The following is a 230,686-nucleotide window of genomic DNA, read 5'->3' on the forward strand; positions in this document are numbered from 1 at the left end:
TTACTATACGTTTTACAGTATTTACACGGTAGACAATACGATAATCATCAGCAACTTTTATTCTTCTATGTTCCTTTAATCTCTTGCGTAGCAACACACCGTTACCAATAGGATCAGTCTCAAGATACTCTTTTATTGCATCTTTAATACTTGGCTTTACATCTTCCGGCAAGGAAGGCAAATTTCTTTTAAGAACATGCTTTAGATATTTAATGGTGTATTGCTTATTTCCAGATGTCTTCACTATCCTCTACTTCTTCTGCATCATCAGAATTTAACTCCCTAATAATTTTGGAAAATGCAATATCTTCCGCTTCAAGTTCGATTGCTTCCTTGACTAGCTTTTCTGTTAATTTTTGAACAGACTGCTTGGTGGCTCTAGCTAGTTCAACAAGATGCTGCGAAGTTTCTGGGTGGAAAGTTACACTAACTTTTGAATTTACCATCAGTTTTACCAAAGTCTACTACTATAGCTATTTTACAACATTTTTTTTAATTTTTCAATAAAGGAAGGAGGGCTGTATAAAAATATATTTAATGTTTATCAAGTAGCCTTCTCATAAATGGTGTCTCTATGTCCTGCTGTAGCAACAAATACCTTATGTTTTGCAATATTTACAGTATAAATAATTCGATAATCACTAACCCTTATTCTTCTATACCCTTTTAGCCTGCCACGTAATGGTTTACCAAATTTAATTGGATCAGTTGTAAACCGCTCGTTTATCGCTTTTGTAATCCTTGATCTTATTGTTTTTGGAAGATTTAGAAAATCTCTTTCAGTAAAGTTTTTTGAGTAGACAATATCGTATTTCAGTTTATGTCCTCTCCCTTTCAGATAGTACTGTATTCCAGTCTACATCCTCACATTCCTTAATAGTTTTATATAACGCAATATCTTCTACTTCGCACTCGATTCCTTCGATGACTAACCTTTTTGCTAGTTCTTGAACGGATTCCTTGGTGATTTCAGCTAACTTAGTAAGGTTATGTGAAGTTTTTGGGTCAAAAGTTATACTAATTCCTGAATCTGTCATATGTTTTACCAAAGTCTACTAATAATTATACAACATTTTTCTGAATTTTTCAATAAAGGAAGTTGATGATATGTAAGAAAAATTTTGCCACCTGCGTTAATAAATAATTAAAGATTTAGCATATTTATCTACCCTCTATTCTATTACTTAAGTTAGACCACTTTTTTCTATTAATATTTTTTGTTTATAAAGATGAGCAGTTACTCATCACGCAGTTGATCTATGGATATAATACTACCGTTTGATAGTTTTTCAGTACATTTTTCACTTTTGTATTCTTTATCAGAGTCGATACTGATTTTGTCAAATATTAAAACATCTCCTGAAATTTTATCACGAAACTCACTAATAGCAAAAAACGGTATAGTAATTCGCTCTTGTTTTCCTTGAAAACTCAAACTGACGCTAAATTTATCCTCAGAAACTTTTAAATCATAGAATTGATGCTGTAATATAATAAGCATTTGAGTAGGGTATGACTTTTTCAAACGATCTGGCATGGTCACACCATTAAAATATGTGAAAAATAATATTTCTAAGTGAGGGATAAAACCATTACCTGATATAACATCTAAAGTCTTTTTGATAACTTGAAACTTAGCAGAATTAAGCAGTTTTTTGTAATCTGTTTGCTCCATATAACTTTCACATACGTAAATTTTGGGGAACTTCTGTTACCCGGCGTTCCCTGAACCGTGCTTATAGCAATGAAGTTATAGTGCTTAAATTAAGCAGCTATTGCGTCGACATTGTCTTCAGCAGCAAAATTATCGTTTGCATTTAAATTATGAACTCTTAGCGGTGGTGTCTAACCGAGCAAAGCTACCATCTTTACTATGCATGTCGATCCTTATTCGTCCCCACATAAATTAAAAAACATGGTGGAGACGCCGAGTACTGCCCTCGGGTCCAATACACCTATTACAAGGTAATTTTATTGCTATAGTACACAAAATGTACATAGCTATTATATAGCAACATTAAATAAATGTCAAGATATTATGACCTTAAGTTGATTTATTGCTAAAACAAAATTAATATTTCCAGTAAAAAATTCTGTGCTCTTAACCTGACACATATGGCTTTTTGAATACTCCCAATGAAAATATTTATAAATAAATATTTACTCTTCTTTTTTATTGTTTTTAGGTTTTTCTTGATCAACCATTTCTCCACCGATCTCTTTTATTTTTAGTATCAACGACTCTGGTACATACATGTCAATTACTTCTTCTGCTGTCACAAATAAAGCCTGATAAGAGTGTGAATTTATTATCCAATTAGGCAATATGTCTTCTGCTTCTATTTTATACTCTCCCTCTTTTTTGTCATATACTGTGTAGCAATATAAGTGCACAGCAAAAAATAATACATAAGAGAGCAATATTCCTTTAAGCACTCCGAGAAAGATTCCAGTAACTCTATCGATAAACCCCAACCTTATGGGTGATAATATGTACATTAGCCAGTTATTTATTATCATGAATATAAGATTAAGTATAATAAATACAGAGATTGTAGAAAGTATGTTTAGTGTAACTTTAGAATCAAAATATTTACTATAATTTGGAGCGAAAAAATCATAGTGATTAGCTGTCAGAAAGACCGATAAAAATAGAAACATTAGTGCGCATAGCTCTTTTATAAAGCCTCTAGTTACCGAGATTATTACGCATAGAACAACAATGAAGATAATTAGGCTATCGAAAAGCATGTTTTATATCTATATGGTTTTCAAGATATAATAGTTGTAAATAACAAGGTTGTAAAATTAATTGTATTTATGCTGCATCAATTGATCTAAATACCTAGCGATCATGTCAATTTCTAAATTCAAATAATCATTTACTTTGTTGTACTGAAAAGTTGTATTTTCCCATGTATAGGGAGTGATATTTACTGTAAATTCCTGATTAATAACTGAATTCACTGTGAGGGAAACCCCATCTAGTGTAACGGAGCTTTTTTTTGCAACAAATTTAATTAATTCTTGTGGGCACGATAGTTTGATTTCATGAGAATCTAAATTTTGATTAATTGTTAAAAATTTTACTATCCCATCAACATGACCCTGAACCAGGTGGCCATCGATCTTATCGCTTAATCTCATTGCTTGTTCGAGATTTATTTTTTTTCCTATTCTCCACGTATTTAAGTTAGCAACCTTCATAGTTTCTTGAGATGCTTGGACTGTAAATGTATCGCTCATTATATCAACAACAGTTAAACACACACCAGAGCAAGCTATTGAATCTCCTTTATTTATAGAGGATAAATTTTGTGTCTTGATATGGAAAATTTGATCAGAGTTGAAGTGAGTGGTAGTATCAGTTATAGTCCCGATATCCGTGATAATTCCTTTAAACATATGGTGAAAATAAATAATTTTACCATGAAAAATTTTTTACAACAACTTATTTCTATTTTGTTATAGTTAAAGTAATTCTGGTTTACCGACAATTTAAAAAACGACAAATTCGTCATCCCGCTACGTGTTAGCGGGATCTAGAGATACCGTGACGGTATGACGTAGGAAAACTGAGCCTGCACTAGCTATAGGCGCGAGAAAGGGGATCGTTTTCACTTACTTGTTCAATAGATTCTATAGAATATTCAGAATATATGAAATAAGCCAAACTCAGAACACATAATGCAGTTAATATTGGTAACCCTATGTTCAATGCTAGCCCAATACTTTCTCTTTTTTCTGGTGGCACTAATCCTTTTAACATTGACACTTTTCCTAACGGAAAATGCCATAAGCAAAGTGTTGATGCAGATGCTACTATTATAAATAGACAAAAATAAGCCTTTTTTGAGGAAAATACAGTTTTTAATGATGATTTGAGTGTAATGTTAGTAGGTGGTAGAGTTTTAGCTTCATTTGTTGCTGGTGAAAGATCTTTAATTGGTAAAGGGTTTGTAGATTTATGAGGAGTATTTTCATCTTGTGGAGAAGGTTGTTGTATATAAACACCTGAAACTAATTTAAGCAATTGCTCTTTTTTTCTATATACTTGTTTTTGTAAATATTCTTTACCTAAAAGTGAGTTACTAAGAGGTTGTGGCCTTTCGAGTATCTGTAATACTTCTGATATCTCGCCTGGCTCTAATATTGCATGTAATTGTTTATCTTGAAAGTAAACAATATTGAATACTGAGCTGAAAATATTGCAAAATGTTTCTGGATCTTGATTTTTGTATCCACTCATCACTTCAATAAATATTTTATCGAGTTTTTTCCCCCTGTGCTCAATTTGGTTATCTATCATAGCTACTCTAGCATCATTTTGTGCTTGTTTTATGGCTAATGGTTTTTCTTTCTCTGATAGTTCTTTGGTCTGCTTTTTTGACTTCTTTTTTCTGTTAGCCTTAAAATACTCTGTGTGCGAAGTAGTTTGACCTACATTCTGTTCTGCTTCTTGAAGTATTGGATTTTCTATACTACCCCCTGTCATCCGAGTAGCTTGACTACTTGGATCCATGTTTCTTTTTTCCTGGTCAAACGCTGGAATAACACCAAATGGTATATTGTTGCTCTGTATAGAAAATTTTGGCAATTGTTGGGAAAAGAATTGTGACGTATTAAAAAAATTGGGTAGACAGAAAAAAGATCTAAACCAGAAAACGTTTTCATGCATTGCAGCAACTACTATCGAAACACGTGTAACTTGTTTTCCATTATTTGTTACATCGAAGCCAAATGAGCCTGTAACTGGTACGATTTGTTTATTTTGTGCATTTTTTTGGTTAGTTTCACTCTGTTCTTTTTTGTCTTCATTTTCAGTTTTTTCTGCATGTTGTAGCTTTTCATTTAGAAATAACTCGATTTGGTACAAGTTGTCCAGGTTAATGTTTTCAACGTCTGTTTGTAGCGTTATCGTTGTGCCCTGCAGAAGGATTTGAGGCGGAGCACTATTTACGAATTCTTCTACAGTTTTATAACTGTTAGTTTTACAGTAGTTATTATATAGTTCACTGCTTTCTTTGGGCACTTTTATGTTGGCTGTAAAATTTTTTTCCCGGGAAAGGCAGATTTTGAAAAAATTAATTAAAGAGTTTATTCGAAATAATCTTATATTAAAGGTGTCTTTATCTGTTGCTGTTAGCTCAAATGAAAATTCTTGTATATTACTTTCAATACTTCTCGAGCGAATAGTACTGATCTTAATTGTTTCGCTAGAAAATGCTTTACTTATGTTTCTGGATTTTTCCTTAAAGAGCTTAGGTAAATCCTCTATTTTATACTTATTCTTAGTTTCAGTATTACTGTTGTGCATAGTTGATACAGCAAATTCATCAACGCAAAGGTAAATAAAAAAGATTAATCAGTCAATAAATTAATAATCAGAATAGGGCAATTTTTCGGATTGTTGATGATATTTAAAATTTCACTATAATGAAAGTTTAAGCCAGCGTTTTTAAGATGAATAAAGAGTTATTAGATGACATACTTTCACTTGAAGATAAAGCAGTTTCCGAAATTGAGAATGCTTCTTCTTTACAAGATTTAGAAAAAGTTAGGCTATCATATTTGGGAAAAAAGGGTGTAATTAAAGCTTATTTTGACAACTTAAAAGAGATAGAAGACGCAGGAAAAAAGCGCAATTTAGGCGAAGTTATCAACGTTTTACGTAATAAGCTAGATCAGCTTATAATGAGTAAGGAGAATATACTAAAAGCCGAAGAAGTTAACTTTAAATTGCAGAACGAGGCAGTTGATATCACGTTGTCTGCGAGGCCAGAAAAAATTGGCAAGGTCCATCCACTCAGTAAGGTTCTAAATGAAGTAAAGCTTATTTTTGCACATATGGGTTTTAAGGCAGTTGATGGCCCTGACATTGAAGATGAATTTCATGTATTTGATGCACTGAATACTCCAAGTCATCATCCTGCACGAGAGGAGCAAGATACCTTCTACTTAAAGAATAAAATAGATGATAAAAGAATGGTACTGCGCACTCACACCTCATCTGTACAGATTAGAACCATGGAAAAAACAAAAAAATTCCCAATTAAAATAGTAGCCGCAGGTAGAGTATACAGAAACGACTTTGATGCAACTCACACCCCTATGTTCCATCAAATAGAGGGGTTATATGTCGATGAGAATGTCAATATGGGCCAGTTAAAATTTACTATTCATCACTTCCTTAATAAGTTCTTTGGCGATAAAGGGCTGAAGATACGTTTTCGTAATAGTTTTTTCCCTTTTACCGAGCCTTCTGCGGAAGTGGACATAAGTTATAAAGGTAGTAAATGGATAGAAGTACTGGGATGCGGTATGACGCATCCAAATGTATTTCAAAATGTTGGAATAGACCATACTAAATACAACGGTTTTGCGTTTGGCATTGGTATAGAAAGGCTTGCAATGCTAAAATATCAAATTAGCGACTTGAGGAGCTTTTATGACAACAAAATCAGCTGGCTTGATCATTACGGTTTTCATTTTTCATCTTTAAGATAAGTGATAAGTAAAACTCATACGTTCGTTATACTTGCTTCAGGGCATGGCAGGCGGATGAATTCAGATTTGCCTAAGGTCCTACACAAAATAGGCAGTTTTTCCATGCTCCAGCATGTCATTTACAATGCAAAACAGTTAAATCCTGAAAATATTGCTGTTGTAGTTGATCAGCCTTTAATTGAAAGACTAAAGTGTTTTAAGGATATACAGTTAATTACACAAGAATTAACACTTGGCACGGGAGATGCGGTCAAAACTGCGATGAGAAACCTAAGAGAATTGCCAGATTCAAGCATAGTTGTTGTGCAGTATGGGGATACTCCGCTCATAAAAAGCAGCACAATAACTAAAATGATTAGTTATTTAGAAGGCAAGGCTCTAGTTTGCCTAGGTTTTAGGACAAGCAATAAAGAATACGGTAGGTTAATTATTGAGAATGGTTCCTTAAGAGAAATCGTAGAAGCAAAGAGTGATAAAAATAATCATGAAGAATTTCTTGCAAATGCTGGAATAATGGTTGCATGTGCAAAGAATTTACGTGAATTGGTGGAGAAAATAGAGTGCAATAGCTCAACTCATGAATATTACTTGACCGATATAGTTTCCATTGCAGTGAAGAGTAATTTAAATGTCGGTTACGTTATTACCGGTGGAGAAGAAGCAACGGGAATAAATAACAGAAATGACCTTATAAAAGCTGAGTTTTACTTTCAAGAAAATAAAAGAAAAATTTTTACCGACTCCGGAGTAACGCTTGTTGCACCAGAGACTGTTTTCTTTTCTCTTGATACGCAAATTGCCAGAGATTCAGTTATTTACCCATATGTTTTTTTCGGTACTGGAGTGAAAATAGAGTCTGGTGCGAAAATACTGCCATTTTCGCATTTAGAAAACTGCTTAATTAAAAGTAATGCTGAGGTCGGTCCATTTACCAGAATACGCGGAAACACAACAATTGGTAATAAGGCAAAAATAGGAAATTTTGTGGAAGTGAAAACAAGTGAAGTTGGTCAAAACACTAGAATAAAACACTTAAGTTATATAGGAAATGCTAAAGTAGGGCAGGAGAGTAATATAGGAGCAGGCACTATTGTTTGTAATTATGATGGGAAAAATAAACATGAAACGAATATAGGGAGCAATTGCTTTGTTGGCGCCAATAGCTCACTAATTGCGCCGCTTAATATTCATGATGAATCTGTAATTGCAGCAGGTAGTGTTATAGTTGAGGATGTACCAGAAAAAAGCCTTGCAATAGCAAGAGAAAAGCAAGTAACTAAGAGAATAAAGTAGTCTAATTTAATTATGTTGTTGTGTCATTTTTAATATTAGACTTCTTGCATAACCATATAACAAACTTTTATTGGGAATAGAAACAAAAAAACTTCCTTGACAAACTCCGCCAGCCCCCTTATCATAACAGCGAAGCTATTGTATTTGCTTTCGCCAATCTGCAGATTAAAAGGTAAGGATTACTTAATGTATCGGCGTCTTATGTTCAATTTTTTGCAGTATATAGATACTGTATGTCTTTACAAAACTTCATCTACATCTAGATTTTTATCTAAATAAGCTGAACGCGCTTATAAAGCGTTACAAGACATCAAAAAATGCCAATACTCGACAGAGATAGTAAAAGACTAGCTAACTCGGGGGTCCTTTGTCTTTTTTTCTGCTTAGTAAATTTCTTAAACATTTGCAGCGTAGGTTAGTTGCAATTAAAAGCAGCTAAATTGCAGTGTTTAAGACTTAAAAAACGCCAATACTGAAAATAGACAATGACTAGGGTTTCTTTTGCCTTTTTTTTCATTTGGTAAATTCCTTAATGTTTATGGCTAAACGACAATCGTCATCCCGCTGCTTGTTAGCGGGATCTATTGCTGAGATACCGCGAATGAATCGCGGTATGACGGTTCGCGGCGGTATGACGTAGGACTGCTGTCATCCCAGTGCGTGACACTGGAATCCCAAAAAAGGATGATGTCATCCTAGTGCTCCTTTTTTTGTCATCCGAGTAGCTGACACTTGGATGACATCGTCATAAAGGAACCAGTGTCAAGCTACTCGGATGACAGGAGAAGGGGCTACTTGCATGACGGTGTCGGTAAACTTAGAGCTATAATAACTATTTGCCTTTTTTCTGCTTAGGTTATGCAAGAAGTCTACTGTCTGAGAAAAGGTAGATAAAAGATGAAAACAGATAGAAGTATTTTAGTAGCTCAAAAAGAACGTTAAGTCATGCTTTTTATTTATATTGACAGCGTATATGACATCGTTTACGATTAAAGTTAATAACAATAATTTATATTTATCATGTTTGCAGTAATTGAGACTGGTGGAAAGCAATATTTAGTAAAAGAAGGTAGTATAATAAAGGTAGAGAAGTTAGAAGCTGAAGAAAAAAAAGAGGTGGAAATCAATAAGGTGATTTGTATTTCAAATAGTGGCTTATCTTATTCATCTAATGCTACTGTTAAAGCTGAAGTGTTGGAGCAGTGCAGGGGGGAAAAAATTATAATCTTTAAGAAGAAAAGAAGAAAAAATTACCGTAGGAAAACTGGTCATAGGCAGTATATAACTGTTCTTCGTATAAATGAAATTAGTCTTCAAAAGTAAGAGGTAAGATATGGCAACTAAAAAATCAGGTGGTAGTTCCTGTAATGGTAGAGATTCAGCGGGTCGTAGGTTAGGAATAAAGAAGGATGGGAAGGTTATTCCTGGTAACATAATTGTGCGCCAAAGAGGCACAAAATTCCATCCTGGAAAGAATGTTGGTATAGGTAAAGATCATACGATTTTTGCTAAAATAGAAGGCTGGGTCAGCTTTAGAAGATCAGCAAATAAAAAGACTTTTATTGATATCTTGCCTACAGATAATATGAAAGCTTCAGCTTGAATAAATCAGGGGTCTGTAGCTCAGGTGGTTAGAGCGCACGCCTGATAAGCGTGAGGTCGGAGGTTCAACTCTTCCCAGACCCACCATTTAGTAGTTACTAACTGTGTTTTCTATAGCGGTTTTGATATTGTATAAGCAAAAACATGAGTTTATATAAAAATTTAGTAACCAGTGAATCAGTGGCGGCTGGTCATCCAGATAAAGTAGCAGATCAAATTTCAGATGCAGTACTTGATGAGTACCTTTTTACTGATCCTTTTGCGCGAGCTGCAATAGAGACTTTAGTCGCCAAAGATAACGTTATTATAGCTGGGGAAGTGTTTGGGCCTAACATCAAAAATAGCAGGATTGAAAGTATTGTACGGAATACAATAAAAGATATTGGTTACAAGCACGATGGGTTCCACTGGAGAAAAGTGAAAGTAAATATATTGCTGCATGAGCAATCAAATGACATTGCAATAGGGTTGGATCAAGGTGCTGGAGATCAGGGCATAATGTATGGCTATGCAACAACAGAGACAGAAAACCTTATGCCGGCACCCATTTTTTATGCACACTCGATTCTGAAAAATATCATGAGCGCAGTTAAAGAAGCAAAACTTGGTCCAGATGCAAAGTCACAAATCACTTTGGCATATGAGAATAACCTCCCGGTACGTGCTGAAAGTATTATTGTCTCAATACAGCACCCTGAGGATTTGGATCAATCAAAAGTAAAAGAAATAATTTACCCTTACATAGTTTCATCTTTACCTGAAGGATGGATGTGTCCTGAGGAAAATCTCTTAGTCAATCCAACTGGTAGATTTGTTATTGGTGGACCGGTTAGTGATTGTGGATTAACCGGACGAAAAATTATGGTTGATACTTATGGAGGTTATATTCCACACGGTGGAGGAGCGTTTTCCGGAAAAGATGCAACCAAAGTTGATAGATCTGCGGCTTATATGGCAAGATATCTTGCTAAAAATATTGTCTTTGCAGGTTTGGCTGAACGTTGTCTTGTGCAGCTTTCTTATGCAATTGGTGTATCAAAACCTACTTCATTCTATATTGATACATTTGGTGCGAATAAGGTAGAGGAAAGAGTAATTAAAAAGTTTATCGAGAATAATATAGATTTATCAACAAAAGGCATAATCAAGCATTTATCGCTTAATCATCCTATATATAAACGTACAGCCTGTTATGGACATTTTGGTAAAGAGTCAGAAAGTGACGGTGGATTTTCTTGGGAAAGCATAAACTTGTCTGCTGATCTTCGTAGAGAATTCAATATAGAAGGTAATAGTAAAATTTCTTTAGATTGCTAAAATTTTTGATTTACAGCCCCATATTTATATACTAGCTTATTGTTAAAGCATAGCACGCTTTTTCATAATAATTATACCATATTAGTAATAATTTTTATATTCAATTTTTATTGTGAGGCTTATAAAGTGTATAACGAAATAGAAGGAGAACTGTACAACGTAATTGTAAGAGGTTGTCCGGAAACAAGTAAAAGGCTATAATATCTGAAATTTTAGTACGGGGTAAAGATGAGAAAAAAGTATCCAACAGATCTAAGCGAAAGGGAATGGTCAAGAATAGAAAAACACTTCAGAGTATCATACAAGAAAGGAGGAAGGCCGCCAAAGTATAGCAAAAGAGAAATATTAGAAGCAATTTTCTATGTATTGCGTACAGGGTGTCAATGGCGGTATTTACCAAATGATTTTCCGCTATGGAAGACTGTGTATGAGCAGTTCAGGCAATGGAAGAAGCAGGGAATTTTTGAGAAAATGAATTATGAAATTACAAAATATAGTAGAAGAAAAATAGGAAGGAATGAGCAGCCGAGTGCCTGTATAGTAGATAGTCAATCTGTAAAGACTACAGAAAAGGGGGGATCAAAGGCTATGATGGAAGTAAAAAAGTAAAGGGTAGAAAAAGGCATATAATTACAGACACTCAGGGTTTTATACTAGGTTGTTACGTAGGCGCTGCTAACGAAAATGATAGAGATGGTATTAAAATAGCATTAAACAATATGAGAACAAAATATACTAAAGTTAAAAAAATGTGGGCTGACATGGGATACCAAGGAAGAAATTTAAAGAATCACATAAAGGAAGAATATGACATAGATATTGAAATTGTTAAAAGGCCTCCATGTAGATTTTGGGTGCACAAAGATACGCCACCTGAGCTACTACCAACAAGAGAACAAGGGTTTAAAGTACAGCCAAGAAGATGGGTTGTAGAAAGGACTTTTGCTTGGGTTAATAGGAATAGAAGGCTATCGAAGGAGTATGATTTACTCACAACATCCACTGAGAATTTCATATACCTAGCTATGAGTAGGGTTATGTTAAAGAGGGAATATGCTTGAATTTACTAGTTTCCGGACAACCTCTAAAAGAGTTTTCTGATCTTATTGATAAAATAAAAGAACACCCTTTTAATGTTGAATTGATAAATAATACATTAGATTATGAAAAATTCAAATTCTACCTTCAGCAGGATTTTCTGTATTGTATAGATTGCGCTCGTGCTTTTTTAATTGTTGCAGCTAGAGTTGATGATATTGAAATGATGAGTAGTTTAATCAATTTGGCACAAGGAGCATTTTATGTTCGAGAACAGTGTAAAAAATATTTTGAAGATTGTGATCTATCTGATGATCACAAAAAGTCAAGAGCTTGTTCTGCCTTTACTGACTTTTTCATGAGTGCCGCATATCACAATTCTGTTAATGAAGCTTTAGTAGCATCTTATTCTTGCTTTAACATATACCAAATCGTTATACGCCATATGGTAAATGAGATAACAACTAAAGGGGTTAAAAATAACAAATACAAAGAGTGGATCAACATTTATAGTAGCGAAACAGTAAATGCTGTAATTGATGAGGTTACTGATATTACAAATAAGCTATATAAAAAAGCTAGTGACTGTGAAAAAAAGAGGATGTATGAGTTTTTTAAGAAAGGGCTGGAATTAGAAATAATGTTTTGGGATGAGGCATATTACTCTAATATATCTAGCAAAGAATATTAGCAGCGGATTATTTACGTTAACTTGATCTTTTATCGGTAACTACAGTGTTCAGTGGCATAATTAGGAGCTGTTACGGGTCAAATCTTTTAAAGGATATAATTGAGCATCCTTTTAATGTTGAGTTAGCGAATAACACCCTAAATATAGAGAACTTCAAATTCTATGCTCAACAAAAGACGTTGTTCTTAGGTGATTATATTCGTACCACCTTAATTACTGCATCCAAAATGGAAGATTATAGTAGTATTATCTCGCTTGCTGAAGTAGCCCAAAGAGTAGTGACTGTTAATAGAATGCTATATGACTACTACTTTACTATGTACGGTATAAGTCGCGAAAAGAAATCTCTTGAGTGTTTTAATTTCACTAATTTTCTTTTATCCATCTCGCATAGTAATACCTATGAGGCTATGACGGTTTTGTATTCTTGCATGTTTATATACGAGACTGTCGTTGATAGCATGAAAAATAGATTCAAGAAAAATAATAGATATAGGGATTGGTTTAATTTTTGTTACAGTGATTCAGTAAAGTCTGGATGCATTATTTTGGAAAATATTGTTGATGGATATTGCAGCAGAGCAAGAGAAAACGAAAAGAGCAGAATGCTTGAGTTGTTTAGAATAACTGCACAATTTGTGTTAGATTTTTTGAACGGTGCATATAATTTTTCAAGATTCAATCAATTTCCTAAGGAACATTGACAATTTTAAGCTAATTTGTATCCTTAATAAGTATTTTTTAAAATGCTATGAAAAGTAAAGAACATGATTTTCATTTAGTGGATCCAAGCCCTTGGCCAATTGCTGTATCAGCAGCAATTCTTATTCTTGCACTTGGATTAGTTGGCGCGCTTCATAAACAAATTGTCGGAATGTTTTGTTTAGTTTTGGGAATCTCCGCAGTATCAGGGGTGCTGTTTTATTGGTGGAGAGATGTAATAAGGGAGGCCATTTATGACAAATGTCACACTGCCATTGTAAAACATGGACTCAAATTTGCAATGTACTTGTTTATTCTCTCGGAGGTCGTATTTTTTATAGTGTTCTTTTGTTCATTCTTTAAAGCCTGGCTTGATCCAGTTTTTTTATTTGAGGCGTTTTCTCCTGCAAAAAAAGTTGAATGGCCCCCTGAGGGAATTTTGCCACCTGATCCGTGGTCACTACCATTCATGAATACATTAATATTATTGCTTTCTGGTACAACAATTACTTGGGCAAATCACTCTTTACTTAAAAATGATAAAAAGAGCATGATTAAAATGCTGTCCATAACTATATTGCTTGGAGTTTTTTTTATAATAGTGCAAGCAATAGAGTATCATGAAGCGAGTTTTTCTCTACAAGAAACAGGAGAAAAGCTTATTTATACATCCAATTTTTATATGATTACCGGTTTTCACTGCGCACACGTTATAATAGGAATAATATTTTTATCAGTGTGTTTATTTAGAGCACGGAAAGGCCAATTTACACTTCAGGACCATTTGTGCTTTGAGTTTGCCTCCTGGTATTGGCACTTTGTAGATGTAGTCTGGATATTTTTATTTTTGTTTGTCTATTGGTTAAGCGTTTATTAAGTGGTTAAAATAATAGGTCTAGATCCAGGAATAAGCAAGACTGGGTGGGCCATTATCAGCCTGAACGAAAAAAATAATATTGAATTTTTGGGCGGCGGTACCATATCAACTGATGGTAAATTGGGTACAGGTGAACGCCTACATATAATTTTTGAACAATTAAAGAAAGTAATTTCCCTATACTCTCCGAATGAAGCTGCGGTGGAGAAAATTTTTGTTAATAAAAATCCTAAATCTTCACTAACTTTAGGATATGCAAGAGGGGTTGTAATTTTAGCGTTAAAAATAACAAAGCTAACTATGAATGAATATGATGCAAACTATGTAAAAAAAAGCATTACCGGAAATGGCCATGCTGATAAGGATCAGATTATATTTATGGTGAAGCAAATAGTTAAAAATTTGAGTATAAAATGCCACCATGTTGCTGACGCTCTTGCTGTAGCAATTTGTCATGCTTATACGAAAGGTTCTTGTTTTGTTGAGTAACTTTTATATGGGATTCAGTTTGAAGATTTCCAGATCTGGAAAAACTATTTGATTGTATTTATCTTGTCTAACGTTCGTTGCAAAATAATACATGCGGAGATTTTATCATCTATTTTTTTCGATTTTGTGATTGATATTCCAGTAATTTTTAGTGTATGAGTTGCGATAGATGTTGAGAAGCTTTCGTCTTGTAAGTATATATTTACTTTATATTTTTTTATTATTTTATTTGCGAATTGGATTATAGTTTTACACCATTTAGTTTCTTGCTCGTCCATTTTTAATGGTAGTCCTATTACCATTGATCCAGATTCATTTTCTTTGAATATTCTATGCAGATAACCTAAATCTTTGCTCATATTTTTTCTGTGATATATGCTATGAGCTGTGGCTATGAGCTGTGTTTTATCGCTAAATGCTATGCCTATTTGCTTTTCTCCCATGTCAAGGCACATTATGCGTTTATCTTTTGGAATAGACTTTAGAAACTCATCTGGATTTCTATGTAGCATCTATTAGACTTCCTTTAAAGTGACCTTACCAAAAAAGTGGAGAGAAAGTTAAGAAAATTTTTTACAAAAAGAATAATGAATCAAATTGCTCAGGAATGCAATAGACTTCTTGCATAACCCAAACTAAGTAGAAAAAAGGTATCATCTAAGTAGCTGACACTGGTTTCCATCCAAAAGGGCAGTGCCCCTATGATGTCATTCCAGTGCTTGACACTGGAATCCAGACTTTAATTGTTATACTTGTAAATAAGTCTGGTGAGAATAGACGTTCATCTCAAAATGCAGTATTTTTGTTGAAATAGCTCAACTGGATTCCAGCGTCACGCGCTGGAATGACACCTTTGTGTTTGCATAGCTGTACGAACATTGTGATTTGAGAGCAATCTCCACAAGGGAGGATGTCATTCCAGTCCCCAGACACTGGAATCCAGGAAAAAGAATGGTGTCATCCAAGTAGCTGACACTGGGATCCAGAAGACTTAATTTCAACCAAATAATAAAGGCTGGATCCCAGTGCTTGGCACTGGAATGACAGCAATCCTACGTCATACCGCAATTCATTCGCGGTATCTCGGCCGCTAACAAGTAGCGGGATGACGGTTATCGTTTAGCTACAAACATTAAGAAATTTACCAAACGAAAAAAAAGGCAAAAGAAGCCCCGTGGTTGGCTAATTACTTACATTATACTTTCAAGTATGGCGTTTTTTTATTCTAAACACTTAATAACCGCGATTCAGTTGCTTTTAAACCGCAACTAATCTAAATTATAAACGTTAAGAAATTTACTAAACAGAAAAAAAGGCAAAAGAAACCCTAGGGTAGCTAGTTATTCACTATCCATTTTTTAAGTTGGCGTTTTTTTATGTTTTAAACGCTTTATAAGCGCGTTTCAGCTTATGTAGGTAGAAGTTTGATAAAGACATAAGGTGCACATAGTGCAAAAAATTAAACATGAGACGCCAGATACGTGAGTTTTTTTGTCATTTAATCTGTACAGATAAGATAAATAAATAGCTTCAATTTTATGATAAGAGGGCTGGCGAAGCTTGTCAAGTAATCTTTTGCATTTAACCCGTTTCTATGGGTAAAACAATCTGCATACCACTTAGCTAACATGAGTTTTGTTTTGACTTTTTGTGCTAATTTTGCAGAATATTAAGATTATCATTTAAATAAAATACATGACGAAAGAGGATTGGGAAGCGGTAATTGGGCTTGAGGTGCATGCTCAAGTTTCTTCTAATACGAAGCTATTTTCTAGCTCATCAACGGAATTTGGTGCTGAGCATAACACTCAAGTTTCTCTAGTTGATGCGGCAATGCCAGGTACGCTGCCAATACTAAATTATTACTGCATAGAGCAAGCAATACGCACTGGTCTTGCACTTTCTGCAGAAATTAATAAGTATTCTTACTTTGATCGGAAAAATTATTTTTATCCTGATTTACCGCAAGGTTACCAGATAACCCAGTTTTTTGAGCCAATAGTTAAAAATGGTAGAGTATTTATCAACGACAATGAAAAGGAAATAAGAATTGCGAGAATTCATTTAGAGCAAGATGCAGGAAAGAGCGTTCATGAGGAAAGCAAAACTTATGTAGATTTAAATCGTGCAGGGGTTGCTTTAATGGAAATTGTTTCAGAACCAGATCTCCGTTCATCTGCGGAAGCTGCAGAATGCATGAAAAAATTGAGGCAGATTTTGCGTTACATTGGTTCGTGTGATGGTGATATGGAAAAGGGATCACTTCGTTGTGATGCAAATGTTTCTGTCCGCCTAAAAGGCAGTAGTACATTTGGCACTCGTTGTGAAATAAAAAATCTGAACTCGATACGTTATATTGTGCAAGCTATAGACTATGAAATACAAAGACAAATTGAAATTTTAGAAAGTGGAGAAGAAATAAGTCAAGATACCTTATTGTTTGACGTTGCTTCGGGAAAAACAAAAGTGATGAGAAGCAAAGAGGATGCAAGCGATTATAGATACTTCCCTGAGCCTGATTTATTACCTGTTGAGGTAAGCCAGGATAAAATTGATTTAATTCAATCATCTTTGCCCGAGTTGCCAGATCAAAAAAAGCTGCGATACATTGAGGAATTGGGTATCAATGAATACGATGCAAACGTCATTACCTCCGATAAAGCAATTGCTGATTATTTTGAGGAATTGATAAAAAAACATGATTCAAAGCTCGCCGTTACCTGGTTAACCGTAGAGCTTTTTGGTCGTTTGAATAAAGCAGGTATTGATATTGTGAGCTCCCCAATCAAAGCAAATGCTTTGTCCGAACTCTTAGATTTTATCGTTGATGGAACAATCTCTGCTAAACTTGGCAAGCAGGTATTCGATAGTATGTTTGAAACTGGCAAACCTGCATCTTTAATTATAGAAGAGCAAGGCCTAAAACAAATAACCGATAGAGGTCAAATATCAGAAGTTATCGACAAAATCATCAATAACAACCAAGATAAAGTTCAAGAATACAAAAGCGGTAAAACAAAGTTATACGGATTCTTTGTCGGCGAAGTTATGAAACTTACCAAGGGAAAAGCCAGCCCTGATGTCGTGAATTCAATTTTGAGTGAAAGATTAAGTAATTAGTCACATTTTTTTATTTACATAACAGCACATCTCGTAGATATTCTCAGATTTACGCTACGATATCTGTATATCATGACATATAACTTTTTTACCATTTGTTGGTACTATTTTTAAAATTATGTGAGGTTGAGGATGCTTGAAGATCATCCTGTTTAGGGGGCAAAATGTTCTCGCCATGGTATTGACTATCAAGAGTTGTGGCTCATATTATTTCTCATGCGTGTGATGGATAAAAAATGTCCTTTCCGCTTAGCTACAGAATTGAAGTCAGCTGCAGGCTTTGATGATGTTGTTCTCCAATGTAAGCAAAATAAAACAACAATACATAGGTTTGTGCAAGTCAAACACAAACAAGATGGAACTGAAAAAATCAGTGTAGGTAGCTTATTAACAAAGAGTGGTGAGTTTAATTTGTTGAAATACTTTATTGCTTATTTAAAGATCAAAAGTAATGGAAAGTTTAAGGGTGAGATGAAGTATTTTGCTATTGTTACGAATATTGATTTTGATTTCACAGATTCAGCACAACATGAAGTGAGAAAGCTGAGAATGATGTCGAGTGGAAAGAATAAAGAAAAGGAAATTTCAGTTATAAGAATAGACACACAAGATGAGTTTCTGGATGTAGGTGATGGTGTAAGATATAAATTTGATAATAGTATTATCTCATACTTGCAGGAAAATAAGGATTTTATAAAGGGTAAGGTAGGTAGAGAAGTCAGTGATAAAGAAGTCGAAGACTTTTTAAATGAACTAGTGTTTGCGGTTAATTTGCCCAATGAAAGTCAGCTAAAAGAATTGTTTAAAGGTGAGATGAGTGGTAGATTGGCCAAAAAGTTTGGCTATGTTGGTGACAATGAAATCTTTTGCAATGACCTTCTGGAGAAAATATCAGACTGGGTGAAAGATATAAAAGGACGTTTTCTTTCGCCAGAAGAAGGAAAAGAATTTTTCCAAAAAGTGGAGCTATGGGCCAGCACTCTATGTGGGATAGAACGAGGGGTAAAGAAAGGGAATAAAGGAATTGATAAAATAGCAAAACAACAGCATAAGGATAGTAAAACACTGAATGAAATACATGCAGCTGTAACAGCGCAAAATAACAAGCAAAGACCCCATAAGAAACCTTATGGTCCTCGTGACAAAAAATCGAAAGCAAGAGAAGAAGGAGATATAGAAGAATCAGATGAATTTGATGAAATAGAAGCTTTAGAATTTGTTAAAAGGGCTTTGAATATAGAAAACAATTTACAGAATAAGGAAATAAAAAAGCTAGCACAGGAACTACAATATTCCCAATTGGCTTTAAAACTAGCGGTTACATATATTAGTGAAGAAAATATTGTATTTAGTCATAGGGGTAGAAAAAGGATTAGAGTTGGTGGCTATCTGAAAAAGTGTGAAAAGATAGCAGAGAAGCTACTTGACTTTAAGTCCGAATATAAAAGTGATCGTTATGCTAAGGCAACTTTCATAACTTGGAAAATTACAATTGATGCTATAGTGCAAAAAAAATTTAGGCCGGAAGCATTGAGCATTCTCGAGATAATGGCCTATTTTTCTCCTAATGAGATTTATATAGAAGAAATCTTTTCACAGCAAGTAGCTAATGATAAAGAAGCGTTGTGGAATGCTGTTGAGTTACTTAATCGATATTCAATGATTAAATTAAGGAAAGGAGTAGTAAATATTTACAGACTAGTGCAAAAGGTGACTAGATTAAAATTACAAGAGAAAGGCCGAGAAGAAGAGGTCTTAAGGAAAGCTCTAGAATTGATAAACAGTTATGATGTATTAATAGATAATTCTATTGTTGCATCTGTTTGGGGATATGTGAGTAAGTATGGTGAGTTAATTGACGAATTTTACTTTAATCCTATTTATGGTAAATGGAAATATACACCGTTGCATTCACTTGCCGAAAGTGGCAGTTATGAGGCAGTTAGGTGCGTATTAACACATATGGAAGAAAAACACCCAGATAAATTTAATTGTGTTGTTAATGCTAGGGATGGATCTGACAGCACTCCATTGTGTTCAGCTGTTGAGAGTGGAGGATTGGACATAGTGCAATATTTTATCAATAAGGGTGCAGATGTCAATGCTAAGAGCAGATATGGTATCACTCCGTTACATCAGGCTGTTTATGATGGAAGGGTTGATATAGTAGAATACCTTATAGGCAAAGGGGCGGACATTAACGCTAAAGATGAAAGTGGCTTCACTGCGTTACACTGGGCTACTATGATGTATAGGGTTGACGTGGCTAAGGTACTATTAAAACATAATGCAGATGTTAATGCTAAGGATAAAGATGGCGATACTTCGCTACATCTTGCTACTAAGATGGGTAGGGTTGCCGTAGCTAAGGTACTATTAGAACATAATGTAGATGTTAATGTTAAGAACGAACAAAATAGAATTTCGCTGCACTATGTTGCTAGAAGTGGAAGTATAGAAACGATAGAATGCCTCATTGAAAAAGGTGCCGATGTTAACGCTAAAGATGAAAATGGCAACACTCCGCTACACTTTGCTGCTATTATGGGAAATTTTGACACGGCTAGAGTGCTACTAAAACACAATGCAGATGTTGATACTAAGAATAATAGGGGAATGACAGCATTGCATTATGCCACTGATTTTGATCACCAAGAACTTGTGGAGTTACTTTCAGCTCGTGATACAAATTCTATTGACGATGGGATGTGTATGGTTGCTTTAGCTAAGACACTATTGAAACACACCACAAATGTTAGTGTTAAGAACGAATGCAATAAAACTCCACTGCACCATGCTGCTAAAATTGGAAGTGAAAAATTAACAAAATACTTCATTAAAGAAGGGGATGATGTTAACGCTAAAGATGAAAATGGCAACACTCCGCTACACTTTGCTGCTATTATGGAAAATTTTGACACGGCTAGAGTGCTACTAAAACGCAAAGCAGATGTTAATGCTAAGAATAATAGGGGAATGACAGCATTACATTATGCCACTGATTTTGATCATAGGGATCTTGTGGAATGGCTTTTAGCTCATGGTGCATCCATCCTGTGACTACTGAAATTTTGCATTTAATTTATAGCTCCGCTTCTATCAGGGCATAGGATGACAGAAGTGGGCTTTAATGGCTGTAGTACTATAGCTGTTATACTCCAAAAGTAAGTATTAGATATAACAAATAGAAGAAATTAGATAGAATGATTAAAGGGGCAAGGGTATAAAGGTTTAACTTAAAATAACCTGATAAAATTTGAATCACACTTCCAAGTGCTGGCACCCATGAAAGTAATGTAACTGCACAAATCAGTAGATTTTTTACGATTTTTGGTGTTTTATGCTCGTTCTCTAGTTTGCGGTATGATTTTCGTATAGAGATTGTTATTCTACCTAAATACCAGTTAACTATTCCACCAAGGCTTGATCCTAGTACTCCAAAAAATAACATCAGTAGTGGAGTGTGATACGACCTGAAATAAAGCATGGTATTGAACACAAAACCTTGATGTATGGGTAAGACTAATGATGATACTAGACTATCTGTGAATAACAGAAAGTAATTTTCCATATGAGTTTACCAGGTTGTTGTACCATCTTCATTGTCAGAAATTGTAATCCCCATTTGTTTCAACTGATCCCTTATTTTGTCTGCAGTATCGTAATTTTTATTTTTTTTTGCAATTTTTCTTAAGTCTATCAACCTTTCTATTTCTTGATGATTTACATCCACAGCAAACCACTTTTCATAACTTGACTCAAGAAGACCAATAAATCTGGCACTCTTAACAAAACTCTCAGTTAATTTTAGCTTTTCACTTTCATTACTCATTTTGTTAATTTTTGCAGCCATTTCATGTAATATAGCTAGAGCTTCAGGAATGTTTAAGTCGTTTTTTAAAGCGTCTATAAAATCTTTAGAAATCTCTGCGTTACTTTCATCAATATTTATTGTATCTAAACCACGTGATAGCCGATAAAATTTATTTAAGGTTTCCTGTGCGTCAGAAATAACGTTTTCTGTCCAATCAAGTGGTTTTCTGTAGTGAGTTTTGAGCAGTGCATAGCGTATTACTTCACCCTTTATTCCACTATCTAGCAAATCTCTTACTTTGACTATATTAAATAAGGACTTGCTCATTTTCTCTTCATTTACTGTAAGAAAACCGTTATGTATCCAGTATTTTGCAAACATTGATCCAGCAAATGCAGACTTACTCTGTGCAATTTCATTTTCATGGTGAGGAAATTGTAAATCTATGCCGCCACCATGAATATCAAAATCTTTGCCAAGGTAAGCATATGACATTGCTGAGCATTCTATATGCCATCCAGGTCTGCCCTCTCCCCATGGGCTATTCCAATAACTTGAAAGTTTGTAGTCAATATCATTTGCAGGCTTCCACAGCACAAAATCTCCCGGGTGCTTTTTATTTTCATTAACTTCAACTCTGCTACCTGGAACCAATTCATCAGTTTTTTTTCCTGATAAAGCACCATATTCATGGTAAGATTCTATATTAAAATACACATGTTTGTCAGATTCATAAGCGTGGCCTGATTGCAGCAAATGTTCAATTAATTTTATAATATAATCTACGTTTTTCGTTGCTTTTGGCTCGTGTGTTGGCTCTGCACAATTTATGCTTCTCATATCTTCATGAAAAGCCTTGGTGTAATATGTGCTGATACTTTCTATGTTGCTATTTTTTTCACTTGCTGCATTAATTATCTTATCATCAATGTCGGTTATGTTACGCACATAGGTAACTTTGCCATAACAAAACTTAAGTAGCTGAAATAACACATCATACACAACAACAGACCGTGCATTGCCTATATGTGCTGTGTCATATACTGTTGGTCCGCAAACATACATTTTCACATGATCTTTATCGATAGGTGTAAAAAGCTCCTTTTTTTTTGTTAAGGTGTTGTAAAGCCTAACCATATACGAAGCTTTTGAGAAAAGAAAATGCCCCAATGATAAGTTGTGGCCCTTTGACTACTACAACAAGAGTAAGCAATAGCCCACACAATGATATTAAAACTCCCAATATGGATAGAAACCCATCTTTACTCATAATGCCAAGCGAAATAAGAGTCGTACCAATTGCAGGAATGAAGTTAGTAAGAGGCAATGGAAGAGCTATCGATAATGCAGAAAGCAACATTACAAAAGCTAAAATCTTTTCACCGGGCCCATAGAAAATAAAAGACATTCTTGGTTTCATGAACTTTTCTATTTTTTTTAATGCTGGAGAAGTTTTCTCTACCACAAAAGCTAGTGTTGAACGCTGAAAAGACCTTCTTTCCAACCAATGCGGCATCCAAGGAGAATCAAATCCAAATAGAAGCTGCAGTGAGAATAAGATTAAAGGTATAGAAAGAATAGTTGTATAACCAGGTGGAACCGGTATAGGCACCGATAGCGGCAAGGAGAAGATGATTATTAAAATACCAAAACCACGCTCATGCAAAGCTGTTTTAATGTCAAACAAAGTTACTTTATCGCTATCATTGTTATTGGTATCTGCAACTTCTTTTAGAATATCAGAAGCTAATTTATCACTTTTAGTCAACTTATCATTTTTTGACACGAAAAACCTTTGATAAAAATAATTCTTAACACAATTATTGTTTTATTTCAATATGCATTATTCATTTTGCGCTAGTAATTCGTTCTTTTGTTAAAGTGTTGTAAAGCTTTTAAGAAGAGAAAGTGCTCCGGTTATAAGTTGTGGTCCTTTGACTATTACAACAAGAGTAAGCAACAACGCGCACAATGATACTAAAACTCCCAATATGGATAGAAACCCGTCTTTACTCATAATGCTAAGTGAAATAAGAGTTGTGCCAATTGCAGGAAGGAAGTGAGTAAAAGGTAATGGAAGAGCTATTATTATTGCACAAAGCAACATCATAAAAGCCAGAATCTTCTCACCAGGCCCATAGAAAATGAAAGACAGTCTTGGCTTCATGAATTTTTCTATTTTTTCTAATACAGGGGAAGTTTTCTCTACCACAAGAGCTAGTGTTGAACGCTGAAAAGATCTTCTTTCTAGCCAACTGGGCATCCAAGGAGAATCAAATCCAAATAGAAGCTGCAGTGAGAATAAGATTAAAGGTATAGAAAGAATAGTTGTATAACCAGGTGGAACCGGTATAGGCACCGATAGCGGTAAGGAGAAGATGATTATTAAAATACCAAAACCGCGCTCATGCAAAGCTGTTTTAATGTCAAACAAAGTTACTTTATTGCTATCATTGTTATTGGTATCTGCAACCTCTTTTAGAATATCAGAAGCTAGTTTTTTATCTTTAGTTAGTTTCTCACTTTTTTGCACAATTATCCTTTAATAAAATATTCCTCTTAAGCTAACATAGTTGTTGCTGTATTTCAATATTTGTTATTTATTTCATACCAACACTTCATCTCTTTCATTCTTTAACCTGACTAAGTTTTTAAACAGATGACATGCACTAAGGTGCATGTCACGAAGTATGAGGACGCTAACGATCTGGTTCATTAGACGATAATTTTTCTGAGTCCTTAAGCTCCTGTTTAAGGTTTTTGATGCCTTTTCCTAAATCACCCATAACTTGCGGTAATCTGCCTGCACCAAACAGAACTAAAATTATTATTAAGACTAGAAACAATTGCCATGGTCCTAAACTCATTTTCACCTCCATTTAAAATATTGACCTTTAAATATTAAAACTTGACTGAAGTCAAGTAACACATAGATTATATCACCTTTATTTAATTATAAATCAAGGTTTTTTAATTATTTTATAACAATCCCAAACTAGATTATTTTCTTGCAGCGAATAAGTGGAAACTTTTCGCTTAACTGTAGAGTAGAAGAGAGCTCACTAAAAAACTTTGCTAGCGTATCATCTTTAGGCTTATGGTATATATCGCTAGAAACTCCTGATTGAATAATTTTACCATTTTTCATTACGTAGATAAAATCTGCAACTTTCAATGCTTCTTGCGGGTCATGAGTTACCATTAGCACAGGGATATTTTTACTTCTAAAAAGGGACAATATATGTTGTCTTATTCGGCACTTGAGCAGTATATCTAAATTAGAAAATGGTTCATCTAACAACACAACATCAGGGTTTTGTGCCATCACTCTTGCTATTGCAACTAATTGTTGCTGTCCTCCAGATAAGGCGTTAGGGTACATATTTTCATATTTTTCTATATTGAGTAACTTCAAGATTTCCAATGCAATTAGGTGCTTTTCTCTCTTGGAAGAGCTGCGGATAGCAAAGGTTATATTTTCTACTACTGTTTTATGAGGAAATAATGCAGAATGCTGAAAAATCAATCCGATATTTCTATGCTCTATAGCGACTGATGCCTTATTACTTGCAACTAACCTATCATTTATAAAAATAGTTCCAGATTTTGGATTTTCTATCCCCGCAATTAATTTCAAAATTGTTGACTTGCCACAGCCAGAATGCCCCAATAAACATGCAACATTTCCTTTCTTTACTTTAATGTTTATATTGCTTAAAGCAAAGTCGTTTTGATTGTTATAGAAATAACCAATATTGTTAACTAGCATTAATCTTACTTAAACCATGTTATTAAATATAATAGCATTATACTCAAGAAGTACAGAAATGTTTTTTGTCGTCATAAATTGGTTATGCAAGAAATCTAGAAAAGAAAGGATTTTTTGCTATAACTTTACATGAATGGTAGGAAATACGGGACTATAGCTCAGCAGGATAGAGCGTTGGACTCCTAATCTGAAGGTCGTGCGTTCGAATCGCACTAGTCCCACCACATTGCTTCACAAATTTTATGGAGATTTTTTTTCACAAATACGCACACCTTTTTTTGCGGTTTTAAGATATAAATTCCCTAATAATAAAACGGGTTTTGTGTCATTCCAGTACTCCTCTCTTATAATTCACGTATTTAAGAATGACTTCTGCTAAACCTTTACTAATTCCAGGTACGTTTTGAATTTCAGCCAGAGAAGCTCTGCTTATATTTTTCACTGAACCAAAATAAGACATCAACGCTTTTTTTCTTTTGTTGCCAATGCCGGGTATTTTGCTTAATTGTGAAACTATAAACTGTTTATCGCGTTTTTTTCTATGTGAAGTTATCGCAAAACGGTGGGCTTCATTACGCAGCGATTGTAAGTAAAGCATGACTTTGCTGTCATTTGCCAGACTGAATTCTTCCCTGCCCAGCATATAAAATCTTTCATTTCCTGCGTTACGATCAGGACCTTTTGCCATACAAGCAAAAGGAACGTTTATATTCAATACTTCCAGTACATTCTGTACTATGGAAACATGTCCTGGTCCACCATCAATCAGTAAAAAATCAGGTATTATGCCTTTTATATTGCCGGAGAAACGTCTGGTTAGCACTTCCCTCATCATTTTATAGTCATCGCCTGAAAATTTTTCCTTTATAGTAAATTTTCTGTACTCACTCTTTAAAAAACCCTCCTGCCCTGCAACAATCATCACACCAATTTGCTGGCTTCCAGAAATATGGCTATTATCATAAACCTCGATACGCTTTGGAATGTTTGGTAACAAGAAGATTTTGCTAAGCTCCTCAAGCTTTTCTAGGTTATTTCTATAATCGATAAGCTTCTGCTCTAAGCTATGCTGAGAGTTATCATAAACAAATTTCAATAAATCACGCTCTTTTTTATTCTTTGCATGCAGAACTTTTACTGGCTTTTGAGCAACCTTATATAGTGCTTGTTCTATAATTTCCTTATCCACAATAGAATCTGGAACGTAAATTTGTATTGGAGGTATGTTAGCTGAATTATAAAAATTGACCAAAAAGGTGGATAAAATTTCATCATTTGAGTGATCACCACAGTTCTCGGCAAAGTAAGGAGTGCTGCCGTAGTTGTCTTTATTTCTAAACGATAACACACTAATACATGCTAGATCCTCTTCACGTACAATACTGAAGAAATCTGCATCTTTTTCAAAAGAAAAATCCGTGTGCTGTATTTGAATTTGCTCAAGAAACTTTACCCGATCTCTATATATAGCAGCAAGCTCATAGTTTTCTTCACTGCTGCACTTTCTCATTGTGAAAAGTAACTGTTCTTTCACTTCCTTATTTCTTCCAAGCAATGTATTTCGTGCCTGTTTTACTGATTGGCAGTAGTCGTCTTTTGTGATTTTGTTTATGCATGGTGCTGAGCAGCGCTTAATTTGATATTCAATACATGGTCTTTTTGTTGAGGAAAAGTATTGATCTGAACATACTCTTAGGAGAAAAGCTTTTTGCAATGACAATATAGTTTGCTTAACAGCAGCGGCAGATGTAAAGGGACCATAATAATGAAACTCATTTTTCTTAAATTTGCCTCTATATTTTGCTATTCTTGGATAATCGTGCTTGGAAATTGTTATATAAGGATAAAATTTTCCATCCTTGAGCACAATATTATAAAGTGGTTTCAATGATTTTATTAGCTGTGCTTCAAGAAGCAGTGCTTCGATTTCATTCTCAGTGATGAATATTTCAACCTTAATAACCTGTAAGAGCATAACTCTAATTCGTTCAGAAAGGTTTTCGAATTGAAGGTAGTCGGATAACCTTGACTTTAAGTTTTTTGCTTTTCCAACATATAAAACTTTATTCTTATCTCCAACCATCTTATACACGCCACAGGATTGTGGAGATGATTTGATTTGTTCTTTATATTGCCTGAGCATTTATCCATTGTTTAACCTGTATGAGGTTAAAATCTGCTACTAAATGAAAGATGGAAACTACATTTTCAAGCAAAGATAATCTGTTTCTTCTCAGCTTATCAGAATCACAGTTAATCTTTATACTGTCCATAAACTTATTGATAAACGGAGCAAAACTAGCAAGTTCATCAAGTGCTACATTAAAGTGGTTATTTTTTATCGCTTGTTTTATGTTTTTACAAGCAGTTATAGCACAATTTGATAGCGCAATTTCTTCACTTTCAATCAAAAACCTCTTACCGTAAGATGCACTATAAGTAGTGCCATCACTTTTCCTTGCTTTGCTCATCATGTTACTGACTCTTTTGTAAGTGCTTAGAATTTGTTCACCTTCTGGAGTACTAAGATAACGATCCAATATAACAGTTCGCTTTTCTGCTGTCAGCAGATCATTAATATCGATTTTATATAGTATTGAATCTACAACATCTTGCCTTATATCTCTATTTTTTAAAATAACCTTGAATCTTTCTAAGCAAAATCTAAATACTAGTTCTGAAATTTGTTTTCTATTCGGCTTATCAACTGACGCTGTATTTTTATTAAATAGAAGCCTTGAATATAAAGATACTGACTTGTCTATCATTAGCCTAATTGGAACATGCAAATTATTTTCAAGTATTGTCCTAATTATACCAATTGTCATTCTCCGCAAACCAAATTGATCATACGAACCAGAGATTTTCTCACCTGCTGCAATTAAACCAACTAAGCTATCCACTTTGTCTGCAATTGACACAGCAATTGCAGAAGGAGATTTAGGACACTCCTGCTCTGGCCCGATTGGCTTATAATGCTCAGTTATAGCTTCCACTACTTCTTTATCTTCTTGAAAATAAGAAGCATAATATCCACCCATTACTCCTTGTAATTCTGGAAACTCTCTGACTATCGATGTTGCCAAATCAGCTTTTGCCAAATATGCAGCACATTCAACTTTTATCAGCGAAGCATGTGGAATAAATATAGCTATATACTTTGACAGAGCCGTAATACGCTTCACCTTTTCCCCCACGCTGCCAAGTGAAGCATGAAATAATATCGAACCTAATTTTTTGACATAATAATCTAGATTTTCCTTTTTATCTTGAGATATTAAAAATTGGGCATCAGCAAGACGTGCTTCTAATATTCTTTCGTGCCCTTTAACAACTTCACCATTGTTGACGTTGACAACAGTGACAAAGTGTGAAATTCTCTTTCCATTACTTAAAGCAAGGTATTTTTGTTGTGTATTAACTATACTAAGTATTACTTCCTTCGGTAATCCAAATGACTTTTCTTGATTCACTTCACCAAACAGTACGATTGGCCACTCTATAAGCCCTGTCAATTCATTTAGTAAATAATCATTTTTCTCAAGTTGTAAATTCTGCTCTTTTGTGAATTTATTAATCTGATCTAGTATAAATTGCTTTCTTTTGTCCATTTGGAGAATTACACTGTTTTTTTCTAGCAATTCAAAATAGTCTTTAGGTGCTTTAACAGTTAACGCTGTACCACTTGAGAGAAATCGATGGCCATATGTTGTGTTAGATGCTGTGATCCCTGCAAAAGACACAGGTATTATTTCGTCATTTAAAATGCATAAAATGTTTTTGATTGGCCTAACCCACCTTTCTTTTCCTTCGCCCCATCTCATGCTCTTCAACCAAGAAAAGTTTTTGAGCATTTCCTCCAGTTGATTTTTGAGGAATTCTCTGATGTTAAATGAGCAGCTTTCTCTTTTAATGAAGTAAAAATCCTCATTATTTACTTTTCGAACGAGCAAATCTTCTTCATTTTTCTGATATTTTCTTAAAAAACCTTCGATAGCACTTTTTGGTGCGTTAATGTTTGGTCCCTTAACTTCGTTATTGGAATCCTTTAGCTCCAAAGCATTTATGTTGTCGACAAATAGGGTAATGCGACGTGCCGTTATAAAAACCTCCATTGATGTAAATTTTACATTATTTTTGTTAAAAACATTGGCAATACAGCTTTTAACTTGAGTTGCAACTACATTCTGCATTCTCGGTGGTATTTCTTCTGAAAGGCACTCAAATAATAACTGCAACGACATACGCTATTTACTCATGTACAATTCACAACATTTTTTTGTTAGCTCTCTAACTTTACCAATATAAGCTGTACGTTCATTCACACCAAGCACACCTCTTGCATCAAGCAGATTAAGTAGGTGACTAGTTTTAATACATTGGTCATAGGCTGCCATTGGTAGCTCCTTTTCAATAAGGAACTTACACAATTTTTCCGTATCTTCGAATTGCTGCTGTACCACTTTAGTATCATAATAATCTAACGCTAGATAAGAAAATTCATATTCTCTTTGTTTAAAAATATCTCCGTAAGTTACACCGTTATCGTTCCAAATTATATCATAAACATTATCTACACCTTGTATGCACATTGCTAAACGTTCCAACCCATATGCCACCTCACCAGGAATCATCTTGCAGTCAATCCCTCCAACTTGCTGTATATAAGTAAGCTGTGTTACTTCCATTCCATTGCATGTAACTTCCCATCCAAGTCCTGATGCACCAACGCTCGGATTTTCCCAATCATCTTCAACAAACTTAATATCATATTTTTCTGTAGATATGCCAAGAACTTTTAAGCTATCTAAATAGACGTCTTGTAAATTATTACCAGATGGCTTTATTATAACTTGATATTGGTGATGTTGATACAAACGATTAGGATTATCACTATAGCGTCCATCTGCTGGCCTAATTACTGGTTGTAGATATGCAATTTTTGCCGGTTTTGTATCAATTGCAGACATAATTGTTGCAGGATGTAATGTGCCAGCACCAACTTCAGATGTGTATGGGTGAAGTATAACACATCCTTCACTAGCCCAAAAATCTTGTAACTCTTTTATTATACTTTGTAAGTTCACACAAATTGTACACTTTTTATACTAAATATATAAATAAATAAGTACTATTCAATACCTATTTTTTTAACAGTATCATGTAAATAATCACCTAAAACTGCTGAACTTTCCCTCACATACTGAATTATGCTTTTATTTAGGACAATTGCATCATGCATAGTTAAATCGCAGAATATAAATGCTGTTAAATACAGTAAAATCACCGCATAAAATGTGTGAAAAATCCCCTCAAATGTAATTGACATTGCATTATTATAGCTGAGCTGTATTGAACTTATTGGCCATGGTTTTATCACTTCTACGACATTAAAAAATACGTAAGGTATCATAAGAAAAAAGAAAAAGTGCATAAAATCATTAAACCAAAATGGGCATTGAAACATCTGCTTACATATATTCCCATAGAGTTTACTTACAGCATAATAAATCGACATCATTGCCGGCATTGAAAGTGCTACAGTCAGTACTTGCCCTGACGCTATTTGTATTACTATTTTTTCACCACTGTTTGCTGAAGGGTCTTGAGCATGAAAAATAAATATTCCAATTAATTGCATTACTAACATAACTATTGCCAATTTTGTAAAAACAGCAGCTACAACTATTCCTGAGTCTGGCATTTTATATAGTAAGTATTCGCCTCCATATGTAAGAATTAATATAACATCGACAATAAATAATATTAAAAAAGAAGACCAATAGTTCTGCCAACTTGGTAAATATCCTATTCCTAAAAGAGAGCTTACTGTTTTAGCAGGAAAAACCTTGCCTAGCATCTTTCCCAAAAATTTAAAAAAAATCCCCATGTTCTAAGTAACACTTGGTTTATATTATTTATAATACTGTATTGTAACGGACTTATCAACAACTTAAAATATGTATTGGAAAACTTTAAGTAATATGCAGCAACAGTAGAAGAACGTGCGCCAAAGATTTAATAATTTTATAGGGCTTATGCACTTAAATTTTTTGCAATATCAAGTGCAGCGTAAGTGAATATTGCACTTGCACCCGCACGTTTGAAACCAATCAAAGATTCATAAATCACCTTGTCATAATCTAGCCAGCCATTATTTGCAGCAGCTTTTATCATTGCGTACTCACCGCTTACTTGGTAAGCAAAAATCGGAAAATTAAACTTATCACTTGCTGTTTTGATAATATCTAAATATGGCATACCTGGTTTAATCATAATAAAATCTGCACCTTCATTTATATCCATTTCAATTTCGCACATTGCTTCGTGCGCATTTTTATAATCCATTTGATAACCACTTTTGTCTATAGAATGTGATAGCCCACATGAACCAACGACTTGCCTGAATGGAGCATAGAAGCTAGAGCAGTATTTCACTGCATAAGATAATATTAATACGTCTTGAAAGTTGTTATCATCTAATGATTTTCTGATTCTTCCTACTCTACCATCCATCATATCAGAAGGAGCAACTATATCACATCCTGCCTTCGCTAAAGCAAGTGCTTGCTTACACAGTACTGATATAGTTTCATCGTTTTCTACATCCATCTGATTATCTTTTAAAATGCCGTCATGGCCATGAATAGTGTATGGATCCAGTGCAACGTCTGCAATAATACCAATTTCAGGTACCTTTAATTTTACAGCACAAATTGCTCTGCAGATTAAGTTGTCAGAATTATATGCTTCTTCAGCGTTTTCAGATTTTAGTTTACTATCAACTACAGGAAAAATTGCAACAGCATTAATTCCTAAATCTTTAGCTTCCTTAACTATAGACACTAATCCATCTATTGAATAACATTTTACGCCTGGTAAGCCAGAAATTGGTTCAGTTGTTTCTTCTCTGTCATGAACAAACAGAGGAAGAACCAGATCATTTACTGATAAACTATTTTCACTTGTTAAATTGCGAACCCATTTGCTCGAGCGCCTGCGTCTTAATCTTGTATTTGGAAAATTAAACATTGGATCCAGGCAAGTTCCCAGTAAAGAGCAACACCCCTGAAATGAGTATCACCCAAAGCACCGATATTGGTAGAAATACTTTCCAACCAAGGCGCATTAGCTGATCATATCGATAACGAGGTATTGTTGCTCTAATCCAAATAAATATAAACAAAAGTATAACTATTTTCAAAACGAACCAAATTAAACCTGGAATTTTGTAAAGTAAACTGAACTCCAGCGGCGGATACCATCCTCCTAGAAAGAATATCGTCATCATAGCACTTGCTAGAATCATATTTGCATATTCTCCAAGAAAAAAGAGGGCAAAAGGCATGGATGAATATTCAACGTTATATCCAGAGACAAGCTCTGCTTCAGCTTCTGGTAAATCAAATGGGTGACGATTAGTTTCTGCAAGCAAAGAAATAAAAAATATTATTCCTATAGGCATTAGTAGCAAATCAACCCAAAATGGCATATTGTGTTTCGCTACCACCATCTCTCCAAGATTTAATGTTCCAGTGGTAATAACGACTGCAGCAACTATTAAGCCTATTGAAACTTCATATGAAATCATCTGAGCAGCCGACCGTATAGCGCCAAGGAATGCATAATTGGAGTTGCTTGACCAGCCTGCAATAATCACGCCGTATACTCCCAGCGACGATATAGCTAGCACGTAAAGCACTCCAACATTAATATTTGCTATAACCTTAGGAATAATTACTTGCTGGCCATTTTCTACAATTACTTCAGCACCAAACGGTATAACTGCCCAGGCAATTAATGCCAAGATAAAGGTAAGCATTGGAGCCATAATGAACAGTATGGTGCTCGCTCTAAATGGTATTATCGGCTCTTTAATCAGTAGCTTAATAGCATCTGCAAATGGCTGCAATAGCCCAAAAGGTCCAACTACACTCGGGCCGTGCCTTAGTTGAATTGCAGCAAGGACCTTACGCTCAAAGTATGTCAAATATGCAACTGAAAGTAGTAGCGGTACTAAAATAAATAAAATATTAACTAGTGTGTTCATAAAAAGCTTTAGTACAATCTGCCATTATTTTTGAAGCGCGACTTATTGAATCCGTCATATAAAAATTACACTCCTTTAAAGTAAAAGGTGTATCACTTAAATTTATTTTACCATTGCTAATTGGCACCCATGTGTTTTTTATCACTTGATCAGCATTTCTAAACTGTGGACCGATAGTATCTAATTTTTTTCTCACGTCAAATAAACTATCATATGGTAAGGAGAGATCCAAATATTGCGAGAGATTTTTAATAATTAACCAGTCCTCCTTTGCTTCACCTGGAGGAAATACAGCTAAATTTGTTCTTTGCACTCGACCTTCAGTGTTTACATAAGTTGCATATTTTTCTGTATATGCAGCACCAGGCAAGATAACATCTGCCACATGTGCACCCTTATCACCGTGATGACCTTGATAAATTACAAATGTGTTTTCTAACTTTGATGTGTCAATTTCATCTGCACCAAGAAGATAAACAACTTCTATTTTACCACTTTCTGCATGTTCCAATATTTGATTAATATCCCTTTCGCCTTTTTTAGGAACAAACCCAATATCTAGCCCACCAACTCTTGCTGCAGCTTTATGCAGCACATTAAAGCCATTCCAGTCATCTCTGACCATGTTAAATTCTTCTGCAATTTTGCCAGCTAGAATTAGAATTGATTCAGAATCGTCTCTTACTAATGCATCTTGACCGATAATCAGCATAGGGCTCTGAGCAGCACTCAGCAGCTTACAGAACTTATGATTTCCATTTGCTATTTCACTCAAAATATCAGGATTATCGCCCAATTTCTCAACATGATACAAATATTCAATGTTAGGACCAACACTTGCAACAGGAAAGTTGCCCTGTAAATATCTCTTTCTCAATCTTACGTTAATGATCGGTGCTTCTATCCTTGGGTTTGTATTTATAAGCAGACACAAATCCGCATTCTCTATACCTTCAATAGTGGTATTGAACACATACGATCCACGATTATTTGGTATAAGTTTTGCACCATCCTGCCTGCAATCTATATTTCCCGAGCCGAGCTTCTGCATCATTTCTTTAAGTAGAAGCATAGACTCACAATCTGCTAAATCACCTGCAATTGCAGCTATTTTATTTGATTTTGTATTCTTTAATTTCTTTGCAGCAACAGTTAATGCCTCATTCCAATCAACTGGGGCTAATTTACCATCTTTTTTTATATAAGGTCGATCAAGACGCTGAACTTTTAGTCCATCATAGGCAAAGCGGGTTTTATCTGATATCCATTCTTCATTTACCTCTTCGCTCAGCCTTGGTAATATCCTCATAACCTCCGGGCCACGATAATCAACTCTAATTGCGCTACCCACAGCATCTAGCACATCTATAGTCTCACAATGTGATAGCTCCCATGGACGCGCTGTAAAGGAGTAAGGCTTTGAAGTTAAAGCTCCTACCGGGCAGAGATCTATGATATTTCCGGATAATTCAGAACTAATATGCCTTTTTATGTAAGTGCTAATCTCTACATTTTCTCCCCTCCCGATTCCTCCAAGTTCATTTGTACCTGCAACATCAGACAAAAATCTAACACACCGAGTGCAATGAATGCATCGATTCATCGCGGTCTCAATCAGTGGTCCGAAGTGTTTTTTTGGCACAGCCCTCTTATGCTCATCAAGTCTGCTGGTTCCTTTCCCATAAGCCATCGTGATATCTTGCAAATCGCATTCACCACCCTGATCGCAAATTGGGCAATCAAGCGGGTGGTTAATTAGCAAAAACTCAAGCACACCTTCACGTGCTTTTTTAACCTTAGGGGTATCAGTGTGAATAACCATCCCTTCTGCAACTGGCATTGCACAAGAGGCTACTGGTTTTGGAGGTCCACCCTCCACTTCAACCAAACACATTCTGCAATTACCAGCAATTGCTAAACGCTCATGATAACAAAAACGTGGAATTTCAACGCCCACGACTTCACAAGCTTGAATTATAGTGAGCCCATGCTCTACTTCACATTCCTTAGAATTAATAGTAACTTTAACCACAACTATTATACAGCTTCCCACTTTATAGGATTGCCGCTTACCTCATCTTCAACCAGATTGCCGTTGTCATATTGAGCAGACATATAATTCATGCGCGAATCACGATCTATATATCTAACAGGTTTTACCGGTTTATCTTTATACATTTTTTGCTCAGCTTTCTTACGCTGAGTAGGGTTATTTTTACTAGCTGTCTTTGCTTTCCCACCTGCTGCCATATAAACTCCTAAAAACTTTTCATTCTATTTTAACACTTAAGTATATAGCGTCAATATTTAATAACTTTAAAATTTCAATAGATCTCTTATTATAATCATTTTACAATCATTGTTTAAATAAAAAGTTACCCCTTGATGCCATTCCAGCGCATGACGCACAGCTGTACGAACATTGCAATTTGCAGGCAATTTGCGTGGCAGATTCAAGTAGCTGACACTGGTTTCCATCCAAGACAGCAGTAGCCCTTTCGGTGTTATTTCAGTGCTTGACACTGAAATCCAGGATTTTGATTGGATACTGAGTTGGTAAGCATAAAAGTGTAGCTAACGCGAGCTCTACGTCATACCGCGATTTATTCGCGGTATCTCAAAGCATAGATCCCGCTGCGGGATGACGATTGTCGTTTAGCTATAAACATTAAGAAATTTACCAAACGAAAAAAAAGGCAAAAGAAGCCCTGGGGTTATTATCCGCTTTAAAATATTGGCGTTTTTTATGTTTTAAACGCTTGACAAGCAAGATTAAGCTGCTTTTAATTGCAACTAACTTACGCTGCAAATGTTTAAGAAATTTACTAAGCAGAAAAAAAGACAAAGAATCCCCGAGTTAGCTAGTCTTTTACTATCTCTGTCGAGTATTGGCATTTTTTGATGTCTTGTAACGCTTTATAAGCGCGTTCAGCTTATTTAGATAAAAATCTAGATGTAGATGAAGTTTTGTAAAGACATACAGTATCTATATACTGCAAAAAATTGAACATAAGACGCCGATACATTAAGTAATCCTTACCTTTTAATCTGCAGATTGGCGAAAGCAAATACAATAGCTTCAATTTTATGATAAGGGGGCTGGCGGAGTTTGTCAAGGAAGTTTTTTCGTTTCTAACGATTGTTAACATGCTGCAAAAAACTATGCAAGAGGTCTACCACTTTATTAGGTATTTGTGCAGTTATTGGTGTTATCAAGATACTCCCTAATCTTCTTCAAGTCCTCCCAGGCTAAACGTTTTTGTGCCGGTTGGCGAAGTAGGTAAGCTGGATGAAATATAGCGGCTGTGGTGATTGAATTGGACAAATATTGGTTAGTGTACGTATGAAATCTACCACGCAAATTCGATATAGTTTTTGTGCTGTCAAGAAGGCTATAACATGCGATTCCCCCGACCAAAATTAAAATTTGTGGTGAAGCTAGTGCAACGTGTTTTTCGACAAATGGTCTGCACATATCAAGCTCTAGGTCGGTTGGCTTTCTATTGCCAGGTGGACGCCAAAATACAGTATTGCTTATGTATACCTTAGTGCGATCAAGATTGATTGCATTTAACATTTTATCGAGCAACATTCCACTTGCACCACAAAATGGTATGCCTTGAAGGTCTTCATTTGCTCCTGGAGCTTCACCAACGAGCATAACTTTTGCGTTTGGATTACCATCGGAAAAGACAGTATTAGTTGCAGTTTTTTTTATCTCACAACCTTCAAATGATTCAACTGCACTTCTTAGTTCATCCACACTATTACATTTGCTTGCAAGTTTCCTTGCTTCGATTATCCAGTCACTTGGAAACATGTCTTTTCCATCTTTAGTGTCACCCCAGCGCGTATCTGCATCTTTCTTCTTGGTCCCAGTTTGGATAACAGAGGGTTGTACACTCTCTTTGCTCTCCAATTTTTTTTCCTCTTCACCCTCTGTTAGTGTGCAATCAACGCCCACTTCATGGTAAAATTTTAATAATTCTAGGTCTTTATTGCTCATAATGCTTTTTAACCTTTTGTGCTTTTTTCATGGCCATATCATACTTTAATTTAGATAAATGTCTAATATATAATATGCCGTTTAAGTGATCTAATTCATGCTGAATACACCTTGCAAGCCAACCACTAGCTTTTAGTGTTTGTTCTTCATTATCTAAGTCTTTATATTTTACAGTTAGATACTTTGGACGCTTAATTTCATGACTTTGCTCTGGAATTGAAAGGCATCCTTCCTTGAGAATTACTTGTTCATCGGATAATTCTGTAATCTCAGGATTAATCATGTAAAATTTGCCAGTTGAGCCATATCCTGCTGGCTCATTTTCAATCGTTTCTAGCTGAATATCCATAACAAAAATTCTCTTTAACACTCCAACTTGCACTGCAGCAAGGCCAAGACCTTCTGCATCATACATAGTTTCGAACATGTCGTTTACTAATTCTTTAATTTTATCGTTTATATCTGTTACTTCACTGGCACGTGTGATTAGTCTTTCATCAGGGGCAATTACAATTGGTAATATGGACATAAAAATTATAATTCTATGTTTTGCTTTTCCTTTTGTCCAGAATTTAGTGTATATTAAAATGTTGCTATATCTATAATAGAAATATAAATTATTAAAGGAAGCTACAATTTAAATGAAATTGCGTAATAAGGTTAACTAATGTACTCTGCAGTAATAGCAAAACCAAAGAGAAATGTTTTTGCTGTTTTAGACATAGGTACAACAAAGATTATTTGTCTAATCGTTAAGATAAATGGCAACTTCAGCTATAAAGTAACAGGAACGGGTTATAAGATTGCAGAAGGTGTAAACGGTGGATCAATAACTAATGTAAAACACGCAAATTACTCCATCTCATCAACTATAGGTTTAGCTGAACAAGTATCAGAAGAAACCATAGATCAGATATATGTGAACATTGCTGGATGTGGCATCTCATCTTTCAATGTACATAATGAAATTATTGCAGCTAACCATGAGATTTCTGAGCGTGATATAAGACGTGTAGTTTTTCAAACATTTGAGAAATATATTGAAGACAATGTTATCATTCACAATATACCACTAAAATATCACTTAGATGACATGACTGACATAAAAGAAGTTGGTGGATTGTACGGAAAAAGACTATCTGCTGATGTTAATGTTGTCACTGCTTCGCGTCCAGCGCTTACCAATATTGAAAACTGTATTACCAATAATGGTGGATTAAATATGGCAGGTTGTATTGCTTCTGCATATTCTGCAGGTCTTGCCTGTCTGAGTGGAGATGAAAAAGAGCTCGGGACTGCTATTGTTGATATAGGCGGTGGGTGCACTGCAATTGGAATTTTCAAAAGAGGGAAACTTGTGTATGCAAGCAGCGTTCCAATTGGTGGTGTTCATATCACTCGAGATATTGCTTACGGGCTATGCACAAGCATAGAACGTGCAGAGTATATAAAAATACTGTATGGCAGCACTATCGTAACTTCAATAGATGAGAATGAGTACATTACAATGCAAAACAACGAAAATGATGAACCTACTCAAGTATTCAAATCTGAGCTTATTAACATCATAAGACCAAGAGTTGAAGAAATACTTGAAATGGTAAGAGAGCAATTTCAAGAGCAGAAAGATCCAATTAATAAAGTAGTGATCACAGGTGGAACTAGTCAACTCACAAGCATGAAGGAAATTGCAGGCTATATATTCAATAAGCAAGTTCGAATTGGGTGCCCTGAGTCTTGTAGCGGTCTTGATGGCGAATATGATAAAAATCCTGTATTTTCTGCTGCTATAGGCTCTATAAAGCTAATAGTTGACACTTTTTATAAAAATAATTCTGGTATTTTAGGTCAGGATGGTAAAATGAGTAAATTGTATAATTGGGTTAAATCAAAAGTTACAGTCTAGATTTCTGTTTTACCACCTTTCATACAAATGACTTGACACTAGGATCCATAGGACTTATTTTTATAATATGTAAAATTATTATGTTTATGTGCTTGCGAGTAAACGTACCAATTACAATAAGACATGGAAAATATGAACATAACTATACACTCACAAGAAGATTTTGAATTTATGCGCAAGGCTGGCAGGCTTGCTGCTGAAACTCTTGATTTCATTGCACCGTACGTAAAGGTAGGGGTGACAACTAATGAATTAAATGATCTATGCCATGACTTTATAATTAATGCAGGTGCAATTCCAGCACCACTAAATTATAGGGGGTATCCAAAATCAATCTGCACCTCAAAAAATGCCGTTGTGTGCCATGGTGTTCCTGATGATACACCGCTTAAAGATGGGGATATTTTGAATATTGACGTTACGGTGATTTTAAATGGCTGGCATGGTGATACAAGTCGCATGTTTTGGGTTGGCAAGCCATCAATAAAAGCAAAACGTTTATGTGACGCTACTTATAATGCGTTGATGGAAGCAATCAAACAAGTTAAGCCCGGCAATAAGTTAAATGAAATAGGGCTTGCTATAGAGAAATATATTAGAGATTTTGGATATTCTATCGTACGCAGCTACTGCGGACATGGTATAGGAAAAGTCTTTCATGCTCCACCAAATGTAGCGCATTTCTATGATCAAGATGAAGATCTTGTCTTAAAGGAAGGTATGTTTTTTACAATAGAGCCAATGATTAATGCTGGAAAACATGAGACTCTGCTCAGTAAACTCGATGACTGGACAGTAACAACACGCGATCTTTCACTTTCTGCTCAATTTGAGCATACACTTGGAGTAACAAAGGATGGTGCTGAAATATTCACATTATCACCTAAGAATTGGCATTTCCCACCTTATAATTAGATTTTTTTAAATTCTGCTATACTGCAACTATACTTGGTTTACTTTGGGTAATTTTGAAGAAAGCTCACCCTTAATTTGCGATATAGCAACTAGCCCAATTAATGCACAGAAAATCATGTAAAAACTAGCTGAAGTCTCTTGTCCTGTAACCTTGATAATTGTTGTGCATATAAATGGTGCAAGGCCGCCAAAAAATCCAGCAGCTATATTTCTTGATAAACCAAATCCACTGTACCGAACCTTTGTTGGAAATAATTCGCACATAAGTGCACTGACAGGACCAAGCGATGCAGCTATTGGAATTATAAAAAGAATGTGTGCCAGCAAGTAATTGCCACTACATAACATTGAAAAAACTGGATAACTCACTATTACAAAAGCTATAAATGCAAATTTCATAACTTTTTCTCTTCCTACCTTATCAGAAAGTATTGCAAACAATATTGTCAATCCTCCGAGCGCAATTTGACTCAGTATTTCCACTATATGATTAAAATGAGTATTTACTGTTAATATTTTATTCGTAAGCACATTGAAAAATACCAAATATATATAGAGAGACGCATTTTCAACCAAGTCAATACCTATTGATATTAGAACAGGCTTTTTGTAATTGTTTAATAACTCTTTTAGTGGCAATTTAGACGGATTTTTTTGTCTTTTATACTCTGGGCTTTCATCAAGTATATATCTCACATATATGCTAATTAATCCCATTGCTAAACTGAAAATGAAAGGTAATCTCCACCCCCAAGATTCAAAATCAGATACTTTTTTGCATATGAGTACCGCTATCAGGCTTAATACTGAACCAAAAATTGCGCTTAATACTTCAATGCTGCCAAAAAATCCTTTTTTGTTTTTAGGAGCATGTTCTATTAAAAATGGTGCATTTCCTGCTTCTCCTCCAAGGGATATACCCTGCAATAGCCTTAAACAAACTACCAGAATTGATGCTAGTATTCCAATGCTTTGATAACCTGGAACAAAAGCAATTAATACGGTTGATAAAGTCATTAATATAATCGAGAGCAATAAGGCAACTCTTCTGCCATGTTTATCACCAATGTGACCAAATATAGCAGCACCGACTGGTCTCATTAAGAAACCCACTGCAAACACTCCAAAAGCCTTCAATACGCTGGTTAGTTGATCATCCGATGGAAAAAATACACCACCTATTATGTTTATTAAGTGGCCAAAAAGCATGTGGTCATACCACAATAAAGTGTTACAAATCAAACTTGAAAATATTACTTTTGTTATTTGCTGCATAATTTCCCTATAGCCTGTTTGATCTTATATATAAAAAAAAATGTGAACGTTATGTGAATATTATATTAACAATATTAAACCTTGATTTTAATATTATTGCTCATATATTCCGATAAGATACCATATTTTGGCAAGAAAATCTATGTACATAAATAAAATTGATGTGAAGAGTAGAGTAGGATATCTACACCAACTGTACTTAAATTTTTTGATATGACACACACTCCAGTTTTGTTAAAAGAGATGCTGTCACTACTATCACCGCAGGATGGTGGCATATACGTGGACGCCACATTTGGAGCTGGAGGGTATAGCAAAGCAATATTGGAGTCAGCTGATTGCAAGGTATATGCAATTGATAGAGATGAAACGGTAACTAAGTTTTATGATGATTTAAGCGTTAGATATCCCGATAGAATAAAACTATTCATTGAGAAGTTTAGTAATATTAAAAGTATACTAAGCAGCGTTGAGCCATCTCCTGTCATCCCAGTACTTGATACTGGAAAAAATAACTGGTCACGCGCTGGAATGACATCAAACGGAGTGGATGGAGTGGTCTTTGACATCGGAGTTTCATCTATGCAGCTTGATAACGGAGATAGAGGGTTCTCATTTTTACATGATGGTCCACTCGATATGAGCATGGATAACTCTTCTTATATAAACGCTTCAACGTTTGTTAACGCTTTACGCGAAGAAGAAATCGCAAATACTATATATAACTACGGAGGCGAACGTCATTCTCGCAAAATTGCAAGAGCAATAATAAATGCACGGAAGAAGAAAACTATCAAAACTACATTTGAGCTTGCGGATATTGTACGTTCCGTGGTATTTCGTGGAAAAAGCAAAATTGATCCTGCAACCAGAACATTTCAGGCAATCAGAATATGGGTAAACGATGAGCTGGAAGAACTTGAAAAGGGTATTAAAGCTGCATCTGAGATTTTAAGTGAGAATGGCAAATTAATTGTCGTCACCTTTCATTCCTTAGAAGATCGTATAGTCAAAACTTTTTTTAAAGATTTATGTGCTACTGATTGCAAGACATTCTCTCTGCTAAATAAAAAAGTGATCGAAGCAAGTATAGAAGAAGTAAGTGCAAATCCGCGTTCACGCTCAGCAAAACTAAGAGCTATACAGAGGTTGTCGTGAGAACTTTCTGCATCATCTCAATAGTTATGTTTTTTCTTAGCATTGTAGGACTATTTAAGGTAAAATTACATGTTCAGTCGTTAAATAGAGAGCTAATAAAAATAAAAAGTGAAATTAATTTAGTACAAAGTGATATGAAAGTTTTACAAGCAGAATGGAGCTATTTGAATAATCCAAAAAGACTTGCAAGCCTTGTAAAGAAATACCTGAAAAATAACTCTTTAATACTGGCTAGCCAGGTTAAAAATCTTGACTCTCTAAATGGCCGCAGTGTGCTAGCACAACTTAAAATCCATGATCAACAGTGAGATTAAGTCTTATTTTTTACAGATGAGCACATCACAATAAAACTTACTTTGTATCCGTTCAGGATAGCGGCAAGGTAGTATAACCATAGAGTAAAAGTGAGTTTACAACAAATGGTGTCATCCCAGTGCTTGACACTGGGTCCAGCCTTTCCATAATCATCAAAAACATTGTATTTTAACGTAAAACAGCTATTTTTATGCTTACCAACTTAATAAAATTCCTGGATCCCAGTGTCTGGGCACTGGGATGACAAAGGAGAGCAGTGTCAGCTACTTGCATAACACCATTTGTTGTGCAACTTACTTTAGTATGAAATTGCTTGCGTAAGATTTTGGCAGCCTCTTAACATTTTTTGGCATTTCAATTATGTATTTAACGTTGCGTTTTTTTGCGTAGAATACTGCTTTTTCAAGAGAATCAAACTTTAATACAATCTGTTTTTTTGGATCTTTTGAGCCAACCCACCCCATCAAAGGTTCAATGTAGTAAGAGCCAGATTCAATTTTTAGGTGCCAGAAATTTGTATTACCTAAACCAGATTGTGTTGCAGTTCTTGTTGGTTTATAAATCCTAAAAACTACTTTATCGTCAATGCCCATAGTTCTTGTTAAATAAGCTTAAATATATATCTAAATAAATCCTTTCACAAACAATTAGTATGAAAGAATGAAGTTTGAAATAAATATTTTTATGTTATATTATTGTTAAATTATATTAAAAGGATTAGCTGAATAGGAGTAACCGATGACGCAACAGGAAATAGTAACAATTAATGCAGAGTTACGTGATATAACAAAAACAAAAGCGATGCATTCTCTAAGGAAGAAAGGAAACATCCCTGGAATCATATATGGAAAGGGCCATGATAATGTAAATTTGACATTGTCTGCAAAGGAATTCACAAAGCAATATAAGTCAGGCTCTCTTTCTGCACATTTGATAGAGCTGAATATTTCGGGCAAAAAGGAATATGCTCTTGTTCGCGATATCCAATTGCATGTAGTAAAGGATACTGTGCAACATGTTGATTTTCAGTTTGTTGATAAAGGCAGTGAAATTAAAATAGACATACCTCTATCATTTGTGAATGAAAGTAAAGCTCCAGGAATCAAATTAGGTGGAGTGCTTAATGTTTTGTGTCGTTCTATTGCTGTTAAATGCTCTCCTGATAAAATACCTCAGGTTATTGAAGTTGATTTATCCGGTAAAATGATTGGCCAATCTATACATATCAATGATGTAAAATTACCAGAAGGTGTTAAGTTTGTAGCTCATGAAGAAGAAAATTTTACCATTGTTACAATTTCTGCTGCCGATAGTGACGTTGAAGAACCTCAAGCAGAAACAGAGGAATAGTGCACCTGATAGTTGGGCTTGGTAACCCTGGTAGTCAATATGAGTTAACTCATCATAATATCGGCTTCATCGTAGTTGATACAATTTGCAAATATTGGAATTTCCATTCGTTCTCTAAAAAAGCCGATTATCTGATAACCTCTGGCATAATTAATGATAATAAAATTATGTTAATAAAGCCTTATTCATTTATGAATAATTCAGGCATCCCTGTTGCAAAAATACAAAACTTTTACAAATTATCGCTAGATAATATCGTTGTCATACACGATGACGCTGATTTGGAACTTGGAAGAATAAAAGTAAAGAAAGGTGGTAGTTCTGCTGGACATAATGGACTTAAATCCATAGATAGTTTTATTGGCAACGATTATTGGCGCTTGAGATTTGGAGTGGGTAGACCTGAAGATCAAAGAAGCTTAGCAGATTATGTGTTATCAAAATTTTCAAATTTTTATAATGTTACTCCCTTAGTGGAAAAAATAGCAAAAAACATACACTTAATGCTGCAAGGAGATAATACAGCTTTTATCAATTTGATTGTATAATATTACGAAACACAGGAAGTGTATGGTCCCAGAGTGTGATGGTGTGGATTTAGTATGAACAATTCAGGAGATTTTGTCCACTGTAAAGATATAAACTCAAAAGGTGTAAGACCCTTAAGAGTTTTGAGTCTTTTAGCATAATTGTAGGCCATAACAAAGTCATAAAGATGCTCTTTGAGTTGCTGGTGAGACTGATAGTAATACTTCTTAACAGTGGCATTCTTTAAAGTTTTGTTCATACGCTCAACTTGCCCATTTGTCCAAGGATGGCTAACTTTTGTTAGACGGTGTTCAATGTCATTTTCTTCACAAGCTCTATCAAATATATGTTGAAAAGCGTATTTATGGCGTTTTTGGTTGGTAAATTGTACACTGTTATCTGTCAAAATAGTGTGGATTTTATATGGTAAAATTTTAATCAAATTACGTAGAAACTCAGCAGCTATAGGTTTTGTAGCACTTTTATGCAACTCAACATACGTAAATTTGGATGTTCTATCTATTGCAACAAACAAATATAACTTTCCTTCTTCTGTTCTGAATTCTGCAATATCAATATGGAAATAGCCTATAGGATATTGTTTGAATTTCTTTTTTGGTTTAACTTCGCCATCAACATCTGGTAGTCTGCTAATGCTGTGCCTCTGTAAGCAACGATGTAGACTAGAGCGAGTCAAGTGTGGGATTGAGGTTTGCAAAGCGTAGAGACAATCATCTAATGGCAATAGAGTATGCTTACGAAATGCAACAATTACAGCCTCCTCTTCTAAAGTTAAAACAGTTGATCTTGCATGCTTCGGACCCATATCAGCGTCTTTGGCAAAAGACCGTTTTCTCCATTTAATGATAGTTTTTGGATTAAGGTTATAGTACCTGGAGAGTTTTGCTATGCTCTCTTTACTATTTTGTATTGCTCTACGAATTGTCTCTGTTGTTTTGGCGCACCCATGTAATATTTGTCCCATAATTCCTCCTTTGATGGTATTGTTTTCTCATATTTTATCATACCATCACACTCTGGGACCATACATCCCCCCCTCCCCCCCTAATTCCTATATCAAACCTTTCTTTACTAGATTATATAGTCAATATAAAAAGCCATATAAAATTGCTTCCACTGCTGCCATGAGGAAATTGCTTATTCTTGCTAACTCTTTAGTTAGAGATGACAGGGTTTTTACTGAGGAATATAACTCTCTGTCTGTTTCTATCTAAGAGCCAGTATAGCTGTGGATAAGCACGTTTATACAGATAAAAGTACTTATCCACAGCTACATCAATTTTTCTATTGACTTTTAACACAACTGCTAAACAGATACATTCGTCATCCCGCTACGTGTTAGCGGCCAAGATACCGCGGCGGTATGCCGTGGGAAACCTGACTTGCATTAGCTATAAAATAGTGATTTATATAAATCCCATAGCATGCCGAATGAAGCGTTTTTTGAGGAAATTTGAATTTTCAACTGCAATCAAGCCAAGATTTCTTAGTGCTTTAGCGCAGAATATTCTGTTGGAAAACATCCTATTTAATCCATCAGTTGCAAGCGCCATTGTAAAATTATCAAAGTATCTGTTACGTGAAATTTTCTTTAATAAATAACTACTGCCAACATCAATACCAGATGCTTTTGCGGCAACTACGTGCTTTATAATACTTTCTACATCTCTAATTCCAAGATTAAGCCCTTGACCTGCAACTGGATGAATTGAATGTGCTGCATCGCCGATAAGCAAAACTCTACCCTTATATAACTTTTTTGCGAAAACAAAACTTAAAGGATAAAGTTTTCTTTCACCCTCTAATTTTATCTCTCCTAAATAAGAACCAAATCTTTTTTTAAGCTCTATAATAAATTCTTCTTCAGACAGATCCATTAGCATTTTTGAAATTTCAGATTTTTCTGTCCAAACTATCGAAGAAGTATAGCCACCCTTCATCGGTAGAATTGCAAATGGACCGCCAGGGAAAAAACGCTCCACAGCTAAGTTTTGGTGATGCAGTTCATGCTTTACATTAAATACTATGCTACTTTGTTTATAGTCAAATTTCACTGTCGGTATAGAAAATAACTCTGGTAATTTAGAGTTTTTGCCTTCAGCACAGATAAGTAGCGATGATATTAATTCCTGGTTATTATCAAGAATCACTTCCACATATCCTGAATCACAAGCAATTGTTTTATAGGAATGTGGAGAGTATATATTCAGTTTATTTAGAAAATTATTGTTGATTGCATTCCATATAGTAGCATTGTTGATAACATAACCCATTGGCTCTTCGCTAACCATTTTATGATTGTAATGCACAGTAACCGTATCTAATATGCATATATCAAGTATTGGCTCAGCTTCACTTTCCACAAACTGCCAAATCCCTAACTTTTCCAATATTTTTTTCGAGCCTTGAGAAATAGCAAATGCTCGATTATCATCTACTACACGTGGTAGACTATTTTTTTCAATCACAGCTACAGACACAGAGTCACAACTGAGGCCAATGGCAGTAATAAGACCAAGTAACCCACCACCTGAAATGATTACATCATAATTCATTTTATTTACGCTAATTGTAAAATTATATTTTATCTGTTTTGAAAATAGTTTAAACAAACTTTATAGACAAAGACCTATAGCTAACCCAAGAAAGGTTTCCCTACGTCATACCGCGATTCATTCCATAGCTGTACAAACATTGCAATGTGGCACATAGTAAACGATGTCATGAAAGTAGCTGACACTGGAATTCAGAAAAAAGGATGATGTTATTCCAGTGCCTCTATGATGTCATCCCAGTGCTTGACACTGGGATCCAGCTTTTTCATAATCATCAAAATGTTGTATTTTAACATAAAACAGCTACTTTTATGCTTACCAACTTAATAAAATTCCTGGATCCCAGTGTCTGGGCACTGCCCACTGGTGGCCCAAACTACAACGTTCGTACAGTTGTGCGCGGTATAGATTCCGCTAACTAGTAGCGGAATGACGGTTTTTCAAATTGTCGGTAAACCTAAGCCACTTTAGCTATATCATCTTGAGAACACCTAAAAGTAAACTTCTGTAATAAAATGTTAATTACTTCATGCTAAGATAGATCTTATTTTATTAAAGGTATTAGTTTATGACTACAGATTGCAAAGCAAAAATGTTAAATTGCATTAGTAAGTACATAGAAGAACTTGGAGAAAACAAAGCAGCAATCAAACAAACTTTAACTAATGATAAAATCAATATAAGCGATCACTTTTACCAGGGTGATAAAATCTGCAACGAAGAAATATTTAATGTAGGAGGCGAGTGTCAAGATACAAAACATGGTAACTCAGAATATACGTATGATGACTGGAAGCAAAAAATTGAAAAATCTCATGCTAAAGATTTGCTAAAAATGCTACAAGATAAAGCAAAAGACAAAATATTAAAGAGTTTTGAAGATTATGAAAAGTATCATGAAAATGCTGTTGAAGCTATAAAAAGAGAATTAGACATGGATTCTCAATTAAAGTGCAGAGATCTTAATTGTTTTGATAGAACAATAAAGGATAATCTATCCCAAAAACAATCGGAATTAACTAATATAAAGAATAACTTTTTAGATGATACACAAAACATCTTTAAATATATTCAAGTTGAAGATAATATTTGATAGACGAATATCTATTTTATAGTAAAGAGGACAGACGAATTCTTAAAGTCTCTTTGCGTAAAGCTGTGTTTTTTTTAGAATTTTACAGCTATGCAATGTTTTACTGTTTCCAAAGCAATATCTTTATAAATTTTTGCCAAATCCTCACTTAACATTAAAGGATTCCCGCAATCAGAAGCATGGCATATTTGTGGATCTAGAGGAACTCTGCCTAGAAGTTTGATGCCCAGCTCCTCAGACATTTTTTTTGCACCGTCTTTTCCAAATATGTATATTTTTGAGCCGCTTTGAATGAAATAACTCATATTTTCTACAATGCCAATAACCGGTACGCTGAGCTTTGTAAACATATCATAAATTTTGCGAGCATCGATTAAAGAGAGCTCCTGTGGAGTTGAAACTATTATCGCCCCAGTTAAGTTAAAATTTTCCATAAGACTTAAATGCACATCGCCAGTTCCAGGTGGTGTATCAACTATCAAATACTCTATATCGGACCATTTTGTTCCCATTAGCAGATTATAAAGTGCTTTTGTAATCATAGGTCCGCGCCATATTGCTGCACGATCTTTATCGATAAAATAGCCAATTGAAATAGTATGCAGTCCATACTTTTCTATAGGCATTGCTTTACTATCCTGTATTTCTGGCTTTAATTTTTCAGCGCCAAGCATTTTAGGAATTGAAGGACCATATATATCTGCATCAACCAGCGCAACTTTGTGTTTTAACTTTGCTAATGAGAGAGCAAGATTTAGCGCAACTGTGGACTTGCCCACACCGCCTTTACCAGAGGCCACAACGATTATATTTTTCACTCCTTCGATATGTAATTTAGCTTTTTGTTGCCCAGTTTTTTTTTGACAAGTAGCAACCACGGTCACTTTTGTCACCCCCGGTATAGCTTTAACAGCTTGCTCACAATTTCTTCTTAATTCTTCATTTGCTTGCGTGTTACCGGCAACTTCAAGCACAAAACCAACATCTTGACCTTTAATAATAATTGAGGATATTATGCCAAGAGCGATCACATCTTTACCGCTTTTTTGCTCTATGACTTTTTTTAAGTTCTCTCTTACAATTTTTTCGTTGATCATTAGCCTTTTAGGTGATTTCTTCCTGAAGTCGTTTAATCTCAGCTTGAGGAAGGCCGGTTGTCTGAGAGATAATATCAATAGAGATGTCAGCCTTAAGTAGGTTTTTTGCTACTTCAATCTTTCCTTCAATCTTTCCCTCATCAAGTTTTTTAGCGAGGATGCCTTCTTCTTTCCGCAGATCCATTATTCTTTCTTCATATGCTACTAAATCTTTTTCATTCCAGCTAAACCTGTCTAATTCATCGTAGGCTAACTTTATTATTGGTGCTTTTTCTGCTATTTTCCTTAAGTCTTCTTCCGTAGTTTCATCTGCATATTGTTGTATAAGTGAAGAAGGTCGCCCCTCCTCACTCGACTTCAAAACCGTACGTGAGACTTTGCGCCTCATACGGCTTCTCTCCAATTTGGAGCTTTTCATGCACACCTCCTGTGTAATTCATCGTGACAATGTCCATGTAACAAAGATAAGTTTTTGATCATGTTGTTTCGTCTATTCCGGTCTTTGTGATGTATTTCTATTGTATCATCACTTTTAAACCATAGTCTACAATTATCACATTTACTTTGTTGTAACTTCAATAGTTTTATTACTCTTAATGGCTTATCTGGTATTTTTCTCAGACGTTTACCCCAATAAACCCAATCACCATCATATGGAGATCTGGTTTTTTGCACTTTGATATGTCGTTTAATAACATGATCGCTGTGTATAATAAAATGTATCTTGTTACTTGTCATAAAACGCCAGTTATCGTTATTATACTTTTTAAAGTATTTTCTTTTTATCCAGCATTTCCCTTTGTTTGGGTGCCTAAAGACTGACCTTACCCAGAAAAAGTGGAGAGAAAGAAAAGAGTTTTTTTGGGTAAAATAAAATTTTGGAGGATTAGAAATGGTAAGAGAATATACGGCAGAATTCAAATTGGAAGCTGTTAAACTGGCAAATGAACAAAGAAAGGCAGGTCAAACAATTACAAAAATAGCAAGAGATTTAGGAATAAAGGGTGGTTTATTAGGAAAATGGATAAAGAAACACAACGAAAAAAAGTCGGCGGCAAATGCATTTCCAGATGTAGCACCTTATGACAAAGAGAGGTTTGATTTACAAAGCAAGAGTAACAAGGGAAAGAGACATTTAAAAAAAAGCCCTGGCCAGTCAAAAAGAGTAAAATATTTTTTTATATAGTAACTGCTATAAAGTACAGGAATTATGTAGGATTTTCTGCTAGTGGCTACTATAAGTGGACCACAAGAAAAATAAGCAGTAGAGAATCAGCAAATAAAGAGCTACTCGCAGCTATTCAAAAAATATATCAAGTTTCTAAATGTAGATATGGAGCTCCTAAAATTCATGCTGAATTGAAGGCTTTGGGTAAAAGTTGCAATTTGAAAACGGTGCAAAGTATTATGCAGAAAAATGACATCAGGGCTATACTGAGAAGAAAGTTTAAAATTAAAAAACAACAAACAGATAATAGAGCTGTAGCTCCCAATATACTAGATCAAAACTTTATTGTTGATCAACCAAATAAAGTATGGGATTACTTACATCAAAACCAAGGAGGGATGGCTATATTTGGCAGCAATAATTCTCACGTATGGTAGTTAATGAGTAGTGCAATAAATAAACAATTGGTTATGAACTCTTTATTAATGGCCATTAATAGGCGTAAACCTGTTAAAAATCTACTGCTGCACAGTGACCAAGGTTCACAATATACTGCGCAAGGGTATCAATATCTCTTAGCTGTAAAGAATATAGATGAGTAATAAAGGCTGTTGTTACGACAATTCTGTTGCAGAAAGCTTCTTTAGCTCATTGAAAAGAGAAATACTTATTGATACTTCACAACACTCTGCTCAACAAACTAGAACTGCAATATTTGAATACATAGAAATTTTTTATAACAAACAACGTCACTATTAACTATTGCATTCCAGAACAATTTGATGCATCATTCTTTTTGTAAAAAACATTCCACACTTTCTCTCCACTTTTTCTGGGTAAGGTCACTGACTCAATACCCAGTCAATATCCTTTCCACCAGTTCTTTTACTGCCGGTACGTAGCCATTCTCATAAAATGGATCTTGCTTAAATTTGTACACATTGTGCCCGGAAAACATGAGTTCGTTCTCAATATCACCATCGTGTATAACGTTTTGCAGTGTTTTTTGTATGCAAAAACTACGCGGATCTGGCTTTCGTCCTGTTGAATGGTCACCATGATCTTTCCAATTGCTAAACAAACAATGGCTCAAACATCCCATACAATTGATTTGATCTTCTCTTATTTGTTTAAATTTATCTGGTGTCACAAAAATAACAGTTGAATCTGGGGTTTTCATTGCTTCTGTGTACCCTGCTTTAGTCCATGTATTTGCCAGTTCTTTGTCTTTTGCAGTAAGGTAGATCTTCCTACCTCTGCTACCCATTGCAAATTCACTATTGGATTCTTCGCTGGCATTTTCTGAAAAATTTACTTGATGTAATTTTCGTTCCTGTAACTCACGTATAAAATTATTCCTCACCGCAGATGAGTAAAACCCTGTTGGACTGAATTTATTTAAAAATACATCACCTTCTTCTAAAGTGAGTAGCTTCTTTTTCCACTCTGCAGAAATTGGGCTTTCTTTCGTCAAAAGTGGACGAGTGCCAAACTGAAAAGCTATTGGTCCAATTTGCAGATTGTCAAACCAATGTTCCCAATCTTTCAAATGCCACACTCCTCCTGCCATAACAATTGGTGTTTCTGAAAGACCGATCTCGTTCATGAAAGATCTAAGCTCTGCAACTCTTTCAAATGGAGCCTGTGGTAGCTCTGGGTCTTCACTGTTACTCAGTCCATTGTGCCCTCCAGCAAGCCATGGATCTTCATACACTACTCCACCAAGCAAATAGGAAGATATTCTTTGGTAAGCACGCTTCCATAATGCTTTAAAAGCACGCACCGATGAGATAATAGGGTAATAATAAACCTGATATTTAGCTGCAATTTCTCCAAGCCTATAAGGCATACCAGCACCGCAGGTAATACCATGAATCAAACCTTTCGCTCCTTCTAATATGCCATGAAGTACGCGTTCTGCTGCTCCCATCTCCCAAAGTACATTCATGTGTATTCTTCCATGACCTTTTGATATTTCATTTGCTATTCTTGCCTGACTAATTCCAGCTTCAATACTATACTCAATCAATTCACTATGCTTTTCATTTCTTGTTTTGCCTTTATAAATTAGTGGCACTAACTCGCCATTATCATCAATAAGCTTAGCATTTGCACCAGAAAATGTACCCACAGCATCTGCTGCAGCAAATGCTCCGCTTGATCTCCTATCACTAACTGCAATGCCTTTACCACCTTCGATGATTGGCCACACTTCCTTTCCTGAAATTACTATCTTTTTTATCTTATTTTTCAAAACTTCCTCGCAATCTTTCACTCTATTTTACTTAATTACTAAAAAAATGATAGCTGTTTATTTTTTCTTGTATCATTAAAGCTTCTGTAGCTACTCATGCTGTTGTAGTTTGAGAGCAGTTACCATCGGAAGGGTGTCATTCCAGTGCTTGACACTGGAATCCAGTTTTTGATCAAAAATGTTGCTATAGTGCACAATCAATTTTCCTGGATCCAAGTAGTCTGGGCTACTTGGATGACACCATAGGGGGCTACTTGGATGACAGGGGAGGGAGGCTGCTGGGATCCTGACAACCGTCATCCCGCTGCTTGTTAGCGGGATCTAGAGATACCGCGGCGGTATGACGTAGAGCTACGTGTTTAGGTTTAATGAATCCACTATATCTTTTACTTGAGAAAAAACATACTCTTTGCTTACACTGGTATCGATAATAAAGTCACTCATCTTCCTTTTCTCCTCAATAGATAACTGAACATCGGAGATTAGATTAAGCTTTTCTTTATCTATGTTGCGTTCGTTAAGTCTTTGAGCTTGCACAACGCTATCTGCATGAACAAAAACAATAAGGTCGCAATATAAATAAAATTTTGTTTCTAATAGAAGTGGCACATCTAAAACTAAAAGTTTTCTATCGATCTTTTTTTCCTTGGCAATAAAAAATTCTAATTCACGCAGCACAGCAGAGTGAACCAAAGATTGAAATTGTTTCCAATTTTCATCATAGGCTAAGAAATATTTAGACAGTACTGTTCTATCTATTTCACCATTTACTACCACTCCAGGAAAATTTTTCTCTGCATAACTTATTATGCTTTTATCCACTTTATAAAGTTGGTGTACAACAGAATCAGCATCAAATACAACAGCACCAAACTCTTGAAAGCAATTAGCTACAAAGCTCTTTCCTACCCCAATTCCGCCTGTTAGACTTATAATCATATAACAAAATACATTCGACTTCTTTTGAAACTATAGCTAAGGTTTCTCTATATATATTAACTAGATTTTCTAGATCTCAGTGTCAAGCACATAACTATACGAACATTGCAATTTGTAGGTGGTGTTATTCCAGTCTGGAATCTAGCTTTTATGTTGTATAGTGCACAATCAATTTTCCTGGATCCAAGTAGTCAGGGCTACTTGGATAACACCCTACTTAACCGTCATACCGCCGCGGTATCTCTTAGCCACTAACACGTAGCGGGATGACGATTGTCGATAAATCTAAGTTACTTTAGCAACAGTTATTCTCCACTAAATTACTCTGAATTTTGGTTATATTATTTGCGGATTTCACTGCTGAAATCTCAAATTTTGAGCTTGTGTTCAAAAATGATTCAACTGACCTGCCAAAAAAATCATATCTCCATCCCTTGAATAATTTATCTGTCTGTCCAGATATTGACCCGGTTAACTCATCTTTTGAAGAAACTAATTTCCTTGATATGTTACTTTCTTTACATTTACTATCTAAAATAATTGAGAGTATATCAAGTACAGATTTGTCATAATTACTCGATAAGGTGTTGTTTTGCTGCATCCAATTTCTCTCATTTTCATTAAAAATATTCACAAACTCTAGTAAATCCGCATCTTTTATATTTTTTGTATTCCTCTTGAGATCATCTAAAATCTCATCAACATGCTCTACATTTTTTTCAATAAAATCAGCTATTACAGCATTATTGATTATTTTATTACGGTTCATATTATAGCGCTGTGCTAAGGTTTCTTGCCACTCACTAACTGCTTTAACAGTTAGTATCAATCTTGGATTTACTTCATAATTAAATTTAATCCTCTTCCATGCATCTTTTGGGCTATGTAAATACTTATTTATATCAACTATTGATTCCATCTCTTCTTGAAACCAACCCATCCTATTATTTTCTTCAAGTTTATTGCACAATATTTGGTATAGGTCATATAGGTGTACCACGTCGTTTACTGCATAATCTAACTGATCTTCGGACAACGGACGCCTTAACCAATCTGAATTTTTAGCTTTAATTTTATCCAGTGCTATTCCTTGATATTGCTCCACTACTTTTGAGTAACCAATAAAGTCATGATAATAATGACAAAACATAGCAGCAACTTGGGTATCAAAAATGGGAGTGGGAATACATTTAAACACAGTGAGTAAGGATTCTATATCCTGCCGGCAGCTATGAAACACTTTGGTTATCCCCTGATTTAGCATTATTTTCTTAATGAATGATAAATCAATTTCTGGCACTAATGCGTCTACAATAAAACTCTTCTCTCCGTAAGAAATTTGAATTAACGATAATTTTGGGTAGTAGATTAAATTATTTCTAATGAACTCCGTGTCAACTGCTATAAATTTCGGCTTTTTTGCTATTAACTCTTCACATGTATTCTCCAGTTCTGATGTTGTACTAATTAGCATATATTTTTTATTCAGTGGATTTATTTTATAATTTATATTAAATTTTTGCAATTAATGACTTCTTGCAGAACTTTCTATCACTCATTGGCATCACACAAATAGCCTTTTCCATCCCAATCCCAGTGCTTCCTTCTCCTGTCATCCCAGTGCCCTGACTACTTGGATCTAGCAAGCTTTGCTTGCAAATAAGTCTAATACGCGTCGCGTTTTATGCCAAAACACAATTGGAGTTACATGCAAAATAGATCCCAGACTGGGATGACAAAAAAAGGAGCACTGGGATGACAGCAGTCCTACGTCATACCGCCGCGGTATCTCTAGATCCCGCTAACAAGTAGCGGGATGACGATTGTCGTTTAGCTATAAATATTAAGAAATTTACCAAATAAAAAAAAAAGGCAAAAGAAGCCCTGGGGTTATTATCCGCTTTAAAATATTGGCGTTTTTTATGTTTTAAACGCTTGACAAGCAAGATTAAGCTGCTTTTAATTGCAACTAACTTACGCTGCAAATGTTTAAGAAATTTACTAAGCAGAAAAAAAGACAAAGAATCCCCGAGTTAGCTAGTCTTTTACTATCTCTGTCGAGTATTGGCATTTTTTGATGTCTTGTAACGCTTTATAAGCACGTTCAGCTTATTTAGATAAAAATCTAGATGTAGATGAAGTTTTGTAAAGACATACAGTATCTATATACTGCAAAAAATTGAACATAAGACGCCGATACATTAAGTAATCCTTACCTTTTAATCTGCAGATTGGCGAAAGCAAATACAATAGCTTCACTATCATGATAAGGGCGCTGGCGAAGGGTGTCAAGTAAGTTTTTCGTTTCTATAGCTACTACCACGATTGTATAGGTAATTCTTCACTTATAATAATGATTCAAGCCTTCAGCTCCTCAAACACTTCACTTGCTCTATTTAAAACAGAATCAGGAAAACCAGCAAGTTTTGCTACATGTATTCCATATGACTCATCTGCAATGCCTTCAATTACTTCATGTAGAAAAATAACCTCTCCGTTCCACTCTCTTATTTTTACACAAAAACATTTCACGTTCTTCAAGTATTTGCTTACTTTAGTTAATTCATGATAATGAGTTGCAAAAATGGCGCGGCACTTATTTACATTGTGAATATGTTCAATCACCGCCTGTGCAATAGATAATCCATCATACACCCCTGTGCCCCTACCAATTTCATCAAGTATCACCAAGGAACGGTCCGTTGCCTGATTTACTATCGTTGCTGTTTCGATCATCTCTACCATGAAGGTAGAATAACCAGCTGTTATATTATCCGTTGCGCCAACCCTGCTGAATATCTTGTCAATCACTCCAATATGTGCACTCTCTGCTGGCACAAATGACCCCATGTGAGCTAAAATTGCAATGAGAGCGTTTTGCCTCAAGAAAGTGCTTTTTCCAGCCATATTAGGACCAGTAATTAGATGTATACCAGCTAGATTGATGCTATTTGCAATGAATTTATCGTTAACTTCAACCACTGGATGTCTTCCGCTACAGATATTGAACTCTTTGCTGTCATCAATAATGGGTTTTACGTAATTATTTTGCACTGCAAGCTCTGCAAATGCGGTTCTAATATCAAGTTTTGCCAAAGCATTTGCAGCAAGAGCAATTTTTTCAGATTCTTTAGCGACTTCACTACACAGTTCACTAAAAATTTTCATTTCTAAGCCGATTGCAGCATCACGTGCCGTAAGAATTTTATTTTCTAGTTCTTTCAATTCATTAGTAGTGTAGCGCATGCTATTTGCTAAGCTTTGCCTATGAATAAATATATCCGAAGTTATTTTGTGATTTGCCGACACTTCAACGTAATAACCAAGTATGTTGTTGTGTAATATTTTGAGTGCGGCAATGCCAGTAAGATCGCGATAAGATTCACGGAGCTTAGTTACCAACTTGTTACTGTTGTTCAATATATAAGATAACTCAGATAATTCTGAGTTGTATTTTGAGTGAATAAATCCTCCTTCTTTCACGGAACTGAGGTTATTATCGAGTATAGCACTATTTAACAGTTCAAATAGGTCTTTATGATTGCCAAGGCTTTTATGTATTGTGCTTAGTTCACTCTCGTCTGATTTTACTGTTATTCCAGCGCGTGACGCTGGCTGGATCTCAGTTTGGATGACATATTGTTGTGGGAGAGATCCATTTTCACCTGATTCAATTTTACATAAGAACTCAGACAATTCTAAAGTCTTTCCTAGGCCTATTTTCAATAGGTTCATATCCTTTGGTGAACCACGCCCTAGTATTAAGCGCGATAAAGACCTTTCAATATCCGGAATGTTAGATAATATCTCTCGTATTTTTCTGCGTGAATCATGATTATTTACAAAAAATTGAGCGGTGCTGAGCCTCAAATTGATTGCCTTGGAGCAAGCAAGGGGTGAAGCGAGCATTTGTTTGAGCAGGCGTCCACCAGAAGCTGTAACTGTATGATCAATAACTGAAATTAGTGAACCTTTCTTTTCACCAAATTGAGTTGAAAACAACTCAAGATTTCTCCTTGCTGAAGTATCAATAAGCATGAAATTTTGTTGCTTATAGGTTTTTGGGAATTCAAGCCTTGGAATAGAGCCCCTTTGTGTTACTCTGACATATTCAAGCAGTGCACCACACGCCATGATTTCTACTTTGCTGAAATTTCCTATACTCCCAAGTTCCCTGATTTTATAAAACTCGCATAATGTTCTGTGAGATTTACTATACTCAAAAAAGCTCTGTGCGTGTTGCGTAATTGATATTTTATAATTTTTTAAAATCGATCTAATTTTTTCATCCTCAGTGAATTTTTCAGAAATTAATAATTCTCTTGGTGATATACGCAATAAATCACTATCTAGAGCTTTCAAACTCGTTAAAGTGTGAAAAAATTTTCCCGTCGATAATTCAAGCCAACTAATAGCATATTCGTCATTTTGTTCAACTATGGATGCGAGATAATTATTGCTTTTATCCTCCAGTAGTGAATCTTCTATAATTGTACCTGGAGTTACAACTCGCACTACATCACGTTTTACTATGGATTTATAGCCCCTCTTTTTTGCTTCATCAGCAGTTTCTAATTGATCACAGATTGCTACTTTGAATCCTAAATCTATTAGCTTGTGCAGGTAAGATTCACTACTGTGTGCTGGCACTCCACACATTGGTATTTCTTGCCCACACGAATTACCTCTCTTAGTGAGCACTATATTCAGCAATTTCGCAGCTTTAATAGCATCATCGAAAAACAATTCATAAAAATCTCCTAGCCTATAAAATAGCAGATGATCTTTGTATTGAGCTTTCAGGTTCAAATACTGCTCCATCACAGGGGTGTTTTTTTCTTTTACGAAGCTCATAATATTTTTTAATATATTGTATTGATAAACGTTATTATAGATTATATTGCACATGTGAATAACATAAATTTTAAATAGGTGTATAGAGGGGAAAATTTAAAACAATTAAATTTCTTGGATCCAAGTAGTCAGGACACTTGGATGACATAAAGAGTAGGAGTATTTGATGACAAAAAAACAAAAACACAGTTGTCATTCCAGCGCGTGACGCTGGAATCCAGAATATCCTAATTACAAGGTTTATTATTTAGTTTGAAAAATACTATAGCTTTTTCTATGTAAGTTGTGGCCCCTTTTTACCATTTGCGACAGTTGTATCATCAACAGATATTTCAGAGCTAACAGTGCTAATAGTTTTTTCTATCGCTTTAGCCTGTTCATAGTCTTGACTCAAAAAATACATGGCCAGTCCAATAGCTATACTAGCAACAAGAGAAGATGCTATCATTACACCTAGTATCATACCACCAGAAAGACTTACTGCAACACACACACCAGCTCCAAGTACAACACCAAGAAAACCACCAATTATTACGCCAGGCACCAAACTGCCTACCATAGCGCTTTCTTTTTTCGTATTAGCTTGTTTTTTCATACTTTTAATAAGCACTTCTTTTGTTTTTCCTTGAGCTAAATCTGAAGGAACTTTATTATCCGCGTTTTGTATCAAAGGATTTGCACTATATGTAACAAGCAGGGTGGTTATTTCTTCAGTTTTATTACCTATAACTGCATGATGTAGTAATGTATTTCCCTCTTCATCTTTAAAGTTTATATGAGTACGAAATTCTTCATCTAGATTTCTTATTGGGTTGTTTTTTGCATATATCCTAGATTGTATTGCTCCATCTAAGTATTGTATTACTTGTTCTAGTGATTGCTCGCCAGGATTTTGTATAAAATGAAGCAGAATTTCGTGTACTATCGCTTCCTTTGTAGTTTGTGGGCATTGTAAAGCGTAATTAAATGTCTGTGTAGTAATAACTTCTTCTTTTCTTTTTTTAAGAACAACCCTTAAATCTTCAATCGCCTTTTCACCATCTTTTATTCCAAGAATTATTGAATCCAAATTATTTATCATGCTATCCTCCTTGGTTTGATTGCATTACTCATTAATAAATAATATAATAAATCCTGCTAAAAGTCAAGCAATTAATTAATAAGTTAATATAATCCTCCAAAAGGAGCTCCTTACTTTTTGTTCAGCATGTCCATTGGATCAGACTCTTTAAGCTTGCTGTTTGCTGAATTTATTCATTACAATAGCTACAATGTGCTATCGAAGTTCTCTGTAATCTTAGTTGGTTCTTCTAGAATATTCAAAATATCAGTTGCACAATAAACCCGATCTCTCTTTCCTTGAGAAGTTTGTGAAACGATGCCTAAATCTTCAAGCTTTACGATTGCTCTTTGGGCTGTTGTAAATACGACACCTAAGTTTTCAACCACTTTCCTTATAGTAAAGTAAGGGTTTAAAGACTATTCACTAAATCATTGTCCCATTCAAATTTTGGTGGCAAGGGGCTTGGTATAAATGCCTGATAACCAGCGAATACTTTGCCTGATGGTGATCCTTTAATATACATTCATTCAACCTAGTACACTATTTTTATAGTATATATTATTTTCAAATAAAGTCAAAAATGAAAATAAGGCTTTATCTTATTTGCGTGCATGAAAATAAGAAACTCTCTTATTATTGATTTTGCTCAAAAACGAAAATAGAAGAAGCTGCTGAACTTTATATATCCTGTTTTTCTGGAGAACTGCTATAAAACTTCTGAGTGAAGTCACTTAATTTTTACACATCTATTGTAGAGTAAGAAGAACCGAATTTGAAACAAAAATGCTAACTGATGCTTGGACTTTACTGACACTTACACTACTTGAAACTATACTTAGTGTAGACAATTTAATCTTTATTTCTCTAGCAATAGATAAGGTACCAAATGCGCTGAGAGAAAGAGTGCGCCTTATGGGCCTTGGATTAGCACTATTAATGCGTTTTGTAATACTATTTTTTACATCATCTATATTATCAATGCAAAAACCTATATTTCACACTGCATCAGCAAGGGATTTACTTATGATCGCAGGGGGATTATTCCTTATTGTTAAGAGCTCTATGGAGTTACGGGATGACATCTTTGTATGTAAGAAAAATAAAAAGAAAGCAAACGTTAAATCAAAATTTTTTTTAGTTGTGCTACAAATTATATTAATAGATTTAGTTTTTTCGGTTGATTCGATATTAACTGCTATAGCACTAACTTATAACATGGTAATAATTGCTACAGCATTTACATTTTCCATGCTAGCAATGCTGTTTTTATCAAGTTATACCGCCCAGTTAATCAAATCTAACCCAGGGTTAAAAATAATCGCCATTTTATTTGTTTTACTTGTCGGTGTGTACCTCATACTTCATGGATTTCATATAGAATTACCAAAAGGATATTTGTATTCTTCATTTATGTTTGCACTGCTTGTGGAAATTATAAGCAAAATAAAGAAAATTAACCGTCATACCGCGATTCATTCGCGGTATCTCTAGATCCAGCTAACAAGCAGCGGGATCTTTTTGATTTACTCCCACTCAATAGTTGCGGGTGGTTTAGAAGTGATATCATAAACAACTCTATTTACTCCGGGAACATTATTAACAATTATACTGCCGACATTGCGTAAAAAATCCCAAAATACTAGCAAGTGTTGATCCTTATCTTCAAATGGAAATGCATCGGCTGTCATACCATCAGATGATGTTACAGCCCTTAAAGCACAAACATATCCATACGTACGACCATCTCCCATAACGCCTACAGTTTTTATTGGTAATAATACAGCAAAAGCTTGCCATATCTTATCATATAGATCGTAATTTTTCATCGTATTAATATATATTTCATCTACTTCTTGCAATATTTGCACCTTTTCTTTATCGACTTCACTTATAATCCTCACTGCAAGTCCGGGTCCAGGAAATGGATGTTGAAATATTATCTCGTCTGAAAGCCCAATTTCTTTTCCAAGTAGCCTTACCTCATCTTTAAAGAGGTAACGTAAAGGCTCCACTAACTTCAGATTCATCTTTTCTGGCAACCCACCAACATTATGGTGAGACTTAATTGTACTAGTGTTGTCTGAGGCATGCCCTGACTCAACTACATCAGAGTAGATGGTACCTTGCATCAAAAAATCCACATCACCTATTTTTTTTGCTTCTTCTTCAAACACTTCAATAAAAGTGTTACCGATAATTTTTCGCTTTTCTTCTGGATCAGTTATTCCCTTCAACCTACTCAAAAATAAATTTGATTTATCAACGTAATTTATCGGAATCTCTTTCAACATAGCGATGGTTTGGTTCTTGCGTAACAACCCAGTATCGATAAAAATACAGTTCAATTGTTTTCCTATAGCTTTATGTGTGAGAGCCGCTGCAACGCTTGAATCAACCCCACCACTTACTGCAGCGATTACTTTTTTCTCTCCTACTACATTTTTGATTTTTTCCTTTTGCTCCTCAATAAACGACTTCATTGTCCAGTCTCTTTTGCAATTTGCAATATCCAAGAAGTTAGAGAGCAATTTACTGCCATTTGTTGTGGGCTTAACCTCAGGATGGAACTGAGTACAGTAAATCTTCCGCTGTTCGTTGACAATCATTGCAATTGTTTGATTTATCACACCTGATGCGATAACAGTAAATCCCTGTGGTATAGTATCAACACTGTCCGCATGGTTCATTAATACATCCACTTCAGAATTAACATCCCAGGTATCCTTTACAATGGGGGATTCTTTTAGTATCTTGATTTTAGTTCTACCAAACTCCTGTTTGAAACTCTCTTTTACTTTTGCTCCAAAATAATGACAAATGAGTTGCTGTCCATAGCATATTCCAAGTATAGGAACGCTTGTTGCCTCATTAAGTTTTATAATTTCATGTACTACTCTACTTGTTTCAGAACAATCATCATTTACAGATTGTGGTCCTCCAGAGAGAATAAACCCATTGAATTTTGATATTGTTTCAAAACTGATGTTGCTTGGAAATATCTCACAATAAACACCCATTCCTCTTACTTGTCTTGCGATAAGCTGTGTAAACTGTGAACCAAAATCAATAATGGCAATTGCTGACAATTTGCTCCTCCATATTATTTAAAATGATATCTGATAATAAAGAAAATAATGGGGTAAGTAAACCAAGACCTGTTTAAAAGCTTTAACGCGTGGTACAAGTTAGCTATATAGCTAATTTTCCTACACCATACCGCTGCGGCGCTAACTAGTAGCGGAATGACAGCAATCTACGTCATACCGCCGCAGTATCTCAGCCGCTAACAAGTAGCGGGATTATCTTCATGCTGCCACGAACCGTCATACCACCGCGAACCGTCATACCGCGATTCATTCGCGGTATCTCAGCCGCTAACAAGAGATCCCGCTAACAAGCAGCGGGATGACGAGGTATAAACTTTATCGTCATGCCACCGCGAACCGTCATACCGCGATTCATTCGCGGTATCTCGGCCGCTAACAAGTAGCGGGATGACGATTGTCGTTTAGCCATAAATATTTAAGAAATTTACCAAATGAAAAAAAAGGCAAAAGAAGCCCCGTAGTTGGCTAATTACTTACATTATACTTTCAAGTATGGCGTTTTTTTATTCTAAACGCTTAATAACCGCGACTCAGCTGCTTTTAAATGCAACTAACCTTAGCTATAAATGTTTAAGAAATTTACTAAACAGAAAAAAAGGCAAAAGAAACCCTAGGGTAGCTAGTTATTCACTATCCATTTTTTAAGTTGGCGTTTTTTTATGTTTTAAACGCTTTATAAGCGCGTTTCAGCTTATGTAGGTAGAAGTTTTATAAAGACATAAGGTGCACATAGTGCAAAAAATTAAACATGAGACGCCAGATACGTGAGTTTTTTTGTCATTTAATCTGTACAGAGAAGATAAATAAATAGCTTCAATTTTATGATAAGAGGGCTGGCGGAGTTTGTCAAGGAAGTTTTTTCGTTTCTATTCCCAATAAAAGTGCGTTATATGGTTATGCAAGAAGTCTATTTACCCATTTGCTTAACTTTCTCTCTACTTTTTCTGAGTAAGGCCGCTATTGGCATGACAGACATTCATCGTAGTCAATATCTGTTTTTTGTTGCAATATTTCACTTTTTTTGAATATGTCATGCGAGACCTTATCGGCTCTCTGCATTGATTGTGATCTGCAGTAATATAAGCTCTTCAATCCTTTTTTCCAAGCAAGCATGTGTATTTTGTGCAAGTAACGTTTATGTACGTTGGCAGGTAAGAACAGATTTACTGATTGAGATTGACAAATATACGAAGTTCTATCACTTGCATGTTCTATAATCCATCTTTGGTCAAGCTCGTACGCTGTTTTAAATGTCAATTTTTCATGCTCACTAAGAAAATCTAAATGCTGAACGGAACCCTCGTTTGTTGAAATTGAAGACCATATTTTATCATTGTCTTGATTTTTTTCTGCTAATAGTTTTTGCAAGAATTTATTTCGCACTACAAATGAGCCTGTAAGTGTCTTTTGTATGAATACGTTTGCTGCGTATGGTTCTATTCCAGGGGAGGTATTACCTGCAATAATGGAGATCGAGGCAGTAGGAGCAATAGCGAGTTTGTGTGTAAACCTTTCCATTAGATCAACTTCTTTGGCATCAGAACATGCTCCCTTTTCTTCTGCTAATTTTTTAGAAACTATATCTGCTTGCTCGCGTAAATACTTAAATATTTTTTTATTCCATTGTTGTGCTGTTACTGATTCAAAAGGAACCATTTTGCTTTGTAAAAATGAGTGAAAGCCCATCACACCAAGACCAATACTGCGTTCTCTGGCTGCAGAATATTTTGCTCGCTGCATTTCATTCGGTGCTTTATTTATGAAATCTTCCAATACATTATCAAGAAAGCGCATTATATCTTCTATGAAGAGTTTATTGTCTTTCCATTCTTCGTAGTACTCAAGGTTTACGGATGATAGACAACACACAGCAGTGCGTGACTTATTCAGGTGATCATAACCTGTGGTTAAAGTTATTTCACTGCATAGATTTGACATCTTGATGTCTAAGTTGAGCTTTTTGTAAGATTCTGGCTTATTGTTATTTGTTGCATCAAGGAAAATAATGTAAGGTTCTCCAGTTTCAACTCTTGCTGTTAATATTTTGATCCATATATCCCGCGCTTTTACAGTTGAAATAACCTTATTGTTGTGAGGGCTTATTAAATTCCATTCTTGATCATTCTCAACAGCCTGCATAAATTTATCTGTTACTATTACAGCATGATGTATATTTAACGCTTTGCGATTTGGGTCACCGCCTGTTGGCTTGCGTAAATCTAGAAACTCTTCTATCTCCGGATGAGATACAGGAAGGTAGACTGCTGAACTTCCTCGCCTTAGGGATCCCTGACTAATTGCAAGTGTTAGAGCATTTTGCACTACAATAAATGGAACAATTCCTGATGTTTTGCCGCTACCCTTTACGCTTTCGCCTATTGAGCGTAAATTTCCCCAATAACTACCTATGCCTCCTCCACGTGCAGCAAGCCAAACATTTTCGTTCCATAGATCAACTATTCCCTGCAAGCTGTCTTCTGTTTCATTAAGAAAGCAAGAGATAGGTAACCCTCTCTTAGTGCCACCATTGCTGAGTATTGGTGTTGAAGGCATGAACCACAAGTTGCTCATGTAGTCATAAAGACGCTGCGCATGTTCTTTATTATCAGAATAGTAATTAGCAATACGTGCAAAGAGGTCTTGATAACTTTCATTTTCTATTAAATACCTGTCTGATAGAACTGCTTTTCCAAAGTCGGTTAATTTGCTGTCCTTTGCGTAATTAATGGTAATGTTATTCATAAAGTTCCTTTTATTCTTTTATTATATATAGGTACTTAAAAGTCATTTTGAGCGATTTTTAAGTTAGGTTTTTCGGATTTTTTTGTTGATGCTGTAATGCAAACAAGATACCGTCAACCTGACTGCCATATATTTTACAGTAACTCATATAACTTATTTGCATATTTATTTCTTTTGCAACATGTTGAACATAACTTTCTGAGTGACGAAAATAGTCTCCTTTGTTTACAAAGTCAATACCTTCACCTTCCTTTCTTCTTATTAAACATACAATAACTCCTTTTTTGCTCGTAGATCTTTTTGCTAATTCCAACTCTTCTTGAAAGTCATGTAGATAATGTAGCACTTCAGCAAAGATAATTACATCATACTGCTGGTTTTTCTCTTGTTTAAGAAACTCTTTCATTTCCATATGTATTAATTCATTGTAAACAGGCTTACCTTTTATAAAGCATCCTCTTGCGATATTTAGCATTCTACTTGAAATGTCAATTCCTGTTATATGTTTTCCAATACTATTTATTTTCAAGAAATGACCACATATTCCAGTTCCACAACCAAGGTCGAGTATATTGAGCTCAGAAGTGGAGTTGTTGAAGATTTTTGTAATTATCATGTGTACAAGTTCATGCCCTCTATATTGTTTGGCAATCAACCAATGCTCAACAAAATATTCACCTGTGTAATCAAAATATTGTCTTATGAGGTTTTTTGGCAATTCTGTAATAGGCGCTGAGTTTGTCATTTTTTTTATATAGTAAGACGCCTCCTCGTGGTCATTATCTAATTTTAGTGCCCTTGTTAAATAATTATAAGCTTTGTTAGTATTCCCTACCGCAAAATGACACCTTCCGATGTTATACCAGACTATAGGTAAATGAGGGTAAAATATGCTAATTAACCAAAATCGTAACTTTGCATCTGATATGCTACCTTTATAAAAGTGATATAAACCGATTTCAATGTTGGTGTTTAACAGGTTCTTAGATTTTTTAAGAAGCACTGTCATTTCTTTATGAAGAGTATTATATTTATTCACAATGAAGTGTTTTACTTTCTTAATATTTAATACGCCAATGAGCTTAGACATACAATTTAAAGCAACGTTTTTTATAAAAGAGAGATTACTTTTCATACGTTAGAAATACTCCGAATGTTTATTATCATTTTTAGGCAATTGATTTTAACACATTTTATCTTACAAAATATCTTTTTTATTAATTTTTACTGTATATATAAGTTTACCACATATTTCTCAGATTATACTGTTTAGGATTGCTAGTATATTGTTGTTGATAATATAAGTAAATGTTTTGTGCAAAAAGGCGTTGACATATTATTTATTAGGTTATAACATATAAAAGATTAATTTAGTTTTTAGATGTTTGACAAGTTTTATGGTAGAGATTAATTTAATCTCAATTCAATTTTAATAATATTTAACTCTGCATATTCTGCATATAGTCGGATAAATAAATTATTAAGAGCACTTGATGGATGCCTTGGCGTTAAGAGGCGATGAAGGACGTGGCAGGCTGCGATAAGCTGTGGGGAATTGTCAACAAATTTTGATCCGCAGATTTCCGAATGGGGAAACCCAACTAGTTTAGCTAGTTATTACGTACTAAGTATGTAAAGCAAACTTGGTGAACTGAAATATCTAAGTAGCCAAAGGAAAAGAAATCAACCGAGATTCTGTTAGTAGTGACGAGCGAAAGCGGAAAAGGCTAGTGATTTAAGAATAAGAATTAGAATACTCTGGAAATAGTAACCATAGAAGGTGATAGTCCTGTATAAGTAGAAAGTTTTTAAATCCTTGAGTAGAGCGGGGCACGTGAAATCCTGTTTGAATATGGGGGGACCATCCTCCAAGCCTAAATACTCCTTAACGACCGATAGTGAACAAGTACCGTGAGGGAAAGGTGAAAAGAACCCCGGGAGGGGAGTGAAATAGAATCTGAAATCAAGTGCTTACAAACAGTTGGAGCTCTATATCAATTTATTGATATTTAGAGTGACAGCGTACCTTTTGCATAATGGGTCAGCGAGTTAATCTGTGAAGCAAGCTTAAGCCGTTAGGTGTAGGCGTAGCGAAAGCAAGTCTGAATAGGGCGTTTTAGTTTTATGGATTAGACCCGAAACCAAGTGATCTAGTCATGACCAGATTGAAGGTGTGGTAAAACACACTGGAGGATCGAACCAGTTAATGTTGCAACATTATTGGATGAGTTGTGATTAGGGGTGAAAGGCCAATCAAACTTGGAAATAGCTGGTTCTCCGCGAAATCTATTTAGGTAGAGCGTTGTATGTATGTTGTTGGGGGTAGAGCACTGGATAGACTAGGGGGATTCACCGTCTTACCAAATCTAACTAAACTCCGAATACCAACAATTAATTATACAGCAGGCACACTACGGGTGCTAAGTCCGTGGTGAAGAGGGAAACAACCCAGATCACTATCTAAGGTCCCAAAATTACAGCTAAGTGGGGAAGGAAGTAGGAAAACCATTACAGCTAGGAGGTTGGCTTGGAAGCAGCCATCCTTTAAAGAAAGCGTAACAGCTCACTTGTCTAAATAAGTTTTTCTGCGCCGAAAATGTATCGGGGCTAAAGCTGTATACCGAAGATGTGAGTGCTTATTGATTTCGATCAATAGGCGCGGTAGCGGAGCGTTCCGTAAGTCTGTGAAGGTGGTTTGTGAAAACTGCTGGAGATATCGGAAGTGAGAATGCTGACATAAGTAGCGTAAAAGAGTGTGAAAAACACTCTCACCAAAAATCTAAGGGTTCCTACGTTAAGTTAATCTGCGTAGGGTTAGTCGGTTCCTAAGGCGAGTCCGTAAAGGAGTAGTCGATGGCAATTAGGTTAATATTCCTAAACCTCTTAAGTGTGACGGGTTTCGTATTTGTATAGATCTTATTGGATTGATCTATGCTTAAAAGAAGCTCCAGGAAATAGCACTTATATTTATGAGGCCGTACCGCAAACCGACACTGGTGGATGAGTAGAGTATACTAAGGTGTTGAAAGAATGATGTTGAAGGAACTCGGCAAATTATACCTGTAACTTCGGAAGAAGGGTAACCTGCTTTTAGGCAACTATGAGTAGGTGGCACAAAATAGGGAGTAGCGACTGTTTACTAAAAACACAGGACTCTGCAAACACGTAAGTGGAAGTATAGGGTCTGACGCCTGCCCGGTGCTGGAAGGTTAATAGGAAGGGTGCAAGCTCCGAATTGAAGCCCCAGTAAACGGCGGCCGTAACACTGACGGTCCTAAGGTAGCGAAATTCCTTGTCGGGTAAGTTCCGACCCGCACGAATGGCGTAACGATTTCTCCACTGTCTCCAACATCACTTCAGCGAAATTGAATTCCCCGTGCAGATGCGGGGTACCCGCGGTTAGACGAAGAGACCCCGTGCACCTTTACTATAGCTTTACATTGCTATTAAAAGTGTGATGTGCAGGATAGGTGGGAGACTTTGAAGTTATGGCGCTAGCTATAATGGAGTCAACCTTGAGATACCACCCTTTACACTTTTGATATCTAACTATGTTTCATTATCTGGAACTAGGACATTGTATGGTGGGTAGTTTGACTGGGGCGGTCGCCTCCTAAAAAGTAACGGAGGCGTGCGAAGGTAAGCTAGAGCTGGTCGGAAATCAGCTTGATAGTATAATGGCATAAGCTTGCCTGACTGCGAGGCTGACAAGCCAAGCAGAGACGAAAGTCGGTCATAGTGATCCGGTGATTCTGTATGGAAGGGTCATCGCTCAACGGATAAAAGGTACGCCGGGGATAACAGGCTGATGGTGTTCGAGCGTTCATAGCGACGACACCGTTTGGCACCTCGATGTCGACTCATCACATCCTGGGGCTGAAGAAGGTCCCAAGGGTTCGGCTGTTCGCCGATTAAAGTGATACGTGAGTTGGGTTTAGAACGTCGTGAGACAGTTCGGTTTCTATCTGCCGTGGGTGAAGGAAATTTGAGAAGGTCTGACTCTAGTACGAGAGGACCGAGATGGATATACCTCTGGTGTACCAGCTGTTATGCCAATAGCATCGCTGGGTGGCTATGTATAGATGGGATAATTGCTGAAAGCATATAAGCAAGAAACCCTCTTCAAAAAAATTTCCCAATTAAGGCCGTGGAAGACTACCACGTTGATAGGCTAGGTGTGGAAGCATGGTAACATGTGAAGCTAACTAGTACTAATAGCCTGATTGATTTATTTGCTTTCTATATGTGTGTATGCAGTGTTAAATATTAAGTTAAAATTGTTAAGTTAGAAATTTTTATTGACTTGGTGGCTATAGCAAAAATGAACCACCCGATCTCATCTCGAACTCGGAAGTGAAACTTTTTAGCGCTGATGGTACTTGAAAAGGGAGAGTAGGTCGCCGCCAAGTTTATAAAAATTTCTTTGTTAATTAGACAGTAGGTATACTTATATTTTAACTTTCTTGTTTTGTTACTATTCTTTAAGTTTTTACTTTAACTACGATATCTTTTTTTTCTTATATGTTCTTGGTCATTTTCTACATTATTTAGCATTGTTCCTACTTTCCCTAATTGATTCCCTTTTGAAGGAGAATTACTGACTTCTGGTAATATTACATTACTTCCCACTTTTTTAAATAATTCTTCTTGTTGGCGAAATGCTGACCTCCAATCTGTTCCTGTTCCTTTAGGAAGAAATAAGAATTGATACATCTGACCAAAGCCTGTGTTATTTACCTCTTTTATATGCTCTACCATTCACCACACCCATTAACTATTTTTAAAAATTTTACCTATATTATCATAAAAAATATAGTTGTAAATACCTTAATTGAGATTTTTTTTATTTTATCTTTTTTAAGCAAATAGTTAGATCTTTTTGTAAATTTTTATAACTTGCTTGCATAATGTTTCTATGAGTTAGTATTATGTAGTAGTGCCCTATATTACTTATATTTAAAATGCTAATTTTAGCAAGCATTCGTAGTTGCCTTTTTATTTTATTTCTTTTTGCTGCTTTTCCGGTTTTTTTACTGATAGCCAGACCTACTCTAATAGTATGAATGTACTTTTCAGGTTCTCTTTCTTTTATAGCGTACAGTGATATATAAAGCCCACGATAAAAAAGACTGTTGAGTGCTAACTTATTTTTGAAAGCAGAAGAAAAATCTTTTTTTTTATACTTACTATGCGCATAATTTGTTACACCCTAATGAACGGCGCCTATTAAGGATTTTTCTTCCAGCTCTTGTTGCCATACGTGAACGAAATCCGTGTCTGCGCTTTCTTATCAAATTTTTTGGTTGAAATGTTCTCTTCATTGTTTTTATATTAATATAATTATTTATTTTAAATTGTTTTACTTTATTGTCAAATAATGGTGAACTTGTATGACATTTTCGTAGAATAAAATTTGATGCATGGAAGAATGAATTCGGTGATAGTCATACCTGTCTTACTAATCCTTTTATTTTGTTTTAGTAGGTTTCAAGAAGTAAATAAGGTTAAATCTTATCTATATCTTAGTTGTGTATGGATGCTAACTTGGTTGTTAGTATTCTATAATAATTGTTTTGTAACTTTTATTTCTATAGCGTTACTTTTTTTCATGCTTGCTTTTATCTTTAAAAATAAAAGAAATAAGATAATAAAACTTTCGTTATTTGTGGCTTTGGCCATATCATTTTTTATCACTTTATTTATAATGCTGTCTATTTTTATTCAATCCATTAGTTTTTTTAATAAAGTAGCTATTTCAGAATTCTTGTTTTGCTTGAAATGGGGCCACAATGTAGTCACTATCAATGAAGAGAAGATAGGATGTTTTGGTATAGCGCCGCTTTTAGTTGGTACATTACTTATAACTATTATAGCAATGTTAGTTGTCGTTCCGCTTGGTTTATTTTCTGCAATATATATTAGTGAATATGCGAGTGAGAAAGTGTGTTATATTGTTAATACAACTTTGCAAGTTTTGTCTGCTATTCCTACGGTTGTATATGGATATTTCGCGGTTGTGTTTTTGTCTTTCTTTATAAAGCAGGTAGCAAATTTTTTTGGTTTAAGTATACACTCAGAAAGTGCCTTAGTTGCCGGTTTATCGATTGGGATAATGATTCTTCCTTTTATTATTTCTTTACTCGAAGATGCCATAAGATCTGTTCCAAAAAGCTTGCGTTATGGCTTCATGGCACTTGGTGCAACTCCAGCGGAAACTATATGGCATATAACAATACCTTATGCAATGCCTACAATTTTAAGTGCAATTTTATTGTCAATTTCAAGAGTGATAGGTGAAACAATGATTGTGCTAATGGCTGTGGGAATCAACGCAAATTTGACTTTTAACCCTCTTAATTCAGTTACTACCATTACCGTGCAGATCGCTACATTACTTACCGGAGATCAGGATTTCAATAGTGTACAAACTCTTGCTGCTTATGCGCTTAGTTTAGTATTGTTTATTATTACTTGGCTATTAAATGCATTTGCATTGTTTGTAATGAAGCGTAACTAGTAAGCGTTTTAATGTTGCAAAATTTCTATTAATAATATAAAATTTATTTTCTTTAGAAGTTCTTTTATGGAATTATAGTGTTAGGTGATAAAAATAAAGAGATGAATATAGGTAGAGCGATTAAGGTAACTCAAGCAGTTGTTGATATAAAATTTGAAGGTGAATTGCCTAAAATATTTAATGCTTTAAAAAGCAAACTAAAATATAAGGATAAGGAGCTGGTTTTAGAAGTTTCGCAGCATATAGGTGACAATATAGTTCGTTGTATTGCTATGGATAGCACAGATGGCATGTCAAGGGGGGATGAATTTGTTGATACAGGTGCACCAATATCGGTGCCAATTGGGCGTTCAACTTTAGGAAGGATTTTTAATGTTGTTGGAGAGCTTATAGATGAGTGTGGTCCACTGAAGGGAAAGTATAACTTAGAGCCTATACACAGAGCACCTCCAAGTTTTACTGAACAGAGAATACAGGAAGAAGTTTTAGTTACGGGAATAAAAGTTATAGATCTTCTTGCACCTTATCTTAAAGGAGGAAAAATTGGCTTATTTGGTGGAGCCGGTGTTGGTAAAACAGTCCTAATAATGGAATTAATTAATAATATAGCAAAAGCTCATAAAGGATTTTCTGTGTTTGCCGGGGTAGGGGAGAGAACGCGTGAAGGTAACGATCTTTATCACGAGATGATCACTTCAAATGTAATAAATATAAATGAGCATGAAAAATCTCAAGCTGTTTTGGTTTATGGTCAGATGAATGAGCCTCCTGGAGCAAGGGCTAGAGTTGCTTTAACAGCACTTACTATGGCAGAGTATTTTCGTGACCGTGAAAACCAAGATGTTCTATTTTTTGTGGATAATATCTTTAGATTTACACAAGCTGGTTCTGAAATTTCTGCTTTACTTGGAAGAATACCGTCAGCTGTTGGTTATCAGCCAACCCTTGCAACTGATATGGGTGCAATGCAAGAAAGAATAGCTTCAACAACTTCTGGCTCTATTACTTCTGTGCAAGCTATATATGTTCCTGCGGACGATTTGACTGATCCAGCCCCAGCAACTACATTCTCTCACCTTGATGCAACCACAGTGTTGTCAAGGCAAATAGCTGAAATGGGAATATACCCTGCTGTTGATCCACTTGATTCAACTTCTCAGTCTTTATCTGCTGAAATCATTGGTGAAGAACATTATAATGTAGCTTCTGAGGTGAAACGTATATTGCAAACTTATAAATCACTGCAAGATATTATCGCAATACTTGGTATGGATGAGCTATCTGATGAAGATAAAATTATTGTTGATAGGGCTCGGAAGATTCAGAAATTTCTTTCTCAACCTTTTCACGTTGCAGAAATATTTACTGGCATGCCTGGTAAATTTGTTTCACTTTCTGATACTGTTTCCAGTTTTAAAGGGATTGTTGAAGGCAAATATGATCACTTACCAGAGGCTGCTTTTTATATGGTGGGGAATATAGATGAAGCAATAAAAAAGGCTGAATTAATACAAGCTGAAGCTAAATAAAAGTTAAAGATTATGAATACTTTTAAAGTGCAATTTTTCTCTCCTGATGATCAAATTTCATTCAGTGGAGTGGTTTCTCTTTCAGTAACTGGGCTCGAAGGGGAGCTTATGATTTTAGCTCACCATGCTCCTTACTTAATTTATTTATTGCCTGGTATGATTACTGTTAAAATGAGTAACCAAACAGAAAAGAAGGTTGTAATTGATAGTGGCGTATTAGAAGTTGCAAATAATAATTGTAGCATTATAACAAGTCAAATTCAGGTTTTTGATCGTGCAATTCATGATGAGAAATCGTTTAAAAATAAGAGAATTAGTATATATTTAAGTTATCTTGATGAGAAGTTTCTTTCTTAGTTATTTTAGGCAAAAAGTCAATTATCATTCAAGTGGCTATAAGATTTTTGCTCAGGGGGCTCTTTTTTGTCATCCCAGAAACCCCGGGGTGTCATCCCAGTGTCGGAGTACTTTAGGTGTATGATCCCAGAGTGTGATGGTATGGGACCATACACCTAATCAAATAAAAATTAAAGAAGGAGAGTTGGTTGTAACGGTTGGAGATAACGACTTTGTTTTACCTGGAATTTACGTTGGATAAACTACAAAAAATAACAGGTAAAAATCAACGTAAATTTAAGATAAATCGATTTTATTAGTATTATTAAATCAAAATCTGTTTTTAATTAATCAATAATACTTTTTTATATATTTTCATCCCCTTTCATGGATTTTTTAATTTTATAGATGATATCTAATATTATTAGAAGCATTGTAAAATATCTTATGAGAAAAGTTATAAAATATATTAGCATTATTGGTATTGCATGTTTAGTATTGTTATTTTTTATATCTAATGTGGAAACACGCGTAAAAACACAGGAAGAACAATTATTCCTAGCTGTAGAAGATGGTAATGCACAAGAAGTAAAACTATTACTCAAAAATGGTGCAGACCCAAATTGACCTTACCCAGAAAAAGTAGAGAGAAAGTTAAGACGTTTTTATCATGAGAATAAATTGTGCAGGAATGCAATAGTTAATAGTAGAATGTCTACGTTATTTGTTATAAAAGATTTCTATGTATTCAAATATGGCAGTTCTGGTTTGTTGAGCGAGAAGTATCAATAAGCAGCTCCCTTTTAAGTGAACTTTTCTGCAACAGAGTTATCGTAACAACAGCCCTTATGGCTCATGCTGGAAATGATGTTTTTTGTATTCAATAGAAATTGGTAATTTTGAGAGGTATACTGTGACCCTTGATCGCTATGTAACAGCAGATTTTTATCGGGTTTGCGTTTATCAACGGCCATCAATAAAGAATCTATAACTAATTATCATGTTACTCATTAACCACCATGCGTGAATATAGGTCAATTATTGCCGCCAACAACCTTCTTTAGTTTTTATGTAGGTAATCCCAAACTTTATTTGGCTGATCAGTAGTAAAATTTTGATCCAATGTGTTCGGAGCCACAACTCGGTTGCTTATTTGCTGTTTTTTATTTTTGAACCTTCGTCTAAACTTGGCTTTAATGCCATTTTCTTGCATAACACTTTGTACTGTTTTAATTTTTGCCTAAAGCTTTTAATTCAGCGTGAATTTTAGGGGCTCCATATCTGCATTTAGAAGCTTGATGTATTTTTTGAATATCTGCTAGAAGCCCTTCTTTTGCTAATTCTTTACTGCTTTTTTCCTTAGCAACCCATACCACCAGTATAAAACCCTACATAGTTCCTGTGTTTTATAGCAATTTCTATATAAAAGAATACTTTACTCTTTTTCTTTGCCCAGGGCTTTTTTTAAGATGTCTCTTTCTCTTATTAGCTCTTTTTTTAGATCAAATCTTTCTTTGTCATAAGGAGCCTTTGCCTGGAAATGCGTATGCTCCAGACATTTTTCCATCATATTTTCTTACTTAACATACTACCATCTATACCTAGATCTTTTGCTATTTTTGTACTTGCTTGACCTGTTTCTTTAACCAGCTTAACAGCTTCTAATTTGAATTCTGCTGTATATTCTCTTCTATTTGTCATATTTTGAAAAAACGTTTTATTTTACTCCAAAAACGTCTTAACTTTCTCTCTACTTTTTCTGGGTAAGGTCACTACTTGGATGACAGATAGTAGTGCGAAAGTCTCTTACAACTTACTTTTAATTAGTCTAACCCATGCGTGCCAATCCCTCTCACCAAGATTGCTTTCAAAAGATAGGAGATCCTTTACAGCTTTTGAGCAAATTTCTTCACTTGGAATTGATAACTCCTTATTCATTGCTAACGTTAAACATTGAGTTTTGCACGCTTGTTCTAAATGATACGAGTAAAACATTGCTTCTTGTATAGTCCGACCACACGTTATAGATCCATGATTACGCATTAACATGACAAAATTTTCTTTCAGATCAGCTATTAACCTCTTTCCTTCTGTATCGCTAAGTGCTAGGGAATTATAATTATGGTAAGAGATTTTATTGTAAAAGTGCAGTGCCCATTGACTTATAGGAAGCAGCCCATCTTTGAGAGAAGAAGCCGCTACAATAGAAGGTGTATGCAAGTGAAAAATTGCTTGGATATCTTTCCTTGCTTGATAAACAAAACCATGAATTATATAGCCAGTTCTATTATATTGATATTCTTTGCCTTCAATTACATCTCCATCAAATGATACTTTCATTAACGAACGTTCATCTACTTCATCAAAACGCATACCAAACGGATAAATATAAAACGACTTTTGATCTTCAGAACGCACTGAAAGGTGAGTATATGTATGATCATCGAACTTAAGGTAGGACAAAATCTGATAGGCATAGACTAGATCCCTTTTTACTCTGCTCTTTGTTAACAACACAATCCTCTGTTAGAATCTTCTGAAGGTTTATACGCGAAAAGAGACTTGTAGTAAACTAATAAGTCTATGCCACTCTGTCTTGCTTTCTGAATACCAAACACTTTTGTGTTGTAGCTTGCTTAAAAATAGTTATCGTTATTATAGAGTTTATATACAGAATTTATGTTTTTAAATTACATAATATCTTAACTACAAAAGTAATTTTCTATATAATATTTCATATGTTTTAAAGCTTCATTTTTATGTTATTATAAATGTAAGTTTCAAGATTGAAAATAATATGGTAAATATTAACACAAAAAAACAGCCAGCAGGATTTTTCATATATCCCTCTGGTCTTTCGGGAAGTGGTAAACTTTCCACAGCAATAGAATTATCTAATATGATAAACGCATTAATTGTAAATAGTAAGTTCTATAACAATGTTCAAGCTTGCTCTATATACGATGGTGTCTTTGAACGTGATCAAATACCTAAAGAAGTTCAAGATAGAATATATGGCATTATGCAAATTATGCTTCAGGTAATAGAAAATTATCCGATTCACTCAAAAAATTACATATTTATTGATGAGTTGATGGAAAATAATGACCAGAACATGAGGATGTATGATTCAATAGTAAGGCTTAGTAAAAAAATGAACACAGAAATCCTTCCTGTGGTACTTAGGTGTGATCTACCGACATTACAAAAGCGTATTGCATTAAAAAGGCAAAGAAAAAATAGGAAGGTGATTAATCTAAATAGCATTGTAGAGAAATTTAGGACTGACGATTTATTTATACCACCAAGTGCCATAGAGATAGAAAATTCAGATATGAGTATAAAAGAAGTAGCTCAAGAGATAGTAAACCAGATGCACAAGCTTAGTAACATTGCATGTACGCGAAAGAATAGTCTATAATGATTTCATATACTGAGGCTCATTTAAATATAGAGCTTCAACTTCATTTAATTTTTGCTTGTTCTCTAATCTATAACGGACTAATAGCCCTGCATGGCTAGCATTTAAATTGCAATCCATATGTGTACTGCTTGTAGCGTGACACTGGGATCCAGGTGCAGATAGTGGCAATAAATTGAAATCAAATAACTGCGTATAAAACCCTTGAGCATTTTTGACTATAGCTCTGATATTTTTTTTGTTATTCGTACAAAGCAAAGATATTGCGTAGGCTTGAACTTCCAGCGCACTAACTCCGTATAATGGCTTATTTGTAGCAAGATTTATACCTTGTGCAGCTGATATACCAACTCTAATTCCAGTGAAACTTCCTGGTCCAACTACTACCACTAAATGATCTATTTTATCATAATTATAGTTGTGCTTATCAAACAAAGTATTCAGAATTTGAAAAAATGATTCTGCATGATTGTTGCTGGCGGAATTGTGCTCTACAAAACAGTTACCATCATAATCAACTATTGCTATTGAACTACCAATACCTACAGTATCAATCGCTAAAATAGACATTACTTAAGCTTATCATAGAGTTTTGTAAACATTATAGCAAAGGCACCATTACCCATAACGTTTGCTGAAGTGATTATTGGATCAAACACTATATACAGTGCTGTGATTAATGAAAGCATTTCTGGAGAAAATTTGAGGTATTTCTCAAGAATAGGTAGCATTACCATAATTCCTCCTGCCGGAACTGCCACGATAGCAAACTTAAATAACAAAAAATAGAGAAGGAAAGTTACATAGTCTGTTGTGCACAATGAATAACCGGAGGCAATTATCATTGATAATATTATAATAAAAAAGCAATCACCTACTAAATGAAAGCTAGCAGTTATTGGCACAACAGACGATGCTATGTCAGGTTGCTTTACATTTTTTTTGCTTCCTTCAAGAGTAAGCGGCATAGTTGCATTACTAGACATTGTGCTCATTGCAGTAATAAATGCCGGTATCATATTGCCTATACTAGCTATCCAGCTTGTGATCTTGAATGAATTTGCTGCTCCATATAAGAGGAAAACATAAAGGTAGGTTGCAGATGCTATAATAATGAAAATTATTGAGTAATCCTTAAATATTATAGATAAAACTTGATCATGCTGCATTTTTAAAGCAAGCCCAAGTACAAATATTGGAATAATCGGCGTCAAAAACGTCTTCAAAATAAAGAGAGTTAAATCTAACATTTTGTTCGAAAGCTCTCTGCTTTTTTTGGGTAGCAGTGTGGACACTACTATGCTGGACACAAATCCACAAGCAAGGGCATAAAAATTAGAAAGCAATGCAGGCAGTCTAAACGACCATAAGGGAACAATTGTTTCTTCATACGTTATATCTTGTATTGAATAAGTGTTTTGTATGATAAAATGCCCAACAGAATAAGCTATTAAACTTGAAGCCAGATTCGATAAGAAGATCATTATAATAAGTAACAATATGAACTTTATAGCTGACTGCTTAAGATTGTTAACACTGCTAAAGATTAACGCAAAAATAATAAAAGGCATTATAAATAGCAAAACCTCTTTTATACTAAGGCTCGTTGAGTACAAGAAGGTTTTTACTTCCATTGGAACTAAATGACCAAAGAATGCAGCTGAAGTGATGACCGTGAGTAAGATTAATAGTTGTAGCACGTTCTTATATACCAATGTCCTATGGACATATATATGGTAAGTTAGTTGTTAAGTAAAGCAAAACTGTCTAAACTGCACAGCAAATGGTGTAATGAAAGTGGAATGACAAAAAAGAGTGAAATTAGCATTCACTTATTATTCGTGTCATTTTCAGTAAAAGCTTCTTCCCACGTGCCTTGAGTTGCTGCGCGGCTATACTCTGTTACTCTATTTTCAAAGAAATTCGTATGTTCAACGCCATTTAGTATTTCATCAAGCCACGGAATAGGATTATCATTGACATCATATATGGACTCAAGACCTAATTGCATTAACCGTCTGTTTGCTACGTAGCGTATGTAATTGCGCACTTCTTCTGCGGATAGTCCTTCAACATCTCCTAAATCAAAGGCAAGCTTTATGAATTCGTCCTCAAGTTCAACGATGGTGCGACATGCAGAATATAATTCCTCTTTAAACTCGTTGTCCCAAATTTCATTATTCTCTTTAATAAATGTATTAAATAACATGATAATTGAATTGGTGTGCAAAGTTTCATCACGGGCTGACCAGGCGATTATCTGCCCCATTCCTTTCATTTTTCCAAAACGTTGGAAATTGAGCAAAATTGCAAATGATGCAAATAACTGCAACCCTTCAGTGAATGCACCAAACACTGCTAGAGTTTTAGCTACATGTTTTTTATCGTGTTTTTTGCTTTCCTCGAATTCCAACATATATTCATATTTCTTTCTCATAGCATCATACTTTAAAAATGCTTGATACTCACTTTCTGGCATGCCAATTGTGTCTAAAAGATAAGAATAAGCTGCAATGTGTATGGTTTCCATATTGGAAAAGCTTGCAAGCATCATGCATATTTCTGTTGGCTTAAATATATTTGAATAATGCCTCATGTAGCAGTTATTTACTTCAATGTCTGCCTGAGTAAAAAATCTAAAGATCTGGGTTAGTAGATTTTTTTCTACACTTGAAAGTTTAGTTTTCCAATCCTTCACGTCATCAGCGAGCGGAACTTCTTCAGGTATCCAATGGATTCTTTGTTGCTGCAGCCACGCATCATACGCCCAAGGGTAATTAAAAGGTTTGTATATTGGATCTGCTTCTAACAATGACATAAGACACCTATTATTTTCTAAAGTAAATATTATATTAAGTGATATTGAGAATCAGTCAATTTAACTTTTTTGAAATTTGACGGCAGATAATTTATTAGTGTATTATAGCTTCAAGTAATTTATCAACAGAAATGCGAGTATTAATATCTTTTATTTTATTATTTACAGTGAGCTGCACTCACACTATTCACAATCACGGAGCTCCTGGCATTAGTGTTGAATTGTGGAGCAAGATAAAAGTAGGTGACGATAAAGAAAAAGTGGTTCACACTTTAGGATCACCAACATTAGTATCAAAGTTCGATGACAATGTTTGGTACTATGTCTCATATAAAATTAAACAAGCCAATTTTTTAGGAAAAAGGAAGTATAGTAGTAAGTCTCTGCAAATTTCATTCGACCAGGACGGTAAAGTTGAAGATACAAAAGAAACTGACATCTTAGAGAGATCTTTGGCTGTTTCTGATTGAAAGTTTGCTCAGATCTTCCTACGTCATACCGCGGTTCATTCCATAACTGTACGAACATTGCGATTTGGGCCTACCAGAAGGGTGTCATGAAAGTAGCTGACACTAGTTCCTTTATGACGGCAGTGCCCAGACTACTTGGATCCAGGAAACTTAATTGCAAGTAATGCATTGGGTTTGGTAAGTATGGGTTTTGCGTTATAGAATGAAGCACTTTTGGTGAATTTGTAAAGAAAACTGGATCCCAGTGGGCTTTGTTGCATCGCTAGCTATGATGGATTAAAGATAAAAAAGATAGGGAATATCAGTAGCTTATTATTCTGGTATTTATAACAAGAACGGTCAATGAATACCTAAATTTGAGTAAAAGAAATTTCACTACCATTTACCAATCCGGCTAAAATTCAAGAATTTCAATGCTTTAGCTATTTTCAATAGAATTAAATTTATTAATATAAATAACAAATTACTATTCTTAAATTTGATCAGATTGATTGCAAAAAAACAAGATTTTCAATAGGTTGCTTATAATCCTAACTATAGTTAGCCTTTCATAAGTAGCGATGCAACAAAGCCATCCCAGTGTCAAGCACTGGGATGACACCATTTGTTGTAAACTCACTTTTACTCTATGGTTATACTACCTTGCTGCTATTCTGAACGGATACAGTGGGCTTATTAAATTATAGAATTACTTTAGCTATAGAATAAAATCTAGTGTTACTTCACGCCAAATGTGGTGGTGCTGAGTAGGCAAGCCGGTCAATGGGCTACATTTATATACTGCACGCATTGCATTATCTGCTATCGACCTGAAAAGTGGATTATTTCGATAGGAATCACTGTCTGCTACATCCGCCATAATTATCTCGCCTTGACTGGATAACAATAAGTTAATTTTTATATTAAAATTTTCTTTGTAAGCTATGCTTTCAGGAATGCTCCAGCATTTTGTGAGCTTGTCTCTTATAGAGTTAATAATTTCTGTTACAACTAATTCATCCTTTTTGCTCTCAACGCTTTTTTCGTTTCCTATTTCATTTTTTGCCCCTCTAACATCCCTTCTTAGTTTTTTCTCTACACTTTTTTTTCTTTTTGGAATTGGAATGAATTCTTTACCCTCGTTAATAATGACTTCTTCTTGCATTTCGATAATTTGCCTCGGTTGTGCTACAACAGTGTGCTCAACTATTTCTTTTTTCCTTTGTGGTATAGGAACAGCTAACGTATCATTCGTTTGGGCTTTTGTTGAAGATAACGAAAAAAGCAAAAAACAACATAAAGACAAAAAAAGAATATAATTCGAATAGAAAAAACGCATATGTTAAGCAGCTTGTTTTACTGGTTTAAAGCTAAGAGGTTGTCCGGAAACTAGTAAATTCAAGCATATTCCCTCTTTAACATAACCCTACTCATAGCTAGGTATATGAAATTCTCAGTGGATGTTGTGAGTAAATCATACTCCTTCGATAGCCTTCTATTCCTATTAACCCAAGCAAAAGTCCTTTCTACAACCCATCTTCTTGGCTGTACTTTAAACCCTTGTTCTCTTGTTGGTAGTAGCTCAGGTGGCGTATCTTTGTGCACCCAAAATCTACATGGAGGCCTTTTAACAATTTCAATATCTATGTCATATTCTTCCTTTATGTGATTCTTTAAATTTCTTCCTTGGTATCCCATGTCAGCCCACATTTTTTTAACTTTAGTATATTTTGTTCTCATATTGTTTAATGCTATTTTAATACCATCTCTATCATTTTCGTTAGCAGCGCCTACGTAACAACCTAGTATAAAACCCTGAGTGTCTGTAATTATATGCCTTTTTCTACCCTTTACTTTTTTACTTCCATCATAGCCTTTGATCCCCCCTTTTCTGTAGTCTTTACAGATTGACTATCTACTATACAGGCACTCGGCTGCTCATTCCTTCCTATTTTTCTTCTACTATATTTTGTAATTTCATAATTCATTTTCTCAAAAATTCCCTGCTTCTTCCATTGCCTGAACTGCTCATACACAGTCTTCCATAGCGGAAAATCATTTGGTAAATACCGCCATTGACACCCTGTACGCAATACATAGAAAATTGCTTCTAATATTTCTCTTTTGCTATACTTTGGCGGCCTTCCTCCTTTCTTGTATGATACTCTGAAGTGTTTTTCTATTCTTGACCATTCCCTTTCGCTTAGATCTGTTGGATACTTTTTTCTCATCTTTACCCCGTACTAAAATTTCAGATATTATAGCCTTTTACTTGTTTCCGGACAACCTCTAATATTGCACGTAAAGTCAATATATTTTAGTTGATGGACGAGTTTGAAGTCAATAAGGAATCCCTTCAAAGCTGAAGGCAAGCGGAAGATTGTCTTCTCGACAGACAAAGGAATTGTATAATGGATTAAAAGGAACCGTATGACAAAAATTATAGCAAAAGAATATACAGAATTTTTAGAGCAATTGAAGGATCATATTGCAACAAACCGTTATAAAGCAGCACTTGCAGTAAATAGTAAGCTTATTTTGCTTTACCACCATATTGGTACAGAGATCCTAAAACGCCAAAAAGAACATACCTGGGGAGCTAAGGTAATTGATCAATTAAGTAAGGATTTGAGAAGTACATTTCCAGAAATGAAAGGCTTTAGCATGAGAAATCTGAAGTATATGCGTAAGTTTGCCGAAGAATATCCTGATGTTGAATTTGTGCAGGAGCCTCTTGCACAATTAACTTGGTATCACAATATCACTCTTTTGGAAAAAATAGAAAGTCATGAAATAAGATTATTTTATGTAAAAAAAGCTATTGAACATGGCTGGTCACGTAACATTATGGTGATGCAGATAGAACTTGGACTACATAAACGTCAAGGAAAAGCAATAACTAATTTTAAAGAAAAATTACCATCTCCACAATCCGATCTAGCACATTACACATTAAAAGATCCGTATATTTTTGATTTTTTAAGTATAGGTAAGGATGCTCATGAAAGAGAAGTAGAAAAAGGACTCGTAGGGCATATGGAAAAATTTCTGTTAGAACTCGGTGAAGGATTTGCATTTGTTGGTAGACAATTTCATTTAGATGTTGGTAATAAAGACTTTTATATTGATTTATTATTCTATCATTTAAAGTTACGTTGCTTCGTAGTGATTGAACTAAAAGATAAGGATCTTAAGCCGGAATATGCTGGTAAAATGAATTTTTATCTTTCTGCAGTTGATGATTTACTGAAGCACTCGACAGATCAACCTTCTATAGGGTTAATCTTATGTAAATCTAAAGACGATGTACTTGCTAAATATACACTCCGAGACATGAACAAGCCAATAGGGCTAGCAGAATATCGAATAACTGAAAATCTACCAGAGAACATAAAAACAGCTTTACCGACGATAGAAGAATTAGAAGCTGAATTATCCAAAATTTCAGACGAGGAAAAGTAATGTTACTAAAATCATTCAAACAATTATTTAGCAAACCAAAAGCTCAGTATGAAATGCATCAGGCTCAGGAAGAAGAGTGGCAGCCAATAACTTACTCTCTCATAGCCTTGAAACTTTGGAAGCAAACAGTAACGGAGTAAGTGATTTTTATGGATTACACGCTCTAGGTGCACTATCCTATATATCATACGGTCAATACACTCTAAATGAGATGGAAAGATGAAGGCATCATTATAGCTGCTAAAAAATACGGCGATAAAAACTTAATTCTTTCTCTGTTTACAAAAAATCATGGAAAGCGCAGGGGATTAACTAAGCTAACAAACAATAGCAATTATAAGTTTCAGATAAGTAATCTATTACATGCAGAATGGAGTGCTAAGTTACCTGAAAATCTAGGTTTTTTAAAGTGCGAATTAATCGAATCTCCATTCCATCATTTCTTTCAAGATAGGTTAAAAAGCATTACTATTGTTTCTTTCTCCTCTATTTTAGAAAAAGTGCTTCCAGAAAGTGAACCCTGTGCCATGCTGTATGACAATTTGCGATATTTCATCGATGTAATTAAACACAACAATCAGTCTTGGCAAAGCCATTATCTTAACTTAGAGCTTCTGCTTCTTACGCAATTGGGATTCAAGTTAGACTTATCCAAATGCGCTGTAACAGGTGTTAAGGAAAATTTACAATTTATTTCTCCAAAAACTGGTAGAGCAGTGTCAAAAAAAGTAGGAGATTATTATGCAGATAAACTCCTACCTTTTCCACAAATGTTACATGATGTATACAATAATAACCTACAAAACAGCTACTCATTCCAAGAATTTCAGTTAGGACTGAAAGTCACAGGATATTTTTTAAATAAGTATCTATTTTTGCAGTTAAACGTGAAATTTCCAGAGCTGAGAAACCTCATGTTGTCGCTTTAATCTTAGCAGTCCTACGTCATACCGCGATTCATTCGCGGTATCTCTTAGCATAGATCCAGCTAACAAGTAGCGGGATGACGAACTTATCGTCATGCCACCGCGAACCGTCATACCGTGATTTATTCACGGTATCTCTTAGCATAGATCCAGCTAACAAGCAGCGGGACGACGGTTGTCAGGGTGTCATCCCAGCGCCCCTATGATGTCATCCCAGTGCCCAGACACTGGGATCCAGAAAAGTTTGCTTGTGAACAAGCAAACTAGCATGGAAAGTGGTTACAACGTTTTCGATGAGATTATATGGAAAACTGGATTCCAGTGTCAAGCACTGGAATGACAAGGTATAAACCTTATCGTCATGCTGCCGCGAACCGTCATACCGCGATTCATTCGCGGTATCTCAGCATAGATTCCGCTAACTAGTAGCGGAATGACGGTTGTCGGCAAACTTAAGCCACTTTAGCTATAGCCAGTAACCACTCTATTTCTACCACTGTTTTTTGCTTTATATAAATATTTGTCGGCACGTACTATAAATTCTTTAATATTGTCAAGGTCAGATTCTTGCATTTCTGCAATTCCAATGCTCACAGTTACATCGTGGGTTGTATTTTTATCCGCAAGTATAAAAGGTTTTTTAGCAATAATTTTTCGTATTCTCTCCGCAATAGTATACGCATCTGATACATTGGTATCTGGCATTACAACAACAAACTCCTCACCACCAAACCTAGCTAGTAAATCTGTCACTCTGATATTTTCAGAAATTCTTTTCTGTATTTGCTTTAAAAGTTCATCTCCAGCACTATGCCCAAAACTGTCATTCACTATCTTAAAATAGTCTATATCAAGTATCATAAGAGACAACCTTCTATCCTTTTCCACAGAGTCCTTAACAATGTTTCTTAAGTGTGCATCAAAGTATCTTCTATTATAACAGTTAGTTAATGGGTCCTTTATAGACATTTCCGCATTATTAAATAAATTCATTCTCAAGGCATCTTGATATCTTTTGCGTTTTACTTGCGAATTAACCCTTGCTATTAGCTCACCCTCATCCAAAGGTACTGTTAAATAATCATTAGCACCTACATCAAGTGCTTTTACTAAATTGTTTTTATCATAATCCTCAGAAAGAATCAGAATTGGTGTATAACGTGTTTCCACCTTACTACGAAACTCAGAACACAAACGCAAGCCGTCAGTTTTTGAAAATTGCATATCAGAAATGATCAGGTCGTAACCATTCTCAATACCAACCTTCAATGCTTCCATTGGATCACTCAGTATTTTAATTGACCTAAAGCGTTGCTTTAATATATTATATATCTGCTCTGCTTGATGAACATCCTCATCTATAACAAGTACGTTAGCATCAAAAATCTGATTGGAATAATCCATAATACTGTTTCCTGCGACTCCACCAATCTCAGCGTTAGTTTCTCCTCTCAAACGCCATTCATCGATAATCATCTTTAAGCGTGTGAGAGACTTAATTCGTGAAGATAAAGCAGTTTCGTTTATTGGTTTAGTCAGAAAATCATCCGCGCCAGCATTAATACCTTGCACTCTATCATGAGTATCATGCAGCGCAGTTACCATAATTATTGGAATATGGGTTGTCAAGGGATCACTCTTTAGCTCCTTACAAACTTCAAAGCCATTCATCTTTGGCATCATGATATCAAGTAATATAATATCAGGCTGCTGCTTTGCTACTAAATCTATAGCTTCTTCACCATCATGAGCTACGATAACCGTATAGTACTCTGCTTTTAGTCGAGCTTCTAAAAGCTTGACATTAGATAGTACATCATCTACTACCAGAATCTTCGCTGTCATTATCTTTAGATGTATTATCTATATCGTAAGTAGGATAAAGCTTACCATTTTTACCAACTATGTAATTTACTTTCTCAGTATTACACTCTTTATATAAGTCTTCAATTCCGGCATCCTTCAATAACCTTCTGGCTTTTAACCTTACAATTGTAAAATACCTATATATAGTCTTAATAAAATCAATAAATACAGGTACCTTATTTTTATCAAGAACAATTATGCTCACTAAAGCTACAACTAAAATTTCTGAAAGACCTATATTGAACATTTTCCTATGAAGCAAGTAATTTAATCCTTCTGATTATAAATATTAATTTGCTTAAATCAAGTTTAGAAGCAACCATCTCATCTAAAAAACTATTATAACGTTCTATGTAGTCCTTATCATTACAAGCCCAGGTTTGAACCTTATCTTCAGGGTTATCAGTAGCTTTTATGACTTTAACAGCTAGCTTGTGATGGTAATTGCTTAAATCGTCCAATAAATCATTAACTAAGCTGCGATCCCAATAAGAAGAGCTGCTTTTCATCTTGATGGCAATTGTCCTAATCAGATCGAATCTTAACAGCGACTTTAACTCAAAGTATATTTTACCAGCATCAAGAATGGACAAAGATGTCTGTTCAGCAACAGATATAATATCCAGTGCATAAGTAAGAACGCACAGGTCAGCAATTTTTTTTGCTAGATCTTTATCTATATTAAGTTCCACTAAAGAAGTGTATCCATGATTATAGACCTTTAACAGGTGTTCATCTAAAACATCATGGCCTAAAGTTTCAATTGCATCTTTAAATTTTGTAACATCATCCAATTCTACAAAGCTAAGATTTTTTACTAACCAAAACGATACTCTGCCAATAAATTTCTGCACATTTCTCACTATTTGCAAGTATGAGTTAATATCAATTTTTCCATCCAATTCATCAATTTTCTGCCACAGGTTATTTAAATCATATAGGTGGTTAACAACGATATATATGTTAACTGCTTCGTGTACCTTAATTCCAGTATTCTCAACTAAATTATTAATAAATATACAGCCCATCCTATTTACAACATCATTTGCAATGCAAGTGGAGATAATTTCTCTACGAAGTTGGTGTTTTAATATGAAATCCTTAAACTCTGTTGACATCTTTTTAGGAAAATAACCTAGCAAGTAGTCATTAGATATAAGATCTTTTTCAGGCAGATCGGAATGTATAATTTTATTTTTTATTGCTGTTCTAGCATAAGATATTAGAATAGAAAGCTGAGGAGAACTGAAACCTTCTGCACCGGTTAACATCCTTGCTACCTCTTCGTCAGTTGGAAGAAATTCTACGCTTCGGTTTAACAGCCCAGATTTTTCTAAACTGAGCAGTAACCTGTGGTCCTGCTCCAATCTCTCTTTAGCTTGCAAACACTCAAGAAGTAATGCTTTTGTTTCAATTCTGTTGTGGTTCTCAAGCACCTTGGATGCAACTTCATCCACCATACTTGCCAGTATTTCATTCCTTTTTTCTAAAGAAATACCCCCTGCTTTCATAGCTGAAACAAATGCAATCTTAATGTTAACTTCAAGGTCCGAACATATCACTCCGGCTGAATTATCAACAAAATCTGCATTGATATATCCACCTCTTTCAGCATATTCTATTCTCCCAAGCTGTGTACAACCAAGATTTCCACCCTCTATAAACATAGAAGCTCTAATATCCTTACCGTTTACTCTTAATTCATCGTTTGCTTTGTCACCGACCATGCTATGACTTTCACTCTTTGCCTTAACAAACGTGCCGATTCCTCCGTTCCATATGAAGTCCACTTCTGCTTTGAGTAGATATCTAATCAAATCACTTGGAGATAACGTATCTTCCGTTATGTCAAAGCATTTTTTCATTTCTTGAGAAAGATTTACTTGCTTGCTGCTACGCTCAAATACCCTGCCACCCTGAGAGATCAAATCTTTGTTATAATCCATCCAGGTTGAAAATGGTAACTTAAAGAGACGTTTACGTTCTGTGAAACTCTTTTCTGCATCAGGATTTGGATCAATAAAAATATGCATATGGTTAAATGCGCCGATTAAATGTATATTTTTTGAAAGCAGCATACCGTTTCCAAATAGATCGCCAGCCATATCCCCAATTCCAATAACAGTTGCATTCTGGTAAATATCCTTATTCATTTTCCAAAAATGCCTCTGTGCTGCAATCCATGCACCTCTTGCTGTAATACCCATTTTCTTATGGTCGTAACCTACTGATCCACCAGATGCAAATGCATCGCCAAGCCAAAAGTTATATTCAGAGGCTATCTGGTTGGCATAATCAGAAAATGAAGCAGTTCCTTTATCAGCAGCAACCACGAGATATGGATCATCTTCATCATACCTAATCACATTCCCTGGTGGAATTATTTTACCATCAACCACGTTATCAGTAATATCAAGCATTCCTCTGATAAAACTCTTATAGCACTCAACACTTTTCTCTCTTAAAATATTCTTATCTTTATAAGCTTGCTTTATTACAAACCCACCCTTTGCACCAACAGGGACAATAACCGCATTTTTTGTCATCTGAGCTTTCATGAGCCCCAAAACTTCAGTGCGAAAATCTTCCGTCCTATCCGACCACCTTAAGCCACCACGGGCTAATTTCCCTCCTCTTAGATGTATTCCCTCAAAAAGGTTTGAATAAATATACAATTCACGATACGGACGAGGATCAGGTAAACCATTTATTTTACTTGAGTCAAATTTTGTAGATAAATATGGTTTATCGTCTTGATAATAACTGGTCCTTAAAATAGCCATTATCAAGTTAAATATCGAGCGCAAAACGCAATCATGTGAAACATTGCTGATCTCTTTTAGAAGTTCCTCAATTTTTTCTCTGACAATGTCCGTAGTTTCTGCTCTATCAATGTCTATGTTAGGATCAAATCTTGCATGAAATAGTTGTATCAAATACTTTACTATTTTTGGATGCTCTGAGACTACCTTTTGGATATATTCTGGATTGTAGTTAAATGACGTCTGCTTTAGGTAAGCACTTAACGCTCTAACCAGAAGCACTTCTTTCCACTTGAGCCCAGCAATAATGATCAAACTATTGAAATAGTCATTTTTAATTTCCTTGCTAAACACTTTCGCAAGTGTTATTTCAAATTGCTCTTTTAGAGTAATGTTGTCTATTAATTCATCGACTCTTGACAACACAAAATGGTGTATCCATATTCCACCGTTAATTTCTATGTAATAGCCATTATGAGATAGAATTTTAGCTCCCAAATTCTTAGTGATCCTTAATATCTTCGATAATTCAAGGCCTCCATTGTTTGGAGTATAAACCTTTAATTGATAATTAAGATTATCACGAGTAAGTCTTAAATCGACCTCGCTAACTCCTTTCTTCCTCACTATCTCCAATTTTTTCATATCGTAATATGCGTCATGAGGTTCGAAACTCTCTTGATAGCTTATTGGAAATGCCTTGCAATAACGGATGAATATATCCTCAACAGTGCTAAAAGTATTGTATAAATTGTCTATAAAACGATCTTCCCACTTTTCTGTAATGTTTCTTAATTTGTTTTCGATACGCAAAACTTCATCATCAAGAACGCTAGCATTTTTGGTCTTTAGCACTACATGCAATTTCATCAAATCATATTCATTGATAATGTGATTGTTATAAATATCTGAACTTCCTGCACTTGTCTCATCCTTCAATATGTCACGTATCTTGAACATTAGCCTAGCGCTAGCATAATGCATCGGTATCAGCACTATGCAACTAATAAAATCCCCGACTCTTCTTAAAAATAATCTGACCCTTGGCCTAATCGCAAGAGACATGATCGAAATGCAAATTTTAAATAATTCGTCTTCATTTGATTGGAATAATTCATCACAAGAGAACACTTGCAAAATAGAAATCAAAGCTTTGTTATTGTGGCCCCCGGTTACAAACCCTGCATTTTTTTCTATAACTTTAACTTTATCTCTTATTATTGGAATAGTTCTAATATCTTGGACCTCCGCTACAGAAGTAAATAGCCCGAAAAAACGCCGTTCCTTTACCACATTACCCTGGTCATCAAATTCTTTTACTCCTATACAATTCATGTATGTATGCCGATGGACTATTGAGATTAGATCTGATCTCAATATGTATAGGGAATCAAGGTTTGCAGAAGGAATCAACGTACTTTGACCTACTCTCATCAGGCCAAGGTCCTTTTTGCTGTCACAGACGAGTTTTTCATCTTTACCAGCAATATATTCTTGATAACCTAGAAATACGAAGTTATTATTCTTTAACCAAACTAGAAAATCTTTTTGCTCTTGATTTCGGTCTGGTGTCATTCCAGTGCGTGACACTGGAATCCACGTGTCCTTTTCCTGGATCCCAGCTGGGATGACAGAAAGACTTGCCTCATCAAGTTTCTTGAGCATTAAGTGCCAATCTTTCACAACGCAATTAACCGCTTTCAGCGTTTTCTGTAGAGATTCTTTTAATGTATCAACAAAGCTGTCACTTATACCTTTGATAATTACATATATGACTGACTCTTTGACTCCATTGCTTTCTTCCAAAGAGTAAATCTCGTCTATTAGGCCATCTTTTCTTTTAATGTTAATTATGCTGTTGCTGTAATAGCATATGGTTAAATCGTGCGACTTAATAGTTGCAATAACGGAGTCAACCAAAAATGGCATATCATCGTTTGTTATCTTAATCGTGGTAAAATCGCCTTCTATTCCTGGTATATCATCTATATTGCTTACTACTAACTTACTTTCATCTTTCTCTTTTTGAGAAACAAAATTGTAAGCATCGTTTACAATATATAGCAAAAACTTATCATTGGCTTTTAGGTCGCTTTTATAAACAAAACTATAAAAATACTTAATAAATTTTTTAATTTTTTCTTTATCTTGCTGATTTTCTTGATCAGCTAACTTAAATAAAGACTCAGTGTCAACATTATGATCTATACACATTTTTTTTAACAAAAATACACAGTGAACTTAAACCTTTTTAACTAAGATTTCATTATCAAGAGCGTACACTATTAGCTCATCATTTTCTACTACTTCCCCTGATAAAACTAATTTAGCTAAATTATTTTGAATACACTCTTGTATAACCCTTTTTAAGGGCCTTGCTCCATATTCAGGGTCATAGCCAGTTTGTGCTATTAGTTCTTTAGCTTCCTGCAACAAACTTATACTCAGTTTACGCTTAGCAAGTGTTTTTTGTAAATAAGAAAATTGAACATCTATAATTTTATAGATGTCATCTCTGGTTAAACTGTGGAATATAATAATTTCATCCAGCCTGTTTAAAAATTCTGGACGAAATGCTGATTTAACTATTTGCATCACTTCATTTCTTACAGAATCAACATTCCCTTTTAGCATTATCTCAGCGCCAAGATTAGAAGTTAAAATCAGTATGGTGTTGCGAAAATCAATTAATTTACCATGACTATCAGTGAGTCTACCCTCATCCAAGATTTGCAGCAATAGATTAAATATATCTGGATTTGCTTTCTCGATTTCATCAAACAGAATAACCTGATATGGCCTTCTTCTTACCGCTTCAGTTAATCTGCCACCTTGTTCATAGCCAACATACCCTGGAGGCGCGCCAATTAACTTTGAAACAGAATGTTTTTCCATATATTCTGACATATCAAAACGCAAAAGCGCTGATTGATCGTCAAACAGAAATTCAGCTAAGGCTTTCGCAAGTTCGGTTTTACCAACTCCAGTTGGACCTAAAAATAAAAATGAACCAAAAGGCTTATTGGTATCTTGCACCCCAGAGCGGGAGCGCCTAACTGCATTACTTATCGCTTCTATTGCATCTTTCTGCCCTATTACTCTTCTTCCTATTTCATTCTCCATGTTAAGGAGTTTTTCCTTTTCACTATGCATCATATTATCAACTGGAATTCCCGTCCACTTTGAAACAATGTTTGCAATATCATCTCCAGTCACTTCTTTCTTTAAGAAACTATCAGTAACCTTTTCCTGATTTTTTAATTCATTCTCAAGCTGAGGGATCACACCATACATCAGCTCTCCTGCCCTTCCCAAATTCCCACTACGCTGAACTAATTCCAACTCTTTTCTAGCGTTATCTAATTTTTCGGCTGTTTCTTGTATTCTAGCTATTTTATTCTTTTCCATCTGCCATTTGCTGTTCAAGTCAGCAAATTTACTGTTTAGATTTTCGATCTCTTCATTTATCTTTTTTAAACGCTGTTTAGAATTTTCATCACTTTCTTTTTTTAGAGCCTCTGCTTCAATCTTTAGCTGTATAACCTTTCTCTCAAGTTCATCAATAACTTCAGGCTTGCTATCCATTTCAATTCTCACCCTACTTGCTGCTTCATCAATCAAATCAATTGCTTTATCAGGTAAAAACCTATCTGTTATATATCTATTGGATAACGTTGCAGCAGCAATTATTGCACCGTCTGTAATTCTTATACCATGATGCACCTCATATCTTTCCTTCAAACCCCTGAGTATTGAAATGGTATCAGTTTCAGTTGGTTGAGAGATAAACACAGGCTGAAAACGCCTTGCAAGTGCAGGATCTTTTTCTATATGCTGACGATATTCATCTAAAGTTGTGGCTCCTATACAGCGAACTTCTCCACGCGCAAGAGCAGGCTTCAGCAGATTCGAGGCATCCATTGCACCACTTGTTGCTCCTGCTCCAACTAAAGTATGAAGCTCATCTATAAACAAGATAACTTTTCCCTCCGCTCTCGAAAGCTCATTAATAACTGCTTTTAACCTTTCTTCAAATTCTCCTCTAAACTTAGTGCCAGCAATTAGTGCTCCAAGATCCAAAGCTAAGACCTTTGCATCATGCAAACCAAGTGGTACATCGTTTGCAACAATTCTATTTGCAAGCCCCTCAACTATTGCAGTTTTTCCAACACCAGGTTCACCGATCAGCACTGGATTATTTTTTGTCCGCCTCAGTGATACCTGCATAGTTCTTCTGATCTCTTCATCACGACCAATTACAGGATCAAGCTTTCCTTGCATAGCAAGCTCTGTAACATCTTTTGTATATTTCTTTGCCGCATTTAATTTTTCCTCACTGTTTGGCGAGTCCGCACTGCTGCCCTTTCTCATTTCTGCAACAACTGAGTTCAGTTTTTGTGGAGTCACACCATTCTCTGCCAGAATTTTGCCTACAGTATCATCTTTTTGTGCAGTGAGGCCCTGCAGTAAACGCTCGACAGCAACAAATGAATCTTTATTTCTCTTTGCAATACCAATTGAATCTTCAAAAACTTTTGCTATTTCTCTTGAAAGTTGAAGGCCACCACTTCCTGGACCTTCAATTACTGGCAACTTTTTTATTGCACTATCCACAGCATCGGAAATACTCTGCACATTTCCACCACAAGCGTTTATCAAATCCTGAACTAAACCTGATTCATCTTCAAGCATCACTTTTAGTAAATGCTCAGGCATAAAAATCTGATGCCCAGCTCCCAACGCTTTCATTTGAGCACTTTGAATTAGACTTTTTGCTTTTTCGGTAAATTTATTTAAGTCCATAACACCAGTTAAATTCGTATTTGCTGATGTATATAACAACTGATTTCATAAATTTAAACCTAAAGTTGTTTATTGTTAGGTATGAAATTTAAAACTTTCTTAAAAAAGGAACTATCATAGTAACCATACAAATATCTTGTATCTCAAGACCTTTGGTTTTTGTTGCTGAAAATGGTTGTATTATTTAAGTTATTAACAATATACAATACTAAGTTAATGTAATTTATTTGGAGATGACAGGAAAATTTATTGTAACTTTATATTTTAAATAGAATAAAGTTCTTTTGTTAGTATTGTCCTTTTTGTAAAAAATATTCCTAATTTCTTCATCATTTCTGTGGGTAAGGTCATCTGCTTCTCTACCTCAAGTGGTTAACAAAGTTTCTTGTCACGAGGGACCAAATGGAAATCTGCTCGTTTTCACGCGAATTAATGTTACAAATTCTATACATTTCGTTACAAAATGGCATTCGCTTTCTCCATTATCCTTTACCTGCATTTTCATCAGCGTTCCTTGCGGTTTGCTTGCCATATAGGCGGAAATACAGGCTTACCCTGTTCCTTCTGTCATACAACAGTGGGTTAGGTGACTTCTCTATACCGGTGATTTGCGTACATCCAGAAATGAAAAATGTCACATTACCTTTTGGTCGGAGCTTATCAGCATCTTTAGCTCTTTAATCGTTACGATACTTATGAAGCTTCACTTACGTTCACCATACCACTAAGCCTAGCTCTCCAACCACATGATGCTTGTAGTTTATGCTCCTTTCACGATTGAGCATCTTCTTTTTCAAGAGGAGGTTCATTGTCCGCATCGCTTGGCACCAACCGGTTACCCGATTCGCACTGATGCATAGACTCAGATGGCAAAACATCTGGTTTAATAAGTTTTAGAACTCTTTTAGTTTCTTTCTGAAGGAATTCCTCTCCTTTTAAACAATATGACCGAAGACTTTCAGGTCGCACCATTTCAATAATTAGCTGGGTTCCAGCAGAATCAGTACAGAAAACATCAACAATACTTTGTTTTTTAGAGGCAATCTCAGCATCCATGATAGTGCTGAGAAATTCTATTTCTTCTATTTCATCTTTGCCAGCGAAGCCCAATATATCATTGAGAAAGTGAATGAGAATATCTTTATTTTTCTCAGTGCCAAATATTCTCTTGAACGCGAAATTGTTTTTTGGATCGAGAAATTTCGAAAAGGCCATAATTAAATACAATTAGGAGACGAATAATTATACACTATTTTTCGCAAATGTTCAACCTCTGATTACTCCTTATTCTTTGCCCTTCCTGCACGCTTACGTTCATTTGGATCAAGGAATTTCTTGCGTAAACGTATAGATTTTGGAGTTACTTCCACCAATTCATCATCATCTATATACGCTATCATATCCTCCAGTGTCATTATCTTTGGTGGAGTGAGCTTTATAGCTTCATCACTACCTGAAGCTCTTACGTTTGTTAATTGCTTACCCTTTAACACATTTATCTCCAAATCATTGTCACGGCTATGCTGGCCGACAACCATGCCACAATATACCTTATCCTGTGGCTTAATAAACATAATTCCCCTGTCTTGCAAATTGAAAATTGCATATGCCACAGCCTCACCCTTATCTGTAGAAATTAAAACTCCATTGCGCCTTCCAGAAATTGGACCTCTATGTGGAGCATAACTGTGAAATAAACGGTTAATTATGCCTGTGCCACGAGAATCAGTTAAAAACTCTCCTTGATAACCGATTAATCCTCTTGATGGCACTAAAAACGTTAATCTTGTCCTGCCATTACCAGAAGGTCTCATGTCAGTTACTTCACCTTTACGGAAGCTGAGTTTTTCCATGATGATTCCACTATATTCATCATCTACATCAATTACTACTTCCTCTATAGGTTCAAGTTTTTTACCGCCTTCTTCTTTAAATAACACGCGAGGGCGTGATACCGAAAGCTCAAAACCTTCTCTCCTCATATTTTCAATTAACACTCCAAGCTGTAACTCACCACGCCCACCTACTTCAAATGCTTCACCGCTTGGTGCCAAAGTCACAGTAATTGCAACATTTGTTTCTGCTTCCGCATATAAACGATCCTTTATAGCAGTTGAAGTAAGCTTTGTACCTTCTTGCCCAGCAAAAGGTGAATCATTAACGCTCAGAGTAATCGCCATTGTTGGCGGATCAACTGGAGTTGAGCTTACTGCAGTTGTAACTTCTGGTGCTGCTATAGTATCTGAAACCGAAGCTTCCTCAAGTCCTGCAATTGCAATTATGTCTCCCGCCACAGCTTGTTCTACTGGAATGCGTTTCAAGCCAGAAAATGAGAGCAACTTAGTTAATCTTCCTCGTTCAATTACTTTGCCATCGAGGTCAAGCACCTTAAGATCTGAATTGACTTTTGCAATGCCCTGATAAACCTTTCCTGTCAATATTCTGCCAAGAAACTTATCAGACTCAAGTAGAGTGACCAACATAGCAAAAGGTGCATTTTGATTATAAACAGAAGGTTTTATATAATCTATAACCGTTGAAAATAATGGGCTTAAATCTTTTCTTTCATCAGAAAGCTCCTTAGCACACCAGCCATTTCTACCTGAAGCATACAACACTGGAAAATCTAGCTGCTCGTTGGTTGCATCAAGGTTAAAAAATAACTCATATATTTCATTTAATACTTCATCAATTCTGCTATCTGGTCGGTCGACCTTATTGATTATCACAATTGGCTTCAAATTTGCTTTTAGTGCTTTTGAGAGCACAAATTTTGTTTGTGGCATGGGACCTTCTGCAGCGTCAACCAGCAGCAACACACCATCTGCCATGCACAATACCCTTTCCACTTCCCCACCAAAGTCCGCGTGCCCTGGCGTGTCAATAATATTGATCTTTTCATCGCCCCACATTATTGATGTACATTTTGCAAGTATTGTAATTCCGCGTTCACGCTCTTGATCACCACTATCCATCACTCGTTCTTGAACTTCTTGATTCTCGCGGAATGTGCCACTTTGTTTTAACATGTTATCAAGTAAAGTAGTTTTACCGTGGTCAACGTGTGCGATTATTGCTATATTTCGGATCGATTTAAATTCGTTCATTTTCTATCATTTCAAAATTAATTTAGTAATAAGTATACATAAAATACACTTGGAGTAAATAACTAAAGCTGTGTATAAATGCTGTGTTTCCAAGATATTATAGGATTACTTTGTTAAATATTCCCTACTCCCAGGTTTTGTTATGGGTAGTTGTTTTAATTCACTTGGAAGTTCTTCCTCGCTGTAGTTTTTGATGTTCAGTTCAATCAAAGATATGACAGGAAAAGGCAGTTTCGTTTCACTATTTCTCTTTATCAAAGAAGCTTCAGCAACAACTTTACCTCCTTCCCCTTCCCCTTCTGCACATTCCACTGCTTCAAGTGAAGATTTACCTGTGGTTATTACATCTTCAATGAGCAATATTTTCTCACCCTTTTTGATCTTAAATCCACGGCGTAATTCAAACTTACCATTAACGCGCTCGCAAAACATTGTCTTTATTCCAAGCTGCCTGCCAATCTCATAACCCACAATTATTCCACCAATTGCAGGAGATAATATTAAATCTATGGAGCTATTTAATTCTTTTTTTATTTTATCTGCTAATAATGCGCAAACTTTCATGGCTCTGCTTGGATTTTCAAAAATCTTCGCACACTGTATGTATGTGTCACTATGCAGCCCGGATGATAAAACAAAATGCCCATGCAAAATTGCTTCTGCTTCTTTAAATTCTTTTATTATTAGGTTATTTTCGTCTAATATCATTTTTTAAGTTTCACTATTACATTCTTTATTAATTATCTGAGTGATACAAACATCAGACCACACATTTATTGCAGTTTCAAACATATCGATGATTGTATAAATAGGCAAAATCAGTCCCATAATATGCAGAGGAACATTCATCGACATGAGATAACTGGTTGCCGTAAAATAGCACCCCATCGGCACTCCAGCGTTACCAATTGCAGCCCCTGTAGCTAAAAAAATCCATATCAACATTTCGCTTAAGGAAAATACGTATCCGTTCATTTCTGCAACAAACATTACAGTGATTAGTATAAATGCAGCACATGCATTCATGTTAATTGTTGTGCATATTGGTAAAATAAAAGACGATAATTTCTTTGGCACCTTTAGCTTGTTCTGCACACATTCTATAGTTGTTGGCAATGTTGCACTGGATGATTTAGAAAAAAACGCAAGTGTGAGTGCTGGCATAACCCCTTTCAGCGTTTGAATTGGTGATATGCCTTTATACCACATAAATAGCGGTAAAATCAGAAATGCCTGCACAAAATTTGCAGACATTATGCAAACAAAATACCATAAAAGATTGTAGAACTCACTACCGCCTTTTAATTCATGCAAAAAACATGTAATAAAAGACCAAACAGCAAGCGGAATAAATTTTAATAACCCTTGAGCAATTTTAAGTAGCGTATCAAAAAGTGCAGAGAATACTTGATATAATATATCCTGCTTTTCTTTTGAAAGTGAAACAATAGCTCCACCCATCAAAAAAGCGATTAATATGCTACCAATCATATTATTTTCAAGAAAAACTTGCACAAAATTAGAAGGAATGAGTGATTTTAAATATGAAAAATAACTGTGGTTACTGCTGTTAATACTCCCTATTGTATTACTTATGAAATTTTTTCTTGCTGGATCTATTAACAAATAAAACGATAATGCAACAAACGCAGCTATAATAGTTGTAAGCAGAGTATAAAATAGTGTTTTCTTAACTAAGACTTTGATTTCAATTGAGTCTTTGAGCCCGGAAATTGTGGAAACTATGGATAAAAAAACCAGAGGTAAGCTTATTAAATTGAGCAAGCTGATAAAGATATCACTAAATAGCTTTGCTATTTCAAATATGATTTCATTATTTAGGTAGTAAGCAACTATTGCAAGCAGTATAGAAAAAAGTATTGCAAACTTGTGCATTGAAAATAAAACTTCAAAGTAACATTATACAATAATTTTGCTGTTTTGGAATCAGATTGATAGACAAAATAACTTTACAGATTAGGGAAAGATAAGAGGATGTGTTTATTCGGAGACAGTGTAAGATTTCTTAATTTAAATTTAGGTGCACTTAGCCCATTCTGGTGATAACAAATTGGAATAGATAAGATATGATAACTAACTCTTCTGCGAGTATATAGTTTTGCCGGACACAACAGTACGTACTACGTGTCCTTTTACTTTGCGACCATCGAAAGGAGAATTCTTTGATTTACTAGCAAAGTTGTCAGTTTTAATTTCCCATTCATGATTGAGGTCAACTAAAATTAAGTCTGCAGCAAGGTTTTTTTGTATACGACCACGTGGTATGTGTATTATATCTGCAGGCTTATATGTCAATTTTGCAAGCACATCAAGTAGACCCATTTGCCCACTGTGATAGAGTTCAAGTGAAAGGGGCAGCATTGTTTCAAGACCAACAATACCAAATGCAGCATTTTCAAGTGGTAGATCTTTAGAACTACGATCATGCGGAGCGTGATCAGTTGCAATGCAATCAATCACACCTGTCTTTAAACCTTCAACCATAGCTAAACGATCTTCTTCAGTGCGAAGCGGCGGATTCATTTTTGCAATTGCTCCATGTTGTTTTACTATATCTTCAGTCAAAGTGAAGTGATGAGGGGTTACTTCGCACGTAACATTTAATCCCAAATCTTTTGCACGTTTAATAGCATCAAGTGAATCTTTTGAAGAGACATGTAGAATATGGTAGTGCACATTTTCCATATCCTTCATTAGCAGTATATCACGATTTACCATAACCGATTCTGACGCACTCAAGATCCCCTTTACTCCCAATTCTTCAGAAATTTTACCTTCGTTGATTGCGCCACCAGCAGATAAATTTAAATCTTCTGCATGTTGAGCAATAGGAACATTCAGCATACTTGAATAAAGCAGCGCCTGTCTCATAATCATTGGGTTCATAACTGGCATGCCATCATCGGTGAACCCAACCGCACCTGCTTCCTTTAAAAGTGCCATTTCAGTCAGGTGTTCTTCCGAAGTGGTGATTTTAGCGTAAAATTCAACGTTTACATGTGAAGTTTCAAGTGCTCTATATTTCAAATATTTAGCCAAAATAACGCTATCAATTGCTGGAACAGTGTTTGGCTGACAAACTACAGTTGTAACTCCCCCCGCAGCTGCAGATTTGCTGCCTGTATATATAGTTTCTTTATGTTCCTGGCCTGGTTCACGAAAATGTACGTGAATGTCAATAAGGCCTGGCATTAGAACAAGCCCTTTACAGTCTATTGTTTCATCAACTCCACTTGTTGAAAATAATGATTCACCAAAGTCAACAATTTTATCCCCTTCAGTCAATAATGAACCTTTTATATCAAGTTTAGTTTCCGGGTCGATAATACGAGCATTAGTATACGCAATTTTATAGCCTTCCTTTTGCCCTGTTTGCAACAAATCCCAAGTTTGAGTCATTATATTTGAGTATCGATTATAAAATAAATCTAAAGTTTTTTTAATAAAACACAACCAAATTAAAACACAGACTAAGAGCTGTCTTGAATTAAAGTGCTTTCATTACCCTAAAGATTTGGTTCTTATAACCTAGTTAGCTCAGTTTTAACGTTAATGTGTGAAGCTCTGAGTTCTGTTGAAGGATTTTCCAGCTGAATATCTAGCTCATTCTGTATGTTCGATAAACAAATTAAAGCTGAATCAAAAATTTCATCACACTGCTTTGCTTCATGTATATCATCAATTATTTCCTCGAATTCTTCCACATCATCCATTTCTTGCGGCGCACTTTTTAATATCGCTTTTATTTGGTTTAAGTTTTGACGAATTTTCTCCTGATATCCAACAATTCTCTCTTGATATATATCAATCATTTTTTGACATGCGTTGCCTCTAAATGGATGTTCTTTTTTCTCTTTTATGTAAGAACTTTGAAAGTCTTTACAGTTAAGGATTGCTTCTCTATGTTTTTTTATGTCATTAATTGCGCTGATTATCGACTTATCTATTTTCTTTAAATTTTCTTCCCGTTCTTCTCTTTTAATTATACTTTTGGATTCATTTTTTATCTGGTTCATTTTGTCATACAGGTTTCTGCATCCTTTGTAAGATGCCATTGGTTGTAACATTCCTTCTTTTACACTTTTATTGTAAAAATTCTTCAACTCATCACTTGATAGTATTGTTATAGCATCTTCCCTTTTACCTTGTGATTTAGGATACTTTTTATTCAATAAACTAACATGATTTAACAAGAAATCTCTAACTAGCCCTTCTTTTTTTACTTCGGATAATCTTTCTAGTGTTTCTATATATTTCAGAGTTTCCGCAAAGAGCTGTCCACCAGAGGGAGCAAATCCTTGAAGTGATTTACTCTGTGCTTTACAAAAATCGGTTTGTAAAAAATCTTCAGCTTGTTTTTTTATTACTGAAAGTTCATTAAAGGCTTTTTCTGGATTGATTTTTCTCAAAATACTAATAGCTTTTCTAATCGCTTTTTCTCTCTTTTTATTATCTTGCTTTTCATTTAATATGAGATGTTCAGTTTTGGTAAAAGCATTACCTTGATCACTCTTTGCAATGTTACAAACGATGTTTTTTACAACTTCTTCGGTTGCTGCATAATCTATTTCTTTTGCAAAGCAGTTAACAAATGATTGCCAAACTTTTTTATTAACAAGTTTACTTGTCTTATTTTCAAAATCTTCTATATCTTTGAATCCTAAAATAGTATAGAGATTTTTTTCGATTATTGGTTCGGCATGTTGTTTTGCCACTTTACCTTTTATATTGAATGGAAATTTACTAATCTTAGTTGTACCCACAATATTACCTCAATATTAACGCTATCTATAAAAGTATAAAGATTTAATATTTAATTTTTAATTAATACTAGCACAGCTAACTACGGGAGCATTATGCTAGCATCAATTAACACTTTAACTTCTAACTTGTCATCAGTAATATTGTTTATATAAAAACTATAATTTTTTATGCCTGAACTTGGGAATATATTGCTATTGCTAGCCTGCTTATTGTCTTTGACATATTTGTTTTTACCGCTTAGTTCTTGTCGGTTTATTACCACTGCCATATTTTTTTGTGTATCAGCGTCAATGGCTATTTTGATCTACTGCCACATTACAAATGATTTTTCACTTGAAAACGTATACTACCACTCACACACAACAAAACCTTTGATCTACAAGATTTGTGGTGTTTGGGGAAACAAAGAAGGGTCCATGTTGCTTTGGACCTTAGTGCTTGTCATGTATTTATTACTAATGGATATTTATATACCTTCTGTCATCCCAGTTTCCCCCTCTGTCATCCCAGTCTCTTCTTCTGTCATCCCAGTGCCCAGACACTGGGATCCAGACAATTTAATTGCAAATGAGTACATCAAATGGCAGTGTAATAAAAACTGGATTCCAGTGTCAAGCACTGGAATGACACCAGAACGAACTAATGGTAGTAAATTAAAAAAAATATCTCTTATCACTCATGGGCTGATTTGCTTTTGTTTTTTGCTGTTCACTTTAATTGAATCCAGCCCCTTCACTAAAATGCCAGGCATTGAAACAGATGGATTGGGTTTTAATCCGATATTGCAGGATATAGGCCTTGCTATTCATCCACCGATATTATATTTGGGGTACCTTGGATTTAGCGTTCCTTTTTCGCTCTCTATAGCTGGATTAATTTTAAATACTGAAGGAAATGTTTGGGCTAAAATTGTCAGGCCTTGGGTACTTATTTCTTGGTCGCTGCTCACTTTGGGCATCAGCTTGGGTAGCTGGTGGGCATATCGCGAACTTGGGTGGGGTGGATTTTGGTTTTGGGATCCAGTGGAAAACGTTTCTTTGATGCCGTGGCTAATTGCAGTAGCGCTGACACATTTGTTGCTCGTGGTACGGAATTTCAATGTTTTAAGGAACTTTGCTATTTTACTTACGCTTACAACTTTTATATTGAGTGTGACTGGAACATTTCTAGTCCGCTCAGGAATACTTACCTCAGTGCACACGTTTGCAGATGACCCAAGATATGGACTATATATATTAGCTCTACTTGGTGTAATTACAGTCAGTAGCTTAGTAATATTTGTAGTATTTACGAGAAAAAATCACACGCCTGCGATGTCATTCCAATGCTTGACACTGGAATCCAGAAAGAAACTTGCTACTCAAGTGACAGAAGGTAGAAGATTCTTTTCACGCTTTACGATGATACTGATGAACAATTTATTATTCATCACTGCCTTTTTCATCGTGTTCGTTGGCACTTTATACCCTACAGTGCTTGAGTATTTAACCGGTGAATTAATTTCAGTTGGAGCACCATATTACAATTCTTTATTTAACTCTATTGCACTAGCTATTCTAGTGCTCACCATGATCGGGCAATACTGCAGTTGGCAGGGAAATAGTCTATTGCCAATATTCCGTGAATATAGATTTTCATTCTGCAGTGCTGCAGCTATTTTGCCGTTTATCTTTCACATGGAGCTAATAATTGTGCTATCAATTACTATCTCCATAGCATTATTAATCTTTGTTTTAGAAGCATACAGTAAAAGAATTCGTTTATTTAAGGTAGCATTTGGTGAATCAATTTTATTAGCAAGAAGAGTTTCTAAGTCCTACTATGCAATGATGCTTGCTCATGCTGGAGTGGCAATTCTAGTGCTTGGTATAGCTTATTCAGTTGGTTGGCAGGAGAAAAAAGAAAATTACTTAAAAATAGGGGATAGCATAACAGTCAATAAATTTAAAGTTACTTTACGCAATATTGAGCTAATAAAAGAAAAAAATTTCCATGCAGTGAGGGGTACAATGGATATCAGGAATTTGCTGAATAATAAGATATTAGGTGAAGTAACTCCTGAATATAGATTTTACCTTGCGGAAGGTCAGAAAAATGTTGAAAGCAGTATCTACCACAATTTGCTTTCTGATATTTATGTTGTAATTGGAGAGATTGATAAGAGTAAGAGCAAAATCGCAGCCAAAGTGCACTATAAACCTGGAATGTCTATAATCTGGCTTGGATCCTTTCTTATCGCTTTTGGTTCGCTCCTTGCTGCTTTTCCTTTTAGTGGACGAGCAAGGATTGTCTAGCTGTCGTGGATTTATTAACAACGCTCCTAGGTCCAGAGTGCAACGTATGAGAAATTACCGAGCTATAGATACTGATTTGCAAAGGTTAGAACCAAAGAAAGTTATATTTTTTTATTGACAGACCTATATATTACGATATTCACTAAGGGATTAGTGAGTAATGGTTATACAATATGAATGGTGGGGTATCAGGCAAGGAAAAAGTTATACGCACTCCTTTCGATTTTAAGGAGCCTTACAGCGATTGGCGTCAAATTTTTAAACGTCCTAATCAACAGTATAACCCTTCCAACTATGATTCGTCGAGCGAAATAAATGAACACGATATAGAAACTCAAAAGATTGAAGAAGGTGATGGCCATGATTCAGGTATTAGTTCCGATGATGAGGATGACCGGACAACTTATACAGCAGTACAATTAACTAATGATTCTCTTGATAGCCAAAGATATACAGGAATATGCATTCCAACACCAACTGATGGTTGGGTAGGTGAAAATAATCATCAGACTGGTTTATCAGGTGATTTGCCAGACGTGAGTAATAATCCACAAATTTTTGAAAGTACTGATTCAGTACAGCTAGATAATATTGTTTTTAGCAATCTAATTCAGCTTTCCTTGATTAGTCAAGAGCATAATTCTACCTGCAATGATCATGTAATTTGTGATTCAGGTCACAATTCTGACGATGAGGATCAGATTCCAGAGGACTTTCCTTCAAGGAAACGAGTACGATCGATTGAAATTGATCAGTTTGAACCGTTGTACAAGAAGAGGAAAATAGAAGCACAAAATAATCAAAAATATACAGAAAATGTATGTAATCCAACAAATGGTGGTTTGTTAGGTGAAAGTGATAATCCACAAACTTTTGAAAGCGATCCTTTACAGCATGGTAGTAATGGTTTAGGTTATAACTTCAATGGTTATAGTCAAGCAACTTATAGTAAATTAAGTGCTTCAGATCAAGAAGAGGGTCAAGGCTATTCTTTAGGTGGTTCTTGTGAAAATAAAGAAAATTTGACAAAGGGCGCTGGTGGTAGTAATCAGACTTTTGAAGGTGAACAGAAAAGCTCAGAATTTCCGAAAGTTGACAATTGGTCAGATAGTGATGGGAACTCAGAAGATAGTTCGGACTCAAAAAAGGGTTCGTACTATAGTTCAGGTAATCTTGATTCAATGGAGTTAACAGATGATTTGGATTCAGAAAATGATCGGGACCTAGAAGATGATAATCCTTTTCTAAAAGACTCACTTTTTATGAAACTAAAAATGTCGTTAACTCAAAGTAAACAGGATCTGATTGATAAATGCTGTGGGGAGGTGAGAGGTATAACAGAACAAAATGAACAAAAAGATATAAAAAATACTCCAGAAAGTATTAAGTGCATAGTAGCTAAATACTTAGAAAAAGAAGTAATGTTAAATTTAAAATGTAGTTGTTGTAACAAAACTGTAACAAATACAGTATTTGAAGAAATAAAAGATCTTACTAGTGGTAGTCATATAAGTAACAGAAGTAACACTTTTGTATTTGATAACTTTCCCTATCAAAGTAAAGATAAAAACTGTAACAAAGAAAGTAAAGGTCAAAACTGTAACAAAGAAAGTGAAGATCAAAACTGTAACAAAAAAAATGAAGTGTCCGAAGAGGACATTATCAAAAGCATTGTTAGTAATTTATTGTTAGAAGGTGGGAAAGTAAAACGCCATAATTTTTTCGATGGGAATGAGTTTGAGTAGATAGTTACTTGTAATGGATTTGATGATGGTCTTTCTGAGAAATGTAAGGAAATTGAAAGCAAGCTAAAAGGTTTAGCATATGAAAGTATTGTAAACAAAAGCAAGCAGACTCAAAATGTATTAGGAGTAGACAAGGATAATAGATATTTTTGTATAGAGTACTCGCAAGATAGTATTGTTGAAGTTGCAGAAATCCTAAACAATGAAAAAGCCAAAGACTTAAATTTAAGAGTTGGCATACTCAAAATTGGAGAAAGTATAGTAAGAGTTGAAAATGTAGAAGAAATAGGGGGAAAAAGAAATTACATGGATGTCTCAAAAGGTGGTATTGAAATGTCTTTTACTACTGAGGTAGGAGAGATAAGTATTTATCTAAGTCCTAGTGAGAAAGGCAGCAATAAAATAAAAGTGGAGATTGATGGGGAAAACAGAGCAAGGCTTAATGAGTTAAAAAATAGGGGAAAAAGTTTAGGGGAAAACTGTCTTTTAGGAGGAAAAAGTGTTGAGGAAGCTATAGAGCATGAAAGTTTTGAAAGATATGGCAGTGTACCTAACACTGCTATGAAGGAACCTAGCTTAGGTTGAGTTGCTAACATAGCAAGGGGGGGATAAGCTTGCAGAGATAAAATGATGGGCCAAATTGGCAGTATTTCGCTTTTGTAATGTACTTCAAAATGGTAGTATGCAAGCTAGATAGAACTTAATTGACAGACAAGAATTAACTGATGGAAAAATTGACATAATCAAACAATCACAGAATAAACTAGTGAATTTTTTGAAAAGTATATAAAATTCAAGTTTAAGTAAATAGCATGGCACTTAGACTCATTCCAGACAACCTCGATATCAAGTTTAGTAAATATAGGGATTTGACTGCATTAATTAGCATTATTCTTATCATCTTTTCAATATTCACTGTTGTGCTGCGTGGAGTGAACTTAGGCATAGACTTTGCAGGCGGAATTTTGATAGAGATAAAATCTTCAGATGAGAATCACTCTATTCTCGATGCATTAAAAGAAAATGGTTTTACAGTGCAGAGTTCAAAAGCGGGTGATAATTTAGTCATGCGTTTTAAAGATGAAGGAGATGAAGATAAAATCAAAAAGATAAAAAGCATACTAGAAGAAAAGCTGGGGAGCTCAATAAGCTATCGTAAAATAGACTATGTTGGCCCACAAATAAGCTCAACACAAATATTTGAAGGAATGTTATCCATGTTGATCGCGATTGTTGGAATATTTTTTTACGTTTGGTTTAGATTTAATTGGCAATGTGGATTCAGTGGAATAACAGCACTGATTCATGACGTGATTTTAACTGTTGGTTTTATTAGCCTAACTGGCATTGAGTTTAATATTTCATCAGTTGCAGCTCTCCTTACTGTCATTGGTTATTCAATCAATAACTCAGTAATTATATATGATCGGATTCGAGAGTATCGCAGGAGTGGTAAAAGTGGGCGGATGAGTGAGGTAGTAGATGCAAGTATCAACGCTACATTATTTCGCACTATATTAACTTCTGGTACAACCCTTCTTGCTGCTCTTCCTTTGGTATTAATCTGCACAGATGCAGTGAGAGACTTCAGCTTGATCATTTTTTTTGGTATTTTGATTGGCACTTGTTCTGCAATATTTATTTCTGCTCCTATATTGACCTACAGAGCTTTGATAAGTAGATTGTAGAAGTGTTTAGTCGCGGTATAATATCAACTTATTATCTCTTATAGTGAAATGAAAATACCTTAAAAAGCTCATTCCAAGTAGTGAATGAGACATAGAATGAGTGTTAACGCTTGCCTGTACATCATTAATCAAAAAATTTCCTATTTTAACTTGAGGTATTTGAACCACTCCAGCTTTTATTTGACCTTTCGCAGTTTCATATATTTTAAAATCCTGAACATTTTGTAAGTTAATACCAACATGTAATGCGTCTTTTTGTGATAGAACAATATCGGTTGCTCCAGTATCAAGCAAAAACGTTATATTGCGATCATTGACTTGAGCCTGAATATAAAAGTGTCCATCATATGACTTCGTAAATTCAATACTTCCACTATTCTGACCGCTATTTTGAATTCTTCCTTTATATGGTAAAAAAGTACTGAGAAATCTGTCGCTTAGTTTGTCCCTTTGTGAATCAATAAGCATTGCAGTAGTGGCTATTATTAGCAACCAAATAACTAGATTTTTCACCGCGTTCATATTGTTAAAATTTGAAGCTATTAAAATAAATTTTAAAGATCAGCGTTAAAAGTTATTATTAAAAATAAGTAAATTTCATTGTTTTAGTACAATATTTAGTATACACTTTAAGAAGATATGTTTGATTTAATTTCATGTCAGAAGCAAAAAGTTTAATTTTGGCAGCTATCCTTTCCATGTTAATCATGGTGTCTTGGCGTATTATTTATGATAATTTTTTTAGTACAAGCCAAAACCAGCCATTGATTGAAAATATTGAACATATCGAATCTTTTAACGACCTTGCTCCTATAATATACCAAAATCGTTCTGAAATTATTAATTCTACTCGAGAACAGAGGGTTAGTTTAACCAATAACATGATTAAAGGATCAATTTCTCTGAAAGGTGCAAGGTTTGATGACTTAATTTTAACTAATTACCACTTAGAACCGAGTTCTTCTTCTCCACAAGTGGTGTTACTGTCACCTGCAGAATCAAAAGATGTATATTTTGCAGAATTTGGGTGGCTCGATCCGAGTAACAAGATTAAAGTTCCAGATTCTAAAGCAGTCTGGCGAGCAGATAAACTTAATCAAAAAGAGGTCAATTTATCTTGGGACAATGAGAATGGCATTTTATTTAGAATGAAAATTAACCTCGACGATAATTACATGTTTAAAGTTGAGCAAGTTGTTGAAAATAATACAAAGGATAATGTAGTTTTGGTTCCTTATGGTAAAATTAACCGTAAACGTGACAATATCAACGAATCTTATTGGATATCCCATGAAGGAGTACTGGGTGCATTTGATAATAAACTAGAGGAGTGGACATATAAGGATATTTCCAAAAAACATTTAATAAAAGCAAGCACGAGTGAAAAAAATTGGTTTGGTTTTGCTGATAAATACTGGCTCACAGCCATCATACCTGAAAAATCTGATAAAATAAATGTAAGCATTAAACACACAAACGTTAATAATACTGATAAATTCCAAGTAGATTTTGTCAAACCTTACAAGAGCATACTTCCTGGTGCAAGCGTTTCTAATGTGAATTATTTTTTTGCTGGAGCAAAAAAGTTGAATTTACTGGATTCTTATAAGGACACTCTCAATATACCCCTGTTTGATAAAGCTGTAGATTTTGGTGTTCTTTACTTTATAACTAAACCAGTGTTTTTACTGCTTGAATATTTTAACTTCGTTTTAAAAAATTTTGGCTTAGCAATATTATTGCTGACTTTAGTAATCAAACTTTTGATGCTTTCTTTATTTAATAGATCATATATTTCGATGTTTAAGGTAAAAAGCCTGCAGCCTGAATTAACTCGTATAAAAGAGTTGTATAAAAATGACAGCTTAAAGCAGCATAAAGAGACAATTGCATTGTTTAAGAGAAACAACGTAAATCCAATGTCGAGCATTTTTCCCATGCTAATACAAATACCGGTATTTTTTGCTCTATATAAAGTATTATTTGTTACTATAGAGATGAGGCATGCTCCTTTTTTTTTATGGATTAAGGATCTTTCAGCTCCTGACCCAACGAACATCTTTACATTATTTGGGTTGTTTAATTATAACTTTCCTATTTCTATAGGCATTTTACCTATAATTTTCGGTGCCACCATGATAATTCAGCAGAAGCTAAGTGAGAAAGATCAAACCAGTAAAGATGATATTCAAGTAAATGTTATGAAGTTTTTACCTTACATTTCTGTCTTTATTTTTTCTTCTTTTCCTGCCGGCCTGGTAATATATTGGATATTTAGTAATATTATAACTCTAATTCAACAGTCATTAATAAAGTTGTTTTTAACAAAAAAAGTGGTAGTAAATGTCGAGAATACTAATAGTTAATTCGATTTATTATACTGAAATAGCGAACCTTTTGCTTGAAGGTGCAATTGATAAATTAAAAGGCAGTAATGCCAGTTACGATGTAGTTGAGGTTCCTGGTACATTTGAGATACCAGCTACAATTCTTTTTGCAGTCAAGAGTGGGCATACTAATTATGATGGTTATTTAGCTCTTGGGTGCGTAATTCGCGGTGAAACCGATCATTATCAATATGTTTGTAAAGGAGTAATTGAAGGCTTAAATGAGGTTGTTATGCATTATGCAATACCCCTTGGTATGGGTGTAATTACCGCTGACAGCAAAGATAAAGCACTAGTTAGAGCTGATAAAAACAAAAAGAACGTTGGTGGCCATGCAGCCTCAACTGTTTTGCGTATGATAGATTTACACAATAAATTAAAATAATGGAGGAAAAACCAGTAGATAAAAAGTGGCGCATAAAAAGAAGCACGGCAAGATTTCTTGCTGTACAAATTGCTTATTCAAATATTTTCGTAGGTTACAACAAAAGCACTTTTAAACTGGAAAATTGTGAGCTTAAGGACTACATAAATAAGTTGAAAGATATATTTGAATGTGAAGAATTTGAACATCAGTTCTTAGAAAACTTGTTATATAAGGTTATAAAAAGCAGTGAAGAATATGATAAAATAATAGAGTCTTATTTACACCCAAGTTGGTCCCTTTCACGGTTAAATCTTATAAGCTTATCTATTTTGCGTGTTGCAATATGTGAGTTAGCTAATTGTGATACGCCAGTTCCAGTTGTCATTAATGAATATACTAACATTGCATCTGATTTACTTGATAAACCAAGCGAAATTGGTTTTATTAATGGGTTATTGGATAAGGCAAAAGATGCAGTTAAATTAAATAAAAATCCTTAGCAATTATAGCCAGCAAGCACAAGGTGTCATCCGAGTAGCTGCTGTATGAACATTGTCTACCAGATCCCAGTGCTTGACACTGGAATGGCTTTGTTGCATAGCAACTGAAAAAATCTGGTGGCTACTGACAAAATTCATTATAAAATAGCCATTTAACCTTGAAAGAAAAAATATGCCACAAAAAATGAGGGTCAGTAACCATAGCGAATATAACAAATTTCTAGAAAAAAGAGGAAATATTTTTCATTATATCAACGAAGCCATAGAAAAGTGGTACGAGAATGGTCCAAAAATACCAGGTGGCAACAATATTTATAGCGATAAAGTTGTAATTTTGGTGCACATAATAACTTGTTTATTTAGAATAGGCCTGAGGCAAACAGTTGGGTTTATAGCAGGATACCTTGAGCAAATTGGGAAAAATTTGCAAGTTATCAGCTATTCACAATCATCAAGAAGGTTTAAGAAACTCAATATTAAGATCAATGATTGCAGAAAATAATATGGAAGATATCGAAATTGCTATAGACAGTACAGGAATTAGTATATACAACAACACTCCTGGTCATAGCAAAGAAAATAGCGAAGATAGAAAGTATCGCAGCTATGAACAGACAAGAAAATTGCATGTAATGTTGAATACAAACAGCAAAAAAGCCATAGCTGTGAAATACAGTAACGGCTGATCACTATGGAGCTTGTGATTTGCTAAAAGAAGTCGATTTTCAGTATGTCATAAAAGTACTATATGCAGATAGGGCATGTGATAGGCACAAGTTTTATAAGTTGTGTAACGAATATGATATAAAGACAAAAATTCCACCAATAAACAATGCGGCAGAACATCCAGAAATAGATTATATGTCTGACAGGAATGCTGCTATTAGGTTAATAAAATTATACGGTGAAGATGGCATGAAAGAATGGAAAAAAGAAGTAAATTATGGGAAAAGATCTTATATTGAAGGGTTTTTCTCAAGATTAAAGCAAATATTCGGATTTAGTTTTAGGAATAAATCTGAGATAAATCGAGAAAAAGAACTAAATGCTATTTGCTTAATAAATTCACTGATATTGGTATGGCTAAATTTGAGATAGTTACATGAATTTACCATAAATCACCATCTCATAAAGTGTGATGCAACAAAGCCATCCCAGTGTCAGCTACTTGGATGACAAGAAAGGGAGCACTGGAATGACATTATCTGTTGTGCAATTTACCTTCAAAAATGAATGTTTGTACAGTTATGTGTCAAGCACTGGGATGACAAGAAAGGGAACACTGGAATTTTTGTTTCAGCATTAGCCATGCATCTAAACAGATACGTTGCCTTGAGAATCGCAACATCCATGCAGTTATGCGCGTAACACTAAAAATCAAAAAAAACAAAGAGGCAGACTTAATCTACCTCTTTTATTTCACTTGGCTATACTGTCTGTTGTTGAGAAGCAACTTGTTCAACAATAAGTGAGCCTAAATAAGTTTTAACCCCTTTAGCACCATCTTTGTCTAAACCTAATGTTTTATTCCACTTTGTTTCATTTACTGCCTCGAACTTACCTTCATCGTTTTTCTCTTTTAGTGAACCTATCTCGAAGAGTAAAGTATTGCCTAGCGTATTGGTAAGCTGATTAATATCAACAATAATACGGTAGTTCTTGCCTTCTAAGCTTAAGGCTATATAATGTTTACCCTTTTCTACCTTACCTTCTTCATCTTTAACTTGGTTATTCCTTGCCATTTCCTTAAATGTGTCTTTTGTTACTAGCAATGCTGTTTCTTTACCGTTTTTTCTATCGTTATTAACAACAATCTTCGGAGCTCTCAACTCAGATATTTCATTGTTTTTGCTGATAGCGTACATTGCTGAACTAACCAGTGCAACAGCAACAATTGCTAATATACCGATTCCAAGTGGTGTAGCTGCAAAAGCTGCAAGTGGAGCAAGCGTGCAAGTTGAAGACACCCAATATGGTGCTGAAAGTGCTACTGCTGCGCCTATGACATACAAAGAAGTAAGTGCAACAAGTGCAGTATTTGTTTTGTGGAATTGACCACAGTGATTTTTGAAAGTTAGCATAAACGACCTCAAATATTAATATGCTTAAATAAAAAAACTGTCATAGTCAAGCTTTTTCGTAAGCTACCTGCCGCTTGAGCCAAAGCCCCCTGCATTGCGACCGGTTTCTTCTGCGCAGAATTCTTCTCTGTCATCCCAAATTACCTGAGATACAGGAGAAATAAGGATTTGTGCGATTCTATCTCCTCTTTTTATTTCGTATGGCTGATTACTTAGATTAATTAGACAAATTTTAACTTCACCTCGATAATCAGAGTCTATAGTGCCCGGAGAATTTAAGACAGTGATTCCATGTTTTGCAGCAAGACCAGAACGTGGGCGGATTTGCCCCTCAAAACCGTTTGGTATTGCAATCACAATTCCAGTTGGAACAAGTAATCTTTCAAGTGGATTTAAAACAGCAGAATCATTCAATGCAGCATAAAGATCCATGCCAGCACTCTGCGTAGTTGCATAACATGGAAGAGACAAGTCTTCTCCGTGTGATAATCTTTTTATTTCTACTTTAATTTTACTTCTTTGCACTCCAATTTACCATCTATGAAGACTCAATTATAGCATGTAAATTGTATCTGCAAAAGTGATAAATGTAAATAATGTCATTCCAGCGCGTGACGCTAGGCCATAAAATTCCTTGACAAGTTCAGTGCTCCTTTTTTTGTCATCCCAGTGCCTCTATGATGTCATTCCAGTCTGGAATCTAGTCCTTATTATGCAGCCACTTGGTTGAAATTAAGTCTTCTGGATCCCAGTGTCTGGGCACTGGGATGACATCATAGGGGCGCTGGGATGACACCCTGACAACCGTCATCCCGCTACTTGTTAGCGGGATCTAGAGATACCGCGAATGAATCGCGGTATGACGTAGATTGTTGTCATTCCAGTGTCAGCTACTTGAATGACACCCTCTTGGTATTCGTGTAGTTGCAAGCAGTATAGCTATAAATCACTCACAATCGATATGCTTGAATTACTCTCAGTAAATAAATCAAGCATAATGTTAGATATTCTACCATCAACTATGTGAACAACTCCAGCACATTCCTCCGCCATTTTAACGTATGCCATAAGCCTTTCAATAAATTTTTCCCCTTTAATTTTCCCACAATCAATCGATGCATTTAAATTTTTAACAGATATCTTCCTGCCACCAATTTTATCTATTTCTTCATCTGTGTCACTCAAGATTATCATTTTAGATGCAGAAACTGCGATTGCGATTGCGCTTGCAGTGCTATCGGCATCAATATGATATGTTTCCCCATCTTTTCCATGACCAATTGGTGCAATAACTGGTATAAAATCTGATTCTTCAATAAAAAATAATATATCAGGATTGATTTCAGTGGGTCTACCGATGAACCCCATGTCTAATATCTTTTCGATATTATTTGATCTATCTTCTCTAAGCGTAGCGGTTATTTTTTCGGCTTTAATTAAGTTACCATCTTTTCCACATAATCCAATAGCTGAACCACCAGCAGAATTTATATACTGAACAATTTTTTTATTAACTGAACCACACAGTGCCATTTCAATGATTTTCATAGTGTCTTTGTCTGTAAGTCTGATACCATTCACAAACTTACTGTTCATATCCAGCATTTTTAACACTGAGTTAATTTCATATTCTCCGTCATGAATTATTACCGGATTTATACCAAGCTGCTTCAACAAGACAACATTATGCACAAAAGTATTAAATAGTGTTTCATCTAAGATTATTGTACCACCGCATTTAATGACAAAAGTCTCGCCTACAAAGCTAGGTATGTTAGATAGCACTTCAAGTAATATTTCTGCTTTTTGTTCAAATGATACCTCACCCTTTAAAAATTCACTACTCTTCATTTTTTTATCTTGTAAACTTGAAAAACTCATCTCTTACCTTGGTTATTTTATGCTTAACACGGATGCTCATTTGATGAATTGACACATTCTCATTATTAATCCATTTTTGAATATCTTCTATAACAGCACCTAAGCTTTTTTGACTTACTTTATCTATTTTTGTTAGCACAATGTTAAAGTTAATGTTATTATATATTAACCAATAAATGAAGTCTTTGTCTATTTCTTTTAATCCTACCTTGCTATCTATCAACACAAACACTCTTCTTAGATTTTCTCTTTGAATTAGATAATACTCAATTAAGTTTAAATATTGTATAATTTCCTCCTTGCCTGCATGAGAGTAGCCATACCCTGGTAGATCAACAAGTCTGAACTTATCATCGTACATAGAGTAAAAATTTATTTGTCTAGTGCATCCAGGTTTAGAGGAAACTCTGGCAGCTTTTTTGCTGTTTATCAGTAAGTTGATCAGACTCGATTTTCCTACATTTGATCTACCAGCAAACGCAATCTCTGGAGCCGACTCATTTGGTAATGATTTTATATCCGAAGCTCCAAATATGAAATTGCAGTTTGATGTTATCTGTTTTGCCATTATATTCAACTAGAAGGTAGTGGGTATATTATAGTGTTATTGCTTGATATAAGAAATTTTTTATTTCAGTATATATTACTTAGCTAGATCTGTGCTATATGGATATGGAAAATAATTTACAAGACTTAAAGAAAAAATTTAATGATATAGAGAGGAATTTGGAAAATCCTACCAATTTAAGTCAAAAAGAATTCATTACCCTTTCAAAGGAATACTCTGAGCTCAGGCCAATAATCAAGATAATTGATGAATATAACACGCTGAAAGAGGAAATTTCAGACTTAGAAGAAATAATGAAAGATGAAAACAGCGAAGGTGATATAAAAGAGTTAGCAAAAGAAGAATTTTTCGAAAAGCACAAGGTATTATTACCAAAAATAAAAGCAAAATTAAAGTTAGCATTATTGCCCAAAGATGAAGATGACTCAAGAAATGCAATATTAGAAATTAGAGCAGGTACAGGCGGAGAAGAAGCAGCATTATTTGCAGCAATGTTATTTCGTATGTATCAAAAATATGCAGAAAGAAGAAATTGGAAGTTCGAGCCAATAAGCATTTCTAATACAGGTATAGGTGGATATAAGGAAGCTTCTGCACTCATTAATGGAACAGAAGTTTTTGCAAGGTTGAAATTTGAATCAGGAGTGCACAGAGTACAGAGAGTGCCAGAAACTGAATCTTCAGGAAGGTTGCATACCTCTGCCGCTACTGTTGCGATATTACCTGAAGTAGAAGAAGTTGACTTTAAAATAGAAGAAAAAGACTTACGAATAGATGTTTATAGATCCAGTGGTCCTGGAGGGCAATCAGTGAATACAACTGACAGCGCAGTAAGGGTCACCCACTTGCCAACAGGGATAGTTGTGATACAGCAAGATGAAAAATCGCAGCATAAAAATAAAGCTAAAGCGCTCAAAGTATTGAGGGCAAGGCTATACGAAATTGAAAGACAAAAAAAAGAAATGGAAAGGTCAACAATGAGGAAAAGTCAGATTGGCTCTGGTGATCGTTCCGAGCGCATAAGAACATATAATTTCCCACAATCAAGAATAACAGACCACAGAATTAATCTAACTTCACATCGGCTAGAGCAGATTATAAAAGAAGGCGAACTAGATGAATTTATTGAGGCATTAATCTCACGTAATGAAGCAGAAAGATTGGCAGGGGAAAGTTAGCAGCCTACAATGGAATATCTTTATTAATTACATAGGATCTTTTAAACGCAATAGATAGACAGTAAAAACAAGTTCTAGTACTATCGCGGATAAAACAAGAACAGCTACACTAATTGTTTGACCATTGTAAATGTAGCTTGTTAAGCCGATAAAAATAGCCATGATAAAAGCTCTAATGAACGAGACTGCAGAAGAAGCTGTGCCTTTAATTTCAGGGAAAACATTTATTGATGCATTAAAAATCACTGGCTGGAAAATTGCACAACCGATAGAAAAAATAATCATAGACAGTGTTACTAAGTAGAAAGAGTGGGGTACAATTATACTGAATATTACAAGCAATAGAGACCCAATAGCACCCACGCTCGTACCAGAAATTACACACTTTATTGCTCCAAGTTTCTGCAAGATTTTGCCAGCAAATAGACTGATGAGTGAGAAGCACCCAACTATTGCACCTTGATGTAGTGCATAAATAGTGCTAGATAAACCAAAAGTCTTCATATACAGAAAAGGTCCACAAGTAATGAATGACATATACGCAGCAGAAAAGAGGCTTGACATCAAAGACAACGTAACAAACCTCGGATTAGATAGTAGTTTTCTGTAATCTTTCATCGTTTTTTTTAAACTGAAAATATCGCGGTTCTTTTTTGTTTCTGGTAACGCTAAAAGCAGCAAAACCCAAGAGATCAAACAAAGTATTGCAACAGTTGCATAATTACCACGCCATCCTACAATTTCATTGATGAAACTGCCTAACACTGGCGCAATTGCCATGACAACTGTAAGAACAGAATTCATGATTCCAATAAATTTCACCGCTTCGTCGCCTTTGTAGCTGTCTGCAACGATTGCAAACACAACTACAGATGTGCTAACACCAATGCCCTGAACAAAGCGAGAGATTAAAAGCCAAAAAATCGACGGTGCAAAAACACAACCAACAGCGCCGATTAATAACAAAGTGTTACCTATGATCATAATTCTCCTTCTGCCATAGCATTCAGACAATGGACCAAAAAACAACCCTCCTATGCAAAAGCCTAGGAAATTATAAGCAATAGTTAATTGAATTATGCCTTCCGGTACGTTAAAATAGTGCACCATATCAGGAAAACTAGGTACGGAAATGTCAATTTCAATGAACTTGGCAATGAGAGACAGGATTAACAGAAATGGTAGTAACATTTGAGATTTTTAATTAATGAATAAAAATATTACATTTAAAGCGTTGAAAGAAAACATTTTTTACTGTTATTAAAATGGTTAGAAACACCTCATGTGAAGGAATGGTGGATAAATTGGACACTAGGGTTAATTAAAGAAAAATATGACAACTATGTTAAAGCTCTTACTCTCTGTCCTAACTTTACTTATTTCCTCTTACTTTTTCAACAGTCCGTCTAAATTACTACAAGCAGTTTAATTTTTAGTAAATATGTCATTATTCAAAAATATGCAAGAAGCTTTACAGAAACTTAACATAATTTTATCATACAAATGTCATTCTTAAGTCCTATGTAAAAACAAATTTTGGCACAAATTTAATTAACTATGAGCTGGATAAATTGAAAAATAAATTTTGTTTACTTTTACAACACCTTAAGATCTAATGTCACTTTATCAATCAAAAATATTACAATAGGCTAGTATGTTCCTTACTCTTTTTCTCAAAATATTACCTATTTATATTACAATATTTATTGGTTACTTAGCAGGAAAATATCTTAAAATTGATAGAAACACTATATCTCAAATACTTTTTTATATAGCTAATCCAATAGTGATTTTATATGGAGTCTCTCATACAGAAGTTAACTTAAAAGTAATTTCTCTGCCGATTTTGATATGGTTTATAGGTAGCACTATGTCCTTATCAGTGTATTATCTTTCTTCTTTTTTATTTAAGGATAACACAAGAAACATATTAGCATTTAGCTCGGGCAGCACAAGTATGGGTTATTTTGGCCTGCCGATTGCCATGGCTTTATTTGATGAAGATTCAGTATCTGTATATGTTGTTTGTTATATAGGAATGGCGCTATTTGAAAACAGCTTAGGATTTTACATAGCTGCAAATGGTATTTATACCGCAAAAGAATGCATATTAAAGTTGTTCAAACTTCCTTCGCTTTATGCGATGGTTCTGGGCTTCTTTTTAAGTATATACGATATACAAATACCTACTTTTTTAACAGATGTTATGATGAATATTAGAAGTACATTTGTCACATTAGGAATGGTGCTACTTGGAGTGAGCATTGCGAATATTGCAAGCTTTAAAATAGATTGGAAGCTTGCTTTGATCACTATTACAGCAAAGTACGTATTCTGGCCACTGTTTGTTTTAGGAATTGTCCTTTTAGACAAGCATGTTATAGGTATATACGATGAGAGCATATATAAAGCACTGATGTTGCTGGCTATTATTCCAGTTTCTGGGTCCAGTATAATACTTGCTAATATTTTGAATTATCAACCAGATAAAGCTACTCTGTTGCTTCTAATCAGTACTGCAGTGGGACTGTTTTATGTTCCACTAATAATATCATTATTTTTTACTAAACTTGTTCCTTTTTGATCAAAAAATTAAGCGCTTGCACAACCATTATTTGGGTAACAACACAAGACATTGATAAAACTTGAATTTATAGCTAAAGCAACTTCTACAATTTGGTAACCCGTCATCCCGCTACTAGTTAGCGCCGCGGCGGTAAATTGACCTTACCCAGAAAAAGTAGAGAGAAAGTTAAGACGTTTTTGGAGTAAAATAAAACGTTTTTTCAAAATATGACAAATAGAAGAGAATATACAGCAGAATTCAAATTAGAAGCTGTTAAGCTGGTTAAAGAAACAGGTCAAGCAAGTACAAAAATAGCAAAAGATCTAGGTATAGATGGTAGTATGTTAAGTAAGAAAATATGATGGAAAAATGTCTGGAGCATACGCATTTCCAGGCAAAGGCTCCTTATGACAAAGAAAGATTTGATCTAAAAAAAGAGCTAATAAGAGAAAGAGACATCTTAAAAAAAGCCCTGGGCAAAGAAAAAGAGTAAAGTATTCTTTTATATAGAAATTGCTATAAAACACAGGAACTATGTAGGGTTTTATACTGGTGGTATGGGTTGCTAAGGAAAAAAGCAGTAAAGAATTAGCAAAAGAAGGGCTTCTAGCAGATATTCAAAAAATACATCAAGCTTCTAAATGCAGATATGGAGCCCCTAAAATTCACGCTGAATTAAAAGCTTTAGGCAAAAATTAAAACAGTACAAAGTGTTATGCAAGAAAATGGCATTAAAGCCAAGTTTAGACGAAGGTTCAAAAATAAAAAACAGCAAATAAGCAACCGAGTTGTGGCTCCGAACACATTGGATCAAAATTTTACTACTGATCAGCCAAATAAAGTTTGGGATTACCTACATAAAAACTAAAGAAGGTTGTTGGCGGCAATAATTGACCTATATTCACGCATGGTGGTTAATGAGTAACATGATAATTAGTTATAGATTCTTTATTGATGGCCGTTGATAAACGCAAACCCGATAAAAATCTGCTGTTACATAGCGATCAAGGGTCACAGTATACCTCTCAAAATTACCAATTTCTATTGAATACAAAAAACATCATTTCCAGCATGAGCCATAAGGGCTGTTGTTACGATAACTCTGTTGCAGAAAAGTTCACTTAAAAGGGAGCTGCTTATTGATACTTCTCGCTCAACAAACCAGAACTGCCATATTTGAATACATAGAAATCTTTTATAACAAATAACGTAGACATTCTACTATTAACTATTGCATTCCTGCACAATTTATTCTCATGATAAAAACGTCTTAACTTTCTCTCTACTTTTTCTGGGTAAGGTCACCTCTTTAGGTGCTCCTTTTTTCTTTCTTATACACACAAAAATCATATAGAATTGTAAATACAGCTTTTTTATTCTGATGCTTTTCAATTCTATAGCTCTGGTTGTCTCTCTATTACTATTTTTCTACATTATCGTAAAAAAACTGAGCGAAAAGAAAGCAAACCTTGAGGGTAATTTATGTAAATTAGAGCAAGAACTTCAAGAAACAAAGCAAACTTTGCTTACGAAGAATGAAGAAATAGTTGATTTAAGGGTCAAAAAAGCAGAACTTGAAGTAACTCTGCAAAAAGAACGTGAGGAAAAGAAAAAGGAAATAGAATTACTAACAAAAGCAGAGGAGAGATTAACAAACACTTTTAAAGCGCTCTCTCTTGATGCTTTGCAGACAAATAACAATAATTTTCTGAACTTAGCAAAGGAAGTAATCGATAGTAAATTAAAAGAAACGGAAAGCGATTTCAAAAAAAGACAAGCAACGATCAACGAAGTTGTAACTCCAATAAAAGAAAAATTAGAAAAATTTGATAATGAAATACGCGAGCTGGAAAAAGAGAGGGTAGGGGCCTATGAAGGTTTAAAGGAGCAAATTGGAGCGCTGATGAACCAAACTTCCAGCCTTGCTAATGCCTTGAGAAAGCCTCACATCAGAGGAAAGTGGGGTGAAATGCAACTCAAAAGGGTGGTAGAAATGGCGGGAATGATTGAATATTGCGATTTTTTTACTCAGCCGTCAGTGATTGATAAAAACGAGGATAATTTATTGCGTCCTGATTTAATAATCAAAATGCCATCTGGAAAGCAAATAATAATAGATGCTAAAGTGCCGCTTGATTCTTACATGGATGCTATATCACAAAATGATTTGCAAATACAAAAGGAGAAATTAAAGAATCATTCCCTGGCAATAAAAAAACACATAAATGATTTGGGTAAAAAAGAGTATTGGAATCAATTTGAAAATACGCCAGAACTTGTGGTGCTTTTCTTAACAGGGGAGGGGGTTTTTAGCGCAGCACTGGAATATGAGCCTGCTTTGATAGAGATTGGAGTGGAAAAAAAAGTGATCATTGCAACACCGATCACTCTAATTGCGTTGCTGAGAGCAATAGCGTATGGATGGAAGCAAGAGATGATAGCTGAAAACGCAAAGAAAATCAGTGAACTAGGTCATATTTTATATGAGCGCATTTGCACAATGGGTGAAAACTTTGATAATTTGCGCAGGAGCTTAAAAAGTGCTGTTGATCATTATAATAAAACTGCTGGCTCTCTTGAAGCAAGGGTGTTTCCTGCTGCTCGAGAATTCAATAAGCTTGGTATACATGCAAAAAATAAAAGTTTAAGTGCTGCAAAGGAATTAGAGTCTTTACCACGCAGTTTACATACTGAGGAGCTGAAAGTAGATTAGGCATCTTAACAGGGAATGTTCAAAGAAGCATACGCGTCAAGTTAAGAGATTGTAAGTAAATTCAGGGAAGTTAAGGTAGATACTCTAGTTTTTCTGTACTTGTCTTTTAATGAAAATCGAGACCAAGTTATGGTAAGCTTTTTAAGAAAAACTTTCAAACTATTAACTTTATTCTTTAGTGCTAAAAATAACTCTATAACCCGCCTTTTTAGCTCAATAAATGCCTTTGTTAAGCTAAGTTCTGTATTCTTTTTCACTTCTGTGCAACCAACTATGCCGTGAAATATAAGAATTGCGCACAATTTAGCATATAGTTCACATAATACTCTGCATGGCTTTCCTTTTAGCTTATCAAGTCTGATATGGCTTTTATACAATTTAAATAATAACTCAATTTGCCACCTTACTCTGTAAATCGTTAATACTTGCTCAGCACTAATTTTATTTTCTGGAACATTAGTTATAAATATTGACCAGTTCAACAATTTTTGATTTCTTTTAGAGGATGTATATCCCTGCGATCTTGCTAATCTATTAGCTTTCCTTCTTCTGGCCATAGACTGTTCTTCAGTTAGTTTCTGACATATAATTCTTACTCTAATTTTTGCTTCTTTTCCTAACAATACCTCGTTTTCTAAAAATAACTTATCCTCTAAACATTCTAATAACTCCATTTTTTGATTTGTTTCTACATCATATATGTTGGTATCGGATTTATAACGACTTATGAAATAAGCTCCTATTTCATTGATTTGTTTAAAAGAACTTGGCACAAAATAACCGAGATCAGATATTAGCAAATCATTGCTTAATATATTACTTAAATGTTTCCTATATCCCTGGTCTGATCTTACTCCCTCCGTTAAATTAAGTTGGTCTATTATCTGATTCATGTAGTCGAAAACTAATTGTAACTTTATTCCAGACTTAGTATTGCTTTCATAGCCACTGTAGCTAGTACCATAACCTTTATACATCTCTTCCATACTGTTAGGTAGAGTAATATAGCTACTGTCCAATAATTTAACACTATTAAATTGCTGTAAGATTTTGCAATCAACTTGCAAGATATTTTTGAAGAGAAGCACAGATTCATTATACATCCTTTTCATAAATTCCACTGCTTCTTCAGTAAATCTAAAATCCAAACCTTGTTTTGTTATATCTATCGAGTCCTCGTTTAGTAATTGACACATTGTTTCTACGCTACAATTATCAACCCCTATATTACCCAAGACCATGGCTTTTACGAACGATGAACCTTTTAGCTTTCTCTTTCTTTTTATAAACCTTGTTGTAATTGAGATTTTGTCTGCTTTTTCATTAAAAAATTCTTTGAGCTTTTTTGATAAGCTAGTTATTTTATTCATTGGTTCTCTCACTAAAAGTATTTCTGGGAGAACTTATACCTTATTATTCTATCTCTTTCATACCTTTATTTCCTTAACTTGACGCGTATGGTTCAAAAAAGTGTGTCAAACGGCATTTTTAATTCAACTCAATTTTTAACCTACCAGGAAAAAAGATATCAAGTTGAGACATAGTTAAAGCCCAATTAGGGAGAGCCATAATCCACTTTTGCTCTACTTTTTTTATAGCACAATATACCTGTTTGTACAAGGCATTTGTGCTGGTAAATGAACCCTTAGTTTTAGTAAATTTCCTGATTTGTCTATGCAACCCTTCAATTGGATTAGTGGTGTAAATCAGCTTCCTAACTGGCCCAGAATACTTAAAATAACTGGATAAGTTTTCCCAATTGTTCTGCCAGGATTTTATAACTAAAGGATACTTTTCTCCCCATTTTTCTTCCAGCTCAAGCAGATAATTCTCAGCAATTTCTTTACTTGAAGCACGATATATTTTTTTCAGATCATTCATGAAAACTTTTACATCTTTACTGGATACATATTTCAGTGAATTCCTTATCTGATGCACTATACATAGCTGCACTTCTGCACTGGGAAATACACTATTTATAGCTGTAGGAAAGCTTTTTAGTCCATCAATGCAGGCAATTAGAATATCTTCTACTCCTCTTTCTTTGAGGTCATTTAGAACTCCCAACCAGAAGGTAGCTCCCTCACTTTCAGCCAAATAAAAACCTAATACTTCTTTTCTGCCATTTTGATTTATACCCAATATATTATACATGCATTTACTTACGCAATGTCCGTCCTCCTTGACCTTAAAAAACATGCCATCCATGAACACTATTGGATACACTGATTGCAGTGGACGGCTGCGCCATTCATTGATTATTGGTAGCAGTTTATCAGTAATACTGGATATCTCTGCTGCTGATATTTTATGGTCATATATTTCCTCAACGTGTGAAGCTATGTCTCTGTATCCCATGCCACTGGCGTATGTACTTAAGACCTTTGCTTCAAGTTCTGGATGTAGGCTTGTTTGCCTTTTTTTGACTATTTGCGGTTCAAAGTTTCCCTCCCTATCTCTTGGTGTTAGCAGCTCAAATGAACCTGCACTCGTGCGTAAAGTTTTTGCATTTCTCCCATTTCTTCGGTTATTTTCTTCACTTTTAGCTGACATGTGGCTTTCTATTTCACCTTCCAGACTTGCCTCTAGCAACCTTTTTATAAACGGTGTTAATGCTCCATCTCTTCCTGTCAATGGTTTTCCTTCTTGTATAGATGACAGGATATTTGTTTCTAATTCTTTATAATCTACCAACCCATTAGTTCTATTTGCTTGACTCATATCAAACCTCCTTTTTTTATATCAATTTATTACTTTTTTTTCGGTTTGACACACTTCTTTGAACGTTCCCTGTATTTCCTTGAGTGTTAAACCAACTTTGTTTGCTAAATCTTCCTGAGTATACCTTTTTATCAATCTCCATTCTCTTATTCTTTGTCCTATTCTGTAATATATAGAATCAGTGCAGATTTCTCTCTCTGTACTATCATACTCGTAAATAGATAAACCCGTTGCTTGGGAAATTATGTCAACTGAAACTCCTTCTTTTACTAGATTTTTTGCTACCTCTAATCTTGCCTCTTCTTGATTAATTTTTTCGCTAATGTGAACAAACCTGACTAATGAAGGTACTATCTTACCTAACTTTTGATTCTCGTATATTTTCGTTAGATAGAGTATTTCTTCGTCTTCATCTTTATACTCTCTTACTGTTATTAGTTTAGGTAATAGATCTACAGCATTAACTGATAATACTCTTGCTATTACATATAGTACTCCAATTGGAATAGGAGTATAACCATTCTCATAGCTGTTCACTTCTTGGTATGTTAAACCTACTTGACCTGCTAATCCTATTTGAGTATGACCTCGCATTAACCTACAATTTTCTATTTTTTGCCCTATTCCATAACTAACATTGCTCGCAGAAACAAACACATATACCTCCATTTAAGAAAAAAACTCTATTACTATAATTTTTCCACAAGCTACCTATCTAAAACTATATCAACAGGTAAACCTACCGCTTGCAAAATAATATCAATAGAAATTCCCCCTTTTACTAGATCCTTTGCAACTTTAATCCTTTCTATCTCTCTCACTTTCTCCTCACAAATACGTATTCCCTCAAACAGAGATTTTATTAGTGCATTACGTAGTTCTTGGCTCTCAATTTCTTTGTATTCTTTAATTAAATTCGGTAGTTCATTTTCCACTCTACTACCTTCATCTTTCTCTATTAGTAGATCTGTAATATTAATCGATAACGCTTCTGCCATTTCATATAATTTATCAAGTGGAACAGCAGTCCTTCCTTGTTCATAGTTGCTTACTTCGTGACGGGTTGTACTCATTTTCTCTCCTAAATCTTTTTGAGTATACTCTCTCACTAGCCTCCATTCTTTTATCTTTTTTCCTATTTTGTAATATATAGAACCAACTTTTTCTTCAATACATTCATCAGCAGAGAGACCAATTGTTTTTGAAACAATATCAACAGAAATTCCTGCTTTAACCAGACCATTTGCAATTTTTATTTTTTCCGATTTTCTACTACTTTTCTCACTAACTTGGACAAATTTGGTTAATAAACAAAACATCCTACGTAACTCATGATCGTTAATCTTTTTATATTCTCTTACTAGATTTAATATTTCTCCTTCCTCATTTTTAAAGCCGATTTTCTCCTTTGATGCAGGAATGAGATTGGTAATACTTACTGACAATGCTTCTGCTATAGCGTACAACCTTTTGATTGAAATTCCACGGTTCCCTTTCTCATATTGCAGTATCACCCAATACTTTACACCAATTTTCTCAGCTAAATCCTTCTGAGTATAACCTCTCTCTAACCTCCAATTTTTTACTTTTTCCCCTACTTTACAGTCTAGACTTTTTTCCACGAAAACAACCATGCGTATAATATTTTCTACTATAGCTCAGATATAACGGTAGAAAAAAACTCTGGAACCTTAAAGTTTGCTGTAGACGCATTAAAGTTCCCTAAAGGTTTCTTTACTACCTCCACATACCCTATTTACCCATGAAGACAATACTTCATCATTGCTAATCTCTTTTATAGCATACTTTTCATTCCATATGCCACATCTAGTGAAATTACCTTTCTCTACTGCTTCTTGAAGTTTCACTCCCCCAAAAAGGCAGTTTTTTCCTATTTCTTCGCCTCTTTTTTGTAACTCAGCCCACATTTCCTTGTTTTCTACTCTGACTTGTACTTGATCATATTTTTTTACATCGTGGTACAATATAATATTTAGCTGACCAATGCTTGTAGGAAATTGTAATATAATAGAGCTTTCATCTGACATATCGATATAGTTTCTTATACCTCCCTTCTCGCTTTTAACCTCAACTGCATCATTACCAATTTTTAAAATATTACTTCCTAACTTTCTGTTTGCTTCCAGTATTTTGGCTACCTCTACCTTGCTATCCCCAGAAAATTCTATATACGATGTTGTATTATCTATTTCAACATCTATTAATTCTCCTTCTTGCACAGCACTTTCGCCAGCTTTCTCTAGTTCTTCTAGTCTCTCATCTATCTGTGGCTGAACTTCTGGTTGTAGCTCATTATAGATTTCACCTATCAATTTATTCTCCAATAAAGTATCATGAAACTCTGCACCGTTTAGCATTAATTTACGTATTAGCTTTTTACGATCAGCCTTATCAAATTTATGAAAATGTGTGCCCAGTATCACATATTCCGCGAGGCTCCACTCTCCATCATTACATGCATTTAGCCTTGCTCCAGCAGCTAGTGCTTCGTCTACAACCTTGTGCAGTTCATTTGGACTTTTTGCTCTTACCACAGCACTCTTAAACCAGCTCAACTTTTCTGCACTTGGCTTTATTTTTTTCAAAGCTGAAGCAAATGGATTTTTATCTTCTTGATCACTTACAGGTTTTGTGCCATAAACATAGTCAAATCCTTTCCCATAGTTGATTTTGTTTTCGCGAACTTCTCTACCAGGGAAAGGTGCTATTTCTTCAGGCTTTTTAGCCTTATTAATTTTGCTTACAAAAGTGGGTTGCTCCTTAGTACGACCAATTCCTACAATAGCATTTAACACCTCACCTTTTGATAATCTATCAAGATCAATGTTTAACTCGTAAGTACCTCCTTCTTGATCATCAAAAGGTACAATTATTTTATTACTCATATTAGCCTCCGCTATTAAATATATTTAACTAAGTCTATAACCGACTTTATTACTTTATTATTAATTCAATATATACTTTCTCATTAATTATAAGCAATAATTAATGCGCTTGCAAATACTTTCTTCATTCAAGTAGTTAAACAACTCATGAAAATCTTCAAATATCTGCTTTATAACAGTCCTTGCTCTTTAAAGCTAAAATACCCAACACTTGTGATGATAATGTGATCCAGCAACCTAATCCCTATAGTCTGACAAGCTTTAGCCAAGTCTTTAGTTACAGCTTCATCCTCATCAGATGGCTTTAACCTTCCTTCTGGGTGGTTATGCGATATTATTATTGACGTCGCTTTTCTTATTAATGCTTTTCTTGTTACTTCTCTTATGTAAAAAGGTACCTTATCCACTGTACCAGTAAACACTTCTTCCCCCTTTAAACGGCACTTTTGATCAAAATATATTATTTTCATCTTTTCCTCCTCTGAATAGTCTGGTAGAGACTCATGACCTTGAAACCAGCGATTTGGTCTCATAACCATAGTCTCCCCAAAAGAACCGTGCTTGCGGATTTCCCGCACACGGCTCCACAATACAGCGTTCACACTAGTGCTCCTGTGTATAAAGAAACATATACCTTTGGTTTTGGTAATGGATTTACTTTTAAATAGTGTATAAATTGTTCCCAATCCATACTTTTCTTTTGACTACGTCGGTTTATCCACTTAAATGCTAACTTTGTTACCGGTCGATAGAATTGAATCAAACACCGATAATTTCCGCTAACTCCGAAGTAGCTATAGTGTCCTGTTAGTTTGGCTTTAAGTTTCTGCCACCAATCTTTGAGACAGATACGACTTCGTACCATCTTCAACCATTCTTTGATTTCTTTAATCTTTCTGGCTAGGCTTATTTTTGAAGTTTTCTGCTTCATCATAAGTTTACCATTACGACTTTTTCCACAATAATGTGTAAATCCTAGAAAGTTGAAGCTAGCCGTCCTACGTTTCTCTCTTTCTGCTTGATACCATTCTTTCTTACCAAACTTTACTATTTTTGTTTTATTTTCAGCTATTTCCAACCCAAATTTACTTAGTCTTTGTTTCAGTAATTCTAGAAATTCTTTTGCGTCTTCTTCCCTCTCGCAGCCAACTACAAAATCGTCGCAAAACCTTATTAGCTGTAAATATCCTCTGGCTTTTGGCTTAAATTTCTTTTCAAACCATAAGTCCAGCACATAGTGTAAGTATATATTAGCTAAGACAGGGCTTACTATACCACCTTGTGGTGTGCCTTGATCGGTTGCTTTATAACATCCAACTTCGACTATTCCTGCCTTTAGAAATCGTTTTATTAACCACAATAAATTTGGGTCAGCTATTCGTTCCCTTAGACAATTCATTAGCCATTTATGTTGAACATTATCAAAGAACTTCTTGATATCCACTTCTACAATATAGTTAATTGGTTTGTGCATAACTGCTTTATCTAGAGCGTTTATCGCCTGATGACAATTTCTTCCTGGTCGAAATCCATACGAGCTGTCCATAAAGTTTGCTTCATAAATATTTTCTAATATCTTCTTTAGCATTACCTGTACCAACTTATCTTCCGTTGATGGTATTCCGAGACCGCGCTTCTCTTTGCTCCCGGCTTTGGGTATGTATACCCTTTTCACTGGTAGCGGTGATATTGTTTTCTCTTCATACTATCCACTAGTGTTTTAAGTTTCTCTTCTAGATTTTCTCCATAAGCTTCCACTGTCACACGATCTATACCACAAGCCTTGTTGCGTTTTAGTTCCTTATAACACTCTGCAAGATTCTCTTCATTAATCAAATGAACTAATGATGTAAATTTTACTCGCTTATCTTGCTTAGCCCTTACTGCTATCTGGTTTAGTTTTCCTTGCATACTCCTCTAATCTCTGTTGTATTGGTATAGCAATCCCTATACCAGTCACTATATTGCTAACCGCTTCCCCTTGTATGTGGCTTTCCCACACTCCGAGTACTATCAGTTAGTCCGACTTCCTTTGCATCTTCCTCCAGTCCTCGCCTTTATTGACTTGTTCCAGAGTACCCTTACAGGAATACAAAGGATCTCCCAAGTTCACGTAAGGTCCATCTCAACATATGACGCGGCCTTCGATCCCGATGAGGTGAGTAATATCTTGCCTTAGCGTTATTACCCATGTTGCCTTCCACCAAATGTAAAGTGTCAGCCCCCATGACGCGTGAATTACGGGACTCAATACCTTCACTTTCGTTGCACCCTATGTTGTCCATTCCATTAGCTTTACTACGCTCGTTACCTTACGCAGCATAATGGTTTGTTCCAGGTTGCCGGCTAAGCTTTACCCGTGTTGGATTTTCACCAACTGTTCCTTACGCACTTCTTGGCGCACACATTTTACACCCCCCTTAAAATTAAAACAAAAGGTGGTAAACAAGATGTCAAACACAGATAACTCAACTACAAGCTGGTTTTTGTTGTAGTTAGATAGTTATTTTCTCACTTTCTTTACTTGCTTTAATTAATTCATCAAAATCAGATTCATGTAATTTGTCCTGTATAACTCTGTACTTTTCGTATTCTCCTTCAGCCAGGGCTTTTGCAACTTCAGCACTAACTTTACCGGCATCTTTAAGTACTTCATAATCATTGAATAATAGAAATGCATCCAATTTTTCAGCCCAGTCTTGCATTTTCATCAGCCGATTCTTTTTTGCTTGAAGTTCTGCATAATCTAGATACATCGAAACAATGTGGTTTAGTTCACTTAGTTCTTCTTCAGTTAAGTAATTTTTCGCAATACTTACATCACTCTTGTGAATTTTTTTACCTGGACCATCTTTCCATGTAGTTAGCCCCATATGTGGTTTTTTGTGATCAACCCGAGAACATATCAACTCTGCTGCAGTTAAACCATAAATTGCCCAATATAATTTGTTTTGTACTTTTGCGTAAAATTGTTTTGTTATTTCTGAATTTGGATCGTAATCTGCAGAACATTCGGCATAAATGTCGGTAATCTTCTGGTAAAATCTACGTTCGGATGCTCGTATTTCCCTGATTTTTTCAAGTAATTCATTGAAGTAGTCTTTGCCAAACTTTTTCCCGTTTTTTAGTCGTTCACTATCTAAAGCAAATCCTTTGATAATAAAATCCTTCAAAACTTTTGTAGCCCATACTCTGAATAATGTTGCTTTTTTAGAATTAACTCGATAACCAACAGCTATAATTGTATCTAAATTGTAAAGTTGTGTTGGGTAATTTTTACCGTCTGCAGCGGTTACCTCAAAAGTGGAAACAACTTCTTTTTCCTGTAATTCACCAGATTCAAATATGTTCTTGATATGCTTACTAATAGCTGGCAGTTGTACATCAAATAATTCAGCCATCCTTTTTTGCGTAAGCCAAAGATTTTCATCTCTGCATAAAACTTCAATTTCTATATTTCCACCTGGAGTAGTATAAAATACAATCTTATTCTCATCCATTATCTATCTCCTATAACTTACAAACAAACCATTGATCATCAATAGGAATTTAACCAATTAATTGTCTCTACTGCAACTAAATTCTTTAAAACGTCTTTAGAGGGCTATTATAACTTATTAATGAGCTGGATAGAGGGGAATATCTGTTTTATCAAAAATTCATGTGACCTCTTCTCAGCTCCAGTAAACAGTTATTTCCAAAATGGAAACAACTCAAATAGTAAGGTGTTTAGGAGGTCGGACTTCCGTTTAGCGGGTTCTTAAAGTTTAGGCTCTCTTTAATTTCTGAGCTGCATTCAAATTATTTTAACTTTTTTTCAGAAAATCCCGGAAAAAGTGGTGAGAAATCCGGAGTATAGGGGCATTGAGTGTAGATGTGCTTCAAACACAAAAGTCGGCAAATAAACAGAGTAGAAAAGATTGAAGGAAGCAAAAGAAATTTAGGCTTTTGGTAAGTTACGTAATTGAGAATTTGTATTTTTTTAGATGAGGTAAAAACTTTGTTTTAAGGCTAGATGCAACTTTAGGGTACAAATACTACTATTACCAAAGAACGCATATAATACCCCTTAGAACTCGAATAAATGGCATTCTTAGCAATTCTATTACTGTATAGCAAACTCACAGGTGAGTTTAGCACGTTTTTTACGCTTTGCAAAGAAAAATTAAAAAAAAGTGAACAGTTTTTGTAAAATCGGTGAATATATATAATACCAAGTCCTAACTAAGGTAGGTAGCATAAGATTCTTGTCATTGGCCAACAAAAACCCATTCATAGCGTATTTTGAAGGAACCAGACGATATTTAGCGCTACTTATAGTTTTAAATAATAGCAAATGTCAATCCTCACACTCGACCTCGGCAAACAAACCGGCTGGGCTATTCTTACAGATGGAGTAATTCAAAGTGGGAGTGAAAGTTTTCATGGTAATCGTTTCAGCGGAGGTGGAATGGCTTTGTTGCATCGCTACTTATGAAAGGCTAACTATAGTTAGGATTATAAGCAACCTATTGAAAATCTTGTTTTTTTGCAATCAATCTGATCAAATTTAAGAATAGTAATTTGTTATTTATATTAATAAATTTAATTCTATTGAAAATAGCTAAAGCATTGAAATTCTTGAATTTTAGCCAGATTAGTGAGTGGTAGTGAAATTTCTTTTACTCAAATTTAGGTATTCACTGACCGTTCTTGTTATAAATACCAGAATAATAAGCTACTGATATTCCCTATCTTTTTTATCTTTAATCCATCATAGCTAGCGATGCAACAAAGCCAGGTGGAATGCACTTCTTAAATTTTCGTAGGTGGCTCAATGAGATGAGGGAAAGATTTTCAGATATTGAAGCAGTGTATTTTGAAGAAGTAAGAAGACACCTTGGAACTGATGCTGCTCATTGCTACGGAGGCTTTCTAGCTCATTTAACAGCTTGGTGCGAGGAAAACAATATACCTTATCAAGGTGTACCTGTCAAGACGATAAAACGCTTTATCACCGGTAAGGGTAATGCAAGTAAAAGTGAAGTTATTGAAGCTGTGAAGGGAAAAGGGTTTATTCCTCAAGATGACAATGAGGGGGATGCTTTGGCGTTGATGTTCTATGTTAATAATTTTAGTAAAGATTTTAACATGCTAGATAGCGCATAGGAAGTGGGTCCTTCCCGCCAGCAAGGCTGATTTGGGAGCGAAACCCCGGACCTTCTCCAGCGTCAGACGTTTTTTAATTATTAACTTTTTGTTAAGAATTTAAACATAGCAATTTAATACACTAATATGAACTTAGCAACACACTACTATCCTATTGAAAATCTTGTCGAATATGATCGCAACCCTCGCAAGAATGACGATGTAGTAAACAGAATGTGCGCCTCTATTCGGGAATTTGGGTTTTGTATTCCAATAGTTGCAAAAAGCAATGGCACTGTGGTTGATGGTTATTTACGCCTCAAAGCAGCAAGAAAACTGGGTATGGAAAGTATTCCAGTAGTCCTCAGTGATAACTTAAGTGAAGCCCAAACCAAAGCTTTTCGGTTACTAGCAAATCAATCAGCTAACTGGGCAAAGTGGGACGATGATCTTTTGAAGTTGGAAATTCAAGAGTTAGAAGATTTGCAGTTTGACCTAAAAATGACTGGATTTGAGCTGGAAAAGGTTCAACGTTTTCTTGATGATTTAGATGGAGAAAACAGTGAAAAAGAAGATTTTTCCGACTTAGCCGGTGATAGCAAAAAGGTAAAAATAACAAAACCAGGGGATCTATGGATTTTAGGTGGTCATCGAATCTACTGTGGTGATAGTTGTCTGGTTGAATCATTTAAAGCGGTATTAGACGATAAAATGGCAGATATTACCGTGTGTGACCCTCCGTATAACGTAGCATATGGTGACAGTCAGGAAAGAGAAGACAAAAAAATACTAAACGATGATCAAGGTGAAAAATACGAACTTTTTCTGTATGACATTTGTTCTCACGTTTTAGCGTACACCAAAGGTGCAATTTACATCTGTGCATCATCATCCGAGCTGGCAACGCTGCAAAAGGTATTTGAAGAAGCAGGTGGTCGTTGGTCGACATTTATAATTTGGGCAAAGAATCATTTTACGCTAGGAAGATCTGATTATCAAAGACAATACGAAACAATACTCTACGGTTGGAAAAATGGCAATAAGCGTGAGTGGCATGGAGGACGTAATCAAAGTGATCTCTGGTTTTACGATAAGCCAACGTACAACTCACTGCACCCAACGATGAAACCAGTGGAGTTAATGGAGAGAGCGATAGTAAACAGCAGTAGACCAGGGGACATAGTTCTTGATCCATTTAGCGGGTCTGGGAGTACGTTGATTGCATGTGAGAGGACAGGAAGAATCTGTAGAACGATAGAGCTAGATCCTACGTTTGTAGATGTGACCATAAAACGTTGGCAAGTATACACGGGAAGAGAAGCGATACTTTCCAATACTGGCAAAACCTTTGCCCAAATTCAAGAAGAAAAACGGTAAAAGAAGGGAGAAAAAAGTGGAAGGAGGAAAAATCACGCAGACGGAATGGGCAAGAGAACTAGGAGTTTCAAAGCAATACGTCTGTTACTTAGTAAAGAAAGGAATAGTTGAGCTGGAGGATGGTTTGATTGACCGAGAACAAGCAAATGAAGCGGTGGCAGCAATACGAGATCCAAGTCAACCACTGAGGAGAAAAAATCCAGAAGGTGAAGAAGTGGGAAATAATAAACTTTCCATGATGTTGCTAAAAACGCGGATAAAAAATGAGATGGAGCGGGGAAGACTGCTCGAGGCAAAAGCAAAAGCTGAGATTGGTGAACTTATCTCAGTAGAAGAAGTAAAGACTGAAGCATTTAATGTTGCAAGAGTTGTCCGTAATAATTTGCTTAACATTCCAGATAGGGTTTCAGCGTTACTAGCATCGATAAATGACACAGAGAAGATCCATGAGACACTGACTGAGGAAATCAGAACAGCTTTAGAAGAGCTGACACAAAGTGTATTTTAATGACTACATATAAATTACTGAAAAAGCGTCTTATCGCCTTGGTGAGCCTAATTCACATATTAGTTGCAATAATGATTTTAAGTAAAGCGTCAGCAGATACTTATTGTAGAGGGAAAATACCTTTTTCTCTTAGCTGTGTAAAAGTATAAAAATTGCAGCAGATGGCATTATGATATATAGCAGTAGCTTTTATACAGGGTTAAAGCCAGATCCACTGCTCAAAGTATCAGAGTGGGCAGATAGAAATCGTCAACTTTCAACGATAGCATCATCAGAGCCGGGGAAATGGAGAACAGAGAGAACGCCGTACCTTAAGGAAATAATGGATTCACTATCTTCGTCTTCACCGGCCGAAAAAGTGGTATTCATGAAAGGAGCGCAGATAGGCGGAACAGAAGCTGGAAATAACTGGATAGGATATATAATCGACCAAACACCAGGCCCTATGCTGGTAGTACAGCCAACAGTAGAAATGGGCAAGCGTTGGTCAAAGGGAAGATTTGCGCCGCTCATTGAAGATATGCCATGTTTAAGGAGTAAAATAAAAGACCCAAGGTCGAGAGATTCAGGCAACACTGTACAAAGTAAGGAATTTCCCGGAGGAACGGTAGTAGTAACAGGTGCCAACAGTCCAGTGGGTTTACGTTCAATGCCGGTAAGATATCTTTTTTTAGATGAAGTAGATGCATATCCAGGAGATTCAGGAGGAGAAGGAGATCCAGTTTTACTCAGCATAGCCCGAACTAATACATTTACGCGGAGAAAAATATTCTTAGTTTCAACACCAACGGTTCACGGAATAAGCAGAATAGAGAAGGAATTTGAGAGTTCAGACAAACGATACTTTTTTGTACCTTGTCCACATTGTGATCACTATCAGGTGCTGAAATGGTCACAGATAAAGTGGAAAGATAAAGATCCCTCAACAGCCCATTATGTGTGTATAGAATACAGCGGCAAAATAGAAAACCATCAAAAAACAGAGATGCTAGCTAGAGGTGAATGGAGAGCAACTAGGGAGGAGGGAAAAAAAGAGGCAAAAATAGGGTTTCATTTATCGAGCTTGTATAGCCCAGTTGGTTGGTATAGTTGGAAACAAGCAGTGGAAGATTATCTGCATGCAAAGGAAAATGAACAATTACTAAAAGTTTGGATAAATACAACACTCGGAGAAACCTGGGTAGATAAGGGAGAAGTACCAGACTGGAAGCAACTATTTGAGCGTCGAGAAAATTTTCCGATAGGCATGGTGCCAAAAGGTGGAAAAATAGTGTTAACGGCAGGGGTTGATGTACAAAAAGACCGCTTAGAAGCAGAAGTAGTAGCATGGGGTATGGGTCGTGAGAGTTGGTCAATAGACTATCAGGTATTAGAAGGTGATACTGGAAGTGGAGAAGTATGGGGGAAACTGTCAGAGCTCTTGAATCATCATTTTATCGGTGAAAATGGGCTTGAATACATGATAAGTATGATGGCGGTAGATGCTGGGTATGCAACACAGGAGGTATACAATTGGGTAAGAAGTCATCAAGGATCGGGAAGAGTAATGGCAGTGAAAGGGGTAAACAAAGCCCTAGTGCCGCTTAACAGCCCAAGTAGAGTAGATGTAACAGTTGGCGGACAAAAGCTAAAAAGAGGAATAAAGCTCTGGCCAGTTGGAGTATCGATATTAAAGTCAGAATTGTTTCAGTTGCTGAATGTTTTAACAGAAGGGGCGCCGGGATATTGTCATTTTCCCGAATATCCACCTGAATATTTTAAGCAGCTAACCGCAGAGCAACTAATTACCAAAGTAGTAAAAGGATATACCAAACAAGAGTGGCAAAAGATAAGAGACCGAAATGAAGTATTAGATTGCAGAGTTTACGCAAGAGCAGCGTCTATTGCCCTGGGGATTGATCGTTGGCCAGAGAGTAAGTGGGAGAGTTTAGTAGGTGAAAAAGCTAAAAAGTCAAAAAAAGTGAGAAGAAGTCAATGGTTGAGTGAGAAAAGTTGATGTACAACCAAGAATATTTAACTCAAGTAAAAGAAGCGATAAAGAAGCTACAGAGCGGGGAAAGAGTAGTATCGATTGCATATGGCGATCACGTGGTTAGGTACGGAGAAGTGCAGATAAATGACCTCTTGAGCTTAAGACAACGCATTAAAGCTGAGCTGAAAGTTGCAGGTGTGAAGAGAAAGATTGTTATTTCAACGAATAAAGGAATTGACAAGTGAAAATGTAATACTGTACGTTAGATAATTTATAAATATAGGGGTAACATGATAGGAAATGTAGAAAGATTGCAAAGAGAACTACTTGAAGAAATGGGGTCTATTTCTTTGGGGAGTAGTAATACAAGGGCATTAGAGATTGTCAATCAATTAGGAGAAGATCACATTAATGATACTATTATGACTCTTGATGGCAGGCAGTTTACAGCTTTAGATTGTGCAATTATGTTTGACAGTCAAGGTAATAATCCAAGAATAAATGAAAGGCCGAGAATAAATAACAATGCATTTAGAGAATTAGAAGGTGCTATTAGGAGTGCTGGAGGAAGAACATCAGAAGAATTGGGTAGAAGACAAGATATTCCTTATGATCGAGAAAGCTTTAATGAGCAAGTGAGTACGTTTTTAACAGACGTTACTATAGAGCATGTTATGGCAGGGAGACTACATCTAATGGTTTAAATTGAATGCGGAAAAAATTATCCTAACGGAAAAAAGCTGAGGAAATTGGTTAACCAATTGTTAAGTATTTAAAGGAGATCCGGGACGTAAAGAGGAGAGTTGTGATTTCGACGAACAAAGGGATTGTATAAAGAAATACTTATTGAAAAATTAAAAGAGATACTGTATAATTAGTGTAACATCTAGGTTTGGTTAAACATATGGTAAACTCAAGAGTTAATGTAACCTTCAATCCAAAAACTTCACAGCATCTTATTGAACTAGCTAAAGCAACTAAGCAGTCTGTTCAAAAATTAACAGAAAAGCTAATCAAAGAAGCAATTGAGCTTGAAGCAGAAGACATTGCGTTTTCCAAAATTGTTAGGGAGCTTGATGCTGACGATTCAGAAGAAGTAGAGGATAGTGAAGACATCTGGAAATAAGCGGTACACTATAAAATACCTTAAGCATGTTCTTAAAAGGAATTTGCCCTCCTTACCAGAAGCTATAAAGCCAAAAATTAAAGATGCAATAAGAGAGTATCTTGCAACTGATCCCATTGGTAATGGTGTATTGCTACGTAATAGATTAAAAGGACACAGAAGAATAAGAGTTGATGATTATCGTGTCGTCTATCGTGTAAATACTGCAGAACGTAAAGTAACTATTGTTTCAATAGGACACAGGGACAACATTTACAAGCAGGCAATATTAGATCTACTAAAACATTAAGAAAAGACATTTGTGCAGGAATCTCTTGCATAAATAGAAAATGTCAACAGCTTGTTTTCTCCAGCAGCTTGACGTAATTTTAAATAGCGCAACAATTTATTGCCCAATTAATAGTCTAAATGTTACTCAAATCATTCAAACAATTATTCCGCAAACCAAAAATCAAGAGCTCAGCCTGGGATGCGTCAGGCTCAGGAAGAAGATTATTGCACTTTCAACCAGAAGTAGGAAGTATAAATAGCTTACTTTCCCAGAGCCTTGAACACCTGCGTAGTCGGTCACGTGACATGGTAAGAAAGCACTCCTATGCGGCAAACATAATCGATACGATAGTGAGTAATTGCGTTGGAACGGGAATAAAACCGCAATCAAAAGCCAAGGATGGAGAATTTCGGAAAAAAGTGCAAGAATTATGGCTGAGATGGACAGATGAAGCAGACAGTAGTGGAGTAAGTGATTTTATGGGTTACAAGCTTTGGTTTGTAGGAGCATGATAGAAGGAGGAGAATGTTTTGTAAGACTTCGAACAAGAAAACGAGAAGATGGTCTTTGTGTGCCGTTGCAATTACAAGTACTTGAGTCAGAGCATTTAGACAATAAGAGCAATCAAACCCTTGCCAATGGTAATGTAATTAGAAACGGGATTGAATTTAACCGACTTGGGCAAAGAGAAGCGTATTACCTTTTTCGAGAACATCCGGGTGAAGGCTCGTTTGGAGAATCAGTTAGAGTGCCAGCAAACGATGTTTTACATATCTATAGACCACTAAGACCTGGGCAGATTCGAGGAGTACCATGGTTGTCCAGTGTACTGTTAAAGCTCTATGAACTTGATCAATACGATGATGCGGAATTAGTCAGAAAAAAGACTGCAGCAATGTTTGCGGGATTTATTACCAGACTTGATCCTGAAGCAAACATCATGGGAGAAGGAGAGAGTAATGAACATGGAGTAGCGCTGTCTGGCTTAGAACCTGGGACTATGCAATTACTTGATCCCGGAGAAGATATTAAGTTCTCGGAACCATCAGACGTTGGGGGAAGTTATGAAGCATTCATGAAACAGCAGCTTAGGGCAATAGCAGTAGGCACAGGGATAACTTACGAGCAGCTAACAGGAGATCTAAGTGGTGTCAATTATTCATCAATAAGAGCTGGGTTAATAGAGTTTCGTAGGAAGTGCGCGATGTTACAGCATAACGTGGTAGTATTTCAGCTTTGCCGGCCAGTATGGAATAGGTGGCTAGAATTAGCACTACTCTCTGGAGAACTGGACATAGGTGAAAATTGGGCAAAAGAAACAGCAAAAGAGGTAAAATGGATACCGCAAGGGTGTGCTTACGTAGATCCACTAAAAGACCAGCAAGCACAGCAAATGGCAGTAAGAAATGGATTTAAGAGTCGATCGGAAGTGGTTTCAGAACTAGGTTATGATGTAGAAGAAATAGACCAAGAAATTGCTGAGGATCAAAGACGTGCGAGTGAACTGGGCTTAAGTTTTGATTCTGATGTGAATTCTAATGCTGAAATGATATAAAATTCTATTTCTATGACAAATGGGTTTTTATTGCCCCAGACACAAATAAAAAATTTTAAAAACATATGACGACACAAATAAATTGGATGAATAAGCCGATGATGATAGAGCAAAGGAGTTTTGAATTATTGTCATTACATGCTGGAAAACACCCTACGTTTAAAAACATAAAACACACTGCAGAAAACAACGTAGAAAAAATAGCAATAATACCAATACATGGAATTTTGACCAAGAAACCAGGAGCTTTTGATGACATGTTGGGAATGACATCATATGAGAAGATACGTGAAGAGATAGAAAAAGCTTTAATAGATGAAGAAGTAGAAACAATAATTTTGGACATAGACAGCCCTGGAGGGGAAGTAAACGGTTTATTCGACCTTTCTGATTTTATTTACGAAGCAAGGGGATTAAAAAAGATCGTAGCAATAGCAAATGATGATGCGTATTCTGCGGCGTATGCAATAGCGTCAAGTGCTGAAAAAGTATTGGTAACGAGGACTTCAGGAGTTGGAAGCATAGGAGTAATAGCAAGTCATATAGATCAAAGTGGGTTTGATGAAAAACAGGGGATAAAATATACCACAGTATTTGCAGGAAAGAGAAAAAACGATTTAAATCCGCATGAGCCGATAACATCAGAAAGTGTGGAAAGCTTACAAGATGAAGTAGACCGCCTATATGAGATGTTTGTCGAGCTTGTAGCAAGAAATAGGAATCTTTCCACGGAAAAAATCAAATCAACGGAAGCAGAGCTATATTTTGGTGAGAAAGCAATAGAGATTGGACTTGCTGATGAAGTGATAACATATTCTGAATTTATAGATAGGAGAAACAATATGAGTAAAGCTGAATTTAACTATAAGGGCCACACCATCGATGCTGATGAGTTAATGGAAGAATCAAAACGAATAGGTTATGAGAGGTGCCGCAAGGAAGTATGAGAGGTAATAAGATTGTGTAATTTGTCAAAGATGCCAGAGAAGATAGGAGAATTTATTGAGCAGGATGTAAACGCAAAACAAGCCCAAGAGATATTAATGTCGATACTGGCGGAGAGAACGAAGAAGACAGAGATACTGAGCACAATACCACAAAGTTCATCAGAAGATTTAATGATGCAGGTAGCAAGAACTCGAGCGCAATCTGGCATTTGAGAAATTTAGGTACCAGCAATTACAAATGCCGCGGTAAACAAGTCCGCCAGAATAGACAATTATAAAGTTTTCACCGCGACGTATAGCAACTTTAAACACCGCGGTAAACAAATCTTGTAACCGCCGTATATAACACTAACAAAAGCGGCGGTAAAACAATTAAGGAGATGGTATGAATAGTTATTGCTTGGTTGGAAGCATGAGAAGATAATACCTTCTCAGAGTGGATAGGTGGCAGATTGAAAATGTTTGTGAGGCCCTTTCTGCTTTTTGCAGTATAGGAAAAAGACCTCGTGAAGGAGATTAATCGCCCCTGCCACCGAAAACCATCGTGCGGCCTATAAAATTTAGTGACCGCGTATAGGAGAATGGACCAACCGGTAATATTCTACTCTGATATGTTGGAGTATTCAATAAGGGAGAAGATTTATGCGTTACATAGGTGTTGATTTACATACTAATAGTTTCACTGCTTGCTACTTAGAACAGGAAAAACCAGAGTATATTAAAACGTTTCGCTTACAGGATTTAGGTAATTTTATCAAAAATCTTCAAGAAACAGATGAAGTAGCCTTAGAGGCAACGGGAAATAGCTGTTTCTTTTATGATGAAGTGTCACCTTACGTTAAGCGCGTTGTTGTGGTTGCTCCCTTGCAATTTGAAGTTATTCGTCGTTCTGTGAACAAAACAGATAAACATGATGCAAGAGCTATTGCTTTTTTTCTCAGCAAAGATATGTTGCCTGAAGCAAAATGCAAGAGCAAACAATGCCAACAGTTAGCTTCTCTTCTTAAAACAAGAGATCAGTTAGTAAAATCACGGGTATCTTTAATCAATAAAATACATGGACTTTTCAATTACCACGGAATAAAGATTAAAAAGGAAGTACTGACAATCAAAGCGGGATTTGAATGCTCTCTTGGTAAACATGATTGGAGTCACTTGGAAAAGGTTGAGATTGAAGTGATTAGCAGTAATCTGGAAGTCATTCGAGAAAGTCTCAAAAAACTTGAAAAGGAAATTATAGCTTTTGCTCAGCAGCTTCCTGGATTTAATAATCTCATCAGCATTAAAGGTATTGGTGCGATTTCTGCAGCAGTTTTTGTTGCAACAATTGGTGATATTAATGATTTTAGTAATCCTGAAAAACTTACAGCTTATTTTGGAGTTGTACCGCGAGTTTCTCAATCCAATCAACAATGCACAATTGGAAGAATTACTAAACGTGGATCAAAAATTGGGCGTACTTCTTTAGTACAGTGTACTTGGATTGCTATACGTTATAGTCCTTATCTGAAAAGTTTTTACGAGCGTGTGAAAAAAAGCGTGGTTCTGCTAAGGCTATTATTGCTACTGCTAGGAAGTTTCTCACAACTATTTTCTATACTCTTAAAAACAACTGGATTTTCAAAGATTTTACAAAATATGAAATTTCTTATTGACAACAATCATAGGAGAAACATTTATGAGTTGTATAACCGAACAAAATAACCTTGGTGACCTATTAAAGTATGAGGCATCAAATCTATACTCAAGAGACCAAATAACAGTAACAAAGGGGCAAAACCTAAGCTTGGGTACTGTAGTTGGCTGTAATATTGAAGATAATGTAATTAAGATTATCAATCCAACTGCAACAGATGGTACGCAAACAGCTATAGGAGTGATAGCAAGTGATGTAAACGTGAAAGAAAATACCAAAGCAGTAATCATTACACGTATAGCAATGCTAGCAGATCATGCAGTTGTGTGGCCAGCAAATATAACAGAAGAGCAGAAAGCTGCAGCAATAAAGCAACTTGAAGCACGAGGCATCATTATCCGCAAAGGGGTTTAGAAGCCCAGCAAACATCTTAATCATTCGCAAAGGGCTTAAAAGCCAACAAACATCTACAGCATTAGAGGGGAAAAAACATGCAAAATCCATTTACAAATTCAGCATTTAGTATGACGGAATTAACTAAAGCAATAAACATATTGCCGATAAATTATGGTCGAACAGAAAGCTTAAATTTATTTCCAAGTAGATCGGTAAGATTCCGACATATTACGATAGAAGAGCAAAACGGTGTTTTGAGCCTATTACCAACGCAAGTTCCCGGAGCACCAGCAACAGTGGGAAAACGTGGAAAACGAAAAATAAGAACGTTTACGATACCACATATTCCCCATGATGACGTAGTGTTACCTGAGGAAGTGCAAGGGATAAGGGCATTTGGGTCAGAGAATGAACTGAAAGCGTTGGCTAACGTGGTAACAGATCATCTGGAATTGATGAGGAACAAGCACGCGATAACGTTAGAACATTTGCGAATGGGGGCGTTGAAAGGGATTATTCTGGACGCTGATGGCAGTGAATTGTTAAATCTTTACAACGAATTTGAAATTACGCCAAAAGTAGTAAATTTTGCACTGGGAATAGCAACAACAGATGTAAAGCGTAAGTGTATGGAAGTACTCCGGCATATAGAAGATAATCTAAGTGGTGAATATATGACAGGAGTACATGCTTTGGTAAGCCCTGAATTTTTTGATGCATTAACTTCGCATAGTAAAGTAAAAGAAGCATATGAAAGATGGCAAGAAGGAGCAGCGCTTCGGAATGATATGAGATCAGGATTTACGTTTTGTGGAATAACATTTGAGGAATACAGAGGACAAGCAACTGATCCTGAAGGAACCGTGAGAAGATTTATTGAGAAAGATACAGGTCACTGTTTTCCACTTGGTACAGCAAGCACATTTACTACTTACTTTGCGCCAGCGGACTTTAATGAAACGGTAAATACACTAGGACAACCGCTCTATGCAAAACAAGAGCCAAGAAGATTTGATAGAGGGACTGACCTTCATACCCAATCAAACCCTCTACCAATGTGCCATCGCCCAGGTATACTTGTAAAACTTGCTGCATAACAGGTGAGGTAAAGCTAAGTGCAGATTGTTTTTAATACCCCGAACAGGAGGCATTATATCAACTAAAGAATAAAAAGCAACTAAAAAATTATGTTTAGAGATATTAAAAGATTATTTGCAGATTGTTTTGCACATCTAGGGCAGCAAGCGTTGTATGAATCAAAGGATAAGTCATATATGGTGCAAATATTAAAACAACAGCCAGATAAATTATACGAGATTGGTGAAGGACAATTTGTAGGGGAGATATTGATTTTGGAGGTGAGTATATTCGATGTATTGCAGCCAGTAGTAGATACCGTCTTGCAAGTCAACAAAAAAATTACAAAAATTGTTCAAGCTGTATCATAAAATTAAAAAATACTTCCAATTCACATTTTGTGTAACGGTACACAGATTATAGTTAGTGAATATGTTGATAAGTAAATTTCCGCTTTTTTGTACGTATAAAATTAATTTACTTATCAACATATTCACTAACCAGTTACAAAATTTGTGTAAGATGCTATTTTACATAATTGGAGCGTTTTTTGATTTTAAAGCACTAAACTTTCAGCCAAACTCCTAGCTCTGTAGTTTTTGATATGATCTGGATCAAAAGCCTTCTTTGACCTTAAAACACCAAAAACAATATGGAGTAACTTACGCATTGCAGCTCCCACAATGGCCATGTTATGCTTGCCTTTCTCTTTTAACCTTTTGCAAAAAGTCATAATAGTAGGATTATGATTCTTAGCTACTATGGCAAGAAAGTACATTGCCTTACATAATGTTCGTGAACCGGATTTACTTAATCTGGGCTTGGCATGTACAGACGTACCTGACGTTATATTTCGTGGTATAGCTCCAGCATATGCTGCCAATTGCCTGGCATCCTTGAAAGCTTTTATGTTAGGAACTTCAGCCAAAATAGCTACTGCTGATTCTTCTCCTATTCCTGGAATGGTCAATAGAAGTTGAAAATTTTCCAACAATTCTTTGTGTTTATTTAATAGTTCACGTAAGGAGTTTTTTATTCTTTCTATTTTTTGTTTTATGTTCATTGCAAGGTCTTCCCAAGCATTTGCAACTTCTTTAGGCAGTCTCTCTTTTTTTTCTAAGTGGTTATTTACTAATGTCAATTCATCTTTTAACGCAGCCGAGCAACGATAAAGATGCTTTAATTTCTTTAACTCAGGAGAAGGTGGTGCCCAACGAATAGGTTCCTGTCTTTGGCAATAATCGGCAATTATCTCTGCATCAGTCTGATCATTCTTTTGTCGTATAAGCTTACTTTTTGCATAAAATCTTATACAAGCTGGATTAACAACACTCACAAAATGTCCAGTATTGTGTAGAAATTCAGCTAAGGCTTCACTATAACAACCAGTAGCTTCCATGCAGGCTTTTACTTGTTCTACATTATGCTTTTGTAGAAAGCTCAGTAAACCTTGAAACCCATGATCATTATTCTTGAAACTCCTTTTCCTGGTTTCACGTTTTCCTTTGTTGCTTATGAATGAAAGAGAAACATCAAAGCGATCTTTTGATATGTCTATACCCAAAAAGTTGTTGATCATATATAACTCCATACGTTACTATTAAAATGAAAAGTAAGGCTAACCTTGTGGATACAGAATTATAACCATTTAGGTCTTTCTACGATACCGTTCAGCCTATACTTTTGAGAAGGGAACTCTTGTCTACCACACAGATTTTATATCTAAGGAGATATTCAAAGTTCTTCCCTTCTCCACCTAATGCTTAAGCTTAAAACATCAGATGCTTTTGACAAGATACAAGGAGATATCTTTATTATTGATAAGCGTAAGTACAAAGTATATTCACCACCACTTAGGGACAATTCGGGAATGCTATGGAAAATTCAAGCGTCAGGGGTGTAGATGCGTATTAACATCGAAGTCACCGGTAGTATTATACAAAGTATAGATGCTGAAAGGAAAAAAGTGGAAAAAGCAACGGTGAGGGCACTAAACAAAACAGCACTATGGGTAAGGTCACAAACTGTCAAACAAGTTAGCGAAGAAAAACAAATACCAAAAAAAGCAATGAGAAAAAAGTTAAGTGTGGATAAAGCAAATAGAAAGCGCTTATGGTCAGTAGTAAAGCTCAGTTCGCAGTGGATAGGAGTAGCAAAACTTGGGAGTATAAAACAGACAAAGATAGGAGCAAAAGTAGGAAGCCGTACGTATGAAGGAGCATTTATAGCAACAATGAAAAATGGTCATATAGGAATCTTCAGACGAAGGTATACCACGTCTTTGCCAATAGATGAAATTAAAATAAATACCCATGCTCGGGAAACAATGAAAGAGTTAGTCTCTAATGAAGTAGAGAGAGTATTTGAGAAGTATTTTGACCATGAACTTAATTTTATTTAAGAGCGTATGTTTTGGAGAGATCTACATCAGAAGATTTGTAAAACGCTAAAAGAAGAAATCCCAGCAATACAAACGTGCGAAGTGTATCCAGCAGTACGTAGGGAAATAATAGCGCCAGCAGCATTTGTAGAGCTTGCAAGTTTAGAACCAGGGAAAGATCCGGGGACTGAGGAATTAGCGTTGAGGGCAAGATTTGAGGTAAGAGTGGTAGTTGATGGAACAGTTGAGGATTCTCAGGTAGTGGTAAGGTCACTGGCAGCGGAAATTGCAAGGGTAGTGAATAAGAATACTTGGGACGTGGAAAATGTTTCAGCAGGTGAATTTATATCAGCAGGAGGGGATGATTTTAAACCAGAGTTGGATGCATATTTGGTGTGGTTGGTCGAATGGGTTCACGAGCTACATACAGGTCAATCAATGTGGTTAGAAACTGGTATCATACCACATACAATAAGTGTTGGCGAAAATGTTAGAGCATAATTTTGCAATTTCAGAGCTGAATAGGAAGTTAGCGAACATTATTCGTATAGGTCTAGTTAAAGAAGTAGATTATGAAAAAGCAAGAGTGCGGGTAAAAATAGGGGAATTTTTAACGGATTGGCTTCCGTGGGTAACGGCAAGAGCAGGAGAAGATAGAAGTTGGTTTGCGCGAATATTGATGAGCAAGTAATAGTATTATCGCCATATGGAGAGTTGTCATTAGGGGTAGTATTACCAGCAATATATCAGGAGAAATATCCCCCTCCGGAGAATAAAAAGGAAATAAATAGTGTAAAATTTCAAGATGGGACAAAGTTATCATATGAGCAAGAAAAGCACCATCTTAAGATAGATGTAGTGGATAAAATAACGTTGAAAGTAGGAGAATCAAGTATGAAGATTACCAAGAGAGGCATAAAACTCAAAGCAAAGAGAATCGACCTTAATTAAGTATGGCTAAAGCTGTGGTTTGTATAGGGGATTATTGCAGTGGAATACCAGCACATGTTTGTATGAGTGGAAGCAGCGATGTTTTTGTAAACGGTAGATCTGTGTGTCGAAAAGGAGATATCTTAACTCTAGGGGAGAAACTAACTCAGGGATCAAATAGCGTATTTGTTAATGATATTGGCATAACAAGAACAGGTGACTTGGTATCGTGTGGTTTTCATGTGATGGGTGATAGCAAAAATGTATTTGCAGAATGAGAGGCATGAATGCTAGCACGGGAAAGGAATTGGAAGGATTAAACCATCTAAAGCAATCGATAGTTGACATACTGACCACGCCGATAGGATCACGTGTTATGCGAAGGGATTATGGGTCAAGACTACTTGAATTAGTAGATAAGCCAATTAATAGGGATTTAACTTTGGAAATCTATGCAGCAGTAGCAGAAGCTCTACAAAAGTTGGAGCAAAGATTTAAGTTAGAAAAAGTAAAAATTACAGAAGTGAAAGAAGGAAAGGTCAATATTTCATTAGATGGTATTTATCTACCAAATGGGAAAAATATTCATTTTGATGGGATTATGGTATAGAGATGGAGCAGCCAAATATTATCGAACCACTGAACTTTGAAGAGATTTTTTCCCGGATGAAAGAAGAATTAGTAAGTCGTGATGAAAGTTTTACGGCATTAGTAGAAAGTGACCCAGCAATAAAGATTTTAGAGGTAGCAGCATGGCGAGAACTTTTGCTGAGAGAAAGAATAAACGAAGCGGCAAGGAGCAACTTACTGAAGTTTGCAAGGGGGGAAGAACTTGATAATTTAGCTGAGTTTTATGGAGCAGAGAGGCAAGATGGAGAAGAAGATGAACGATTTAGAAAAAGAATCAAGGCAAAAATAAAAGGCTGGTCAACTGGAGGAAGTAAAGAACATTATCGATATCATGCACTCTCAGCAGATAGAAGAGTAAAGGATGCGCTGGTTGAATCAAAAGTGCCAGGGAGTGTAGAGATCTCGATTTTATCCACGGAGTTATCCACAAATGGCATAGCATCTGAAGAACTACTTGATATTGTAAGAAAGCGAGTCACCAGGGATGATATAAGGGTATTGACAGATACGATAACAGTAGTTGGTTGCAATATTATTGAAATAGATATCCACAGCAAAATTAGCATTAAAAGACCGGATATTATTGAAACGGTGAAGAAGAAATTTATCGAAAAATTTGAAGCAACGAAAAGATTGGGATGGAAGGTGACAAAATCATGGATCATAGCAAATCTATTTGTAGAAGGGGTAGAAAACGTGGAATTAATAGAGCCAAGAAAAGATGTTGTGGTACTGGGGAATGAGTGCGTTTGTTTAGGCAAGCTAGAAATCGAATTAATGGGCAAAAGCTAATGTTACTTCCACCTAATAGCACAAAAGAAGAAAGAGCCATAGTAGAGGCTATCGATTACAAAGTTGATCCAAGCAGGATAAAAGGATTTAAGTTTAATTCTAAAGATGAAATACTACCGTGGATAATAGAAGAATATGGATTGGGGGAAATTCTGCGTTGGGTAAAAGACAAAGGAAAGGCGATAAGAGAAGGAATAAAATTTCAAAGACTGCGTGGTACACCTGCCTCACTGAAAATAGCATTAAAGTGGGCAAATATAGAAGATATTACGATCATTGAAGAGCCACCCGGTAAACACTTTTTTGAGTTGCAGGTAGGGATAAGAGATGTTCCGAACGACTTCTTCGTGGATGCAGTAGTAGAACTAGCAAAACTATCATTGCCAGCAAGATCGAGGCTAATGAGGCTTTTCAATGACCACTATAATATTGGAAGATTTATTTTAGATGAAAGCTTTTTTGGCAGCTTATTATCAGACTACTCTGGTACAAAGATCGAAAAAGATGGACCAGTGTTATCATTTGGGAGAGTAAATTTTTTCAGGTCTAGTGGTCCAGTTGTTAGGATTATAGAGAACTATCTACGCAATCATTATGAACAAGCTTTGAGCAATGATATATATCGCCTAGATGTAGCAATACTTGGAGAAACCGAGCCTCATACTAAGAACTATAACGGTATTTATGAAAGGAATCATGTGTGGTATAACTTCAAAGCGCTATATCCGCTACCACAGAGCTTATTACCGGCAATTAAGTTTGCTAAGGCACAAATAGTATTATCAGATAGCTGGAACTTAGGGGAAATAAACGCATGTTTTCCGGTTACTAGTATAGAAGAGGAAGGGGATAAATTTTTGTTGGGAAGTAGCAAACTATCTGAACAACTGTGGAATTTAAAATATAAACCAGTTTTAGAAAGGTTTAGCGTTACTCACCACTACAAGGTAGAAGATTTTACCAACCAGAAAGTTATAAGATTTGGTTTAGCAGAACACAATGTTCATTTTGAAAGCGATTTAGATTCAGAGCAAAAGGATTCAATACATGAGTTAGAAAGGTACATTTTAGTGTTTTACCCAGGTGTACTAACATGGCACGAACATCGACATTTGAACAGAAGTTGGGAAGAAAAACAGGTCGTATGTTTAATGAGTTAAATACATATACTTATATCTTCATACACTACATTAATATTCGGTAAAAATGTGTGTTTTTTGAAAAAAAGAAGTTGCTTTTCCATGCCAAAACAGCTATAAATTAGGTAGGTGTAGGTAAACAAAAAAGATTTACCAAACGCTAGAAGTTAGGAAGTTTTATAGTGAGGTACATCATGTGGATTAGTCAAGAAGAAAGGGATGATTTTAATGAATTATTTCAAGAGTTGCTTGCAGGCAAATTGTCTAAAAAGCATATAAATAGAAAAAATGAAAACGGTGAAACAATGTTGCACCGAGCAGCAAAAATGTCGACGAGAAAAAAAGTAAACTGGCTGATATGGGAAGGAGCAGATGTAGATGCAAGAGATAACGAAGGTTATACACCACTGCACTCAGCAGCGCTTGGAATGCGTCTGGAAAACGTAAAAGAATTAATAGAAGCCAGAGCAGATATAAACGCAACCGAAGAAGATGGAAATACGGCACTACATCTAGCGTGTATGGTAGGTGGAAAAAAGATAGTAGAAGAGTTAATAAAAGCAGGGGCAGAAATAAACCTGGTAAGTATATCAGGATTTAGCCCAATGTATTACGCAAGTGATGAAGAGACAAGGGAGGTATTAAAGAAAAAAGGAGGAAAAATAGTGAACAAACAGAGGGAGTTAATGGAAAAAATAAGTAAGGTATCGGAAAAGCAGGTGGTAAATGGTGGAAAGAAGCTAAATGATGTGGAGGAAAGGGCTGTAGATGTTTGCAGACTTTTTGTGAGGAAATAAGAGGCTAAATATATGGAAAAAATAGAAGAGAAAAGCTGGCAACAGCAGGAGAGGAATTGCTATTATTTAACAGATTAAATATATAGATTTATATCTTAATATAATATGCTGAAAAAATGTGTATATTTTGTAAAAAAAACTTGCTTTTTATGCCAAAACAGCCCTAAGTGAAAAAGTAGCTGGTAAACAAACAAAGTTTGCTAAGCGCTAAAGTGAGCCAAATTGGAGCCACTTTATATTGCATTAATAGCTGAGGAACTTATGGTAAAATTTAGTAAGAAAGAAAGAGAAGAATTTAATAAGTCGTGGAAAGAAGTATTAGATAACTCAATAGAAAATATTAACAAAAAAGACACAAAAGGAAGGACGATACTACATTACGCGGTGGGAATGCCAGATCCGAAAAAAGTGAAATTATTAATCAAAAAGGGAGCAGATGTAGATGCAGCAGATGCCGGGAAATATAGACCACTACACCTAGCAGTGATGGGGCAACGTCTAGAAAATACAAAAGAGCTGATAAAGGCAGGAGTCGATGTAAACGCAGTGGAACGAAGTAGCAAATTTGCCGCGTTACACCTTGCGTGCATGGTAGCAGAGATAAAAATAGTAGAAGAGCTAGTAAAAGCGGGAGGGAATGTGGAACAAAAAGATAAATTTGGCAAGACCCCAATGGATTATGTGAGAAATAATAAAGAGATAAAAGAAGTGTTAGAGAACGTAAAAATGGCAAATAAACAGAGGGAATTTATAGAAAGAATAAGAGTTGTATCGGAAAGTACAGCAGCAGGTGTGATAGTAGCAAAAGAAGAGGTGAAAGAGCTAGAAACTATGGATGAAAAAGTGCTATGAGCCGCAACTTTTTTTTAAATTCAGAAGCTAGGATGGAAGGAATAGAAAAGAAAGTATTGAATTTAGAGAAAAAAGCGTTGGAAGAGCTGAGAAAAATATGGAGGAAGGTCTTTGTGGAAGAAGCGCCTAGAAACTCAAAGAAATATTTGATACCAAGATTGGCGTATAGGTTGCAGGAGAAAGCGTATGGAGAAATATCAAGAAAAGGAGCAAAAAGACTAAAATACCTGGCAGATCGGCTAGAACAGGGAAAAAGGATAAGTAGCGATAAACTGCCAGCAGTAGGAACGGAGTGGATATTAGAAAGAGGTGAAGAAACGCATGCAGTGATGGTAACAGATAAGGGTTTAATCTACAGAGAAGAATTTTTTACGTCATTATCAGCGGTAGCCGGAAAAATAATGGGAATGAGCTACAACGGTCCTTTATTATTTGGGATGCGTGATAAAAAGGTAAGTTGAGAATGCTAAAAGAGGTAAGGTGTGCGATATATACGAGAAAATCAAATGAAGACGGGCTAGAGCAGAAGTTTAATAGTCTTGATGCACAGCGAGTAGCATGTAAAAAATATATAAAAAGCCGAGAAGGGTGGGTAGCATTAGCCAAAAGGTATGATGATGGAGGCTATTCAGGAAGTAATTTAAATAGACCAGCGATAAAGGAATTATTTGAAGATGTAAAAGCCGGAGAGGTAGACTGCGTGGTAGTATACACGTTGGACAGGTTATCAAGGGAAACGAAGGATTGCATAGAAGTAACGTCATTTTTTAGAAGGCACCGGATAAGTTTTGTAGCAGTGACGCAAATATTTGATAACAACACACCAATGGGAAAATTTGTACAAACAGTGTTATCAGGAGCGGCACAGCTAGAAAGAGAAATGATAGTAGAGAGAGTAAAAAATAAAATAGCAACATCGAAAGAGGAAGGATTATGGATGGGAGGGAATGTGCCACTAGGGTATGATGTAAAAGAGAAGGAATTAATAATAAATGAAAAAGAAGCAAAAGTAATAAAGCATATATTTGAGAGATATATGGAGCTGAGATCAATGGCAGAATTGGCAAGAGAGTTAAACAGAGAAGGATATCGAACGAAAGCAAAATCAGATATCTTTAAAAAGGCCACAGTGAGGAGAATAATAACAAATCCGATATATATGGGAAAAATACGGCATTATGAGAAGCAGTATAAAGGAAAGCATGAGGCAATAATAGAAGAAGAAAAATGGCAAAAGGCACAGGAATTAATAAAGAATCAGCCATATCGAGGCAAAAAATATGAAGAGGCGCTACTAAAGGGGATGATAAGATGCAGATGCTGCAAAGTAAACATGACGCTGACATACTCAAAAAAAGAAAATAAAAGGTATCGATATTATATATGCAATAACCATTTAAGAGGAAAAGGTTGCAAGTCGATGAACCGAACAGTAGTAGCCGGAGAAGTGGAAAAAGAAGTAATGAAGAGAGCGGAATGCTTATATGAGAATTGGGAAAAAGGGGCAAAAAAAGAAAAATGGGAAAATTTAAGTTTTGGAAAACAGAAAGAAGCAGTGAAGAAATTAATAAAAACAGTGTGGGTAAGAGAAGATGGAATAGAGGTGTGTTCTGAGTCAGAGGAAAAATTTATACCAATGAATTTAAAGAAGAAAGGAAACAAATGCACAGTAGTGGAACCAGAAGGAAAAACAAACAATGCGCTACTGAAAGCAGTGGTAAGAGCCCATCTTTGGAAACGTCAACTAGAGGAAGGAAAATATAGAAGTGTGAAAGAGCTGAGCATTAAAATTAATATAGGTACAAGACGTATACAACAAATTTTAAGATTAAATTATTTAGCACCAAAGATCAAAGAAGACATAGTAAATGGGAGACAACCGAGTAATTTGCGGTTAGTTGATTTAAGGGAAATACCGATGCTATGGAGTGAGCAAATGGAAAAATTTTACAAATTAGCGTCTTAAAAATCACACAATTAATACGTTATTAACGCAACTAACTTATAAAACAAACATTATACGAAGGGAAATACTATGCCAGTAAAGAAAAAAGAGCGTACTGATAAATTATGTGGATTAACAGAAAAAGAGAAAGGTAAGTTTGATACTCTGAAGCAAGAAATAGAAAATCTAGGGAAAAAAAAAGTCCTTTATGTTCTGGAGAAGGACGAAAAATGAGAATAGCATTGCTGAAAAATTTAATGATGATACATTACAGAAAATTTTAACAACAAAAATACCTTATAGTGAAGAAGGGAGGAAAGGAGTATTTACGCTACCGTGTTATGCTATATCTCTTAAGAATAATCAAGCTTTTGAGACGTTTTTACAAGAAGCAGCAAAACGAAAATTTTTAAAAGATCTTCTGAATGACGAATTAAACGGAGAAATTCTGGGTGTTCAAAAAACAACCTACACGGTACTAGCATACTGTATTTCAGAGAAAAATAGCAAAGCTGTTAGGGCAGTTTTAGAAGTTTCTAAAGAAAACGGTATTTTGAAAGAAATCCTCGACCAGAAAATGATAAAAGAAAAAGCAAATAGCCAGAAGATAAGCTATACACTAATTGATTATGCTAATAAACAAAATTGTAAAGAAATTGTAGCAACTCTCAAGGAATTTAAAGAAAGTCTTAATATAGAAGTTAAACCTGTAAGTGGTAATGCTGAAACTAGCTGTGAAGATATCAATAAAGACTGTGAAGATCTTGAAATACATGAACCTATGCTTGCAAGCAGTGAAGAAGCTAAAAATATTTTAACAAAAGATGATATAGATCAGACACAAAGTTCCAGTATTTCTACAACCACTTTTACTGAAGTTGTGAAAAGAGATCAAACGCAATCGTGCTCTCATAGCAAATCTAGAAGTGCTGAGAACGGAAAATCATTAACAGAAATAAAGCATAAAAGAAAATTAATCAAAACTGATACAGAATCAAGAGAGAAGTTGACAGATAATTTAACATGGGAAAGTAAAGCTACAGCTCAATTGCGTGGAGATATTAATAAAGATAGCGAGCTAATATTTGAAACCAGTGAGAAAGCTCAAAATGCTTTAACAGAAGAAGAGCCTGATATCCCATCTCCAACTGAACTATATTTTGATAGTAAAGGAAATTCTGTAGACGAAAAATCATCAAAAAAGGCAATTCAACCAATTGTAGCTGGTGTTGTTGGTGCAGTGTTATTGGCAAGCGGTGTTGCATTGTATATCATGAAAATGCCTGTAATAGCAGCGGTTGTGGGAATAGCTGGATTGGTGTGTCTGAGCTTTGCGTTGTATAATGTGCTAAAGCCCAGCACAAAGCTAGAAAAAGTGGAAAGTGTGGAGCAGCCTATTCAGTCTTCTTTGAATCTAGCATAAAAGGCTATGCTCAAAAAATCATAAACAACAAGATAACTTCTTTAGAAGATTTCTTAAACTATTAACTAAGAATTACCTCCGTTAGTCCTGCTGCTATTTTTAACAATAACTTGACGTGTATAACCTATAGAAACATCCTCCCTTTTTTGCTTATATCAATTCATACAGTCCTTTTTCTTGGTATAGAGAGTTGAGATACCGATACATCTGTCACTTTTGTATTTATACTGCTTAACATATTTACAACTTCCGTACTTCCTCCTTCTCTAGCGAGATCTAAAGGCGTTTCACGTCCATTGTTTTTAGTATGAATGCTAGCTCCTTTGTCAATTAAAAACTTTACAGTTTCCAAATTACCATTAAAGGCAGCATAGTGTAGGAGTGTCCAACCCTCTTTATCAATATCATTAACCTTTCCTCCTCCTTTATTTAGAAGAAGTTCCATAATGCCTTTATATCCATCATCTTTACCATAATGAATTAAATCTATAGGCTTTTGACCATAAGCGTTTTCAGCACGAACATTAGCCCCATTAGCAACCAAAAGTTTTGCTATTTCCAACTCACCACCAAAGGCAGCATAGTGTAGAGGTGTCCAACCGCTGTTATTGGTATCGTTAACGCTTATCCCTTCATTTAAGAAAAACTCTACGATATTTTTGTTCCCTTTCTTAACAGCAATGTGCATAGTTTTTTTACTACTAATTTCTCTAGCATGAATATCAGCCCCATTTCTAATAAGCTCTTTAACCTTATCAAGGTTATTTTGTTCTACAGCATAAAATAGCTTGCTATTTAAATCTTTCTCTGCTGCAGTAGGTTTAGATGTGTGCATAAAACCTCCTAAAAATATTATTATTAAAATAAAAAAAATAAAGTAAAACCTTTTTGAAGCAGTAAAAACCATACCAACGTTTTTGTCTACAAAGCTTAGTACTATCGAATTTGTGCTCCATTTTTTCTTGTATATCGTACTTGATCTGCCCATTTACCATTTTGTAATTTTTCTTCCTGGACAATTCTTGAAGATGAAGCAGGCTTTTCGAAGTACCCACGTTCAATAGCATCATAAACTGAGTGATAACCAAGTGAGCAATTTTTTCCTATTTCTTCTCCACAATCTTTTAATTTTTTCAACATCCCTTGATCTCTTGCTTCTACCCTAATCCTGTTTTCATTTTGCTTATCAGAATACAATCTAACTTCTAATTCTCCAAAAGAGGTACAGAAAATCAATGCTATATTACTATTGGCTGTAAGGTCTGTGTAATGCCTTTTACCATTTTGCGTTATAATTTCCACCTCACTTTCACCAATCTTTACTATATTTCTTTCATATCCTGCATTTTCATAATTTAACCATAAACTTCTCGCTCCATCGGTGATCTTTGCAATATCTATTTTGCTCTCCTCCGAATATTCTAAGTAAAGAGTAGTATTACCTATTGCTATATCATTCAATTTACTAGTGGTTGCACTTTTCGCAACTTTAATAAACCTATGGGCATCATTAATGTAACCTTCAAAAGCTTTTATCATATTGGCTTTGTGATCTTTGCATTCTAATCCCAGTTCATCAATTACATCAATGCTCTCTGGGCTACCAAACACTGCTCCTTTTGATACCAATTGACATATTATACCACTAGCAACTTTAGGACACTTTTCTAATTCACTAATTCTTTTTATCACATAATCTGTGAAACTATAACCTTCAAAGGGTGAAGGAACGGTGAAACGATAATTAAGTCGCACTCCAGACTTGATAGCTATCTTCACGAATTTTTCCAATTGATTTATGTCTTGAATTTCAGATAAAATACCTAAGGATCTACTTAGCTTTTCCTCCTGAGCTGGTATTATATTACCCCACAAAACCCCAGATTTAGGTAAGCATTTTTTCCTTTCATACGTGAACTCTTTTGCTCCCGCTTCCAAAAGTAATTTCTTTATTTCATCAGCAGCTTGAAAGCCGGAAAAAGCATTTTTTACATGTTCCAGCACTTCTGACTTTCCTGCTATGTTCCGAGTATTTAAAACTACTTTTAGGTCTTTATTATTCTTATGTTCATGTAAAAACCTCTCTAGATCTTCGAAAAACTGAAATAGAGTGAGTGTAACAATATAGTTTAAATTGCCTTCTTTGTAGCGATGTCTATTAAGTATATTATTTAATTCTTTTCGCAACTTTTTTTGATTGTCAGTAAAAAAACACCTTTCAACATGGTAATTATGATTATCAACTGCAGTTTGTTGTGGAGTTTTCCCTTGTCCATCACATATATTGGGGTCAGCATTTCCCCTTAAGAGAGAATATATATTTTTATCATAGCCCATAGCAGAAGCGCGATGCAAAGGTGTTTCTCCTTTATCATCCTGTATATTTGGACTGGCTCCTGCTTCTAAGAGTAAATTTATAGTTCGGTCTTCTTGACGGTAAGATGCACCTATATGAGCTCCCGCAATCGCATGCAATACTGTTGACCCAGATTCTCCTCTTTTGACATTTAGAACGGCTTTTAGATCTGGATTGCCTCTATTATTTTTTAAAAATTCTTCAAGCTCATCGACCTGACCATTATCATAATCAAAAAGAGCACCTTCATCATGCCATTCTAGATACTTTAAAACATTTAGTAACTCTATGTTTAACTTCTTTTGACTTTCTGTGAGATTATGATCTAAAGCGGACCAAACAGATACCTGTTTACTCAGTGAATATTTACTATCCATTAAAGACGGTGGACTATTATAACTTCGAAATGACGATATGGTTGATTGAGTATACCAAGAATCCCCCTGACTAAACATTTCATCTATGTCACTCTGTGAATGTCCTTGCTTTCGTAAAATTTCTAACCGATCATTAGATGGTGGAATCTGCAACAGATATTCTATAATCAACTCATATTGATCATCAAACGATCCGCCTATTTCTGACTGCCCTTGTCGAGTATTTGATTTCTCTTCTAGCTCTTTTTTTTCGCTTATTTCTGCTCCACTAAAAACCTGCTCAGGCCTTGAAATATCTCTAGTTAACATACTCCCCCCATTCTACAAAGATATTATGTACAGCATATAGCACAAATAAAAACTAATGCAAGAATAATTTTTCTAACTTTGATATTTTTTAGAGATCTGTGTTTTCTTTCCTTCTATACCCATTCTAACTTCATAAACTTCACTGACATTGTGAACCTGCTATTTGGTTCTTTTTAGCTATATAACAAGCTACCCTGCAAAATTTTTGTCAGAGTCCCAATTTCCTTGTGTCATTACTGCTCCTTCTAAAAAAACACTTTTATTATGAAAATTTTTCTTTCTTCTTCTCTTGGGTAAGGTCAATTTTTTCCTACCATGAACCCACAGTTTGCTCAATGATCCTATTAGAGAGAAAGAGCCTGATCAATTACTCTTGTTACCCTTGGTTCACTTAATTGACACCCATGCTTAAATGCAATTACTCCTAACTTAGGAACATCATCTCTCTTTTCAACATTTTTTAAATCTACAAAGTTTTTCAGAGTTATTCCTCCATTTCCTAGCTTTTCTTTAAAATCATCCCTGTGAACAACTTTAAAAAAGTTTTCTATACCAGCAAATGTCATTGTTTTTATATCACATTTATAATGTGCTGATAAAGCATCAATTAGCGGCTGATGATTGTGCAGAAAAATTTCTTTTTTCACTTCATTAGCTTTATTAATTAAAATATGAGCGTATTCTGGATATTGCTCTTTTAGGTTATCGTGATTATCAATCTGATTCTGTATGTCTGCATTCCTTTCCCACACACTAATTAGTTCATTAATATCACTTTTTTTCAAAAAGGAATGTAGTTCCTGACTTTCTTTTTCAATCTTTTTGACTTCTTTTTTACAGTTTTGAAGATGTTGTGGATAACTACTGTGTAGATCGTGCAAATCACCTATCAATCTATTCTTTTCTTCTAAGTTCTTTTGACTAACATACAGATCAGCAGCTTCTAGTTTTGTTACGTAATTTATTAGAGCTTTCACTGTATCTATATGGCCATTTCGATCAGCAAAACGCAGAGGTGTATCTCCATTACTATTCACTGCATTAACATCTGCCCCTTTTTCTATTAGAAGTTTTACTATCTCTTCATGGCCATAAGCTGTATGTAATGGAGTACCGTCACTATTTCTTGCGTTAACATTAGCACCTCCTTGTATTAGAGCTTTCACTATATCTATATGGCCATCTCGAGCAGCAAAACGCAGAGGTGCATCTCCATACTTATTCACTGCATTAACATCTGCCCCTTTTTCTATTAGAGCATTTACTACCTCTATACCACCTTTGCTAGCAGCCCAATGTAAAGGAGTCCTTCCCTGTCTATCTTTTGCATTAATCTCTGCTTTTTTGTCTATTAGAGTATTTACTACATCTGTCCTGCCAATTTGAATACTCAAATGTAAAGGAGTCCTTTCCTGATTATCTTTTGCATTAATCTCTGCTTTTCCTTTTATTAGAGCTTTTACTGCACTTGTACGATCAATTAGAGCAGCCCAATGTAAAGGAGTCCTTCCCTGATTATCTTTTGCATTAATCTCTGCTTTTCCTTTTATTAGACCATTTACTACATTTATATGACCAACTTTAACAGCCCAATGTAAAGGAGCCATTCCCTGATTATCTTTTGCATTAATCTCTGCTTTTCCTTTTATTAAAGCTCCTACTACTTTAATGTTTAATAGTTTGTCTAGGAAAGACTCTATAATATTTTTGCATGCTTTAATATATATAGGTTCCTCACTTCCGGTTTCTCTAGCATGAATATCATCCCCGTACATTTGAGCATTTACTACCTTTGTATAACTTCCGGTAGCAGCCAAATGTAAAGGAGTCCATCCCTGTTCATCTTGTGCATCAACATTTTTTCCTCCTTTTATTAGATCATTTATTTTACCTACATTGCCATTTTTAACAGCATAATGTAAAGAAGTCCATCCCTGTCTATTTCTTGGTACGTTAACTAAGTCCTTCATATTGTTACCATCTGAGTTAAGTAAAGCAAGAGTTAAAGCCTTACCGCCAGCTAAGAACTCTACTAAGCCATTTGGACCTTGGCCACCAATATTACCATCTAAGTTAATTTTAGTATAACCTAAAAGCTTACTGTTAGCTAAGGCCTCTACACCTTTGTCACCAATATTGTTACCATCTAAGTTAATTTTAGTACAACCTAAAAGCTTACTGTTAGCTAAGGCCTCTGCACCTTCGTCACCAATATTGTTACCACTTAAGTTAAGTGAAGTAAGATTTGAAAGATTCCCATTAGCTAAGGCCTCTGCACCTCCGTCACCAATATTGTTAGACTGTAAGTTAAGTGAAGTAAGATTTGAAAGATTACCATCAGCTAAGGCCTCTGCACCTCCGTCACCAATATAGTATTACAAAAGAAGCTAAGTGTGATCTATCTTATGATAATGCATCAGACAATTCATCGCAAAGTGACGAAATAGGCTATAACAAAATAGGAGCTACAAGCGGAGCAAGTAAGCCGTCTTCATGGATAGATGCTGTTAAAGGTGTTTTTCAGTTTATCTCTTCCCCTTTAAGGGCTGCGTTGCCTTCATTTTCAGAAAATAGCTCTAGCCGTTCTGGTACAGCAGGAAGTAGCTCCAATCATTCTGATACAGTAAGAAACCCAAATATCCAATATACTAGCCAATTTAGTCGTGAAGTTTGTGCGAGTAATAATGCTAGCTTGATGTTTTTCTTGTTACAAGCTTTTCTAGATAAAAAGTGTCCTCTTCCTAAGTTTTCTGATGTTAATCCTGTAAAGGCTCTTTTTTACACATCGGATATTATAAAGTTGTTCAAGGAAGTATTAGAGAAGCAAGCTGAATCGAAAGGTGGTATAAAAATGCACCGCTTAGATATTAATTTTGAGAAATTATTTGAGAAGATTAATGAAAAAATTAGGAGTGGTGAATTTAATGAAATTTCAGGGATTTTAAAATCATACGCAGAGGAAGCATTGCCTGGTAGAGAACCCGGAGATCCCGGTAGATTAAGTCCGAAAAAGTTTGATAAGTTTATGGCTGAATTTAATAGAAGAATAGACCCAGTAATAAATCAATTAATGCAACAAATGTTAAGCAGATTAGAAGTGAGTGACGTAAAAGAACAACAAATAAGCTTGGAGCCTAAAAGTTATCTAAATAATACTTCTGTTCAATGTCATTTAACTCAAGCTAGAGGTCAAGGTAAAGTATTAATTCCTTAATTTTTGAATTTCATCTATCGAAAGGCCGGTAATTTGAGCGATAACATCAATAGAGACACCGGCCTTAAGTGAGTTCTTTGCCACTTCGATTTTCTCTGCTTTTCTGCCTTTTTCATGTCCGATTTGGATGCCTTCTTCTTTACCTTCTTCTCTACCTTTTTCAGTAGCATCATCAAGTTTTTGAGCGAGGACAGCCTGTTCATCAAGAATACGTTTTATTTCCTGTCCATAGGCAATAAATTCTTTTTCTGACCAGTTGAATCTATTTAGCTCTTCATAGGCCTTTTTAATTATTACATCACTACCTATTATTTTTTCCAGCTCTTCTTCACTAGTCTCATCTGCATATCGAAAAAAATAAACCCATTTTTCAACTATATTTTCCAACTGATCTTCCTTATTCTTTGGAAATTTTGGCAACTCAATAAATATAAAATAGAAATCTTTTAGATCATGCTCATTAGTGTCTTCATCTCGAATAGTATGCTTTGATTTGTACTCAGATTTATTAGGAAACAGTACACAATCTGCTATAGCAATGAAGATAATTTCCTTAAGGTTATGATACTGGTCACCTTTATCAGCTTGCCTTGAGTAAGCTTTAGCAGCATAGTATTGGGCACGTTTTTCAAAGCCTTTAGTTTTAGCGACCTGCATTTCGCAAATGTATTGAGCACCTGTAGAATCTCTACAGAGAACATCAACAATACTTTGCTTTTTAGCGGCGATATCGAGGTCTTGAATAGTACTTAAAAACTCTATATCCTTTATTTCATTTTTACCAGTAAAGCCAAGAATATCATTGAGGAAGTGAATAAGGATATCTCTATTTTTTTCAGTACCGAAGATACGCTTAAACGATACATCATTTTTGGGATCAAGAAACTTAGAAAAAGTCATAAGAAAGAACCTTAAAAAGCATTAATAATTATACATAATTCTGAAGAAATGTTCAAGTTTTTTATTTTTTTAAGTTTTGAATGCGTTGATGAAAAAAATGTCTCCCATAGATGGCTTTAGAATGCTACTACGCACCTTAGACGTCCTTTTTACATCTTTTATTAACCCTTCTATAAAGCGCCTTAAAAGGCCGGCAAATGGATGCTATGAGTTTGGAGCTGTAGGAGACATCAAAGATACCCTTTTTGGTGTATAAAAATACGAATCTACGACAACATCGTTTAAAGAAATTAGCAGCTATTAATATCTTCTACCTTTTCATAAAAAAATAAACAAAAAAAAATTGAAAATTTGATTTGACTTCACCCAAAAGCTATGGCTTTATGCCAATACTGCTAAGAAAATAACAGTAAACATTTAAAAATAATTTATTATTAGTGAAGGGTATATTATATGAACAATAAGAATAAAAGTAAAGATCGTAAAAAAGAAATAGAGTTCCGAATTGACCTTACCCAGAAAAAGTGGAGAGAAAGAAAGGAGTTTTTTCGGGTAAAATAAAATTTTGGAGGATTAGAAATGGCAAGAGAATATACGGCAGAATTCAAATTGGAAGCTGTTAAGCTGGCAAATGAACAAAGAAAGGTAGGTCAACCAGTTGCAAAAGTAGCAAGAGATCTGGGAATAAGGGATAGTGTATTAGGAAAATGGATGAAGAAATATAACGAAAAAAAGTCAGCGGCAAATGCATTTCCAGATGTAGCACCTTATGACAAAGAGAGATTTGATTTACAGAAAGAGTTAGCAAAAGTAACAAGAGAAAGAGACATTTTAAAAAAAGCCCTGGCCAGTCAAAAAGAGTAAAATATTTTTTTATATAGTAACTGCTATAAAGTACAGGAATTATGTAGGATTTTCTGCTAGTGGCTACTATAAGTGGACCACAAGAAAAATAAGCAGTAGAGAATCAGCAAATAAAGAGTTATTAGCAGATATTCAAAAAATATATCAAGCTTCTAAATGTAGATATGGAGCTCCTAAAATTCATGCTGAATTGAAGGCTTTGGGTAAAAGTTGCAATTTGAAAACGGTGCAAAGTATTATGCAGAAAAATGATATCAGGGCTATACTGAAAAGAAAGTTTAAAATTAAAAAACAACAAACAGATAATAGAGCTGTAGCTCCCAATATACTAGATCAAAACTTTATTGTTGATCAACCAAATAAAGTATGGGATTACTTATATAAAAACCAAAGAAGGATGGCTATATTTGGCAACAATAATCGATCTATATTCACGCATGGTAGTTAATGAGCAGTTCAATAAATAAACAATTGGTTATGGACTCTTTATTAATGGCCGTTAACAAGCGTAAACCTGCCAAAAATCTACTATTACATAGTGATCAAGGTTCACAATATACTTTGCAAGGTTATCAATATCTCTTATCCATAAAAAACATAGATGAGTCATAAAGGTTGTTGTTACGACAATTCTGTTGTGGAAAGCTTCTTTAGCTCATTGAAAAGAGAAATACTTATTGATACTTCACAACACTCTGCTCAACAAACTAGAACTGCAATATTTGAATACATAGAAATTTTTTATAACAAACAACGTCACTATTAACTATTGCATTCCTGAGCATTTTGATTCATCATTCTCTTTGTGAAAAACATTCCAAACTTTCTCTCCACTTTTTCTGGATAAGGTCAAAAAAAACGCCGATATTTTAGTACATAGTAAATAGCCAACCACCACGGGGCTTCTTTTGCCTTTTTTTTATTTGGTAAATTTCTTAATGTTTATGGCTAAACGACAATCGTCATCCCGCTACGTGTTAGCGGGATCTATGCTTTGAGATACTGCGAATGAATCGCGGTATGATGGTTAAGTAAGGGATCTATGCTAAGAGATGCCAAAGACCTTCATGAAACTTTGCCCATTTGGCTTCTCTAAAGATTTCGTTGTATAATGAAATAAAGAAACTTGTAAGACTTTGATCTTACAGATTATAAACTTGTCATAAAGTTTAATAGTGTCTGTTACTGCTTTTAGGTGTGAGGCTAGAGGGTTATTAGCAGTAACAGACACTATTAAACTTATTATAGAATTTACTTAAAGTAAATACTTAATTTAAAATATTATAATATTTTTACTTACAATAGATTTATGTAAATGCTTTTTTCCTCAATTAGTATTGTACTATTATACTTGTTGAATGCTAAAAAATTATTAACCATCACTAATCTCTATTTGCATAGTAAGTTTATATATACTATTATACAGTATATCACTTAGTTTTATAGCAAACAAACAAAAGATATGGTGAAGTTATTTGCACTATTGATAATATTTTACTCAAATATATCTGTTGCCTCTGCTCCTACTTCCTGGCAATTTGGATTTCCTGCTCCTGCAACTGAAGTAATGGAGGCTGTAGTTAGGTCACATTCGTTTGTGATGCTTGTGATGGTTACAATAATGCTTTTTGTGTGGGCGCTGCTTGCTTATATAGCGTTTCGCTTTCGTAAAAGCAAAGTAACAAACATAAGTAAAACTACCCATAGTGTTCCTTTAGAAATTATTTGGTTTGTTATACCAACTATCATTGTTGGAATATTAGCCTTTGAAAACGCTAAATTACTGAAGCTACAGGAAGAAATACCGAAAGCTGATATAACACTGAAAGTTATTGGCCATCAATGGTATTGGAGTTACCAATATCCAGAATATCAAGGTGTGTCATTTGATAGTTATATTAAGGGAAAAGAAGACTTTATCGAAGGAGATTTAAAGCTATTCTCTGTTGATAACAACATCATTTTACCCGTTAATACTAACGTTCGTTTACAAGTTACAGCAGGAGATGTGATACACAGTTGGGGAGTACCGGCTTTCGGTGTAAAAATTGATGCGATACCAGGTAGGCTGAATGAGGCGTGGTTTAATATCAAAAAGCCTGGTGTTTATTATGGGCAGTGCTACGAATTGTGTGGTCAAGGCCATGGATTTATGCCAATTGTTGTTGAAGCAGTAAGCAAAGAAGATTTTAATAAGTGGATTGAAAATAGAAAATTAGTGAGTTAAATTTGGAGTATAGATATGAGTGACGTACCAAAGGGCATAAAGCGTTGGTTGTTTTCCACCAATCATAAAGATATAGGGACACTGTACATTATTTTTTCCATATTAGCTGGAATTATTGGTGGATTATTATCGGTGATTATTCGCACTCAGCTAATGCACATTAATATACTTAACAATAACTATCAATTATATAACGTAATGGTTACAGGGCATGCGTTGATAATGGTGTTTTTTATGATAATGCCAGCCCTCATGGGAGGATTTGGTAACTGGTTTGTACCTCTCATGATTGGCGCACCAGATATGGCATTTCCTCGTATGAATAATTTAAGTTTTTGGTTATTAGTGTCATCTTTTATTTTGCTCATTCTCTCAGTGTTTATTGGTGAAGGTCCAGGTACAGGTTGGACTTTATATCCACCTCTATCACAGGTAATGTCCCATCCAAGTGCAGGAGTTGACATTGCTATACTTGCACTTCATGTTGCTGGTATGTCGTCAATTGTTGGGGCGATCAACTTTATAGTTACTATATTTAACATGCGCACAAAAGGAATGTCATTAACTAAGATGCCACTGTTTGTTTGGTCTGTCTTGCTAACAGCATTTATGTTGATTGTTGCCTTACCAGTGCTTGCCGGTGCTATAACTATGCTTCTTACTGATCGCAATATTGGTACTTCCTTTTTTGATCCTGCCGGTGGCGGCGATCCTGTGTTATTTCAACATCTATTTTGGTTTTTTGGTCATCCAGAAGTTTACGTAATTATTTTTCCTGCATTTGGCATCATAAGTCAGGTTGTATCAACTTTTTCTCACAGACCTGTATTTGGTTACATAGGGATGGTTTATGCAATGATAGGTATAGCAGTATTTGGCTTTATGGTTTGGGCTCACCATATGTTCACTGTTGGGCTTAGTGCTGACGCTGCTGCATTTTTTAGCACTACCACAATTTTTATCGGTGTTATAACTGGTGTAAAAGTCTTTAGCTGGATTGCAACTATGTGGGGTGGAGCAATTGAGTTTAAGACCCCTATGCTATTTGCACTAGGTTTTATTTTCATGTTTGTTGGCGGTGGCATAACGGGAATAATTCTTTCTCATGGTGGAATAGATAAGCTCCTGCACGACACCTATTATGTTGTTGCTCACTTCCATTATGTCATGTCACTTGCTGCATTATTTGGAGCTTTTGCTGGCTTTTATTATTGGATTGGTAAAATGTCGGGTAAACAATATAATGAGCGCTTAGGTCAAATCCACTTTTGGCTTACTTTTATTAGCACCAATATCACTTTTTTACCTCAACATTTCTTAGGATTAGCTGGTATGCCAAGGCGTATACCTGATTATCCTGATGCGTTTATCCCTTGGAATTATATATCCTCAATTGGTTCGTATATGTCCTTTGTTTCAGTTATGTTTTTTGTGTTTATAGTTATACATCTTTTTAAATGGGGCAAGAAAGCTGGAGATAATCCTTGGGAAGGTGACACCTTGGAATGGACGGTATCTTCACCACCGCCTTTTCATACTTTCGAAAAGCCACCAGTGGTAAAATAGAATGTACACAAGTGTTTTGCTAAATGTTGAATCAACAATACTGGATTTTTGGCGTTTGCTGAAGCCAAGGATAATGTATCTTGTGGTATTTACTGCAGTTGCTGGTATGGTTACTGCACCAGGTAGTATGCACCCTTTTCTAGCACTAATATCTCTTATATGTGTTGCTCTTGGCTCAGGATCTGCAGGTGCTATAAATATGTGGTATGACAGAGACATAGATCTGCTCATGGAAAGGACAAAAAACCGCCCTATACCCTCAGGTAGAGTTTCTGCAGAAAGTGCGCTTGAATTTGGTATAACTCTTGGAATATTGTCAGTATTTATCATGGCAATAGCAGTAAACTATATTTCTGCTGCTTTGCTTGCTGTTAGCATATTATTTTACGTTTTCATATATACAATTTGGCTAAAAAGGCGTACTCCGCAGAATATCGTTATCGGTGGTGCAGCAGGTGCTTTCCCTCCAATGATTGGCTGGGCAGCTGTGACTAATTCTGTCAGTTGGGAAAGTTTCATTTTATTTTTAGTAATTTTTATGTGGACTCCACCACACTTTTGGGCCCTATCTTTAAATAAGTCTGAAGACTATGCAAAGGCATCGATTCCAATGTCCAATATTGTTTATGGTCCGGAAAAAACAAGAAAATATATATTAATTTATAGTGTTTTGCTGGTGCTAACTAGCTTGCTTCCGGCTCTATTTTTGAAAAAGGCTTTACTTTATCTAAGCATGGCAACCTTTGAAGGTTGCGTTTTTATTTGGTACGCTGTATCTGTTATGAAGTTCAAGAATCACAGCTCACAGAAAAAAATGTTTTCTTATTCAATTTCTTATCTATTTTCCCTATTCGCCAGTATTATTTTTTGTTCTATTGATTTATTTTAGTTATGAAAGAACGGCAGAAGCATAAAAACTATTTTTTACTTTTCCTTTTGGTAATGCTCGTTGTCACACTTTTTTTTGTTTCTATAATAAAATTTAAAGGTGCAGCTTAAACTACCTTTAGAAATTGTGCTTTCATAAAAGCAACTATATACTTTGTTAACCGATATAAACAAAGATGAGTAAAAAAGAAGTGATAATATATACGGATGGGGCGTGTTCTGGTAATCCTGGAGCGGGAGGATGGGCAGCTATCATATTATTTCAAGATTACAGAAAAGACATTTATGGTAGAGAAGAAAATACCACAAACAATAAAATGGAGTTAACAGCGGTGATCAATGGGCTGAAAGTATTGAAATTTTCTTGTAATATTAATTTATATACGGATAGTCTTTATGTTAAGCATGGCATAACAGAATGGATAAATAAGTGGAAAATGAATGGCTGGAAAACAAGTAATAAAAAATCAGTAAAAAATATGGAATTGTGGAAAGAGCTAGACAACGTTGCTTCACAACACGAAATTGATTGGAAGTGGGTTAAAGCACACAGTGGCGATAAGTATAATGAGGAGGCTGATAGTTTAGCAAGAAAAGCAATAATCGATGCTTAAAAAAATTACTATATTATTTTCCGTAGCTTTATTATTCATATTGTGCTTCTTTATTTTTTTTAAGCCTTTAGAAATCAATATTAATTATATTGATTTTTATGTTAAACATAAAATATCAAAAATATTTGTTGGCTCAAGCGTTAATATGGAGAATACCTCAGTTGTTTGGCAGAAAGATGGCAAAGATCCGTATTTAGTCATTACGGATTTGGCAATAGCAAACCCTAATTTTACTATAAAAGTTCCTGAGCTTTTTGTACATTTCAAGTTAAGTTCCTTATTTAAAGCTAGCACAAATCTCTCTCAGGTTTCAGCTGATAATGTGCATGTATGTATCAAGAGAGAAGAAACTAATGTTAATCCGCAAAACTCATTAGACCTTTTGGATAATCATTATTTAAGTAGTAACCGCCTTCCTTCGGTGTCATTCCAGCGCGTGACGCTGGAATCTAGAAAAAAAGAAACAAGTAGTCAAGCTACTTGGATGACAAGGACGAGTGCTGGGATGACAGGAAAAAAAGATACTGGGATGACAGGGAAGAATTTCAAGATGACAGAAAGTAGTGCAAAAAATCTATTAAAAACAATAAGGGAATTTTTTTTTGACTTAAATGCGGATTCAAAAATTGAATTTACTAACATCGCTATTGATAAAAGCACAGAAGATGAATTTTTTATTGATAAATTATATATAGGGAAGGGGGAAGATTTTAATGTTTTAGATATTCATGTGAATACAAAAGATGGAAAGGGATTTTTGGATGATTTATCAATTACGATAAAAAATCGCAACAATTTGCTAAATGTGTACGGGACATTTTATGATCTAAAATTGGGACTATTGAGCAAGTTTTCTACATTAGTTAAAAGCTACAATTTGGACAAAAATATAGGATTCAAAGGAAGCTTCTCAGTGAAAATTAATAAAAAGGATGAAATTGTAGATGGAAATATATACGTATTGAATACAGAAAATTATTTGAACAAAAATTTGGCCTTAACTAATGTAAATATAAATTTAACATATAGTGATGGAATTATTAGTGTAAAAAACTTCCATTTTAAGTTAAATGACACGTATCTCTCTTTGATAGGCAAAATGAACTTTAGTACAAGTCATGCTTTGCTTAGAATTAATATTAGTAAGTTTGCTGCAAAGGATTTATGTACTTATATACCAGATAGTGTAGTAAATAGTAAATTTAAAAGCTGGTATTGTGATAATATTGATGGGGATGTTTTAAATACCATTGTAAGTTTCAATGGCAAAATTAACAATTTGGTTGATGACGATCTGTCAGACATTGTAATTGTTGCTGATATAGAAAACGGTAGCGTAAAATTTGATGAAGATTTTGAGCAAGTAAAGGAATTAAAGGGTGATTTGATCATCAAGAATAACGATCTTGAAATTACTGTAAATAGCGCTAAGTTTCAGAATTTCACTGTTAATGGTGGTGATATTGAAATGAAATCTCTAAATAAGGAAGATTCAGTTCTAACCATTAATGGCAAAGCTGTAAGTGATGCGTATGGTTTATATGAGCCTATAAGATTTAAGCTGGATGATGTGGTGAAGGTTGAAAGGGATAAAGTAAGTGGAATGGCAAAATCCGTATTTAATTTTCGCATTTTTAATCTAAATGCTGATGACAAAAAAGTAGACTTCTCAGCAAATTTTCATTCTGAAATTGACAATTTGGCCGTCTATAATGCAAGTCTTGGTAAATATGATATTAAGCTTAGTTTTGGCAGTGACTTTATAGATTTAAATGGTAGTGGTATGGTGAATAACACACAGCTATTATTTGACCTGAAAAGTAGCAATAGGAATGAAAGTTTCGCCTGGAATTTGACCGGAGATTTACCCGCTCAAATATTTAATTTTGATAGTGGCTATGTCAGTGCAAATTTAGAGTCAGTGATAAATCAAGATAAGACGGGGTATGTTAATGGTGATATAGATTTATCAGAATTTGAATCACATTCAAGCTACTTAGGGTGGAAAAATCGCTTTGAAGATCACAATAAAATTTTGTTTTCTACAAGGTTAAAAGGAGCAGGTGAATTGTTAGTAGATAAATTAGACATTGTAGGAAATGACCTAGATATAAAATTCAGCGGAAGAGTAGAAAATGGAAATTTATATTTAAATTCTAGTAGCTTTAAATTGCCTGATAATGATTTTAGTATAGAAATTGAATCAGGTAAGGAGAAAAATGCCATAACTATTTATGGTGAGGAAATTAACTTAAGTGATATTTTAGGCTTGCTTGGCAAAAACAGTAATGGATTAAATAAAGATATAGAGATTAGTATGAATGTTGACAATGTAATTATGAAAGAAGGCATCGTTATCAAAAATGCTAAGCTGAATGTAACCTGTACTAAAGGTAATTGCAATGGAAGTCAATTTACAGGGCAGTTTCTGGAAGATAGCAGCAACATACTAGCAGAATACAGTGGAATAGGGCTCGAAATATATGCGGATAATTCAGGTATGCTTTTGCGTTCCTTAGGCATTAGTAAATCAATTAAAAACGGCAAATTGTCTTTTTATCTCTCTCCTCAGAGAGAAAGTGGAGAACATTATGGTACGTTATCCATTAGCAATTTCTACATCAAAGATGCTCCACTACTTACTACTTTATTGTCGATGTCTTCATTGCCTGGCATTGTAAATGCCATAAAAAATGAAGGTGTATACTTTTACAAATGTAATGCACCTTTTTCATACAAAGATGGCACTATTGAAATTGAAGAATCTTGGCTTGAAGGGGCGGAGTTAGGTATTAGCACTGGTGGTAAGCTCGATATTAGAAATTATAAATTCCAGGTTGCAGGACAAGTAATACCAGCATATTTAATTAATAAATCTTTGTTAAAAATTCCTATAATTGGAAAACTTCTTACTGGTGGGAAAAGTAGGGGAATCGTTTCAATAGACTATAAAGCAAGTGGTGATGACAAAAACAATAACGTATCTGTTGATCTTATCTCTTCGCTAACTCCAAACCTATTAAAGAGGTTATTGGGAGTGTTTGATCGCATTATGACAAAAACTAACGAAAGTGGCTTAAAAGGTGGTGTGAAAAAGAAATTTGGTTCGATATGACCAAAAGGGAAGTTATTTAACAAAATTATGGACAAAAATGCAAGAATTTCAGAATGATCTACCTGATTTTTTATTTAGTTGTTTAAGTAATACCACTCCCTTTAACCTCTCTATATTTGCTGAACAACTAAAAAGGGTAGGGGGGTGGTTGTAAATTGTATCTGTTCAGCAGAGTGGCAAAATAAGGTAGACGAGAAAAGACAACTATAGGAACAAATGGGTGTCATGCCAGTGCGTGACACTGGTTTCCATTCAAAAGGGTGTCATTCCAGTGTCAGCTACTTTCATGACATCGTTTACTATGTGCCATATTGTAATGTTCGTACAGTTGTGGAATGAATCGCGGTATGACGTGTTGCTTGGGTCAGCTATAGTATAAATATACTAGGGGTTATAGTTTTCTTATGCTGCCTTTTTGTTATTAGACAACCACAATATAAAGGAGTGAAACGGATGCAAACAGTAGTGCATTTCTGCACCAAACGTATTACCTTTAACGAATAGTAAAATGTGAGATTTTTTGGAACTACCGTGGAGCAATTGCTCCACGGTTTCATTCTACTTAGAATCCACCCATGCCACTCATTTCTCCTGCACCCATAGGAGATGAAGCATTTTCTTTGCTTGGTACATCAACTATCATAGATTCAGTAGTTATCAGCACACTCGCAACAGATACCGCTGTTTCAAAAGCAATACGCACCACTTTTGCTGGATCAATCACACCAGCTGTAAATGCATTAGCGTAATTCATAGCCTCAACGTTGTATATAAGCTCTTTATCATTCTGCTTAATCAAATAGTCAATTATAACAGCAGATTCAAGACCAGCATTTTTGACTAACCTTCTAATTGGAGCACTGAGAACTTTCTTGATAATGTTTATGCCTATTTGTTCCTCGTCACTTGCACCTTTTAATTTGTCGAGAACAGATGAAGCATAAAGAAGCGCAACCCCACCACCTGGAACTATACCTTCTTCAATTGCAGCTCTTGTTGCATGCAGCGCATCTTCGACTCTATCTCTACGTTCTTTAACTTCCACTTCAGTTGCTCCACCAACTTTGAGCACAGCAACGCCACCTGATAATTTCGCTAAACGTTCTCTTAGCTTTTCTTTATCATAATCAGAAGTTGAAGTTTCAATTTGAGATTTAATCTGCTCGATTCTAGCTTTCACACTGTCAGAATCGCTATTTTCGCTGACAACTGTGGTATTATCTTTAGTAATTTTAACATTTTTAGCCGTACCAAGATCATCAAGCGTGAGATCTTCCATCTTGATTCCAAGTTCATCTTTTATGACGTACTTAGCACCAGTTAAAGTTGCTATGTCTTCGAGCATCTCCTTTCTTCTGTCACCAAAACCTGGAGCTTTTACTGCAGCAACTTTTAAACCACCACGCAATTTATTGATAACTAAAGTGCTTAATGCTTCACCTTCGATATCCTCTGCAATAATAACCAAAGGTTTACCAGATTTAACAATAGCTTCAAGAATAGGAAGTAAAGGTTGAATAATATTTAATTTTTTCTCTGTAATTAATAGATAAGGATTATCAAGCTCCACGATCATTTTTTCATTATTTGTAATAAAATACGGAGAGAGATAACCGCGATCAAATTGCATGCCAGTAGTCAGCTCAACTTCTAACTCTTTTGAACCTTTACTCTCTTCAACAGTTATTACACCCTCTTTTCCAACTTTTTTCACGGAATCAGCGATACTGTTACCTATATCCTTATCACCATTTGCAGAGATTATTGCAACTTGTGCCACTTCGTCTATTTTCTCTAGAGAAATTGTACGAGACATTGACGCAATTTCCTTTAATATTACATCTTTTGCCTTCTGTATTCCGTTTTTAATACCAACACGATCGTTTCCAGCAGCAATTGATTTTGAAGCTTCCATTATCATGTTGCTAGTTAGTATTGAGCACGTTGTTGTACCATCACCAACTTTATCGTTGCATTGAGAACAACTCTGTGCAAAGATGCTTGCTATCGCAGCGTTTAATGGTTTTTCAGGCTTGATACCCTTCATCACCTTATAACCATCTTTTGTAATTTCTGGTGCTCCATAGGGCTTATTAATCCCTACTGTTTTTCCTCTAGGTCCTGCAGTTATTGCTACCGTTGAATCCACTATTGCTGCAACTTCACGAAAGGCTTCTTGCAACTGCTCACCTGATACTACTACATTAGTCATTTTTATCACCTCTTGTTAATAAAAAATTTAGAAAACTATAATAAAATCATTTACAATGCGCTATGTTGCGCTTTGTTTCAGTTTAGTAAAATAAAGACTGCTACTTAATGACAGCAAGTATATCGGACTCTTTCATCACGATAAGCTTCTCATTATTATGTTCTATTTCTGTACCAGCCCATTGGCGATAGAACACTTTATCACCAGCTTTCACAGTTAAAGTTACGCGTTCGCCACTTGAATTGCGTGAACCTTCACCAATTGCTATAACTTCACCTTTAGTAGGTTTCTTTTCAGCACTTGATGGAAGCACAATTCCACCTTGCTTTTCTTCGCTAATAGGCTTGATCAGCACGCTATCATCTAATACATTTAAACTTATACTTGACATTTGTTTTTCCTCATCAACAAATTAACTTATGAGTTTATATATATATACTCGTAAGTTAGATTTCAAGGGCTGGAGCTTGTAAAATATGCACGCCAAAAGCAGTTTCTAAAAGAGCCTAATGTTATATAATAAAATTTAGATTTATTTATAGAGATTTCATGAGTTATATACCATTTTTAAGTCGTGGTGTGATAGTGCTATATGGGCCTGACACTAGAGATTTTCTGCAGGGTATTATAACCAATGATATTAATAAGTTGGATAGCCAAAAAGCCATTTACTCTTTATTGCTTAGCCCTCAGGGAAAATATCTATATGATTTTTTTCTTATTGAATATGGTAAATACACCCTCTTGGAGTGCGAAAACATGCACTTGCAGCAAATAATCGAGAAACTAGATTTACTTAAAACTTATTTGAGGGTAAAGATTAAAGACGTTAGTGCACTATATAAGGTTGGGGTTTTGTTTAATACTAAGTTGGCGGAGTGTAGTAGTAAGTCACAAGTTATTTTTCAAGATCCAAGGCACAAGCTGCTAGGAATGAGGATCATACATAAAGATGAAATGAAAGAGCCGGTTGGGGATTTTACTCAGTATGAAAAAGTCAGAATTCAAAATCTCGTTCCAGATGGAGCGAAAGATATGGTGCAGAATTCATCGTTTCCGCTGCAATTTTTAATCGATAAAGTAAACGGTATAAGCTTTAATAAGGGGTGTTATATAGGTCAGGAAGTTGTAAATCGAATGAGCAGACAAGAAATATTCAGAAGAAAACTTTACCTTGTTGAGGGGGATAACGCACTTCCAGATATTGGCACTAAAGTGACAAATGAAAACAATGAGGAAATAGGGGAACTGCGCTCTAGTGTAGACAACATTGGATTTGCATTGCTTAATACTGGAAAGAGCCATGCAAATTTATATGCTGGTGGGGTCAAGTGCGTTAAGACGTTGAAGTCTTAAGGTAGCCCATATAGAAACGAAAAACTTGCTTGACAAACTCCGCCAGCCCCCTTATCATGGTATTGAAGGTATTCAGTTATCTTCATCTGTGCAGATTAAACAGCAAGAAAACAACGTAGTTGGCGTCTTATTTTTAATTTTTTGCACTATGTGCACCTTATGTCTTCACAACATTTCTGGGTTTTTACCTATATAAGCTGAAACGCGCTTATAAGTCGTTTAAGACAGTATAGTACGCCAATTTGCAGGATTAGAGAGTGACAACTAGCTAACACGGGGTTTCTTTTGCCTTTTTTTCTGCTTAGTAAATTTCTTAAACATTTGCAGCGTAGGTTAGTTGCATTCAAAAGCAGCTAAATTGCAGTGTTTAAGACTTAAAAACGCCAATACTGAAAATAGACAATGACTAGGGTTTCTTTTGCCTTTTTTTTCATTTGGTAAATTTTTTAATGTTTATGGCTAAACGACAACCGTCATCCCGCTGCTTGTTAGCGGGATCTAGAGATACCGCGAATGAATCGCGGTATGACGGTTCGCGGCGGTATGACGGTTCGCAGTGGCATGACGATAAGCTCGTCATCCCGCTACTTGTTAGCGGCTAAGAGATACCGCGAATGAATCGCGGTATGACGGTTAAGTAGGGTGTCATCCCAGTGTCACGCACTGGGATGACATTATAGGAGCACTGGGATGACACCCTCTTGGATGGAAATCAGTGTCAGATAATTTCATGACACCAGTTGTTGTAAACTCACTTTTTCTCGATTTTTTGGTTTATCTTGTCTACCTATTTTGCCACTCTGCTGAACAGATACACTCAACTTATGGTCAATACATCTTCTATTAAAAATTGTACAAATTCATTGCCATTCCAGTAATTCATAGAGATTTTACCCAAAATAGCTTTAACATTACCCTGCATGATAGCAGAGCCAAGATGAGTATTTGCAGAACGAAATGCAATAGCTCTTACCATAACATTATCATCAGCAATAAAACATTTTATATGGTCAACTCCTATAACTTCAGGCTTTCTTATCTTTGCTCCTTGGATAATAAACCTTGGTTCAGGATTTCCAACTCCAAATGGTCCCAAGCGTTGCAGTTGGTTCCACAGAGATAAGTTTATTGCTTTAGCAGTTACTATACTATCAGCTTTTAAAGTTTTCTCATTTATAGAGTTTGAAAATCTTTCAGTAAAAAAATCATGCAAATCATTTATTTTGTCTTCTTTAATTGAAAATCCTGCCGCCATACTATGGCCACCACCTTCAATAATCAAATTTATAAACTTTGCGGAAAGGACTGCAGCACCGATATCAACTCCCAAAATTGATCTACAGCTTGCTTTTCCTATTCCATTATTTAAAGATATCACTACTGTTGGCAAGTGAAACTGCTCCTTTAGCCTTGATGCAATTATACCAATTATTCCCTGGTGCCAATTGCCACTTATCATTATAAAATTCGCACCTGATTGGGCAGACTTTTCCGCTTGTGCTGTAGCTTCCAAGAGAGCCTCATTTTCTAACACTTTTCTTGCATTATTCAAATCTATTAATTTTAGCGCGATTGAATGTGCCTCTTCATCATCATCGGTGGAAAGCAACCTTGCACCAAGCGATGCTTCTCCAATTCTTCCTCCAGCATTTATGCATGGCCCAATACTAAACCCTAATCGAGAAACACTTGGTTTTTCAAGGATTCCCAAAGCATCAAATAAAACACGCAAGCCAACGTTTTTTCTTGTTGACATAACTTTTAATCCTTGTGAGACAAGTGCTCTATTGAGGCCTGTGATCTGCATAACATCACAGACAGTTCCCAGGGCAACCAAATCCAACAGATCAAATAAATCTGGTTCTTTTTTGTTGGTAAAAAATCCTTGCTCACGTAGGCTTTTATTAAGAGCAACAATTAGCAGAAATGACACTCCAACTGCTGCTAGGTTATTATAAGGAGAGCTCTCATCAAGGCGGTTTGGATTCACAACTGCTACGGCGCTTGGTAATTTTTCCGTACCAAGGTGATGGTCAACAACTATAATATCAAGACCAAAAGCCTTTGCATCTTCTATTGGTTGATATGCAAGCGTACCACAATCAACGGAAATACATAAATCAATTCCATTCTTTTTAAGTTGTAATAAAGCATCTGTGTTTAATCCATAACCCTCATCAACACGATCTGGAATGTAGATTATAGAGTGTATATCGATTGCTCTCAGGTACCTGTTAATCAATGCTGACGACGTTGCACCATCAACATCATAGTCACCAAATATTGCAAGGTTTTCATCATTTTTTATTGCCCGTATTATACGAGAAACAGCTTTATCCATATCAAGAAGGTGAAAGGGATCTGGTAATAGCGATCTGATTAGTGGATATAAGAAGTCGCTTGCATTTTCTATGTTAACACCACGAGTAACCAATATTCTTGCTAATATTTCTGGTAACTCAAATCTCTGTGTAAGAGTTAAGATTTGCCTTTGATCTGCTTCTTGCAACTTCCACAATGCATTTGTTATGCTGCGCTTTTCAATTTCAAGTAGCATATTCTTTCTTTGTAAATAAAACTACTTTACCAGAATTTTTAAGCTTGTTCTATAATTGTATTAGACTTCTGCATAACCTAAACTAAGTAGAAAAAAGGTATCATCTAAGTAGCTGACACTGGTCTCCATCCAAGAGGGCAGTAGCCCCTTCGGTGTCATTCCAGCGCGTGACCAGGTCTTTTTAGCTATCATAGGATGACAGAAGCAGACACTCCACTTTGTCGTTCCAGTGCCTCCTTTTTTTGTCATTCCAGTGCCTTGACTATTTGGATCCAGGAAAAAGAATGGTGTCATCCCAGTGCCCCTATGATGTCATCCAAGTAGCCTCCCTCTCCTGTCATCCCAGTGCTCCTTTTTTTGTCATCCGAGTAGCTGACACTGGGATCCAGGAATTTTATTAAGTTGGTAAGCATAAAAGTGTTATGTAAAATACAACGTTCTTGATGGGATTGCGTGAAATGCTGGATCCCAGTGTCTGGGCACTGGGATGACAAAGGAGGACAGTGTCAGCTACTCGGATGACAAAAAAAGGAGCACTGGGATGACATCATCCTTTTTTTGGGGTTCCAGCGTCACGCGCTACCTTCCGTATAAATATTAAAAAATTTACCAAATGAAAAAAAAGGCAAAAGAAGCCCCGTGGTTGGCTAATTACTTACATTATACTTTCAAGTATGGCGTTTTTTTATTCTAAACGCTTAATAACCGCGATTTAGTTGCTTTTAAGCCGCAACTAATCTAAATTATAAACATTAAGAAATTTACTAAACAGAAAAAAAGGCAAAAGAAACCCTAGGGTAGCTAGTTATTCACTATCCATTTTTAAAATCGGCGTTTTTTGATGTTTTAAATGCTTTATAAGCGCATTTCAGCTTATATTAGGTAAAAACTTAGAAATTTTATAAAGACATAAGGTGCACATAGTGCAAAAAATTAAACATGGGACGCCAGATACGTGAGTTTTTTTGTCATTTAATCTGTACAGAGAAGATAAATAAATAGCTTCAGTTTCATGATAAGGGGGCTGGCGGAGTTTGTCAAGGAAGTTTTTTTTGTTTCTATGGGTCAGTTTGTACGCGCTTTGCCTTTTAACAGATGTAAAAGCACAATTATTACGAACAACATTCCACCAACAACTGATATAGCGCCACCTATAATGAAGCACGTGCGTGCTAACATTGACGAAATACTTGGCAGATCTGCAACCTTCCTTAAAGCACCATATCCACCAAGCCACACAAGGCCAGTGATATGGAGAAAATGCCCTATACTGTAGGCATAAATCTGTAATCTTACCATGGAACTTTTTATCTCTTTAAAGTTTAATTTAGGTAACATCCAGTAGACAAAATTCATAAAAGCTATAGTGATACCAACTACAGAACCGTGATAATGAGCAGGAATCGTGACATTACCTTCAATAGTCAACACTCCGAGCACATCTCCATAAGTGAACAACAAAAATGAATGTAATAAATAGTTGCTTTTATCATTAATAAAAGTTCTGATGTTGTAGCACACTAATATTATCAAAAAGCACGGCAAAACTGCTCCAGCAATCCTCATATGCCAAGTAAAAAACTGTATTAACTTGGCACTATCAACTGGATAAACAAAATATACAAACGGTGCGCCTACAGCTAAAATCGTGTTTATAAATAGTGGTAAAATAGTAATTTTATTGTTTGAAGCTAAACTAATATCATTGGAACTTAGCATTATTAAATAGACTAAAAACATTCCTTGAGTAAAAGCAAACTGCAATAAATGTCCGCCTCCCCAAAAGAGATATTCGTAAAATAAATTATTATCTGAGTGATATAGACCTGGAGGCATATTATTATATGCTAAAACAAAGCAAAGAAATGACGATACAAGTATAATAACTAGCCCAATTTGCCCAACAGAGAGAAATGAAACCTCTTTTTTTGATGTGTATGCTAGCATTGTATTTACTAATATACTGGCAATAAATAAACTGAGTCCAAGTAAAAATAATTTGTTTTGTAATACGGGAATATAGTTACTTTTGATAACTTCAGTGTTTGGAACGAATGCGGATATAAACATGAGCAGCATCGAAAGGGTTGATAGAACCCATGAAAAGTTAAACCAACTATTGGTATTTTGTAGGTTTATGATAAAGAGCAGAGATATTATAGAGCACATCCACACTAAAATTGACAAGTTCACGTGTATTACCAGCGCATTATCAAAAATATATTGTGCAGAAGGAACAAGAGAGGAGATAAAAGGCAATCGTAGAAAAATAACAATTATTGACAGTAACCCAGAGCAAGCAAGAGCACATACTGCCAAGAACATCCATTTTCTACAGAGCGGAGCGTTGTCTTGTATATTAAGCACAATCTTTTTTCTCAATTTTGTTCAATACAATATATAACACTGCAATAATACCTAAAACATAGCAATAGTATACGTGTGGCACGACTGCCAAAGGTGAAACTCCAGCAATAGTGCTAGCCAAAAGCAATTGAGCGCCATACGGTATTAATCCTTGAAATACACAAGAAAATATGCCTAGCCATGCTGCACTATAGTGAGGCGGTATTTCATATTTCTTAGCAATATCTCTAGCAATTTCACCACTAAAAATTATAGCGATGGTGTTATTTGCAAGTAAAATATCAAATATGCTGACTATTTTTGCAATAAATAATTGCGCAGTTTTTTGTCCACCACGTTGTATCATAACCCAAGATGAAAGTTTATCTGCAAGCTCCTTAGAATTTTTACCTACCAGTCCTGAAAGCCCGCCAACCATCAATGACAGTAGCATAATTTCATGCATACTCATAAACCCTTTGGTGATGTTTTGGCTTAAAAACAATAAACCATGATTGTTGTTATTTATAAATCCAATGATTCCAGCAAAAGTTATGCTTAAAACCAATGCCGTAAATACATTTATTCCAAAGTTTGCAAGCAATATAAGTATTATGTAAGGAGTCACAAGCAATAAAGAATACTCCTTAACTGAAATAGCAGCACTATTGCTTGAGCTATAAAATAATATAATTATTGTGAATATAGAAGCAATTAGTGCCACTTTTGCATTCAGTTTTAATTTTTTCTTTATATCAGCCTTTTGAGACATCACAGATGCAATTGTAGTATCAGAGATAATAGATAAATTGTCGCCAAACATTGCTCCTCCTACAACGGTTGCAACTCCTAAGGAAGGAGAAATCCCAGCTTGTGTCAGTTCAACTGCAATAGGAGCAATTGTTGCAATGGTGCCCATTGATGTACCAATAGCAGTGGAGATGAAAGCTGCTACAAAAAATAATCCTATGAGTAAAAATTGTGTTGGTATAAATGAAAGAGCCAAATTAACTGTGGCATCAGCACTACCGATTGCTTTAGTTACTTCACTGAATGCACCTGCAAGTAAGAAAATGATACACATAGTGATAATATTACGATCTCTTACCCCATCTAGAAAGGCATACATTTTTTCTTCAGTATTGCCCTTGTATAAAACCCAACCCAGAGCTATGGCAGGAACAATGGCTACCAGTGGAGATAACTGATAAAAAGCATTTGACACGCCAAGAATAGTAAAATATATACCACTTCCTACAAAAAGAAATAGGAACAGTAAAATAGGCAAAAAATTTGTAAGATAAAACATACCTCTACTCCAGCTCTGATAAACGCAAATCAACTATGATATGATTTATATTATTATAAACCACAGTTAGCACCTTGACCAAGGTTTTTCTAGAAAGCAATCTACCAGAAAAGGTTTCCATGAAAAGGACTATTATAATATATCATCTACTTGAATAAAACTGGGAGATAGAATAAGTAAAAAATATGAATGACATAACAACAAAGCAAGTCATATCCTTATGGAATGCACAAGCTGGTAGATTCTTGCCGGATAAAAGAGAAATGGAGATTGATAATATTTTCTTAATCTAATGCTTCAATGTTTCCGATATAGGAAAAGTATCATCTTTATTTTCTATAGAGGAAGGCACACTATTTTGATTATCATCACCATTAATTGGAGTAGTAGGGTGCATTAAAGCAACTTTCATAACTTCATCAATATTCTTAGCAAAAACTACGTTGATCCCTTCTTTGATGCTTGCCGGAATTTCTTGCATATCTTTCTCATTTTCACTTGGTATAATCACAGTTTTGATTGATCCTCTGAGCGCTGCAAGCAATTTTTCTCTCAAGCCCCCGATAGCTAAAACTCTACCACGCAATGTCACTTCGCCTGTCATAGCAACATTTTTGTTAACTGGTATATTTGTCATAAGAGAAACAATAGACGTACATACCGCGCCGCCAGCAGAAGGGCCATCTTTTGGTACAGCACCCTCAGGTACATGCAAATGTATATCATTATTTTGGAATTTTTCGGGCTTTATACCAAAAAACAAACAATTTGATCGAATATAACTATACGCAGCTTTTATAGATTCTTGCATAACCTCTCCAAGCTTTCCTGTGTATTTTATTTCTCCCTTGCCCGGAATTAGGACTGATTCTATCATCAAAATATCACCACCTGTTTCAGTATAGGCGAGCCCAGTTACTATTCCTACTAAACTCTCATTTTCCGCAATGCCAAAGGTATATTTACGTACCCCTAAATAATCTTGTAAATTGTCAACCCTTACGGATATTTTCTTATTTTTATCAGTCAATATTTCTTTAACTGCCTTTCTCATGAGCTTTGCAAGCTCCCTTTCCATACTCCGCACACCACTTTCACGTGTATATAAACGTATCAACTCGTATAACGCCTCATTAGTTATGTCCCATTCCTTCTGATACAAACCATGCTCCTTCTTTAACTTCGGAATAAGGTGGTGTGTAGCAATACTGATTTTTTCATCTTCAGTATACCCGGACAATTGTATAATTTCCATCCTATCACGCAAAGGATGTGGTAAATTTAAGCTGTTTGCCGTAGCTACAAACATTACACTTGAAAGATCAAACTCAACTTCCAAGTGATGATCCGTAAAGTGTTTATTGTGCTCAGTATCTAAAACCTCAAGTAATGCAGACGCAGGATCGCCACGCGAATCAGAACCCATCTTATCTATTTCATCAAGCAGAAAAAGCGGGTTGCATGAATTAGCTTTTTTCATGTGTTGAATGATTTTACCAGGCATTGAGCCAATATAAGTTTTCCTATGCCCTCGTATCTCAGACTCATCACGCACACCACCAAGAGCTATGCGAACAAAATCTCTTCCTACTGCTCTTGCCATAGACTTAGCTAAAGAAGTTTTACCAACACCTGGCGGTCCAACTAAGCAAAGTATAGGACCTTTTATCTCTTTTACTCTTTTTAATACCGCTAAAAATTCTATTATTCTATCTTTTACTTTCTCTATGCCATAATGATTTTCATCTAAGATTTTCTTAGCTGCATTTAAGTTAATTTTTGCATCTTTGTACTTTCCCCATGGCAACTCAAGCAACCAATGCAAGTAACTAGATATAACTGTAGCTTCAGGAGAAATGGGATTCATTTTCTTGTATCTCTTCAAATCAGTTATAGCTTTCTCTCTTGCTTCCTGAGAAAGCTTTGTTTCATTTATCTTTTTTTCAAATTCATTGAGTATATTCCCTTCATCACCATTCTCAAATTCGCCTAATTCTTTCTGTATAGCTTTCAATTGCTCGTTAAGGTAGTAAACTTTCTGAGTGCTTTCAACTTGCGATTTAATTGTCTTATATAAACGGTTTTGTGCGTTCAAAATACTCATTTCTCTCTCAATAAAAGCAAAAGCTTTTTTTAAACGCTCTTCTGGGTCATAAGCCTCAAGTATACTTTGTTTATCTGATACTTTTATATTTAAATGTGAAGCTACCGTGTCTACAAGTTGATCAACTTCTTTGATTTGATCAATGGAGTTAATGGCAACCTCGGGTTGATTTTTCTTGTTTAGCTTACACCAGCTATCGAACGCGTCTACAACAGACCGCCTTAAAGCTTCTAAATCAATATTGTCTTCATCTTCTTTATAATAATTGTCTAACTCTACCCTGGCTTGTAATAAAGTATGAGAGCTAATATATTCTACAACTCTTCCCCTTCTTATCCCCCGGATTATAACTTTTACTGCATTGTCAGGTAATTTTATTAACGGTTGTACAATGCTTGCTAACACACCTACTTCATAAAGATCTTCAGGCTCTGGATTATCAACAGAGCCATCTTTCTGTGCTACAAGAAAAATCTCATTTTGGTGATTACTACTACTTATTGCATACTCTAGTGCATTAACAGATTTTTCTCTGCCTATGAATAAAGGCACCATTATATTTGGAAAAATTACTACATCTCTTAAAGGTAATACTGGCAATGCAGTAAAACTAGAGCTTACAGCACGTTCAATGTTCATAATATATGCCTCAAATTAATCATTAACCGTTATAACATTGCCATTGTTATTATGATTAACCGTTGCTTTTCCTAATTCTACCATTTTCTTAGTGATTACTATAGTGCTACCTTCAAAGCCTCCGTTTCCAGATGTATACATAATGTCAAGCAAAAGTGACTCCAAGATAGCACGTAACATTCTTGCACCTGTTTTGTAGCTTATAGCCTTTTTAGCAATAGCTGATATTGCTTCATCTGAAAACTCAAGGTTTACTTTGCTAAACGCAAGCAATGCTTTGTACTGTTTTATTAGTGCATTCCTTGGCTCTGTCAACACATGTATTAAATCTTCATGATCCAGCTCATCTAAAACAGCAGTTATTGGAACCCGCCCTACAAATTCGGGTATTAAACCGAATTTGATTAAATCTTCAGGTTGAACATCATGTAAAGCATTCTTTTTCTTTTGCTCTTTAGACTGACTTATATCTGCTCCAAAGCCAACTGACGTTCCCTTTTTTCTCGCTTCAATAATTTTATCGAGGCCTTCAAAAGCTCCTCCACAAATAAACAGTATGTTACTAGTATCCACTTGTATAAACTCTTGTTGTGGGTGTTTTCGCCCTCCTTGTGGCGGAACATAAGCAACTGTACCCTCCATAATCTTAAGCAGAGCTTGCTGGACCCCTTCACCTGAAACGTCACGGGTTATTGAAGTGCCTTCAGATTTTCTTGTAATTTTGTCTATTTCATCTATAAACACTATACCACGCTGTGCTTTTACAACGTCATAATTTGCAGCTTGTAATAAACGCGACAACACGCTTTCTACATCATCACCCACATAACCTGCCTCAGTTAAAGTTGTCGCATCAGCCATAGCAAATGGCACATCTGAAACTTTAGCAAGTGTTTTGGCTAGCAAAGTCTTACCAGAACCAGTGGGACCAATAAGCATTATATTTGACTTCTCGATTTCAATATCACTTATAGCATGAAATTGTACCATGGATTGACAATGGTTATACATAGCTACAGATAAAACGTGTTGCGCGTGTTTTTGACCTACAACATGCTTGCTGAGAAAGTTTTTTATATCCTCAGGTTTCTTTAGTAATAGCTTCATATCAGATATACGATCTGAATTAAAAGATCTATCTTTCTTTTGACTTATTGCTTTATGGGATAATTCTATGCACTCATTACAAATAAACACCTTTAAACCATCCGAAGAATTAGTAATCAATTTATCTACTTCATCTTGCGCCTTGTTGCAAAAAGAACAGTAGTGTAAATCATTATTGTTATCCATTAACCCACCTTTTGTTTAACTTTAATATTTTCAATTTCAATATCTGTACGCTCAGCTATCACCCTGTCAATTAAGCCAATTTTCCTTGCTTCTTCAGGATCCATGAATTTATCTCTTTCCATCATTCCTTCAATTTTCTTCAGTGAATTTCCAGTATGTTTTTCATAAATTTGATTTAGTTTTTTCTTAACCCGCAAAATTTCATTAGCATGTATTTCTATATCAGTTGCTTGACCATGATAACCACCAGATGGCTGATGTATCATAATTCTTGAATGAGGTAGAGAGTAGCGCTTACCTTTTGTACCAGCTGCAAGCAATAAAGAACCCATAGACGCAGCTTGACCTATACATAAAGTTGAAACGTCTGGGTTTATATACTGCATTGTATCGTAGATCGACAAACCAGCAGTTACAACACCACCTGGTGAGTTGATGTACATACAAATGTCTTTATTGGGATTTTCCGATTCTAAAAATAAAAGCTGTGCTACTATTACACTGGCCATATTGTCTTCAATAGGACCTGTTACAAAAATTATTCTTTCTTTCACTAGTCTTGAATATATGTCATAAGCGCGCTCACCGCGACTAGTTTGTTCAACTACAATTGGTATAAGAGTCATACCTTTCCCTATTAAATATTATCAAATAATTCCTTTAATTCTTTCACAGAAACAATCTGCTCTTCTTTACTAACTTTTTCTATTATATAATCTGTCACTTTATACTCAAGCGCTTGCCCTCTAACTAATTCTTGAAATTGTTTATTTGATTCAAAATGCTTAAGTACTCTGTCAAATTGCACATCTTTACTGACATATTGATTTACAATAACACTCAAAACATCATTTTGAGTTAATGATATTTTATGTTCTGCACTAAATTTCATAAATAACATAGCAAGCTTTACACGTTTTTCAGCTTCTTTACGAGAATCATTTTGAGCACCCAATTCTCCTTCCATTCTTTGTTGCTCCTGTTTTACTATGTCTGTGGGTAAATCAAAACTATAATTAGCATCCAAATAATCAAACAGCTCCTTTTTAATTAAGAGATTTCTCATTTCGGTGCACTGATCACCAATCATTTTTTTTGCATGATTTATTAGCAAAGAATAATCTTTAAACCCAATACTCTTAGCTATTTCATCATCATTTTCAAAATCTTTGGCAATTTGAATCTCATTAACTCGCACAGAAAAATCAGCTTCCTGTCCTGCAAGGGAAATGGCTTGGTAATTTTCAGGAAATTTCAACTTAAAGTTCTTTGTTTCTCCCTTTTTCATACCAGTTAATTGATCTTCAAAACCATTAATAAATGTGCCAGACCCTAAATTAACGGCAAAATTTTTGCTACTTCCACCTTGAAAGAGCTTATTCCTAATCCGCCCTTCAAAATCAATTATCAATTTATCCCCATCTTTCGCTTGATAAGAAGCATCATCAACAGAGGCGAAATTGGGGAACTTTGTTTTAATGGAATCAATAAATTCTTTTATATCTTCCTCTTCAATCTTTGCTTCAATTTTCTTTAAGTTTATTTTGTCAAGATCTATCACTGGTACTTCAGGCATCGACTCAAAAGATAGCTTGTATACAAAATTGCCCTCCTCATTTTCTTTGCCCAGATCTGGTAATGATATAACATCAACCTTAGGATAAATGTGAGACTTGACTTCAATTTTTTTCATCAAATCACTTGAGCAATAATCAATTGTATTATTTATCACATATTCCAAAGCCTCGTTTTTATAATTTGCAACAACAAGGTCATAGGGCATCTTTCCAGCCCTAAATCCAGGTGATTTTGCATTTTCTGCTATCTCTTGCAACCTGGAATTTACCTTTTGTTTTATATAATCACTACCAACTGTGATTTCATACTCATACTTTAGTTTATCTATACTAAGCTCTTTGTAGGTATATACGCTACTTACTTCGACTGTATTTTGAGGTATATTATTAGACATCATAATTCATTTATTAACATTTTAATTCATATCTTAATAGAGTCATTTTACCAGAATTTAAGTTAAACACAATCCTTAAGAACAGGTTTTTACACAAACAAAAGTGTATTTAGTGATTATAAATTTTCCCTTAAAACCTAAGTTACATGACTTTAAAGTGCGGATAGAGGGACTTGAACCCCCACGAGCAAGCTCACCAGGACCTAAACCTGGCACGTCTACCAATTCCGCCATATCCGCAAGAAATTTTTAGTACCCTATTATAGGTATTCCATTAAAAATATTCAAGGTTTAAAGTCTTACTTAATTTATGGTATTTACACAATCAAAAAAGCTTATTAACATTTCTTAATGAAAGCTCTAAACCCTGAAAATCAATAATGAGATTAATAACAAGCTTCTTACTCGCAATTTTTTTGATTACACAAAGTGGTTGCACAACCCTTATAATAGGTGGTGTGGTGGCTACAGCGGCAGCAACAGCAATAACAATGCAGGACAAATCCTTGGGAAATATCATTGATGATACGACTATGGTCATCAGAATTAATAAGGGGCTCTTAAAACATGGGCTATTTTCATCCATAAAGGTTAAAGTAAGTGAAGGAAGAGTATTGCTCATTGGAAGTGTTGACACTCCTGAAAAACAACTTACAGCAGAAAAAATAGCTTGGCAGCAAAAAGAAATTAAAGAAGTGATAAATGAAATAAGAGTAATACCAATTCAAATGGCTTCCATGCTAGACACCACTGTAGATGGCATGATAACAGCGGAAATAAGAACAAGACTCCTGGGAAAAAGAAATATTAAGTCAATTAATTATAGCGTTAATACGGTTGATAGAGTTGTTTATTTGATGGGTATAGCCCAAAATAAAGCGGAATTAAAAGCTGTAATAGCAATTGCAAGAAAAGTAAAGGGAGTAAAACAAGTTGTAAGTTATGTACGATACAGGTACAGTAAGTTACGCCATTAGGCAAAAATCGCTTTCAAATTATAACATTTGTACAGTTGTGACAATAGGTAGAGAACATAAATGAAAATTGCCTTTCAGATGGATGAAAATATAAATTTTGAAACTGATACTACATTTGCGCTAATAAAAGAAGCACAAAGGAGGGGGTATGAAATTTTTGTTTATACTCCTGATAATTTAGCACTAAAGCTAAACTATCCAATTGCTTTTGCTCAGCAAGTCAGCGTTGATGATTTTAGTTTTATCTCCAAAAAAGATGTAGCTATCAACTTGAATGAAATGAACATCATATTTATCAGACAGGATCCACCTTTTGATATGCGTTACATTACAACAACATATATCTTAGAAAAAACTAGCGCATTGGTAATTAACAATCCAACAGAAATAAGAAATTGTCCTGAAAAATTGATAACTTCATTATTTCCAGAACTAATTCCGCCAACTTTGATTACTGAAAATATATCAATGATTAGAGATTTCTACTACAACTATCAAGATATTATTCTGAAGCCATTGTATAGTTATGGAGGAAACGATGTGATAAGAATACAAGATGAGAATAGTATTCAAGTAGTAGTGGATCTCATGATAGCAAAATACGAATGCCCTGTGATTGCACAATCATTTTGTAAAAACATAGATAAAGATAAAAGAATATTGCTACTTTATGGCCAACCAATTGGTGTAATGAAACGAATTCCAAAAATCAGTGGAGAGATCAGAACAAACATGCGACTTGGAGCAAGTTTTGAGCCCGCTCAAATGAACGATAGAAACAATGAAATATGTAACAAAATTGGTCCTGAATTAAAGAAAAGAGGGCTAATATTTGTTGGTATTGATATTATAGATGACTTCCTGCTCGAAATTAACACAACTTCACCCACGGGAGTAGTTTATATCAATAAATTGTATAATATATCGCTAGAAAAGGATCTTTGGGACGTGTTTGAAGAAAAAGCAAGCAGCCATCAACTAAACCTGTGAACAATCACCTTAACAAACTCAGTAGTCCCATTCTTTATCCCTGTTTTTTCTGTACTATTGGTCATATCACGCAATTTTTGAGAATTATTTAATAGATCAAATAGTACCTCTGTTAGATTTTTTTTTGCTTCACTATTCTGCTTAACTATTATAGCTGCTCTCGAGTCTTCAATATATTTTGCGTTATAAAATTGGTGATTATCTTTTGAGTAAGGGTAAGGAATATATATAGCAGAACGCCTAGCAAGAGTGATCTCTGCTATTGAAGTTGCTCCTGCTCTGCTAATTACCAAGTGAGCATTGGCCAGTCTATTCTCCATATCATCAAAAAATTCACTCAATTCACAATCGATCTTTTCACTTTTGTATAGACTTTTGACCTTGTTTACATTTTTCTTCGTACATTGCTGCGTCACTCTAATTTTCTTTTTCATTTTAATAGGTAAATCACAAATTACGCTGCTTACTACATCATCAAAAAAATTTGCACCTTGGCTGCCTGCTATGACCAATATATTTAGGATTTTCTCAGTGCTAGAATGGCTCTGTGCTTTTATATCAACAAAATTTCCTGTAAAAATACATTTATTGCCCTCTGCATATTTAGTCTCCGGAAAGCTGGTTGCAATTAATTTTGCACTCTTGAAAAAGAATCTATTTACTCTCCCTAAAACTGTGTTTTGTTCATGTAAAATTATAGGTATAGAAAGAACTCTTGCTGCAAGAAGAGTTGGAAAAGAAGCATAGCTACCAAAACCAATGACCGATTTTGGTTTTAATTTTCTTACTTGATACAGTGCTAACATAGAGCTGTATATCAAGAAAAGGAAAAACTTAAATTTGTTGCTGCTTGGTCTACGTAATGGTAAGGTGTAGCTTTCTATGTCGGTATTTTTATTTGTTTTTTTATCAGTGAATAATATGCAATTGTATCCTTGTGTCTTTAGTGCTTTTGCTAAAGCTATGGCCGGAAAGATATGCCCACCTGTGCCACCTGTTGCTAAAATAATATCCATCTGTAAATAATAAATCCTAGATTGTTAACTGTTATTTAACAATTTGCACGTAGAATTTTATTAAGCGTTATGATAGTTGAGTTAAAAATGCCTAAAAGTAATAGTAAAAAAGAACCTAATGAGAAAAATAAACCTCAAGAACAAAGAGAAGGCAGAAGCGGAGGTTTTTTAGAACTGCTAAAAAATATAATAAAAATTCTTTTCAATTCGGTCGTTGACCTACCTGAGCACGAGCAGCATAATAAAATGAAAAGCACTAATCTACAACAAGGTTTGGATACTAAAGGAAAAGGCCCAGAAGATCTTCATCCAAAGGCAAAGCTTGAAGTTAAAGAAGCAGCTAAGGGATTGAAAGAAGAGTTACAGAATTCTGATGCTGGTGGTAATCAATCTATTGAAACTAAAGTGCCTAATCAAACTACTACTCAAGACATTGACAACTCTAAAACGATGGAACGTTAGTTCAACTATTTAACATCTGCAGCAAGCACTGATTCATGTATCATCTCTGAAATGGTTGGATGAGGAAAAATCGTAGATTTTATGTCGAAGTCTGTTCCTTCTAGTTGCTTTGCAAGAGCAAAATTGCTAATTAACTCCGTTACTTCTGCACCTATCATGTGGCTACCCAGAATTTCTCCGGTTTTTTTATCTATAATCGTTTTCACTAACCCTTCAGTTTCACTGAGTGCAACAGATTTGCCATTAAAGTTAGAGTGAAATTTTCCTATTTTTATATCATACCCACCTTTTATTGCCTGTTCCTCAGTAAGGCCGATGCTCGCTATTTGTGGATGAGAATAAGTGCAATTTGGTATGCATTCTTTTTTTAACGCATGAGCATTTTTACCAGCAATCTTTTCAATGCAGATCACGGCTTCATGGCTCGCTTTATGTGCTAAACATGGTGGGCCAGCTACATCACCTATTGCATACACATTTGATTCACTAGTTTCATACCATTCATTCGTTTCAATAAAGCCAGAAGGGCTTAATTTAATTTTTGTATTTTCTAAACCTATATTTTCAATATTTGCTTGAATTCCAACCGCAACAATCACCCTCTCAAATTCTTTGCTCTCACCACTACTTAGTAGCACTTGAGCAGAGTCTTTACTTTTAGTAAGAGCTTTTACGCTACTGTTTGTATATATTTTTATCCCCTGTTTTGTGAATATTTCTTGTGCTAAATCTGAAATGTCCTTATCCTCCAGCGGCAAAATAGTGCTCTTTATCTCTATGATTGTTACATCAACCCCCAAAGTACTATAAAAACTTGCAAATTCTATTCCAATTGCACCAGACCCTATAATTAGTAGCGATTTTGGTAATCTCTCTGGAGTCATAGCGTGCTGCGCATTCCATATTAAATCTCCATCTGCCTCTATTCCAGGCAGATTCCGTGCCCTCACGCCTGTTGCTAAAATGATATGCTTGGAAACAATTTCTTGTTCTTCCTTATCGCTAACGACTTTTATAGTACCATTGCCTGCAAGTTTACCAAAACCTTGATGAACTTTGATATTATTTTTTTTCATCAAATATGCAACACCGCTTGACAATTTATCAACAACGTTTCTTGAGTATTTCACTATTGATTGTATATCAAAATTCGCTCCCTTTACTTCTATACCAAACTCTTTTGATCTTTTTATTAGCCTATAAACCTCAGATGCTCTAAGCAGTGATTTTGTTGGTATACATCCCCAATTTAAGCATATACCGCCTAAATTTTTTTCTTTTTCCACAATTGCAGTTTTAAACCCAAGCTGTGCCGCCCTAATTGCCGCTATATAACCACCAGGACCGCTACCTATAACCGTAATATCATACTCATTCATCAGTTTTCTTCGTATTCAAAAAGATTATATATAACAGATGGAACCCATACAATCAATGGTCTGTCATCTACCGTCTTAAGAGTCAAGATAAAAGTTGTTATTTTTTATCATGGCATTTAAACAAACGATAATTTTTCTCATGACAGCAACTAATGCAACCTTAGCAGCTTTGCCAGAATCAACCAAACGCTGATAAAACGCTTTCATTTTTCTGTTGTGGCGCATAGCAACAAGAGCTGACATGTATAGTGCTTTCCTTGCATAAAACCTGCCTCCTTTGATTTGAGCTTTGCCAACTTTTCTTCCACTTTCACTAGTTTTAGGTGCAACTCCAACTAAGCATGCAATTTCTCTATTCTCTAATCTACCAAGCTCAGGCACCTCTGTCAGTAGAACGCTCGCCGTCTTTGATCCAATACCTTTATAGCTGATTAAAAGCTCATTTTTTCCTTTCAATTCAGCTATTGCGTCTTCTATGTCTTGCCTAATTTTTTTCAATTGTTTTTCAGCAAACCCTATCTGTCTTTCTATGTATTCTCTAGCTTTTCCCGTCGCACTTTGCAGGCGACACTTGTTTGCATGAATTGCATCATTTAAATTACGCTCAACTGCCCCCAGCTCCTTTAATTCCTCTTGCTTTTGTGAAATTATACATCCTTTTACTTCACCGTCTTTACTGACAAATTCAGCGTATTTTTCCAGTAATTTAGCATCTAACTTGTCAGTTTTTGCAAAATGATTGCAAGCTTTGGCAAATGCATATACCCGATTCGGGTGAGCTTTATGGACAGTTATCTTGCAACAATTTTATAATGAGCTTTTCATAGCCACCAGCTTACACATAACTTGATGGGTAAATCGACTATATTTGTTTCTATAATACTTAGATATAGCATCACTCACGTTTGCTATGCGCTTATGCTTGCCATTAATTGAGATGTCCAATGCTTCCTTGGAAACATCTACTCCCATGAAAATTATTCTAGCCATTTTTGTACCTATAAATATAATCAAACAATAATGCAAAATGCTGTATACAGGATTGTAATTCGATCTTTAGATCCACCTACCGTTCGTACTACATTTTGCTTTAAGCCTTACTATTACCCACAAATAAAAACATAGTATTGTATTTACTCAAATAATTTAATTTTATTAACCTGAAAGCTTATTAGATTAAAATTATTAAACTAAGAGTTATAATTTTAGCAACTAAAAGCTGTAAATTGCACCATATAAACAGTTATTTCAAGCAAAAGTTATGCCATTAAGAGCTATGCAACAAACATTTATATTTGTGGGTAATAGTAAGATCTAAATCCGATAGAGCATTGTTGGCACACCATCAAAAGTCGCCTCAGACCTCTAATGCATCAATGTACAAACTTACACCTTTTAGTTGGTAATACCATTTTAGACGTTTATCATTCGTTTTAGAAAATACTATTAGAGGTTGTCCGGAAACTAGTAAATTCAAGCATATTCCCTCTTTAACATAACCCTACTCATAGCTAGGTATATGAAATTCTCAGTGGATGTTGTGAGTAAATCATACTCCTTCGATAGCCTTCTATTCCTATTAACCCAAGCAAAAGTCCTTTCTACAACCCATCTTCTTGGCTGTACTTTAAACCCTTGTTCTCTTGTTGGTAGTAGCTCAGGTGGCGTATCTTTGTGCACCCAAAATCTACATGGAGGCCTTTTAACAATTTCAATATCTATGTCATATTCTTCCTTTATGTGATTCTTTAAATTTCTTCCTTGGTATCCCATGTCAGCCCACATTTTTTTAACTTTAGTATATTTTGTTCTCATATTGTTTAATGCTATTTTAATACCATCTCTATCATTTTCGTTAGCAGCGCCTACGTAACAACCTAGTATAAAACCCTGAGTGTCTGTAATTATATGCCTTTTTCTACCCTTTACTTTTTTACTTCCATCATAGCCTTTGATCCCCCCTTTTCTGTAGTCTTTACAGATTGACTATCTACTATACAGGCACTCGGCTGCTCATTCCTTCCTATTTTTCTTCTACTATATTTTGTAATTTCATAATTCATTTTCTCAAAAATTCCCTGCTTCTTCCATTGCCTGAACTGCTCATACACAGTCTTCCATAGCGGAAAATCATTTGGTAAATACCGCCATTGACACCCTGTACGCAATACATAGAAAATTGCTTCTAATATTTCTCTTTTGCTATACTTTGGCGGCCTTCCTCCTTTCTTGTATGATACTCTGAAGTGTTTTTCTATTCTTGACCATTCCCTTTCGCTTAGATCTGTTGGATACTTTTTTCTCATCTTTACCCCGTACTAAAATTTCAGATATTATAGCCTTTTACTTGTTTCCGGACAACCTCTAAATTTATGAAGCTATCTCAAATTTAGCCATGCCTATTTCAGTAAATTTGTTAAGCAAATAACATTTGAGTAGCAGTTCCCTCTCACGATTCATTTCAGATTTGTTCCTAAAACTAAATCCAAATGTCTTTTTTAATCGCGAGAAAAAACCTTCTATATCAGATCTTTTTCCATAACTCATCTCTTTTTTCCACTTCTTTATACCATCTTCATCATATGACTTTATGAGCTTGACTGCAGAATTTCTCTCAGCCATATAGTCTAACTTTGGATGCTCTGTTGCGTTGTTTTTCGGAGGAATTTTCGTTTTTATACCATATTGATTACACAGCTTATAGAGCTTTTCTCTGTCATATGCCCTATCTGCATATAGTACTTTTATGACATACTGAAAATCGACTTCTTTTAGCAAATCACAAGCTCCATAGTGATCAGCCGTTACTGTATTTCACAGCTATGGCTTTTTTGCTGTTTGTATTCAACATTACATGCAATTTTCTTGTCTGTTCATAGCTGCGATACTTTCTATCTTCGCTATTTTCTTTGCTATGACCAGGAGTGTTGTTGTATATACTAATTCCTGTACTGTCTATAGCAATTTCGATATCTTCCATATTATTTTCTGCAATCATTGATCTTAATATTGAGTTTCTTAAACCTTCTTGATGATTGTGAATAGCTGATAACTTGCAAATTTTTCCCAATTTGCTCAAGGTATCCTGCTATAAACCCAACTGTTTGCCTCAGGCCTATTCTAAATAAACAAGTTATTATGTGCACCAAAATTACAACTTTATCGCTATAAATATTGTTGCCACCTGGTATTTTTGGACCATTCTCGTACCACTTTTCTATGGCTTCGTTGATATAATGAAAAATATTTCCTCTTTTTTCTAGAAATTTGTTATATTCGCTATGGTTACTGACCCTCATTTTTTGTGGCATATTTTTTCTTCAACAGTTAAATCGCTATTTATAATGAATTTTGTCAGTAATCACTAATTTTTCTGCTGCTATGCAACAAAGCTCACTGAGATCCAGATTGGACACTAAGTTGGTGAGTATAAAAGTAGCTAACCTTATATTAAAACACAATATTTTTGGTGAGGGGTTGCATTAAAAGCTGGATTCCAGTGTCAAGCACTGGAATGACATCGTCTTAACATTGTACCATATTACAATGTTCGTACAGTTATGTGTCACGCTACTTGGATGACAAGAAAAGGTTTCTAGAATGACGGAAACGAAGTCATACATAGAAAATAGGTTAGGTATTTTCAATTTTTGTTGTATACTCAAATAAAAATCTCACTTTTACAGATGGATACAGTAAAGTTTGTTTTATTACTGCCAACAATATTACTCATGCTAGTTGCTGGTGTTTACCTATCGATTAAACTAAAATGGCTACAGGTATTTAGATTACCATACGCCCTTTCACTCCTTGGAGCTAAAAAAGGAGAAAATAAATTTTCTTCTATAGCCGCTCTGTTTACAATTTTAGGGGGAAATTTAGGAGTAGGAAATATTTCAGGAACTGCTGTTGCTCTAAAAACCGGAGGACCGGGCTCTATTTTATGGATGGCAATAATTATTGTTATCACTTCTGTGATAAAATATGTCACTTGTTATCTAAGTATAAAAACCAGAAAGGAAAAGAACGAACGGTTTATAGGTGGCCCTGTAGCCTACATGACTGATGCGTTTAACTCTAGGAAGGCCACAATTGTCTTTCTAGTTATCATGATGATGGTTTCAATAACAGTTGGTAACCTTGTTCAGGTAAATTCTCTATCAATACCACTTAATATGATAGATGTGCCTGTAGTTGTTGGTGGCATTGTAATGGCCATAATATTTTTTGTTATTGCAGCTCTCAGCTTAAAAAAAATTAAAATTTTTATATCGGCTATGATACCGATAATGACGGTAAGTTACCTCACACTTTGCGGTATCATATTATTTAAATTTAGTGAAAATATTCTTCCTTCTCTAAAACTAATAACAAGCAGTTTTTTTACAACTAGTAGCTTTAACTCTGGTTTATCTCTAGGTTTGATTTTAGAAATGTTGACTATTATTCAAGTTGGAACTTTGCGAGGTATTTTTGCAACAGATATAGGGCTTGGCCTCGAAGGAATCGTACATTCTTCAATTGTTCCTAAGAAAAATAATAATAAATTTATTATTGAACAGAGCCTAATCACAATAATATCGCCTTTTATAGTTGCATTCATAGTGTTTATTACAACAATGGTACTGCTTGTCACAGATTCTTGGGTCACTGATTTAGAGAGTACTAACATGTGCATATTTGCTTTTAGAAAAGCTATGAATTGGCCCTATATTGACTATTTAATTATGGCCATAATGTTTTGTTTTGCCTTTACTACTATTTTTACTTGGTTTTTTTGCTCAAAACAGACAATACGCTATGTGTCTATGGATAATAAATACACTAAAATCTGGATTGTAATTTTTACCATGATCATTCCGCTTGGTGCGATAGGTAAAGTCCGGTTGCTATGGGATGTTGCTGATATCTCGATTGCTGCTTTGTTGTTTATCAACATACTCGCTATACTCAAGCTAACCTCTCAAGATCCAGAAGTGTTTACTATGAGTAGCAGATATTTGAAGTTGCAAAAACAGAGCTATAGCTAAAGCAATTTAGGCTATGCAGCTGTTGTGATATAAGAGTGATTTCCGTCAAGAAGGATGTCATCCCAGTGCCCAGACACTGGGATCCAGGAATCTTGATTGGCACTAAGTTAGTGAGCATAAAAGTAGCTAATCTTATGTTAAAACACAACATTTTTGATGGGGTTCGTGAAAGGCTGGATTCCAGACTGGAATGACAACTTAAATCGTTTGATGTTACCATAAAATAGCTTGTGTCATCACATTAGTAACACAACCTTCCTTAATAAAAATTCAACCAATGCTTGTGATAATTATATTAGCTAGTATTAGCTAGAACTAAAGGCAGAGGGTTATTAGTGAGGGATATATGGGCACTAACGATACACAACAAGAACACATTTATAATGAGCGCATTCAAGAAATTTTTCCTTTATTTGATAAAATAAAAAAGGAAGACGACCCAATTTATAATGCTAGAGTTGATTTTAACACAGTAAAGTTTTTAACAAAACACGCCAACTGGAATTGGGACGAAGAAGAAAACAAAGATAAAGCATATGGAGTTATTCTTCAGAAATGCGACAAGACAAAGAAAGCTGGACAAGACCTTGAAAGTGAAGTTAAAGAAAGGTTGAAAGAGTATGTTGATGATGTTGCAGGAGTTTCAATATACGGTAATCACGCAAGTATTACGCTGGGAAATAACAAAAAAGAGTTTAAAATCAGCGAATTTTTAAACAGTGATTTTTGTGAGAAGAATGAAATCTCGGGATTTTCAACATTGCATAGTGATGGAAAGAGCGGAATGCATGGTTTTGTTGCCGAGGAAGAAGGGAAAAAAATAAGACATTATGTCGTAACTGATGGTTCATATGAAATGACTTTAAAGTGGTATGCGGAGGGGAAGGAATGTAAGATCAAAATTAAGATTGATGCTAACGGTGTAGACCTTGTTAAAGGTGATGATTTTTCTCTAGAACGGTTAGAAGTAAACAGAGATGTAAAAATAGGTGGTTTATTCTTGCATGAAATACAATTCAGGGAGAAAGGACAAGGAAAAGCGAATGAGATGCAACATAATAAAGACAGTAACGAGCTATCATCTGAAACTACAACAAGAATTGATGTTAATAGAGGTGTTAGCGTTCAAGCTACTGATATAACTCAAAAAAAAGAAGACCACCATTCACATTTTGGACTACAATCTAACAGCAGAAGGCAGTCTTACGATAGCGGAATTGGAAAAGATTTTGACGATAAAATTAATTCTCAGGAGGCTAAAGAAAAGCGTGAGCTTAGACAAGCAGCACGAGAAGCAAATTCGGGAGGTCAAGTTTATAACCTACAATCGCTTTTTGAGGAGAATCCTCAGAACAAAAAAACTCCTCCGCCACTTCCACCTAGAACTAGTTCACTACCACCTAAAAAAGGTGTTTTCGATGAGCAAGGGGGAGCCAAATCTGGAAGCCAAAAACCAGATGACTTGCGCGAAAATGAGCAAACACCTAATAATCAGCAAAAAGGTGCAACTTCTGATTCTTCAGATAGTTCTACTTTCACCAAGTCTGTAAGCCACAATCAAGATAATAGGCAAGAAGATGAACGGTATGACAATCCTACATTTGGACATGCTGTACCTGGAAGCCAAAAACCAGATAGAAGTGAGCAAACACCTAATGATCAGCAACAACCTAAAACCCAGCAACAAGAAGGAAATAGCAAAGGCGATCTGTTACAAGACATCAGAAATTTCAAGAAAAACAACTTACGGCACATTGATGTTGATGATAGAAAAGCATCAATTGCAGGAAGTAGAAAAAATAACCCATCACCGTTAGAGACATTAAAGGACATAATTCCTTATTCATCTTCTCCAGATAATAGTGATAACCAAGATGCTAGTGATGCTAAGTGGAAAGAAAGTGAACAGCCGCTCTCTGCTACAGCACTCAATAATAAAAGTGACTCGGGCTATTCATCTCCAACTCATGACAATAATGAACAATCTCAAGTAAATCCTGAACAGTTAGAGAAGAGCTTAGAGAACATTGAACAAAGTGATCAAACTCCACCTGAAAATCTTCTTAAAGAAATCAGAGATAGATCACAGCAGGATAATAGAGGATTAAGGCAAGTTGATCCTACTGATAAACTGTCACAAGATAAAGAAGATGGATTGCAAAAAGACGATTTAGCAGATGTAAAAATAGTGGAAGGTCCAACTATTAGTGTCTCTGCTTCAACACCAAATAGTATAAGTGATTCAGGCTATATATCTCCAACTAATAGTGATAGTAAATCTCAAACAGATTTAAAACAGGTAGGAAGGAAATTAGAAGAACATATTAGACAAAGTAATCTAACTCTATTTGAAGAACTTAAAAATACATTAGGTCAAGAAAATCTCGGGTTAAAATCAGCTGATCAGAGTCAGATTAGCGAAGAAACTAAAAAACGCTTGAGAGAAGTTGGGTTGCTAAAAGACAGCTCAACAGACATAAAAGCAAACGATTCGGGCTATTCATCTCCAACTCATGACAATAATGAACAATCTCAAGTAAATCCTGAACAGTTAAAGAAGAGCTTAGAAAACATTGAACCAAAAGAAATCGGAGATACGAGTGAGTTAAAAGGAGCATTGGGAAACCCGGATAAAGGGTTAAGAGAACCGGCACAACAGGCTACTAAAGAAAATATTCCTAAAGATTCATTCTCAGAAAACATTTTAGAAAAGATAGGAGAAGGTAAACAATATGACCCTATACGTAAGTGGTTAGAAAAAACAGTGGCAGAACGAGAAAATAATGACACTAATCCAACTGTAGATAAAAATAGCGAACTATATAAATTACTAGAGAAAGATGAAGCACAACTGAAAGCTGGAGTAATAGAAGAAGAAAGAGGAGATACTTTAACAGAACACACTGATGGTTATGATCGCAATAGAATTGCATTAGCTAACAGAAATAAAAGACCACTAGATTGGGCTAAACAGGTTGCTGAGTCACAACAAAAAAAAGATACTAATAAAGGTATTTCAATATAAATTGAAGTTAAAATAATTGCTTAGCAAACAATAGGTTTCATGTAATGGTAACCCTATAACGGAAGAGTAGGAGCCGCGTAAGAACAATACGAACACTCCAGCTAGGCCTTGTATATTGCATCCCCCCGCCCTATTTTTCCACTCTTCTGATGCTAAATAATACTTAATTTCTTGTTCACTGAGACGTTTAAATTTCACTATTGTCACCACAGTCCTGATATGTTGTTTAGATTGATCGGGAGTTAATAGACATACACTGGTGTATACTCTATGCCTTCTTCCTGATAACAAGCGGATACATTTTTCTGCTTGCTCAACGTTTTCAGCTTTGAGCAATATCCTTCTACCACAAGCAACAACTGTATCAACACCAAGCACAAAATAATTTGGATTTAAACTTTGTATTTTCTCAGCTTTACTTTTTGCCATACGGATTGAGTAATCCTTCGGAAGTTCCTTTTTTAAAGGGGCTTCATCTATATCTGCTGGCAAAATTAAACCTGGCTCAATGTTTATTTGTTTTAGTAAAGCTATACGCCTTTTCGATGATGAAGCAAGAATAAGATTATTTAGAGATCGTTCTGTCACTTGTACCTTTAAGCCTTCTAATGATCCTACCCTTTCTCGCATTCCTATCGTAAATGCTCATCTCAACTAACACCCTATCCCCTATAATGATGCGTATTTTACTTCTTCTCACTTTCCCTGATACATGACAGATAATCTCATGTTCATTGTCCAGTTTCACTCTAAATTCTGCTGCAGGTAGTAAAGCAGTTACTGCCCCTTCCACTTCAAAAATTGTTTTCGATTTCTCGTCTTTTATCATATGTTATATTATAATTTAATAATCTTTTTTAGTCTACTATAGATTTTAAATTATTATCAACACAAAAGACCTTTTGCGCCCCACTTAAGTTGCAACTTAACCCCAACCATCTTCACAATGATACCCTACCTACGTTTCTACTCTCTGCCACCTTCTCAATAGAACTTATAGGACTTATGTTGAAAGATAAATCATTATCACAATTTTCTTCATCGCTATCAAGTCCACTATCAACGCTTAAAGATCTGAGTAATGTTGTCTTCTCTCTCAGTGGAACATAAGACTCATTATCAACGCTTGAAGATTTGGATAACCTTTTCTTCTGTCGTGGAGCATTACCAGACTCATTAGAAATTTCTCCCGTTAATTGATTGTTGAAGCTCCTTTGTTCATCAGCACGAATTTTTTCTTCCAGTCCATCAAGCATTCCTACCAATTCATCACCCCATTCATTTTCTTCTTCTAATAATTGTTTACACTTTTCTTTCTCACGCTCTAGCTCGTTTCTTAACTCTTCGACTTTATCTTCATCTTTAGTGAGTTTAAGTGTAAGCACCTTATCTCCTGGAAATTCCTCGTACTCGTTTTCTAGTTCTTCAATGTTGAGTTTTAGTCTCTCTTCTCCAAGTGTATCTTGTAAATCGCTATCCTGCCTATCTGATTCTTTAATCTTTTGCTCAATTTCTACTTGTACCTTATATTCCTGATCTAATTCTCTTAGCTGATCTTTCAAGCGCTCTTTCTGCTGGCGTCGTTCAACCATTATCTGTTCCGCATCTTCTCGTGCTTGATTTAGCTCTTTTTCCAAATTCTTCTTTCCTGCATTAACAATTTTCAGCTCTTCCTTTAGCTTTCTTTTTTCTTCATATACACCTTTAAGTTCTTGTGCTTTCCCTTGTAGCTCTTTTAACACACCTGCTAATTCTTCATTTTTTTGTGCCAGTTCAGTTTGCAATTCCGTGTTTTTTTGCTCCTCTTTTTCAAACCTGTCTTGTAAATTGCTATTCTGCTTCTCTAACTTTACAATTGTTTGATTAGCTTCTGCTTGGGTTGTTTCTAGTTTCTCCTGTAGTCGCTGATTTTCTTGTATTAATTCATGGTGCTTTTTATTTATCACTTGCAACCCTGCTTCTATTTTTTGCTTCAATTCAACAGCTTCTTTTTTCAAATTTGACATTTCTTGCTTCAATTCAACGTTTTTTTCGGACAGCATCTGATTATTTAAAATCAATTCATCCATTTGTTGTGAAGCAAATTCTGTCTGAGTTCCAGTGTGCTGTAAATTGACTTCCGTTTTAGTTTCGATTTGTTGTGAAGCAACTTCTGTTTGAGTTTCAGTGTGTTGTAAATTGACTTCCGTTTGAGTTGATGCATTGCTATTAATAGAAGGAGGAAGGCTATTGTCAGCATCAACTTTAGGGTCTAATTCCCCCTCTGGTTCCTCGCGATAGGCCGCTATAGACTCATTTTGAAAATTATTATTAGCAGTAGGTACAACATCAGCAGCCTTACCTTTTTCTAGTACAGCATCATATAAGGAGAGACCTTGAATATATAATTCATCGTTTTGCTTTATTAATTCTAAGATCTCATCCGATAGCACAAAATCTTCATCATTAAATTTTAGTACTTCAGTTATGCCATCGCTACTCACATTCATAATCATGGTACACATTTCGGATCCATCCTTTACAGGCCAAGTGCTTTTCATTTCATAATATGCGCCCTCTTTAAATTCATAATATCTTTCCTTACCTTTCCGATGAGAGTGTATTTCATGTTTTTTATTGCAATAGATATTCAGCTCTTTAATATCTTTCTCTTGCTGTAAAATGTCACTAATCCTGGTTTGCTCACTTCTATTGTAATTAATAAGATTGATATTCAAAACTCTATGAGTGTTATCAGTTTCTGTGTAATAAGCTCGAAACTCTACGCCTTTCTCTCCAAGATATTTACTTGCAGCTTCTTTTCCCTGCTCTGCCAACTTTATGCATTTATCTATATCTTCCTTAAAGCTCTTATTAGCAGACTCTGTTACTGCTTTATCTATGTACGTTTTTTTTAAATCTCCATCATTTATTAGGTCATAAAAACTCCACTTATCCCCAAAAGCCCTCTGCACGTAAGTGAAATTCTTTTTTTCCTTTAGTTTTCCTAAGAACCACACCTTTTCTTTCAGATTTTTTAGTTGAAAGCTTACCCTTGCCTTTACACTAGAGTTTTTGGCAGGAATACTAACTTCTTCTAATTCTTTAAGTAATTTGTTATTTTTTATAATTGAGGAGCAAAACTTTACAATAGCAGAATTTGCAAACGAAGGATCTTTTTTTATATCTTCATCAATAATTTCTTTAAAACGTGCAAATTGAGGTAGAACATAAAAATTGATTATTTCTTTTTCTGATCTTGTTTTATTAGCATAAGAGATATCACCTAATTGTGAATATAACTCTTTTAATGTATAGTAGATAAGCGTAGAGTAATAAACCTCCCTATTCAGTGAAGTTGGTCCAATACACTTTTCAAGTTGATCACCTGTTTTTCCTGCCTCTGCTGTTTTTTCTTCTTTAGCCAAACTTCCAATCATAATACACCTCCTTAACTATATTTATATTATACCAATTAACATATATTAAAAGAAATCAAACTGTATAACCTCGCCCTACACTAACTTTTATGATTACTTAATTGTGTAAAAATAACTGCAAGTGTTAAACTTGAGCTTTTATTTTTCATTATACATTTCTTACTACATGTTTATACTGTTGTCTTGCATAATAGACTATTCGAAGTTACACAAGTATTTTTTTTATTAGATAAGAGTTAGTAAGAGCCTGTTCATAATTTTTTCAGAAGTAAGGCAGTGAAAGCCAGAACTACCATTTGTAGGCTAGTATTGAGTTTTCGCTCACAATTTTTCCACAATCTTCTACATTTTTCTAACCAAGCAAAAGATCGCTCCACAACCCATCTTTTGGGCAATACAACAAAGGAACGTAATTCATTTCTTTTGATCACTTCAACGGTTGCACCAATAATCGTTTTTATTTGAGTTACAAAATTCTCTCCAGTATAGCCTGCATCAACCAGTACATTTTTAACTCCCGAGAGGTTTTCTTTTGCATTTTCGACCATTCTCACAGCACTGCTACGGTCAGTTATCTCTGCTGTTGTTGTATAAATTGCATGCTTGCGTATCTACTGCAATACGGCCCTGAAATCTTCTTGCCTGCATCATAGCTTCAGCAGTATCTGCATTTTTTATACTCTGTGCATCAATTATGCAGAAGCTTTTCCGACCATTGTTTTGTCGCAATTATTTTTTTTTAATACCAGCTCCAGAACACTTTCTTTATTTACATCTGATTTTTCACTCCACTTCTTAAAATAGTCGTAACAATTGCGCCATTTTGGGAACTCTTTTGATACCATTCTCCACTGGCAACCACTTTTTAACACGTATAACACTCCACAAAATATATCATGTAAATCAAGTGTTCTTGGTTTTGTCTTCTTTCTGCAAGATTCCAGATCTGCTACAATAATCTCAAACTTTTCTCGACTTATGTCACTTGGTTATAAACTTCGCATATCCTACTTTATATACTTTATCCTCTCACTTTATCTCTTTTTTGAGATTACGTACAGGCTCTAAGATACAAAGACGTTTTCAGAAATCTTTAAGCTTAATAACATCCTCTCTCTTTGGACTAGTTGAGATTAGATGAATTGGTACACCTATTAATTTTTCTAACCCTTCTATATATTTTATTAAATTGATAGGCAATGTTTCAATCGACCTTTTACCTTGAGTGTTTTCTTTCCAGCCAGGAAACTCTTCATATATTGGCTCTAATTCCCCTTGTATTGAATGCGATGCGGGTAAATAATCATACATTTTTCCGCTATACTTGTAACCAGTGCATATTTTAATTGTATCAAAAGAATTAAGCACATCTAATTTGGTTAATACAATGCTTGAAACTCCAGAGAGTTGTACGGCCTGGCGCACTAAAACTGCATCGAACCATCCGCAACGCCTTCTTCTATTGCTCACTGTTCCAAGTTCCTTACCTATAGTAAACAAGCTATCTCCTACTTCATTTTTCTGCTCAGTAGGAAATGGGCCATTGCCCACTCTTGTTGTATAAGCTTTTACCACACCAATAATGTAAGCATTGGAGGATAACCCTGAGCCTGTTATTGCTTGCGATGCTACAGTATTACTTGAAGTAACAAAAGGGTAAGTTCCGTGGTCGATATCTAAAAATGCGCCTTGGGCACCTTCAAATATTATTTTCTTACCTTCTTTCATCAAGTCATTTAATATCTTCCACACAGGTTTTTTATATGAAAGAATTTTTTCTGAAATCTCTTGAATTTCCTTTAATATTTCTTCTTTTTTAACCACCTGGTAGTTAAGGCCTTTCCTGATAGCATTGTGGTAATTCAAAAGAATATCCACTCTTTTATTGAGCTCATCTGCGTTTTCTAAGTCACAAAGGCGTATAGCTCTCCTTCCAACTTTATCTTCATAACATGGCCCTATCCCTTTGTTTGTTGTACCAATTTTGTGATTTCCATTTAAATCTTCAAATAGCTTTTCCTTGTCCTTATGTATGCTAAGTATTAATGGACAGCTCTCGGATACCATCAAGTTGTTATAGTTTACGTCTACTCCTTTAACTTTCAATGACTCTATTTCTGAGATTAGAGCGTGTGGATCAAGAGCAACGCCATTTCCTATGATAGATATTTTGCCTGGCCTCAAAACAGCAGAGGGCAGTAAATTTAATTTATAAACCTCATCATCTACTACTATAGTGTGCCCTGCATTATTTCCTCCCTGAAATCTCACAACTACATCTGCATTCTCAGAAAGATAATCTACTATTTTACCCTTGCCTTCGTCACCCCATTGCAGACCAACAATTACAATGTTATTCATCATTATTTTCTAGATTAATACATAAATATTAATGCAGTACGCTACAAATGGAAAGAGAAATCTACGCCTTTCCTACACCCCTTAAATAAAGAAATATACTGTCGATTTTCTTAATATATTACCAAATTATTCATCATTATATGATATAACTTACAGCATATTTACAGTAAGGTGTTATTTATGAAAGAGACAAAAGGAAAAAATAATAAGAGTCCAGTAGTTAGATTAAAGGCCACAGCTAAAGAGTTCAATTTTAGTAAATTAAGAGCAGATCAAGATAATAAATTAGCGAATTCCGGTGAAACAATGTTCTTAGATTTTCAAAGGATGAATTTTATTATTAACGGAAAAGAAATAGATAAAAATCTTATCATTGCATTTAAGGAAGGAGCTAAGCACCGCAAAAGCGAACTTTTTAATAGTGATGATATATATAATGACGAAATATTTAACAAAAAAGGAACAAGAGAAATAGATACGGATCATGGCAAAGCTTTTGTTGCTTCAGTACTTGAAGATATTGAGAAAGAGCTTGTAAGTAATGCATTGGGTGAGCTATGGAAAAATCACTGTGAAAATTCCAAAACTGCCAATCATCAAAAAACCGATTCATATAAGAAAGAATTTGAAGAATTTTACAATGCTGGCCAAAGGTATATCCATCTATTACCAACAGAGAAAGATGAAAACAAGGATTACCGTTCCTTTGCAAAAGAAGTTTTCAAAAAAATGTTCAGATACGCTGGGGCAGAAGTTCCAAGTGATGCTATTTTAGAAGAGCTAGTTACCAATTGTAATCAAGCAGGGTATGAGGCTGCTCCATTTATACAAACCCAACTTGCACTTGGACAGTCGTTCATAGTAGAAAATCCTAAAAAAGTAATAAATATTGATTGTGCTAACCAAAATAATGTGAGAATTAGATCTGATATGAGGCTACCAATACTCTCTGTTAAAAATCAAGTTATGCATGGCGATAAGATATGTAATCTGTCTAGTTCATTGGAATTTACAATTGAATCTCACAATGGTGAAGACTTTGTAACATACAGAGATGGTAAATTGTCACTTACTACTCCTAAAGAGTTAAAAAATTATAAAGATAATGGCAAGAGCTTGTTTGACATTATTAAAGAATATTTTCAGAAATTCTGTGCAAAATTAGGATTTAAACCTGAGACAAAAATACAAATAGAGCATGGCTTCGGTGCTCAAAGTAACTATTTAGATGGTACAATATCAACCACAGGATCAGATGCAAATGAAGAATTTATCAATCTTTTAAGCGAAAATCTCAGAGAGAGGTTATTGGGGTCAGGAGTTGCTCTAGAAGATGAAGATGTTGATGATGTTGTTGAAGTCAGAGTATCTACCGTTATAGATCTATTGAGTGATTATGCTAAATTGGAAGATAATAAAGAACACAGAGAGTTATTAATAAGTAAAGTAGCAGATAATTTAGGACTTTCCACTCAAGATAAAACAGCACCAGAAGTATTGATGGAATTAGGCTCTTTACCTTCTTTGACAAAAGGTCAGGTTAATCATAATCAAGTGCAGTCTGTTGTAAATACTTTTATTAAGTTAATTATTGAAGGGAAAAGCGAAGTATACAAAAAAGGAGGTGCGATTAATGCAATTCATAAGGAGATAGATAAGGCAATTGTTGAGCAAGAAAAAAAAGCAACCAACAAACAAGATATAGAAAATGATAAATGGACAGATAGAATCAAAAAACAGAATTATTCTGCGGAATCACATGAACATTTACCTTAAAGATATTAGTAGGCTCTTTAAATATTTTAGAGTTCATGGTTACAACGGTTGCTATTTTACAGTGCATCTCACAACACTTTCTTCAAAAATATACATGTTAACATACCCTGGACGTACAAGATCACACTTATACCCAAGCTTTTCATAAAATACTTTCGCTTTTTGAAAATTCATGGTTGCAACGGTTGCTATTTTACAGTGCATCTCACGACCATAATCATGAACTTCTTCCATTAGCTGCTTTCCCATACCTTTTCTTCTATAATCAGAGTGCACCCAAAGCAAGTCAGTGTAAATTCAACCATAGATAACAAAACCGCTACAACCTACAATAATTTGTTCAGTATCATCGCGAATAAAAAAAGCAAATGGGTTACACGTACCTTTATCAACGGTTTCTTCATTAATCTTTTTGAGTAGGAATTCAATGTCTTTGCTACTTGGTGATGTGGTGTGTTCTATTTTCATCTCTCGGCCTAATACCGCATACTGATTTCTCTCTTTATCTTATATAAATTAATTAAGTAAAGTGAATACAGTATCCACACTACTAAAAAAAATGTGGCACAAAACATAAACATTGCAACCAGTGGCAACAGCAGGGAACTTTCTATTGCTATTCCACCTTTTCTCAAAATGCTTGCTGGCTGATGGAGAGTGGACCATAAATTCACGGAAAATTTTACTATAGGAATATTTATAGCACTAAAGATGGCAAATACTGCTGCTGATTTTTCTGCCCTCGCTTCATTATCAAAAGCGCTCCACAATGAAAGGTAGCCAACATATAGGAAAAATAAAATCAGCATTGAAGTAAGCCTTGCATCCCATACCCACCAAGTGCCCCAGGTTCCTTTTCCCCAGATGCTGCCTGTGATTAAGCATATTGCCGAAAAGACTGTCCCTGCAGGAGCAGCAGCATGTGCCAAGACACTAGCAATGCTATTGTTCCATACCAATGAAATGAAACCAAGTGATGCAATTAATCCATATATTCCAAGAGCAAGCCATGCAGAAGGCACATGAATGTACATGATTCGTACAATTTCTCCTTGTTTATAATCTTCTGGAGAGAAGAATAACGCCAAAGACATTCCAATTAAAAAACATGCGAAACAAATAACCCCAAGCCAAGGTAGAGCTTTCTTAGAAAAATAAGAGAAATTTGTAGGCTTTAATAAAAACATTCGTTTTGAGAATAATTGTGTTAAGAATTTACCAATTAGTTTGAGTTTTATCAACAGGATAGTTTTTCTATATTTACGTAGGTCAACAAATTAGCATAATTTCAGTAGCAGATTGCTAGCTATTATTTTTAGTATATGACCCTTAAAAAGCTTAATCTACACTTAGTATCAGATTCAAGTGGTGAAACTGTTATATCAGTTGCAAAATCAGCTCTGAAACACTTTCGTTCTGTAGAAACGATCGAATATGTTTGGTCTTTTGTAAAAGGAGAAGAGCAGATTGACAAAATTCTGGAGGAAATTAATAGGAAAAGTGATGAGCATAATTTTGTTATATGCACTATTACTGATGATGAGCTAAGAAAATATCTAAAAGATAACTGTATAAAGTTGAAAATTCCCTATAGAGCAATATTATCACATATTATTAGAGAAATTTCGTCTTATCTTGAAATTGAAAAAGACGAAAAGCTTGACTTGCATACTGAGATAAATAACGAATATTTTCAGCGCATTGAGGCAATAAACTACACTATTAATCATGATGATGGACAAAATATTCAAGATATTGATAAAGCAGATATAATTTTGGTTGGAGTTTCACGTACATCAAAATCTCCCACCAGTACGTATTTAGCTTACCGAGGCTATAAAGTTGCAAATATTCCTTTTGTTAGTGGAGTACCCTTTTATGTTGACTTGGCAAAATTAAAAAATAAACTAACGATAGGGGTAACAATAGACGTAAGTAGGCTAATAGAAATACGCAAAAATAGACTTACTTCAATTAACAACGAAGATAATAATATATATGCTAACCCTGAGAAAGTAGAAAAGGAAATTAAAGAAGCAGAGGAGCTCTTTAAACAGAATAACTGGCCAATTATCGATGTCACGCAAAAGTCGATCGAAGAAGTATCAGCAACAATTATACAATATTTTAATAAAATGTTATCAATTGACTAACTCTTGATAAGTGATTATAATGTAAAGTAATTTAATTCTTACTATAGATATGAAAGTCAAAGGGTCGCTAAAATCTCATCGTAACAGAGATAAAAATTGTAAAGTTGTGAAAAGGGGTGGTAAGATTTACATTATAAATAAGGTAAAGCCAAGGTGTAAAGCGCGTCAAGGTTCTTAGCTTTTTGTTCACCTTTTCATGTTATATATTTTTTATATGTGAAAGTACGGTGCTTATATCTAAAAAGAAGCAAAAATTACTGTGTTTAAGCGCAGCCTTACTCATTTCTTCCCTTACATTATATTTCAGCATTAGCACAATTACAGGTAAACGTGGCTTATTGACGTTAATCGATTTAAAAAAAGAAATCGAGTACAATAAACTTTTGCTAAAGGATGTCTCTTCTGAAAAGGAAAAGTTGGACAACAAAGTATTTGGCTTATATGAAAAAAGCTTAGATTTAGATCTGCTTGATGAGCAAGCAAAAAATGCTTTAGGTTATGTGAACCCTAATGAACTTATGGTTGTTCTTGACGTGGAATAGCAGTAGTGACCTTACCCAGAAAAAGTGGAGAGAAAGAAAAGAGTTTTTTTGGGTAAAATAAAATTTTGGAGGATTAGAAATGGTAAGAGAATATACAGCAGAATTCAAATTGGAAGCTGTTAAACTGGCAAATGAACAAAAAAAGGTAGGTCAACCAGTTGCAAAAGTAGCAAGAGATCTAGGAATAAGGGATAGTGTATTAGGAAAATGGATGAAGAAATATAACGAAAAAAAGTCAGCGGCAAATGCATTTCCAGGTAGAGGTAACATGGCTCCTTACGACAAAGAGAGGTTTGATTTACAAAGCAAGAGTAACAAGGGAAAGAGACATTTAAAAAAAAGCCCTGGCCAGTCAAAAAGAGTAAAATATTTTTTTATATAGTAACTGCTATAAAGTACAGGAATTATGTAGGATTTTCTGCTAGTGGCTACTATAAGTGGACCACAAGAAAAATAAGCAGTAGAGAATCAGCAAATAAAGAGCTACTCGCAGCTATTCAAAAAATATATCAAGTTTCTAAATGTAGATATGGAGCTCCTAAAATTCATGCTGAATTGAAGGCTTTGGGTAAAAGTTGCAATTTGAAAACGGTGCAAAGTATTATGCAGAAAAATGACATCAGGGCTATACTGAGAAGAAAGTTTAAAATTAAAAAACAACAAACAGATAATAGAGCTGTAGCTCCCAATATACTAGATCAAAACTTTATTGTTGATCAACCAAATAAAGTATGGGATTACTTACATCAAAACCAAGGAGGGATGGCTATATTTGGCAGCAATAATTCTCACGTATGGTAGTTAATGAGTAGTGCAATAAATAAACAATTGGTTATGAACTCTTTATTAATGGCCATTAATAGGCGTAAACCTGTTAAAAATCTACTGCTGCACAGTGACCAAGGTTCACAATATACTGCGCAAGGGTATCAATATCTCTTGCTGCACAGTGACCAAGGTTCACAATATACTGCGCAAGGGTATCAATATCTCTTAGCTGTAAAGAATATAGATGAGTAATAAAGGCTGTTGTTACGACAATTCTGTTGCAGAAAGCTTCTTTAGCTCATTGAAAAGAGAAATACTTATTGATACTTCACAACACTCTGCTCAACAAACTAGAACTGCAATATTTGAATACATAGAAATTTTTTATAACAAACAACGTCACTATTAACTATTGCATTCCAGAACAATTTGATGCATCATTCTTTTTGTAAAAAACATTCCACACTTTCTCTCCACTTTTTCTGGGTAAGGTCAAAGGATCTTATGTCTTAAACCTTATCACCAGGCTTAACAAATAGGTGGCCCAATACTATTAACTTTATGGGTTTATCTTCGTTATTTGCTACTATCCAAACCCCATCGCTCTCATGATCAACAATTTCTATTGGTGCAAATACTACATAATTATTGTCATCAACAATCTTTATTCCAAGAGCACCCTCGTCACTTAAGCTCAGGGCTGAAGAAGGAACTTTATATGCAAATCTTTCGCCTGAAGGTAGCCTTACGTTGGCAGTTAGTCCCTGCAAGGATATCATTTTATTATTAGTTACCTTTACTTCTACCCTATAAGACCCAGTTTTAGGCTCAGCAATTTTACTAATAAAACTTACTTCACCTGCCAATTCTTTTCCGTCCAGCAAATTAATTTGAGCTGTGCTGCCTAGCTCTATTTTATTTACTTCATTTTCCGAAACGTATAACACTACAAGAATTTGATCGAAATTAACCACGTCAGCTATTTTTTGCCCAGCATTAACAAAATCCCCTTCGTTTGCATTGATTTTATCAATATAACCATCTATAGGAGATGTGACTGCAGTATTTTCTAAATCCAATTCTAGCCTTTTTAGGTCAGCTTTTGCACTTTGTAACGCAGTAAAAGCTGCTTCTACTTGTATTTGTGCCCCATAGCCTTTTTTATTCAGTTTGTGAGAGGAATCATACTCAATTTCACGCTGCTTTAATAAAGCTTTGGCTTTCTGAGCTTGCTCAATCCTGTCATAATCTTCTATCTTTAACACTACATCATCTCTTTTTACCTTTTCACCATCAGGTAAATAAATAGCAATAATCTTACCACTTATTTTTGAGACAAGGCTAGCTCTATGTAAGGGATTTACTGTACCAGAAAAATTTAAATATATAGTGCGGTTTTGCGGCGCACATTCTTGAGTTTTTACTGAAAAGCTACTAGTTGCATTATCGCTATGAACCGCCTGATCTTTTTTTAAAAATGCACTGCTGATAAAAAACAGTAGAATAAAAGCAATACTGGAAATGATGATTACTTTATTTCTCATCTTTAAACAATAGAATTTGTTGATCAATCTTGTTAGAAACAACTGCATAAATTTTCGAATCAGAAATGTAAGTATAATACATGTACCATTGTCACTCCATAAATAGTTTTATATGAGAACAAACACAAGATTTTCCTACAATAAGTAAGTTTTTTATTGCTAAAATGCAATTTTTAATCGAATAAAATTGCAAACAAAGTTGTGCATAAGACTGGATTTAAAAAAATCTCGAAAAACATACTAAAACTTTTAAATAATAACTTTATATCTAGTGGCTTTGCCTTCTCCAAGACGCTGTAAGTATTTCATCCCTAGCAGTTTCTTTGTAATTGCCTCTACTGTTCTTGGAGGAAATCCTAGAGCTTCTATAGCATCTTTTCTACTAAATTCTTTATCTGCAAGGCTAAGTGCCCATTCCCAGAAGAACAATTGTTTTCTTGATAATAAATATTCAGTATTCTCCCTCTCAAGAATATAATGCGCCTCATTTGCTTGCGTTTTGAGTACATTAAGAAAAAATATTAACCACGGGGAAATATCTTCTTTGCCACTTTTCCAGCTACTTTGTGTTTTATTAAGCGCTAAATAGTAATCAAGTTTGTTAGTTTCAATTATCTTTTCATGTGATACAATAGATACAAAATCATAACCCTGCTGCAACAGCATTAAATTAGTCATCAATCTACTAGTTCTGCCATTCCCATCTTGAAAAGGGTGTATTGCCAGATACTCAAAAACAAAGTTAGCAATAATAATAAGAGGATGCTTAAATTTATTATTTAAGGACCAGTGATACCAATCAATAAGCTCTTGTACTTCCTTTCTAACAAGGTAAGGTGGTGTGGGATCAAAAATTATACCAACAACTTTTCCATTCTGATCTTTTGCCTCAACTCTATTAGAACTTGCTTTGTATTTTCCTCTATGATACAAATCTTTTTCACTATAAAGTAGCATCTGGTTGTTAATGTGCAATATTGATGACTCACTAATTGGAATATCCGTATAATCATGAAATATTAGTGTAAGCATTTCTAAGTAGCCAGCAATTTCTTGCTCATCTCTATTTTTAAATTTTTTGACACGTAGGTTTTTATATAGATCCTCAACTTCTTTATCGGTTAGACGATTTCCTTCAATACGGTTAGAAGCGCCAGAAGATGTAACAATAACTGAATGAGTTAATCTTTCAATTGTTTGTGGTAGTAGTTTTTTCGTTATCTGCCAGCTATTTTTAACACTATCAACTGCAGTAATTAACTCGTACACTTGCTCAATTACAGGCCCTTCTAGGTTGAGACGCGTACTAAGACGAAAATTCTTCCAGTTCATATTCTTCTCACATGCATATTATGTGAGATAATGTGAGATAATGTGATAAAAGTCAATAGTAAACTTTATATGCACAGCAGAGCTAACTACAAAAATTATACATTTTCAAGTGATCCTAACCATATCAAAAACTACAGGGCAAAGCTGTTAGAGGAAGGCTTAATTAGTTAAAAATTTCAATCTTATGTAAAATATTGTCTTATTTTGTAATTTTCTTGTTGACTAACGAGACGATATCTACTTTTCAATAAACTCCATTTGCATTTCTTGTATACTGCTTTCTATTTGCTTTATTTGTTCTATCAACCTTTCCTCTAAGTCAAGATTACCGCTCAGCCTCGCTTCGGTTCTTTCTTTTCGTAATGCATTTAACTCTTTTAGTAACACTATATTATTCCACACAATTTCTGCAGATTTTCTCTCGTTCAGTTGGCTATTTAGTACACTAGTTTTTTCAAATACATACTTTATAACGTTAAACTGTTTCAATTCTTGTAACAAAGCCTCTTTATCGAGGTTGCTTTTGTTACTTATTACATCAATTATACGCTGTTGTAATCTTTTCATCTCATTAGTAAATTCAAAATGAGAAAATTGCTCAAAAAATATAGGACGGTTCAAGATTTCAGGAAATTCTACGGCTATACGCAAAATTACGGCCTGATTTTGCTCTGCTTCAATTAGCTCTGGAGACTTGTTATGAAGATACTCACCTTTTGTTGCTCTAGTTTTACTATTAAAAATCTGTTTTTTGAAGCTACTTCTTAGTTCACTAGCCTTATTGTAAAAATAATCTCTGTAATACCTTCTAATACTGCTGTTGCTAATAGTATTTACATATTCCATGAACTTGTGCTCAAGAATTGAATATTTTTCCGGAGCAAGTTTTTCATAATTTTGCAAATTGCTATCGATTATGTGATGCCATAAATATTCAGAATGCAGTTTTGTTGAATGGTCAAGAGCAGTCAACACGTCTTCTTTCTTGTATTCCAGTTCGTTACATATATCGTATGGATCTTTATTACTCGGCAAAGTCACAAACTTTAACGTGTATCCAGGCTCTAATATTAGCAGAGCAAGTTCTGCAACTCGAGTAGCAGCATGACGTCCAGCACTATCGCCATCCATACAGATGGAGATTTCTTTAGCAAATCTCCATAGATTTTTTATCTGTTCTGCAGAAATTGCGGTACCAAGCGGAGCAACTGCATTACTAATTCCCGCTTGATGTAGCGCTATAGCGTCCATATATCCTTCAACAACGAGTATGTGCTGTTTTTTACGTATTTCGCTTAAAGCAAAGTTTAATCCGTATAAATTCTCCCTCTTCTTGAAGAGCTGACTCTCTGGACTGTTTAAATATTTCGGCTGTTGCTCAGAACTTAGCGCACGTCCGCCAAAACCAATAACTCTCCCTGCAATGCTCTGTATAGGAAATATCAGCCGGTCATAAAAATAATCATGAAAATTTTTGTTTACTAATCCAATATCAATTAAAATTTTGTCTTCAATACCTGAAGAGTTTAAATACTCTTTCAAACCAGAGCTTGGTGCATAACCTATCTTAAATTTATCTATGATTTTAGGTAAAATCTTACGCTGCTTTAAATAATCTACAACACCTTGATTTTTTTGTGCAAACCAATTTGCAGCTAAATCAAGCGCTAAAAATAGTTTATTGTCCTCTTTGGTAATACTAAGATTTTTGGGCAGTTCAACACCTGTAACCGATGCTAATTTTTCCAATGCTTCTTTAAAGCTTAATCCTTCAGTTTGTGAAATAAATTCAAATGCATCACCACTAGCCAAGCAACCAAAACAGTAATATAACCCCTTAGTATTGCTCACCGAAAAAGATGGGGTTTTTTCGTTATGAAATGGACAGAGCCCAACAAAACTATCTCCTCTTTTTATTAATCTGACTTTTTTACCTACTAGGTCGGATAATAATAATTTTGATTTTATAATATCTATATGATCCATCTTGTTAAATTAGTAGTAGGATAAAAATTATATAGAATTTATACACATCTGACTCGAAATTTATTTCTATAACTAAAGCAATTTGGATTTACCGACAATGTAGCTATACAAATTCAAGAGCAATCCTGTCATCCAGGTAGCCCACAGAAACAAAAAACTTCCTTGACAAACCTCGCCAGCGCCCTTATCATGAAACTGAAGCTATTTATTTATCTTCTCTGTACAGATTAAATGACAAAAAAACTCAACGTATCTGGCGTCTCATGTTTAATTTTTTGCACTATGTGCACCTTATGTCTTTATCAAATTTCCGGGTTTTGACCTACAAAAGCTGAAATACGCTTATAAAGCATTTAAAACATTAAAAAACGCCAACTTAAAAAATGGATAGTGAATAACTAGCTACCCTAGGGTTTCTTTTGCCTTTTTTTCTGTTTAGTAAATTTCTTAACGTTTATAATTTAGATTAGTTGCGGCTTAAAAGCAGCTAAATCGCGGTTATTAAGTGTTTAGAATAAAAAAACGCCATACTTGAAAGTATAATGTAAGTAATTAGCCAACCACGGGGCTTCTTTTGCCTTTTTTTTCGTTTGGTAAATTTCTTAATATTTATACAGAAGGTGTCATTCCAGTGCTTGACACTGGAATCCAGTTCTTATTATACAGCTATCTGGTGTACTTATTTAAAATTAAGTTTTCTGGATCTCAGTGCCAAAGCACTGGGATGACACCCTTCCTGGCGGAGATTATTCTCAAATCACAATGTTCGTACAGTTGTGGAATGAATTGCGGTATGACGTAGGAAAACCTTAGCTATAGCTTTAGAACTCCCAAAAGGTCAGAAGCATTGAATGACTTGACAGAAAGTTCAAACCCATATAAAATGTCCTTATTTCTTATATGTTAGGTATAGTATCAATTGCCTCAGATCATGCTGGTTATGAATTAAAATCAGAAATAAAACCTTACCTGGAAGCCCTAGGTTACAGAGTAGTAGATCAAGGCTGCACTGCTAAGCAAAAGTGTGTAGATTACCCAAACTATGCTGTTAAAGTTGTAGAAGATATAACAAGCAAAAAAGCAAATTATGGGATATTAATTTGTGGTACAGGTTTGGGCATGAGTACTGTGGCAAATCGTTTTGAAGGAATCTACGCTGCTTTATGTAACAGTGTTGAGATCGCAAAATTAGCTCGCGAGCATGGCAACGCAAATGTACTGTGTCTTGGTGCAGGATTTACTGCGAGTGGATTAGCAAAAGACATAGTCAAACAATTCCTCGAAACAGAATTTTCAAAAGAAAGCAGACATAAAAAACGCCTTGATAAACTCAGCAATATAACCTCTAAGAAAAAAAAAACAAAAACTTATAACGAAGATGAAATATCAAAATTCGCTAAAATGGCAGGCCAGTGGTGGGATGAGAACGGCAAATTCAAACCATTGCACATAATGAATCCTGTTAGAGTATCTTACATTATTGAGAAAATAAAAGAGTTAAAAAAATGCAATTTGAAAGAATTATCATTGCTTGATGTTGGATGCGGTGGTGGCATTTTGTCAGAGTCAATGGCACGCGTTGGCATTAACGTTGTGGGAATAGATGTATGTGAAGAAAACATAAAAGTAGCGCATTCACATGCAAAAAAAGTAGGGTTAAATATAGAATATATACACACCAGCATTGAAGAGCTAAGCAATGACAAGAAGTACGACGTGGTTCTGCTGATGGAAGTAGTTGAACATGTGGATAATTTAGAGCTTTTCATGAAAAAAGCGATAGAACTGCTAAAACCGGAGGGGTTAATCTTTATATCCACAATAAATAGAACTATTAAATCCTTTTGTCTTGCAATAATTGGTGCAGAGTACATATTAAATTGGCTGCCAAAAGGTACACATAACTGGAATAAATTTCTCAAGCCGTCAGAAATTGCAAATCACTTAAGAGAAAATAATGTAACGCTGCAAAACATGGCTGGCATGGAGTACAACGTAATAAAGCGTGAGTGGAATCTAACTAAAGGCGTGGATGTTAATTATATACTCTGCGGTTTGTTAGATTTAACTCTATAAAAGCACCATTTTCACTTCCAATACTTTGAAGGATCTTGGCCAGCTTTTATACAGTAGCCTTTATTAGTTAGCGCCCAACCGGAACGACAAGCATAACCTGTACCTACACGTTCATATCCAGGAGCAGCAACACACTTTCCATTCTCCAAGGTTTGACCTTTAAAAAGACAACAAACTTCTTTTTCTGTTACCTTTGTTACAATTTGAGGAGCACCAAAAAACACAGCAACAAACATACCCAGTGCGAAAAGTGCAGGCCAAGGCATTCTGCCAAATATTGCAAGTAAGCTTGAACCAATTATTACCACTGTAATCATTGGTCCACCTATTCCATGAACGTAACCTATTACATTACACATTACATCTGTTGCTCCATCAGCGTGTGCATCAAATGCATAGAAAACTATAAATAGAATTACAAGAAAATTTCTCATTGTTCTTTCAATAATCATGCCTGATTGTTTCTTATTTTAATAAAATTTCAGTAAATAGCTTTTTTCAAAAATTATGCTTAACCCAATCAATATTTATTTATTACTGCCTTTTTAATACTATAATTAACTCAGTTGATTTTTATCAAAATGCTAAACCATGGAACAATTCGAGAACTTTTACATCACCACGCCAGTATATTACGTAAACGATAAGCCGCATATTGGTCATGCATACACTTCTCTCTTGTGTGACGTGGTGGCAAGGTTCATGAAACTAGCTGGGAAAAATGTCAAATTTACCACTGGTACAGATGAACATGGACAAAAAATAGAAAAAGCAGCTAAAGCAAAGGAAATGCAGCCAAAAGAATTTACAGATGAAGTGAGCGTTTCATTTAAAGAATTGGCTAAGTTCATGAATTTTGAGTATGACGATTTTATTCGCACTACGGAGGAACGTCACAAAAAAGCAGTTATAGCTTTATGGAATAGACTTGAAGAGAGAGGGCAAATATATTTGGATTCCTATTCGGGTTGGTATTCAGTTCGTGATGAAGCATTTTATCAGGAGTCAGAGCTGATAGATGGCAAAGCACCAACAGGTGCTGAGGTCCAGTGGATAAAAGAAGAGAGTTACTTTTTTCGCTTATCAAACTGGCAAGAAAAATTACTGGAACTCTATAAAAATCAGCCAAGTTTTATCTTTCCTGAGAGCAGAAGAAATGAAGTGATATCGTTTGTAAGATCAGGGCTCATTGACCTCTCAATCTCTCGCACTAGTTTTAACTGGGGAATAAAAGTACCAGGTAATGGCAAACACGTAATCTATGTCTGGATAGATGCATTAACCAATTATCTTACATCAATAGGTTTCCCTAGTACTGAAGGTGAGGAATATAAGAGGTTTTGGGCAGAACCAGAAACACAGATTCCAGTGTCAAGCACTGGAATGACACCAAACCAAGGGAAAACGCAGATTCCAGTGTCAAGCGCTGCAAACCTAGCTGACAACTCTTTCAACGTTCATGTAATCGGTAAAGACATATTGCGCTTTCATGCTGTATATTGGCCAGCGATTCTCCTTGCAGCAGACCTGCCACTGCCAAAACAAATTGCAGTTCATGGTTGGTGGTTGAACGAGGGAGAGAAAATATCCAAGTCCCTTGGTAATGTCATAGATCCAATTGGCCTCGCTCAAGAGTTTGGTGTTGATCAGCTACGCTATTTTCTCCTCAGGGAAGCAAGCTTCGGCCAAGATGGCAACTTTAGTAAGAAAAATATGATCAGCCGGATAAATTCAGAACTGGCAAACAACATAGGCAATTTAGTACAAAGAACAATTTCATTTTTACACAAGCAATGTTCTGGAATTGTACCAACAATCGATCAAAGCCTACTTAAAGGTGAAGAAAGTCTTCCAGGTTGCAAAGCTATACTCGATCAAGTGATGAATCACCTATCAAAGTATGAATTTAACCATATCATACTTCTAATCATCAACATCTCTTCTGAAGCAAATGCCTACATAGACAAAAGTGCACCCTGGACACTAAGCAAAACTGACAGAGAGCGCATGAATTTAGTAATTTACAAGTTACTGGAATATATCAGGATAATAGGCATTTTATTGCAGCCAATCGTTCCCAAGTCAGCAGAGATGATACTAAATCAACTGCAAATTCCGAAAGAACAACGAGATTTAAAATCTTTGTGCGACGCGTGCGTAAGTTCAGGCATAACATTGCCTAAACCTACGCCGGTTTTTTTGAGGGTTGATGCTAAAGAGGAGAAATAGTGTAAAAACTATTTCTCCTGGATGGGATTATCTTTAGTTAACGACGGTGCACACCGCTGTCTACATATTCAAGTTAGGTGGCAAGTGCCTTAGTTACTTTAGCACAATATGGTTTAGTAACATCAGCACCTATCACTACTACTTCAGTAATTGCCGACTTAACCTTTCCTAGGCTCCATGCAAACCAGCCTTGACCATTTTCTTCTTTAGTTGGCTGACTTTCTGGGCTAGAAATCTCAGTACCTTTTTCATCACCAGATTCTGCATCATAAAATACATCCTGATCCTCAGAAAGACTCATTAAATAACTTTTAGCAGCATCAACATTTAAATGATCAGGTTGCTTAGGAACGTTATCAATATTTAAATAATCCAAACTATTAGCTCGTTGCTTTTGCTCACTGGAAAGAACCTCAAGATTTAAATAATCCAAACGAGTTAGTTCTTGCATGCTAGGTTTAGATCCATCTTCACGCTTAAACTGCTCTTCCGGACTAGAAACCTTAGTACCATAAATCCTACTGTACAAGCTGCTTCCAACGCTGTTAAGTGCTCCTCTTACAGATGCAATTGACGCATCATAAGTATTTTTCAAGCCACCTCCAATACCACTAAGTGTTCCTTTTGTAGACTCAGTTGATGGCACATAATTATCGTAAGCATATTTGCCAGAATACAAGACACCATTAACTGCTTCTTTTGCAAACCAAACAGCGCTATTAACTGTTCCTTTTGCAAGCTGAACAGTGCCATCAGCAATTGCCACTTTTAATTTGTCTTCTTCTATCTTTTTATTTTTTTCAGCTAGTTGAGTTTTTTGCTCAGAACTTTTCTGCTTTTGAGTGCGTACTTGATCTTTTAACTTAGAATTTTCTTCCTCTTGAGCTTCTACTTTATTTTTTAACTTAGAATTTTCTTCCTCTTTAGCTTTTACTTCCGCTTCTTTTTTAGCTAGTTGAGTTTTTTGCCCAGAAATTGTTTGCTCTTGAGCTTTCATTTTATTTTTTAACTCAGAATTTGTTTTGTTCTCACTAATTGCTTGATACGAAAGTGCAATAGCTACAGCAGAAAATACAGCACCACCAATAATAAATGGAAGGCCAACACTTAATGCTGCAACTGGAGCTAAGAAACCAATATAAGGAGCTGCAGCAAACACTCCAGATGCTAATAAAGTTAAAGCAGCCAGAGTTCCAGCTATATAATAGGGTACATTGTTTTTATTCATCATCTCACGTATTATAAAATATAATACCATTATAAAAGGATTTTTAAGAAGTTATCAAGCTATCTTTACATAAAAAAAATAATTGATAAACTTGGGAACAAGAAGATTGCTGTCAAGCTATGAACTATGCCTTTCCGTGTAATCTTTAAATGCACCTCTGTTAGAGTCAAAATATAGCTTCACACTGCCAATTGGCCCGTTCCTCTGCTTTGCAATAACAAGCTCTGCAATATTTCTAATTTTCTCCATTTTCTCTTGCCATTCCCGATGTTTATTGTTTCCTTCACTTGGTTGCTTTCTCAATTCGTAGTATTCTTCTCTATAGAGAAACATTACTATATCTGCGTCTTGCTCTATGCTCCCTGAATCACGTAAATCAGAAAGTTGTGGTTTTTTATCATCCCTCTGCTCAACAGAACGAGAGAGCTGAGATAGTGCAACAATGGGAATATTTAGCTCCTTTGCAATTGCTTTCAAACCCTGCGTCACTTCCGAGATTTCTTGCACTCTATTTTCATTACTCCTTTTTGTTGTTCCTCTGATTAGCTGCAAATAATCAATGAATACCACTTCTACATTATATAATTGATACAGCAAGCGTATTCTGGTGCGAAGGGCACTAATTGATAGCGCAGGGGTGTCATCTATGATGAAAGGCAGTTCAGATAATTCTGTACTAGTATTGATAAATTCATGCAATTCAAAATCACTAATTCTCCCGGTTAATGCCTTATAATAACTAATCCCTGAATCTATAGTGATCAGCCTTGCAGTTAATTGCTCTGCTGACATTTCAAGCGAGAAAAACGCTACATAGTGTTGCTTATCTGCTCTTTTTTGCAACATCTTACAAGCATTAAGTGCGATGTTTAGCGCCAATGCTGTTTTACCCATAGAAGGCCTTGCAGCTAAAATTAATAAATCAGATTTTTGTAGACCACCAAGAAGCTGATTTAGATCTTGAAGTCCGGTTGTAACGCCTAGCGCTTCTGGATTATTTTTCAGTGTGCTGATCTTCTCAACTACATCTTTAATTGAACTTGCAAGTTTTATATATGTTTTCTCACCTTGTTTTTTTACTGCCAAATTGAACAATTTTGTCATTGCTTGTTCAATTTGCGCCTGTGCAGGATTTTCAATATCGTAGTTGTAGCTATCACCAACTATTTCTTGCCCGAGCTTGATTAAACATCTCCTTAAGTAAGTATCACGGATTATTCTAGTCAAACTATAAATATCAAGTGCAATACTTGCCTTCGCTGCAAGCTTTGCTAAGTACTCTACCCCGCCACACTCGGTAAACGCTTGGTCGTTCTCAAAAAACATTTTGAGGCTCAGTTCATTGGCAACTATACCGTGTTTCCTGGTTTTAGATATTTGCGTAAAAATACTTTGATGCAGTGGATCATAGAAATTTTCTGCTGTAATTGTGTCTTCAACTGCATCACAGATTCTATTATCACGAATCATTGCACCAATAAGCATCTGTTCAGCTTCTAAATTATGCGGTAATTTACATATTTCCTTATCTACACTTCTTGAACTGAGGAGATTGGCTAATTCATTCATTTTAAGTTTTGAGAGTAACTGTTGATTATTGTAGAATATTTAGTCCTCATTTGAAAGATGTAAAGGCAAAAAAATTTGACTAATTCCGTGTTGCCTATAGCATTAAAACTTAATGCCCCTGTGGTGGAATGGTAGACACGGCAGACTCAAAATCTGTTGCTTGCAAAAGCATGCTGGTTCAAGTCCGGCCAGGGGCACGTTAAATATTGGAAAGTATATATATGTTACATAAATTTTTTAATCGTTTATTTTCTATTTTTTCTTCTATAAATGTTATTCAAAAGGTAAAGAAAGATGAAAATGGGATATGTTATGTAACGGGCCTCAGGCGCTATATATCAGTATTGCTTGATTTAATTATTATCGTTTTGTTCTTGCAGTTTTGCGGCCAAGCCTTTAATCAGCTCTTTACAAACTCAGAGGATAGCAAAATATTCAGCCAAGTTGCTGCAAAATCCCCAATGCAAGTGCCACTTTCTATAGAAGAAAAGGCAATGCAGAGTAGACTTGTAAAATTAATGATTCTAAATCAAATAGTCCAGTTTATTATGCTCTTTTGCTATGTAATATATATGTGGGTAAAGTTTGCTACTACACCTGGAAAACTATTATTTGGGCTTAGAGTTGTGGATGCACAAACTTTCGAAAAGATGACCCTAAAACAAGCAACAAAGAGATTTTTTTCCTTTATATTGTCAGTTGCACCATTGTTCTTGGGCTTTTTATGGTCAAATTTCAACAAACGCTGTCAAACTTGGCACGATAAGATCGCAGGCACAGTGGTTGTCACGAGTAAAAGCCTTAGAAGGCAGAGCTAAAAACTACTTGACACCCTTCGCCAGCACCTTTATCATGATAGTGAAGGTATTCAGTTATCTTCATCTGTGCAGATTAAACAGCAAGAAAACAACGTAGTTGGCGTCTTATTTTTAATTTTTTGCACTATGTGCACCTTATGTCTTCACAACATTTCTGGGTTTTTACCTATATAAGCTGAAACGCGCTTATAAGTCGTTTAAGACAGTATAGTACGCCAATTTGCAGGATTAGAGAGTGACAACTAGCTAACGCGGGGTTTCTTTTGCCTTTTTTTCTGCTTAGTAAATTTCTTAAACATTTAAACTAAGGTGAGTTGCGTTTAAAAGCAGCTAAATTGCAGTGTTTAAGATTTAAAAAACGCCAAATACTGAAAATAGACAATGACTAGGGCTTCTTTTGCCTTTTTTTTCATTTGGTAAATTTCTTAATGTTTGTAGCTAAACGACAACCGTCATCCCTGTAAAGATCAAGTATCCCGCTACTTGTTAGCGGGACCTAGAGATACCGCGAATGAATCGCGGTATGACGGTTCACGGTGGCATGACGGTTAAGTAATTCGTCATCCCGCTACTTGTGAGCGGGATCTCTTGTTAGCGGATGAGATACCGCGAATGAATCGCGGTATGACGGTCTGCGGCGGTATGATGGTCTGCGGCGGTATGACGTAGAGCTCGCGTCAGCTACTTTCATGACACCATTTGCTGTCTTTAAAAATGAATGTTCTTACAATTGTGCGTCATGCGCTTTATTAAATATTTTACTTAAAAATCTAATTTCTTATTATACAAGAGATAAGCAATTCATTGATGATGAAAAATTACAAAAAGGGGCATAGAAAGCGCCTAAGAGAGAAAATTATTTTAGATAATGGACAATCATTACTTGATTATGAAGTTTTAGAGCACATTTTATATTCAGCATATAGTAGAATTGATGTAAAACCGGTGGCAAAGAGTTTGATAGAAAGTTTTGGCAGCTTAAATAAAGTTTTTAATGCTGACCTGGAAGCGCTGCAAAACGTTGATGATGTCAGCAATGCAGCGATATCTGCCATCTTTTGTGTAAAACAAGCCTTTGTTCGTTCTGCAAGAGAAGAAATAAAAAACCTGCCTGTAATCGATAACTGGGAAAAATTGCTTGATTATTTAAGAATAAGTATAGGAAGCCTCAATAAGGAAAATTTTCGTGTCATCTATATGAATAAAAAGTATCGTCTAATAGCGGAAGACTTGCAAAATATTGGTACAGTAGATCAAACTCCTCTTTATGTCAGAGAGATCATCAAGCGCGCACTTTTGATTGGTTCAACATCCATTGTAATATCTCACAATCATCCAAGCGGAGATACACAACCTTCAAATAGCGATATATCTCTCACTAGACAACTAGCAGAAGCTTGCCAAAGTATAGGAATAGAATTAATAGATCACATTATTATTACATTCAGTAGCTATTTTAGTTTCAAGGAAAATAGGTTGTTGTGAAAGCCTTTATAGCTACAGTAACTTAGATTTACCGACAATCGTCATTCCGCTACGTGTTAACGGCTAAGAGATACCGCGAATGAATCGCGGTATGACGTAGATTGCTGTCATCCCGCTGCTTGTTAGCGGCTGAGATACCGCCGCGGTATAGTAACTCGTCATCCCGCTACGTGTTAGCGGGATCTATCTGCGGCGGCATGACGGTAAGTTTTATTGTGGTATGATGGTGTAGTATAATGTTGGTAAACCTCAGTTACTTTAGCTATAAACGATTAAGATGAAGTTATCATATATCTATATACTTACAAATAAAGCTAATAGCACATTATATATTGGTGTAACTGCAAATTTGATCAAGAGGATTTGGGAACACAAAAACAAAATTGTTTCAGGTTTTACATCAAGATATAATGTAAATAAACTTGTATATTTTGAAGAGTTTGAAGATATAAGTTTAGCTATTGCAAGAGAAAGGCGCCTGAAAGAATGGCCAAGGCAGTGGAAAATTAATTTGATCAATCAAAAGAATCCTAGCTGGATTGACTTATATTACTTAGCTTTAAGATAGCTATGCTGAGATCCCGCTAACACGTAGCGGGATGACGAGAAAGGAGCAGCAGGATAACGGTTGAGTAATTCGTCATCCCGCTACTTGTTAGTGGCTGAGATACCGCGGCGGTATGACGGTTTGCGGTGGTATGACAGTTAAGTAATTCGTCATCCCGCTACTTGTTAGCGGGATCTATCCGCAGCGGTATGACGTAGGACTGCTGTCATTCCGCGACGTGTTAGCGGCTGAGATACCGCGAATGAATCGCGGTATGACGGTCTGCGGCGGTATGACGTAGTAGCTATTTCTTGCAATCAAGTTTCGTTAAAAGTCAGATTGAATGGTTAAATCTTCCACCCAAATAACCACGCACTCTACTTGCTTGTTTGGATATATTTCTTGTACTAAGGTTTTATAGATTAACATCTGTTTTTTTATTTCATTTAATAAGGAAACAGAAACGTTACGGTGTGATTTGTAGTCAATTATGATTGCTTTATCTTGCGTTATGCATAGCCTATCTAGTCGTACTAATACTGACTTGCCATCAATTGTTCCACTCAGTGTAATCTCTGATTTGCCTTCCAAGTCAAACAAATAGCCATATTTTTCATTAAAGGCTAATATTTTACTGTAAATTTCATCCTTATCTTCGCTGATGTTATCAAGGTATTTTCTGACCCAATTTTTTCTCCTTTCTTTTTCTATCTTGGGCATATACTGCAATATGCTGTGAATAATCAGGCCTCTTGCATAACCATCTGTCATCCAAGTAGCTGACACTGGGATCCATTCTGCTCCTTCTTTTTCACTGGATTCCAGCGTCACGCGCTGGGATGACACCGAAGAGTGGGCTAAAGCTGGTGGAAGGGAAATGACCGGAACGTCAAAATAATCACGTTTTTTATAAATGTAAGGGTAGTTTGCATTCACGCATAATACTTCAACTTTTTCTTTAAATATTGGCTGTAAATCCCTTTGTTTCTTTTCATATGGCTCTCCGTACTTAGTGATTAGATCATACCAAGAGCCCTTTTGCACTGGCTCTTTACTTAAGATGTATAACTCATCTTCAGCACGCGTGAGTGCTACGTATAATAAACGCAAATATTCATTATAATCCTCTAGTTTTTTCTCTCTTTTTACTTGATCGCAATAAGCGTTGTTGTTTTTTCCACACCAAAATGGCACTTCTGTTCCATCAAAGATAATGCTTTCACTGTTTCTTGGCACTGTGTTTGTATCAACCAAAAATACTATGGGAGCTTGCAGACCTTTTGATTTGTGAATTGTCATTATTCGCACAGCATTGCGTTCTGATTGCATATCATTCTTAATCTCCGGATTATTCTCCTTGATCCATTGAACAAACGCTTGAAGAGATGGGTTTTCAAATTGCAACACGAGGTTCATAAATTCGTCTAGAACCTCAAAGCACTCAAGACCTAGCCTTGCAGCAAATTTCTTCTTACCTGTACGCAATATATGTGTAAATAGTGCAAGAGGAGACTCTATGCGAGATAAGTTAATGAGATAGTTTAATTCACTATAGATAACCACAGAATAATCCTGAATTCTTTCCCATAGTGAATGCTCTTTACGGTCGTATGCAATGTTAAATAAATCATCCTCGGTGAAATTAAATAGCGGTGATTTTAAAGCATTTGCAAGAGCTAAATCATTTGCCTGGAGGAGTAAAAATTCGGCCAAAGCTATTAAGTCCTGCACGGCTATATAGTCCATAATTCTAAAATAATCCCGGCCTACAACTGGCACGTTTGCTTTTTTAAGTTCGCTTATTATGTAATCAACTAATACGTTTCGTTGCCGTACCAAAATCATAATGTCTCTTGGCTCTATATGGCGATCTTTAGCGACTAAAATTCGCCCTTCATTTAACCAATTGTGAATTCTGTTGGCTATTGTTTGAGCAAGTAATCGGTCTGCTATTATATAATTTTCCCTGCATGTCAGAGGAATTTGTAAAGCTTGCTGTTCTTTCTCTTTGCGCCTTGGTAACGCTGGCCAAATTTCAATATATCCTTGGTCATTTTCTCTATGTGGAACATGTTTTATTTCATTATCATTAAAAGATATTTCTGCGCGGAAGTTATTAAATATTCTATCTACAAGCATCAAAACTTCTGGAGTTGAGCGAAATGACTTTTCAAGTTGGCATGATATCCAATCTCTACCACCAGTTTTCGTATGAAAGTATTGTTGCATATAGTTGAATAGATGGGGATTTGCTCCTTGAAATCTGTATATGGATTGTTTTACGTCACCAACAACAAATAAGGTTCGCTTTTCATCATTACCGGCAAAAAATTCATCGCAGAGATTTGTTATAATTTTCCACTGGCTGATGCTATTGTCTTGTGCCTCGTCAACAAGGATGTGATCTATTTTTTGATCCAAGTTAAACAATATCCAATCTTTATAGTTTGGATTGCTAAGAAGATTTGTTGCTAAGTTGATTATATCATTGTAGTCAAGCAGTGCATTTTTTGATTTTTCACTATTATACAAATCAACATATACTTTAAATACACCAAGTAAGCTACTGGTTCTCTTGAATATTTGATAAGAGTTCATGTCTCTTATATGGGTAAATACTACATTCTGAACGCTCTCTATTATTTGCTCTGCATCTTTGAATTTCTCCAAAATACTTTTTGTTGCAATGGATGATATGCTCTTTTTTTCGTGCGATTCTGATTTTAAAAAGACCTTGGCTAGGTTTTCTACTTTAGTGTCATTCCAGCGCGTGACGCTGGTTCTTTTCTTCTGGATCCCAGCTGGGATGACAGTAGAATAAAGTATTTCACTATAACTCTGATCTCTTTTACTGCCTTCACTTAATATCTCGGCTAGTCTTTCCACGTGCTCAATTGTTTCACTCTGTAAGTCATGAATTTCATCTGGGGCGCTCAATTTATCTTTGATATATTTCGAATCATTTGCTGACGCTGATCTTTTTACACATAAAGTATAAAGCAAATCGCGTAGTTTATTTTCATCAATTTCAGTTGCAATAAGGTTGATATCATCCTGCACAGTTTCGTTATGAAGCACTTTATTGAATATGATGGAATGTAATTCTTTGCATTCGCTCAGCGTGCAATTTGGAGCAATGCCAGCTTCTATAGGAAAGCTGGAGATTAATTTGTAACAGAAAGCGTGTATGGTTTGTATAGTTAGACCAAGATTTTCCAGTTCAGAGAAAAGCCTTCTTGCTCTTGTTAAATAATCTTTATTTTTTCTGGATCCCAGTGTCACGCACTGGGATGACATTGGAAAGAAATCTAGTTGTTCTAGATCTGCTGCCAACACACTATCTGAACATATTGCCCACTTACTGAGTATGCTGTGAATGCGATTCTCCATTTCGTTTGCTGCAGCATTGGTGAATGTTAAGCAAAGAATATTTCTTTTGTTTTCTAATAAAAGTCTCAATACTCTGTCTATTAAGATTTTTGTTTTGCCTGTACCAGCGGACGCATTTACCCACACAGAGAAATTAGGATTTATGGCATTTGATCTCATCAGAAGTGCGAGAACCTTATAAAAGTTGACTAGAATAGCATTATACATATAATGTAAAAATAGTGTTAGTGAAGATATATAATGAAAAGTTTTTGTGTAAAGGCGCCTGCAAAAATCAATCTTTTTTTGCATGTTGTAGACAAAAAAGAAACAGGGTATCACTTGATTGAAGGTTTATTTGTCTTTGCTAATCTCTCTAATTTTTTGGAAATAAAAGTAGGTGAGAAGGATTCTAGATACGATAACTCTACAGTTGAATTTATAAACTCCGAGTCTAAAATAAATAACCAATATAACACTGTAATGAAAGCGGTTAATCTGCTGCTTAGGCATGCTCCTGTACGCACTAAAGTCACTGTAAAGGTTGTAAAAAATATACCAATTGCTGCAGGACTTGGTAGCGGATCCTCAGATGCTGGAGCTGTGGTACGTACGCTAGGGAAGCTGTGGGAGATTGATAGGACGATTTTAAATGAAATAGCCTTAAACGTTGGTGCTGATGTTCCCGCAAGCGTAGATAGCAAGCCAGTTTTTGTTAGAGGTATTGGCGAAGAATTATGCCACATTAAAAAATTCTCTTTACCTACAAATGTGGTGCTTGTGAAACCGAAAAAAAGGTTTTTGAGTACACCAGAGGTATTTTCCAAACATGAAGGAAAATTTTCTGAGCCAATTAAATGGAGCGATGACGCTGAAAAGGATTTGTTGAAGTTTCTTAAAGAGACGAGAAACGATCTTCAAGAAATAGCAATAAGCTTTGTACCTGAAATTAAGGATGTGATATCAACACTTAAGTCACAAGAAGGCTCTATACTTTCTCGCATGTCAGGCAGTGGTGTATCATGCTTTGGAATATTCGATAGTGAGGAAAATGCAAAAGCTGCTGCAGTTAATATCGGAAAAAAGCAACCAGAATGGTGGGTATGCAACACTCAATTAATAGTTTGACTTATGGATATAACTCCCTTAATTTCCGAGAATAAAAATCTTATAAATGGTTACAGGGAAGGAAAATTTTTGGTAAACAATCAAGAATATTGCGGCTCAATTATAATTTTTCCTGAAAAGGTGATAAAATTGAAAGAAAGTGATATAAACAGCAAGGAGTATTTTGAATCTTTTTTAACAGAGGAAATAGAAATTTTGTTAATAGGTACTGGTAAAACACGCAATATACTAAGTTCTTCAGTGAAGTCCTATCTTATGGAACAAAAAGGTTTAAATTTTGAATTTATGACAACAGGTTCTGCATGCAGAACCCATAATATTCTGATATCCGAAGATAGATTTGTTGTCAGTTATCTAATAGCCATATAGCATGCTTACCCAGGACTTT

202 protein-coding genes, 4 tRNA genes, 2 rRNA genes, 1 other RNA gene and 22 pseudogenes (2 of these 231 cut by a window edge) are annotated in these 230,686 nt (G+C 35.3%); 107 read left to right on the forward strand and 124 right to left on the reverse strand.

What is annotated here, in order from left to right:
- The 9 genes from L0Z58_RS00595 to L0Z58_RS00635 all read right to left on the reverse strand — a co-directional run.
- Positions 1–244, reverse strand: the 5' portion of a protein-coding gene (locus L0Z58_RS00595; protein WP_010962380.1) for a type II toxin-antitoxin system RelE family toxin. The gene continues 68 nt to the left of window position 1, outside the view; only the first 244 of its 312 coding nucleotides appear in the window; its start codon is at positions 242–244; its stop codon lies off the left edge, out of view.
- The gene (locus tag L0Z58_RS00600; protein WP_022626208.1) at positions 225–446 is read right to left on the reverse strand and encodes a hypothetical protein; all 222 of its coding nucleotides are present in this window, start codon (positions 444–446) and stop codon (positions 225–227) included. The genes L0Z58_RS00595 and L0Z58_RS00600 overlap by 20 nt, the downstream gene beginning before the upstream one ends.
- Before the next feature lie 98 nt (positions 447–544).
- Positions 545–850 (reverse strand): type II toxin-antitoxin system RelE family toxin, encoded by a 306-nt coding sequence (locus tag L0Z58_RS00605; RefSeq protein WP_315940907.1) that lies wholly within the window; start codon positions 848–850, stop codon positions 545–547.
- Positions 819–1,037, reverse strand: coding sequence for a hypothetical protein (locus L0Z58_RS00610; RefSeq protein WP_006279413.1), 219 nt, complete (start codon positions 1,035–1,037; stop codon positions 819–821). Before L0Z58_RS00610 ends, L0Z58_RS00605 begins: the two co-directional genes overlap by 32 nt.
- A 200-nt stretch (positions 1,038–1,237) precedes the next feature.
- Positions 1,238–1,675, reverse strand: coding sequence for a ClpXP protease specificity-enhancing factor SspB (locus L0Z58_RS00615; RefSeq protein ID WP_006279412.1), 438 nt, complete (start codon positions 1,673–1,675; stop codon positions 1,238–1,240).
- A gap of 21 nt (positions 1,676–1,696) precedes the next feature.
- Positions 1,697–2,036, reverse strand: a transfer-messenger RNA (tmRNA) gene (gene ssrA, locus L0Z58_RS00620).
- A 124-nt stretch (positions 2,037–2,160) separates the two neighbouring features.
- Positions 2,161–2,751 carry a CvpA family protein gene (locus L0Z58_RS00625; protein ID WP_010962383.1) on the reverse strand — a complete coding sequence of 197 codons (591 nt, stop codon included), beginning with the start codon at positions 2,749–2,751 and terminating at the stop codon, positions 2,161–2,163.
- A 57-nt stretch (positions 2,752–2,808) separates the two neighbouring features.
- Positions 2,809–3,405 (reverse strand): riboflavin synthase, encoded by a 597-nt coding sequence (locus L0Z58_RS00630; RefSeq protein WP_010962384.1) that lies wholly within the window; start codon positions 3,403–3,405, stop codon positions 2,809–2,811.
- A 181-nt stretch (positions 3,406–3,586) separates the two neighbouring features.
- Positions 3,587–5,317: a hypothetical protein gene (locus tag L0Z58_RS00635; protein WP_010962385.1), complete on the reverse strand. Its 1,731-nt coding sequence runs from the start codon at positions 5,315–5,317 to the stop codon at positions 3,587–3,589.
- A gap of 146 nt (positions 5,318–5,463) precedes the next feature.
- Between L0Z58_RS00635 and pheS the strand changes: the two genes are divergently transcribed.
- From pheS to ruvC, 11 genes and pseudogenes are all read left to right on the forward strand, one after another.
- On the forward strand, positions 5,464–6,507 hold the full coding sequence (gene pheS / locus L0Z58_RS00640) for a phenylalanine--tRNA ligase subunit alpha (RefSeq protein WP_010962386.1): 1,044 nt from the start codon (positions 5,464–5,466) through the stop codon (positions 6,505–6,507).
- Positions 6,508–7,800, forward strand: coding sequence for a bifunctional UDP-N-acetylglucosamine diphosphorylase/glucosamine-1-phosphate N-acetyltransferase GlmU (gene glmU / locus L0Z58_RS00645; protein WP_010962387.1), 1,293 nt, complete (start codon positions 6,508–6,510; stop codon positions 7,798–7,800). It begins immediately after the preceding gene.
- A gap of 1,020 nt (positions 7,801–8,820) precedes the next feature.
- Positions 8,821–9,123: a 50S ribosomal protein L21 gene (rplU, locus tag L0Z58_RS00650; RefSeq protein ID WP_010082251.1), complete on the forward strand. Its 303-nt coding sequence runs from the start codon at positions 8,821–8,823 to the stop codon at positions 9,121–9,123.
- Between the two features lie 10 nt (positions 9,124–9,133).
- Positions 9,134–9,403 carry a 50S ribosomal protein L27 gene (gene rpmA, locus L0Z58_RS00655; RefSeq protein WP_010962388.1) on the forward strand — a complete coding sequence of 90 codons (270 nt, stop codon included), beginning with the start codon at positions 9,134–9,136 and terminating at the stop codon, positions 9,401–9,403.
- A gap of 9 nt (positions 9,404–9,412) precedes the next feature.
- Positions 9,413–9,489: transfer RNA gene (locus tag L0Z58_RS00660), tRNA-Ile, on the forward strand.
- 57 nt (positions 9,490–9,546) lie between these two features.
- On the forward strand, positions 9,547–10,719 hold the full coding sequence (gene metK, locus L0Z58_RS00665) for a methionine adenosyltransferase (protein WP_010962389.1): 1,173 nt from the start codon (positions 9,547–9,549) through the stop codon (positions 10,717–10,719).
- A 228-nt stretch (positions 10,720–10,947) separates the two neighbouring features.
- Positions 10,948–11,780: pseudogene (locus L0Z58_RS00670) on the forward strand (IS5 family transposase).
- A complete protein-coding gene (locus tag L0Z58_RS00675) occupies positions 11,777–12,448 on the forward strand; it encodes a TenA family protein (RefSeq protein WP_010962390.1) in 672 nt (223 codons plus the stop codon). The pseudogene L0Z58_RS00670 and the gene L0Z58_RS00675 overlap by 4 nt, the downstream one beginning before the upstream one ends.
- Before the next feature lie 44 nt (positions 12,449–12,492).
- Positions 12,493–13,152: a TenA family protein gene (locus L0Z58_RS00680; protein ID WP_010962391.1), complete on the forward strand. Its 660-nt coding sequence runs from the start codon at positions 12,493–12,495 to the stop codon at positions 13,150–13,152.
- 47 nt (positions 13,153–13,199) lie between these two features.
- The gene (locus L0Z58_RS00685) at positions 13,200–14,027 is read left to right on the forward strand and encodes a cytochrome c oxidase subunit 3 (protein ID WP_006279354.1); all 828 of its coding nucleotides are present in this window, start codon (positions 13,200–13,202) and stop codon (positions 14,025–14,027) included.
- Positions 14,028–14,516 carry a crossover junction endodeoxyribonuclease RuvC gene (gene ruvC, locus L0Z58_RS00690; RefSeq protein ID WP_010962392.1) on the forward strand — a complete coding sequence of 163 codons (489 nt, stop codon included), beginning with the start codon at positions 14,028–14,030 and terminating at the stop codon, positions 14,514–14,516. It begins immediately after the preceding gene.
- A 44-nt stretch (positions 14,517–14,560) separates the two neighbouring features.
- On the opposite strand, the gene ruvX is transcribed toward ruvC, so the two are convergent.
- Positions 14,561–15,028 carry a Holliday junction resolvase RuvX gene (gene ruvX, locus L0Z58_RS00695; RefSeq protein WP_010082183.1) on the reverse strand — a complete coding sequence of 156 codons (468 nt, stop codon included), beginning with the start codon at positions 15,026–15,028 and terminating at the stop codon, positions 14,561–14,563.
- Positions 15,029–15,331: 303 nt separating this feature from the next.
- Positions 15,332–15,517, reverse strand: coding sequence for a hypothetical protein (locus L0Z58_RS00700; protein WP_138264918.1), 186 nt, complete (start codon positions 15,515–15,517; stop codon positions 15,332–15,334).
- A gap of 694 nt (positions 15,518–16,211) precedes the next feature.
- Here L0Z58_RS00700 and gatB point away from each other — a divergent pair.
- The gene (gene gatB, locus L0Z58_RS00705) at positions 16,212–17,636 is read left to right on the forward strand and encodes an Asp-tRNA(Asn)/Glu-tRNA(Gln) amidotransferase subunit GatB (protein WP_010962393.1); all 1,425 of its coding nucleotides are present in this window, start codon (positions 16,212–16,214) and stop codon (positions 17,634–17,636) included.
- A gap of 225 nt (positions 17,637–17,861) precedes the next feature.
- Positions 17,862–20,696: an ankyrin repeat domain-containing protein gene (locus L0Z58_RS00710; protein WP_186799896.1), complete on the forward strand. Its 2,835-nt coding sequence runs from the start codon at positions 17,862–17,864 to the stop codon at positions 20,694–20,696.
- Positions 20,697–20,787: 91 nt separating this feature from the next.
- Here the strand turns inward: L0Z58_RS00710 and L0Z58_RS00715 are convergent, their stop codons facing one another.
- The 6 genes from L0Z58_RS00715 to L0Z58_RS00740 all read right to left on the reverse strand — a co-directional run bounded on the left by L0Z58_RS00715 (position 20,788) and on the right by L0Z58_RS00740 (position 25,219).
- On the reverse strand, positions 20,788–21,207 hold the full coding sequence (locus L0Z58_RS00715; RefSeq protein ID WP_010962395.1) for a YqaA family protein: 420 nt from the start codon (positions 21,205–21,207) through the stop codon (positions 20,788–20,790).
- 6 nt (positions 21,208–21,213) lie between these two features.
- Positions 21,214–22,587 (reverse strand): cysteine--tRNA ligase, encoded by a 1,374-nt coding sequence (cysS, locus tag L0Z58_RS00720; protein WP_010082300.1) that lies wholly within the window; start codon positions 22,585–22,587, stop codon positions 21,214–21,216.
- The gene (locus L0Z58_RS00725; protein WP_010962396.1) at positions 22,580–23,236 is read right to left on the reverse strand and encodes an exopolysaccharide biosynthesis protein; all 657 of its coding nucleotides are present in this window, start codon (positions 23,234–23,236) and stop codon (positions 22,580–22,582) included. The genes cysS and L0Z58_RS00725 overlap by 8 nt, the downstream gene beginning before the upstream one ends.
- A gap of 90 nt (positions 23,237–23,326) precedes the next feature.
- A complete protein-coding gene (locus L0Z58_RS00730; protein WP_010962397.1) occupies positions 23,327–23,983 on the reverse strand; it encodes an exopolysaccharide biosynthesis protein in 657 nt (218 codons plus the stop codon).
- 166 nt (positions 23,984–24,149) lie between these two features.
- Positions 24,150–24,317 carry a twin-arginine translocase TatA gene (gene tatA, locus L0Z58_RS00735; protein WP_006013840.1) on the reverse strand — a complete coding sequence of 56 codons (168 nt, stop codon included), beginning with the start codon at positions 24,315–24,317 and terminating at the stop codon, positions 24,150–24,152.
- Positions 24,318–24,445: 128 nt separating this feature from the next.
- Positions 24,446–25,219, reverse strand: coding sequence for an ABC transporter ATP-binding protein (locus L0Z58_RS00740; RefSeq protein WP_006280146.1), 774 nt, complete (start codon positions 25,217–25,219; stop codon positions 24,446–24,448).
- A gap of 147 nt (positions 25,220–25,366) precedes the next feature.
- Between L0Z58_RS00740 and L0Z58_RS00745 the strand changes: the two genes are divergently transcribed.
- A tRNA-Arg gene (locus tag L0Z58_RS00745) sits at positions 25,367–25,443 on the forward strand.
- A gap of 101 nt (positions 25,444–25,544) precedes the next feature.
- Here L0Z58_RS00745 and uvrC read toward each other — a convergent pair.
- The 11 genes from uvrC to def all read right to left on the reverse strand — a co-directional run bounded on the left by uvrC (position 25,545) and on the right by def (position 37,804).
- A complete protein-coding gene (gene uvrC / locus L0Z58_RS00750) occupies positions 25,545–27,362 on the reverse strand; it encodes an excinuclease ABC subunit UvrC (protein WP_010962398.1) in 1,818 nt (605 codons plus the stop codon).
- Positions 27,346–29,463 (reverse strand): glycine--tRNA ligase subunit beta, encoded by a 2,118-nt coding sequence (glyS, locus tag L0Z58_RS00755; protein WP_010962399.1) that lies wholly within the window; start codon positions 29,461–29,463, stop codon positions 27,346–27,348. The genes uvrC and glyS overlap by 17 nt, the downstream gene beginning before the upstream one ends.
- A 3-nt stretch (positions 29,464–29,466) precedes the next feature.
- Complete coding sequence (locus L0Z58_RS00760) at positions 29,467–30,306, reverse strand: glycine--tRNA ligase subunit alpha (RefSeq protein ID WP_010082308.1); 840 nt, start codon at positions 30,304–30,306, stop codon at positions 29,467–29,469.
- Between the two features lie 44 nt (positions 30,307–30,350).
- Positions 30,351–31,109, reverse strand: coding sequence for a hypothetical protein (locus L0Z58_RS00765; protein WP_022626214.1), 759 nt, complete (start codon positions 31,107–31,109; stop codon positions 30,351–30,353).
- A gap of 146 nt (positions 31,110–31,255) precedes the next feature.
- A complete protein-coding gene (gene hemB, locus L0Z58_RS00770) occupies positions 31,256–32,251 on the reverse strand; it encodes a porphobilinogen synthase (RefSeq protein ID WP_010962401.1) in 996 nt (331 codons plus the stop codon).
- Complete coding sequence (gene nuoH / locus L0Z58_RS00775) at positions 32,244–33,269, reverse strand: NADH-quinone oxidoreductase subunit NuoH (protein WP_010962402.1); 1,026 nt, start codon at positions 33,267–33,269, stop codon at positions 32,244–32,246. The genes hemB and nuoH overlap by 8 nt, the downstream gene beginning before the upstream one ends.
- Entirely contained in the window at positions 33,253–35,301 is a 2,049-nt protein-coding gene (nuoG, locus tag L0Z58_RS00780; protein WP_010962403.1) for an NADH-quinone oxidoreductase subunit NuoG, read from the reverse strand. Before nuoG ends, nuoH begins: the two co-directional genes overlap by 17 nt.
- Before the next feature lie 5 nt (positions 35,302–35,306).
- Positions 35,307–35,519 carry a hypothetical protein gene (locus L0Z58_RS00785; RefSeq protein ID WP_006279675.1) on the reverse strand — a complete coding sequence of 71 codons (213 nt, stop codon included), beginning with the start codon at positions 35,517–35,519 and terminating at the stop codon, positions 35,307–35,309.
- A gap of 66 nt (positions 35,520–35,585) precedes the next feature.
- Positions 35,586–35,792, reverse strand: coding sequence for a hypothetical protein (locus L0Z58_RS00790; RefSeq protein WP_007548280.1), 207 nt, complete (start codon positions 35,790–35,792; stop codon positions 35,586–35,588).
- Positions 35,793–36,453: 661 nt separating this feature from the next.
- Positions 36,454–37,275 (reverse strand): uracil-DNA glycosylase, encoded by an 822-nt coding sequence (locus L0Z58_RS00795; RefSeq protein ID WP_010962404.1) that lies wholly within the window; start codon positions 37,273–37,275, stop codon positions 36,454–36,456.
- Positions 37,265–37,804 carry a peptide deformylase gene (gene def / locus L0Z58_RS00800; protein WP_010962405.1) on the reverse strand — a complete coding sequence of 180 codons (540 nt, stop codon included), beginning with the start codon at positions 37,802–37,804 and terminating at the stop codon, positions 37,265–37,267. The genes L0Z58_RS00795 and def overlap by 11 nt, the downstream gene beginning before the upstream one ends.
- Before the next feature lie 138 nt (positions 37,805–37,942).
- Here def and ftsA point away from each other — a divergent pair, with 138 nt between their 5' ends.
- Positions 37,943–39,181, forward strand: a complete 1,239-nt coding sequence (gene ftsA, locus L0Z58_RS00805) for a cell division protein FtsA (protein ID WP_010962406.1) — start codon at positions 37,943–37,945, stop codon at positions 39,179–39,181.
- Between the two features lie 132 nt (positions 39,182–39,313).
- Positions 39,314–40,096 (forward strand): type I methionyl aminopeptidase, encoded by a 783-nt coding sequence (gene map / locus L0Z58_RS00810; protein WP_010962407.1) that lies wholly within the window; start codon positions 39,314–39,316, stop codon positions 40,094–40,096.
- A 27-nt stretch (positions 40,097–40,123) separates the two neighbouring features.
- Here map and L0Z58_RS00815 read toward each other — a convergent pair whose 3' ends face one another.
- The gene (locus L0Z58_RS00815; protein WP_010962408.1) at positions 40,124–41,371 is read right to left on the reverse strand and encodes an MFS transporter; all 1,248 of its coding nucleotides are present in this window, start codon (positions 41,369–41,371) and stop codon (positions 40,124–40,126) included.
- 213 nt (positions 41,372–41,584) lie between these two features.
- Between L0Z58_RS00815 and rsmH the strand changes: the two genes are divergently transcribed.
- Both rsmH and ftsL read left to right on the forward strand, forming a co-directional pair.
- The gene (rsmH, locus tag L0Z58_RS00820; protein ID WP_010962409.1) at positions 41,585–42,529 is read left to right on the forward strand and encodes a 16S rRNA (cytosine(1402)-N(4))-methyltransferase RsmH; all 945 of its coding nucleotides are present in this window, start codon (positions 41,585–41,587) and stop codon (positions 42,527–42,529) included.
- Entirely contained in the window at positions 42,526–42,837 is a 312-nt protein-coding gene (gene ftsL / locus L0Z58_RS00825; protein WP_010962410.1) for a cell division protein FtsL, read from the forward strand. The genes rsmH and ftsL overlap by 4 nt, the downstream gene beginning before the upstream one ends.
- Before the next feature lie 300 nt (positions 42,838–43,137).
- Here ftsL and L0Z58_RS00830 read toward each other — a convergent pair whose 3' ends face one another.
- The gene (locus tag L0Z58_RS00830; protein ID WP_010962411.1) at positions 43,138–43,437 is read right to left on the reverse strand and encodes an NADH dehydrogenase ubiquinone Fe-S protein 4; all 300 of its coding nucleotides are present in this window, start codon (positions 43,435–43,437) and stop codon (positions 43,138–43,140) included.
- 145 nt (positions 43,438–43,582) lie between these two features.
- Here L0Z58_RS00830 and L0Z58_RS00835 point away from each other — a divergent pair, with 145 nt between their 5' ends.
- Together L0Z58_RS00835 and pth are read left to right on the forward strand one after the other, a co-directional pair.
- On the forward strand, positions 43,583–44,194 hold the full coding sequence (locus L0Z58_RS00835; RefSeq protein WP_010962412.1) for a 50S ribosomal protein L25/general stress protein Ctc: 612 nt from the start codon (positions 43,583–43,585) through the stop codon (positions 44,192–44,194).
- Positions 44,194–44,742, forward strand: coding sequence for an aminoacyl-tRNA hydrolase (gene pth / locus L0Z58_RS00840; RefSeq protein ID WP_010962413.1), 549 nt, complete (start codon positions 44,194–44,196; stop codon positions 44,740–44,742). Before L0Z58_RS00835 ends, pth begins: the two co-directional genes overlap by 1 nt.
- A gap of 2 nt (positions 44,743–44,744) precedes the next feature.
- Here pth and L0Z58_RS00845 read toward each other — a convergent pair whose 3' ends face one another.
- The gene (locus L0Z58_RS00845) at positions 44,745–45,707 is read right to left on the reverse strand and encodes an IS481-like element ISWpi4 family transposase (RefSeq protein ID WP_010962414.1); all 963 of its coding nucleotides are present in this window, start codon (positions 45,705–45,707) and stop codon (positions 44,745–44,747) included.
- Between the two features lie 442 nt (positions 45,708–46,149).
- A complete protein-coding gene (ubiH, locus tag L0Z58_RS00850; protein WP_010962415.1) occupies positions 46,150–47,298 on the reverse strand; it encodes a 2-octaprenyl-6-methoxyphenyl hydroxylase in 1,149 nt (382 codons plus the stop codon).
- Positions 47,299–47,866: 568 nt separating this feature from the next.
- Between ubiH and L0Z58_RS00855 the strand changes: the two genes are divergently transcribed.
- Entirely contained in the window at positions 47,867–48,391 is a 525-nt protein-coding gene (locus L0Z58_RS00855) for a hypothetical protein (protein WP_010962416.1), read from the forward strand.
- A gap of 74 nt (positions 48,392–48,465) precedes the next feature.
- Here L0Z58_RS00855 and L0Z58_RS00860 read toward each other — a convergent pair whose 3' ends face one another.
- From L0Z58_RS00860 to L0Z58_RS00870, 3 genes and pseudogenes are all read right to left on the reverse strand, one after another.
- A complete protein-coding gene (locus L0Z58_RS00860) occupies positions 48,466–49,488 on the reverse strand; it encodes an Mrp/NBP35 family ATP-binding protein (RefSeq protein WP_010962417.1) in 1,023 nt (340 codons plus the stop codon).
- Positions 49,489–49,495: 7 nt separating this feature from the next.
- Positions 49,496–49,807: pseudogene (locus L0Z58_RS00865) on the reverse strand (nuclease/transposase family protein); the annotation flags it as partial.
- Positions 49,808–49,902: 95 nt separating this feature from the next.
- A complete protein-coding gene (locus tag L0Z58_RS00870; RefSeq protein ID WP_022626216.1) occupies positions 49,903–50,226 on the reverse strand; it encodes an HNH endonuclease in 324 nt (107 codons plus the stop codon).
- A gap of 154 nt (positions 50,227–50,380) precedes the next feature.
- Here L0Z58_RS00870 and L0Z58_RS06970 point away from each other — a divergent pair.
- Positions 50,381–51,458, forward strand: a pseudogene (locus L0Z58_RS06970) (IS3 family transposase).
- Between the two features lie 48 nt (positions 51,459–51,506).
- On the opposite strand, the gene L0Z58_RS00895 reads toward L0Z58_RS06970, so the two are convergent.
- The 7 genes from L0Z58_RS00895 to L0Z58_RS00925 form a co-directional block, all read right to left on the reverse strand.
- Positions 51,507–52,910 carry an NAD(P)H-dependent flavin oxidoreductase gene (locus L0Z58_RS00895; RefSeq protein ID WP_022626217.1) on the reverse strand — a complete coding sequence of 468 codons (1,404 nt, stop codon included), beginning with the start codon at positions 52,908–52,910 and terminating at the stop codon, positions 51,507–51,509.
- A gap of 90 nt (positions 52,911–53,000) precedes the next feature.
- A complete protein-coding gene (locus L0Z58_RS06880) occupies positions 53,001–53,210 on the reverse strand; it encodes a hypothetical protein (RefSeq protein ID WP_010962421.1) in 210 nt (69 codons plus the stop codon).
- A gap of 51 nt (positions 53,211–53,261) precedes the next feature.
- Positions 53,262–53,849 carry a dephospho-CoA kinase gene (gene coaE, locus L0Z58_RS00905; RefSeq protein ID WP_006280338.1) on the reverse strand — a complete coding sequence of 196 codons (588 nt, stop codon included), beginning with the start codon at positions 53,847–53,849 and terminating at the stop codon, positions 53,262–53,264.
- A gap of 295 nt (positions 53,850–54,144) precedes the next feature.
- A complete protein-coding gene (locus tag L0Z58_RS00910; RefSeq protein WP_010962422.1) occupies positions 54,145–55,323 on the reverse strand; it encodes a ribonuclease D in 1,179 nt (392 codons plus the stop codon).
- A gap of 884 nt (positions 55,324–56,207) precedes the next feature.
- Positions 56,208–58,703 (reverse strand): DNA mismatch repair protein MutS, encoded by a 2,496-nt coding sequence (gene mutS, locus L0Z58_RS00915; RefSeq protein ID WP_041580618.1) that lies wholly within the window; start codon positions 58,701–58,703, stop codon positions 56,208–56,210.
- 274 nt (positions 58,704–58,977) lie between these two features.
- A complete protein-coding gene (locus L0Z58_RS00920; protein WP_010962425.1) occupies positions 58,978–59,784 on the reverse strand; it encodes an ankyrin repeat domain-containing protein in 807 nt (268 codons plus the stop codon).
- A gap of 185 nt (positions 59,785–59,969) precedes the next feature.
- Positions 59,970–60,152, reverse strand: a complete 183-nt coding sequence (locus L0Z58_RS00925; protein ID WP_006279522.1) for a hypothetical protein — start codon at positions 60,150–60,152, stop codon at positions 59,970–59,972.
- Positions 60,153–60,549: 397 nt separating this feature from the next.
- Here L0Z58_RS00925 and L0Z58_RS00930 point away from each other — a divergent pair, with 397 nt between their 5' ends.
- On the forward strand, positions 60,550–61,257 hold the full coding sequence (locus L0Z58_RS00930) for a TerC family protein (protein ID WP_010082284.1): 708 nt from the start codon (positions 60,550–60,552) through the stop codon (positions 61,255–61,257).
- A gap of 32 nt (positions 61,258–61,289) precedes the next feature.
- On the opposite strand, the gene guaA is transcribed toward L0Z58_RS00930, so the two are convergent.
- The 3 genes from guaA to L0Z58_RS00945 form a co-directional block, all read right to left on the reverse strand.
- Positions 61,290–62,852 carry a glutamine-hydrolyzing GMP synthase gene (gene guaA, locus L0Z58_RS00935; RefSeq protein WP_010962427.1) on the reverse strand — a complete coding sequence of 521 codons (1,563 nt, stop codon included), beginning with the start codon at positions 62,850–62,852 and terminating at the stop codon, positions 61,290–61,292.
- A gap of 978 nt (positions 62,853–63,830) precedes the next feature.
- A complete protein-coding gene (locus L0Z58_RS00940) occupies positions 63,831–65,615 on the reverse strand; it encodes a ribonucleoside-diphosphate reductase subunit alpha (RefSeq protein WP_006280151.1) in 1,785 nt (594 codons plus the stop codon).
- Between the two features lie 58 nt (positions 65,616–65,673).
- Positions 65,674–66,750, reverse strand: a complete 1,077-nt coding sequence (locus L0Z58_RS00945) for a methyltransferase domain-containing protein (RefSeq protein WP_010962429.1) — start codon at positions 66,748–66,750, stop codon at positions 65,674–65,676.
- A gap of 335 nt (positions 66,751–67,085) precedes the next feature.
- Here L0Z58_RS00945 and L0Z58_RS00950 point away from each other — a divergent pair.
- Positions 67,086–69,851, forward strand: a 23S ribosomal RNA gene (locus L0Z58_RS00950).
- 66 nt (positions 69,852–69,917) lie between these two features.
- A 5S ribosomal RNA gene (rrf, locus tag L0Z58_RS00955) occupies positions 69,918–70,024 on the forward strand.
- 85 nt (positions 70,025–70,109) lie between these two features.
- Here rrf and L0Z58_RS00960 read toward each other — a convergent pair.
- From L0Z58_RS00960 to rpmH, 3 genes and pseudogenes are all read right to left on the reverse strand, one after another.
- A complete protein-coding gene (locus tag L0Z58_RS00960; protein ID WP_010962430.1) occupies positions 70,110–70,373 on the reverse strand; it encodes a hypothetical protein in 264 nt (87 codons plus the stop codon).
- An 85-nt stretch (positions 70,374–70,458) separates the two neighbouring features.
- Positions 70,459–70,782 (reverse strand): annotated as a pseudogene (gene rnpA / locus L0Z58_RS00965) (ribonuclease P protein component); the annotation flags it as partial.
- A gap of 19 nt (positions 70,783–70,801) precedes the next feature.
- Entirely contained in the window at positions 70,802–70,936 is a 135-nt protein-coding gene (gene rpmH, locus L0Z58_RS00970; protein WP_006279898.1) for a 50S ribosomal protein L34, read from the reverse strand.
- A 107-nt stretch (positions 70,937–71,043) separates the two neighbouring features.
- Here rpmH and pstC point away from each other — a divergent pair, with 107 nt between their 5' ends.
- The 4 genes from pstC to L0Z58_RS00990 all read left to right on the forward strand — a co-directional run bounded on the left by pstC (position 71,044) and on the right by L0Z58_RS00990 (position 74,624).
- Entirely contained in the window at positions 71,044–72,132 is a 1,089-nt protein-coding gene (pstC, locus tag L0Z58_RS00975; protein WP_038228098.1) for a phosphate ABC transporter permease subunit PstC, read from the forward strand.
- A 101-nt stretch (positions 72,133–72,233) separates the two neighbouring features.
- Positions 72,234–73,661 (forward strand): F0F1 ATP synthase subunit beta, encoded by a 1,428-nt coding sequence (gene atpD, locus L0Z58_RS00980; protein WP_010962432.1) that lies wholly within the window; start codon positions 72,234–72,236, stop codon positions 73,659–73,661.
- Between the two features lie 12 nt (positions 73,662–73,673).
- Entirely contained in the window at positions 73,674–74,018 is a 345-nt protein-coding gene (locus L0Z58_RS00985) for a F0F1 ATP synthase subunit epsilon (protein ID WP_006279902.1), read from the forward strand.
- Positions 74,019–74,405: 387 nt separating this feature from the next.
- Complete coding sequence (locus L0Z58_RS00990; protein ID WP_010962434.1) at positions 74,406–74,624, forward strand: ankyrin repeat domain-containing protein; 219 nt, start codon at positions 74,406–74,408, stop codon at positions 74,622–74,624.
- Between the two features lie 93 nt (positions 74,625–74,717).
- On the opposite strand, the pseudogene L0Z58_RS06975 reads toward L0Z58_RS00990, so the two are convergent.
- Both L0Z58_RS06975 and L0Z58_RS01010 read right to left on the reverse strand, forming a co-directional pair.
- Positions 74,718–75,698 (reverse strand): annotated as a pseudogene (locus tag L0Z58_RS06975) (IS3 family transposase).
- A 105-nt stretch (positions 75,699–75,803) separates the two neighbouring features.
- Positions 75,804–76,514: a class II aldolase/adducin family protein gene (locus L0Z58_RS01010; protein WP_010962435.1), complete on the reverse strand. Its 711-nt coding sequence runs from the start codon at positions 76,512–76,514 to the stop codon at positions 75,804–75,806.
- A gap of 280 nt (positions 76,515–76,794) precedes the next feature.
- On the opposite strand from L0Z58_RS01010, the gene L0Z58_RS01015 reads away from it, so the two are divergent.
- A complete protein-coding gene (locus L0Z58_RS01015; RefSeq protein ID WP_010962436.1) occupies positions 76,795–77,418 on the forward strand; it encodes a DEAD/DEAH box helicase family protein in 624 nt (207 codons plus the stop codon).
- Here the strand turns inward: L0Z58_RS01015 and tsaB are convergent.
- The 3 genes from tsaB to L0Z58_RS01030 form a co-directional block, all read right to left on the reverse strand.
- Positions 77,413–77,988, reverse strand: a complete 576-nt coding sequence (gene tsaB, locus L0Z58_RS01020; protein WP_010962437.1) for a tRNA (adenosine(37)-N6)-threonylcarbamoyltransferase complex dimerization subunit type 1 TsaB — start codon at positions 77,986–77,988, stop codon at positions 77,413–77,415. The two genes, L0Z58_RS01015 and tsaB, sit on opposite strands and share 6 nt — an antisense overlap.
- Positions 77,988–79,118 carry a cation:dicarboxylate symporter family transporter gene (locus L0Z58_RS01025; protein WP_006280118.1) on the reverse strand — a complete coding sequence of 377 codons (1,131 nt, stop codon included), beginning with the start codon at positions 79,116–79,118 and terminating at the stop codon, positions 77,988–77,990. The genes tsaB and L0Z58_RS01025 overlap by 1 nt, the downstream gene beginning before the upstream one ends.
- A gap of 128 nt (positions 79,119–79,246) precedes the next feature.
- Positions 79,247–80,236, reverse strand: a complete 990-nt coding sequence (locus tag L0Z58_RS01030; RefSeq protein ID WP_006280119.1) for a ribonucleotide-diphosphate reductase subunit beta — start codon at positions 80,234–80,236, stop codon at positions 79,247–79,249.
- A gap of 131 nt (positions 80,237–80,367) precedes the next feature.
- Here L0Z58_RS01030 and L0Z58_RS01035 point away from each other — a divergent pair, with 131 nt between their 5' ends.
- A complete protein-coding gene (locus tag L0Z58_RS01035; protein WP_006279908.1) occupies positions 80,368–80,706 on the forward strand; it encodes an outer membrane protein assembly factor BamE in 339 nt (112 codons plus the stop codon).
- Between the two features lie 131 nt (positions 80,707–80,837).
- Here L0Z58_RS01035 and L0Z58_RS06585 read toward each other — a convergent pair whose 3' ends face one another.
- From L0Z58_RS06585 to L0Z58_RS01050, 4 genes are all read right to left on the reverse strand, one after another.
- The gene (locus L0Z58_RS06585) at positions 80,838–80,966 is read right to left on the reverse strand and encodes a hypothetical protein (RefSeq protein WP_255325705.1); all 129 of its coding nucleotides are present in this window, start codon (positions 80,964–80,966) and stop codon (positions 80,838–80,840) included.
- Between the two features lie 212 nt (positions 80,967–81,178).
- On the reverse strand, positions 81,179–81,325 hold the full coding sequence (locus tag L0Z58_RS01040) for a hypothetical protein (RefSeq protein WP_155975170.1): 147 nt from the start codon (positions 81,323–81,325) through the stop codon (positions 81,179–81,181).
- Positions 81,326–81,403: 78 nt separating this feature from the next.
- Entirely contained in the window at positions 81,404–82,024 is a 621-nt protein-coding gene (locus tag L0Z58_RS01045; protein WP_022626225.1) for a hypothetical protein, read from the reverse strand.
- Between the two features lie 59 nt (positions 82,025–82,083).
- Positions 82,084–82,916, reverse strand: a protein-coding gene (locus tag L0Z58_RS01050) for an IS5-like element ISWpi1 family transposase (RefSeq protein ID WP_099606204.1) whose coding sequence is annotated in 2 segments (ribosomal slippage) — positions 82,084–82,547 and positions 82,547–82,916 — 834 coding nt in all. Because the reading frame shifts where the segments join, the coding sequence is not laid out codon by codon here.
- Between the two features lie 199 nt (positions 82,917–83,115).
- Between L0Z58_RS01050 and L0Z58_RS01055 the strand changes: the two genes are divergently transcribed.
- The 4 genes from L0Z58_RS01055 to L0Z58_RS01070 all read left to right on the forward strand — a co-directional run bounded on the left by L0Z58_RS01055 (position 83,116) and on the right by L0Z58_RS01070 (position 85,413).
- Positions 83,116–84,147 carry a PDDEXK nuclease domain-containing protein gene (locus tag L0Z58_RS01055; RefSeq protein WP_010962438.1) on the forward strand — a complete coding sequence of 344 codons (1,032 nt, stop codon included), beginning with the start codon at positions 83,116–83,118 and terminating at the stop codon, positions 84,145–84,147.
- Positions 84,148–84,223: 76 nt separating this feature from the next.
- A complete protein-coding gene (locus L0Z58_RS01060) occupies positions 84,224–84,370 on the forward strand; it encodes a hypothetical protein (RefSeq protein WP_007548499.1) in 147 nt (48 codons plus the stop codon).
- Complete coding sequence (gene recO, locus L0Z58_RS01065; protein ID WP_010962439.1) at positions 84,354–85,076, forward strand: DNA repair protein RecO; 723 nt, start codon at positions 84,354–84,356, stop codon at positions 85,074–85,076. The genes L0Z58_RS01060 and recO overlap by 17 nt, the downstream gene beginning before the upstream one ends.
- 172 nt (positions 85,077–85,248) lie before the next feature.
- Complete coding sequence (locus L0Z58_RS01070; RefSeq protein WP_010962440.1) at positions 85,249–85,413, forward strand: hypothetical protein; 165 nt, start codon at positions 85,249–85,251, stop codon at positions 85,411–85,413.
- A 122-nt stretch (positions 85,414–85,535) separates the two neighbouring features.
- On the opposite strand, the gene L0Z58_RS01075 is transcribed toward L0Z58_RS01070, so the two are convergent.
- The 12 genes and pseudogenes from L0Z58_RS01075 to L0Z58_RS01130 all read right to left on the reverse strand — a co-directional run bounded on the left by L0Z58_RS01075 (position 85,536) and on the right by L0Z58_RS01130 (position 102,664).
- On the reverse strand, positions 85,536–86,918 hold the full coding sequence (locus tag L0Z58_RS01075; RefSeq protein WP_010962441.1) for a PleD family two-component system response regulator: 1,383 nt from the start codon (positions 86,916–86,918) through the stop codon (positions 85,536–85,538).
- Positions 86,890–87,186 (reverse strand): Sec-independent protein translocase subunit TatB, encoded by a 297-nt coding sequence (gene tatB, locus L0Z58_RS01080; RefSeq protein WP_010082258.1) that lies wholly within the window; start codon positions 87,184–87,186, stop codon positions 86,890–86,892. The genes L0Z58_RS01075 and tatB overlap by 29 nt, the downstream gene beginning before the upstream one ends.
- 4 nt (positions 87,187–87,190) lie before the next feature.
- Positions 87,191–91,915 (reverse strand): NAD-glutamate dehydrogenase, encoded by a 4,725-nt coding sequence (locus L0Z58_RS01085; RefSeq protein ID WP_010962443.1) that lies wholly within the window; start codon positions 91,913–91,915, stop codon positions 87,191–87,193.
- A gap of 27 nt (positions 91,916–91,942) precedes the next feature.
- Positions 91,943–94,504, reverse strand: a complete 2,562-nt coding sequence (clpB, locus tag L0Z58_RS01090) for an ATP-dependent chaperone ClpB (protein ID WP_010962444.1) — start codon at positions 94,502–94,504, stop codon at positions 91,943–91,945.
- A 388-nt stretch (positions 94,505–94,892) separates the two neighbouring features.
- On the reverse strand, positions 94,893–95,036 hold the full coding sequence (locus tag L0Z58_RS01095; protein WP_173862872.1) for a hypothetical protein: 144 nt from the start codon (positions 95,034–95,036) through the stop codon (positions 94,893–94,895).
- 437 nt (positions 95,037–95,473) lie between these two features.
- Positions 95,474–95,719 (reverse strand): annotated as a pseudogene (locus L0Z58_RS06730) (PD-(D/E)XK nuclease family transposase); the annotation flags it as partial.
- A gap of 62 nt (positions 95,720–95,781) precedes the next feature.
- Positions 95,782–97,611 carry a translational GTPase TypA gene (typA, locus tag L0Z58_RS01105; protein ID WP_010962447.1) on the reverse strand — a complete coding sequence of 610 codons (1,830 nt, stop codon included), beginning with the start codon at positions 97,609–97,611 and terminating at the stop codon, positions 95,782–95,784.
- Positions 97,612–97,716: 105 nt separating this feature from the next.
- Entirely contained in the window at positions 97,717–98,319 is a 603-nt protein-coding gene (gene pyrE / locus L0Z58_RS01110; RefSeq protein WP_010962448.1) for an orotate phosphoribosyltransferase, read from the reverse strand.
- Positions 98,320–98,322: 3 nt separating this feature from the next.
- Positions 98,323–99,507 carry a dicarboxylate/amino acid:cation symporter gene (locus tag L0Z58_RS01115; protein ID WP_010962449.1) on the reverse strand — a complete coding sequence of 395 codons (1,185 nt, stop codon included), beginning with the start codon at positions 99,505–99,507 and terminating at the stop codon, positions 98,323–98,325.
- Between the two features lie 198 nt (positions 99,508–99,705).
- Positions 99,706–101,031 carry a dihydroorotase gene (locus L0Z58_RS01120; protein ID WP_022626228.1) on the reverse strand — a complete coding sequence of 442 codons (1,326 nt, stop codon included), beginning with the start codon at positions 101,029–101,031 and terminating at the stop codon, positions 99,706–99,708.
- A gap of 122 nt (positions 101,032–101,153) precedes the next feature.
- Positions 101,154–102,395: a hypothetical protein gene (locus L0Z58_RS01125; protein ID WP_010962451.1), complete on the reverse strand. Its 1,242-nt coding sequence runs from the start codon at positions 102,393–102,395 to the stop codon at positions 101,154–101,156.
- An 80-nt stretch (positions 102,396–102,475) separates the two neighbouring features.
- Positions 102,476–102,664, reverse strand: a complete 189-nt coding sequence (locus L0Z58_RS01130; RefSeq protein WP_022626229.1) for a hypothetical protein — start codon at positions 102,662–102,664, stop codon at positions 102,476–102,478.
- Between L0Z58_RS01130 and L0Z58_RS01135 the strand changes: the two genes are divergently transcribed.
- From L0Z58_RS01135 to secF, 3 genes and pseudogenes are all read left to right on the forward strand, one after another.
- The gene (locus tag L0Z58_RS01135; RefSeq protein WP_448131185.1) at positions 102,621–104,690 is read left to right on the forward strand and encodes a cytochrome c-type biogenesis CcmF C-terminal domain-containing protein; all 2,070 of its coding nucleotides are present in this window, start codon (positions 102,621–102,623) and stop codon (positions 104,688–104,690) included. The two genes, L0Z58_RS01130 and L0Z58_RS01135, sit on opposite strands and share 44 nt — an antisense overlap.
- A gap of 173 nt (positions 104,691–104,863) precedes the next feature.
- A pseudogene (locus L0Z58_RS01140) lies at positions 104,864–107,020 on the forward strand (hypothetical protein).
- Between the two features lie 227 nt (positions 107,021–107,247).
- Positions 107,248–108,123, forward strand: coding sequence for a protein translocase subunit SecF (gene secF / locus L0Z58_RS01150; protein ID WP_010082185.1), 876 nt, complete (start codon positions 107,248–107,250; stop codon positions 108,121–108,123).
- A gap of 6 nt (positions 108,124–108,129) precedes the next feature.
- On the opposite strand, the gene L0Z58_RS01155 is transcribed toward secF, so the two are convergent.
- Complete coding sequence (locus L0Z58_RS01155; RefSeq protein WP_006279648.1) at positions 108,130–108,645, reverse strand: TIGR02281 family clan AA aspartic protease; 516 nt, start codon at positions 108,643–108,645, stop codon at positions 108,130–108,132.
- Positions 108,646–108,779: 134 nt separating this feature from the next.
- On the opposite strand from L0Z58_RS01155, the gene yidC reads away from it, so the two are divergent.
- The 5 genes and pseudogenes from yidC (at position 108,780) to L0Z58_RS01190 (ending at position 112,683) form a co-directional block, all read left to right on the forward strand.
- Positions 108,780–110,489: a membrane protein insertase YidC gene (yidC, locus tag L0Z58_RS01160; protein WP_010962455.1), complete on the forward strand. Its 1,710-nt coding sequence runs from the start codon at positions 108,780–108,782 to the stop codon at positions 110,487–110,489.
- Positions 110,467–110,895 carry a 6,7-dimethyl-8-ribityllumazine synthase gene (locus L0Z58_RS01165; RefSeq protein WP_006279647.1) on the forward strand — a complete coding sequence of 143 codons (429 nt, stop codon included), beginning with the start codon at positions 110,467–110,469 and terminating at the stop codon, positions 110,893–110,895. Before yidC ends, L0Z58_RS01165 begins: the two co-directional genes overlap by 23 nt.
- Positions 110,895–111,377: a transcription antitermination factor NusB gene (gene nusB, locus L0Z58_RS01170; RefSeq protein ID WP_007549265.1), complete on the forward strand. Its 483-nt coding sequence runs from the start codon at positions 110,895–110,897 to the stop codon at positions 111,375–111,377. Before L0Z58_RS01165 ends, nusB begins: the two co-directional genes overlap by 1 nt.
- A 172-nt stretch (positions 111,378–111,549) precedes the next feature.
- Positions 111,550–112,483 (forward strand): annotated as a pseudogene (locus L0Z58_RS06980) (IS5 family transposase).
- A 32-nt stretch (positions 112,484–112,515) separates the two neighbouring features.
- A complete protein-coding gene (locus tag L0Z58_RS01190) occupies positions 112,516–112,683 on the forward strand; it encodes a hypothetical protein (RefSeq protein ID WP_167471207.1) in 168 nt (55 codons plus the stop codon).
- Positions 112,684–112,804: 121 nt separating this feature from the next.
- On the opposite strand, the gene L0Z58_RS01195 is transcribed toward L0Z58_RS01190, so the two are convergent.
- The 4 genes from L0Z58_RS01195 to yihA form a co-directional block, all read right to left on the reverse strand.
- A complete protein-coding gene (locus L0Z58_RS01195) occupies positions 112,805–113,458 on the reverse strand; it encodes a hypothetical protein (protein WP_022626232.1) in 654 nt (217 codons plus the stop codon).
- 63 nt (positions 113,459–113,521) lie between these two features.
- The gene (dut, locus tag L0Z58_RS01200; protein ID WP_006279458.1) at positions 113,522–113,983 is read right to left on the reverse strand and encodes a dUTP diphosphatase; all 462 of its coding nucleotides are present in this window, start codon (positions 113,981–113,983) and stop codon (positions 113,522–113,524) included.
- Between the two features lie 414 nt (positions 113,984–114,397).
- Positions 114,398–115,309 (reverse strand): acetylglutamate kinase, encoded by a 912-nt coding sequence (gene argB / locus L0Z58_RS01205; RefSeq protein ID WP_010962459.1) that lies wholly within the window; start codon positions 115,307–115,309, stop codon positions 114,398–114,400.
- 4 nt (positions 115,310–115,313) lie between these two features.
- Positions 115,314–115,907, reverse strand: coding sequence for a ribosome biogenesis GTP-binding protein YihA/YsxC (yihA, locus tag L0Z58_RS01210; protein WP_010962460.1), 594 nt, complete (start codon positions 115,905–115,907; stop codon positions 115,314–115,316).
- 98 nt (positions 115,908–116,005) lie between these two features.
- Between yihA and prfA the strand changes: the two genes are divergently transcribed.
- Positions 116,006–117,085 (forward strand): peptide chain release factor 1, encoded by a 1,080-nt coding sequence (prfA, locus tag L0Z58_RS01215; RefSeq protein ID WP_007548640.1) that lies wholly within the window; start codon positions 116,006–116,008, stop codon positions 117,083–117,085.
- A gap of 27 nt (positions 117,086–117,112) precedes the next feature.
- On the opposite strand, the gene L0Z58_RS01220 is transcribed toward prfA, so the two are convergent.
- Complete coding sequence (locus tag L0Z58_RS01220; RefSeq protein ID WP_010962461.1) at positions 117,113–118,276, reverse strand: multidrug effflux MFS transporter; 1,164 nt, start codon at positions 118,274–118,276, stop codon at positions 117,113–117,115.
- A gap of 16 nt (positions 118,277–118,292) precedes the next feature.
- On the opposite strand from L0Z58_RS01220, the pseudogene L0Z58_RS06985 reads away from it, so the two are divergent.
- The 4 genes and pseudogenes from L0Z58_RS06985 to L0Z58_RS01245 form a co-directional block, all read left to right on the forward strand.
- A pseudogene (locus L0Z58_RS06985) lies at positions 118,293–118,435 on the forward strand (N-acetyltransferase); the annotation flags it as partial.
- Positions 118,436–118,739: 304 nt separating this feature from the next.
- Positions 118,740–119,669 (forward strand): AEC family transporter, encoded by a 930-nt coding sequence (locus tag L0Z58_RS01225; RefSeq protein ID WP_006279391.1) that lies wholly within the window; start codon positions 118,740–118,742, stop codon positions 119,667–119,669.
- 209 nt (positions 119,670–119,878) lie between these two features.
- Positions 119,879–120,859 (forward strand): annotated as a pseudogene (locus tag L0Z58_RS06990) (IS3 family transposase).
- Between the two features lie 173 nt (positions 120,860–121,032).
- Positions 121,033–122,364 (forward strand): DNA recombination protein RmuC, encoded by a 1,332-nt coding sequence (locus L0Z58_RS01245; protein ID WP_010962462.1) that lies wholly within the window; start codon positions 121,033–121,035, stop codon positions 122,362–122,364.
- Positions 122,365–122,405: 41 nt separating this feature from the next.
- Here L0Z58_RS01245 and L0Z58_RS01250 read toward each other — a convergent pair whose 3' ends face one another.
- The 10 genes and pseudogenes from L0Z58_RS01250 to L0Z58_RS01290 all read right to left on the reverse strand — a co-directional run bounded on the left by L0Z58_RS01250 (position 122,406) and on the right by L0Z58_RS01290 (position 131,491).
- The gene (locus L0Z58_RS01250) at positions 122,406–123,734 is read right to left on the reverse strand and encodes an IS4-like element ISWen1 family transposase (protein WP_010962373.1); all 1,329 of its coding nucleotides are present in this window, start codon (positions 123,732–123,734) and stop codon (positions 122,406–122,408) included.
- 118 nt (positions 123,735–123,852) lie between these two features.
- Positions 123,853–125,085, reverse strand: a complete 1,233-nt coding sequence (locus L0Z58_RS01255) for an IS256 family transposase (RefSeq protein WP_010962463.1) — start codon at positions 125,083–125,085, stop codon at positions 123,853–123,855.
- Positions 125,086–125,157: 72 nt separating this feature from the next.
- Positions 125,158–125,754: pseudogene (locus L0Z58_RS01260) on the reverse strand (helix-turn-helix domain-containing protein); the annotation flags it as partial.
- 38 nt (positions 125,755–125,792) lie between these two features.
- Positions 125,793–126,719, reverse strand: coding sequence for a WO male-killing family protein Wmk (gene wmk, locus L0Z58_RS01265; RefSeq protein WP_010962465.1), 927 nt, complete (start codon positions 126,717–126,719; stop codon positions 125,793–125,795).
- 78 nt (positions 126,720–126,797) lie between these two features.
- Positions 126,798–127,991 carry a hypothetical protein gene (locus tag L0Z58_RS01270; protein ID WP_010962466.1) on the reverse strand — a complete coding sequence of 398 codons (1,194 nt, stop codon included), beginning with the start codon at positions 127,989–127,991 and terminating at the stop codon, positions 126,798–126,800.
- Between the two features lie 170 nt (positions 127,992–128,161).
- On the reverse strand, positions 128,162–128,530 hold the full coding sequence (locus tag L0Z58_RS01275) for a JAB domain-containing protein (protein WP_227738619.1): 369 nt from the start codon (positions 128,528–128,530) through the stop codon (positions 128,162–128,164).
- 59 nt (positions 128,531–128,589) lie between these two features.
- Positions 128,590–129,666 carry a group II intron reverse transcriptase/maturase gene (gene ltrA, locus L0Z58_RS01280; RefSeq protein ID WP_233700146.1) on the reverse strand — a complete coding sequence of 359 codons (1,077 nt, stop codon included), beginning with the start codon at positions 129,664–129,666 and terminating at the stop codon, positions 128,590–128,592.
- Positions 129,663–129,902, reverse strand: coding sequence for a hypothetical protein (locus L0Z58_RS01285; protein WP_227738621.1), 240 nt, complete (start codon positions 129,900–129,902; stop codon positions 129,663–129,665). Before L0Z58_RS01285 ends, ltrA begins: the two co-directional genes overlap by 4 nt.
- Positions 129,865–129,993 carry a hypothetical protein gene (locus tag L0Z58_RS06595; RefSeq protein ID WP_255324786.1) on the reverse strand — a complete coding sequence of 43 codons (129 nt, stop codon included), beginning with the start codon at positions 129,991–129,993 and terminating at the stop codon, positions 129,865–129,867. Before L0Z58_RS06595 ends, L0Z58_RS01285 begins: the two co-directional genes overlap by 38 nt.
- Positions 129,994–130,486: 493 nt before the next feature.
- Positions 130,487–131,491, reverse strand: a complete 1,005-nt coding sequence (locus L0Z58_RS01290) for a virulence RhuM family protein (RefSeq protein WP_010962468.1) — start codon at positions 131,489–131,491, stop codon at positions 130,487–130,489.
- Between the two features lie 836 nt (positions 131,492–132,327).
- On the opposite strand from L0Z58_RS01290, the pseudogene L0Z58_RS06995 reads away from it, so the two are divergent.
- From L0Z58_RS06995 to L0Z58_RS01365, 16 genes and pseudogenes are all read left to right on the forward strand, one after another.
- Positions 132,328–132,456, forward strand: a pseudogene (locus L0Z58_RS06995) (Holliday junction resolvase); the annotation flags it as partial.
- Between the two features lie 314 nt (positions 132,457–132,770).
- Positions 132,771–133,139: pseudogene (locus tag L0Z58_RS01300) on the forward strand (Holliday junction resolvase); the annotation flags it as partial.
- A gap of 126 nt (positions 133,140–133,265) precedes the next feature.
- Positions 133,266–134,495 (forward strand): DNA modification methylase, encoded by a 1,230-nt coding sequence (locus L0Z58_RS01305; protein ID WP_010962471.1) that lies wholly within the window; start codon positions 133,266–133,268, stop codon positions 134,493–134,495.
- Positions 134,496–134,511: 16 nt separating this feature from the next.
- Positions 134,512–135,003, forward strand: a complete 492-nt coding sequence (locus tag L0Z58_RS01310) for a MarR family transcriptional regulator (RefSeq protein WP_010962472.1) — start codon at positions 134,512–134,514, stop codon at positions 135,001–135,003.
- A gap of 169 nt (positions 135,004–135,172) precedes the next feature.
- On the forward strand, positions 135,173–136,999 hold the full coding sequence (locus L0Z58_RS01315; RefSeq protein ID WP_010962473.1) for a phage terminase large subunit family protein: 1,827 nt from the start codon (positions 135,173–135,175) through the stop codon (positions 136,997–136,999).
- A complete protein-coding gene (locus tag L0Z58_RS01320; protein ID WP_010082193.1) occupies positions 136,999–137,220 on the forward strand; it encodes a gpW family head-tail joining protein in 222 nt (73 codons plus the stop codon). Before L0Z58_RS01315 ends, L0Z58_RS01320 begins: the two co-directional genes overlap by 1 nt.
- A 45-nt stretch (positions 137,221–137,265) precedes the next feature.
- Positions 137,266–137,679 carry a hypothetical protein gene (locus L0Z58_RS01325; protein WP_010082194.1) on the forward strand — a complete coding sequence of 138 codons (414 nt, stop codon included), beginning with the start codon at positions 137,266–137,268 and terminating at the stop codon, positions 137,677–137,679.
- 200 nt (positions 137,680–137,879) lie between these two features.
- Positions 137,880–138,101, forward strand: a complete 222-nt coding sequence (locus L0Z58_RS01330; protein ID WP_010082195.1) for a hypothetical protein — start codon at positions 137,880–137,882, stop codon at positions 138,099–138,101.
- Positions 138,082–138,390, forward strand: a complete 309-nt coding sequence (locus L0Z58_RS01335; RefSeq protein ID WP_010082196.1) for a type II toxin-antitoxin system RelE family toxin — start codon at positions 138,082–138,084, stop codon at positions 138,388–138,390. Before L0Z58_RS01330 ends, L0Z58_RS01335 begins: the two co-directional genes overlap by 20 nt.
- A gap of 119 nt (positions 138,391–138,509) precedes the next feature.
- Positions 138,510–139,927 (forward strand): annotated as a pseudogene (locus L0Z58_RS01340) (phage portal protein).
- 65 nt (positions 139,928–139,992) lie between these two features.
- Entirely contained in the window at positions 139,993–140,874 is an 882-nt protein-coding gene (locus L0Z58_RS01345) for a S49 family peptidase (RefSeq protein ID WP_369800658.1), read from the forward strand.
- Between the two features lie 30 nt (positions 140,875–140,904).
- On the forward strand, positions 140,905–141,087 hold the full coding sequence (locus L0Z58_RS06885) for a hypothetical protein (protein WP_369800659.1): 183 nt from the start codon (positions 140,905–140,907) through the stop codon (positions 141,085–141,087).
- A gap of 429 nt (positions 141,088–141,516) precedes the next feature.
- Positions 141,517–142,529 (forward strand): IS110-like element ISWpi14 family transposase gene (locus L0Z58_RS01350; RefSeq protein ID WP_076611893.1). Its coding sequence is split into 2 segments (ribosomal slippage): positions 141,517–142,405 and positions 142,405–142,529, totalling 1,014 coding nucleotides; the frame shifts between segments, so codons are not numbered across the junction.
- Positions 142,530–142,552: 23 nt separating this feature from the next.
- Entirely contained in the window at positions 142,553–142,924 is a 372-nt protein-coding gene (locus tag L0Z58_RS01355) for a head decoration protein (RefSeq protein WP_010962475.1), read from the forward strand.
- A 77-nt stretch (positions 142,925–143,001) separates the two neighbouring features.
- Complete coding sequence (locus L0Z58_RS01360; RefSeq protein WP_010962476.1) at positions 143,002–144,003, forward strand: major capsid protein; 1,002 nt, start codon at positions 143,002–143,004, stop codon at positions 144,001–144,003.
- Between the two features lie 90 nt (positions 144,004–144,093).
- The gene (locus L0Z58_RS01365; protein ID WP_010082171.1) at positions 144,094–144,354 is read left to right on the forward strand and encodes a head-tail joining protein; all 261 of its coding nucleotides are present in this window, start codon (positions 144,094–144,096) and stop codon (positions 144,352–144,354) included.
- 185 nt (positions 144,355–144,539) lie between these two features.
- On the opposite strand, the gene L0Z58_RS01370 is transcribed toward L0Z58_RS01365, so the two are convergent.
- Positions 144,540–145,562 (reverse strand): IS110 family RNA-guided transposase, encoded by a 1,023-nt coding sequence (locus L0Z58_RS01370; protein ID WP_010962477.1) that lies wholly within the window; start codon positions 145,560–145,562, stop codon positions 144,540–144,542.
- A 180-nt stretch (positions 145,563–145,742) separates the two neighbouring features.
- Here L0Z58_RS01370 and L0Z58_RS07000 point away from each other — a divergent pair, with 180 nt between their 5' ends.
- The 14 genes and pseudogenes from L0Z58_RS07000 to L0Z58_RS01435 all read left to right on the forward strand — a co-directional run bounded on the left by L0Z58_RS07000 (position 145,743) and on the right by L0Z58_RS01435 (position 154,871).
- Positions 145,743–145,886 (forward strand): head-tail joining protein, encoded by a 144-nt coding sequence (locus tag L0Z58_RS07000; RefSeq protein WP_010962478.1) that lies wholly within the window; start codon positions 145,743–145,745, stop codon positions 145,884–145,886.
- Positions 145,887–146,384 (forward strand): phage tail protein, encoded by a 498-nt coding sequence (locus L0Z58_RS01375; RefSeq protein WP_010962479.1) that lies wholly within the window; start codon positions 145,887–145,889, stop codon positions 146,382–146,384.
- Between the two features lie 6 nt (positions 146,385–146,390).
- Positions 146,391–146,864 carry a hypothetical protein gene (locus L0Z58_RS01380; RefSeq protein ID WP_010962480.1) on the forward strand — a complete coding sequence of 158 codons (474 nt, stop codon included), beginning with the start codon at positions 146,391–146,393 and terminating at the stop codon, positions 146,862–146,864.
- Positions 146,851–147,314, forward strand: a pseudogene (locus L0Z58_RS01385) (phage baseplate assembly protein V). Before L0Z58_RS01380 ends, L0Z58_RS01385 begins: the two are co-directional and overlap by 14 nt.
- Before the next feature lie 2 nt (positions 147,315–147,316).
- Positions 147,317–147,571 (forward strand): PAAR domain-containing protein, encoded by a 255-nt coding sequence (locus L0Z58_RS01390; protein ID WP_010082109.1) that lies wholly within the window; start codon positions 147,317–147,319, stop codon positions 147,569–147,571.
- On the forward strand, positions 147,568–147,903 hold the full coding sequence (locus L0Z58_RS01395) for a GPW/gp25 family protein (protein ID WP_015588922.1): 336 nt from the start codon (positions 147,568–147,570) through the stop codon (positions 147,901–147,903). Before L0Z58_RS01390 ends, L0Z58_RS01395 begins: the two co-directional genes overlap by 4 nt.
- 2 nt (positions 147,904–147,905) lie before the next feature.
- A complete protein-coding gene (locus L0Z58_RS01400) occupies positions 147,906–148,715 on the forward strand; it encodes a baseplate assembly protein (protein WP_010962482.1) in 810 nt (269 codons plus the stop codon).
- Positions 148,715–149,875 (forward strand): phage tail protein, encoded by a 1,161-nt coding sequence (locus tag L0Z58_RS01405; RefSeq protein ID WP_015588924.1) that lies wholly within the window; start codon positions 148,715–148,717, stop codon positions 149,873–149,875. The genes L0Z58_RS01400 and L0Z58_RS01405 overlap by 1 nt, the downstream gene beginning before the upstream one ends.
- A 173-nt stretch (positions 149,876–150,048) precedes the next feature.
- Positions 150,049–150,651, forward strand: a complete 603-nt coding sequence (locus L0Z58_RS01410) for an ankyrin repeat domain-containing protein (RefSeq protein WP_010962484.1) — start codon at positions 150,049–150,051, stop codon at positions 150,649–150,651.
- A 222-nt stretch (positions 150,652–150,873) separates the two neighbouring features.
- Positions 150,874–151,503, forward strand: a complete 630-nt coding sequence (locus tag L0Z58_RS01415; protein WP_022626238.1) for an ankyrin repeat domain-containing protein — start codon at positions 150,874–150,876, stop codon at positions 151,501–151,503.
- 32 nt (positions 151,504–151,535) lie between these two features.
- Entirely contained in the window at positions 151,536–151,964 is a 429-nt protein-coding gene (locus L0Z58_RS01420; RefSeq protein ID WP_010962486.1) for a DUF2924 domain-containing protein, read from the forward strand.
- A 2-nt stretch (positions 151,965–151,966) separates the two neighbouring features.
- On the forward strand, positions 151,967–153,469 hold the full coding sequence (locus L0Z58_RS01425) for a recombinase family protein (protein WP_010962487.1): 1,503 nt from the start codon (positions 151,967–151,969) through the stop codon (positions 153,467–153,469).
- Between the two features lie 69 nt (positions 153,470–153,538).
- The gene (locus L0Z58_RS01430) at positions 153,539–153,682 is read left to right on the forward strand and encodes a hypothetical protein (protein WP_010962488.1); all 144 of its coding nucleotides are present in this window, start codon (positions 153,539–153,541) and stop codon (positions 153,680–153,682) included.
- Positions 153,657–154,871: a WD_0033/WD_0034 family tandem repeat-containing protein gene (locus L0Z58_RS01435; protein WP_010962489.1), complete on the forward strand. Its 1,215-nt coding sequence runs from the start codon at positions 153,657–153,659 to the stop codon at positions 154,869–154,871. Before L0Z58_RS01430 ends, L0Z58_RS01435 begins: the two co-directional genes overlap by 26 nt.
- A gap of 160 nt (positions 154,872–155,031) precedes the next feature.
- Here L0Z58_RS01435 and L0Z58_RS01440 read toward each other — a convergent pair whose 3' ends face one another.
- The 4 genes and pseudogenes from L0Z58_RS01440 to L0Z58_RS06740 all read right to left on the reverse strand — a co-directional run.
- Complete coding sequence (locus L0Z58_RS01440; RefSeq protein WP_010962490.1) at positions 155,032–155,706, reverse strand: ankyrin repeat domain-containing protein; 675 nt, start codon at positions 155,704–155,706, stop codon at positions 155,032–155,034.
- Positions 155,707–155,807: 101 nt separating this feature from the next.
- Positions 155,808–157,913 (reverse strand): ankyrin repeat domain-containing protein, encoded by a 2,106-nt coding sequence (locus L0Z58_RS01445; protein WP_010962491.1) that lies wholly within the window; start codon positions 157,911–157,913, stop codon positions 155,808–155,810.
- Positions 157,914–158,257: 344 nt separating this feature from the next.
- A complete protein-coding gene (locus L0Z58_RS01450) occupies positions 158,258–159,883 on the reverse strand; it encodes an ankyrin repeat domain-containing protein (RefSeq protein ID WP_010962493.1) in 1,626 nt (541 codons plus the stop codon).
- 135 nt (positions 159,884–160,018) lie between these two features.
- Positions 160,019–160,282 (reverse strand): annotated as a pseudogene (locus L0Z58_RS06740) (AAA family ATPase); the annotation flags it as partial.
- Here L0Z58_RS06740 and L0Z58_RS01455 point away from each other — a divergent pair.
- Positions 160,237–161,127 carry a hypothetical protein gene (locus tag L0Z58_RS01455; RefSeq protein WP_010962494.1) on the forward strand — a complete coding sequence of 297 codons (891 nt, stop codon included), beginning with the start codon at positions 160,237–160,239 and terminating at the stop codon, positions 161,125–161,127. The pseudogene L0Z58_RS06740 and the gene L0Z58_RS01455 sit on opposite strands and share 46 nt — an antisense overlap.
- Here the strand turns inward: L0Z58_RS01455 and L0Z58_RS01460 are convergent.
- The gene (locus L0Z58_RS01460; protein WP_010962495.1) at positions 161,116–162,027 is read right to left on the reverse strand and encodes an Rpn family recombination-promoting nuclease/putative transposase; all 912 of its coding nucleotides are present in this window, start codon (positions 162,025–162,027) and stop codon (positions 161,116–161,118) included. The genes L0Z58_RS01455 and L0Z58_RS01460 overlap by 12 nt on opposite strands.
- 579 nt (positions 162,028–162,606) lie before the next feature.
- Between L0Z58_RS01460 and L0Z58_RS07005 the strand changes: the two are divergent.
- The 7 genes and pseudogenes from L0Z58_RS07005 to L0Z58_RS06600 all read left to right on the forward strand — a co-directional run bounded on the left by L0Z58_RS07005 (position 162,607) and on the right by L0Z58_RS06600 (position 171,640).
- Positions 162,607–163,700: pseudogene (locus L0Z58_RS07005) on the forward strand (IS3 family transposase).
- A 653-nt stretch (positions 163,701–164,353) separates the two neighbouring features.
- On the forward strand, positions 164,354–165,118 hold the full coding sequence (gene coxB, locus L0Z58_RS01485; protein WP_010962498.1) for a cytochrome c oxidase subunit II: 765 nt from the start codon (positions 164,354–164,356) through the stop codon (positions 165,116–165,118).
- A gap of 15 nt (positions 165,119–165,133) precedes the next feature.
- On the forward strand, positions 165,134–166,684 hold the full coding sequence (gene ctaD / locus L0Z58_RS01490) for a cytochrome c oxidase subunit I (RefSeq protein ID WP_010962499.1): 1,551 nt from the start codon (positions 165,134–165,136) through the stop codon (positions 166,682–166,684).
- Position 166,685: 1 nt separating this feature from the next.
- On the forward strand, positions 166,686–167,573 hold the full coding sequence (locus L0Z58_RS01495) for a heme o synthase (protein ID WP_010962500.1): 888 nt from the start codon (positions 166,686–166,688) through the stop codon (positions 167,571–167,573).
- A 175-nt stretch (positions 167,574–167,748) separates the two neighbouring features.
- Positions 167,749–168,186, forward strand: a complete 438-nt coding sequence (gene rnhA, locus L0Z58_RS01500; protein WP_010082655.1) for a ribonuclease HI — start codon at positions 167,749–167,751, stop codon at positions 168,184–168,186.
- Entirely contained in the window at positions 168,179–171,301 is a 3,123-nt protein-coding gene (locus L0Z58_RS01505) for a YhdP family protein (RefSeq protein ID WP_010962501.1), read from the forward strand. Before rnhA ends, L0Z58_RS01505 begins: the two co-directional genes overlap by 8 nt.
- Before the next feature lie 216 nt (positions 171,302–171,517).
- Positions 171,518–171,640: a hypothetical protein gene (locus L0Z58_RS06600; protein ID WP_255322269.1), complete on the forward strand. Its 123-nt coding sequence runs from the start codon at positions 171,518–171,520 to the stop codon at positions 171,638–171,640.
- Between the two features lie 223 nt (positions 171,641–171,863).
- Here L0Z58_RS06600 and groL read toward each other — a convergent pair whose 3' ends face one another.
- Together groL and L0Z58_RS01515 are read right to left on the reverse strand one after the other, a co-directional pair.
- Positions 171,864–173,513, reverse strand: coding sequence for a chaperonin GroEL (gene groL / locus L0Z58_RS01510; protein ID WP_010962503.1), 1,650 nt, complete (start codon positions 173,511–173,513; stop codon positions 171,864–171,866).
- A 100-nt stretch (positions 173,514–173,613) separates the two neighbouring features.
- Positions 173,614–173,895, reverse strand: a complete 282-nt coding sequence (locus tag L0Z58_RS01515) for a co-chaperone GroES (RefSeq protein WP_173862895.1) — start codon at positions 173,893–173,895, stop codon at positions 173,614–173,616.
- 167 nt (positions 173,896–174,062) lie between these two features.
- On the opposite strand from L0Z58_RS01515, the gene ygfZ reads away from it, so the two are divergent.
- Positions 174,063–174,869: a CAF17-like 4Fe-4S cluster assembly/insertion protein YgfZ gene (ygfZ, locus tag L0Z58_RS01520; RefSeq protein ID WP_010962504.1), complete on the forward strand. Its 807-nt coding sequence runs from the start codon at positions 174,063–174,065 to the stop codon at positions 174,867–174,869.
- Positions 174,870–175,686: 817 nt separating this feature from the next.
- On the opposite strand, the gene recJ is transcribed toward ygfZ, so the two are convergent.
- The 10 genes from recJ to L0Z58_RS01570 all read right to left on the reverse strand — a co-directional run bounded on the left by recJ (position 175,687) and on the right by L0Z58_RS01570 (position 187,329).
- A complete protein-coding gene (gene recJ, locus L0Z58_RS01525) occupies positions 175,687–177,426 on the reverse strand; it encodes a single-stranded-DNA-specific exonuclease RecJ (RefSeq protein WP_010962506.1) in 1,740 nt (579 codons plus the stop codon).
- A gap of 60 nt (positions 177,427–177,486) precedes the next feature.
- Entirely contained in the window at positions 177,487–177,720 is a 234-nt protein-coding gene (locus L0Z58_RS01530) for a hypothetical protein (RefSeq protein WP_010962507.1), read from the reverse strand.
- Positions 177,717–177,920, reverse strand: a complete 204-nt coding sequence (locus L0Z58_RS01535) for a hypothetical protein (RefSeq protein ID WP_010962508.1) — start codon at positions 177,918–177,920, stop codon at positions 177,717–177,719. Before L0Z58_RS01535 ends, L0Z58_RS01530 begins: the two co-directional genes overlap by 4 nt.
- Positions 177,921–178,491: 571 nt before the next feature.
- Complete coding sequence (locus tag L0Z58_RS01540; protein ID WP_010962509.1) at positions 178,492–179,751, reverse strand: cbb3-type cytochrome c oxidase subunit I; 1,260 nt, start codon at positions 179,749–179,751, stop codon at positions 178,492–178,494.
- Positions 179,752–179,785: 34 nt separating this feature from the next.
- Positions 179,786–181,081, reverse strand: a complete 1,296-nt coding sequence (locus tag L0Z58_RS01545) for a Na+/H+ antiporter NhaC family protein (protein WP_010962510.1) — start codon at positions 181,079–181,081, stop codon at positions 179,786–179,788.
- Between the two features lie 289 nt (positions 181,082–181,370).
- Complete coding sequence (gene lon, locus L0Z58_RS01550; RefSeq protein WP_010962511.1) at positions 181,371–183,824, reverse strand: endopeptidase La; 2,454 nt, start codon at positions 183,822–183,824, stop codon at positions 181,371–181,373.
- Between the two features lie 15 nt (positions 183,825–183,839).
- Positions 183,840–185,117: an ATP-dependent Clp protease ATP-binding subunit ClpX gene (clpX, locus tag L0Z58_RS01555; RefSeq protein WP_010962512.1), complete on the reverse strand. Its 1,278-nt coding sequence runs from the start codon at positions 185,115–185,117 to the stop codon at positions 183,840–183,842.
- Positions 185,117–185,743: an ATP-dependent Clp endopeptidase proteolytic subunit ClpP gene (gene clpP, locus L0Z58_RS01560; protein WP_010962513.1), complete on the reverse strand. Its 627-nt coding sequence runs from the start codon at positions 185,741–185,743 to the stop codon at positions 185,117–185,119. Before clpP ends, clpX begins: the two co-directional genes overlap by 1 nt.
- An 11-nt stretch (positions 185,744–185,754) precedes the next feature.
- Positions 185,755–187,089 (reverse strand): trigger factor, encoded by a 1,335-nt coding sequence (gene tig / locus L0Z58_RS01565; RefSeq protein WP_010962514.1) that lies wholly within the window; start codon positions 187,087–187,089, stop codon positions 185,755–185,757.
- Between the two features lie 158 nt (positions 187,090–187,247).
- Positions 187,248–187,329 (reverse strand) — tRNA-Leu (locus L0Z58_RS01570).
- 140 nt (positions 187,330–187,469) lie between these two features.
- Here L0Z58_RS01570 and L0Z58_RS01575 point away from each other — a divergent pair.
- Together L0Z58_RS01575 and gshB are read left to right on the forward strand one after the other, a co-directional pair.
- A complete protein-coding gene (locus L0Z58_RS01575; protein ID WP_010962515.1) occupies positions 187,470–188,066 on the forward strand; it encodes a BON domain-containing protein in 597 nt (198 codons plus the stop codon).
- Between the two features lie 60 nt (positions 188,067–188,126).
- Positions 188,127–189,056 (forward strand): glutathione synthase, encoded by a 930-nt coding sequence (gene gshB, locus L0Z58_RS01580; RefSeq protein WP_010962516.1) that lies wholly within the window; start codon positions 188,127–188,129, stop codon positions 189,054–189,056.
- On the opposite strand, the gene murG is transcribed toward gshB, so the two are convergent.
- Positions 189,041–190,072 carry an undecaprenyldiphospho-muramoylpentapeptide beta-N-acetylglucosaminyltransferase gene (gene murG, locus L0Z58_RS01585; RefSeq protein WP_007549072.1) on the reverse strand — a complete coding sequence of 344 codons (1,032 nt, stop codon included), beginning with the start codon at positions 190,070–190,072 and terminating at the stop codon, positions 189,041–189,043. The genes gshB and murG overlap by 16 nt on opposite strands.
- A 69-nt stretch (positions 190,073–190,141) precedes the next feature.
- Here murG and L0Z58_RS01590 point away from each other — a divergent pair, with 69 nt between their 5' ends.
- Complete coding sequence (locus L0Z58_RS01590) at positions 190,142–190,534, forward strand: hypothetical protein (protein WP_006279962.1); 393 nt, start codon at positions 190,142–190,144, stop codon at positions 190,532–190,534.
- A gap of 5 nt (positions 190,535–190,539) precedes the next feature.
- Here L0Z58_RS01590 and lpdA read toward each other — a convergent pair whose 3' ends face one another.
- The 4 genes and pseudogenes from lpdA to L0Z58_RS07015 form a co-directional block, all read right to left on the reverse strand.
- Positions 190,540–191,913: a dihydrolipoyl dehydrogenase gene (lpdA, locus tag L0Z58_RS01595; protein ID WP_010962518.1), complete on the reverse strand. Its 1,374-nt coding sequence runs from the start codon at positions 191,911–191,913 to the stop codon at positions 190,540–190,542.
- A gap of 75 nt (positions 191,914–191,988) precedes the next feature.
- A pseudogene (locus L0Z58_RS07010) lies at positions 191,989–192,903 on the reverse strand (IS110 family transposase).
- Positions 192,904–193,386: 483 nt separating this feature from the next.
- A protein-coding gene (locus tag L0Z58_RS01610; RefSeq protein WP_099606204.1) for an IS5-like element ISWpi1 family transposase occupies positions 193,387–194,219 on the reverse strand; the annotation gives its coding sequence in 2 pieces (ribosomal slippage) (positions 193,387–193,850 and positions 193,850–194,219; 834 coding nt in all).
- A 64-nt stretch (positions 194,220–194,283) separates the two neighbouring features.
- Positions 194,284–195,224 (reverse strand): annotated as a pseudogene (locus L0Z58_RS07015) (IS5 family transposase).
- 375 nt (positions 195,225–195,599) lie between these two features.
- Between L0Z58_RS07015 and L0Z58_RS01630 the strand changes: the two are divergent.
- The 3 genes from L0Z58_RS01630 to L0Z58_RS01640 all read left to right on the forward strand — a co-directional run bounded on the left by L0Z58_RS01630 (position 195,600) and on the right by L0Z58_RS01640 (position 199,968).
- The gene (locus tag L0Z58_RS01630) at positions 195,600–196,943 is read left to right on the forward strand and encodes an alanine:cation symporter family protein (protein ID WP_010962519.1); all 1,344 of its coding nucleotides are present in this window, start codon (positions 195,600–195,602) and stop codon (positions 196,941–196,943) included.
- 35 nt (positions 196,944–196,978) lie between these two features.
- Positions 196,979–197,137, forward strand: a complete 159-nt coding sequence (locus L0Z58_RS01635; protein ID WP_010962520.1) for a hypothetical protein — start codon at positions 196,979–196,981, stop codon at positions 197,135–197,137.
- 152 nt (positions 197,138–197,289) lie between these two features.
- On the forward strand, positions 197,290–199,968 hold the full coding sequence (locus L0Z58_RS01640; RefSeq protein WP_010962521.1) for a hypothetical protein: 2,679 nt from the start codon (positions 197,290–197,292) through the stop codon (positions 199,966–199,968).
- Here L0Z58_RS01640 and L0Z58_RS01645 read toward each other — a convergent pair.
- From L0Z58_RS01645 to L0Z58_RS01665, 5 genes and pseudogenes are all read right to left on the reverse strand, one after another.
- A complete protein-coding gene (locus tag L0Z58_RS01645; RefSeq protein WP_010082554.1) occupies positions 199,960–200,556 on the reverse strand; it encodes a Maf family nucleotide pyrophosphatase in 597 nt (198 codons plus the stop codon). The two genes, L0Z58_RS01640 and L0Z58_RS01645, sit on opposite strands and share 9 nt — an antisense overlap.
- A complete protein-coding gene (gene infA / locus L0Z58_RS01650) occupies positions 200,534–200,797 on the reverse strand; it encodes a translation initiation factor IF-1 (RefSeq protein ID WP_007550159.1) in 264 nt (87 codons plus the stop codon). The genes L0Z58_RS01645 and infA overlap by 23 nt, the downstream gene beginning before the upstream one ends.
- 112 nt (positions 200,798–200,909) lie before the next feature.
- Complete coding sequence (locus tag L0Z58_RS01655) at positions 200,910–203,387, reverse strand: coiled-coil domain-containing protein (protein ID WP_010962522.1); 2,478 nt, start codon at positions 203,385–203,387, stop codon at positions 200,910–200,912.
- Positions 203,388–203,638: 251 nt separating this feature from the next.
- Positions 203,639–204,367 (reverse strand): annotated as a pseudogene (locus L0Z58_RS01660) (IS5 family transposase).
- Between the two features lie 103 nt (positions 204,368–204,470).
- Positions 204,471–205,748, reverse strand: a complete 1,278-nt coding sequence (locus L0Z58_RS01665; RefSeq protein WP_010962523.1) for an adenylosuccinate synthase — start codon at positions 205,746–205,748, stop codon at positions 204,471–204,473.
- Between the two features lie 180 nt (positions 205,749–205,928).
- Between L0Z58_RS01665 and L0Z58_RS01670 the strand changes: the two genes are divergently transcribed.
- Positions 205,929–207,524: a hypothetical protein gene (locus tag L0Z58_RS01670; protein ID WP_010962524.1), complete on the forward strand. Its 1,596-nt coding sequence runs from the start codon at positions 205,929–205,931 to the stop codon at positions 207,522–207,524.
- 51 nt (positions 207,525–207,575) lie between these two features.
- On the opposite strand, the gene L0Z58_RS01675 is transcribed toward L0Z58_RS01670, so the two are convergent.
- From L0Z58_RS01675 to ccmC, 3 genes are read right to left on the reverse strand one after another with little or no spacing between them, the layout of a single operon-like run.
- Complete coding sequence (locus L0Z58_RS01675) at positions 207,576–207,800, reverse strand: GNAT family N-acetyltransferase (protein WP_227738632.1); 225 nt, start codon at positions 207,798–207,800, stop codon at positions 207,576–207,578.
- Between the two features lie 21 nt (positions 207,801–207,821).
- Positions 207,822–207,992, reverse strand: a complete 171-nt coding sequence (locus L0Z58_RS01680; RefSeq protein WP_022626249.1) for a hypothetical protein — start codon at positions 207,990–207,992, stop codon at positions 207,822–207,824.
- A gap of 8 nt (positions 207,993–208,000) precedes the next feature.
- Positions 208,001–208,711: a heme ABC transporter permease CcmC gene (ccmC, locus tag L0Z58_RS01685; protein WP_010962525.1), complete on the reverse strand. Its 711-nt coding sequence runs from the start codon at positions 208,709–208,711 to the stop codon at positions 208,001–208,003.
- A gap of 135 nt (positions 208,712–208,846) precedes the next feature.
- Here ccmC and L0Z58_RS01690 point away from each other — a divergent pair, with 135 nt between their 5' ends.
- The 4 genes and pseudogenes from L0Z58_RS01690 to L0Z58_RS07020 all read left to right on the forward strand — a co-directional run bounded on the left by L0Z58_RS01690 (position 208,847) and on the right by L0Z58_RS07020 (position 211,439).
- On the forward strand, positions 208,847–209,677 hold the full coding sequence (locus tag L0Z58_RS01690) for a pyruvate, water dikinase regulatory protein (RefSeq protein WP_006280267.1): 831 nt from the start codon (positions 208,847–208,849) through the stop codon (positions 209,675–209,677).
- 49 nt (positions 209,678–209,726) lie between these two features.
- A complete protein-coding gene (gene ykgO / locus L0Z58_RS01695) occupies positions 209,727–209,855 on the forward strand; it encodes a type B 50S ribosomal protein L36 (protein ID WP_006279631.1) in 129 nt (42 codons plus the stop codon).
- Between the two features lie 49 nt (positions 209,856–209,904).
- The gene (locus tag L0Z58_RS01700; protein ID WP_010962526.1) at positions 209,905–210,219 is read left to right on the forward strand and encodes an FtsB family cell division protein; all 315 of its coding nucleotides are present in this window, start codon (positions 209,905–209,907) and stop codon (positions 210,217–210,219) included.
- Positions 210,220–210,298: 79 nt separating this feature from the next.
- Positions 210,299–211,439: pseudogene (locus tag L0Z58_RS07020) on the forward strand (IS3 family transposase).
- A 57-nt stretch (positions 211,440–211,496) separates the two neighbouring features.
- Here the strand turns inward: L0Z58_RS07020 and L0Z58_RS01725 are convergent.
- The 4 genes and pseudogenes from L0Z58_RS01725 to L0Z58_RS06890 form a co-directional block, all read right to left on the reverse strand.
- Positions 211,497–212,579, reverse strand: a complete 1,083-nt coding sequence (locus L0Z58_RS01725; RefSeq protein WP_010962527.1) for an efflux RND transporter periplasmic adaptor subunit — start codon at positions 212,577–212,579, stop codon at positions 211,497–211,499.
- Between the two features lie 201 nt (positions 212,580–212,780).
- Positions 212,781–213,863 carry a Fic family protein gene (locus tag L0Z58_RS01730; RefSeq protein WP_010082532.1) on the reverse strand — a complete coding sequence of 361 codons (1,083 nt, stop codon included), beginning with the start codon at positions 213,861–213,863 and terminating at the stop codon, positions 212,781–212,783.
- Between the two features lie 237 nt (positions 213,864–214,100).
- Positions 214,101–215,849: a DNA primase gene (dnaG, locus tag L0Z58_RS01735; RefSeq protein WP_010082533.1), complete on the reverse strand. Its 1,749-nt coding sequence runs from the start codon at positions 215,847–215,849 to the stop codon at positions 214,101–214,103.
- A gap of 615 nt (positions 215,850–216,464) precedes the next feature.
- A pseudogene (locus L0Z58_RS06890) lies at positions 216,465–216,554 on the reverse strand (WPE palindromic element domain-containing protein); the annotation flags it as partial.
- Between the two features lie 195 nt (positions 216,555–216,749).
- Here L0Z58_RS06890 and ubiG point away from each other — a divergent pair.
- Positions 216,750–217,925 (forward strand): bifunctional 2-polyprenyl-6-hydroxyphenol methylase/3-demethylubiquinol 3-O-methyltransferase UbiG, encoded by a 1,176-nt coding sequence (gene ubiG, locus L0Z58_RS01740; RefSeq protein WP_010962529.1) that lies wholly within the window; start codon positions 216,750–216,752, stop codon positions 217,923–217,925.
- 11 nt (positions 217,926–217,936) lie between these two features.
- Here the strand turns inward: ubiG and L0Z58_RS01745 are convergent, their stop codons facing one another.
- Positions 217,937–218,359 carry a TrbC/VirB2 family protein gene (locus L0Z58_RS01745; protein ID WP_233395601.1) on the reverse strand — a complete coding sequence of 141 codons (423 nt, stop codon included), beginning with the start codon at positions 218,357–218,359 and terminating at the stop codon, positions 217,937–217,939.
- A gap of 157 nt (positions 218,360–218,516) precedes the next feature.
- Between L0Z58_RS01745 and metG the strand changes: the two genes are divergently transcribed.
- Complete coding sequence (gene metG, locus L0Z58_RS01750) at positions 218,517–220,154, forward strand: methionine--tRNA ligase (protein ID WP_010962530.1); 1,638 nt, start codon at positions 218,517–218,519, stop codon at positions 220,152–220,154.
- 73 nt (positions 220,155–220,227) lie between these two features.
- Here metG and L0Z58_RS01755 read toward each other — a convergent pair whose 3' ends face one another.
- Both L0Z58_RS01755 and L0Z58_RS01760 read right to left on the reverse strand, forming a co-directional pair.
- Positions 220,228–221,382 carry a hypothetical protein gene (locus tag L0Z58_RS01755; protein ID WP_167513689.1) on the reverse strand — a complete coding sequence of 385 codons (1,155 nt, stop codon included), beginning with the start codon at positions 221,380–221,382 and terminating at the stop codon, positions 220,228–220,230.
- 117 nt (positions 221,383–221,499) lie between these two features.
- Positions 221,500–222,951 carry a replicative DNA helicase gene (locus tag L0Z58_RS01760; RefSeq protein WP_010962532.1) on the reverse strand — a complete coding sequence of 484 codons (1,452 nt, stop codon included), beginning with the start codon at positions 222,949–222,951 and terminating at the stop codon, positions 221,500–221,502.
- A gap of 114 nt (positions 222,952–223,065) precedes the next feature.
- Here L0Z58_RS01760 and L0Z58_RS01765 point away from each other — a divergent pair.
- The 4 genes from L0Z58_RS01765 (at position 223,066) to L0Z58_RS01780 (ending at position 225,822) form a co-directional block, all read left to right on the forward strand.
- A tRNA-Leu gene (locus tag L0Z58_RS01765) sits at positions 223,066–223,148 on the forward strand.
- A gap of 24 nt (positions 223,149–223,172) precedes the next feature.
- Entirely contained in the window at positions 223,173–223,769 is a 597-nt protein-coding gene (locus L0Z58_RS01770; RefSeq protein WP_010962533.1) for an RDD family protein, read from the forward strand.
- Between the two features lie 810 nt (positions 223,770–224,579).
- A complete protein-coding gene (gene radC / locus L0Z58_RS01775; RefSeq protein ID WP_010962534.1) occupies positions 224,580–225,254 on the forward strand; it encodes a RadC family protein in 675 nt (224 codons plus the stop codon).
- A gap of 277 nt (positions 225,255–225,531) precedes the next feature.
- On the forward strand, positions 225,532–225,822 hold the full coding sequence (locus L0Z58_RS01780; RefSeq protein ID WP_010082530.1) for a GIY-YIG nuclease family protein: 291 nt from the start codon (positions 225,532–225,534) through the stop codon (positions 225,820–225,822).
- Between the two features lie 306 nt (positions 225,823–226,128).
- On the opposite strand, the gene L0Z58_RS01785 is transcribed toward L0Z58_RS01780, so the two are convergent.
- Entirely contained in the window at positions 226,129–229,350 is a 3,222-nt protein-coding gene (locus L0Z58_RS01785; protein WP_022626255.1) for a UvrD-helicase domain-containing protein, read from the reverse strand.
- An 81-nt stretch (positions 229,351–229,431) separates the two neighbouring features.
- On the opposite strand from L0Z58_RS01785, the gene L0Z58_RS01790 reads away from it, so the two are divergent.
- The 3 genes in view from L0Z58_RS01790 to L0Z58_RS01800 are tightly spaced (at most 3 nt apart) and all read left to right on the forward strand, a layout consistent with a single transcriptional unit that may run on beyond the window.
- The gene (locus tag L0Z58_RS01790; protein WP_010082535.1) at positions 229,432–230,298 is read left to right on the forward strand and encodes a 4-(cytidine 5'-diphospho)-2-C-methyl-D-erythritol kinase; all 867 of its coding nucleotides are present in this window, start codon (positions 229,432–229,434) and stop codon (positions 230,296–230,298) included.
- 3 nt (positions 230,299–230,301) lie between these two features.
- Positions 230,302–230,667, forward strand: a complete 366-nt coding sequence (locus L0Z58_RS01795) for an Mth938-like domain-containing protein (protein ID WP_010082536.1) — start codon at positions 230,302–230,304, stop codon at positions 230,665–230,667.
- A 1-nt stretch (position 230,668) separates the two neighbouring features.
- Positions 230,669–230,686: the 5' portion of a metal ABC transporter permease gene (locus L0Z58_RS01800; protein ID WP_010962536.1), read on the forward strand. It continues 783 nt past the right edge of the window; the window shows 18 of its 801 coding nt (coding positions 1–18); the start codon lies at positions 230,669–230,671; the stop codon falls past the right edge of the window.

This window comes from Wolbachia endosymbiont of Aedes aegypti (assembly GCF_021496215.1).
Taxonomy (GTDB): Bacteria; Pseudomonadota; Alphaproteobacteria; order Rickettsiales; family Anaplasmataceae; genus Wolbachia; species Wolbachia pipientis.

Coding starts and splice junctions, on each gene's coding strand:
- L0Z58_RS00600 (WP_022626208.1), bottom strand. CDS start 446: ATGGTAAATTCAAAAGTTAGTGTAACTTTCCACCCAGAAACTTCGCAG.
- L0Z58_RS00610 (WP_006279413.1), bottom strand. CDS start 1,037: ATGACAGATTCAGGAATTAGTATAACTTTTGACCCAAAAACTTCACAT.
- L0Z58_RS00615 (WP_006279412.1), bottom strand. CDS start 1,675: ATGGAGCAAACAGATTACAAAAAACTGCTTAATTCTGCTAAGTTTCAA.
- L0Z58_RS00625 (WP_010962383.1), bottom strand. CDS start 2,751: ATGCTTTTCGATAGCCTAATTATCTTCATTGTTGTTCTATGCGTAATA.
- L0Z58_RS00630 (WP_010962384.1), bottom strand. CDS start 3,405: ATGTTTAAAGGAATTATCACGGATATCGGGACTATAACTGATACTACC.
- L0Z58_RS00635 (WP_010962385.1), bottom strand. CDS start 5,317: ATGCACAACAGTAATACTGAAACTAAGAATAAGTATAAAATAGAGGAT.
- pheS (WP_010962386.1), top strand. CDS start 5,464: ATGAATAAAGAGTTATTAGATGACATACTTTCACTTGAAGATAAAGCA.
- rplU (WP_010082251.1), top strand. CDS start 8,821: ATGTTTGCAGTAATTGAGACTGGTGGAAAGCAATATTTAGTAAAAGAA.
- rpmA (WP_010962388.1), top strand. CDS start 9,134: ATGGCAACTAAAAAATCAGGTGGTAGTTCCTGTAATGGTAGAGATTCA.
- metK (WP_010962389.1), top strand. CDS start 9,547: ATGAGTTTATATAAAAATTTAGTAACCAGTGAATCAGTGGCGGCTGGT.
- L0Z58_RS00685 (WP_006279354.1), top strand. CDS start 13,200: ATGAAAAGTAAAGAACATGATTTTCATTTAGTGGATCCAAGCCCTTGG.
- ruvX (WP_010082183.1), bottom strand. CDS start 15,028: ATGCTACATAGAAATCCAGATGAGTTTCTAAAGTCTATTCCAAAAGAT.
- gatB (WP_010962393.1), top strand. CDS start 16,212: ATGACGAAAGAGGATTGGGAAGCGGTAATTGGGCTTGAGGTGCATGCT.
- L0Z58_RS00710 (WP_186799896.1), top strand. CDS start 17,862: ATGGATAAAAAATGTCCTTTCCGCTTAGCTACAGAATTGAAGTCAGCT.
- L0Z58_RS00715 (WP_010962395.1), bottom strand. CDS start 21,207: ATGGAAAATTACTTTCTGTTATTCACAGATAGTCTAGTATCATCATTA.
- cysS (WP_010082300.1), bottom strand. CDS start 22,587: ATGGTTAGGCTTTACAACACCTTAACAAAAAAAAAGGAGCTTTTTACA.
- tatA (WP_006013840.1), bottom strand. CDS start 24,317: ATGAGTTTAGGACCATGGCAATTGTTTCTAGTCTTAATAATAATTTTA.
- L0Z58_RS00740 (WP_006280146.1), bottom strand. CDS start 25,219: ATGCTAGTTAACAATATTGGTTATTTCTATAACAATCAAAACGACTTT.
- uvrC (WP_010962398.1), bottom strand. CDS start 27,362: ATGCTCAGGCAATATAAAGAACAAATCAAATCATCTCCACAATCCTGT.
- glyS (WP_010962399.1), bottom strand. CDS start 29,463: ATGTCGTTGCAGTTATTATTTGAGTGCCTTTCAGAAGAAATACCACCG.
- L0Z58_RS00765 (WP_022626214.1), bottom strand. CDS start 31,109: ATGGGGATTTTTTTTAAATTTTTGGGAAAGATGCTAGGCAAGGTTTTT.
- hemB (WP_010962401.1), bottom strand. CDS start 32,251: ATGTTTAATTTTCCAAATACAAGATTAAGACGCAGGCGCTCGAGCAAA.
- nuoH (WP_010962402.1), bottom strand. CDS start 33,269: ATGAACACACTAGTTAATATTTTATTTATTTTAGTACCGCTACTACTT.
- L0Z58_RS00785 (WP_006279675.1), bottom strand. CDS start 35,519: ATGGCAGCAGGTGGGAAAGCAAAGACAGCTAGTAAAAATAACCCTACT.
- L0Z58_RS00795 (WP_010962404.1), bottom strand. CDS start 37,275: ATGAGCAATAAAGACCTAGAATTATTAAAATTTTACCATGAAGTGGGC.
- def (WP_010962405.1), bottom strand. CDS start 37,804: ATGTCCATATTACCAATTGTAATTGCCCCTGATGAAAGACTAATCACA.
- ftsA (WP_010962406.1), top strand. CDS start 37,943: ATGTACTCTGCAGTAATAGCAAAACCAAAGAGAAATGTTTTTGCTGTT.
- map (WP_010962407.1), top strand. CDS start 39,314: ATGAACATAACTATACACTCACAAGAAGATTTTGAATTTATGCGCAAG.
- L0Z58_RS00815 (WP_010962408.1), bottom strand. CDS start 41,371: ATGCAGCAAATAACAAAAGTAATATTTTCAAGTTTGATTTGTAACACT.
- rsmH (WP_010962409.1), top strand. CDS start 41,585: ATGACACACACTCCAGTTTTGTTAAAAGAGATGCTGTCACTACTATCA.
- L0Z58_RS00830 (WP_010962411.1), bottom strand. CDS start 43,437: ATGGGCATTGACGATAAAGTAGTTTTTAGGATTTATAAACCAACAAGA.
- L0Z58_RS00835 (WP_010962412.1), top strand. CDS start 43,583: ATGACGCAACAGGAAATAGTAACAATTAATGCAGAGTTACGTGATATA.
- L0Z58_RS00845 (WP_010962414.1), bottom strand. CDS start 45,707: ATGGGACAAATATTACATGGGTGCGCCAAAACAACAGAGACAATTCGT.
- ubiH (WP_010962415.1), bottom strand. CDS start 47,298: ATGAATTATGATGTAATCATTTCAGGTGGTGGGTTACTTGGTCTTATT.
- L0Z58_RS00855 (WP_010962416.1), top strand. CDS start 47,867: ATGACTACAGATTGCAAAGCAAAAATGTTAAATTGCATTAGTAAGTAC.
- L0Z58_RS00860 (WP_010962417.1), bottom strand. CDS start 49,488: ATGATCAACGAAAAAATTGTAAGAGAGAACTTAAAAAAAGTCATAGAG.
- L0Z58_RS00870 (WP_022626216.1), bottom strand. CDS start 50,226: ATGACAAGTAACAAGATACATTTTATTATACACAGCGATCATGTTATT.
- L0Z58_RS06880 (WP_010962421.1), bottom strand. CDS start 53,210: ATGACGGTTGTCAGGATCCCAGCAGCCTCCCTCCCCTGTCATCCAAGT.
- coaE (WP_006280338.1), bottom strand. CDS start 53,849: ATGATTATAAGTCTAACAGGCGGAATTGGGGTAGGAAAGAGCTTTGTA.
- L0Z58_RS00910 (WP_010962422.1), bottom strand. CDS start 55,323: ATGCTAATTAGTACAACATCAGAACTGGAGAATACATGTGAAGAGTTA.
- mutS (WP_041580618.1), bottom strand. CDS start 58,703: ATGAGCTTCGTAAAAGAAAAAAACACCCCTGTGATGGAGCAGTATTTG.
- L0Z58_RS00920 (WP_010962425.1), bottom strand. CDS start 59,784: ATGATAAATAATTTGGATTCAATAATTCTTGGAATAAAAGATGGTGAA.
- L0Z58_RS00930 (WP_010082284.1), top strand. CDS start 60,550: ATGCTAACTGATGCTTGGACTTTACTGACACTTACACTACTTGAAACT.
- L0Z58_RS00940 (WP_006280151.1), bottom strand. CDS start 65,615: ATGAATAACATTACCATTAATTACGCAAAGGACAGCAAATTAACCGAC.
- L0Z58_RS00945 (WP_010962429.1), bottom strand. CDS start 66,750: ATGAAAAGTAATCTCTCTTTTATAAAAAACGTTGCTTTAAATTGTATG.
- L0Z58_RS00960 (WP_010962430.1), bottom strand. CDS start 70,373: ATGGTAGAGCATATAAAAGAGGTAAATAACACAGGCTTTGGTCAGATG.
- rpmH (WP_006279898.1), bottom strand. CDS start 70,936: ATGAAGAGAACATTTCAACCAAAAAATTTGATAAGAAAGCGCAGACAC.
- pstC (WP_038228098.1), top strand. CDS start 71,044: ATGAATTCGGTGATAGTCATACCTGTCTTACTAATCCTTTTATTTTGT.
- atpD (WP_010962432.1), top strand. CDS start 72,234: ATGAATATAGGTAGAGCGATTAAGGTAACTCAAGCAGTTGTTGATATA.
- L0Z58_RS00985 (WP_006279902.1), top strand. CDS start 73,674: ATGAATACTTTTAAAGTGCAATTTTTCTCTCCTGATGATCAAATTTCA.
- L0Z58_RS00990 (WP_010962434.1), top strand. CDS start 74,406: ATGATATCTAATATTATTAGAAGCATTGTAAAATATCTTATGAGAAAA.
- L0Z58_RS01015 (WP_010962436.1), top strand. CDS start 76,795: ATGGTAAATATTAACACAAAAAAACAGCCAGCAGGATTTTTCATATAT.
- tsaB (WP_010962437.1), bottom strand. CDS start 77,988: ATGTCTATTTTAGCGATTGATACTGTAGGTATTGGTAGTTCAATAGCA.
- L0Z58_RS01030 (WP_006280119.1), bottom strand. CDS start 80,236: ATGTCATTGTTAGAAGCAGATCCAATATACAAACCTTTTAATTACCCT.
- L0Z58_RS01035 (WP_006279908.1), top strand. CDS start 80,368: ATGCGAGTATTAATATCTTTTATTTTATTATTTACAGTGAGCTGCACT.
- L0Z58_RS06585 (WP_255325705.1), bottom strand. CDS start 80,966: ATGCAACAAAGCCCACTGGGATCCAGTTTTCTTTACAAATTCACCAAA.
- L0Z58_RS01045 (WP_022626225.1), bottom strand. CDS start 82,024: ATGCGTTTTTTCTATTCGAATTATATTCTTTTTTTGTCTTTATGTTGT.
- L0Z58_RS01055 (WP_010962438.1), top strand. CDS start 83,116: ATGACAAAAATTATAGCAAAAGAATATACAGAATTTTTAGAGCAATTG.
- recO (WP_010962439.1), top strand. CDS start 84,354: ATGAGATGGAAAGATGAAGGCATCATTATAGCTGCTAAAAAATACGGC.
- L0Z58_RS01075 (WP_010962441.1), bottom strand. CDS start 86,918: ATGACAGCGAAGATTCTGGTAGTAGATGATGTACTATCTAATGTCAAG.
- tatB (WP_010082258.1), bottom strand. CDS start 87,186: ATGTTCAATATAGGTCTTTCAGAAATTTTAGTTGTAGCTTTAGTGAGC.
- L0Z58_RS01085 (WP_010962443.1), bottom strand. CDS start 91,915: ATGTGTATAGATCATAATGTTGACACTGAGTCTTTATTTAAGTTAGCT.
- clpB (WP_010962444.1), bottom strand. CDS start 94,504: ATGGACTTAAATAAATTTACCGAAAAAGCAAAAAGTCTAATTCAAAGT.
- L0Z58_RS01095 (WP_173862872.1), bottom strand. CDS start 95,036: ATGGCAAGCAAACCGCAAGGAACGCTGATGAAAATGCAGGTAAAGGAT.
- typA (WP_010962447.1), bottom strand. CDS start 97,611: ATGAACGAATTTAAATCGATCCGAAATATAGCAATAATCGCACACGTT.
- pyrE (WP_010962448.1), bottom strand. CDS start 98,319: ATGATATTAGACGAAAATAACCTAATAATAAAAGAATTTAAAGAAGCA.
- L0Z58_RS01115 (WP_010962449.1), bottom strand. CDS start 99,507: ATGCACAAGTTTGCAATACTTTTTTCTATACTGCTTGCAATAGTTGCT.
- L0Z58_RS01120 (WP_022626228.1), bottom strand. CDS start 101,031: ATGACTCAAACTTGGGATTTGTTGCAAACAGGGCAAAAGGAAGGCTAT.
- L0Z58_RS01130 (WP_022626229.1), bottom strand. CDS start 102,664: ATGGCAGTGGTAATAAACCGACAAGAACTAAGCGGTAAAAACAAATAT.
- secF (WP_010082185.1), top strand. CDS start 107,248: ATGGCACTTAGACTCATTCCAGACAACCTCGATATCAAGTTTAGTAAA.
- L0Z58_RS01155 (WP_006279648.1), bottom strand. CDS start 108,645: ATGAACGCGGTGAAAAATCTAGTTATTTGGTTGCTAATAATAGCCACT.
- yidC (WP_010962455.1), top strand. CDS start 108,780: ATGTCAGAAGCAAAAAGTTTAATTTTGGCAGCTATCCTTTCCATGTTA.
- L0Z58_RS01165 (WP_006279647.1), top strand. CDS start 110,467: ATGTCGAGAATACTAATAGTTAATTCGATTTATTATACTGAAATAGCG.
- nusB (WP_007549265.1), top strand. CDS start 110,895: ATGGAGGAAAAACCAGTAGATAAAAAGTGGCGCATAAAAAGAAGCACG.
- L0Z58_RS01190 (WP_167471207.1), top strand. CDS start 112,516: ATGCAACAAAGCCATCCCAGTGTCAGCTACTTGGATGACAAGAAAGGG.
- L0Z58_RS01195 (WP_022626232.1), bottom strand. CDS start 113,458: ATGCTAACTTTCAAAAATCACTGTGGTCAATTCCACAAAACAAATACT.
- argB (WP_010962459.1), bottom strand. CDS start 115,309: ATGAAGAGTAGTGAATTTTTAAAGGGTGAGGTATCATTTGAACAAAAA.
- yihA (WP_010962460.1), bottom strand. CDS start 115,907: ATGGCAAAACAGATAACATCAAACTGCAATTTCATATTTGGAGCTTCG.
- prfA (WP_007548640.1), top strand. CDS start 116,006: ATGGATATGGAAAATAATTTACAAGACTTAAAGAAAAAATTTAATGAT.
- L0Z58_RS01220 (WP_010962461.1), bottom strand. CDS start 118,276: ATGTTACTACCATTTCTGTTAATCCTGTCTCTCATTGCCAAGTTCATT.
- L0Z58_RS01225 (WP_006279391.1), top strand. CDS start 118,740: ATGTTCCTTACTCTTTTTCTCAAAATATTACCTATTTATATTACAATA.
- L0Z58_RS01245 (WP_010962462.1), top strand. CDS start 121,033: ATGCTTTTCAATTCTATAGCTCTGGTTGTCTCTCTATTACTATTTTTC.
- L0Z58_RS01250 (WP_010962373.1), bottom strand. CDS start 123,734: ATGAATAAAATAACTAGCTTATCAAAAAAGCTCAAAGAATTTTTTAAT.
- L0Z58_RS01255 (WP_010962463.1), bottom strand. CDS start 125,085: ATGAGTCAAGCAAATAGAACTAATGGGTTGGTAGATTATAAAGAATTA.
- wmk (WP_010962465.1), bottom strand. CDS start 126,719: ATGGTTGTTTTCGTGGAAAAAAGTCTAGACTGTAAAGTAGGGGAAAAA.
- L0Z58_RS01270 (WP_010962466.1), bottom strand. CDS start 127,991: ATGAGTAATAAAATAATTGTACCTTTTGATGATCAAGAAGGAGGTACT.
- L0Z58_RS01275 (WP_227738619.1), bottom strand. CDS start 128,530: ATGGTTATGAGACCAAATCGCTGGTTTCAAGGTCATGAGTCTCTACCA.
- L0Z58_RS01285 (WP_227738621.1), bottom strand. CDS start 129,902: ATGCAAGGAAAACTAAACCAGATAGCAGTAAGGGCTAAGCAAGATAAG.
- L0Z58_RS01290 (WP_010962468.1), bottom strand. CDS start 131,491: ATGGATGAGAATAAGATTGTATTTTATACTACTCCAGGTGGAAATATA.
- L0Z58_RS01305 (WP_010962471.1), top strand. CDS start 133,266: ATGAACTTAGCAACACACTACTATCCTATTGAAAATCTTGTCGAATAT.
- L0Z58_RS01315 (WP_010962473.1), top strand. CDS start 135,173: ATGATATATAGCAGTAGCTTTTATACAGGGTTAAAGCCAGATCCACTG.
- L0Z58_RS01320 (WP_010082193.1), top strand. CDS start 136,999: ATGTACAACCAAGAATATTTAACTCAAGTAAAAGAAGCGATAAAGAAG.
- L0Z58_RS01325 (WP_010082194.1), top strand. CDS start 137,266: ATGATAGGAAATGTAGAAAGATTGCAAAGAGAACTACTTGAAGAAATG.
- L0Z58_RS01330 (WP_010082195.1), top strand. CDS start 137,880: ATGGTAAACTCAAGAGTTAATGTAACCTTCAATCCAAAAACTTCACAG.
- L0Z58_RS01345 (WP_369800658.1), top strand. CDS start 139,993: ATGACGACACAAATAAATTGGATGAATAAGCCGATGATGATAGAGCAA.
- L0Z58_RS06885 (WP_369800659.1), top strand. CDS start 140,905: ATGCCAGAGAAGATAGGAGAATTTATTGAGCAGGATGTAAACGCAAAA.
- L0Z58_RS01355 (WP_010962475.1), top strand. CDS start 142,553: ATGAGTTGTATAACCGAACAAAATAACCTTGGTGACCTATTAAAGTAT.
- L0Z58_RS01360 (WP_010962476.1), top strand. CDS start 143,002: ATGCAAAATCCATTTACAAATTCAGCATTTAGTATGACGGAATTAACT.
- L0Z58_RS01365 (WP_010082171.1), top strand. CDS start 144,094: ATGTTTAGAGATATTAAAAGATTATTTGCAGATTGTTTTGCACATCTA.
- L0Z58_RS01370 (WP_010962477.1), bottom strand. CDS start 145,562: ATGATCAACAACTTTTTGGGTATAGACATATCAAAAGATCGCTTTGAT.
- L0Z58_RS07000 (WP_010962478.1), top strand. CDS start 145,743: ATGCTTAAGCTTAAAACATCAGATGCTTTTGACAAGATACAAGGAGAT.
- L0Z58_RS01375 (WP_010962479.1), top strand. CDS start 145,887: ATGCGTATTAACATCGAAGTCACCGGTAGTATTATACAAAGTATAGAT.
- L0Z58_RS01380 (WP_010962480.1), top strand. CDS start 146,391: ATGTTTTGGAGAGATCTACATCAGAAGATTTGTAAAACGCTAAAAGAA.
- L0Z58_RS01390 (WP_010082109.1), top strand. CDS start 147,317: ATGGCTAAAGCTGTGGTTTGTATAGGGGATTATTGCAGTGGAATACCA.
- L0Z58_RS01395 (WP_015588922.1), top strand. CDS start 147,568: ATGAGAGGCATGAATGCTAGCACGGGAAAGGAATTGGAAGGATTAAAC.
- L0Z58_RS01400 (WP_010962482.1), top strand. CDS start 147,906: ATGGAGCAGCCAAATATTATCGAACCACTGAACTTTGAAGAGATTTTT.
- L0Z58_RS01405 (WP_015588924.1), top strand. CDS start 148,715: ATGTTACTTCCACCTAATAGCACAAAAGAAGAAAGAGCCATAGTAGAG.
- L0Z58_RS01410 (WP_010962484.1), top strand. CDS start 150,049: ATGTGGATTAGTCAAGAAGAAAGGGATGATTTTAATGAATTATTTCAA.
- L0Z58_RS01420 (WP_010962486.1), top strand. CDS start 151,536: ATGGAAGGAATAGAAAAGAAAGTATTGAATTTAGAGAAAAAAGCGTTG.
- L0Z58_RS01425 (WP_010962487.1), top strand. CDS start 151,967: ATGCTAAAAGAGGTAAGGTGTGCGATATATACGAGAAAATCAAATGAA.
- L0Z58_RS01430 (WP_010962488.1), top strand. CDS start 153,539: ATGCCAGTAAAGAAAAAAGAGCGTACTGATAAATTATGTGGATTAACA.
- L0Z58_RS01435 (WP_010962489.1), top strand. CDS start 153,657: ATGTTCTGGAGAAGGACGAAAAATGAGAATAGCATTGCTGAAAAATTT.
- L0Z58_RS01440 (WP_010962490.1), bottom strand. CDS start 155,706: ATGCACACATCTAAACCTACTGCAGCAGAGAAAGATTTAAATAGCAAG.
- L0Z58_RS01445 (WP_010962491.1), bottom strand. CDS start 157,913: ATGTTAACTAGAGATATTTCAAGGCCTGAGCAGGTTTTTAGTGGAGCA.
- L0Z58_RS01450 (WP_010962493.1), bottom strand. CDS start 159,883: ATGAAGGACTTAGTTAACGTACCAAGAAATAGACAGGGATGGACTTCT.
- L0Z58_RS01460 (WP_010962495.1), bottom strand. CDS start 162,027: ATGACTTTTTCTAAGTTTCTTGATCCCAAAAATGATGTATCGTTTAAG.
- coxB (WP_010962498.1), top strand. CDS start 164,354: ATGGTGAAGTTATTTGCACTATTGATAATATTTTACTCAAATATATCT.
- ctaD (WP_010962499.1), top strand. CDS start 165,134: ATGAGTGACGTACCAAAGGGCATAAAGCGTTGGTTGTTTTCCACCAAT.
- L0Z58_RS01495 (WP_010962500.1), top strand. CDS start 166,686: ATGTACACAAGTGTTTTGCTAAATGTTGAATCAACAATACTGGATTTT.
- rnhA (WP_010082655.1), top strand. CDS start 167,749: ATGAGTAAAAAAGAAGTGATAATATATACGGATGGGGCGTGTTCTGGT.
- L0Z58_RS01505 (WP_010962501.1), top strand. CDS start 168,179: ATGCTTAAAAAAATTACTATATTATTTTCCGTAGCTTTATTATTCATA.
- L0Z58_RS06600 (WP_255322269.1), top strand. CDS start 171,518: ATGGGTGTCATGCCAGTGCGTGACACTGGTTTCCATTCAAAAGGGTGT.
- groL (WP_010962503.1), bottom strand. CDS start 173,513: ATGACTAATGTAGTAGTATCAGGTGAGCAGTTGCAAGAAGCCTTTCGT.
- ygfZ (WP_010962504.1), top strand. CDS start 174,063: ATGAGTTATATACCATTTTTAAGTCGTGGTGTGATAGTGCTATATGGG.
- recJ (WP_010962506.1), bottom strand. CDS start 177,426: ATGCTACTTGAAATTGAAAAGCGCAGCATAACAAATGCATTGTGGAAG.
- L0Z58_RS01530 (WP_010962507.1), bottom strand. CDS start 177,720: ATGACACCATTCTTTTTCCTGGATCCAAATAGTCAAGGCACTGGAATG.
- L0Z58_RS01540 (WP_010962509.1), bottom strand. CDS start 179,751: ATGTTCTTGGCAGTATGTGCTCTTGCTTGCTCTGGGTTACTGTCAATA.
- L0Z58_RS01545 (WP_010962510.1), bottom strand. CDS start 181,081: ATGTTTTATCTTACAAATTTTTTGCCTATTTTACTGTTCCTATTTCTT.
- lon (WP_010962511.1), bottom strand. CDS start 183,824: ATGAACATTGAACGTGCTGTAAGCTCTAGTTTTACTGCATTGCCAGTA.
- clpX (WP_010962512.1), bottom strand. CDS start 185,117: ATGGATAACAATAATGATTTACACTACTGTTCTTTTTGCAACAAGGCG.
- clpP (WP_010962513.1), bottom strand. CDS start 185,743: ATGACTCTTATACCAATTGTAGTTGAACAAACTAGTCGCGGTGAGCGC.
- tig (WP_010962514.1), bottom strand. CDS start 187,089: ATGTCTAATAATATACCTCAAAATACAGTCGAAGTAAGTAGCGTATAT.
- L0Z58_RS01575 (WP_010962515.1), top strand. CDS start 187,470: ATGAGATTAATAACAAGCTTCTTACTCGCAATTTTTTTGATTACACAA.
- gshB (WP_010962516.1), top strand. CDS start 188,127: ATGAAAATTGCCTTTCAGATGGATGAAAATATAAATTTTGAAACTGAT.
- murG (WP_007549072.1), bottom strand. CDS start 190,072: ATGGATATTATTTTAGCAACAGGTGGCACAGGTGGGCATATCTTTCCG.
- L0Z58_RS01590 (WP_006279962.1), top strand. CDS start 190,142: ATGATAGTTGAGTTAAAAATGCCTAAAAGTAATAGTAAAAAAGAACCT.
- lpdA (WP_010962518.1), bottom strand. CDS start 191,913: ATGAATGAGTATGATATTACGGTTATAGGTAGCGGTCCTGGTGGTTAT.
- L0Z58_RS01630 (WP_010962519.1), top strand. CDS start 195,600: ATGGATACAGTAAAGTTTGTTTTATTACTGCCAACAATATTACTCATG.
- L0Z58_RS01640 (WP_010962521.1), top strand. CDS start 197,290: ATGGGCACTAACGATACACAACAAGAACACATTTATAATGAGCGCATT.
- infA (WP_007550159.1), bottom strand. CDS start 200,797: ATGATAAAAGACGAGAAATCGAAAACAATTTTTGAAGTGGAAGGGGCA.
- L0Z58_RS01655 (WP_010962522.1), bottom strand. CDS start 203,387: ATGATTGGAAGTTTGGCTAAAGAAGAAAAAACAGCAGAGGCAGGAAAA.
- L0Z58_RS01665 (WP_010962523.1), bottom strand. CDS start 205,748: ATGAATAACATTGTAATTGTTGGTCTGCAATGGGGTGACGAAGGCAAG.
- L0Z58_RS01670 (WP_010962524.1), top strand. CDS start 205,929: ATGAAAGAGACAAAAGGAAAAAATAATAAGAGTCCAGTAGTTAGATTA.
- L0Z58_RS01680 (WP_022626249.1), bottom strand. CDS start 207,992: ATGAAAATAGAACACACCACATCACCAAGTAGCAAAGACATTGAATTC.
- ccmC (WP_010962525.1), bottom strand. CDS start 208,711: ATGTTTTTATTAAAGCCTACAAATTTCTCTTATTTTTCTAAGAAAGCT.
- L0Z58_RS01690 (WP_006280267.1), top strand. CDS start 208,847: ATGACCCTTAAAAAGCTTAATCTACACTTAGTATCAGATTCAAGTGGT.
- ykgO (WP_006279631.1), top strand. CDS start 209,727: ATGAAAGTCAAAGGGTCGCTAAAATCTCATCGTAACAGAGATAAAAAT.
- L0Z58_RS01725 (WP_010962527.1), bottom strand. CDS start 212,579: ATGCAGTTGTTTCTAACAAGATTGATCAACAAATTCTATTGTTTAAAG.
- L0Z58_RS01730 (WP_010082532.1), bottom strand. CDS start 213,863: ATGAACTGGAAGAATTTTCGTCTTAGTACGCGTCTCAACCTAGAAGGG.
- dnaG (WP_010082533.1), bottom strand. CDS start 215,849: ATGGATCATATAGATATTATAAAATCAAAATTATTATTATCCGACCTA.
- ubiG (WP_010962529.1), top strand. CDS start 216,750: ATGTTAGGTATAGTATCAATTGCCTCAGATCATGCTGGTTATGAATTA.
- L0Z58_RS01745 (WP_233395601.1), bottom strand. CDS start 218,359: ATGAGAAATTTTCTTGTAATTCTATTTATAGTTTTCTATGCATTTGAT.
- metG (WP_010962530.1), top strand. CDS start 218,517: ATGGAACAATTCGAGAACTTTTACATCACCACGCCAGTATATTACGTA.
- L0Z58_RS01755 (WP_167513689.1), bottom strand. CDS start 221,382: ATGAATAAAAACAATGTACCCTATTATATAGCTGGAACTCTGGCTGCT.
- L0Z58_RS01760 (WP_010962532.1), bottom strand. CDS start 222,951: ATGAATGAATTAGCCAATCTCCTCAGTTCAAGAAGTGTAGATAAGGAA.
- L0Z58_RS01770 (WP_010962533.1), top strand. CDS start 223,173: ATGTTACATAAATTTTTTAATCGTTTATTTTCTATTTTTTCTTCTATA.
- radC (WP_010962534.1), top strand. CDS start 224,580: ATGAAAAATTACAAAAAGGGGCATAGAAAGCGCCTAAGAGAGAAAATT.
- L0Z58_RS01780 (WP_010082530.1), top strand. CDS start 225,532: ATGAAGTTATCATATATCTATATACTTACAAATAAAGCTAATAGCACA.
- L0Z58_RS01785 (WP_022626255.1), bottom strand. CDS start 229,350: ATGAGATCAAATGCCATAAATCCTAATTTCTCTGTGTGGGTAAATGCG.
- L0Z58_RS01790 (WP_010082535.1), top strand. CDS start 229,432: ATGAAAAGTTTTTGTGTAAAGGCGCCTGCAAAAATCAATCTTTTTTTG.
- L0Z58_RS01795 (WP_010082536.1), top strand. CDS start 230,302: ATGGATATAACTCCCTTAATTTCCGAGAATAAAAATCTTATAAATGGT.